Annotated in this window: 210 protein-coding genes, 3 tRNA genes and 1 pseudogene (2 of these 214 running past the window's edge); 122 read left to right on the top strand and 92 right to left on the bottom strand. The window is 71.9% G+C overall.

The window, feature by feature from the left end; genetic code table 11:
- Together ACSP50_RS37845 and ACSP50_RS37840 are read left to right on the top strand one after the other, a co-directional pair.
- Positions 1 to 212 carry the 3' end of a nucleotidyltransferase domain-containing protein gene (locus ACSP50_RS37845; RefSeq protein WP_014694620.1) on the top strand. Its footprint begins 622 nt before the window's first position, so the window shows 212 of its 834 coding nt (coding positions 623-834); its start codon lies beyond the left edge, outside the window; its stop codon occupies positions 210 to 212.
- The gene (locus tag ACSP50_RS37840) at positions 209 to 964 is read left to right on the top strand and encodes a peptidase E (protein ID WP_014694619.1); all 756 of its coding nucleotides are present in this window, start codon (positions 209 to 211) and stop codon (positions 962 to 964) included. Before ACSP50_RS37845 ends, ACSP50_RS37840 begins: the two co-directional genes overlap by 4 nt.
- A 135-nt stretch (positions 965 to 1099) precedes the next feature.
- Here the strand turns inward: ACSP50_RS37840 and ACSP50_RS37835 are convergent, their stop codons facing one another.
- Positions 1100 to 1306 (bottom strand): hypothetical protein, encoded by a 207-nt coding sequence (locus ACSP50_RS37835; RefSeq protein WP_014694618.1) that lies wholly within the window; start codon positions 1304 to 1306, stop codon positions 1100 to 1102.
- Positions 1307 to 1551: 245 nt separating this feature from the next.
- Here ACSP50_RS37835 and ACSP50_RS37830 point away from each other — a divergent pair, with 245 nt between their 5' ends.
- Complete coding sequence (locus ACSP50_RS37830) at positions 1552 to 2454, top strand: hypothetical protein (protein WP_231956799.1); 903 nt, start codon at positions 1552 to 1554, stop codon at positions 2452 to 2454.
- A gap of 4 nt (positions 2455 to 2458) precedes the next feature.
- Here ACSP50_RS37830 and ACSP50_RS37825 read toward each other — a convergent pair whose 3' ends face one another.
- The gene (locus ACSP50_RS37825; RefSeq protein WP_014694616.1) at positions 2459 to 2821 is read right to left on the bottom strand and encodes a PH domain-containing protein; all 363 of its coding nucleotides are present in this window, start codon (positions 2819 to 2821) and stop codon (positions 2459 to 2461) included.
- A 24-nt stretch (positions 2822 to 2845) separates the two neighbouring features.
- On the bottom strand, positions 2846 to 3160 hold the full coding sequence (locus ACSP50_RS37820) for a 4a-hydroxytetrahydrobiopterin dehydratase (RefSeq protein WP_014694615.1): 315 nt from the start codon (positions 3158 to 3160) through the stop codon (positions 2846 to 2848).
- Positions 3161 to 3342: 182 nt separating this feature from the next.
- Here ACSP50_RS37820 and ACSP50_RS37815 point away from each other — a divergent pair, with 182 nt between their 5' ends.
- Positions 3343 to 3765: a (deoxy)nucleoside triphosphate pyrophosphohydrolase gene (locus ACSP50_RS37815; protein ID WP_014694614.1), complete on the top strand. Its 423-nt coding sequence runs from the start codon at positions 3343 to 3345 to the stop codon at positions 3763 to 3765.
- On the opposite strand, the gene ACSP50_RS37810 is transcribed toward ACSP50_RS37815, so the two are convergent.
- Entirely contained in the window at positions 3762 to 5318 is a 1557-nt protein-coding gene (locus tag ACSP50_RS37810) for a long-chain fatty acid--CoA ligase (protein WP_014694613.1), read from the bottom strand. The two genes, ACSP50_RS37815 and ACSP50_RS37810, sit on opposite strands and share 4 nt — an antisense overlap.
- Before the next feature lie 102 nt (positions 5319 to 5420).
- Here ACSP50_RS37810 and ACSP50_RS37805 point away from each other — a divergent pair, with 102 nt between their 5' ends.
- The 4 genes from ACSP50_RS37805 to ACSP50_RS37790 all read left to right on the top strand — a co-directional run bounded on the left by ACSP50_RS37805 (position 5421) and on the right by ACSP50_RS37790 (position 11318).
- On the top strand, positions 5421 to 6050 hold the full coding sequence (locus tag ACSP50_RS37805) for a TetR/AcrR family transcriptional regulator (RefSeq protein WP_014694612.1): 630 nt from the start codon (positions 5421 to 5423) through the stop codon (positions 6048 to 6050).
- Positions 6047 to 7456 (top strand): aldehyde dehydrogenase family protein, encoded by a 1410-nt coding sequence (locus ACSP50_RS37800; RefSeq protein WP_014694611.1) that lies wholly within the window; start codon positions 6047 to 6049, stop codon positions 7454 to 7456. The genes ACSP50_RS37805 and ACSP50_RS37800 overlap by 4 nt, the downstream gene beginning before the upstream one ends.
- Entirely contained in the window at positions 7453 to 8541 is a 1089-nt protein-coding gene (locus tag ACSP50_RS37795; RefSeq protein ID WP_014694610.1) for an alcohol dehydrogenase catalytic domain-containing protein, read from the top strand. The genes ACSP50_RS37800 and ACSP50_RS37795 overlap by 4 nt, the downstream gene beginning before the upstream one ends.
- Before the next feature lie 170 nt (positions 8542 to 8711).
- Positions 8712 to 11318, top strand: a complete 2607-nt coding sequence (locus ACSP50_RS37790; protein ID WP_014694609.1) for an AAA family ATPase — start codon at positions 8712 to 8714, stop codon at positions 11316 to 11318.
- 194 nt (positions 11319 to 11512) lie between these two features.
- On the opposite strand, the gene ACSP50_RS37785 is transcribed toward ACSP50_RS37790, so the two are convergent.
- Genes ACSP50_RS37785 through ACSP50_RS37740 form a run of 10 tightly spaced genes read right to left on the bottom strand, consistent with a single transcriptional unit; the run spans position 11513 to position 20655 of the window.
- Positions 11513 to 12100, bottom strand: coding sequence for a TetR/AcrR family transcriptional regulator (locus ACSP50_RS37785; RefSeq protein WP_014694608.1), 588 nt, complete (start codon positions 12098 to 12100; stop codon positions 11513 to 11515).
- Positions 12097 to 13302: an acyl-CoA dehydrogenase family protein gene (locus ACSP50_RS37780; RefSeq protein WP_014694607.1), complete on the bottom strand. Its 1206-nt coding sequence runs from the start codon at positions 13300 to 13302 to the stop codon at positions 12097 to 12099. The genes ACSP50_RS37785 and ACSP50_RS37780 overlap by 4 nt, the downstream gene beginning before the upstream one ends.
- Positions 13302 to 14282 carry a phosphotransferase family protein gene (locus tag ACSP50_RS37775; RefSeq protein WP_014694606.1) on the bottom strand — a complete coding sequence of 327 codons (981 nt, stop codon included), beginning with the start codon at positions 14280 to 14282 and terminating at the stop codon, positions 13302 to 13304. The genes ACSP50_RS37780 and ACSP50_RS37775 overlap by 1 nt, the downstream gene beginning before the upstream one ends.
- Entirely contained in the window at positions 14282 to 15055 is a 774-nt protein-coding gene (locus ACSP50_RS37770) for an SDR family oxidoreductase (RefSeq protein WP_014694605.1), read from the bottom strand. The genes ACSP50_RS37775 and ACSP50_RS37770 overlap by 1 nt, the downstream gene beginning before the upstream one ends.
- Complete coding sequence (locus ACSP50_RS37765) at positions 15052 to 15801, bottom strand: SDR family oxidoreductase (protein WP_014694604.1); 750 nt, start codon at positions 15799 to 15801, stop codon at positions 15052 to 15054. Before ACSP50_RS37765 ends, ACSP50_RS37770 begins: the two co-directional genes overlap by 4 nt.
- A gap of 41 nt (positions 15802 to 15842) precedes the next feature.
- Positions 15843 to 17105, bottom strand: a complete 1263-nt coding sequence (locus tag ACSP50_RS37760; protein WP_014694603.1) for an ABC transporter substrate-binding protein — start codon at positions 17103 to 17105, stop codon at positions 15843 to 15845.
- Positions 17102 to 18112 carry a branched-chain amino acid ABC transporter permease gene (locus ACSP50_RS37755; protein ID WP_014694602.1) on the bottom strand — a complete coding sequence of 337 codons (1011 nt, stop codon included), beginning with the start codon at positions 18110 to 18112 and terminating at the stop codon, positions 17102 to 17104. Before ACSP50_RS37755 ends, ACSP50_RS37760 begins: the two co-directional genes overlap by 4 nt.
- A complete protein-coding gene (locus tag ACSP50_RS37750) occupies positions 18109 to 18987 on the bottom strand; it encodes a branched-chain amino acid ABC transporter permease (protein WP_014694601.1) in 879 nt (292 codons plus the stop codon). Before ACSP50_RS37750 ends, ACSP50_RS37755 begins: the two co-directional genes overlap by 4 nt.
- Position 18988: 1 nt before the next feature.
- A complete protein-coding gene (locus ACSP50_RS37745) occupies positions 18989 to 19744 on the bottom strand; it encodes an ABC transporter ATP-binding protein (protein WP_014694600.1) in 756 nt (251 codons plus the stop codon).
- Entirely contained in the window at positions 19741 to 20655 is a 915-nt protein-coding gene (locus ACSP50_RS37740; RefSeq protein WP_014694599.1) for an ABC transporter ATP-binding protein, read from the bottom strand. The genes ACSP50_RS37745 and ACSP50_RS37740 overlap by 4 nt, the downstream gene beginning before the upstream one ends.
- Positions 20656 to 20858: 203 nt before the next feature.
- On the opposite strand from ACSP50_RS37740, the gene ACSP50_RS44950 reads away from it, so the two are divergent.
- A complete protein-coding gene (locus ACSP50_RS44950; RefSeq protein WP_014694598.1) occupies positions 20859 to 21782 on the top strand; it encodes a DUF4328 domain-containing protein in 924 nt (307 codons plus the stop codon).
- Positions 21783 to 21787: 5 nt separating this feature from the next.
- Here ACSP50_RS44950 and ACSP50_RS37730 read toward each other — a convergent pair whose 3' ends face one another.
- The 8 genes from ACSP50_RS37730 to ACSP50_RS37695 form a co-directional block, all read right to left on the bottom strand.
- Positions 21788 to 22420 carry an alpha-ketoglutarate-dependent dioxygenase AlkB gene (locus ACSP50_RS37730; RefSeq protein WP_043512963.1) on the bottom strand — a complete coding sequence of 211 codons (633 nt, stop codon included), beginning with the start codon at positions 22418 to 22420 and terminating at the stop codon, positions 21788 to 21790.
- A gap of 182 nt (positions 22421 to 22602) precedes the next feature.
- Entirely contained in the window at positions 22603 to 23172 is a 570-nt protein-coding gene (locus ACSP50_RS37725; protein ID WP_014694596.1) for a GNAT family N-acetyltransferase, read from the bottom strand.
- Between the two features lie 129 nt (positions 23173 to 23301).
- Positions 23302 to 24294, bottom strand: coding sequence for a succinate dehydrogenase/fumarate reductase iron-sulfur subunit (locus tag ACSP50_RS37720; protein WP_014694595.1), 993 nt, complete (start codon positions 24292 to 24294; stop codon positions 23302 to 23304).
- On the bottom strand, positions 24291 to 26180 hold the full coding sequence (locus tag ACSP50_RS37715) for a fumarate reductase/succinate dehydrogenase flavoprotein subunit (protein ID WP_014694594.1): 1890 nt from the start codon (positions 26178 to 26180) through the stop codon (positions 24291 to 24293). Before ACSP50_RS37715 ends, ACSP50_RS37720 begins: the two co-directional genes overlap by 4 nt.
- Positions 26181 to 26192: 12 nt before the next feature.
- Complete coding sequence (locus ACSP50_RS37710; protein ID WP_014694593.1) at positions 26193 to 26984, bottom strand: hypothetical protein; 792 nt, start codon at positions 26982 to 26984, stop codon at positions 26193 to 26195.
- 202 nt (positions 26985 to 27186) lie between these two features.
- Complete coding sequence (locus ACSP50_RS37705; protein ID WP_014694592.1) at positions 27187 to 28620, bottom strand: TldD/PmbA family protein; 1434 nt, start codon at positions 28618 to 28620, stop codon at positions 27187 to 27189.
- Entirely contained in the window at positions 28617 to 30044 is a 1428-nt protein-coding gene (locus ACSP50_RS37700; RefSeq protein WP_014694591.1) for a TldD/PmbA family protein, read from the bottom strand. Before ACSP50_RS37700 ends, ACSP50_RS37705 begins: the two co-directional genes overlap by 4 nt.
- A gap of 36 nt (positions 30045 to 30080) precedes the next feature.
- Positions 30081 to 31895 (bottom strand): prolyl oligopeptidase family serine peptidase, encoded by a 1815-nt coding sequence (locus tag ACSP50_RS37695; protein ID WP_014694590.1) that lies wholly within the window; start codon positions 31893 to 31895, stop codon positions 30081 to 30083.
- An 81-nt stretch (positions 31896 to 31976) separates the two neighbouring features.
- Here ACSP50_RS37695 and mshB point away from each other — a divergent pair, with 81 nt between their 5' ends.
- From mshB to ACSP50_RS37680, 3 genes are all read left to right on the top strand, one after another.
- Positions 31977 to 32861 carry an N-acetyl-1-D-myo-inositol-2-amino-2-deoxy-alpha-D-glucopyranoside deacetylase gene (gene mshB, locus ACSP50_RS37690; protein ID WP_014694589.1) on the top strand — a complete coding sequence of 295 codons (885 nt, stop codon included), beginning with the start codon at positions 31977 to 31979 and terminating at the stop codon, positions 32859 to 32861.
- Positions 32858 to 33304, top strand: coding sequence for a hypothetical protein (locus tag ACSP50_RS37685; RefSeq protein ID WP_014694588.1), 447 nt, complete (start codon positions 32858 to 32860; stop codon positions 33302 to 33304). The genes mshB and ACSP50_RS37685 overlap by 4 nt, the downstream gene beginning before the upstream one ends.
- 118 nt (positions 33305 to 33422) lie before the next feature.
- Entirely contained in the window at positions 33423 to 33890 is a 468-nt protein-coding gene (locus ACSP50_RS37680; protein ID WP_014694587.1) for a hypothetical protein, read from the top strand.
- A gap of 1 nt (position 33891) precedes the next feature.
- On the opposite strand, the gene ACSP50_RS37675 is transcribed toward ACSP50_RS37680, so the two are convergent.
- Positions 33892 to 34854 (bottom strand): GNAT family N-acetyltransferase, encoded by a 963-nt coding sequence (locus ACSP50_RS37675; RefSeq protein WP_014694586.1) that lies wholly within the window; start codon positions 34852 to 34854, stop codon positions 33892 to 33894.
- A gap of 82 nt (positions 34855 to 34936) precedes the next feature.
- On the opposite strand from ACSP50_RS37675, the gene fdxA reads away from it, so the two are divergent.
- From fdxA to ACSP50_RS37655, 4 genes are read left to right on the top strand one after another with little or no spacing between them, the layout of a single operon-like run.
- Positions 34937 to 35263: a ferredoxin gene (fdxA, locus tag ACSP50_RS44495; RefSeq protein WP_014694585.1), complete on the top strand. Its 327-nt coding sequence runs from the start codon at positions 34937 to 34939 to the stop codon at positions 35261 to 35263.
- Positions 35260 to 36357: a succinyldiaminopimelate transaminase gene (gene dapC / locus ACSP50_RS37665; RefSeq protein WP_043516301.1), complete on the top strand. Its 1098-nt coding sequence runs from the start codon at positions 35260 to 35262 to the stop codon at positions 36355 to 36357. Before fdxA ends, dapC begins: the two co-directional genes overlap by 4 nt.
- Positions 36357 to 36998 carry an SIMPL domain-containing protein gene (locus ACSP50_RS37660; RefSeq protein WP_014694583.1) on the top strand — a complete coding sequence of 214 codons (642 nt, stop codon included), beginning with the start codon at positions 36357 to 36359 and terminating at the stop codon, positions 36996 to 36998. Before dapC ends, ACSP50_RS37660 begins: the two co-directional genes overlap by 1 nt.
- Positions 36999 to 37043: 45 nt before the next feature.
- A complete protein-coding gene (locus ACSP50_RS37655) occupies positions 37044 to 38285 on the top strand; it encodes a DUF4407 domain-containing protein (protein WP_014694582.1) in 1242 nt (413 codons plus the stop codon).
- 416 nt (positions 38286 to 38701) lie between these two features.
- On the opposite strand, the gene ACSP50_RS37650 is transcribed toward ACSP50_RS37655, so the two are convergent.
- From ACSP50_RS37650 to ACSP50_RS37610, 9 genes are all read right to left on the bottom strand, one after another.
- Positions 38702 to 39697 (bottom strand): SDR family oxidoreductase, encoded by a 996-nt coding sequence (locus ACSP50_RS37650; protein ID WP_043512961.1) that lies wholly within the window; start codon positions 39695 to 39697, stop codon positions 38702 to 38704.
- A gap of 152 nt (positions 39698 to 39849) precedes the next feature.
- Positions 39850 to 40434, bottom strand: a complete 585-nt coding sequence (locus ACSP50_RS37645; protein WP_231956798.1) for a hypothetical protein — start codon at positions 40432 to 40434, stop codon at positions 39850 to 39852.
- 349 nt (positions 40435 to 40783) lie between these two features.
- Positions 40784 to 41398 carry a hypothetical protein gene (locus ACSP50_RS37640; RefSeq protein ID WP_014694579.1) on the bottom strand — a complete coding sequence of 205 codons (615 nt, stop codon included), beginning with the start codon at positions 41396 to 41398 and terminating at the stop codon, positions 40784 to 40786.
- Positions 41395 to 41883, bottom strand: a complete 489-nt coding sequence (locus tag ACSP50_RS37635) for a hypothetical protein (protein ID WP_014694578.1) — start codon at positions 41881 to 41883, stop codon at positions 41395 to 41397. The genes ACSP50_RS37640 and ACSP50_RS37635 overlap by 4 nt, the downstream gene beginning before the upstream one ends.
- On the bottom strand, positions 41873 to 42367 hold the full coding sequence (locus ACSP50_RS37630) for a hypothetical protein (RefSeq protein WP_014694577.1): 495 nt from the start codon (positions 42365 to 42367) through the stop codon (positions 41873 to 41875). The genes ACSP50_RS37635 and ACSP50_RS37630 overlap by 11 nt, the downstream gene beginning before the upstream one ends.
- 59 nt (positions 42368 to 42426) lie before the next feature.
- On the bottom strand, positions 42427 to 42912 hold the full coding sequence (locus ACSP50_RS37625) for a hypothetical protein (RefSeq protein WP_155123722.1): 486 nt from the start codon (positions 42910 to 42912) through the stop codon (positions 42427 to 42429).
- 488 nt (positions 42913 to 43400) lie between these two features.
- Positions 43401 to 44150 carry a class I SAM-dependent methyltransferase gene (locus tag ACSP50_RS37620; RefSeq protein ID WP_014694575.1) on the bottom strand — a complete coding sequence of 250 codons (750 nt, stop codon included), beginning with the start codon at positions 44148 to 44150 and terminating at the stop codon, positions 43401 to 43403.
- A gap of 104 nt (positions 44151 to 44254) precedes the next feature.
- Positions 44255 to 45295, bottom strand: a complete 1041-nt coding sequence (locus tag ACSP50_RS37615) for a MerR family transcriptional regulator (RefSeq protein WP_014694574.1) — start codon at positions 45293 to 45295, stop codon at positions 44255 to 44257.
- A gap of 47 nt (positions 45296 to 45342) precedes the next feature.
- The gene (locus tag ACSP50_RS37610) at positions 45343 to 45945 is read right to left on the bottom strand and encodes a LysE/ArgO family amino acid transporter (RefSeq protein ID WP_014694573.1); all 603 of its coding nucleotides are present in this window, start codon (positions 45943 to 45945) and stop codon (positions 45343 to 45345) included.
- A 71-nt stretch (positions 45946 to 46016) separates the two neighbouring features.
- On the opposite strand from ACSP50_RS37610, the gene ACSP50_RS37605 reads away from it, so the two are divergent.
- Positions 46017 to 46847, top strand: a complete 831-nt coding sequence (locus tag ACSP50_RS37605) for a LysR family transcriptional regulator ArgP (protein WP_043512959.1) — start codon at positions 46017 to 46019, stop codon at positions 46845 to 46847.
- Between the two features lie 14 nt (positions 46848 to 46861).
- Here the strand turns inward: ACSP50_RS37605 and dapD are convergent, their stop codons facing one another.
- On the bottom strand, positions 46862 to 47809 hold the full coding sequence (dapD, locus tag ACSP50_RS37600; RefSeq protein ID WP_014694571.1) for a 2,3,4,5-tetrahydropyridine-2,6-dicarboxylate N-succinyltransferase: 948 nt from the start codon (positions 47807 to 47809) through the stop codon (positions 46862 to 46864).
- Between the two features lie 76 nt (positions 47810 to 47885).
- On the opposite strand from dapD, the gene dapE reads away from it, so the two are divergent.
- Complete coding sequence (gene dapE / locus ACSP50_RS37595; protein ID WP_043516296.1) at positions 47886 to 48956, top strand: succinyl-diaminopimelate desuccinylase; 1071 nt, start codon at positions 47886 to 47888, stop codon at positions 48954 to 48956.
- On the opposite strand, the gene ACSP50_RS37590 is transcribed toward dapE, so the two are convergent.
- A complete protein-coding gene (locus ACSP50_RS37590) occupies positions 48953 to 49135 on the bottom strand; it encodes a hypothetical protein (protein ID WP_014694569.1) in 183 nt (60 codons plus the stop codon). The genes dapE and ACSP50_RS37590 overlap by 4 nt on opposite strands.
- Before the next feature lie 197 nt (positions 49136 to 49332).
- Here ACSP50_RS37590 and ACSP50_RS37585 point away from each other — a divergent pair, with 197 nt between their 5' ends.
- The 4 genes from ACSP50_RS37585 to ACSP50_RS37570 all read left to right on the top strand — a co-directional run bounded on the left by ACSP50_RS37585 (position 49333) and on the right by ACSP50_RS37570 (position 58465).
- Positions 49333 to 50100, top strand: coding sequence for a TIGR00730 family Rossman fold protein (locus ACSP50_RS37585; RefSeq protein ID WP_014694568.1), 768 nt, complete (start codon positions 49333 to 49335; stop codon positions 50098 to 50100).
- A complete protein-coding gene (locus ACSP50_RS37580) occupies positions 50100 to 50657 on the top strand; it encodes a TIGR00730 family Rossman fold protein (protein WP_014694567.1) in 558 nt (185 codons plus the stop codon). Before ACSP50_RS37585 ends, ACSP50_RS37580 begins: the two co-directional genes overlap by 1 nt.
- A 102-nt stretch (positions 50658 to 50759) precedes the next feature.
- Entirely contained in the window at positions 50760 to 54803 is a 4044-nt protein-coding gene (locus ACSP50_RS37575) for a UvrD-helicase domain-containing protein (protein WP_369793978.1), read from the top strand.
- Positions 54800 to 58465: an ATP-dependent DNA helicase gene (locus tag ACSP50_RS37570; protein WP_014694565.1), complete on the top strand. Its 3666-nt coding sequence runs from the start codon at positions 54800 to 54802 to the stop codon at positions 58463 to 58465. Before ACSP50_RS37575 ends, ACSP50_RS37570 begins: the two co-directional genes overlap by 4 nt.
- Positions 58466 to 58703: 238 nt before the next feature.
- On the opposite strand, the gene ACSP50_RS37565 is transcribed toward ACSP50_RS37570, so the two are convergent.
- The gene (locus tag ACSP50_RS37565; protein ID WP_231956797.1) at positions 58704 to 59111 is read right to left on the bottom strand and encodes a pilus assembly protein CpaE; all 408 of its coding nucleotides are present in this window, start codon (positions 59109 to 59111) and stop codon (positions 58704 to 58706) included.
- A 238-nt stretch (positions 59112 to 59349) separates the two neighbouring features.
- Here ACSP50_RS37565 and ACSP50_RS37560 point away from each other — a divergent pair, with 238 nt between their 5' ends.
- Entirely contained in the window at positions 59350 to 59553 is a 204-nt protein-coding gene (locus ACSP50_RS37560; RefSeq protein WP_014447450.1) for a cold-shock protein, read from the top strand.
- A gap of 350 nt (positions 59554 to 59903) precedes the next feature.
- Here the strand turns inward: ACSP50_RS37560 and ACSP50_RS37555 are convergent, their stop codons facing one another.
- On the bottom strand, positions 59904 to 60620 hold the full coding sequence (locus tag ACSP50_RS37555) for a 1-acyl-sn-glycerol-3-phosphate acyltransferase (protein ID WP_014694563.1): 717 nt from the start codon (positions 60618 to 60620) through the stop codon (positions 59904 to 59906).
- 118 nt (positions 60621 to 60738) lie between these two features.
- On the opposite strand from ACSP50_RS37555, the gene ACSP50_RS37550 reads away from it, so the two are divergent.
- Positions 60739 to 61626 carry a hypothetical protein gene (locus ACSP50_RS37550; protein ID WP_014694562.1) on the top strand — a complete coding sequence of 296 codons (888 nt, stop codon included), beginning with the start codon at positions 60739 to 60741 and terminating at the stop codon, positions 61624 to 61626.
- On the opposite strand, the gene ACSP50_RS37545 is transcribed toward ACSP50_RS37550, so the two are convergent.
- Genes ACSP50_RS37545 through ACSP50_RS37530 form a run of 4 tightly spaced genes read right to left on the bottom strand, consistent with a single transcriptional unit; the run spans position 61627 to position 64839 of the window.
- Positions 61627 to 62568, bottom strand: coding sequence for an ABC transporter permease (locus ACSP50_RS37545; protein ID WP_014694561.1), 942 nt, complete (start codon positions 62566 to 62568; stop codon positions 61627 to 61629). It abuts the gene before it with no gap.
- Positions 62558 to 63301 carry an ABC transporter ATP-binding protein gene (locus tag ACSP50_RS37540; RefSeq protein WP_014694560.1) on the bottom strand — a complete coding sequence of 248 codons (744 nt, stop codon included), beginning with the start codon at positions 63299 to 63301 and terminating at the stop codon, positions 62558 to 62560. The genes ACSP50_RS37545 and ACSP50_RS37540 overlap by 11 nt, the downstream gene beginning before the upstream one ends.
- 29 nt (positions 63302 to 63330) lie before the next feature.
- The gene (locus ACSP50_RS37535; protein WP_014694559.1) at positions 63331 to 64413 is read right to left on the bottom strand and encodes an ABC transporter substrate-binding protein; all 1083 of its coding nucleotides are present in this window, start codon (positions 64411 to 64413) and stop codon (positions 63331 to 63333) included.
- Positions 64414 to 64425: 12 nt separating this feature from the next.
- The gene (locus ACSP50_RS37530) at positions 64426 to 64839 is read right to left on the bottom strand and encodes an Rrf2 family transcriptional regulator (protein ID WP_014694558.1); all 414 of its coding nucleotides are present in this window, start codon (positions 64837 to 64839) and stop codon (positions 64426 to 64428) included.
- Between the two features lie 143 nt (positions 64840 to 64982).
- Between ACSP50_RS37530 and ACSP50_RS37525 the strand changes: the two genes are divergently transcribed.
- The 4 genes from ACSP50_RS37525 (at position 64983) to ACSP50_RS37510 (ending at position 69554) form a co-directional block, all read left to right on the top strand.
- Positions 64983 to 66290, top strand: a complete 1308-nt coding sequence (locus ACSP50_RS37525; RefSeq protein ID WP_014694557.1) for a pitrilysin family protein — start codon at positions 64983 to 64985, stop codon at positions 66288 to 66290.
- Positions 66287 to 67603 (top strand): pitrilysin family protein, encoded by a 1317-nt coding sequence (locus ACSP50_RS37520; protein ID WP_014694556.1) that lies wholly within the window; start codon positions 66287 to 66289, stop codon positions 67601 to 67603. The genes ACSP50_RS37525 and ACSP50_RS37520 overlap by 4 nt, the downstream gene beginning before the upstream one ends.
- Positions 67600 to 68586 carry an NAD(+) diphosphatase gene (gene nudC, locus ACSP50_RS37515; RefSeq protein ID WP_014694555.1) on the top strand — a complete coding sequence of 329 codons (987 nt, stop codon included), beginning with the start codon at positions 67600 to 67602 and terminating at the stop codon, positions 68584 to 68586. The genes ACSP50_RS37520 and nudC overlap by 4 nt, the downstream gene beginning before the upstream one ends.
- Before the next feature lie 86 nt (positions 68587 to 68672).
- Positions 68673 to 69554: a phytanoyl-CoA dioxygenase family protein gene (locus tag ACSP50_RS37510; protein ID WP_014694554.1), complete on the top strand. Its 882-nt coding sequence runs from the start codon at positions 68673 to 68675 to the stop codon at positions 69552 to 69554.
- Between the two features lie 53 nt (positions 69555 to 69607).
- Here the strand turns inward: ACSP50_RS37510 and ACSP50_RS37505 are convergent, their stop codons facing one another.
- Positions 69608 to 69850, bottom strand: coding sequence for a mycoredoxin (locus ACSP50_RS37505; RefSeq protein ID WP_014694553.1), 243 nt, complete (start codon positions 69848 to 69850; stop codon positions 69608 to 69610).
- An 83-nt stretch (positions 69851 to 69933) separates the two neighbouring features.
- On the opposite strand from ACSP50_RS37505, the gene ACSP50_RS37500 reads away from it, so the two are divergent.
- From ACSP50_RS37500 to ACSP50_RS37490, 3 genes are all read left to right on the top strand, one after another.
- Positions 69934 to 72075, top strand: coding sequence for an ATP-dependent DNA helicase UvrD2 (locus tag ACSP50_RS37500; RefSeq protein WP_043512955.1), 2142 nt, complete (start codon positions 69934 to 69936; stop codon positions 72073 to 72075).
- Positions 72076 to 72194: 119 nt separating this feature from the next.
- Complete coding sequence (locus ACSP50_RS37495) at positions 72195 to 72500, top strand: hypothetical protein (RefSeq protein ID WP_014694551.1); 306 nt, start codon at positions 72195 to 72197, stop codon at positions 72498 to 72500.
- A gap of 147 nt (positions 72501 to 72647) precedes the next feature.
- Positions 72648 to 73010, top strand: coding sequence for a WhiB family transcriptional regulator (locus ACSP50_RS37490; protein ID WP_014694550.1), 363 nt, complete (start codon positions 72648 to 72650; stop codon positions 73008 to 73010).
- 481 nt (positions 73011 to 73491) lie between these two features.
- Here the strand turns inward: ACSP50_RS37490 and ACSP50_RS42835 are convergent, their stop codons facing one another.
- The 4 genes from ACSP50_RS42835 to ACSP50_RS43260 all read right to left on the bottom strand — a co-directional run bounded on the left by ACSP50_RS42835 (position 73492) and on the right by ACSP50_RS43260 (position 76723).
- Positions 73492 to 73650, bottom strand: coding sequence for a hypothetical protein (locus ACSP50_RS42835; protein ID WP_155123721.1), 159 nt, complete (start codon positions 73648 to 73650; stop codon positions 73492 to 73494).
- 133 nt (positions 73651 to 73783) lie between these two features.
- Positions 73784 to 75130: an AarF/ABC1/UbiB kinase family protein gene (locus ACSP50_RS37480; RefSeq protein WP_014694547.1), complete on the bottom strand. Its 1347-nt coding sequence runs from the start codon at positions 75128 to 75130 to the stop codon at positions 73784 to 73786.
- A gap of 78 nt (positions 75131 to 75208) precedes the next feature.
- The gene (locus tag ACSP50_RS37475; RefSeq protein ID WP_052311820.1) at positions 75209 to 76360 is read right to left on the bottom strand and encodes a thiamine biosynthesis protein ThiF; all 1152 of its coding nucleotides are present in this window, start codon (positions 76358 to 76360) and stop codon (positions 75209 to 75211) included.
- A 204-nt stretch (positions 76361 to 76564) separates the two neighbouring features.
- Positions 76565 to 76723: a DUF5679 domain-containing protein gene (locus ACSP50_RS43260; protein WP_014694545.1), complete on the bottom strand. Its 159-nt coding sequence runs from the start codon at positions 76721 to 76723 to the stop codon at positions 76565 to 76567.
- A 442-nt stretch (positions 76724 to 77165) separates the two neighbouring features.
- Between ACSP50_RS43260 and ACSP50_RS37470 the strand changes: the two genes are divergently transcribed.
- Positions 77166 to 77696, top strand: coding sequence for a M48 family metallopeptidase (locus ACSP50_RS37470; protein ID WP_014694544.1), 531 nt, complete (start codon positions 77166 to 77168; stop codon positions 77694 to 77696).
- 368 nt (positions 77697 to 78064) lie between these two features.
- Positions 78065 to 78661: a hypothetical protein gene (locus tag ACSP50_RS37465; RefSeq protein ID WP_043512954.1), complete on the top strand. Its 597-nt coding sequence runs from the start codon at positions 78065 to 78067 to the stop codon at positions 78659 to 78661.
- A gap of 69 nt (positions 78662 to 78730) precedes the next feature.
- Here the strand turns inward: ACSP50_RS37465 and ACSP50_RS37460 are convergent, their stop codons facing one another.
- Positions 78731 to 80026, bottom strand: a complete 1296-nt coding sequence (locus tag ACSP50_RS37460; RefSeq protein WP_014694542.1) for a zinc-dependent metalloprotease — start codon at positions 80024 to 80026, stop codon at positions 78731 to 78733.
- A 90-nt stretch (positions 80027 to 80116) separates the two neighbouring features.
- On the opposite strand from ACSP50_RS37460, the gene ACSP50_RS37455 reads away from it, so the two are divergent.
- The 4 genes from ACSP50_RS37455 to ACSP50_RS37440 all read left to right on the top strand — a co-directional run bounded on the left by ACSP50_RS37455 (position 80117) and on the right by ACSP50_RS37440 (position 87101).
- The gene (locus tag ACSP50_RS37455) at positions 80117 to 81148 is read left to right on the top strand and encodes a PDZ domain-containing protein (RefSeq protein WP_014694541.1); all 1032 of its coding nucleotides are present in this window, start codon (positions 80117 to 80119) and stop codon (positions 81146 to 81148) included.
- Positions 81149 to 81272: 124 nt separating this feature from the next.
- On the top strand, positions 81273 to 84272 hold the full coding sequence (locus ACSP50_RS37450; RefSeq protein WP_014694540.1) for a UPF0182 family protein: 3000 nt from the start codon (positions 81273 to 81275) through the stop codon (positions 84270 to 84272).
- A gap of 71 nt (positions 84273 to 84343) precedes the next feature.
- A tRNA-Met gene (locus ACSP50_RS37445) sits at positions 84344 to 84417 on the top strand.
- 599 nt (positions 84418 to 85016) lie between these two features.
- On the top strand, positions 85017 to 87101 hold the full coding sequence (locus ACSP50_RS37440) for a galactose oxidase-like domain-containing protein (RefSeq protein ID WP_014694539.1): 2085 nt from the start codon (positions 85017 to 85019) through the stop codon (positions 87099 to 87101).
- 4 nt (positions 87102 to 87105) lie between these two features.
- Here ACSP50_RS37440 and ACSP50_RS37435 read toward each other — a convergent pair whose 3' ends face one another.
- On the bottom strand, positions 87106 to 87675 hold the full coding sequence (locus ACSP50_RS37435; RefSeq protein ID WP_014694538.1) for a helix-turn-helix transcriptional regulator: 570 nt from the start codon (positions 87673 to 87675) through the stop codon (positions 87106 to 87108).
- A 76-nt stretch (positions 87676 to 87751) separates the two neighbouring features.
- Here ACSP50_RS37435 and ACSP50_RS37430 point away from each other — a divergent pair, with 76 nt between their 5' ends.
- Entirely contained in the window at positions 87752 to 89125 is a 1374-nt protein-coding gene (locus ACSP50_RS37430) for an MFS transporter (RefSeq protein ID WP_052311819.1), read from the top strand.
- On the opposite strand, the gene ACSP50_RS37425 is transcribed toward ACSP50_RS37430, so the two are convergent.
- A complete protein-coding gene (locus ACSP50_RS37425) occupies positions 89040 to 89420 on the bottom strand; it encodes a MarR family winged helix-turn-helix transcriptional regulator (RefSeq protein WP_014694536.1) in 381 nt (126 codons plus the stop codon). The genes ACSP50_RS37430 and ACSP50_RS37425 overlap by 86 nt on opposite strands.
- A 102-nt stretch (positions 89421 to 89522) precedes the next feature.
- On the opposite strand from ACSP50_RS37425, the gene ACSP50_RS37420 reads away from it, so the two are divergent.
- The 4 genes from ACSP50_RS37420 to ACSP50_RS37405 all read left to right on the top strand — a co-directional run bounded on the left by ACSP50_RS37420 (position 89523) and on the right by ACSP50_RS37405 (position 94570).
- Complete coding sequence (locus ACSP50_RS37420; RefSeq protein ID WP_014694535.1) at positions 89523 to 90971, top strand: MFS transporter; 1449 nt, start codon at positions 89523 to 89525, stop codon at positions 90969 to 90971.
- 296 nt (positions 90972 to 91267) lie between these two features.
- Positions 91268 to 91344: transfer RNA gene (locus tag ACSP50_RS37415), tRNA-Met, on the top strand.
- Between the two features lie 189 nt (positions 91345 to 91533).
- On the top strand, positions 91534 to 92787 hold the full coding sequence (locus tag ACSP50_RS37410; RefSeq protein ID WP_231956796.1) for a WD40 repeat domain-containing protein: 1254 nt from the start codon (positions 91534 to 91536) through the stop codon (positions 92785 to 92787).
- A 616-nt stretch (positions 92788 to 93403) separates the two neighbouring features.
- Positions 93404 to 94570, top strand: a complete 1167-nt coding sequence (locus tag ACSP50_RS37405) for an LCP family protein (RefSeq protein ID WP_099343948.1) — start codon at positions 93404 to 93406, stop codon at positions 94568 to 94570.
- A gap of 83 nt (positions 94571 to 94653) precedes the next feature.
- Here ACSP50_RS37405 and ACSP50_RS37400 read toward each other — a convergent pair whose 3' ends face one another.
- Entirely contained in the window at positions 94654 to 95496 is an 843-nt protein-coding gene (locus ACSP50_RS37400; RefSeq protein ID WP_155123720.1) for an alpha/beta fold hydrolase, read from the bottom strand.
- Positions 95497 to 95551: 55 nt separating this feature from the next.
- On the opposite strand from ACSP50_RS37400, the gene ACSP50_RS37395 reads away from it, so the two are divergent.
- From ACSP50_RS37395 to ACSP50_RS37385, 3 genes and pseudogenes are all read left to right on the top strand, one after another.
- Positions 95552 to 96829: an acyltransferase gene (locus tag ACSP50_RS37395; protein WP_014694531.1), complete on the top strand. Its 1278-nt coding sequence runs from the start codon at positions 95552 to 95554 to the stop codon at positions 96827 to 96829.
- Positions 96826 to 97587, top strand: coding sequence for a pentapeptide repeat-containing protein (locus tag ACSP50_RS37390; protein ID WP_014694530.1), 762 nt, complete (start codon positions 96826 to 96828; stop codon positions 97585 to 97587). Before ACSP50_RS37395 ends, ACSP50_RS37390 begins: the two co-directional genes overlap by 4 nt.
- A 9-nt stretch (positions 97588 to 97596) precedes the next feature.
- Positions 97597 to 98547 (top strand): annotated as a pseudogene (locus tag ACSP50_RS37385) (TerC family protein); the annotation flags it as partial.
- 388 nt (positions 98548 to 98935) lie between these two features.
- Here the strand turns inward: ACSP50_RS37385 and ACSP50_RS37380 are convergent.
- Positions 98936 to 99892: a hypothetical protein gene (locus tag ACSP50_RS37380; RefSeq protein ID WP_014694528.1), complete on the bottom strand. Its 957-nt coding sequence runs from the start codon at positions 99890 to 99892 to the stop codon at positions 98936 to 98938.
- Positions 99893 to 100050: 158 nt separating this feature from the next.
- Positions 100051 to 100902, bottom strand: coding sequence for a spermidine synthase (locus ACSP50_RS37375; protein ID WP_014694527.1), 852 nt, complete (start codon positions 100900 to 100902; stop codon positions 100051 to 100053).
- An 81-nt stretch (positions 100903 to 100983) separates the two neighbouring features.
- On the opposite strand from ACSP50_RS37375, the gene ACSP50_RS37370 reads away from it, so the two are divergent.
- Genes ACSP50_RS37370 through ACSP50_RS37360 form a run of 3 tightly spaced genes read left to right on the top strand, consistent with a single transcriptional unit; the run spans position 100984 to position 104272 of the window.
- Positions 100984 to 102585, top strand: a complete 1602-nt coding sequence (locus ACSP50_RS37370; protein WP_231956795.1) for a DUF1800 domain-containing protein — start codon at positions 100984 to 100986, stop codon at positions 102583 to 102585.
- Positions 102586 to 102593: 8 nt separating this feature from the next.
- Positions 102594 to 103841 (top strand): DUF1501 domain-containing protein, encoded by a 1248-nt coding sequence (locus ACSP50_RS37365; protein ID WP_014694525.1) that lies wholly within the window; start codon positions 102594 to 102596, stop codon positions 103839 to 103841.
- A gap of 56 nt (positions 103842 to 103897) precedes the next feature.
- Positions 103898 to 104272 (top strand): hypothetical protein, encoded by a 375-nt coding sequence (locus ACSP50_RS37360; RefSeq protein WP_014694524.1) that lies wholly within the window; start codon positions 103898 to 103900, stop codon positions 104270 to 104272.
- Between the two features lie 41 nt (positions 104273 to 104313).
- Here the strand turns inward: ACSP50_RS37360 and ACSP50_RS37355 are convergent, their stop codons facing one another.
- Both ACSP50_RS37355 and malQ read right to left on the bottom strand, forming a co-directional pair.
- Positions 104314 to 104493 carry an antitoxin gene (locus ACSP50_RS37355; protein ID WP_014694523.1) on the bottom strand — a complete coding sequence of 60 codons (180 nt, stop codon included), beginning with the start codon at positions 104491 to 104493 and terminating at the stop codon, positions 104314 to 104316.
- The gene (malQ, locus tag ACSP50_RS37350; RefSeq protein WP_014694522.1) at positions 104490 to 106406 is read right to left on the bottom strand and encodes a 4-alpha-glucanotransferase; all 1917 of its coding nucleotides are present in this window, start codon (positions 106404 to 106406) and stop codon (positions 104490 to 104492) included. The genes ACSP50_RS37355 and malQ overlap by 4 nt, the downstream gene beginning before the upstream one ends.
- A gap of 92 nt (positions 106407 to 106498) precedes the next feature.
- Between malQ and ACSP50_RS37345 the strand changes: the two genes are divergently transcribed.
- Positions 106499 to 106753, top strand: coding sequence for a hypothetical protein (locus ACSP50_RS37345; RefSeq protein WP_043512950.1), 255 nt, complete (start codon positions 106499 to 106501; stop codon positions 106751 to 106753).
- Positions 106754 to 106800: 47 nt separating this feature from the next.
- Positions 106801 to 108027 (top strand): chitosanase, encoded by a 1227-nt coding sequence (locus tag ACSP50_RS44945; protein WP_014694520.1) that lies wholly within the window; start codon positions 106801 to 106803, stop codon positions 108025 to 108027.
- Here ACSP50_RS44945 and ACSP50_RS37335 read toward each other — a convergent pair.
- The 7 genes from ACSP50_RS37335 to aroA form a co-directional block, all read right to left on the bottom strand.
- Complete coding sequence (locus ACSP50_RS37335; RefSeq protein ID WP_014694519.1) at positions 108017 to 109255, bottom strand: glycoside hydrolase family 16 protein; 1239 nt, start codon at positions 109253 to 109255, stop codon at positions 108017 to 108019. The genes ACSP50_RS44945 and ACSP50_RS37335 overlap by 11 nt on opposite strands.
- A 107-nt stretch (positions 109256 to 109362) precedes the next feature.
- Positions 109363 to 110085 carry a carbohydrate-binding protein gene (locus tag ACSP50_RS37330; RefSeq protein ID WP_014694518.1) on the bottom strand — a complete coding sequence of 241 codons (723 nt, stop codon included), beginning with the start codon at positions 110083 to 110085 and terminating at the stop codon, positions 109363 to 109365.
- A gap of 84 nt (positions 110086 to 110169) precedes the next feature.
- Positions 110170 to 110721, bottom strand: a complete 552-nt coding sequence (locus ACSP50_RS37325; RefSeq protein ID WP_014694517.1) for a DUF5709 domain-containing protein — start codon at positions 110719 to 110721, stop codon at positions 110170 to 110172.
- Between the two features lie 43 nt (positions 110722 to 110764).
- Positions 110765 to 111475, bottom strand: coding sequence for an anti-anti-sigma factor (locus ACSP50_RS37320; RefSeq protein ID WP_231956794.1), 711 nt, complete (start codon positions 111473 to 111475; stop codon positions 110765 to 110767).
- A gap of 107 nt (positions 111476 to 111582) precedes the next feature.
- Positions 111583 to 112317: an inositol monophosphatase family protein gene (locus ACSP50_RS37315; RefSeq protein WP_014694515.1), complete on the bottom strand. Its 735-nt coding sequence runs from the start codon at positions 112315 to 112317 to the stop codon at positions 111583 to 111585.
- Between the two features lie 199 nt (positions 112318 to 112516).
- Positions 112517 to 113536: a ribosome small subunit-dependent GTPase A gene (gene rsgA, locus ACSP50_RS37310; RefSeq protein ID WP_014694514.1), complete on the bottom strand. Its 1020-nt coding sequence runs from the start codon at positions 113534 to 113536 to the stop codon at positions 112517 to 112519.
- Between the two features lie 44 nt (positions 113537 to 113580).
- Positions 113581 to 114873, bottom strand: coding sequence for a 3-phosphoshikimate 1-carboxyvinyltransferase (gene aroA, locus ACSP50_RS37305; RefSeq protein ID WP_014694513.1), 1293 nt, complete (start codon positions 114871 to 114873; stop codon positions 113581 to 113583).
- Positions 114874 to 115021: 148 nt separating this feature from the next.
- Between aroA and ACSP50_RS37300 the strand changes: the two genes are divergently transcribed.
- The 5 genes from ACSP50_RS37300 (at position 115022) to rsrA (ending at position 118059) form a co-directional block, all read left to right on the top strand.
- Complete coding sequence (locus ACSP50_RS37300) at positions 115022 to 115699, top strand: SOS response-associated peptidase (RefSeq protein ID WP_014694512.1); 678 nt, start codon at positions 115022 to 115024, stop codon at positions 115697 to 115699.
- A 190-nt stretch (positions 115700 to 115889) separates the two neighbouring features.
- Positions 115890 to 116288: a WhiB family transcriptional regulator gene (locus ACSP50_RS37295; protein ID WP_014694511.1), complete on the top strand. Its 399-nt coding sequence runs from the start codon at positions 115890 to 115892 to the stop codon at positions 116286 to 116288.
- Positions 116289 to 116302: 14 nt separating this feature from the next.
- On the top strand, positions 116303 to 116917 hold the full coding sequence (locus tag ACSP50_RS37290; protein WP_014694510.1) for an alpha/beta family hydrolase: 615 nt from the start codon (positions 116303 to 116305) through the stop codon (positions 116915 to 116917).
- A gap of 79 nt (positions 116918 to 116996) precedes the next feature.
- Positions 116997 to 117770, top strand: a complete 774-nt coding sequence (locus ACSP50_RS37285; RefSeq protein WP_172898931.1) for a sigma-70 family RNA polymerase sigma factor — start codon at positions 116997 to 116999, stop codon at positions 117768 to 117770.
- Between the two features lie 4 nt (positions 117771 to 117774).
- A complete protein-coding gene (gene rsrA / locus ACSP50_RS37280; RefSeq protein ID WP_014694508.1) occupies positions 117775 to 118059 on the top strand; it encodes a mycothiol system anti-sigma-R factor in 285 nt (94 codons plus the stop codon).
- A gap of 188 nt (positions 118060 to 118247) precedes the next feature.
- On the opposite strand, the gene ACSP50_RS45285 is transcribed toward rsrA, so the two are convergent.
- A complete protein-coding gene (locus ACSP50_RS45285; RefSeq protein ID WP_369700219.1) occupies positions 118248 to 118322 on the bottom strand; it encodes a 50S ribosomal protein bL37 in 75 nt (24 codons plus the stop codon).
- Between the two features lie 132 nt (positions 118323 to 118454).
- Between ACSP50_RS45285 and ACSP50_RS37275 the strand changes: the two genes are divergently transcribed.
- Positions 118455 to 118670: a biotin/lipoyl-binding carrier protein gene (locus ACSP50_RS37275; RefSeq protein ID WP_014694507.1), complete on the top strand. Its 216-nt coding sequence runs from the start codon at positions 118455 to 118457 to the stop codon at positions 118668 to 118670.
- Between the two features lies 1 nt (position 118671).
- Here ACSP50_RS37275 and ACSP50_RS37270 read toward each other — a convergent pair whose 3' ends face one another.
- On the bottom strand, positions 118672 to 120213 hold the full coding sequence (locus tag ACSP50_RS37270; protein ID WP_014694506.1) for a tetratricopeptide repeat protein: 1542 nt from the start codon (positions 120211 to 120213) through the stop codon (positions 118672 to 118674).
- A gap of 161 nt (positions 120214 to 120374) precedes the next feature.
- On the opposite strand from ACSP50_RS37270, the gene ACSP50_RS37265 reads away from it, so the two are divergent.
- The 6 genes from ACSP50_RS37265 to ACSP50_RS37245 all read left to right on the top strand — a co-directional run bounded on the left by ACSP50_RS37265 (position 120375) and on the right by ACSP50_RS37245 (position 127002).
- Positions 120375 to 121391: an SIS domain-containing protein gene (locus tag ACSP50_RS37265; RefSeq protein WP_043512934.1), complete on the top strand. Its 1017-nt coding sequence runs from the start codon at positions 120375 to 120377 to the stop codon at positions 121389 to 121391.
- A gap of 29 nt (positions 121392 to 121420) precedes the next feature.
- Entirely contained in the window at positions 121421 to 122959 is a 1539-nt protein-coding gene (locus ACSP50_RS37260; RefSeq protein WP_014694504.1) for a sensor histidine kinase, read from the top strand.
- 545 nt (positions 122960 to 123504) lie between these two features.
- Positions 123505 to 125196, top strand: a complete 1692-nt coding sequence (locus ACSP50_RS37255) for a nitrite/sulfite reductase (protein ID WP_014694503.1) — start codon at positions 123505 to 123507, stop codon at positions 125194 to 125196.
- A complete protein-coding gene (locus tag ACSP50_RS43255; protein WP_014694502.1) occupies positions 125193 to 125351 on the top strand; it encodes a hypothetical protein in 159 nt (52 codons plus the stop codon). The genes ACSP50_RS37255 and ACSP50_RS43255 overlap by 4 nt, the downstream gene beginning before the upstream one ends.
- The gene (locus ACSP50_RS37250) at positions 125348 to 126112 is read left to right on the top strand and encodes a phosphoadenylyl-sulfate reductase (protein WP_014694501.1); all 765 of its coding nucleotides are present in this window, start codon (positions 125348 to 125350) and stop codon (positions 126110 to 126112) included. Before ACSP50_RS43255 ends, ACSP50_RS37250 begins: the two co-directional genes overlap by 4 nt.
- Entirely contained in the window at positions 126094 to 127002 is a 909-nt protein-coding gene (locus ACSP50_RS37245) for a sirohydrochlorin chelatase (protein WP_014694500.1), read from the top strand. The genes ACSP50_RS37250 and ACSP50_RS37245 overlap by 19 nt, the downstream gene beginning before the upstream one ends.
- 638 nt (positions 127003 to 127640) lie before the next feature.
- Here the strand turns inward: ACSP50_RS37245 and ACSP50_RS37240 are convergent.
- Positions 127641 to 127895: a WhiB family transcriptional regulator gene (locus ACSP50_RS37240; RefSeq protein WP_014694499.1), complete on the bottom strand. Its 255-nt coding sequence runs from the start codon at positions 127893 to 127895 to the stop codon at positions 127641 to 127643.
- Positions 127896 to 128306: 411 nt separating this feature from the next.
- Complete coding sequence (locus tag ACSP50_RS37235) at positions 128307 to 129257, bottom strand: diacylglycerol kinase family protein (protein WP_014694498.1); 951 nt, start codon at positions 129255 to 129257, stop codon at positions 128307 to 128309.
- Positions 129258 to 129308: 51 nt separating this feature from the next.
- Between ACSP50_RS37235 and ACSP50_RS37230 the strand changes: the two genes are divergently transcribed.
- On the top strand, positions 129309 to 129704 hold the full coding sequence (locus ACSP50_RS37230; protein ID WP_231956793.1) for a hypothetical protein: 396 nt from the start codon (positions 129309 to 129311) through the stop codon (positions 129702 to 129704).
- A 38-nt stretch (positions 129705 to 129742) separates the two neighbouring features.
- A complete protein-coding gene (locus ACSP50_RS37225; protein WP_043512929.1) occupies positions 129743 to 130447 on the top strand; it encodes a FadR/GntR family transcriptional regulator in 705 nt (234 codons plus the stop codon).
- 5 nt (positions 130448 to 130452) lie between these two features.
- Here ACSP50_RS37225 and ACSP50_RS37220 read toward each other — a convergent pair whose 3' ends face one another.
- Entirely contained in the window at positions 130453 to 130860 is a 408-nt protein-coding gene (locus tag ACSP50_RS37220) for an ATP-binding protein (RefSeq protein WP_014694495.1), read from the bottom strand.
- A 95-nt stretch (positions 130861 to 130955) separates the two neighbouring features.
- Positions 130956 to 131360, bottom strand: a complete 405-nt coding sequence (gene sodN, locus ACSP50_RS37215) for a superoxide dismutase, Ni (RefSeq protein ID WP_014694494.1) — start codon at positions 131358 to 131360, stop codon at positions 130956 to 130958.
- Between the two features lie 133 nt (positions 131361 to 131493).
- Here sodN and ACSP50_RS37210 point away from each other — a divergent pair, with 133 nt between their 5' ends.
- The 4 genes from ACSP50_RS37210 to ACSP50_RS43250 all read left to right on the top strand — a co-directional run bounded on the left by ACSP50_RS37210 (position 131494) and on the right by ACSP50_RS43250 (position 134913).
- On the top strand, positions 131494 to 131754 hold the full coding sequence (locus ACSP50_RS37210) for a S26 family signal peptidase (RefSeq protein ID WP_080128278.1): 261 nt from the start codon (positions 131494 to 131496) through the stop codon (positions 131752 to 131754).
- A gap of 213 nt (positions 131755 to 131967) precedes the next feature.
- Positions 131968 to 133125, top strand: a complete 1158-nt coding sequence (locus ACSP50_RS37205; RefSeq protein WP_172898928.1) for an NADP-dependent malic enzyme — start codon at positions 131968 to 131970, stop codon at positions 133123 to 133125.
- 344 nt (positions 133126 to 133469) lie between these two features.
- Positions 133470 to 134411, top strand: coding sequence for a zinc-binding dehydrogenase (locus tag ACSP50_RS37200; RefSeq protein ID WP_014694491.1), 942 nt, complete (start codon positions 133470 to 133472; stop codon positions 134409 to 134411).
- A 343-nt stretch (positions 134412 to 134754) separates the two neighbouring features.
- On the top strand, positions 134755 to 134913 hold the full coding sequence (locus ACSP50_RS43250) for a hypothetical protein (protein WP_014694490.1): 159 nt from the start codon (positions 134755 to 134757) through the stop codon (positions 134911 to 134913).
- A gap of 531 nt (positions 134914 to 135444) precedes the next feature.
- Here ACSP50_RS43250 and ACSP50_RS37195 read toward each other — a convergent pair.
- The 5 genes from ACSP50_RS37195 to ACSP50_RS37180 all read right to left on the bottom strand — a co-directional run bounded on the left by ACSP50_RS37195 (position 135445) and on the right by ACSP50_RS37180 (position 143450).
- Positions 135445 to 136560: an acetate/propionate family kinase gene (locus ACSP50_RS37195; protein ID WP_014694489.1), complete on the bottom strand. Its 1116-nt coding sequence runs from the start codon at positions 136558 to 136560 to the stop codon at positions 135445 to 135447.
- Positions 136557 to 138629 (bottom strand): phosphate acetyltransferase, encoded by a 2073-nt coding sequence (gene pta, locus ACSP50_RS37190; protein WP_014694488.1) that lies wholly within the window; start codon positions 138627 to 138629, stop codon positions 136557 to 136559. Before pta ends, ACSP50_RS37195 begins: the two co-directional genes overlap by 4 nt.
- Before the next feature lie 63 nt (positions 138630 to 138692).
- Positions 138693 to 138869, bottom strand: a complete 177-nt coding sequence (locus ACSP50_RS43245) for a DUF6104 family protein (RefSeq protein ID WP_014694487.1) — start codon at positions 138867 to 138869, stop codon at positions 138693 to 138695.
- 60 nt (positions 138870 to 138929) lie between these two features.
- Complete coding sequence (locus ACSP50_RS37185; protein WP_043512925.1) at positions 138930 to 142637, bottom strand: multifunctional oxoglutarate decarboxylase/oxoglutarate dehydrogenase thiamine pyrophosphate-binding subunit/dihydrolipoyllysine-residue succinyltransferase subunit; 3708 nt, start codon at positions 142635 to 142637, stop codon at positions 138930 to 138932.
- A gap of 147 nt (positions 142638 to 142784) precedes the next feature.
- Entirely contained in the window at positions 142785 to 143450 is a 666-nt protein-coding gene (locus ACSP50_RS37180; protein ID WP_043512922.1) for a hypothetical protein, read from the bottom strand.
- A gap of 93 nt (positions 143451 to 143543) precedes the next feature.
- On the opposite strand from ACSP50_RS37180, the gene ACSP50_RS37175 reads away from it, so the two are divergent.
- From ACSP50_RS37175 to ACSP50_RS37135, 9 genes are all read left to right on the top strand, one after another.
- The gene (locus ACSP50_RS37175) at positions 143544 to 144305 is read left to right on the top strand and encodes a GNAT family N-acetyltransferase (RefSeq protein WP_043512919.1); all 762 of its coding nucleotides are present in this window, start codon (positions 143544 to 143546) and stop codon (positions 144303 to 144305) included.
- Complete coding sequence (locus tag ACSP50_RS37170) at positions 144302 to 145069, top strand: 1-acyl-sn-glycerol-3-phosphate acyltransferase (protein ID WP_014694483.1); 768 nt, start codon at positions 144302 to 144304, stop codon at positions 145067 to 145069. The genes ACSP50_RS37175 and ACSP50_RS37170 overlap by 4 nt, the downstream gene beginning before the upstream one ends.
- A 68-nt stretch (positions 145070 to 145137) precedes the next feature.
- Complete coding sequence (locus ACSP50_RS37165) at positions 145138 to 145866, top strand: response regulator transcription factor (RefSeq protein WP_014694482.1); 729 nt, start codon at positions 145138 to 145140, stop codon at positions 145864 to 145866.
- Positions 145867 to 145875: 9 nt separating this feature from the next.
- Complete coding sequence (locus tag ACSP50_RS37160) at positions 145876 to 147441, top strand: HAMP domain-containing sensor histidine kinase (protein ID WP_043516281.1); 1566 nt, start codon at positions 145876 to 145878, stop codon at positions 147439 to 147441.
- Between the two features lie 39 nt (positions 147442 to 147480).
- The gene (locus ACSP50_RS37155; protein WP_014694480.1) at positions 147481 to 149013 is read left to right on the top strand and encodes a S1C family serine protease; all 1533 of its coding nucleotides are present in this window, start codon (positions 147481 to 147483) and stop codon (positions 149011 to 149013) included.
- 190 nt (positions 149014 to 149203) lie between these two features.
- A complete protein-coding gene (locus ACSP50_RS37150; RefSeq protein ID WP_014694479.1) occupies positions 149204 to 152329 on the top strand; it encodes a cyclic nucleotide-binding protein in 3126 nt (1041 codons plus the stop codon).
- A gap of 100 nt (positions 152330 to 152429) precedes the next feature.
- Positions 152430 to 152585, top strand: a complete 156-nt coding sequence (locus ACSP50_RS37145; protein ID WP_231956792.1) for a hypothetical protein — start codon at positions 152430 to 152432, stop codon at positions 152583 to 152585.
- 42 nt (positions 152586 to 152627) lie between these two features.
- Positions 152628 to 153479, top strand: coding sequence for a patatin-like phospholipase family protein (locus ACSP50_RS37140; protein WP_043512918.1), 852 nt, complete (start codon positions 152628 to 152630; stop codon positions 153477 to 153479).
- Entirely contained in the window at positions 153476 to 154522 is a 1047-nt protein-coding gene (locus ACSP50_RS37135) for a 1-acyl-sn-glycerol-3-phosphate acyltransferase (protein WP_014694476.1), read from the top strand. Before ACSP50_RS37140 ends, ACSP50_RS37135 begins: the two co-directional genes overlap by 4 nt.
- Before the next feature lie 7 nt (positions 154523 to 154529).
- On the opposite strand, the gene ACSP50_RS37130 is transcribed toward ACSP50_RS37135, so the two are convergent.
- Positions 154530 to 155327 carry an LppX_LprAFG lipoprotein gene (locus ACSP50_RS37130; protein WP_014694475.1) on the bottom strand — a complete coding sequence of 266 codons (798 nt, stop codon included), beginning with the start codon at positions 155325 to 155327 and terminating at the stop codon, positions 154530 to 154532.
- A gap of 149 nt (positions 155328 to 155476) precedes the next feature.
- Here ACSP50_RS37130 and ACSP50_RS37125 point away from each other — a divergent pair, with 149 nt between their 5' ends.
- The gene (locus tag ACSP50_RS37125; protein ID WP_014694474.1) at positions 155477 to 156625 is read left to right on the top strand and encodes a hypothetical protein; all 1149 of its coding nucleotides are present in this window, start codon (positions 155477 to 155479) and stop codon (positions 156623 to 156625) included.
- Positions 156626 to 156817: 192 nt separating this feature from the next.
- Here the strand turns inward: ACSP50_RS37125 and rocD are convergent, their stop codons facing one another.
- The 4 genes from rocD to ACSP50_RS37105 all read right to left on the bottom strand — a co-directional run bounded on the left by rocD (position 156818) and on the right by ACSP50_RS37105 (position 160387).
- Positions 156818 to 158032 carry an ornithine--oxo-acid transaminase gene (gene rocD / locus ACSP50_RS37120; RefSeq protein ID WP_014694473.1) on the bottom strand — a complete coding sequence of 405 codons (1215 nt, stop codon included), beginning with the start codon at positions 158030 to 158032 and terminating at the stop codon, positions 156818 to 156820.
- On the bottom strand, positions 158029 to 158826 hold the full coding sequence (gene ddaH, locus ACSP50_RS37115; RefSeq protein ID WP_043516279.1) for a dimethylargininase: 798 nt from the start codon (positions 158824 to 158826) through the stop codon (positions 158029 to 158031). The genes rocD and ddaH overlap by 4 nt, the downstream gene beginning before the upstream one ends.
- A gap of 289 nt (positions 158827 to 159115) precedes the next feature.
- A complete protein-coding gene (locus ACSP50_RS37110; RefSeq protein ID WP_014694471.1) occupies positions 159116 to 159673 on the bottom strand; it encodes a hypothetical protein in 558 nt (185 codons plus the stop codon).
- Between the two features lie 108 nt (positions 159674 to 159781).
- Complete coding sequence (locus tag ACSP50_RS37105) at positions 159782 to 160387, bottom strand: ATP-dependent Clp protease proteolytic subunit (protein WP_014694470.1); 606 nt, start codon at positions 160385 to 160387, stop codon at positions 159782 to 159784.
- Positions 160388 to 160551: 164 nt separating this feature from the next.
- Here ACSP50_RS37105 and ACSP50_RS37100 point away from each other — a divergent pair, with 164 nt between their 5' ends.
- Complete coding sequence (locus tag ACSP50_RS37100; protein ID WP_043516276.1) at positions 160552 to 161358, top strand: Fpg/Nei family DNA glycosylase; 807 nt, start codon at positions 160552 to 160554, stop codon at positions 161356 to 161358.
- Here the strand turns inward: ACSP50_RS37100 and ACSP50_RS44480 are convergent, their stop codons facing one another.
- Together ACSP50_RS44480 and ACSP50_RS37090 are read right to left on the bottom strand one after the other, a co-directional pair.
- Complete coding sequence (locus ACSP50_RS44480; protein WP_231956791.1) at positions 161359 to 162549, bottom strand: polysaccharide deacetylase family protein; 1191 nt, start codon at positions 162547 to 162549, stop codon at positions 161359 to 161361.
- 237 nt (positions 162550 to 162786) lie between these two features.
- A complete protein-coding gene (locus tag ACSP50_RS37090; RefSeq protein WP_014694467.1) occupies positions 162787 to 163947 on the bottom strand; it encodes a glutamate--cysteine ligase in 1161 nt (386 codons plus the stop codon).
- 69 nt (positions 163948 to 164016) lie between these two features.
- Here ACSP50_RS37090 and ACSP50_RS37085 point away from each other — a divergent pair, with 69 nt between their 5' ends.
- The 11 genes from ACSP50_RS37085 (at position 164017) to ACSP50_RS37035 (ending at position 174998) form a co-directional block, all read left to right on the top strand.
- Positions 164017 to 164289: a DUF6412 domain-containing protein gene (locus ACSP50_RS37085; RefSeq protein WP_014694466.1), complete on the top strand. Its 273-nt coding sequence runs from the start codon at positions 164017 to 164019 to the stop codon at positions 164287 to 164289.
- A 58-nt stretch (positions 164290 to 164347) separates the two neighbouring features.
- The gene (locus ACSP50_RS37080; RefSeq protein WP_014694465.1) at positions 164348 to 165031 is read left to right on the top strand and encodes a membrane protein insertase YidC; all 684 of its coding nucleotides are present in this window, start codon (positions 164348 to 164350) and stop codon (positions 165029 to 165031) included.
- A 133-nt stretch (positions 165032 to 165164) separates the two neighbouring features.
- Positions 165165 to 166559 (top strand): carbohydrate-binding protein, encoded by a 1395-nt coding sequence (locus ACSP50_RS37075; protein WP_014694464.1) that lies wholly within the window; start codon positions 165165 to 165167, stop codon positions 166557 to 166559.
- Positions 166560 to 166737: 178 nt separating this feature from the next.
- The gene (locus ACSP50_RS37070; protein ID WP_014694463.1) at positions 166738 to 168015 is read left to right on the top strand and encodes a chitinase; all 1278 of its coding nucleotides are present in this window, start codon (positions 166738 to 166740) and stop codon (positions 168013 to 168015) included.
- Between the two features lie 26 nt (positions 168016 to 168041).
- The gene (locus ACSP50_RS37065) at positions 168042 to 169238 is read left to right on the top strand and encodes a glycosyl hydrolase family 18 protein (protein ID WP_014694462.1); all 1197 of its coding nucleotides are present in this window, start codon (positions 168042 to 168044) and stop codon (positions 169236 to 169238) included.
- A 79-nt stretch (positions 169239 to 169317) separates the two neighbouring features.
- Positions 169318 to 169665 carry a PadR family transcriptional regulator gene (locus tag ACSP50_RS37060; protein WP_014694461.1) on the top strand — a complete coding sequence of 116 codons (348 nt, stop codon included), beginning with the start codon at positions 169318 to 169320 and terminating at the stop codon, positions 169663 to 169665.
- Positions 169662 to 170630, top strand: coding sequence for a hypothetical protein (locus ACSP50_RS37055; RefSeq protein ID WP_014694460.1), 969 nt, complete (start codon positions 169662 to 169664; stop codon positions 170628 to 170630). The genes ACSP50_RS37060 and ACSP50_RS37055 overlap by 4 nt, the downstream gene beginning before the upstream one ends.
- The gene (locus ACSP50_RS37050; protein WP_014694459.1) at positions 170623 to 172269 is read left to right on the top strand and encodes an alpha-amylase family protein; all 1647 of its coding nucleotides are present in this window, start codon (positions 170623 to 170625) and stop codon (positions 172267 to 172269) included. Before ACSP50_RS37055 ends, ACSP50_RS37050 begins: the two co-directional genes overlap by 8 nt.
- Positions 172270 to 172321: 52 nt before the next feature.
- A complete protein-coding gene (locus ACSP50_RS37045) occupies positions 172322 to 173086 on the top strand; it encodes an SDR family oxidoreductase (RefSeq protein ID WP_014694458.1) in 765 nt (254 codons plus the stop codon).
- A gap of 48 nt (positions 173087 to 173134) precedes the next feature.
- On the top strand, positions 173135 to 173533 hold the full coding sequence (locus tag ACSP50_RS37040; RefSeq protein ID WP_014694457.1) for a hypothetical protein: 399 nt from the start codon (positions 173135 to 173137) through the stop codon (positions 173531 to 173533).
- A 7-nt stretch (positions 173534 to 173540) separates the two neighbouring features.
- A complete protein-coding gene (locus ACSP50_RS37035; RefSeq protein WP_014694456.1) occupies positions 173541 to 174998 on the top strand; it encodes a glutathionylspermidine synthase family protein in 1458 nt (485 codons plus the stop codon).
- A 3-nt stretch (positions 174999 to 175001) separates the two neighbouring features.
- Here ACSP50_RS37035 and ACSP50_RS37030 read toward each other — a convergent pair whose 3' ends face one another.
- Genes ACSP50_RS37030 through ACSP50_RS37020 form a run of 3 tightly spaced genes read right to left on the bottom strand, consistent with a single transcriptional unit; the run spans position 175002 to position 176747 of the window.
- Complete coding sequence (locus tag ACSP50_RS37030; protein WP_014694455.1) at positions 175002 to 175958, bottom strand: DUF1152 domain-containing protein; 957 nt, start codon at positions 175956 to 175958, stop codon at positions 175002 to 175004.
- A complete protein-coding gene (locus ACSP50_RS37025) occupies positions 175955 to 176371 on the bottom strand; it encodes a hypothetical protein (RefSeq protein ID WP_014694454.1) in 417 nt (138 codons plus the stop codon). Before ACSP50_RS37025 ends, ACSP50_RS37030 begins: the two co-directional genes overlap by 4 nt.
- A gap of 10 nt (positions 176372 to 176381) precedes the next feature.
- Positions 176382 to 176747 (bottom strand): hypothetical protein, encoded by a 366-nt coding sequence (locus ACSP50_RS37020; protein ID WP_014694453.1) that lies wholly within the window; start codon positions 176745 to 176747, stop codon positions 176382 to 176384.
- A 78-nt stretch (positions 176748 to 176825) separates the two neighbouring features.
- Between ACSP50_RS37020 and ACSP50_RS37015 the strand changes: the two genes are divergently transcribed.
- Complete coding sequence (locus tag ACSP50_RS37015) at positions 176826 to 177719, top strand: Gfo/Idh/MocA family protein (RefSeq protein ID WP_014694452.1); 894 nt, start codon at positions 176826 to 176828, stop codon at positions 177717 to 177719.
- Between the two features lie 3 nt (positions 177720 to 177722).
- Here the strand turns inward: ACSP50_RS37015 and ACSP50_RS43235 are convergent, their stop codons facing one another.
- Entirely contained in the window at positions 177723 to 177893 is a 171-nt protein-coding gene (locus ACSP50_RS43235) for a hypothetical protein (RefSeq protein WP_014694451.1), read from the bottom strand.
- 294 nt (positions 177894 to 178187) lie between these two features.
- On the opposite strand from ACSP50_RS43235, the gene ACSP50_RS37010 reads away from it, so the two are divergent.
- The gene (locus ACSP50_RS37010) at positions 178188 to 178532 is read left to right on the top strand and encodes a hypothetical protein (RefSeq protein WP_014694450.1); all 345 of its coding nucleotides are present in this window, start codon (positions 178188 to 178190) and stop codon (positions 178530 to 178532) included.
- Positions 178533 to 178537: 5 nt separating this feature from the next.
- On the opposite strand, the gene ACSP50_RS37005 is transcribed toward ACSP50_RS37010, so the two are convergent.
- Positions 178538 to 179533 (bottom strand): AraC family transcriptional regulator, encoded by a 996-nt coding sequence (locus ACSP50_RS37005; RefSeq protein WP_014694449.1) that lies wholly within the window; start codon positions 179531 to 179533, stop codon positions 178538 to 178540.
- 287 nt (positions 179534 to 179820) lie between these two features.
- On the opposite strand from ACSP50_RS37005, the gene ACSP50_RS37000 reads away from it, so the two are divergent.
- Positions 179821 to 180177 (top strand): STAS domain-containing protein, encoded by a 357-nt coding sequence (locus tag ACSP50_RS37000; protein ID WP_014694448.1) that lies wholly within the window; start codon positions 179821 to 179823, stop codon positions 180175 to 180177.
- Positions 180178 to 180284: 107 nt separating this feature from the next.
- On the opposite strand, the gene ACSP50_RS36995 is transcribed toward ACSP50_RS37000, so the two are convergent.
- Positions 180285 to 181091 carry an alpha/beta hydrolase gene (locus ACSP50_RS36995; protein WP_014694447.1) on the bottom strand — a complete coding sequence of 269 codons (807 nt, stop codon included), beginning with the start codon at positions 181089 to 181091 and terminating at the stop codon, positions 180285 to 180287.
- 70 nt (positions 181092 to 181161) lie between these two features.
- Here ACSP50_RS36995 and ACSP50_RS36990 point away from each other — a divergent pair, with 70 nt between their 5' ends.
- Positions 181162 to 181626 (top strand): helix-turn-helix domain-containing protein, encoded by a 465-nt coding sequence (locus ACSP50_RS36990; RefSeq protein ID WP_014694446.1) that lies wholly within the window; start codon positions 181162 to 181164, stop codon positions 181624 to 181626.
- Here ACSP50_RS36990 and ACSP50_RS36985 read toward each other — a convergent pair.
- Positions 181592 to 182050, bottom strand: coding sequence for a hypothetical protein (locus ACSP50_RS36985; protein ID WP_014694445.1), 459 nt, complete (start codon positions 182048 to 182050; stop codon positions 181592 to 181594). The genes ACSP50_RS36990 and ACSP50_RS36985 overlap by 35 nt on opposite strands.
- Positions 182051 to 182506: 456 nt before the next feature.
- On the opposite strand from ACSP50_RS36985, the gene ACSP50_RS36980 reads away from it, so the two are divergent.
- Positions 182507 to 182875, top strand: coding sequence for an SgcJ/EcaC family oxidoreductase (locus tag ACSP50_RS36980; protein ID WP_014694444.1), 369 nt, complete (start codon positions 182507 to 182509; stop codon positions 182873 to 182875).
- Between the two features lie 152 nt (positions 182876 to 183027).
- On the opposite strand, the gene ACSP50_RS36975 is transcribed toward ACSP50_RS36980, so the two are convergent.
- A complete protein-coding gene (locus tag ACSP50_RS36975) occupies positions 183028 to 184668 on the bottom strand; it encodes a CocE/NonD family hydrolase (protein ID WP_099343943.1) in 1641 nt (546 codons plus the stop codon).
- Positions 184669 to 184749: 81 nt separating this feature from the next.
- On the opposite strand from ACSP50_RS36975, the gene ACSP50_RS36970 reads away from it, so the two are divergent.
- Entirely contained in the window at positions 184750 to 186261 is a 1512-nt protein-coding gene (locus ACSP50_RS36970; RefSeq protein ID WP_231956790.1) for a serine/threonine-protein kinase, read from the top strand.
- Here ACSP50_RS36970 and ACSP50_RS36965 read toward each other — a convergent pair.
- Positions 186256 to 187221 carry a DUF5937 family protein gene (locus tag ACSP50_RS36965; RefSeq protein WP_043512914.1) on the bottom strand — a complete coding sequence of 322 codons (966 nt, stop codon included), beginning with the start codon at positions 187219 to 187221 and terminating at the stop codon, positions 186256 to 186258. The genes ACSP50_RS36970 and ACSP50_RS36965 overlap by 6 nt on opposite strands.
- A gap of 60 nt (positions 187222 to 187281) precedes the next feature.
- On the opposite strand from ACSP50_RS36965, the gene ACSP50_RS36960 reads away from it, so the two are divergent.
- Positions 187282 to 188031: an isocitrate lyase/phosphoenolpyruvate mutase family protein gene (locus ACSP50_RS36960; protein WP_014694440.1), complete on the top strand. Its 750-nt coding sequence runs from the start codon at positions 187282 to 187284 to the stop codon at positions 188029 to 188031.
- Here the strand turns inward: ACSP50_RS36960 and ACSP50_RS36955 are convergent.
- Complete coding sequence (locus ACSP50_RS36955) at positions 188021 to 189028, bottom strand: lysozyme (protein ID WP_014694439.1); 1008 nt, start codon at positions 189026 to 189028, stop codon at positions 188021 to 188023. The two genes, ACSP50_RS36960 and ACSP50_RS36955, sit on opposite strands and share 11 nt — an antisense overlap.
- Before the next feature lie 112 nt (positions 189029 to 189140).
- On the opposite strand from ACSP50_RS36955, the gene lepB reads away from it, so the two are divergent.
- The 16 genes from lepB to ACSP50_RS36875 all read left to right on the top strand — a co-directional run bounded on the left by lepB (position 189141) and on the right by ACSP50_RS36875 (position 207764).
- Positions 189141 to 189773, top strand: coding sequence for a signal peptidase I (gene lepB, locus ACSP50_RS36950; RefSeq protein WP_014694438.1), 633 nt, complete (start codon positions 189141 to 189143; stop codon positions 189771 to 189773).
- 491 nt (positions 189774 to 190264) lie between these two features.
- Positions 190265 to 191443 carry a peptidogalycan biosysnthesis protein gene (locus ACSP50_RS36945; RefSeq protein WP_014694437.1) on the top strand — a complete coding sequence of 393 codons (1179 nt, stop codon included), beginning with the start codon at positions 190265 to 190267 and terminating at the stop codon, positions 191441 to 191443.
- A 61-nt stretch (positions 191444 to 191504) separates the two neighbouring features.
- Positions 191505 to 192788, top strand: a complete 1284-nt coding sequence (locus ACSP50_RS36940; protein WP_014694436.1) for an acetyl-CoA carboxylase biotin carboxylase subunit family protein — start codon at positions 191505 to 191507, stop codon at positions 192786 to 192788.
- A gap of 35 nt (positions 192789 to 192823) precedes the next feature.
- The gene (locus ACSP50_RS36935; protein ID WP_014694435.1) at positions 192824 to 193012 is read left to right on the top strand and encodes a hypothetical protein; all 189 of its coding nucleotides are present in this window, start codon (positions 192824 to 192826) and stop codon (positions 193010 to 193012) included.
- Complete coding sequence (locus ACSP50_RS36930) at positions 193009 to 193875, top strand: RimK family alpha-L-glutamate ligase (RefSeq protein WP_014694434.1); 867 nt, start codon at positions 193009 to 193011, stop codon at positions 193873 to 193875. Before ACSP50_RS36935 ends, ACSP50_RS36930 begins: the two co-directional genes overlap by 4 nt.
- 18 nt (positions 193876 to 193893) lie before the next feature.
- On the top strand, positions 193894 to 194523 hold the full coding sequence (locus tag ACSP50_RS36925) for a DegT/DnrJ/EryC1/StrS family aminotransferase (protein ID WP_014694433.1): 630 nt from the start codon (positions 193894 to 193896) through the stop codon (positions 194521 to 194523).
- Entirely contained in the window at positions 194520 to 195839 is a 1320-nt protein-coding gene (locus ACSP50_RS36920) for an aminotransferase class I/II-fold pyridoxal phosphate-dependent enzyme (protein WP_014694432.1), read from the top strand. The genes ACSP50_RS36925 and ACSP50_RS36920 overlap by 4 nt, the downstream gene beginning before the upstream one ends.
- Positions 195832 to 196875, top strand: coding sequence for an N-acetyl-gamma-glutamyl-phosphate reductase (gene argC, locus ACSP50_RS36915; protein ID WP_014694431.1), 1044 nt, complete (start codon positions 195832 to 195834; stop codon positions 196873 to 196875). Before ACSP50_RS36920 ends, argC begins: the two co-directional genes overlap by 8 nt.
- Positions 196872 to 198719, top strand: a complete 1848-nt coding sequence (locus tag ACSP50_RS36910; RefSeq protein ID WP_014694430.1) for a M20/M25/M40 family metallo-hydrolase — start codon at positions 196872 to 196874, stop codon at positions 198717 to 198719. Before argC ends, ACSP50_RS36910 begins: the two co-directional genes overlap by 4 nt.
- Positions 198716 to 199504 carry a 1-deoxy-D-xylulose-5-phosphate synthase N-terminal domain-containing protein gene (locus ACSP50_RS36905; RefSeq protein WP_014694429.1) on the top strand — a complete coding sequence of 263 codons (789 nt, stop codon included), beginning with the start codon at positions 198716 to 198718 and terminating at the stop codon, positions 199502 to 199504. The genes ACSP50_RS36910 and ACSP50_RS36905 overlap by 4 nt, the downstream gene beginning before the upstream one ends.
- Positions 199501 to 200421: a transketolase gene (locus ACSP50_RS36900; RefSeq protein ID WP_014694428.1), complete on the top strand. Its 921-nt coding sequence runs from the start codon at positions 199501 to 199503 to the stop codon at positions 200419 to 200421. Before ACSP50_RS36905 ends, ACSP50_RS36900 begins: the two co-directional genes overlap by 4 nt.
- 3 nt (positions 200422 to 200424) lie before the next feature.
- A complete protein-coding gene (locus ACSP50_RS36895; RefSeq protein ID WP_014694427.1) occupies positions 200425 to 202053 on the top strand; it encodes an ABC transporter substrate-binding protein in 1629 nt (542 codons plus the stop codon).
- 26 nt (positions 202054 to 202079) lie between these two features.
- Entirely contained in the window at positions 202080 to 203330 is a 1251-nt protein-coding gene (locus ACSP50_RS36890; protein WP_014694426.1) for an MFS transporter, read from the top strand.
- A complete protein-coding gene (locus tag ACSP50_RS36885; protein WP_014694425.1) occupies positions 203327 to 204652 on the top strand; it encodes a hypothetical protein in 1326 nt (441 codons plus the stop codon). Before ACSP50_RS36890 ends, ACSP50_RS36885 begins: the two co-directional genes overlap by 4 nt.
- A 20-nt stretch (positions 204653 to 204672) precedes the next feature.
- Positions 204673 to 207213, top strand: a complete 2541-nt coding sequence (pepN, locus tag ACSP50_RS36880) for an aminopeptidase N (RefSeq protein WP_014694424.1) — start codon at positions 204673 to 204675, stop codon at positions 207211 to 207213.
- Complete coding sequence (locus ACSP50_RS36875) at positions 207210 to 207764, top strand: flavodoxin family protein (RefSeq protein WP_014694423.1); 555 nt, start codon at positions 207210 to 207212, stop codon at positions 207762 to 207764. Before pepN ends, ACSP50_RS36875 begins: the two co-directional genes overlap by 4 nt.
- Positions 207765 to 208183: 419 nt before the next feature.
- Here ACSP50_RS36875 and ACSP50_RS36870 read toward each other — a convergent pair.
- From ACSP50_RS36870 to ACSP50_RS36860, 3 genes are all read right to left on the bottom strand, one after another.
- Positions 208184 to 208255 (bottom strand) — tRNA-Arg (locus ACSP50_RS36870).
- Between the two features lie 65 nt (positions 208256 to 208320).
- Positions 208321 to 208968, bottom strand: a complete 648-nt coding sequence (locus ACSP50_RS36865) for a DUF305 domain-containing protein (RefSeq protein WP_231956788.1) — start codon at positions 208966 to 208968, stop codon at positions 208321 to 208323.
- An 8-nt stretch (positions 208969 to 208976) separates the two neighbouring features.
- Positions 208977 to 209786 carry a DUF3105 domain-containing protein gene (locus ACSP50_RS36860; RefSeq protein WP_043512907.1) on the bottom strand — a complete coding sequence of 270 codons (810 nt, stop codon included), beginning with the start codon at positions 209784 to 209786 and terminating at the stop codon, positions 208977 to 208979.
- 76 nt (positions 209787 to 209862) lie between these two features.
- Between ACSP50_RS36860 and argS the strand changes: the two genes are divergently transcribed.
- The 5 genes from argS to thrC all read left to right on the top strand — a co-directional run bounded on the left by argS (position 209863) and on the right by thrC (position 215705).
- Entirely contained in the window at positions 209863 to 211524 is a 1662-nt protein-coding gene (argS, locus tag ACSP50_RS36855; protein ID WP_014694420.1) for an arginine--tRNA ligase, read from the top strand.
- Between the two features lie 3 nt (positions 211525 to 211527).
- The gene (lysA, locus tag ACSP50_RS36850) at positions 211528 to 212913 is read left to right on the top strand and encodes a diaminopimelate decarboxylase (protein WP_014694419.1); all 1386 of its coding nucleotides are present in this window, start codon (positions 211528 to 211530) and stop codon (positions 212911 to 212913) included.
- On the top strand, positions 212910 to 214208 hold the full coding sequence (locus ACSP50_RS36845) for a homoserine dehydrogenase (protein ID WP_014694418.1): 1299 nt from the start codon (positions 212910 to 212912) through the stop codon (positions 214206 to 214208). The genes lysA and ACSP50_RS36845 overlap by 4 nt, the downstream gene beginning before the upstream one ends.
- Positions 214208 to 214576: a VOC family protein gene (locus ACSP50_RS36840; protein ID WP_014694417.1), complete on the top strand. Its 369-nt coding sequence runs from the start codon at positions 214208 to 214210 to the stop codon at positions 214574 to 214576. Before ACSP50_RS36845 ends, ACSP50_RS36840 begins: the two co-directional genes overlap by 1 nt.
- A 79-nt stretch (positions 214577 to 214655) precedes the next feature.
- A complete protein-coding gene (gene thrC / locus ACSP50_RS36835) occupies positions 214656 to 215705 on the top strand; it encodes a threonine synthase (protein WP_014694416.1) in 1050 nt (349 codons plus the stop codon).
- Here the strand turns inward: thrC and ACSP50_RS36830 are convergent.
- Positions 215691 to 216173: a MarR family transcriptional regulator gene (locus ACSP50_RS36830; protein ID WP_014694415.1), complete on the bottom strand. Its 483-nt coding sequence runs from the start codon at positions 216171 to 216173 to the stop codon at positions 215691 to 215693. The genes thrC and ACSP50_RS36830 overlap by 15 nt on opposite strands.
- Before the next feature lie 101 nt (positions 216174 to 216274).
- Here ACSP50_RS36830 and ACSP50_RS36825 point away from each other — a divergent pair, with 101 nt between their 5' ends.
- The 4 genes from ACSP50_RS36825 to rho form a co-directional block, all read left to right on the top strand.
- On the top strand, positions 216275 to 219493 hold the full coding sequence (locus ACSP50_RS36825; RefSeq protein WP_014694414.1) for an efflux RND transporter permease subunit: 3219 nt from the start codon (positions 216275 to 216277) through the stop codon (positions 219491 to 219493).
- A 106-nt stretch (positions 219494 to 219599) separates the two neighbouring features.
- Positions 219600 to 220850 (top strand): MFS transporter, encoded by a 1251-nt coding sequence (locus ACSP50_RS36820; protein ID WP_014694413.1) that lies wholly within the window; start codon positions 219600 to 219602, stop codon positions 220848 to 220850.
- A 25-nt stretch (positions 220851 to 220875) separates the two neighbouring features.
- On the top strand, positions 220876 to 221820 hold the full coding sequence (gene thrB, locus ACSP50_RS36815) for a homoserine kinase (RefSeq protein ID WP_014694412.1): 945 nt from the start codon (positions 220876 to 220878) through the stop codon (positions 221818 to 221820).
- Positions 221821 to 222116: 296 nt separating this feature from the next.
- Positions 222117 to 224126: the 5' portion of a transcription termination factor Rho gene (gene rho, locus ACSP50_RS36810; protein ID WP_043512903.1), read on the top strand. 57 nt of this gene lie beyond the right edge of the window; the window shows 2010 of its 2067 coding nt (coding positions 1-2010); the start codon lies at positions 222117 to 222119; the stop codon falls past the right edge of the window.

Here is a 224126-nt window from a genome sequence, read left to right as displayed (position 1 = left end):
TGCACGGGGCGGCCGGCCAGTGGCTGATCAACGAGAAGGGCGCGGTGGCGGCGGCCGGCCGGCTGCCCGGCGCGCCGGCGCAGTTCGCCGACCGGGTGGACGCCGCCTTCGCCGCGATCAACAACGATCCGCTGCATCTGACACTGGCCATCGACATCGCCGCCGATCTCGTCCTGGAGACCACCGAGGCGTGCGCGATGATGTTGCGGTGACCGCTGACGTCCCCACCATTCTCGCCACCAGCGCCGGGTTCGAACGCGGCCCGCTCGGCGGCTTCGACATCCGTCCCGGCCGGGTCCACCATTTCGCGGCCGAGCTGGCGAATGCGGGCGCCGATCCGCGGATCTGCGTGCTGGCTCAGGCGCTGGGCGACCCGGAAGCGCGGATCGGCGCGTTCTACTCGGCTTTCGCTTCCACCGCGTTCACGATGTCGCACCTGCAGTTGTTCCCGATGCCGAATGTCGAGGACATCCGTGCCCATCTGCTCGCGCAGGACGTGATCTGGGTGGACGGCGGCAGCGTGGCGAACCTGGTCGCGCTCTGGCGGGTGCACGGGCTCGACGAGATCCTGTACGAGGCGTGGCAGGCCGGAGTGGTGCTCAGTGGCTCGTCGGCCGGCTCGATCTGCTGGCACACCGGCGGCACCACGGACAGTTTCGGATTGCGGCTGCGCGCGTTCACCGACGGACTGGGCTGGCTGCCGTACAGCAATGGTGTGCATTACGACGCCGAGGGGGAGCGCCGGCCGAAGATGCACGAGCTGATCGCCGACGGCACCCTGCCGGACGGCTTCGCCACCGACGAGGGTGCCGGCTTGGTGTATCGGGGCACGTCACTGCAGGAGGTGGTGGCGGACCGTGCAGGACCACGCGGGTACGCCGTGCAGCGCACCGCCGCGGGCACCGTGACCGAGACGCCACTGCCCACCCGCGTTCTCCCGGAATATCGTCACCGATCGGCATAAACTGCGGGTGGACCACAACCGGACAACGGTCGATTCCGTTGTCTGCTGCGGAGTCAACACCAGAGGGAGACCGATGAGGCCGATCGCGAAGCGTGGCGGCGAGGGCGGCAGTTTCTGACCCGTCCGGGGTGGGGGTCAGGACAGCGCGACGGTGGCCAGCCCGACCAGCACGGCCGAGAGCAGCAGGGCCACCGCGTAGACCGCGTTCGCCCCGAGCAGCAGGGCCAGCCGGTGCGGCTGACCCCCCTCCCCTCCGCCGCCCGCCGGCGCCGGAGCGAGGTCGGCGCCGAGCAGCATGCCGCTCGGTGTCCGGGTCAGCGGTTTCTGCAGATGGGCCAGCACCGGTGATCGCCTCCGGGGGTCAGGGGCATCGATAGGCTTTGGTGGAACTTTCCCGGAGAAGCATGCGGCGAGCCGGGTGAGACCAGCAATGGTTACTCGCGGGTAACCGTTCGCCCGGTGGCCGTTCTGGCATGCCGGCTCCCCCGTACGGCTGTCGAACATCGGTCGAACAGTCGCCCCAGATCGGGCAACGTCACTCTTTTTCGGGATTTGTCTGGCGGGCTTGATCGTCCATCATCGGGATGATGCTGACGATGCCGGCCAAGTATCGAACCGTGTTCGGGGGCACCTGGGGCCTGCTGTGCGCGCTCCTCGGTGCGGCCTCCGGCGTCGCCCAGTTGGCCGGCATCTCCGGCCGGACCGGTCGGTGGGCGCTCACCGCCGTCTTCCTCGCCTGCCTGCTCTACTTCGTGGTCTGGTTCTGGCAGATCGCCTTCGTGCTCAAGATCCGCCAACTGCGCGCCGAACTGCTCGACGCGACGCAGGCACTCACCCTGCAGCGGGCCGGTCACCAGCACTATCTCGACGCCATCCAGCGGATCAGTGAGCGGGAGAAGCCGCTGTTCCTGGAGACCTTGGAGGTGCTGGTGGCGGTCGGCGCCGACGACGACAGCGACCGGATCGTGGAGAAGCGGGTGACCACCCCGGAGCCGCTGGTCACGCACCGGACCATGCGGCCGATCGTGCCGACCGACGAGGAGCGGATGATCCGGCTCGACGACATCGCGTTCAAGGCCAGCCGGGAGACGTTCGGGACGATCACCGCGCTGCCGCTGGAGCAGACCCGGACGCTGCGCGTGTGGATGATCTTCGACCCGGCGATGACCACGCCGACCGAGTGGCAGGTGGAGTACCGGCCGCGCGGGCTCTGGCGGCCGCTGCGCGAGCGCGGCTGGGACCAGCTGACCTGGGAGGACCGGCTGCCGACGGCGAGCGGCACGCCGTCCGCGTTCACCCGCTTCGCGATCACGTTCACGTTCCCGGACAACGATCAGCCGCCGAGCGTCAAGGAGCGGCAGGGGTACGGCGTGCTCAGCGAGCCGGTGCGCGACCCGTCCGGCCGCTGGGAGGTGGTGTGGCGCGACGAGAGGCCGGCCGGCCGCCGGTACGTCTGGGATCTGACGCAGGCGGTCGGCAGGCCGTCGTGAGGGGTCAGGAGGCGAGGCTGAGGATCAGGTTGTGCGCGTGGTGGGCCTTGTCCGAGCCGCGGAACTCGACCTCGTAGACGTGCTGGCCCACCGTGATCGCGATCTCGCCGCTGGAGAAGAACTGGCCGGCCCAGCTCTTGTTGCTGACCACGCTCACCGAGCTGACCTTGCTGTACGGGATGCTGGTGATCGCGAACTTCTTACCGACGAACGACTTGTCCTGCAGGATGATCCGGCGGGTGGTCAGGCCGAGGAAGCCGGTGCCGACGCCGATCGCGTCGTAGACCGCGATGATGGTCTCGCCCTCGAGCAGTCCGCTCTGGACCTGCTCGAGCTGGCTCTTGTTGTCGTAGATCACGTCTGCCATGCGGCGCAGCGTAGCCGGGCCGGGCTACGCGTGGCCGACCACGGTGCGGTAGAAATCCTCGATCCGGGCGGCCAGGGTGACCTCACCGTCGGTGAGTGCCTCGCCGTCGCGGTCACCCAGGCAGATCTGGGTGTGCCCGTCGACCCGCCGGATCCTCGGGCGGATCGCGAGGGTGTCGGCCGCCACCTTGATCCGCTCGGTCAGCGCGGCGTGCTCGCTGTCGTCGCACGCGAGATCGCGGCGCAGTTGCACCCCGTCCCGGGTCCACCCGCCGAGCAACGCGAGGGCGTCACTCAGATAGTCGGAGCCGGTACTGGTCCGGCGTTTCCTAGCCCGCATGGCCGCACCCCCCAAAGCGTTGTTGCCGGCTTGTGGCCGAACTGTCGCCGTGTCGTCATGGTCGGTAGGCCCAGTCTCGTCCGTTGAGACAGTGATGTCCACGCCCACATATCCGCGTTTGGGGGACGATCGGGGCGGCTCGGGCAACCTGATCGGCGGAGTTTTGTGCGATCTTGGATCTCATGCCGTCGGAACAGTACGTCAAGTCCCCGCCGTCACCCAGGGTGATTGTGGCGGCAGTGATCATCGTGGGCGGGCGGGTGCTCGCCTGCCAGCGCCGCAGCCCGCCCGAGGCGGCCGGAAAATGGGAGTTCCCCGGCGGCAAGGTCGAACGGGGCGAGACCGACGAGGCGGCGCTGGCCCGGGAGTGCCGCGAGGAGCTCGGCATCACCGTCGAGGTCGGCGCGCGGGTCGGCCCCGACGTGCCGCTGGCCCACGGCCGGGCCGTGCTGCGGGTGTTCGCCGCCGAGGTGCTCGACGGCGGCGTGCCCGAGGCACTCGAGCACGCCGACCTGCGCTGGCTGACCGTGGACGAACTGGGCAGCGTGCCGTGGCTGCCCGCCGACGTGCCGATTGTCGCAGAACTTCCCGCTCTGATGGACTAGACGGCGTTGCCCTGCTGTTTATGCGAATACTGCTTGCGCAGCTCCCGCTTGAGCACCTTCATGCTGGGCCCGAGCGGGAGCGACTCGGCGAACCGGACCTGCCTCGGGTACTTGTGCTTGCCCAGGCGCTCCCGCGACCAGTCGATCAGCTCTTGCTCGGTCAGGCCGCCGTCTTCCCGCACCACCACCGCGCAGATCTCCTCGCCGTGCGTGTCGTCGGCCACCCCGATCACCGCGACCTGCTGGATCGCCGGGTGCCGGGCCAGCACCTCCTCCACCTCGCGCGGGTAGACGTTGAAGCCGCCGCGGATGATCAGATCCTTGGTCCGGTCGACGATGCTGATGAACCCGTCCTCGTCCCGGGTGCCCAGGTCACCGGTGCGGAACCAGCCGTCGACGATCGCCTCGGCGGTCGCCTCCGGGCGGTTCAGGTATCCGGCGAAGACGTTGTGCCCGCGGATCACGATCTCGCCCAGCTCACCGGTCGGCAGGAACTCGATCCGCTCGGGTACCTCCGGGCGGGCGATCTCCACCTCGACGCCCCAGATGGGATGGCCCACGGTGCCGGCCTTCGCCCCGTACGCCGGCTGGTTGGTGGTCGCCGTGGGCGAGGTCTCGGAGAGACCGTAGCCCTCGAAGATGTGCGACCCGAACGTCTCGGCGAACCGCTCCAGCACGGCCACCGGCAGCGACGCCCCGCCGGAGACGCAGAGCTTGAGTTTCGGCAGCCGCTCCGCCTTCGCGGCGGCCTCCAGCAGCCCGATGTACATGGTCGGGACGCCGTGGAAGATCGCCACGTTCTCCCGCAGCATCAGCTCGATCGCCGCCTCGCCGGTGAACCGGGGGAGCAGCACCAGGGTGCCGCCGAGGCGGAACGTCGCGTTCATCCCGACCGTCTGGCCGAACGTGTGGAACAGTGGCAGGCAGCCGAGCACCACGTCGTCGCCGGTGATCGGGTGCACGTCGAACACGTTGACGGTCGCGTTCATCACCAGGTTGAGGTGACTGAGCAGGGCGCCCTTCGGCTTGCCGGTGGTGCCGCTGGTGTACAGGATCACCGCGACGTCCTCGGCCTGCCGGGTCACGTAGGTGTGCAGCGCCGGGACCCGGGCGGACACCTCCTCCAGCCGCTCGGGCAGCGTCGGCAGCTCGGCCGGCAGCGGACCGACGTTCGCCAGGCGGGTCCCGGACAGCTGCGCCGCGGCCGCGCCCACCTGCAGGAACGCCGAGTGGGTGACGAGCAGGTCGGCCTGGCTGTCGGACAGCACGTAGGCCACCTCCGCCGGCTGCAGCAGCAGCGAGACCGGCACCACCCGGGCGCCCACGGCCAGCGCCGCGTAGTAGACCCGGGGGAAGTCGGCCACGTTCGGGATCATCACGGCGACCGTGGAGCCGGCGCCGACGCCCAGCTCGCGCAGGCCGGCCGCGTACGCCCGGGTCTGGTCCCAGAGCTCGCGGTAGGTGATCCGGGCGCCCGCGTCGACGATCGCGACCTTCTCCGGGTACCGGCGGGCGCTCTCGGCCAGAACGGTGGCCAGGGACAGAGTCGTCATGCAGATCGCCTCCGAGTGATGTAGGTCGCAGCTTGCGCATAAACTAGCGGCGTAAGTTTTTGCGCGTCCAGTGTTGATTCCGGATTTCCAGGGAGTTGCCATATGGCTCGGCCCCGGCAGGCGCTCCTGACCCGTGAGCGCATCGTCGAGGCCGCGGCGGCGCTGATCGACGCGGAGGGCCTGGAGGCACTGTCGATGCGGCGGCTGGCCACCGAGCTCGGGGTGCAGGGCCCGTCGCTCTACAACCACTTCGCCACCAAGGCCGAGATCGTCGACGCGGTCGCCGAGGCGGTGGTCGCCCAGGTGGACATCGGGGTGTTCGCCGGTTGCGACTGGCGCGACGGGCTGCGGCTGTGGGCGAAGTCGTACCACGCGGTGCTGACCGCCCACCCCAACATCGTCCCGGTGCTGGCCACCGGGCCCGGCCGGCGCCCGCACGGGCTGGCGATGGCCGAAGCGGTCTACGGCGCGCTGCTCGACGCCGGCTGGTCCCGTTCACGGGCCACCCACATCGGCGCGCTGATGCGATATCTGATCACCGGGTCGGCGCTCGGCTCCTTCGCGATGGGCTTCGCGGTCGACCCGGCGCTCTACGACCACTATCCGCACCTGCACCGCGCCCACGAGCTGGCGGCCCACCGCGCGGTGGTCGACGAGGGCGCTTTCGAACTCGGGCTGGACGTGCTCATCGCCGGCCTGTCCGACCACTACGACCAGGGAGTACGCCGATGACGTCGGAATTCCGGGAACAGCTCTACATCGGCGGTGCCTGGGTGCCGCCGGCGGCGGGCGACCGGATCGAGGTGGAGAACCCGTACACCGAGCAGGTGATCGGGCACGTCCCGGCCGGCACCGCCGCGGACGTGGACCTCGCGGTCGCCGCCGCCCGCCGGGCCTTCGACGGCTGGGCCGGGCTGCCGATGACCGAGCGCGGCGCCGCCCTCGACCGGCTGCACCGGGCCCTCGCCGCCCGGGCCGGCGAGATCGCCCGCACCGTCGGCCTCGAACTCGGCACCCCGCTCAAGATCGCGCAGGCGGTCCAGGCCGGCCTGCCGCTCACCGTCCTGCGGGGGTACGCCGACGCGGCGTCCCGCCCGGTCGAGCCGGAGACGATCGGCAACTCGCTGATCCTGCGCGAGGCGGCCGGCGTGGTCGGCGCGATCACCCCGTGGAACTACCCGCTGCACCAGGTCGTCGCGAAGGTCGGTGCGGCCCTGGCGGCCGGCTGCACCGTGGTGCTCAAACCCAGCGAGCTCACCCCGCTGGTGGCGTACCTGCTGTTCGACGCCGCCCACGAGGCCGGGCTGCCGGCCGGCGTGCTCAACCTGGTCACGGGCACCGGCCCGGTGGTCGGCGCGGCGATCGCCGGGCACCCGGACGTCGACATGATCTCGTTCACCGGCTCCACCGCGACCGGCCGCGCGATCAGCCACGCCGCGGCCGACCGGATCGCGAAGGTCTCGCTGGAGCTCGGTGGCAAGTCGGCCAACGTGATCCTGGAGGACGCCGACCTGGTCAAGGCGGTCAAGGTCGGGGTGGGCAACGCGTTGCTGAACTCCGGGCAGACGTGCACCGCGTGGACCCGGATGCTGGTGCACCGCGCGCACTACGACGAAGCGGTGGCGCTCGCCGCCAAGACCGCGGTCGGTTACGTCACCGGCGACCCGTTCGACCCGGCCACCCGGCTCGGTCCGCTGGTCTCGGCGGCGCAGAAGGACCGCGTACGCGGATTCATCGACCGTGCCGACGCCCGGCTGGTGGCCGGCGGCCCGGCCGCGCCGGTGCCCGGCACCGGGCACTTCGTGGCGCCGACCGTCTTCGCCGACGTCGACCCGGACAGCGAGCTCGCCCAGGAGGAGATCTTCGGCCCGGTGCTGTCGATCATCCCGTTCGACAGCGACGACCAGGCCGTGGCGATCGCCAACAACTCGAAGTACGGCCTGGCCGGGGGGGTCTGGGGCAGCGACGAGCGGGCGCTCGCGGTGGCCCGGCGGATCCGCACCGGCGCCGTCGACGTCAACGGCGGCTCGTTCAACCCGCTCGCCCCGTTCGGCGGCTACAAGCAGTCCGGTGTCGGCCGGGAACTGGGCCGGTTCGGCCTGGAGGAGTTCCAGCAGGTGAAGGCGGTCCAGCGGTGAGCCACCACATCTCCGGTCTGGTCGTGACGGCGGCCGGCGCCCCGGCGAGCGTCGCGGAGCTGCGGCTTCCCGAGATCGGGCCCGGCCAGGTGCGGGTCCGGGTCCGGGCGGCCGGGGTCTGCCACTCCGACCTCTCCATGATCAACGGCACGCTGCGGCCGCCGCACCCGCTGGTCCTCGGGCACGAGGCGGCCGGCGAGGTGGTCGAGGTCGGCGAGCACGTCACCCGGGCCGCGGTCGGCGACCACGTGGTGCTCAACTGGCAGCCGCCGTGCCGGACCTGCTGGTTCTGCGCGCACGGGCAGCCGTGGCTGTGCGCCACCTCCTCCGGGGTCGCCGCCCTGGAGAACGGGATCACCCTCGACGGCGCCCCCGTGCACGTGTGCCTGGGGCTGGGTGCGTTCGCCGAGCAGGTGGTCGCCCCGGAGAACGCCGTCATCCGCGTACCGCCGCAGTTGGATTTCGAGGTCGCCGCCCTCCTCGGGTGTTCGGTGCTCACCGGATCCGGCGCGGTCCGCAACACCGCGAACGTGCAGCCCGGCGAATCGGTGCTGGTCATCGGCCTCGGCGGGGTCGGCCTGTCGGTGGTGGCCGCGGCCCGGGCGGCCGGCGCGGCGCAGGTCATCGCGGTCGACGTGACCGAGGCGAAGAAGGGCCTGGCCGAAGCGGCCGGCGCCACCGACTTCGTGGTCTCCTCGGACGCGCTGTCCAAGGACATCCGGGTGCGCACCGAGGGCCGCGGTGCCGACCACGCCATCGAATGCGTCGGCCGCGCCTCGACGATCCGCGCGGCGTGGCGGGCCACCCGGCGCGGCGGCCAGGTCACCGTGGTCGGCATGGGTGCGGCCGACGACATGGTGCAGCTCGCCGCCCTGGACATCTTCTCGTCGGCGCGGACCCTGCGGGCCTCCGTGTACGGCCAGGCGGACCCGGACATCGCGGTGCCCGCCCTGGCGCGCGACGTGCTGAACGGCCGGTTGTCCCTCGACCACCTGATCACCGACCGGATCGGGCTGGCCGACGTCCCGGCCGCCTTCGACCGGATGGCCCGCGGCGAGGGCGCCCGCTCGGTGGTTCACCTCTGATGACCGGCTCCGCCGGGTCGGGCTCCTGACCCGGCGGGCCACCGCGTCCCCGGTGCCCGCGGGGCATCCGCGGCTGATCCGATCCGCGCCGTGGTACCGGAACCGGATCGGTGGGCTCGGATGTCGGATAGGTGATGGAGCGGGGTGGGGGTCGATGTCATGGTGCGGCGATGGGGGAGTTCACTGGCGGGTCCGGGCTGCTCGAACGGTCCGGGCAGCTCGGCGCGCTGCATCAGGCGTACGACTCGGTGCGCCGCGGCCGCGGCGGTGTGCTCGTGCTGCTCGGCGGAGAGGCCGGCGGTGGGAAGACCGCGCTGGTGCGTCGCTTCCGGGACGAGGCGCGGCCCGGCCGGCCGGTGCTCTGGGGCGGCTGCGATCCGTTGTGGACACCGCGTCCGCTCGGCCCGTTCCTGGAGATCGCGCACGACGCAGCCGACAGCGGCCCGGTCCGGGAGCTGATCAACCGCGGCGCGAAACCGTACGAGCTGGCCACCGGCCTCATCGGGGACGCCCGGGAGCGGCCCGGACTGATTCTGGTCCTGGAGGACCTGCACTGGGCCGACGAGGCCACCCTGGACGTGCTCAGCCTGCTCGGGCGCCGCATCGACGGCATCCCGGCGCTGGTCGTCGCCACCTATCGCGCTGACGAGGCGGGCCGCGGGCATCCGCTGCGCCGGCTCCTCGGCGAGCTGCAGGGCGCGGCGATCCGGCGGATGGGGGTGCCACCGCTGTCCCCGGCGGCGGTCGAGGAGCTGGCCCGGCCGCACGGGCGGGACGGGCGGGCGCTGCATCGGGCGACCCGCGGCAACCCGTTCTTCGTCACCGAGGTGCTGGCTCGCGACGACGGCGACGTGCCGCTGACCGTCCGGGACGCGGTGCTGGCCCGGGCCGCCCGGCTGAGCCCGGCCGCGGCCGCGGTGCTCGACGAGGTCGCGGTCACCCCGCCGCACACCGAGCTGCGCCTGCTCAGCGACACCGCCGGCGTGGACGAGGCGGTGCGGGCCGGCATGCTGGAGTGCGTGCCGGGCGGGGTGGCGTTCCGCCACGAGCTGGCCCGGATCACCGTCGAGGAGTCGCTCAGCCCGCACCGCCGCCTCGACCTGCACCGCCGGGTGCTGGCCGCGCTGCTCGCCGAGCCGGACGCGGCCGACCCGAGCCGGGTCGCCCACCACGCCGACGCGGCCGGGGACACCGCGGTCGTCCTGGAGTGGGCGCCGCGCGCCGCCGAGCAGGCCGCCGACTCGGGCGCGCACCGGGAGGCCGCCGCCCAGTACTCCCGGGCCCTGCGCTTCGCCGCCGGCCTCGGCCCGATCGAGCGCGCCGGCCTGCTGGAACGCCGGTCGTACGAGTGCTACCTGACCGAGCAGACCGACGAGTCGATCGACGCCCTGCGGGAGGCGATCCGGCAGCGCCGGCTGGCCGGTGACCGGGTCAGCGAGGGCACCGCCCTGTCCCACCTGTCCCGGCGGCTGTGGTGCGGCGGCTACATCGAGGAAGCCGCCGACGCCGGCCGGGCGGCGCTGCGGCTCCTCGGTGACCTGCCGTCCGGCCCGGAGTACGCGATGGCCTGCACCAACCAGGCGTCGATCGCGCTGAACATCGAGGAGTACCCGGACGCGATCGAGCTCGGCACCCGGGCGCTGCGGCTCGGCGAACGGCACGGCCTGCCCGAGGTGGTGGTGCACAGCCTCAACAACCTGGGCACCATGCAGCTGCTGGCCGGCGAACCGCAGGGGATCGGCAAACTGGAGCGCAGCCTGGCGCTGGCCGAGCAGGAACGGCTGGAGGAACACATCGGCCGGGCGTACATCCACGTCGGGTGGGCGATGACCCGGGTCCGTTCCTACCACCTGTCGTCGTGGCTGGACCGGGGTGTCACCGCCTGCGCCGACCTGGGCCTGGAGGCGTGGAAGCACTACGTGCTCGCCTACCGCGCCCGCTACCACCTGGACCTGGGCCGCTGGCCGGAGGCGGTCGCCGACGCCGAGCAGGTGCTGCGCGAGGCCAAACCGGTGCCGCTGCTGCGGGTCATCGCGCTCAGCGTGATCGGCCTGGTGCAGGCCCGCGGCGGCGAGACGGACCCGTGGCCGGTCCTGGACGAGGCCCGGTCGCTGGCCGCGACCAGACCCGAGTTGCAGTACGTCGCACCGGTCGCCACCGCCCGCGCCGAAGCCGCCTGGCCGGCCGGCGCCCCGGTCGAACCGGAGCTCGCGGAAACCTGGGAGCTGGCCCAGCGCCGGCGCGCGGTCTGGGTCCTCGGCGAACTCGCCTGGCTGCGCCACCTGGCCGGCGAGCCGCACCCCGAGCCGCCCGCCGCGCCCCTCGTCGAACCTTACGCGTTGCAGCTAGCCGGTCACATCGAGGCGGCCACGGAGCGATGGCGGAAGCGCGACTGCGCGTACGACGCGGCTCTGGCCCTGTCCGGCGCCCCCGCCGAAACCTCGCTGCGCGCCGCCCTCGCCGAGTTCCAGCGGCTCGGCGCCCGCCCCGCCGCGGCGGTCGTCACGCGCCGGCTGCGCGCCCGCGGCATCCGCGACATCCCGCGCGGCCCGCAACGCTGGACCCGCGGCAACCCGGCCGAGCTCACCCGGCGTGAGGTCGAGGTGCTCGGTCTGGTGCAGCAGGGGCTGTCCAACGTGGAGATCGCCGAGCGGTTGTTCCTGTCCACCAAGACGGTCCACCACCACGTCTCGGCCATCCTGCGCAAGCTCGGCGTCGCCCGCCGCGGCCAGGCCGCCGCCGAAGCGTCCCGGCTGGGCCTCACCCCGGCAGATTGATCCGGCGCTCTCTCGCCGCGCACGGTCCGCGGAGGCGTCGATGCCGCGCACGGTCCGGGGAGGCGTCGATGCCGCGCACGGTCCGGGGAGGCGCCGATGCCGTGCACGGTCCGGGGAGGCGTCGCTGCCGCGTACGCGGCGCCACCGGCTCGTCGGTGGCCGGCCCGGAGTGACCCGGGCCGGCCACCGACGCACTACCGCGGGCCGCCGCTCAGCAGCGAGCGCAGGCTGCGGGCGAGGGCGGCCGTGGCGGCCTCAACCGGCAGTTCCATCGCCTCCCGCCAGGTGGCCCAGGCCGGCCACAGGCTGATCGCGGTCAGCGCGTTGAGCAGGTCCTCGTCGGTGCCGATCTCGGCCGGGAAGGCGTCGGTCAGCTCGTCGCGGACCCGGGCCACGTGCAGCCGCCGGTAGCGCTGCAGGGCGCTGGAGAACGGCTCCTTGAGCGCGGACGCCCGCGCGGCCGGGCCGATCTCCTCCAGCATCCGGGCCCGCTGCCGGCAGAACGCGTCGATCCGCTCGGCCAGCGGCAGATCGGACGGGATCTTCCGGTACGACGCGTCGCGCTGCTCCAGGACCCGCTGACCGCTGGCCGCCATCAGCGCTTCCATGTCGGCGAAATGGCTCCACAGGGCGCGCAGCGAGACGCCGGCCAGTTTGGCGATCCGATCCGCGGTGGGGCGCAGGTCCCCGTCGCGGATCAGCTGGAGGTGGGCGTCGACGATCGCGTTGCGGGTCCGTTCGGACCGGGCGGTGCGGCCGTCGACGCGCGGCGGTGTGGTCACGGACGACTCCGGTAGCGGTTCAACTCCCGCCGGGCCAGCGAGCGCTTGTGCACCTCGTCGGGGCCGTCGGCGAGACGCAGCGTGCGAGCCGCCACCCAGAGCTGGGCGAGCGGCGTGTCCTGGCTGGTGCCGACCGCGCCGTGGGCCTGGATCGCCTTGTCCAGGATCCATTCGACGGCCTGCGGTACGACGATCTTGATGGCCTGGATCTCGGTGTGCGCGCCCCTGTTGCCGACCGTGTCCATCAGCCAGGCGGCCTTGAGCACCAGCAGCCGGGCCTGCTCGATCCGGACCCGGGACTCGGCGATCCAGTCCTGCACCACGCCCTGCTCGGCCAGCGGCTTGCCGAACGGGGTGCGGGTCAGCGCCCGCCTGCACATCAGCTCGAGGGCCCGCTCGGCCATCCCGATCAGCCGCATGCAGTGGTGGATCCGGCCGGGGCCGAGCCGGGCCTGGGAGATCGCGAAGCCGCCGCCCTCGACGCCGATCAGGTTGCCCGCCGGCACCCGGACGTTGTCGAAGATCAGCTCGGCGTGGCCGCCGTGGTCGCCGTCGGTGTAACCGAAGACCGTCATGCCGCGGTGCACGGTGAGGCCCGGGGTGTCCCGGGGCACCAGGATCTGGCTCTGCTGCACGTGCCGGTCGGCGTCCGGGTCGGTCTTGCCCATCACGATGAAGATCCTGCAGTTCGGGTTCATCGCGCCGGTGATGTAGAACTTGCGGCCGTTGATGACGTACTCGTCGCCGTCCCGCTCGATCCGGGTGCCGATGTTGGTGGCGTCCGAGGAGGCCACCTGCGGCTCGGTCATCGCGAACGCCGACCGGATCTCACCGGCCAGCAGCGGCTTGAGCCAGCGTTCCTGCTGCTCGGGGGTGCCGAACTCGGCGAGCACCTCCATGTTGCCGGTGTCCGGTGCGGCGCAGTTCAGGGCGGCCGGGGCGATCGCCGGGCTGCGGCCGGTGATCTCGGCGAGTGGCGCGTACTGCAGGTTGGTCAGGCCGGCGCCGTGCTCACCGGGCAGGAACAGGTTCCACAGGCCGGCCTCTTTCGCCTTGGCCTGCAGAACCTTCAGCGCGGCCGGTGGCTCCCAGCCGTCCCCGCCGGCGTGGTAACCGGCCTCGGCCGGGTACACGTGCTCGTCCATGAAGGCGAGCAGCCGCTTGCGGTAGTCCTCGGTCGTCGCGTCGAACTCGAAGTCCATCAGTTCCCCTCCAGCGCTCGGTGACCCTGCTCGATCAGCGTGGGCACCATCGCGCCGACGGTGTCGAAACCGGCGCCGACGGTCTGGCCCTTGGTGAATCGGTAGTGCACGCCCTCCAGGATGACGGCGAGCTTGAACGCCGCGAACCCGACGTACCAGTGCAGGTCGCCGACGTCGCGGCCGCTGCGCTCGGCGTACCGCGCCGACATCTCCGCCAGCGACGGGTGCCCGGGCAGGTCGATCGGCGCGTACGGCTTCCCGTCCTTGACCAGCAGCGGCCGGCCGGCGTAGACCAGCATCAGGGCGAGGTCGCTGAGCGGGTCGCCGAGCGTCGACATCTCCCAGTCGAGCACCGCGTTGACCCGCAGGTCGTCGCCGATCAGCACGTTGTCGAGGCGGTAGTCGCCGTGCACCACGGCGCCCGGGCCGCCGGCCGGGATGTCCGCCGCCAGCCGGGCGTGCAGCTCGTCGATGCCGGACAGCTCCCGGCTGCGGGACGCGTCCAGCTGCTGCTTCCAGCGCCGCACCTGCCGCGCGTTGAAGCCCTCCGGCCGGCCGAAGTCACCCAGCCCGATCTTCTCCGGGTCCAGCGCGTGCAGGTCGGCGAGCGTGTCGACCAGGGTGAGGGTCAGCTGCCGCAGATCCACCCCGGTGAACTGCGCGGCGTCCCGGTAGATCGTGCCGTCGACCTGCTGCATCAGGTAGAACGGCGCCCCGATCACCTCAGGATCGGTGCAGAGCAGCACCGGCGCCGGCACCGGGAAGCCCGCCTGCGAGAGCGCGGCCAGCACCCGGTGCTCGCGAGCCATGTCGTGCGCGGTCGGCAGCACGTGCCCGAGCGGCGGGCGGCGCAGCACCCACCGGTGCGTTCCGTCGGTCACCGCGTACGTCAGATTCGACCGGCCGCCCGCGAACATCGTCCCGGTCAGCGGCGGACTGTCCAGATAGCTCTGGAGCTTCGCCAGATCCAGGCCCTTCATCAGGCACCCGCCTCGAAGCCGCGCTGCATCCTGTTCATGCCGCCCAGCCAACGGTCCGGATCGGTCGCGCGCAAGCGGTAGTAGTCGGCGACCTCCGGATGCGGCAGGATCAGGAACCGATTGTCGGTGAGGCCCTCGGCGACCACGCCGGCCACCGCGGACGGCTCCAGCGCGCCCTCGGCGAGCAGCGCCGCGCTGCCACTGCCCCGGGCGTTCCCGCCGGTCAGCATGTCGGTGCGGACCCCCTGCGGGCAGAGCGCCTGGACGATCAGACCCCGATGGGCGTACGTGGCGCGCAGCCACTCGGCATAGGCCAGCGCCGCGTGCTTGGTCACGGAGTAGGACGCGCTGCCCAACAGGGTCAGCAGGCCGGCCGCGCTCACCGTGATCAGCAGCCGTTTCGGCTCGTCCGTGTCCAGCCACCGGGGCAGCAGCGCGCGGGTCACGTGAACGTGCGACTTCACGTTCACCGCGAAGTCCCGTTCCCACAGCTCGTCCGGAGTGTTCTCGTCCCCGGCCGTGAGGACGCCGGCGTTCGAGCAGAACAGGTCGATGCCGCCCAGCTCGTCGTAGGCACGGTCGATCAGACCGCGTACGTCCGCTTCGATCGCCGCGTCGGCCGCGACCGCGACGGCGCCGATCTCCCGGGCCACCGCGGACGCCGCGTCCGGGTTGATGTCGCTGACGACGACCCGGTCGCCGTCGGCGGCGAACCGGCGGGCCAGCGCGGCGCCGATCCCGCCACCGGCGCCGGTGATCACGACGCGCTTCACTCGACCACCCCGGTCAGGGTGACGCCGCCGTCCAGCACGATGGTCTGCCCGGTGATCCAGGACGCGTCGTTCGAGCAGAGGAACGCCACCGTGCCGGCCACGTCCTCGGGCGCACCCAGCCGCTTCAGCGGGTACGTCGCGGTGACCTGCTCCTCGCGCCCCTCGAACAGGGCCGCGGCGAACCGGGTCTTGACCACCGCCGGCGCCACCGCGTTCACCCGGATCCTCGGTGCCAGCTCGACGGCCAGCTCCTCGGTGAGGTGGATCAGCGCGGCCTTGGTGGTGCCGTAGAAGGCGATGCCGGGCGCCGGGCGCACCCCGGAGACCGACGAGATGTTGACGATCGACCCGCCCTCGCTCTGCCCGAGGCCGCCGCGCAACGCCTCCTGCACCCAGCCCAGCGTGCCGATCAGGTTGACCTCGGCCATCTTGCGGGCGGCGTTGAGATCCAGGGCGGCGAGCGGCCCGTACGCAGGGTTGATCCCGATGTTGTTGACCAGCGTGGTGACCGGCCCGAACGTCGCGGTGACCGCGTCGACCACCGCGGTCCGGTGGTCCGCGTCGTCGCCCTTGCCGCTGATCCCGAGCGCCACCGCCGGGCCGCCCAGCTCCTTGACCGCGGCCTGCAGGGCGTCGTCGTCACGTCCGGTGATCACGACCTTCGCGCCCTGCGCCACGAATCGTTGCGCGATGGCGAACCCGATTCCCCGGCTTGCCCCGGTCACGATCGCCACTTGGTCCGCCATCGCACTACCTCCTCAGATTTTCTGCACTCAGTGTGCGGATATTACGCCGCCGGGATCCCGTTCGGTGGCGGTGTCACGGTGAGAGGGGCCACCGGCTGCACCGCGCCGTCCGCGTCATCCGTGGTGTAGGCCTGCCCGAGGAACACCGCCTTGCCGCCTTCGATCCGGGTGAGCTGCTCTCCGCCGTATCCCGAGTGATCCTTGTCGGCGAAGCGCAGCGGGACCAGGCCCGGACCCTGGAAACCGTTCTTCGTGACCGCGGCGAGGATCCCGTCGCGGGTCAGATTCTTGCCGGCGGCCAGCAGCGACTGCACGAAGAGGTAGGCCGCGGCCATCCCGTACACGACGTTGTTGTCGAATTCCGCGTTGCCGTTGTACTGCGCGTTGACCTTCTTGAAGAGCTGGATCCACGGGCTGGCGTCATCGGTGTTGATCGGCAGGTAGTTGGCCGAGACCACGCCCTCCAGCAGCGGCGCGGCGGGGCCCAGCGCCTTGCCGACGGTGCCCGGGTCGGCGCCCACGTTGCTGACCACGAACTGCGGCTTGAAGCCGATCTTCGCGGCGGTGCCGACCGCCAGTGCGGTGAAGCCCGGGATGGTGGCCAGCACGACCACCTCGCAGCCGGCCTGCTTGAGCGCGCCCATCTGCGGGCCGACGTTCGGGTTGCTGGTCACGTACGTCTGCTTGGCGGCCACCGCGCCCAGGACCTTCTCGACGCCGGCCAGGCTGTCCCGGCCGAAGTCGTCGTCCTGACCCAGGAAGCAGACCTTCTTGCCGGCCAGGTTCTGCTTGACGTAGGTGCCGAGGATCTTGCCTTCGACGGTGTAGTCCGGGTTGAAGCCGAACGTGCCCGGATACTTGTCCGGCTGGTTCCAGCTGCGGCTGCCGCTGGCCACGAAGAGGTCCGGCACCCGGTTGGTCTTCAGGAAGTCCAGCACGCCGGAATGCGTCGGGGTGCCCAGGCCGCCCATGATCGCGAAGACCTTGTCCTGCAACACCAGTTCCCGCACCACCTGCTGGGTGGTCGCCGGGTTGTAGCCGTCGTCCTTGACCTTGTAGGTGATCTTCCGGCCGTTGACCCCGCCGGCCGCGTTCACGAAGTCGAAGTAGGCCTTGGAGGCGGGCGCGATCTTGGAGTAGCCGGCTGCCGCGGGGCCGGTCAGCGGCATGTGCGTGCCGATCACCACCTCCGAGTCGGTCACCCCGGGCACGGTGCCGCCGCCGCTGCCCGACCTGGTGGACGACCCGTCACAGGCCGTGGCGAACAAGAGGACGGCGAGGAACACCGCCGTGGTGCGTTTCATCGTTTCCTCCTGAATATCGTGGAAAATCGCAGGGATGCGAGGCCGCCCGGGGCGGCGAGCATGACGACGACGAGCACCACGCCGAAGATCACCAGGGCCAGGTTGCCCTCCAGATGCTGCGAGCCCGAGCTCTCGGCGGCGCTCTGCGCCAGCGCCGGCAGCAGGACCAGCAGCACCGCGCCGAGCAGCGCCCCGATCAGCCGCCCCAGCCCGCCGATCACGATGGCCATCACCAGGAACAGCGACAGGGTCAGCGGGAACGCGCCGGGGGAGACGCTCTGCGCGAGGTAGGCGAACAGGGCGCCGGACAGACCGGCGCAGGCGGCGCTCACCACAAAGGCGATCACCTGGGTACGGGCGATGTGCACCCCGGCGAGCCGCGCCGCGGTCTCGTCGTCCCGCACCGCCCGCAGATCCCGCCCGAACCGGCCGCGCACCAACGTCGCCAGCAGGGCAGCGGTCAACAGCGCGCCGGCCCAGCAGAGCCAGGCCTGCCACTGCTCCATCGGGATCACCTCCGGCGGCGGGTCGAGTGCCACCGGCAGGCCCTGATCGCTGTTGAACGTCGTGTCGAAGGTGCTGGTCACCGACGGGACCACGACGGCGACCGCCAGGGTGAGGCCGGCCAGGTACGGGCCGCGCAGGCGGGCGGCGGCCAGCCCGATCACCGTGCCGGCCAGGGTGGTGACCAGGACCGCGGCCAGGAAACTCAGGGGCAGGTGCAGCCACCTGTTCTGGGTGAGCGCGAACGTGTAGGCGCCGGTGGCCATCAGGGCGCCGTGTCCCAGCGACAGCTGACCGTTGAGTCCGGTGAGGACGGTCAGGCCGGCGGTCACCGTGAAGTACGCGCCGACGGTGGCCAGCTGGTAGTTGCGGAACGGCGGCAGGACGTAGGTGAGCGCCAGGATGATCAGGGCGCCGGTCACGGCGTACCCCAGCGGGGGTATGCGCCGGGTGACCCGGATGGGGGCGGTGGCGGTAGCCGGCTTCTCCCGCACGTCGGTCATGCCAGCCTCGCCTTCGCACTCGAGAACAGGCCGCCGGGACGGCCCAGCAGAACGACCACGAGCAGCAGCAACACCGCCATCGGGGCGACCGTCGCGCCCAGATATCCGCTGACGTAGGACAGCAGCAGGCCCACGATCAGGCCGCCGGTGACCGCGCCGATCGGGCTGTCCAGACCGCCGACCACGGCCGCGGTGAACGCCGAGACGAAGACGACGTCCATCGCGGTCGGGTGCAGCCCCAGCTCGGTCGGGACGACCAGCATCCCGGCCAGCGACCCGGCCGCCGCGGCCAGCGCCCAGCCCAGCGTCAACATGCCGCCGACCGGGACGCCGAGCAGCCGGGAGACGTCCGGGGCGAACGCGGCGGCCCGCATCCGTAGACCGACCGGGGTGCGGGTGAACAGGATCGTCAGCCCGGCCACCACGGCGCCGACCGCCACGAAGACGAACACGTCGTAGCGGCTGAGCAGGGCCACCCCGCCGACCTCGAACGCGTCCCGGCGAAACGGCGTCGGCACCGGGCGGAACTCGTTGCCGTAGAGCATGCCGAGCGCGCCCTGCACGATCAGGACCAGGCCGAGCGCGACCACCACCCCGTTGAGCGGCGACGCATGGTCGACGAAACGCATCACCGCCTTCTCCACCGCGACACCCAGCAGCAGGCCGAAAAGCAGCGCGGCGGCGAAACCCAGCCAGTAGGAGCCGGTCGCGTCCGTCACCGAATACGCCACGTAGACCGCGGCGACGGCCATCGCGCCCTGCGCGAAGTTGACGATCCGGGCGGCCCGCCAGATCAGCACCAGGGCCAGCGCGAACGCGGCGTAGACCGCGCCCCGGCTCAGCCCGTCGAATGTCAGGTAGATGAATCTGTCCACGTCAGAACCCCAGGTAGGCGTGTCGGAGGTCGGCGTCGTCCCGCAGCTCGGTGGCCCGGTTTCGGGTCGCCACCCGGCCCAGCGAGAGCACGATCCCCTCGTCGGCGATCGACAGGGCGCTGCGCACGTTCTGCTCGACCAGCAGCACCGCCAGTCCGGTCCGGTCCCGCAGATCCCGCAGCAGCGCCATGATCTGCGCGGTCACCTTCGGCGCCAGGCCCAGCGACGGCTCGTCGAGCAGCAGCAGCCGGGGCCGGCCGATCAGCGCCCGGCCCAGCGCCAGCATCTGCCGCTCCCCGCCGGACAGTTGATGCCCGGCGCTGGCACGCCGTTGGGCCAGCGCCGGGAAGAGGCCGTAGACCTCGTCCAGGGCGCGTGCCGCATCCGCGCGGTCGCGCCGCCACAACCCGCCCAGCCGCAGGTTCTCCTCGACGGTCAGCTCGGTGACCACACCACGGCCCTCCGGCACGTGCGCGATGCCGCGCCGGACCATCTGCTCCACCCGCACGCCGGCCAGGTCCTCGCCGTCGAAGACGACCGACCCGCGGTCCGCCCGGACCAGGCCGGACAACGTCCGCAGCAGCGTCGTCTTGCCCGCGCCGTTCGCCCCGAGCACGGCGACGATCTCTCCGGCCCGCACCCGCAGCCGCACGTCGTGCAGCACCGGCGCCGCGCCGTACCCCGCGGTCAGCCCGTCCACCCGCAGCAGCGTCCGCTGCTTCTGATACCGCTCGTCCAGCGTCCCGGCGGCGCTCACGCGGCGGCACCCAGATAGGCCTCGGTGACCCGCTCGTCCGCACTGATCTCGGCCGGCGAGCCGAGCGCGATCGGCTTGCCGAAGTCGAGCACCAGGATCTCGTCGCAGACCGACATGACCAGGTCCATGTGATGCTCGACCAGCAGCACCGTGGTCCCGACGTCCCGGATCAGCCCGGCCAGCCACTGGATCTCATCGGTGTCCAGACCGCCGGCCGGTTCGTCGAGCATCAGGATCCGCGGTCGGGCGGCGAGTGCCCGGGCCAGCTCGATCCGCTTGCGGATCGCGTAGGGCAGCGCCCCGGGAAGCTGATCCGCATACGGGGCCACCCCGCACCGCTCCAGCGCCGCGAACGCCTCCCGCACGGACCGCCGCTCCCACCCGCCGAAGCGCCCCCCGCGGCCGAGCCGGCCCCCCTCGCCCCCGCGCCCGCGATCCGGCTCCCGCATCAGCCGGCCCGATCCCCCCGTGTGCCCGGGATCCGGCTCCTGCGTGAGCCGGCCCGGTCCCTCCGCGCGCCCGCGGTCCGGGCCCTGCGTGAGCCGGCCCGGTCCCTCCGCGCGCCCGCGGTCCGGTCTCTCCGGGCGGTGGCCGCGCGCTCCGACCTGCACGTTTTCGAGCACGGTCAGGCCGCTGAACTGGCCCACCCCCTGCAGCGTCCGGGCGATGCCCAGCCGGTTGAGGTGGTGCGGCCGCGGCCGCCAGGCCCGCCCGTCCAACGCGAGGGCCCCGGCCGTCGGCGTGACGAACCCGCAGATGACGTTGAAGAGTGTGGTCTTCCCCGCCCCGTTCGGCCCGATCACCCCGACCACCCGCCCCGCCGGCACCCGCAGCGAGACGTCGTCGAGAGCGGTCAGCCCGCCGAAGCGCACGGTTATGTGGTCGAGCTCCAACTCGGCATGCGTCGACATGGCCACCTCATCCGGACCACAAAGGTCCACAATGGAAAGTGATGGTCAACTATTTACACTAGGAGTGTAACTTTATGATCGGGTTCGTCAACCAGTTGCAACATCTCCGTTACCGGATGCCACCCCGGCGTCCGTGATCAGCCCGAACTGATTGCCGGCGATCGCTACTCTGCAGGGAAGCCCGCCGATCCGTGAGGTGCCCGATGACGCAGCCGCCACCCCGCCCGGAGGATCGGGACCCGGCCACCCCGGCCTCGCCCCGCCCCACCCCACCGCCCACGGATCCGCTCACCGCGAACCTCATCCCGCCCGTCGACCCCTGGCCCGCCGCCGCCCCGCCCCAGGAGCCCTATCCGCCGGCCGCGCCTCTGGGCGGCTATCCGCCGGCATCAGCGCAGGGCGGCTACCCGCCGGCATCAGCGCAGGGCGGCTACCCGCCGGTCCCGCCCCAGGTGGCCCACCCGCAGGCCGCGCCCGGGGAGGCCCACCCGTCGGCGGCGTATCCGGCGGCGTATCAAGCGGCCCATCCGGCGGCGTCGCAGCCGGCCCATCCGCCGCCGCCCTACCGATACCCGGCGGCTTTCGGCGGTCCGGCGCAGGTCAAGTCACTGCGCGTGCCGGCGGTGATGGCCACCGTCGGCCTGATCCTGACGATTCTCTACATCGTCATCCTGTACACCGCGGACCCGGTCTCGATCACCCTCGGCGACGCCCCGCGGCTCGTCCTGTATGTCGGCATCTTCGCCACGGTGATCTACACCGTCGTCACGTTCCTGGTCTGGCTGCACCGCGCCTCGGCCAACCTTTGGAACACCGGCCACCAGCTCACATGGGGCCCCGGTTGGACGATCGGCGCCTGGTGCATCCCGATCGCCAACCTGATCATCCCAATGATGATCATCCGTGAGGTCGACCGTGAGTCCCGCGATCACGGCCCCGGTCTCTTCGCCGCCTACGCCGTCAGCTGGACCGTCAGCGTCCTGCTGGAACGCAGCTCACGCACGGCCTCCAGCGGCAACACGGTCCATGTCGTGGAAACCGTCGCGACCATCGCCGCCGCGATCACGGCCATCCTCCTCATCCGCCGGGTCACCGCCGACCAGGAGCAGAGGTTCCGGACTGTCTGACCCCATCACGCCACCCCTCGTGGCCGAAACTGCACACTGATCCGGGGGCCCACCGGCCGAGCCGTCTTCGGAATCGCGTGCTCCCAGGTCCGCTGGCAGGACCCGCCCATCACGATCAGATCGCCGTGCCCGAGCGGGAACCGCAACGTCTCCCGCTCGCCGGCCCGCGGCCGCAGCACCAGATTTCGCGGCGAACCCACCGACACGATCGCCACCATCGTGTCCTCGGTCGCCGACCGCCCGATGGTGTCCCCGTGCCAGGCCACACTGTCCCGCCCGTCCCGGTAGAGGCACATCCCGGCGGTCACGAACTCCTCCCCGAGCTCGGTCGCATAGTGGGCGTTCAGTGCCGCCCGGGCGGCGGCCAGCGCCGGATGCGGCAGCGGCTCACCCGCGCCGAACCAGCGCAGCAGCCGAGGGACGTCGACGACATCGTCATACATCCGGCGGCGCTCGGCCCGCCAGTCGATGCCCAGCAGCGTCTCGAACACCGCGTCCGACCCGTGCAGCCACCCGGGCAGCACGTCGACCCACGCCCCGGCGCTGAGACGATGCCGGACCGCCCCGCTCAGCGGCTCCAGCGACGGCTCCGCCGACCCCATCAGATCGAGCATCGAAGGCTGATATGCGCTGCTCATGCCGCCATGTTAGTACTGACGTTCGATCGCCTGTCAGGCCCTGTGGACAACTTCGCCGCTACACCGGCACAGCCGCTGACAGGACGGTTCAGCCCTGTCGGCCCCGACCCCCGCTGGTCATCGCGCGGGACACGGGCCCGCAGGTCGCGAGAGGCCGGCTCGTCGGACCGGCGATCCGTCGCTCAGTCGGTGGCGAGGCGAGCATGCTGGTGCATGTCGTGCCAACCGTCGGCGTGCCGCGCCTCGGACCGCTTGATCCCCTCGGCCGGATAGCCGGCCTGCTCGGCGACCCGGCAGGAGGCGGCGTTGGCCGTCGAGTGGTTCAGCTCCAGTCGATGCAGCCCCAGGCCACCGAAGGCCCAGTCGGTCAACGCGTGCAAAGCCCGCGGTGCGATGCGGCGCCCCCGGAACGCCGGCAGCACCCAGTAGGAGATGTGCGCCGTTGCCTCGGCTAGATCGATCCGTCGCAGCCCGATCTGACCGGCCACCCGATCGTCGTCGACGATCGCCCAGCTTGCCCCGGTTTCTGCCTGCCAGCGTCCGGCCCATCCGGCGATCCACGCCTCCGCCTCAGCCGGGGTCATGGAGTCGCAGTGCCACCGTTGGATCGCCGGATCCGCATACGCCGTGACCACGGAGTCCCGATCGGCCTCCCGCCAGACCCGCAACGCCACCCCGTCCCCGCCGATCATCGGCTGGTCCCGTTCGGACATCGAGCCGGCGGGCAGTGCGGGTGTGACAAGCGACGGCATGCACCGACTCTATGCGGTACCTCCCACCGCACATCCTCACGATGGCGGGCAGAGCGGCCCGCGGGAGGCGCCGCCCGGGCCGGGCGGCGCGGCCGGGTCGCGGGATGTCGCGGCCCCGCGGCGTACCCCCTAATCGGGTTTTGCCGGGTCTTCCTCCGGATGGTGGTAGGTGACCCGCTCCAGCGGCAGCGGAAACGTCATGTCCTCGCCGAACGGGGAGAGCCCGCCCTGCAGCGGCGCCGCGAGTTCGGCGATCTCCAGGCGTCCGTCGACGCCGACCGGCGGGCCCTCGGGGAGGCGCTGGCCGGACGGGGTCTCGGCGGTGGCCGGGGCGCGGCGCGGTGCGGGCAGGGGTGATCCGGCGGTGGCCTCCAGCTGGTCGCGGCGGAAGATTCTGCGGCCGAGGCGGACCAGCGGGTCGTAGCGGCGGTCCACGACTCGCTCCTTCATCGGGATGATGGCGTTGTCGGTGATCTTGATGTGTTCCGGGCAGACCTCGGTGCAGCACTTGGTGATGTTGCAGAAGCCCAGGCCCTGGCTCTGCTGCGCATACTGCTTACGGTCGGTGCGGTCGTCCAGTGGATGCATGTCCAGTTCGGCGGCGCGGATGAAGAACCGGGGGCCGGAGAAGGCCTCCTTGTTCTCCTCGTGGTCGCGGACCACGTGGCAGGTGTTCTGGCAGAGGTAGCACTCGATGCACTTGCGGAATTCCTGGCTGCGTTCCACGTCGATCTGCTGCATCCGGTACTGCCCGGGGGCGACGCCGGCCGGTGGGGCGAACGCCGGGGTCTCGCGCGCTTTCGCGTAGTTGAACGAGACGTCGGTGACCAGGTCCCGGATCACCGGGAAGGTCCGCAGCGGGGTGACCGTGATCATCTCGTCGGCGGTGAAGGTGGACATCCGGGTCATGCAGCCCAGTCGCGGCATGCCGTTGATCTCCATCGAGCAGGAGCCGCACTTGCCGGCCTTGCAGTTCCACCGGCAGGCCAGGTCGGGCGCCTGGGTGGCCTGCAGCCGGTGGATGATGTCGAGCACCACCTCGCCGTCGTTCACCTCGACGTCGAAGTCCTCCAGGTCGCCGCCGGACGAGTCGCCCCGCCAGACGCGGAAGTGTCGGTTCACTCGTCCCCCAGCTCCTCGTCGGTCATGTATTTGGCGAGCTCACTGCGCTCGAACAGGTCCCGCAGCTCGGGGCGCATGGTGGGCACCGGCTTGCGTTCCAGGTGCACCTCGCCGGCCTCGTCGAGCGAGCAGACCAGGTTGATCCGGCGCCACTGCGCGCTCATCTGCGGGTGGTCCTCGCGGGTGTGGCCGCCGCGCGACTCCTCGCGTTCCAGTGCCGCCTTGGCCGTGCACTCCGAGACGATGAGCATGTTGCGCAGGTCGAGGGCCAGGTGCCAGCCGGGGTTGTAGTGCCGCCCGCCGCCTCCCGCGCCCACGTTCGCCACCCGGGCGCGCAGCTCGTGCAGGCGTTTGAGCGCCTCGGTCAGCTCGCCCTCGCGGCGGATGATGCCGACCAGGTCACCCATCACCGCCTGCAGGTCCTGCTGCAGTCGGTACGGGTTCTCCCCGTCGGTGCGGACCAGCGGGGCGAGCGCCACCTCGGTGGCTGCGGCCACGTCGACCCGGGCCGGCCGGGGCCGCTTGGCCAGCGTGTCCACATAGGCCGCCGCGTGCTCACCGGCGCGTTTGCCGAAGACCAGCAGGTCGGAGAGGGAGTTGCCGCCGAGCCGGTTGGAGCCGTGCATGCCGCCGGACACCTCGCCGGCCGCGAACAGCCCGAGCACGGTGCCGGCCGCGGCCCCGGTGTCCGGGTCCACCTCGACCCCGCCCATCACGTAGTGGCAGGTCGGCCCGACCTCCATCGGCTCCTTGGTGATGTCGACGTCGGCCAGCTCCTTGAACTGGTGGTGCATCGACGGCAACCGCTTGATGATCTGCTCGGCCGGCAGCCGGGTGGAGACGTCCAGGAAGACACCGCCGGCCGGGCTGCCGCGGCCCGCCTTGACCTCGCTGTTGATCGCCCGGGCGACCTCGTCGCGGGGCAGCAGCTCGGGTGGCCGGCGGTTGTTGTCCGGGTCGTCGTACCACCGGTCGGCCTCGTCCTCGGTCTCCGCGTACTGCTTGCGGAAGACGTCGGGGACGTAGTCGAACATGAACCGCTTGCCCTCGGAGTTGCGCAGCACCCCGCCGTCGCCGCGGACCGACTCGGTGACCAGGATGCCTTTCACGCTCGGCGGCCACACCATGCCGGTCGGGTGGAACTGCAGAAACTCCATGTTGATCAGGGTGGCGCCGGCCCGCAGGGCGAGGGCGTGGCCGTCGCCGGTGTACTCCCAGGAGTTCGAGGTGACCTTGTAGCTGCGGCCGACACCGCCGGTGGCGAGCACCACCGCGGGCGCCTCGAACAGCAGCAGATCGCCGGAGTCGCGGTAGTAGCCGAACGCGCCGGCGACCCGGTCGCCGTCGAGCAGCAGCTCGGTGATCGTGGTCTCCTGGAACACCCGGATCCGGGAGTCGTAGCTGCCGGTCTCGGCGAAGTCCTCCTGCTGCAGGGAGACGATCTTCTGTTGCAGGGTGCGGATCAGCTCCAGGCCGGTGCGGTCGCCGACGTGGGCGAGCCGGGGATACTCGTGACCGCCGAAGTTGCGCTGCGAGATCCTGCCGTCCTTGGTGCGATCGAAGAGCGCGCCGTACGTCTCCAGCTCCCAGATCCGCTCCGGCGCCTCCTTGGCGTGCAGCTCGGCCATCCGGAAGTTGTTCAGGAACTTGCCGCCGCGCATGGTGTCCCGGAAGTGCACCATCCAGTTGTCCCGGCTGTTCACGTTGCCCATCGCGGCCGCGGCGCCGCCCTCGGCCATCACCGTGTGCGCCTTGCCGAACAGCGACTTGGAGATGATCGCGGTCCGCTTGCCGGCCAGCCGGGCCTCGATCGCGGCGCGCAGGCCGGCACCGCCGGCGCCGATCACCACGACGTCGTACAGATGGCGTTCGGGGGTGGTGGTCATCGTCGACGCCTCCTAGCCGATCAGCCGCAGGTCGGAGAACCAGCCGGCGGAGACCGCCATGATGTAGAAATCGGTCACCGCCAGGGTGCCGAGGGTGATCCAGGCGAGCTGCATGTGCCGGGCGTTGAGCTTGGACACGGTCGTCCACAGTCGATAGCGCACCGGGTGTCTGGAGAAGTGCTTGAGCCGGCCGCCGACGATGTGCCGGCAGGAATGGCAGGAGGCGGTGTACGCCCAGAGCATGATCACGTTGACCCAGAGGACCAGATTGCCCAGGCCGAGGCCGGTGGTCTGGGCCCGGATCGCGTCCCAGGTGTTGATGATCGAGATCAGGAACGCGGCGTAGAACGCGTACCGGTGCGCGTTCTGGAAGACCAGCGGGAACCGGGTCTCGCCGGAGTACGTCTTGTGCCCGTCCGGCACCGCGCAGGCCGGCGGTGACATCCAGAAGGCGCGGTAGTACGCCTTCCGGTAGTAGTAGCAGGTGAGCCGGAAGAGCAGCAGGAACGGCAGGGTGAGGGCCGCCTCCGGGATCAGCCAGAAGCTCGGCAGGGGAGTGCCGAACTCGGCCGCGGCCCCGCACCGGTCGGTCAGGCAGGGGGAGTAGAACGGGGTCAGGTAGTGATACTCGTCGACGTAGAACCAGCGGTGCAGGAAGACCCGGACCGTCGCATACGCCACCCAGGCGGTCAGCCCGAGGAACGTGACCAGTGGCGCCAGCCACCAGCGGTCGGTCCGAAGTGTCCGGGCCGTGATCGCCGCGCGTGCGCGCCCGCCGCCCGGCCTCGCTGCCGTCGTCGTCATGCATCCCCCTGCCGGTGCCGCGTCAGCTGCGCGGGCCGTCCGGAAGCGGACACACGGGTGCCCGCCGTCAGCCGTCCTCGCGCGACGGTGATGTGGAGCACACGTTACGCCGAAGGTCCGACACTTTGCGGACCGGGGATGCCAAGTGGGTCACAAAAACATCATCCCGGTCCGCAAAGACGGTCACCGATGGGTTACTGGATCATCCCGACGCGTTGCCGGTGACGTTCCACGACGCCAGGTGCAGGGCCGGCGACGCATACCGCGCGTCACCCCAGGAGGTGGGCAACAGCACCGACTCGGCGCCGATGCCCAGCACCCGGCCCGGCCCCAGCGCCTGCGGGTAGGACTGGGTGAAGCGCAGGTTGCTCACCGGGCGGGTGATCTCGCCGTCCTCCACCAGCCACACGCCGTTGCGGGTCAGGCCGGTCACCACCAGCGTTTTCGGGTCCAGTACCCGGGTGTACCACAGGTCGGTGACCAGCAGGCCGCGACGCATCCGGGCGACCAGCGGGCGGGCCGACACGGCCACCTGCGGGGGACCGTCCGGTGTGCCGCCGCCCCCGGGCAGCGCCGCCTCCAGCCGCAGGTGCGCCGGGAACGGCCCCCACGACCGGGAGGTCCCCGACGCGTGCCCGGTCGACTCGGCGCCGGCCTCGGCCGCGGACGTCCGGTCGTGGGCCACCGCCAGGGTGATCCCCTCGCGGACCAGCACCACCGAGCGGGCCGGGGTGCCCTCGTCGTCGAAGGGCAGGCCGGGGGCCGGCTCGCCGCGGCTGCCCAGCGGGTCGTCCACGATGGTCACCGAGGGGTCGAACTGCTCGGCGCCGAACTCGGCGAACGACTGCCGCTGCGCATACGACTTCCCGTTGAACCCGAAGACCGCCAGATTCTCCAGCAGGTCGGCGGTGGCGGTGGGCTCCAGCACCACCTCGTACTGCCCGGGCGGGAGCTCGGCCGGCTCGGCGAGCGCGCGGGCCTTGGCCGTGGCCCGGGCGCCGAGCGCCGCGCCGTCCAGATCACTCAGCCGGGCGGCCGCCAGCCGGGCGACGCCGTCGGCCCCGTTGTTGCGCGCGATGCCGTCCATCGCCGCCTCCGCGGTGCGCCCCTCGACCGCCTGCCCGGCGGTGTTGGCGAACGCGGCCGACACGTACTGCGTGCGGCAGAAGCCGGCCGTCTCCAGCCCGCCGGCCGCGTCGACGAAGGCCCGCACCCGCTCGGCCCGTTCCGCCGGGGTGGCCCGGGCGGTCGCCTCGTCGAAGCCGAACTCCAGCCCGGAGTGCTCCCCGGAGCCCGGGTGGCCGGCCGAGATGTGCAGCGCCGCGGGCCGGGTCAGCCCGGCCCAGCCCGGGTCGGGCGGGGTCACCCGGGCCGCCGCCACGGTCCGCTCGACCAGCGCCCGCAACCCGTCCGCGCCGGTCAGGGTGGTCGAGCCGGACGCCGTCCGGCCGTCCAGGTGCAGCCGCAGGCGCACCCCGGTGGTGGTCTCGGCCACGTTCTGGTGGATCGCCGAGTTGGCGAACCGGGTCAGCGCCAGGGCGTGGTGCCGGACGTTGACCTCGGCCTCGGCCGACCGGCCGGCGAGCTCCCGGACCAGCTCGACGACCTTGGCGGCGATCTGCAACTCCGAACTCATCCGCGCACCCCCACCCGCACGTTGGTGAACCGGGCCGGCGCCGCCGGGTGTCCGGTGTGCCCGATCTGGCCGGGCTGGCCCTTGCCGCAGTTCGGCGTGCCCCAGGCGACGATCTCGGAGGACAGCATGTCCATCGACTGCCAGAACCGGGGGCCGATCCCGGTGTAGGTCGGGTTGCGCAGCATCCGACCCCGCCGCCCGTTCTTGATCTCGTAGCCGATCTCGCAGCCGAACTGGAAGTTCAGTCGGCGGTCGTCGATCGACCAGGACCGGTTGACGTCCATGAACACGCCGTCGTCGGTGGCCGCGATGATCTCGTCGAGGGTGTGCGGGCCGGGCTCCAGGCCGACGTTGGTCATCCGGACCATCGGCAGCCGGGCCCAGCCGTCGGAGCGGACACTGCCGGCGTAGTCCAGCCCGGCGACCGCCGCCGAGTCGCGCCCGGCGAGCACGCCGACCCAGACGCCGTCGCGGACCGCGTGCCGTTTGACCGCCGGGGTGCCCTCGTCGTCGAAGCCGAAACTGCCCAGCGAGCCCGGGAAGGTGGGGTCGATGGTGATGTTCATCAGGTCCGATCCGTACCGCAGCTCGCCGAGCCGGCTCAGATCCAGCCAGCTGGTGCCGGCGAAGGCGGCCTCCCAGCCGAGGATCCGGTCCAGCTCGATGGCGTGCCCCACCGACTCGTGGATCTGCAGGGCGAGCTGCGAGCCGCCGAGGATCAGGGTGGTCTCGCCGGCCGGGCAGAGCGGGGCGGTGAGCAGCTCGCGGGCCTCCTGGGCCAGCCGCGGCGCGTTGCCCGCCAGATCCAGCTCCTCGATCAGCTCCCAGCCGCGCGTGCCGTACTGCCCGGGCAGCGAGCGGCGCTGGACCTCGCCGTCGCCGATGGCGTGCGCGGTCACCCCGCCGCCGCACTCGCGGATGTGCTGGTCGATACGGTGGCCCTCGCTGGAGACGAACCACTTGCGGGTGTCCCAGATCGCGTAGTTCGCCTGGGCCTGGTCGGCGCCCGCCGCCTTGGCCGCGGCGGTGGCCCGGACCAGCAGGTCGCCCTTGTCGGCCAGCGGCACCGACAGCGGGTCGATCCGGCAGTCGCTGGCCCAGCTCGCGGTGACCGCGGCGGCCGGCATCAGCTCGACCGGCGGGCCGGCCACCCGGGCGCTGGCCGCGGCGATCTGCGCGGCCCGGCGGCCGGCCGCGCGGGCGGCCGCCTCGGAGAGATCGGGAACGGCGGAGAAGCCCCAACTCGAGCCGACCAGGGCACGCACGCCCAGGCCGGCGTTCTCGTCGGAGGAGAGGTCCTCGACGGCGCCGTTGCGGGCCGTCATCGACTCGGTGCGGCAGACCATGACACGGGCGTCCGCATAGCGGGCGCCGGCGTCGAGCGCGGCTTGCACCGCCGCGCCCGCCTCATCGAAGTGGCTCATGCCCCCGACCCTAGGCCGCGGGTGCGACAAAACCGGTCAGGTGCCCAGTTCCCGCTGGATCCAGGCGAGTTCGTCGGCCAGCCCGAGGCCGGCGTCGGCCACCAGCACCGCACCGGCCCCGGCCATCTCGTCGCGCAGGTCGTGGTGCCGGTAGACGTGCGCCGCGTCGTTCGGGTCGCCCAGATACCGCTCGGCGATCGGCCGGGGCGCCGCCGTCCAGTCCAGCACCGGCTCCCGGGCCGCCGCGCAGCGGACCGTCCCGGGCAGGCGCAGCGCGGCCAGCAGCGCCACCCACCCGCCCAGCCGGTGCCCGCGGGCCGCGACCCGGGTCAGGTCCAGGTCGGGATGTTTGCCGGTGAGCGCGCCCAGCCCGTCGGCCAGGTCGGCGAGGATCAGGTCGGCCAGCCGCCGGTGGATCGCCTTCTCGAAGCTGGGGGCCACCCCCGGCGTCCCCCGGTAGTCGATGCTGACCACGGCGAAGCCGGCGTCGGCCCACCACTGCCGTTCCTGCCAGGCGGCCGCCTCGGCGCGCACCTGCTGCTCGCCCGGCCCGGCGCCCAGGTCGAGCAGGACCGGCAGGCTGCCGCCGACGAAACCGCCCGGATAGAGCACGGCCGTCGGCAGCCGCCGGTCGGTGACCCGTTCGAGGACCGGCTCCGGGTGGTAGGGCAGCTCGGCGGCGAGCGACCGCAGGGTCCCGGCCGGGGTCGTCCCCTGCCACACCCGGCCGCCGGCGACCAGCACGTCCCCGCCGGTGACCACCTCGCCGCCGGCCGGGGCCAGCCGGGTCACCTCCGGTCCGCCGCCGCCCACCGAGGTGCGCACCCGGAACACCTCGCGGACCGCGGGGTCGCCCAGACTGCCCTCGACGATCAGGTCCGGCGCGCCGGCCGGGCCGTCCGGGCGGGGCAGGGTACCGGCCACCCGGCGGACGTACAGGCCGGGCGGGGTGAGCAGGCTGCCGTCGGCGAACAGGCAGCGCGCGTCGAAGCCGTCGTGCGCCAGTTCGCCGCCGACCAGCACCCGGCCGTCCGGCAGGTGCCGGGGCGTGCCCGGGATCGGCTCCACCCAGCGGGCGTCGGCGAGTTCGGCGTGCACCTGGGTCTCCCCGGTGCGCGGGTCGACCGAGAGCACCAGGCCGTGCTGCTGCATCCGGCGCAGCACGGTGATCAGCGGGCCGCCGCCGGCCCAGCGGACCTGGGCCAGGTGCGGGTAGGTCTCCCGGTCCCAGTGCACGTCCACCCAGCCGTCGTCCAGGTCGAGCAGGTGCAGGCTGGTCCCGCCGGCGGTGCGCACGGCCAGCACCTGGCGGCCGTCCGGCGACCACCACCAGCCCCGGGTCCGGCCGAACTGGGGCGCGCCGGCCCCGGCCACCCCCCAGGCGATGCTGCCGCCGTGCTCGCGCCACGCGAAGCCCTGCTCCCCGGCGAGCAGCCGGTCGCCGTCCGGGCCGGTGACCCGCAGCGTGGCCGACCCCAGCGGATCGGTGACGTAGCCGATCCGCACGCCCTGCGGGTCGGGCCGCGGGTCGTACACCGCCTCGGTGGTCTGCAGCGCGGTCACCGCGCCGGTCGTCAGGTCGGCGCGGTAGAGCCGGCCGCCGCGGGCGAAGGCCGCCACCCGGGCGTCGCGATCGATCGCGTACGCGTCGATCGGCCCCGGCGCCACCAGCCGTTCCGTGGTGTCGGCCAGGTCCAGCGCCCAGAGCGCGGCCGCCGGATCCGCGGGGCCGGGCGAGCGCAGGAAGACGATCCGCGCCCCGTCGGCGCCGACCGTGACGGCGTGCGGGGCGCCGTGGCGGAAGCCACCGGTGCGCCCGGCGAGTCCGGGGTAGTCCACGCCCCTCAGCATCGCTGATCAAGGCGGGCTCGCGCCGGTGAACGGTGGGCTCGCCGGGCGAACCTGTCGGTGGTCGCGCGTACAGTATCGGCCGTGATCGCACGTGATTCGCTGCCCGCGCGCCGCCTGCTGCTGGTGCACGCCCACCCCGACGACGAGGTGATCGGGACCGGCGCCACCATGGCCCACTACGCCTCCACCGGTGCCCACGTGACGCTGGTGACCTGCACCCTCGGCGAGGAGGGCGAGATCCACGTCCCGGAGCTGGCCCAACTGGCCGCCGGTCAGGCCGACCAGCTCGGCGGTTGGCGCCTGGTCGAGTGGGAGCGGGCCTGCGACGCGCTCGGTGTCGCCGACCGCCGGATGCTCGGCGGCCCCGGGCGGTATCGGGACTCCGGGATGATGGGTCTGGCGACCAACGGTCATCCGCGCGCGTTCTGGGGCGCCGACCTGGACGAGGCCGCGGCGCACCTGGTCGAGGTGATGCGGGAGATCCGGCCCCAGGTCATGATCACTTATGACGAGAACGGCTTCTACGGTCACCCCGACCACATCCAGGCGCACCGGGTCGCGATGCGCGCCGCCGAGCTGGCCGGCGCCGACGGCCCGGCGAAGATCTACTGGACGGCCCAGCCGCTGAGCGTGCTGCGCGACGGCATGGAGGCGTTCCGCGAGTCGGAGAGCAATCCGTTCGCCGACGTGGACAGTGTCGAGGATCTGCCGTTCGGCACGCCGGACGAGGAGATCGCCGCCCGGATCGACGGCACCGAGCACTACGCCCGCAAGACCGCCGCGATGCGCGCCCACGCCACCCAGATCCCGGACAACTCCTGGCTGTACGGGATGGCCGGCGACTTCGGCGGCGAGTTCATGGGTGTGGAGTACTACACGCTGGTCAAGGGCGAGCGGGGCCCGGGCGGGGGCCCGCACAGGTGGGAGAGCGACCTGTTCGCCGGCCTCGACGTGGCCGGCGAATGACGCTCCGGGTCACCGGCGTCGTCGTCTCGGTCGCCGCCACCCTGGTCGTCACCGTGATCGAGCTGGTGCTCAGCGTGCTCCGGGTCGGTGGGGTGACCGGGCTGTTCCACGGCGAGTTCGACGTGTGGACCGGCACCGGCCAGCTGATCGGGCTCGCCATCCCGGTCACCGTCGCGGCCAACCTGGCGCTGGCCTGGTTCGCCGTCACCACGGTCGAGCGGCCCTGGGCGATCGGCGTGCCGTGGGCGCTGTGGACACTGCTGGTGCTCGGCGCGGCCGGCACCCGGACCGCCGAGGGCGACTATCTGCTCGGCGGGGACAACTGGGTGGCACTGGTGATGATCCTGGCCGGCAGTCTGGCGTTCGCGGTCTACGCGTACCGGATGATCATGAAGCCGGTGAAGGAGCCGGTGCGGCCGGAGAGCGAACCGACTGACAGCTGACTCACAGCTCTCGTTGCGGATCGCGCCGCGCGCCATCCGCGAAGATGGCCGGAGATCGAGCACCGCGGGTTCGCCCGGCGCTACGATCCCGGCCACGGTTCGTTTTCCAGGAGGACTCATGAGGCAGCAGCGCTGGTTCCGGATCACGGTGCTGGCGATCGCCCTGTTCGCGATCAACGCGGTGACCCGGCTCGTCGTCCGGTTCGGCGCCGACGGCACGGACACCGCGCAGAACCGCGGCTCGATCGTGATGTTCGCGGCGCTCGCGGTCCTGCTGGGCGGCCTGGTCTTCGTCTGGTGCCAGCGCCGGCGGCCGAGCGACTGGCTGCCCGACGTCGGCTTCGGCGCGCTGGCCGGCATGCTCCTCACCGTCCTGCTCGGCCCGTTCCTGAGCGGCAGTGAGCCGTTCGCCAACGGCGGCGGCGACTTCTTCGCCCAGATCTGGCTCTACAGCGGCTGCGCGATCGCCGGCGCGGTGGTCGGCTACTGGGTCGCCGTGACCCTGGCCAGGGACTACCGCTCCCGCTCCCTGCAGGCGTACAGCCGGCAGCGCACGGTCAAGCCGCGCCGGGTCGTCCGCCGCTGACTCAGGCGGCCGGCGCCTCCCGGGTCAGATAGGTGTGATGGGTGCTGAAGCCGAGCCGGCCGTACAACGCCACCGCGGCCGTGTTCCGCTCCTCCACCTGCAGGTACGCCCGGGTCGCGCCGCGCTGCACGGCCCACTGGGCGAGCCCGCGCACCACGTGCCGCCCCAGGCCCCGCCGGCGGGCGGCCGGCGCCGTCTGCACCAGCGACACGCCGAGCCAGCGCTCCGGTCCGGTGACCGCGCCCCGGGCCACCGCGAGCAGTTCCCCGTCGGCGTCCCGGACGTGGGCGAAGACCCGGTCCGGCACGCCGTTGAGGATCCGCAGCGCGGCCTCGGGCAACCGGCCCTTGTGCTCGGCCACCATCGCGTACCAGTCGTCGCCGGCCGAGTCGGCCAGCCCGACCGGCGGCAGGCCGTCCCCCGCCGGGGCGGCCAGGATGGGCGCCAGCGCCGCGGTCTGCACCAGGGTCAGCGGCCGGCTGCCCCAGCCGCGTTCGTCCAGCATCGCGGTGACCGGGGCGGCCAGCGGCAACGGCGTGTTGATCAGCGGGCGCTGGCCGCGGTCGGAGTACCACTGCTCGACCGCGTCGATCGCGGCCTCCAGCGGCCGGTCCGGGTCGCCGACGGCGAGCGCCGAGTTGGCCCGGCCGGTCCAGTTGTCCGCCGCGCGCAGCAGCCAGTTGCCCAGCCGGCCGCGGACCGGTGCCGGCCACGCCGCGTCGGCGGCGAGTTCCAGGGCGATCACCGCGGCGGCGTGCGGCCGACGGGCCGGCGGCACCCGCTTGGCCCGGTGTACTTCGCGCAGCGGGACGCGCAGGGTTCCCTTGTCGGTGGCGAGTGTGATCTCGGTCTCGGTCAGGTCGACGAGCTCACCCAGCGCATCCGTGTACAGCGGCCGATCCCCGGATACGCCTACAATGCGCCGTACCACCACCCGGTGTCCCACATCCTGCTGTCGGAGCACGTGTTACCTCCTTCGGCGGGAATACTAGGCTCTGCATTTGTCGTCGGCGGTTCCCGCGGCGTGGCTTCGAAGGGAAAGACCCGTGACCTACATCATCGCTGAGCCCTGCGTCGATGTTCTCGACAAGGCATGCATCGAGGAATGCCCGGTCGACTGCATCTACGAGGGCAACCGGATGCTCTACATCCACCCCGATGAGTGTGTCGACTGCGGGGCCTGTGAGCCGGTCTGCCCGGTGGAGGCCATCTTCTACGAGGACGATGTCCCGGAGCAGTGGAAGGACTACACCAGCGCGAACTACGAGTTCTTCGAGGATCTCGGTTCGCCCGGTGGCGCCTCCAAGGTCGGCAAGATCGACAAGGACACCCCGTTCGTGCTGGCCCAGCCGCCGCGCGGGGACGCACACTGAGCGCTCTGGCGTCGGCTCTTCCGGATTTCCCCTGGGACCTGCTGGAGCCGGCCAAGAGCCGCGCCGCCGCCCACCCGGGCGGACTCGTGGATCTGTCGATCGGCACCCCGGTCGACCCGGTCCCGCAGGTCATCCGGCAGGCGTTGACCGACGCCGCGGACACCCCGGGCTACCCGCTGACCGCCGGCACGCCGCAGTTGCGCGCCGCGATCGCCGGCTGGCTGGCCCGGGCCTGCGGCGCCTCCGGTGAGCTGGGCGTGCTGCCCACCATCGGCTCCAAGGAGCTGGTCGCCTGGCTGCCCACGCTGCTCGGCGTGGGCCCCGGCGACGCGGTGGTGATCCCGCAGGTCTGCTACCCGACCTACGAGGTGGGCGTCCGGCTGGCCGGCGCCGAGGTGATCCGCTCCGACTCGCTCACCGCGGCCGGCCCGCGGCGGGTGAAACTGGTCTGGATCAACTCGCCGTCCAACCCGACCGGCCGGGTCCTGCCCGTCGACCACCTGCGCAAGGTGGTCGCCTGGGCCCGCGAGCGCGGTGCGGTGGTGGCCAGCGACGAGTGCTACCACGCGCTGGGCTGGGAGTCCGAGCCGGTGTCGGTGCTGGCCGACGAGGTGACCGGCGGCGACTACACCGGTGTGCTGGCCGTCCACTCGCTCTCCAAGCGGTCCAACCTGGCCGGCTACCGGGGCGGGTTCGTCGGCGGTGATCCGGCCCTGGTGGCCGACCTGCTCGCGGTGCGCAAGCACGCCGGCATGATTCCGCCGGCCCCGGTGCAGGCCGCCATGGTCGCCGCGCTCACCGACGAGGAGCACGTGGTCGTCCAGCGGGAGCGTTACGCGGCACGCCGGGAGATCCTGCGGGCCGCCCTGCTCAAGGCCGGTTTCGAGATCACCCATTCGGAGGCCGGGCTCTACCTGTGGGTCACCCGCGGCGAGGACTGCTGGCAGACCGTCGACCGCCTGGCCGGCCTCGGCATCCTGGTCGCGCCGGGCGCGTTCTACGGCCCGTCCGCCGCCCAGCATGTGCGGGTCGCGCTGACCGGCACCGACGAACGGGTGGCCACGGCCGCCGACCGGCTCGCCGAGGGTCTCTGATGGCCGAGCGCCTCCCGACCGTCGTCGCCACCGGCGAGGCGGTCCGGGAGGTGCCACCGGAGCTGGCCACCGTGCACGTTCACACGGTGGCCAGAGGACGCGACCGCGAAGCGGTCCTGCAGCGGCTCACCGAACGGTCGGCGGCCGTGGCGGTGGTCCTCGACCGGTTCGCCGCCGCCATCGAACGCCGGGAGACCGCCGGCGTTCAGGTCCACCCGCAGACCAGGCGGCGCGGCGAGGGCATCGCCGAGTATCACGGCAGCATCGGCACCCAGGTGCTGATCACCGACTTCACCGTCCTCGGCGACCTGCTCCTCCGGCTCGCCGGCGAGGAGCTGACCTCGGTCTCCGGGCCGTACTGGCAGCTGCGCCCGGGCAGCCGGGCCGGAGCCGAGGCCCGCCGGGCGGCGGTCACCGACGCGCTGGCCCGAGCCGCGGAGTACGCCGCGGCCGTCGGCTCCCGGATCGACCGGCTGATCGACATCAGCGACGTCCCGACGGCCGAGGGAACGCCGATGATGGTCGCCGGAGCCCGGGCCATGAGCGAGACGGCCGGCCTGGAGTTGGAGCCGGCGTTGCAGACCGTGCACGCCCGGGTCCGGGTCACCGTCACGATCAGCGAGCCGGCCCTGCCGATCTGAGTGTTCCGGGCACGCGGCACGCCCCGGTCGGCCAGACTCGACCGCATGCGCACCGGCCTCGGGCATCTGCTGCTGCGGGTGGCGAATGTGAATCCGCGCAGCGTGACGACCCACTCGGACCGCGTCCTGTACCGCTCGATCGGCGTCTTCATCCTGCTCTACGCGGTGTACGCCACCCTCGGCGGCGCCGCGTTCATCGACGCCGGCAGCGGCTATCGGCATCCCTGGTTCCAGTGGCTGGTCGGTCCGCTCGTCGCGATCGGTGTGGTGGCCTACGACCGGGCGGTCGTCGGCCGGGTCCCGATCAGCTTCGACCAGCTGGACTCCACCGACCCGGAGCATCTGCTACGCCGCCCCCACCTCGGTCTGTATCTGGGCCGGATCGCCCTCGCGCTGCTGTTCGCCCTGCTGGTGACCGAGCCGCTGATGCTCGCCCGGTACCGCGGCGAGATCGACGCCCGGCTCGCCGAGACGCACAGCGCGCAGCTGGGCCGGCTCGACGCGGGCGGCGCGGTGGCCGACTACCGGGCCCGGCTCACCGAGCTGCGCTCGGACACCGAGAACGACGACGCGGCGGTCCGCGCCCTCGCCGACCGGGCTGCCGGGAAGCGCCGCGACGCCCGCGACACGTACCGCCAGGCGCTCGCCGACTCGGCCGGCTCCGGTGTCACCCACAGCCCCGGCTGCCCGCGCAAGGGTTTCTGCGACCATCTGGTCCATCGCTCCCGGTCTCTCGACGAGCAGGCCGCGGCGCTCGATCGGCAGGCCGCCGGCCTGCAGCGCGACCAGCGTCCGGAGCGCGCGGCCCGGGCCGCCGAGCAGTCCCGGCTCACCGCGCTGCTCGACGCCGAGCGGACGGCGAACGCCGACGCCGTCCGCGGCGATGCCGGTTTCGGCGCGCGGACCGCCGCGATGTGGCACCTGGTCCGCGCGGACTTCTGGGGCGTCGGCGTGTACTACCTGGGGATCGCGCTGCTGATGGTGGCACTGGACTGCGCCGCGATCGGGCTGAAGTTCGCCTCCCGCGGGAACGCCTACGAGCGCAACGAGGCGCGGGCGGGGCGGTTGTGGGAGCACGAGGCAGCGCTGATCTTCGAGCGCGAGGTGCACGACGCGCGGACCTACGGGGACGCGACCGCGAAGGTGATCGCCGACGGCATCGAGGCGGCGAGCAGGGATGTGGAGATCGCTCAGGCGGCGACGCGTCGCGCGCGGGCGGTGCTGCACAGCGCGGTCATCGTCGACCCGTCCGACATCGAACACTTCCGCCCCAGGGCCGACGCCTGATCACCGAACCGAGCCGGAGCGCGAAGTCACCATCGAATTCTGGAACTTCAAGATCAAATTCATGATGCAGATGTCGTGCGCTCCGGCCCATCACTGATCGCTGCTCCCGCCGCACCGGGTGCGGCGATCTGGCCGCTGGCGCGTCCATGACGATCGCCGCACCCTTCCACATCCGCTGTGGGGCGCGGTTAGAGCGCAAGAGCAGATCAAAGGCGAAACCGCAGGCCGGCCCGCCGCACGTGCCGCCGTGCGCGTAGCGGGGGGTCGGCGGCCGGTCGTCCGGCGTGCCGGGTGGGCGGGGTCAGTCGTCCGGCGTGCCGGGTGGGCGACGTCGGTCGTCCGGCGTGCCGGGTGGGCGGCGCGGTGTGGGCCGGCGTGTTCGGGCGGGCAGCGTGCCGGGGCCGGCGCGCGGTCGGTCAGCGGCGGCCCAGGGCCCAGGCGGCGCCGGCGGCCAGGAGGCCACCGCCGACCGCGGCGAGCAGCCCGTGGTGCTGGGAGGCCCACAGCTGGGCGCTGCGGTCGCTGGAGCGGTCGTCGAAGGCCCCGTGCGCCCCCGCGTCCCGGTTCTCGTCGGCCGGTTCCCACAGGTTCACCGGCTGATCCGGTGACCGTTTCTGGTCAGTCTGCTGGCCCTTGAACCCGGTCCGGGCCAGGTACCGGTCGAGGATGCCGGGCGCCACCGCGTTCGCCGCGAGGGTCAGCGCGGTCGATCCGCCCACCCAGTATTCGCGCCGCTTCGGGTGGTCGGCCGCGTATTCGACGGCCCGCGCCGCCACCTCCGGCTGATAGATCGGCGGTACCGGCTGTGCCTTGCGCGGCAGCCGGGACAGCACCCAGCCGAACTGCGGCGTGTTCACCGCCGGCATCTGCACCATGGTGACGTGCACGTTGCTCTTCTCGTGCAGCAGTTCGACCCGCAGCGACTCGGTGAAGCCCTGGATGGCGTGCTTGGCGCCGCAGTAGGCGCTCTGCAGCGGGATCCCCCGGTAGGCCAGCGCCGACCCGACCTGCACGATCACACCCTGGTCTCGGGTGCGCATCCGGGACAGCGCGGCCCGGGTGCCGTACACGTACCCCAGGTAGCTCACCTCGGTGGTCCGCACGAACTCCGGCATCTCGATTTCGACGAACGGCGCGAACACGCTGGAGAACGCGTCGTTCACCCACAGCCCGATCGGCCCGAGTTCCTTCTCCACGCGTTCCGCGGCGGCGTCGACGGCCTGGTAGTCGGCCACGTCCACGGGGATGGTCAGCGCTTTGCCGCCGGCTCGCCGGACGTCCTCGGCCGCCCCTTCGAGTCCTTCCTCGCCGCGGGCCAGCAGGGCGACGGTGTCACCCCGGGCCGCCAGCCGCCGGGCGACCGCCCGCCCGATGCCACCACTCGCGCCGGTCACTACCGAAATCCTGGTCATGCCCGAATGAATGACCGGGATCCGCCACCCCGAAACACGCCCGCCGACGCCGGCGATCCGCCACCCCGAAACACGCCGCCGACGCCGGCGATCCGCCACCCCGAAACACGCCCGCCGACGCCGGCGATCCGCCACCCCGGAACACGCCCTGATCAGCGCTGCACGCCCTTCGCCCGCAGCGGCACCGTGAACGTCGCCCCGGCGCAGGCTTTCGGCACGTCACGCGGCATGGTCAGCGCGTCGTCGAGGGTGAAGGCGCCGATCGTGTTCCGCGCCACCTCCCAGGAGACCCGGAACGCCGCCTGGTTCACCTGCACCGCGACGCCGGTGCAGCCGGCCCCACGGTGGTCCGGGTCGGCGAGCACGGCGCCCGGGCCGACCGTGATCGAGGTGATCCGGATCGGCACGGTCTTGTCGTTGGTGACGGTCACCATCAGGTTCCCGGTGGTGCCGGGCCGCAGGATCTGGTTGAGGTCGGTGCGCCCGCGCAGCACCATGTCGACCACGACCGGCCCCGCTCCGGCCACCTGGCGGGGCTGCGTGATCTTCCAGTACGCCCAGGCCGCCCCGGCGTTGGCGAGGATCGCGGCGAGCGCGGCCACCCCCAGAATGGTCCGGGATCGCCGGTCGAAGCGCCGTTTCCGCGGTGCCCGGACCTCCCAGGTCGGTTCCTCGGTGTCCGCGGCGGACAGTTCGATCCGCCCCTCCGGTGGGGTGCCCCCCTGCGACGTCAGCACGTCCCGCCGGATCATGAGGACGCACCGGAGGCGCCGGCCGCGGTCGGATCACTCGGACGGGGCATGCGGCTCGTTCCTCCTCGGACGCCGGTGGAAAAGGCCGGGCTGGCGTTCATACAACGTTCCCTGATAGAGATGTCCGATGTGATCGGTTTTCCGTCCGCCGTGTTAGGCGCATAAATCGGAACGATCTACCCAACCGGTTTACCCCGGCGGAGGGATCGGTCACTCTCCAGGGTCGCTGCCGCACCGTCCATGTTGCTGCGTGACACGCCCATGAGCTGCACTGATGCACTCCTAGCGAGGTGTGCCCGCGCACTCAAATCCGCGTCCGTCGAGCCTTGGTGCGCTATTGCGGCGAGGCCGCCGACTCGACCGTCGCGGGCGTGCCGGCCGCTACCGGGGCACTGCTGTCCGGGGCCGTCGCCGGTGCCTTCGCCACCGGGGCGGCGGCCGGCGAGGTGGTCGCGGCCGCTTCGGCCGTCGCCTGCGGCGCCGGAGCGCCGGGTGTCCCGCCGGTCACCGGAGGCTGCGCGGCTACCCCGGCGGCGCCGGTCACGGTCTTCTTGCCCGGTACGTACGTGACGGGCGCACTGTCGTCGCCGACCCACCCGCCGGCCCAGGCCCGCACCACGAACGTGCCCTGCGGCTTGCCCTGCGGGGCGAATCCACAGCTCAGCGCCGTGGTCGAGCAGACCGGGACGGATCCGCCGGAGGCGTAGACCCGGTAGCCGCCGACCGCTGCCCCGGAGGCGAAGGTGGTGCGGTCCCAGGCGAAGGTCAGCTTTCCGCCGGTGAACATGACGGTCAGGTTGCGCACCACCGGCATCCGTTCGGCGCGGACCGTGCCGGTGGCCGGCGTGGCGCTGACCGCCCAGGTGGCCCAGGCGGTCAGCCCACTACCGGCCGCGATCGCCCCACCCACGATGGTCGCCATCAGGGCGAGCGCGGTCCGGCGCCTCATCGGCCCACCGTCCTCGCGGTGCCGGTGACGGTCAGCCGGAAGGTCGCCCGCCGGCAGGCGTCGTCGACCGTTCCGGGCATGTGGACCTCGAATTCTCCGGCGACGGCTCGTCCCCGGGCCGGGACGGTCACCGGCAGCCGCCCGTGGAACCGTTCGACCCGCAGGTTCCGGGCCGACGCCCGGCACCGGCGCCGGGAGGTCGATGCGACCTGCGCGTCGACCGACCGGACGACGATCGGATAGGGATAGGGGTTGAGCAGGGTCACCCGGCTGCGCCGGACGGCCCCGGGGTAGAGCCCGCTCACCGAGTCGGCCCGGATCCCGAAGACGGGAGTGTCCCGGGAGACCGGTTCCGGCTCGGGTGCCCGCACCGCGGCCGCCACCCCGGCGCAGACGAACACCACCCCGGCGGCCGCCGCCCACCACTGCCCGCTGCGGAGTCTGCCGTTCCGGAACGGCAGACTCCGGATCCGCTCAGGCCGCATTGCTGCGTCCGGTCGCGGCGAGCGGGATGGTGAACGTCGCCCCACGGCACGCCGAGTCCGACGCGTTGGTCATCGTGACCGCGTTCGACACCCGGAATGTCTCGTCCGCCCTGGCCGGGATCGGCCAGGACACCGCCAGCGCCGGCGTGATCAGCGAGACGCCGGTGGTGAGGCATCCGGCGGTCCGGTGCGCGGCGTCTGCCGTCACCGGCCCGGAGCCCGCCTGGATGAGGGTGACCAGCACCGGGAAGCTGTTGCCGTTGTGCACGGTGACCGACAGCGCGGTCCGCTTCCCGGGGTACAGCGGCGCATTCGGCAGGGGCTGCGCCGTCATCTGAAGGTTGGTGACCGTCCCCGCGGTGGCGCTCGCCTTCCCGGACCCGGACAGGCGCCACTGCGCCCAGGCCACGCCGCCGGTGACGATCAGCCCGGCGACGACCGCGACGACGATCACGGGCCTGGCCCGCAGCGATGATCCGAACAAGGTGCCGTTCCTGTCTCGGGAAAGGGGGTGGGGACGCCTGCCAGGCGGCCCCACCGACGTCAGGCTGCCGCGTTGCTCTTGGCGTCCAGGAGCACGTCGAACGTGAACGTCGCGCCTACGCAGTCGTCGGTCGCGGCGTTGCTCATGTGCAGCGACCCGGCGTAGGTGATGTCCTTCTTGTCGCCGCCCCCGACGGTATCTTTCGCGGCGAGCTCAAGAGCGCCAGCAGCGGTGGGCAGCGGCGCGGTGCTGACCGCGGTCACGCTGCCGGCGTTGCAGTCGCCAGATGCCGTGATGTTCGAGAAGTGGATGCCGTTGATCAACACCGGGAAGGCGTTCGGATTGACGACGTGGAATTTGACGTCGGCATTGCCGCCCGGAACCAGCGGAGTGGACGACACCCCGGAAACGGTCAGGGTCTGAACGTCGCCGGCGCGGGCCGTCGCCGAGCCGGTGCCGGTCAGGGTCCAGGCGGCCCAGGCGGCTCCGGCTCCGACGACCGCCACGGCGACGGCGGAGGCGACAACGGCGGAACGCTTGGTCATCTTGCGCATGGGAAAGTTCCTCCTGGAACGGGGTTCGAGCGCGCGGTCCCCGGCGGTTGCGGAGCGACGGGAGCGGCGGGCGCATCGTTGACTGGGTGTGGCCGGTGCCCGCTTTCGGCGTCCCGGCGCTGCGACAAAGATGGCTGACCCGCCCAGGCGCGACGATAGGTATTCCAGCCGGGCTGTTACGGATGATCTGCCCAGCCCGGATGTCCATTGGACGTACCCCGCAAGCATTAACAAAGCGGCAGAAGCCGCGGGAACCGTAACCGTCGGCTGCCGCCGGGACCGGGTGTGACCTGCGTCGATCCGGCGTGGCAGAGCGAGGCGTCCGGCTCAACCCCGAATGCGGCTCACATGGCCGGAACGGGTCCGTCGAGGGCTGCCGGGATGGTTGAGACGTGAAGTTTTGGAAAGGAAATGTCGGTCGTTTGCCCCGAATGGGGTAAGCCGATCACCGGAGCGTTCCCCTGAAAGAGGCTTTCGCCCTATGCTTCTGTCGGCCGCTGAGCTTGGAGCAGGAACCGGTGCGCCCGCGCGGTGAACTCGCCGCGGGCCCGGATGACCGCGGTCAGGCGGGCGAGCTCGCGCTCGTATCGCTGCGGGCTGAAGTTGCGCACCTGCCACGGGACGGTGCGCAGATGGTGGACCACCGCCCGGATGTCGCGGAAGGCGAGTGCCGGATGCTCCTCGCGCACGTCGGTGACCCGCAGCCCGGCCGCGGTCAGGGCGGCCGCCGCGACCTCGGCGTCCCACCGGCGCGGGTGTGGCGGCGGGGCGCCGAGCGCGTCGTTCAGCTCGGCCAGGTCGTCGCTGCCGACCTGCTGGGTGAGCAGCACACCGCCCGGCTTGAGCAGGCGGGCGATGTCCGCGGCCGGCAGCCGGCCATGGCGGCTGAGCACCACGTCGAACTCGTCCTCGCCGGCCGGCAGCTCGGTGAGGACCTCGACGCCGAACGGGGCGAGCCGCTCCCGGGCGATCGGGGTGTTGCGGGCCCAGCTCTCCACCGCCACCGTGCACGCCGGCAGGGGGGCCAGCTCGGCCAGCAGCTCGCCGCCGCCGGTGTCCAGGTCGAGCAGGCTGCGGGCCGGGCGCACCAGCGGGCGGGCGATCTCCACGTACGACCAGGACGGCTCGGCCGCGACGGCCAGCCCGTCCAGCCAGGCGAACTCCCACCCGGTCAGGGACGAGCCGGCCGCCGCGGTGTTGAGGTCGTCATCCGGCGGGCTGCTGCGCACACGCCGACGGTAACCAGAGCGTGCGCTCAAAGTCGCGATGGTCTCAGCGTTCACGGAAGTCGTGGCTGAACCGTGTTCAATCCGCGACTCAACGCGGCCGACAGTCAGCCGCGGACCGGCATGAGCAGGGAGAAACGGGATTCATCGGCGGCACTGCGAATGATCAGCGGTCGGACCGGCCCGTCCAGCTCCAGCAGCAGCTGGCCGGGGCCGCCCGCGTCGGCCGCCTGGAGCAGGAACTCGCGGTTCACCGCCACGTGCCGCCCGGCGTCGGTGGACCACTCCGACTCGGCGGCCAGACGCAGGCCACCGTCCGGGTCCTCGGCCAGGATCGTCACCGGGTAGGTGGCGCCGTCGTGCTCCCGGTGCACCTCCGGCGCGTCGGCCAGCAGCTCGCGCAGCTCGGCGGGGTCGACGCCGATCCGGCGACCGGGCCCGGGAACGAGCCGGCGGTAATCCGGGAAGTCGGCCGCCACCGGGGCGGCCCGCAGGTCGAGATCGCCGGCCGTGGCCCGCAGCGAGTCGTCGTCGACGTCGAGGGTGACGGTGCCGGTGGTGAGCCCCAGCAGCCGGTCGACGAAGTCCAGCGGCAGATAGTGGCGGGCCGGTGAGCCCTCGACGGCGGCCGGGGTCGCGGCGACCGCGAGCCGGTAGCGGTCGGTGGCGACCAGGGTCAGCGTGCCGTCGGCCGCCTCCAGCAGGACTCCCCCGGGGAACGGGGTGCCGGGGATCGGGTCGGTGGTGGCGAACCGGACCGCGGCCAGCGTGGCCCGCAGGTCGGCGGCGGACAGGGTGATGCGGGTCATCAGGTGCTCCTCCAGGTCGAGCAGGGTGTGCAGGCGGAGGAGTTCGGTGCGGGCGTCGGCCAGGCCGGCCTCCAGGCGGGCCAGGTGGGCGTCCAGCCGATCACGTACCCGGTCCGGGTGCCCGAGGTCGGCCACCGCCCGGCTGATCTCGGCGACCGGCATCCCGACCCGGCGCAGCCCGGCGATCAGCCGGGCCGCCCGGATCTGCTCGGCCGAGTACCGCCGGTAGCCGGTGTCCGGGTCGACCACGGCCGGGACCAGCACGCCCGCGCTGTCGTAGAACCGCAGGGCGCTGACCGTCAGGCCGCTGGCCCGGGCCGCCGCACCGATCGTCCGCATCGCACTCCTCACACCCGCCGACCCTGGGGCCTCGACCAGGTCGAGGGTCAAGCCTGGAGCAACAGTGTGCCGCCGAGGGCCGCCATGACCAGAGCTATCGCGCCGTCCAGGACCCGCCAGGCGTTCGGGCGGGCCAGCAGCGGGGCGAGGCGGCGGGCGCCCAGGCCGAGGGCGGTGAACCAGGTCAGGCTGGCCAGCGCGGCGCCCACCCCGAACCACCAGCGGTGCGCGTGCTGCTGGGCCACCGAGCCGAGCAGCAGCACGGTGTCCAGGTAGACGTGCGGGTTCAGGTAGGTGAAGGCCAGACAGGTGAGCAGCGTGGCGCGCAGGGTGGCGGGGGCGCGGCCGGTCGGATCGAGGCTGCCGGTGGGGCGCAGCGCCCGGCGGGCGGCGAGAACCGCGTACGCCAGCAGGAAGATCGCGCCGATCCAGCGGATCGCGGAGACCAGTCGCGGCTGCGCGGCGATGATCGCGCCCAGGCCCGCGATGCCCGCGGAGATCAGCAGGACGTCGGAGAGGGCGCAGGTCAGGACGATCGGCAGGACGTGTTCCCGGCGCAGGCCCTGGCGCAGGACGAAGGCGTTCTGGGCGCCGATCGCGATGATCAGCACGGCGGAAGCGGCAAAGCCGGCCACGGCGGAGGTGAGCACGATCCCGACGCTACGGTTCCCGATCGGCTGAACTCCAGCTAAAGAATTTCAGGATGGATTAGCGATACTTAATCGTGGACCAGGTACAGCTGCAGACCTTCCAGGCCGTGGTGGAGCAGGGCTCGTTCGAGGCGGCCGCGCGGGTGCTGCACGTCACCCCATCGGCGGTCAGCCAACGGATCAAGGCACTCGAACGGGCCGTCGGGCAGGTGCTGGTGCGACGGGCCAAACCGTGCACGGCCACCGAGGCCGGCCAGGCGCTGGTCCGGTTCGCCGGACAGGTGGCCCTGCTGGAACGGGAGGCGCTGGCGCAGGCGCGCGGCGGGACCCGGGTGTCGATCGTGGTGAACGCCGACTCGCTGAACACCTGGTTCATGCCGGTGCTCACCCGGGTGCCGGGCGCGACCTTCGAGATACACACCGACGACCAGGACTACACCGCCGACCTGCTGCGGTCCGGGACGGTGATGGCGGCGGTCACCGCGGAGAACGTGGCGGTCCAGGGCTGCCGGGTCGAGGAGCTCGGCGCGATGCGGTATCTCGCGGTGGCGGCGCCCGGCGTGGACTTCGCGACCGCTCCGATGATCATCTACAACCGGAAGGACCGGCTGCAGCACCGGTTCCTGGAACTGGCCGGGCTGACGCCGCGCGATCCGGTGGTCCACTACGTGCCGGCGGCGGCGGCCTTCAACGAGGCGATCCGGCTGGGGCTGGGCTGGGGAACGGTGCCGGAGCAGAACGCCCGGGCCCTGCTGGACTCCGGAGAATACGTCCAGATGTTTCCGGACAGGTTCCTGGATGTGCCGTTGTACTGGCAGTACTGGCGCATCGAGTCGGCTTTGCTGAACACGCTGACGGCCGCCGTTCGCGAGGCGGCCGTCAGCTCACTGCGTACCGGATGAGCGCCGTTGATCTCTCAATCGTTGGCGTGCAGAGCGCTGTTCAGCTCGATGCCGGTGCCCTTGCGCGGGCGGGCCTCCAGGGCGCCGGAGACCGAGTTGCGCCAGAACAGGAGATTGCTCACACCGGACAGCTCGATGGCCTTCACCACACGGCCGTCCGGCAGCGACACCTTCGACGAGGCGGTGATGTAGACGCCGGCCTCGACCACGCAGTCGTCGCCCAGCGAGATGCCGACGCCCGCGTTCGCCCCGAGCAGGCTGCGCTCGCCGATCCGGACCTTCTCCTTGCCGCCGCCGGACAGGGTGCCCATGATCGACGAACCACCGCCGATGTCGGACCCGTCACCCACCACCACGCCCTGCACGATGCGACCCTCCACCATCGAGGTGCCCAGCGTGCCGGCGTTGAAGTTGACGAATCCCTCCTGCATGATCGTGGTGCCCGGCGCCAGGTGCGCGCCCAGCCGGACCCGGTCCGCGTCGGCGATCCGGACCCCGCTCGGCGACACGTAATCGGTCATCCGCGGGAACTTGTCGATGCCGTAGACGGCCAGGTGCCGGCCGGCGGCCCGCTCCAGGAAGCGCAGCTCGTCGACCCGGTCCGGCGGGCACGGGCCGGCCGAGGTCCAGGCGACGTTGGCCAGCAGGCCGAAGATGCCGTCCAGATTCAGCTCGTTCGGCCGGATCAGGCGGTGCGAGAGCAGGTGCAACCGCAGGTAGGCCTCGGCGGTGTCGGCGATCGGCTCGGCCAGCGACTTGACCGTGGCGCGGACCTCGACCGTGGCCAGGCCGGGCAGCAGCTTGGGGCCGGTCAGCCCGGCCGGCAGCGCCGGCGCCTCGGCCGGCTCCTCACCCAGACCCAGGAAACCGGCCGGGAACCAGGTGTCCAGCACCTGCCCGTCGGCGGTCACGGTGGCCAGGCCGATGCCCCACGCGGGCGAAGTCGAGATCGCGGTATCCACGGCATGAACCCTACTAGGCGGGGAGGCCCCTGATCGGGTGCGTCCGGTGCTCGGGACGGCCTTGTATGGTGCGCACATGGCCAACCCGCTGACCCCGGACGTGCTGGTCGACCCGGTCGAGTTGACCCGTGCCCTGGTCGACATCGCCTCCGTGTCCCGCGACGAGAAGGTGATCGCCGACTGCGTGCAGGACGTGCTGCGCGAGGCCGGTCACCTCACCGTGGACCGCGTCGGCAACACCGTGCTGGCCCGCACCGACCTGGGTCGCGCGCAGCGCGTGGTGCTCGCCGGTCACCTCGACACGGTGCCGATCAACGGCAACTTTCCGTCCACAGTCGTCGACGACCTCATCTACGGCTGCGGGACGGCGGACATGAAATCCGGGGTGGCCGTGGCGCTGCACCTGGCCGCCACGCTGCCCGACCCGGCGTACGACGTGACCTACCTGTTCTACGAGGCCGAGGAGATCGAGCACGAGTTCAACGGGCTCAACCTGGTCGCGGCCGGCAAACCGGAATGGCTCCGAGCCGACTTCGCGGTGCTGCTGGAACCGACGTACGGCGTGGTCGAGGCCGGCTGCCAGGGCACCATGCGGGCGCTGGTGCGCACCCACGGGCGCCGCGCACACACCGCCCGGGCCTGGCGCGGGGTGAACGCGATCCACGCGGCCGGCGAGGTGCTGCGCCGGCTGGAGGCCTACCACCCGCGGACCGTGACGATCGACGGCTGCACGTACCGGGAAGGGTTGAACGCCGTCGGGATCACCGGCGGCGTGGCCGGCAACGTCGTCCCCGACGAGTGCGCGGTCGAGGTCAACCTGCGGTTCGCGCCGGACCGGTCGCAAGCACAGGCCCTGGACCACCTCAACGAGGTGTTCGCCGGCTTCGACCTGGCGGTCACCGACTCCGCCCCCGGGGCGCTGCCCGGCCTGGACGCGACCGCCGCCCGGGAATTCCTCACCGCGGTCGGGGTGGCGCCGGCCGCCAAGCTCGGCTGGACCGACGTGGCCCGCTTCGCGGCGCTGGGCATCCCGGCGCTCAACTACGGGCCGGGCGATCCGTCGCTCGCCCACGCGCCGGACGAGCACGTCGAGATCGGCCAGATCCGGGACAGCGCCGCGACCCTGCACCGGTGGCTCGCCGGTTAGTGGCTGATCACGGCCCGGCCGATCGCCCGCTGAGGCAGCGTGATCTCCATGGTGGCCTCCGGGTCGGCGGCCGGATCGGCAGCCTGCGCCGCGAAGGCGATGCGGCGTTGCTCCACCACCAGCTGGATCCGCCGCTGCATGCGACGGTGCATCCGGAGGCGCTCGTATCGGTTCGTCACGGTGGCCGCCCTCTCGCCGGGACACCCTGTTCCGGGCGCCGTGCCTGCCGTGTGGACGCGGTTCGGTAACTGTATAGACGCACCAGAGCTACCGTCCGTTGCTTCAATCTGGCAAAAAGGTCTCCGCGTCGCAATCCTCTTGCCGAAACGCAGCCCGTTATTCACCGGGTACTGGCCGTCCGCACTACCTTGGACGCATGACGGAGAGCACCAACGAGCGACCACCGGCCGCGCCGCAGCGTCATCGAGGTGCGGTCACGCTGCGTCGGGACGCCGTGCCACCGAGCACCGCCGACGAGAAACTGCTGGACTCGCACCATCGCGGTGAGTGGAAGACCAAGGACGCCTGGCGCGCGCTGCGCATCCTGTCGGAATTCGTCGAGGGCTTCGACACGCTGGCCGACCTGCCGCCCGCGGTCAGCGTCTTCGGCTCGGCCCGCAGCCGGCCGGACAGCCCCGAGTGCGAACTGGCCACCCGGCTCGGCGCGGCCCTCGCCGAGGCCGGCTACGCGGTGATCACCGGCGGCGGGCCGGGCGTGATGGAAGCCGCCAACCGGGGCGCCACCGAGGCCGGCGGAATGTCCGTCGGGCTCGGCATCGAACTCCCCTTCGAACAGGGGCTCAACGACTGGGTCGACATCGGCATCGACTTCCGCTACTTCTTCGTCCGCAAGACCATGTTCGTCAAGTACGCGCAGGCGTTCGTGGTGCTGCCCGGCGGATTCGGCACGCTGGACGAGCTGTTCGAGGCGATCACCCTGGTGCAGACCCGCAAGGTGACCCGGTTCCCGGTGATCCTGATGGGCGTCGACTACTGGAGCGGCCTGCTCGACTGGATCAAGCGGCGGATGCTCGACGACGGCAAGATCAGCGAGGCCGACCTGGGCCTGATCCAGGTCACCGACGACGTCACCGAGGCGGTCCGGATCATCGTGGCGGCCGGTGCGGCCCAGGCAGCCGACTGATGGCCGCGATCGGTGTCTTCTGCGGCTCCGCCGACACCGTCGAACAACGCTGGCTCGACCTGGCCGCCGAGACCGGCCGGGCGCTCGGCGAGCGCGGGCACACCCTGGTCTCCGGCGGCGGCCGGGTCGGCATGATGGGCACGGTCGCCGACGGCGCCCGGGCCGGCGGAGCGCACACCCTCGGCGTCATCCCGCAGTGCCTGGTCGACGGGGAGGTGGCCGACACCGCCTCGGACGAGCTGCTGGTCACCGACGACATGGGTGCCCGGAAGAATCTGATGATCGAGCGGTCGGACGCGTTCCTCACCCTGCCCGGCGGGCTGGGCACGCTGGACGAGCTGTTCGAGGTGTGGACGACGGCGACGCTGCGGGTGCACCGCAAGCCGATCGTGGTGCTCGACCCGGACGGCTTCTACGACGGTCTGCTGGGCTGGCTGACCGGGTTGGTCGCGACCAGGTTCGTGCGGCCCGGGGCGATGGAGACGGTGCGGGTCGCCCGGTCGGTGCCGGAGGCGCTGGACGTCATCGAGACCCTCCTGGTGGCGCCCGCGGAGTGACGGCGCTTACCCGGGCTCCCGGAAACGTCGTACCGGCGTGCTCTCATAGATGCCGTGAGCACGCCGGCCCCCCATTCCCCGGTGCGCCGGCCCGACTACCGCCTGGTCCGGCGTCCCCGCCCGGCCGCGCCCGAGCTGCGCGCCGACCCGGTCCAGACCCGGGTGGCCGCGCACACCCGCGGTCCGCTGCTGGTCGTCGGCGGCCCCGGCACCGGCAAGACCACCGCGCTGGTCGAGGCGGTCGCCGCCCGCATCGCCGAGGGCGTCGACCCGGAGCGGATCCTGGTGCTGACCTTCGGCCGCCGCGGCGCCGCCACGCTGCGCGACCGGATCGAGGCCCGGGTCGCCGACGTGCCCGGCCGCATCGTCCACGAGCCGCTGGTCCGCACCTTCCACGCCTACGCGTTCGGCCTCCTGCGCCGGGCCGCCGCCGAGCGCGGCGAGCCGGCCCCGCGCCTGCTCACCGGTCCCGAGCAGGATCTGATCATCCGCGAGCTGCTGGCCGTCGTCGAGGACGAGGACGCCGCCGACACCATCGGCTGGCCCGAGTCGCTGCGCCCGGCCCTGCCCACCCGGGCCTTCGCCCAGCAGCTGCGCGACCTGATGCAGCGCGCCGCCGAGCGCGGCCTCGGCCCACTGGAGCTGGCCGGCTACGCCACCCGGCTCGGCCGCGACGACTGGTCGGCCGCCGCCCGCTTCCTCCGGGAATATGTCGAGGTCCTCTCCCTGCGCGACGCCACCACCCGGGGCTCGGTCGCCTACGACCCGGCCGAGCTCGTCCGCGCCGCCTCCGGCCTGCTCACCGACGAGCCCGACCTGCTGGCCGCCGAGCGCCGCCGCCTCGCCCACGTCTTCGTCGACGAGCTCGCCGAAACCGACCCGGCCCAGATCGACCTGCTCGCCCAGGTCGCCGGCGGCGGCAAACCCCTGGTCGCCTTCGCCGACCCGGACTCGTCCATCTTCGGCTTCCGCGGCGCCGACCCCGAGGTGGTGGCACACTTCCCCGACCGTTTCCGCGGGCCGGACGGCTCACCGGCCCCGACGGTCGCCCTGCACACCAACTATCGGGCGGCGCCGGCCCTGCTCAGCGCGACGTCCGGGGTGGCCCGGCGGATGCGCGGGCCGATCGCCCACCGGCCGATGTTCCCACCGCCTCCGGCCGCCCCGGCCCCGGTCTCCGGCTCTGCGGCCCCGGCCCCGGTCTCCGGCTCCGCCGCCCCGGGTCCCGTCGTGGCGGCCTCCGACTCGGCGGCGGTTGGTTCCGGCGCGGTGTCGGGGCCTGTTGTGGCGGTCTCTGAGTCGGCGGCGGTTGGTTCCGGCTCGGTGTCGGGGCCTGTCCCGGCGGCCTCGGAGCCGGCCGCGGCCGGCTCTGCTCCGGTCGACGGGGTCCCGGCCGCCCGGGTGCCGGCCGCGGGGCCGGGCCCGGTTCCCGAGGCGGGGATCTCGGCGGACGGGCCGGTGGCCGGGGCGGTGGTGCGGACGTTCCGGTCGCCGGCGGCGGAGACCGCGTTCATCGCGCACGCGCTGCGGGAGGCGCATCTGCTCTACGGGGTGCCCTGGTCGCGGATGGCCGTGCTGATGCGGTCGGCGACCCTGCAGCAGCCGTCGGTGCAGCGGGCGCTGGCCGCGTCCGGGGTGCCGACCGTGATCCATGCCGAGGATCTGCCGCTGCACCTGCAGCCCGCGGTGGCGCCGTTCCTGCTGTTGCTGCGGTGCGCGCTGGATCCGGAGCGGCTCGACGAGGAAGCGGCGGTCGCGCTGCTGCACTCGCCGCTGGGCGGGGCCGACCCGCTCGCCGAGCGGCGGCTGCGGCAGGGGCTGCGGGCGCTCGCGCTGGCCGCCGGGGATCGGCGGCCCTCCGGAGAGTTGCTGGTCGACGCGGTGCGCGACCCCGCCGGTCTCGACCTGGTGGAACGCCGCTGGGCCCGCCCGGCACAGACCATCGCCCGGCTGCTGACCGTGGCCCGCACGGCCGCCGCCGCGCCGGCCGCCTCGGCCGAGGACGTGCTGTGGACGGTGTGGCGGGCCAGCGGCCTGGCCGACCGGTGGTACGCGATGAGCACCGGCAACCGCCGCCCCTCGGACGCCGCGCAGTCCGGCCGGGCCCGACAGTGGCGTGCCGAGGCCGCCGACCGTGACCTCGACGCCATGGTGGTGCTCTTCGACGCGGCCGCCCGGTTCGTCGACCGGCTGCCCGGCGCCGGTGTCGGCGTCTTCCTGGAGCATGTGCTCGGCCAGGATCTGCCGGCCGACACCATCGCGCCCAGCGCCGATCGGGGTGACGCCGTCCGGCTGCTCACCGCGCACGCGGCGAAAGGCCTGGAGTGGGACGTCGTGGTGATCGCCGGCGTGCAGGAGGGCATCTGGCCCGACCTGCGGCTGCGAGGCAGCCTGCTCGGTTCGGAGCGTCTGGTCGACGCGGCCGCCGGCCGGCCCGCGACCGGTTCGGAGGCGATCGTGGCGCAGACCTCCGCCCTGCTCGACGAGGAGCGCCGCCTGTTCTACGTGGCGGCCACCCGGGCCCGCCGCCGGCTGGTGGTCACCGCGGTGGCCTCGGCGAGCAGCGGGGGCGCGGCGATCGAGGAGCAGCCGAGCCGCTTCCTGACCGAGCTGGCGGCTCCGGGGCCGCGCCCGGGCGACCCCGGAGCCGGCCCGCCGCTGCCGCCCGGATCGACGAACCCGGACGATCCGGGGCCGCCGCTGCCTCCCGAGCCGACCGACCCCGACGATCCCGGGCCGGCCGACGACGACTTCCCGCCGGATCCGGACACCGTGCCGGGCGAGAGCAACGGGGCTGACGGCGACGACCGCAACGCGATGCGGGACGGTGGTGCGGCCCGGGACGGCGGTGCCACGCGGGATGTTGGTACGGCAGGGGACGGTGGTGCCGCCCGGGATGGTGGTGCGGGGGAGAGCGGTGCGGCGCGGGACGGCGATGCGGCGCAGCAGCACGCAGCGGCGCCGGGCGGCGAAGCCGGCCAGGACGGTTCGGCGGGGCAGGACGGTGACGGTGCGGCGGGGCAGGACGGTGCGGCGGGGCAGGACGGTGACGGTGCGGCGGGGCAGGACGGTGCGGCGGGGCAGGACGGTGACGGTGCGGCGGGGCAGGACGGTGCGGCGGGGCAGGACGGTGACGGTGAGGGCGAGCTGGCGGTCGGGCGGGCACCCCGGGCGCTCACGCTCGCGGCGCTCGTAGCGGAACTGCGTACGGTCGTGGTCGCTTCTGGAGAGACGCCCAGCCGCCGGCGCGCAGCGGCGGCCGAGCTGGCCCGCCTCGCGGCCGCCGGCGTGCCCGGTGCCCATCCCGACGAGTGGTGGGGCCTGCGACCGCTCTCCGACGACCGGCCGCTGGTCGACGACGGCGAGCCGGTCAAGGTCACCCCGTCGGCGATGGAGAGCGCACTCCGCTGCAGCCTGCGCTGGCTGCTGGAACGCCACGGCGGCGCGCCCCCGGCCGGTCCGGCGCAGGGCATCGGCAACCTGGTGCACGCCGCCGCGATGCTGGCCGAGGACGCGCACGCCGACCGGGAGAGGCTGGTCGAGTACGTGTCGGCCCGGTTCGACTCGATCGAGCTGGCCGCCCGCTGGATGGCCGGCCCGGAGCAGGAACGCGCCGAGGCCATGGTGGACAAACTGCTGCGCTGGCTGGCCGCGAACCCGCGCCGGCTGCTGGCGATCGAGCACGAGTTCACCGTGCGGCTGGCCGACGAGCGCCGTCCGGTGCAGCTCACCGGCCGGGTCGACCGGCTGGAGATCGACGAGGCGGGCCGGCTCGTGGTGATCGACCTGAAGACCGGCAAGTCCACCGCGCTCTCCGCCGACGTGGCGGAGAACCCGCAGCTGGCCGGCTATCAGGCGGCGGTGGACGCGGGCGCGTTCGCCGACTACGGCACCGACAGCGGGGGCGCCGCCCTGGTCCAGCTCGGCCCGGGCAAGGATGCCCGGGAGCAGATGCAGGTGCCGATCACCGAGGCCACCGACCCGCAGTGGGCGTACCAGATGGTGCGCCGCACCGCGGACACGATGGCCGCTGCCACGTTCTCGGCGGTGGCGAACAGCCGCTGCCGGGTCTGCCCGGTGCGCACCAGCTGCCCGGTCTCCGGGAAGGGTCGCCAGGTCGTGGAGCCACCGAAGGATCAGTCGTGAGAGCCGCCGCCGGCCCCCGCTTCACCCCGGCCGACCTGGCCGGCCTGCTCCGGCTGCCGCCGCCCACCCCGGAACAGACCTCGATCGTCGCGTACCCGATGAAGCCACTGCTGGTGGTGGCCGGCGCCGGCTCGGGCAAGACGGAGACGATGGCGTCCCGGGTGGTCTGGCTGGTCGCGAACGGCTACGTGCATCCCGGCGAGATCCTCGGCCTGACCTTCACCCGCAAGGCGGCCGGCGAGCTGGCGCACCGGGTCCGCACCCGGCTCGGCCAGCTGATCCGGCGGATCGGGCGGGACGACGGGTTCGCCGGCGAGGCGACCATCTCCACCTATCACTCGTACGCCGCCCGGATCGTCACCGAGCACGGTCTGCGCGGCGGGTTCGAGCCGTCCGCCCGGCTGCTCACCGAGGCGGCCCGCTGGCAGATCGTCGACTCGCTGGTCCGGGCGTACACCGGGGAGATGACCGGGCTGAACCGCGCCCCCGGCACGGTCACCGACGACGTGCTGTCGCTCTCCGCCGAGCTGGCCGAGCATCTGCGCTCCCCGGACGACCTGGCCGCGTGGACCGGCCGGTTCTTCGCCGAGCTGCAATCCTTCCCCGGGCGGATGTACAAGGACGTGTCCGAGGTGCTGCGGCGTCAGCAGCACCGGCTCACCCTGCTGCCCCTGGTGCGCCTCTACGAGCAGCGCAAGCTGGACCTGGAGGCGATGGACTTCGGCGACCAGATGTCCCGGGCCGCGATCGTCGCCCGCGACCATCCGGAGGTCGGCGAGATCGAACGCGGGCGGTACCGGGTCGTCCTGCTCGACGAATACCAGGACACCAGCCATGCCCAGGTGGTGATGCTGAACAACCTGTTCGGCGGCGGGCATCCGGTGACCGCGGTCGGTGACCCGTGCCAGTCCATCTACGGCTGGCGGGGCGCCTCGGCCGGCACCCTGGAACGCTTTCCGACCGAGTTCCCGGACTCCGGCGGCCACCCCGCCTGGGTGCACAGCCTGACCCGCAGCTGGCGGAACCGCCCGGAGATCCTGCGGGTGGCGAACACCCTGTCGGCCCCGCTGCGGGCCCAGGTGGGCGTGTTGCAGCCGGCGGAGCGGGTCGCCGAGGCGGTCGGGGGCCGGACGGTCACCTGTGCGCTGCTACCGACGTACGCCCGAGAGGCCTCGTGGATCGCGGACCAGATGCTGACCGCCTGGCGGATCGCCGCCGGCATGCCGAAGGCGTTGCCGGAGGAGATTCCGCTGGAGCGCCGCCCGACCAGTGCGGTGCTGGTCCGGGTGCGCAGCCAGATTCCGGTGCTGGAGGAGGAGCTGCGGGCGCGCGGCCTGCCGGTCGAGGTGGTCGGGCTGGGCGGGCTGCTGGACACGCCCGAGGTCCGCGACGTGGTGTGCACGCTGCGGGTGCTGGCCGACCCGACCGACGGCGCGTCGCTGCTGCGGCTGCTGACCGGCGCCCGCTGGCGGATCGGCCCGCGCGACCTGGTCGCCCTGCACCGGCGGTCCCGGGCGATCGCGGCGGCGCGGACGCCGGTCGATGAGCCGGAGGGGGTGCTGGCCGACCGGCTCGACGACGCCACCCTGATCGAGGCGATGGCCGACCTGGGCACCCCGCACCAGTATTCGACCGAGGGCTTCCTGCGGCTGGCCGCGTTCAGCCGGGAGCTGTCCGCCCTGCGGCAGCGCCTCGACCAGCCGCTGCCCGATCTGCTCGCCGACATCGAGCGGACATCCGGGCTGGACGTGGAGGTCGCCGTCCGCGGCTGGGCGGCCGGGGACGCCGGTCTGGCCCGGGCGCATCTGGACGCGCTCGGCGAAGCCGCCACCCGGTATGTGAACGAGAACGAGGCCGGCACACTCACCGGCTTCCTGGCCTTCCTGGCCGCCGCCGAGGAGGAGGAGCGCGGCCTCGAACCCGGCCAGGTCGACGTCGTCGAGGGCGCCGTCCAGATCCTCACCGCGCACGCCGCGAAAGGCCTGGAATGGGACGTCGTCTCGGTCGCCGGCCTGTGCAAGGGCGTCTGGCCGGGCCTGGTCCGCGCCTCCGACCACTACCTCGGCGGCATCGGTGTGCTGCCGTTCCCGCTGCGCGGCGACGCGTCCGGGCTGCCCGAGCTGGACCTGGAGGAGGCGGTCGAGCAGAAGGACGTGAACAACGCGCTCGGCGGGTTCGCCCGGTCCTGGCGGGAACACGACGAGCGGGAGGAACGCCGCCTGGCGTACGTCGCGGTGACCCGGCCGCGCCGCCTGCTGCTCTGCTCCGGCTACTGGTGGGGCGACGGGGTGAAACGTCCCCGCGGGCCGTCGGTCTTCCTCGACGAGGTGCGTGCGACCTGCGCGGACGGCGCCGGGGTGATCGCCGAATGGGCGCCTGAGCCGGCGCCCGGGGAGACGAACCCGAGCGAGGAGGTGGTGGCGACCGCGGAATGGCCGGCGGATCCGCTGGGGGTGCGCCGGCCGGCGATGGCCGCGGCCGCCGACCTGATCCGGCGCATGATCGCCGACCCGGACGCTTCGGCCGCGGCCGCCTTCGCCGACCTGGCCACGGAGAATCCGGAGGTGGCGGCGCGGGCCGGCCTCGCGGCCGATCTGGTGGGCATCGCCGGCCCGGGTTCGCTCCCGGTCCGCTCCTCCCAAGATCATCAATTGGCGGTACGCCACGAGCCTCCCGCCGTGCCTCCCGGCTCCGCTGTGCCTCCCGGCTCCGCTGTGCCTCCCGGCTCCGCTGTGCCTCCCGGCTCCGCTGTGCCGGCCGGATCCGCGGAGTCTCTGGCGTCCGGTGACGGGCCGGGCTCGGTCGGGCCGGCCGGCTCACCCGAAGCCGGCGTGCCTGCGGTCTCCTCGGCACCTTCGGCGGCCGCTTTCCAGGCTGCCGATGGGTCCGGCACGGTTTCCGCGTCGCGCGATCGGGCGGGCCTGCTTGCCGCGGCGGCCGCCGCGGACCGGGTGGCCGCCGCGGCCGACCCGGACATCGCCCGCTGGCGCAACGAGGCGAGACTGCTGCTCGCCGAACGCGACGAACGCACCCGCCACGGCGGCCCGATCGAGGTGGCGCTGCCCCCGCACCTCTCCGTCTCGCAGCTGGTCGTGCTGCGCCGCGATCCGCAGTCGCTGGCCCGGTCGCTGCGCCGTCCGCTCCCGCAGCGCCCGGCGCCGCACGCGCGGCGCGGCACCGCCTTCCACGTCTGGCTGGAGCAGCGTTTCGGCGCGGCCCGGCTGATCGACATCGACGAGCTGCCCGGCGCCGCCGACGACCAGGCCGCCGGCGACGAGGAACTGGCCGAGCTGCAGGAGGCGTTCCTGACCGGCGAGTGGGCGGACCGCACCCCGATCGACGTCGAGGTCCCGTTCGCCACCACGATCGGCGGCGTGGTCATCCGCGGCCGGATGGACGCGGTCTTCGCCGACCCGGGGGACCGCTTCGACGTGATCGACTGGAAGACCGGCCGCCGCCCCACCGGAGCCGAGGCCGAGGCCGCCGCGGTGCAGCTTTCCGCGTACCGGATCGCCTGGGCCACCCTTGCCGGGGTGCCGATCACCCGGGTCCGGGCCGGTTTCCACTATGTTCGCGAGCAGGTCACCGTCCGCCCCACCGACCTGCTGGACGTGGCCACCCTGACCGCCCTGATCACCGAGATCCCGGAGGAGGCGCTCTGACCGCTTCCGGTGCCGAGTGGTCGTGACCGCCCAGGAGCCGACGAACGCTGATCGCCTGGGGAGCCGAGTGGTCGTGACCGCCCCGGAGCCGACGAACGCTGACCGCCTGGGGAGCCGAGCGGTCGTGACCGCGCCGGAGCCGGCCGTCTTCGCCGCGGCCCAGGGTGGCTGCGCGCCTGGCAGGTGGCGAGGCCGGCGGCCCGGACCGGATGCCTGGGTGAAGTGTGCGGTGGACAGGTCAGGGGAGGGGCTGGGCCGCGCCGGCGGCGGTGAGCAGGTGGCGCAGGGCGGTGGCGTAGGCCGCCTCGGCGGTCGGGCCTGCGAAGGTGAGCGCCTCGCCGAGCAGGTCGATGCTCACCCGATAGTGGCCGCCATCCCGGTCGAGGGAGCGGAACGTGCCGCCGAGCAGTTCGCGCAACTGGTCCTCGCGGGGCAGCCAGATCGTCTCGTCGATCGCCACGTCGTCGAGAGCCCATTCGGTGGTGCCGTTGAAGCCGAGGATCCGGCCCTCCGGGCGGTCGTGGACCTGGATCGTCATGTTGCTGAGCACGAAAACCTCGTCGTCGAGGTCCCGGTCGGGGATCGCGAACCGGTCGCCGAGGCGAGGTTTCCAGGTCAGCCCGGCTGCTTGGAGCTGCCGTGCCATGTCTATGCCGAGCACTTCTTGACCTCCGATGCCGTGCTAGGCTACTTCCGTTGTCAGTTTGGTTCCCAAGTACTCAGGAGCGCCTGTGGGGAAGTCTGCCCCAGGCGCTCTTTGTCGTAACCCGGGTTTCTCCGGTACGGGCGATCAGTACGGCGACACGAGTCCCGCAGAATGCGGGTCTTATTACCTCGTTCACGCTCATAATGGGCGGGAACGATCGACCGTCGAGGAGACGATCATGGTTACCGGCGTAGTGAAGTGGTTCAACGCGGACAAGGGCTTCGGATTCATCACCCCTGACGACGGCGGCGCCGACGTCTTCGCCCACTTCTCCGCGATCCAGATGTCGGGCTACCGCAGCCTGGAGGAGAACCAGCGGGTCGAGTTCGAGGTCACCCAGGGCCAGAAGGGCCCGCAGGCCGCGAACATCCGTTCCGTCTGATCCGCAGGTGATCACCGGCTGCCATCCGGCGGCCGGTGACCAGTACGCGAAACCGGCGCCACACCCACCAGGGTGCGGCGCCGGTGTCATTCGCCCACCGTCCGGGCGCCGGTGTCATTCGCCCACCGTCCGGGCGCCGGTGTCATTCGCCCACCGTCCGGGCGCCGGTGTCATTCGCCCACCGTCCGGGCGCCGGTGTCATTCGCCCATCCTCCGGCCGCCCGCCCGCGCCCCGAACAGGCGACGCCGGGAATATCGGGCGGGACCGGTGAGCGGGTCCGGGGCCGCAGAAGGCAAGGCTCCGGGCGGACCCGGAGCCTTGCTCGTCGATCAGTGCGGAACCGCTTGCCTCAGACCGCGGCGGCCGGTCGCGGCAGCGGCGCGGTCCCGCCGAGGTGGGCGGGCAGCCACCAGCGGTCGCCGTCGTCGGCCGGTTTCTCCGGGTAGGCCCTCTGCACGGCGTCCAGCAGCGAGGTGAGCCGCTGCTTGAGGATCACCGTGACGGCCTCGGCGGTGGCGCCCTCGGGCATCGAGATCGCCTCGCCGATCTTGATCAGGACCGGGACGTGGCGTTTGGTGAGTTCCTTCTTGCGGCCCTTGGTCCAGAGCCGGTGCGGGCCCCACACCGCCATCGGGATCAGCGGGACGCCGGCCTCCTGAGCCATTCGGGCGGCGCCGGTCTTCAACTCTTTGACGGTGAACGACTCGCTGATCGTCGCCTCCGGGAAGACGCCGACGATCTCGCCGTTCTCCAGGGCGGTGGTGGCTTCGCGGAAGGCGCCGAGGCCGGCTTTGCGATCGACCGGGATGTGCCGCATGCCGCGCATCAGCGGGCCGCTGACCTTGTGGTCGAAGACGGACTTCTTCGCCATGAAGCGCACCAGCCGCTTGGCCGGTTGAGCGCCGAAGCCGCAGAAGATGAAGTCCAGGTAGCTCGAATGGTTGCTGGCCAGGACCGCCCCGCCGGTGGTCGGGATGTGCTCGCCGCCCTCGACCTCGATCTTCAGGTCGAGCACGCGGAACATCGTCTTGGCCAAGGCGACGACCGGGGGATACACCAGTTCCATGGCAGCACGGTAGCGGACATTTCTGGGAACCGACTGGGCCGGGTGGCACTTTGTCCAGCGTGTTTCGCCGTGCACGCCCGGGCGGCGGCGCACCCGATGGTGGTGTTGACTGGTGGTCATGTCCGAGCCGTTCCCGCAGCAGTCCGCCTGGTCCCGGCCGGGTGGGGCGTGGTCGTCGGGCACGGTCACCGGCATCGGCGTACCGCCGCAATCGCCGCCGCCGCCACCCGCCTCGCCGGAACCGTCGCGACGGTCCGGTCCGGAGCGTCAGCGACGGCAGTTGTTGATCTTCGGTGGGGTGGCCGGGCTGATCCTGTCCGGCGGCCTGATCGTGCTGCTGGTGATCGTTTTCAGCGGGGACGATCCGTTCGGCCACCGGGCGCACGCACCGACCGATGTCCGCCCGCCGCTGGCGCAGGCCTGCCCCGCGCCGACCGATCCGCCGGGTGCCGCGCCGGCTCCCGCACCGTCCGCGCCGCCCGCCGCGACCGGCGCGCGGACCGTGGACCGGGAGGCGGGCATCTCCTACCGGCAGTACGGCGCGCCGTGGCGGGTCTGGAACCAGGTGTGGCGGGCCGGCACGCTGAAGGTCAACTACAAGGTCGGCCAGCATTTCGTGACCGAGACCTACAGTGCCGGCGACTATCACGCGTCGATCCTGTCGGCGGCGGTGCCGGCGGCCGACAACGACGCGGTCACCCTGGATCTGCAGTGCGTGGGACGGCAGGTCGCCGCGGACGTGCGGGCCAACTACTACCCACAGCCGAACACCCTGGAGCCGCTGCGCGACGAGGTGACCACGCTCGGCGGGCGGCCCGCCTATGTCAGCGAGTTCCGGCTGCATTTCCACGCGGCCGGGCTGACCGCCACCTCGGAGCTGTCCGCGGTGGCGGTCATCGATGTCGGCAAGCCGTCGGCGGCCGTGCTCTACGTGTCCATCCCGGGCACGCACCGGCAGTTCGACTACGTGATCGACGACGTGCTGAGCTCGGTCCGGCCGCTGTGATCAGCTGCCGGTCAGGCCCCACCGCTTGCGCAGGGCGTTGTCGGCGGCGTTGAAGAGCTGATCGATGCAGATGCCGATGATCAGTACGACGAGGATGTAGCAGATCACCAGCGGGGTGTCGGCCAGGTCCCGGGCGTTCTGCATGCGCACGCCGATCGACACCGTGCCGGGCACGATGACGAGCAGCTCACCGGCCATCAGGCTGCGCCAGGAGAAGGCCCAGCCCTGCTTGAGCCCGGAGACGAAGGACGGCAGCGAGGCCGGCAGGATCAGGTGCCGATAGCGGTCGAAACCGGACATGCCCATCACCTGGCCGACGCGCAGCCAGGTGCGCGGCACGTAGTCGATGCCGCTGATCAGGCCGTTCGCCACGGAGGGGGCGGCGCCGATCACGACCACGAACAGGATGGCCTTCTCGCCGAGCTGGAACAGCAGGATGGCGAGCGGGAACCACATGATCGACGGCATCGTCTGCAGGCCGGTGATCAGCGAGCCGATCGCGGCGCGCAGCGGGGCGAACCGGGACACCGCGGCGCCGATCACCGTGCCGATGGCGACCGCCAGCGCGAAGCCGGTGATCGCCCGGGTCATGGTCAGGCGCACGCCGTCCCAGAAGTCGGCGGTGGTCACCAGGTCCCACAGCTGCGGGAAGACGTCGGTGGGCGACGGGAAGACGTACGACGGTTTCCAGCCGCTGACGTAGGCGATCTCCCAGGCCAGCAGCACGATCCCGATGGCGGCCAGCTTGGGCCAGGCGCTCTTCCAGATCCGCAGGCCGAGGTTGCCCCGGTCGCGCTCGGGTTCGAGGTCGAGCGCGTCGAGGCCGCTGACCTCCTGCTCGCTCAGGGTCTTGATCTTCTGCGGGAGCGGACCGTAACCGTCGTCCGGCGCGAACGTTCCTTCGAGCGCGGCGCGCGCGGAGGAGAGAGGTTCAGTGGGCATGACGGGCGACCTCCGCACGGAGCCGGTCGGTGATCTCGGCGGCCTGGCCGGAGACCTCGGGGGAGTCGATGCGCCGGGGGCGCGGGTGTCCGATCTTGAAGTCCTCGATGACCCGGCCCGGCCGGCTGCTCAGCAGGATCACCCGGTCGCCGAGGCGGACCGCCTCGCGCACGTTGTGGGTCACGAAGAGCACGGTCAGCTCCTGCTCGCGCCAGATCCGTTCCAACTCGTCGTGCAGGATGTCGCGGGTCATCGCGTCCAGGGCGCCGAACGGCTCGTCCATCAGCAGCACGTCGGCGTTCTGGGCGAGGGCCCGGGCCAGCGCGACCCGCTGGCGCATGCCACCGGAGAGCTCGTGCGGCCGCTTGTCGCCGAAGCCGCCCAGCCGGACGATCTCCAGCAGCTCGGCGGCCCGCTTCCGGCGTTCGGCCTTGTCGATGCCCTGCAGCTTCAGCGGCAGCTCGACGTTGCCGGCCACGGACAGCCAGGGGAAGAGAGCGGCCTCCTGGAACATCAGGGCCACCTTGCGGCCGCCGGTGTTCAGGGTGCCGCCGCTGATCTTGTCCAGCCCGGCGACCAGCGAGAGCAGCGTGCTCTTGCCGCAGCCGGAGGCGCCCAGCAGGCAGACGAACTCCCCCTGCTGGACGTCGAGGGACACACGGTCGAGGGCGAGCAGCGCGGTGCTGCCCGAACCGTACTGCTTGGAGACGTTGTCGATCTCGAGGATGTTCATGCGTGCCCGCCCTCCCGTCAGATGGTTCGTCAGGCGCCCGCGGCGTCGCTGACCGCGGGCTGACCGGCCGCCTTGAGCAGGTCGTTCAGCGGACCGAGGTCGTAGATGCCCTTCAGGTCGACCTTCTTCAGCAGACCGACGTCCTCGGCGTGCTGCGCGCTGGTGTACAGCGACGACGCGATCGGGTCGTTGGTGAACTTCAGGTTCTTGAACGCGGCGGCCAGGATGTCGTCCTTGAGCGCCTTGCCGGTGAGCGCCTGGATCTGGGCGTTCGCCGCCTTCTGGGCGTCGGCGTTGTTGTCGTTGATGTACTTGACCGCCGCGATGTGGCCTTGCAGCAGCTTCTTGACCGTGCCCGGGTAGTCCTTGAGGAACTTCTGGCTGACGATCAGGTGGGTGGTGACGAACTGCTGGTTCGGCCACAGGGTGGCCTCGTCGACGAGCAGCTTGCCCTTGCCCTCCAGCACCATCTTGCTGAGGTTGGGCTCGGGCACCCAGGCGCCGTCGATCGCGCCCTGGGCGAAGGCCTGGACCGCGGTCGCGTTGTCCTGCGGCAGGATCGACACGTCGCCGCCACCGTTGGTGTCGGCGTTCAGGCCGTTCTGCTTGAGCCAGGCGCGCAGCGCGACGTCCTGGGTGTTGCCCAGCTGCGGGGTGGCGATCTTCTTGCCCTTGAGGTCGGCCGGGCCGTTGATGGTCGGCTTGACCACCAGGCCGGCGCCGCCCGAGGTGCTGCCCGCGATGATCTTCAGGGCCTGGCCGTTGGACTTGGCCCAGCCGTTGATCGCCGGGTTCGGGCCGATGTAGGTGGCGTCGATCGCGCCGGAGAGCAGCGCCTCGAGCGCGGCCGGGCCGGCGTTGAAGGTCTGGGTCTGCAGCTCGGTGCCGGTCAGCGCGTCCTTGAACAGGCCCTTGTTGACGCCGACCAGGGCCGGCGCGTGGGTGATGTTCGGGAAGTAGCCGAGCTTGATGGTCTTCGCCTCGGCCGGCGTGCCGGCCGGAGTGTCGGCCTTCTTGCTGCTGTCGTCGTCGGACCCGCAAGCGGCCAGAGCAGTCGTGGCCGCGAGCGCGGCCGTGGCAAGGGCGAGCGCACGAAGGGTGCGGGAGCGCATGCTCAACAACTCCTAGTTCTTCTTTATTGAGGTGGTGGAGAGTTCGGCCAGGGTCCGGTGGTCGACCACGCCCTCGATGGCCGCCTCGACGGCGATCCACACGTCGTGCAGTGCGATCGCCGCGCCGTGATAGGTCGCGGTGGCGGTGGGGAGGCCGCGGACCGTGGTGAGCGCGCCGCCGACGGCGCGGACCACGTCCCCGACGGTGATCTCCTCGGCCGCGCGGGCCAGGGCGTACCCGCCGTCGACGCCGCGGTGGCTGTGCAGCAGCCCGGCGCGGCGCAGGTCGAGCAGGATGCCCTGCAGGAAGCTCAGCGGGATGTCCTGCGCGGCCGCCAGCCCGGCGGCCTTGACCAGACGTGGGTGCGCCGCGGTGACGGCGAGCATGGCGCGGACTGCGTAGTCCGTGCGAGCCGAGACGTACACGGCGGGCCCCCTCCCGGTGGATCAAACTTCGCTTAATCTATCTGTTGGATGGGAATAGTGGAACAGAGAGGTTTGGTGCGTCAAGTCATCGACCGGATGGCGGGACCCCACCGGGGGATCACCCAGCGCGCTAATGTCACTCCGTGGCGTCCAGAATCCAGATCCCCGCGACGAAATATCCGGTCGAACGGTTCACCCTCGCCAACGGTCTGCGCGTGGTGCTCTCGCCGGACCGCAGCGCCCCGGTCGTCGGCGTCGCCGTCGTCTACGACGTGGGCATCCGCAGTGAGCCCGAGGGGCGCACCGGCTTCGCCCACCTCTTCGAGCACCTGATGTTCCAGGGCTCGGCGAATCTGGAGAAGCTCGCCCACTTCCGGCACGTGCAGGGCGCCGGCGGCAGCTTCAACGGCTCCACCCACCTGGACTACACCGACTACTTCGAGGTGCTCCCGGCCGGCGCGCTGGAGCGGGCGCTGTTCCTCGAGGCCGATCGGATGCGCGGCCCCCGGCTCACCGAGGAGAACCTGCGCAACCAGGTCGACGTGGTCAAGGAGGAGATCCGGGTCAACGTGCTGAACCGGCCGTACGGCGGGTTCCCCTGGCTGAAACTGCCCCCGGTGATGTTCCGCACGTTCCCCAACGCGCATGACGGCTACGGCTCGTTCGAGGACCTGGAGAGCGCCACCGTCGACGACGCGCAGGGCTTCTTCGACCGCTACTACGCCTGCGGCAACGCGGTGCTCTCGGTCGCCGGCGACTTCGACGTGGCGGAGGCGACCGCCATGATCGAGAAACACTTCGGCGACGTGCCCGCCCGCCCCGCCCCGGTGCTGCCCGCCTTCGACGAGCCCGGCCTCGACGGCGAGCGCCGCGAGTCGTACGTCGACCGCCTCGCCCCGCTGCCCGCCGTCGCGGCCGGCTACCGGGTGCCCGACCCGATCGCCGCCTTCGACGCCTACCTGCCCTTCTCGGTGCTCGCCGAGGTGCTCACCGACGGCGACGCGTCCCGCCTGGTCGAACGTCTGGTCCAGCGCGACCGCACGGTCACCAACATCGGCGGCTACCTCGGCTTCATGGGCGACGAGTACCAGGTGCGCAACCCGACCGCGCTGCTGCTGCAGGCACACCTGCCGCCCGGCGGCGACGCCGGCAAGGTGCTGCGCACCGTCGACGAGGAGCTCGACCGGCTGGCCGCCGACGGCCTCAAGCCCGGCGAGCTGGAGCGCACCCAGGCCCGGATGGCGGCCCGCGCGCTGCAGAGCACCGACGAGGTGCTCGGCCGGGCACTGCCGATGGCCGTGCTGGAGCTGCAGCGCGGCCGGCCCGAGCTGCTCAACGAGCTGCCCAAGCTGATCAGCGAGGTGACCGCCGAGCAGATCGTCGACGCCGCGGCCACCCTGCGGCCGGAACGCCGCGCCACCGTCGAAGCGATCCCCGGAGCCACCTCATGACCGAGATCCTCCCCGACCTCATCCCGGACACCGAGCTGACACTGCCGCCGCAGGCCGAGCGGAAACTGCCGAACGGGCTGACCGTGATCGCCATCCGGCGCGCCGCGGTGCCGCTGGTCGAGGTGCGCCTGCGGGTCCCGTTCGGCCGCGCCCCGCTGGCCCCGGCCACCCTGCTCTCCCAGGCGCTGTTCACCGGCACCGAGACGATGACGATGCTGGACATCGCCGCCGAGGTGCAGGCGGTGGGCGGCAGCCTGGCCGCGGGGCTCGACCCGGACCGTCTGATGATCAGCGGCAACGCGCTCGCCGACGGCCTCGGCCGGACCCTGGAGATCCTCGCCGGCGTGCTGACCGGCGCGACCTACCCGGCCGACGAGGTGCTCACCGAGCGCGAGCGGCTCTGCGACAACCTCCAGGTGATGCTCAGCCAGCCGGCCCACCTGGCCCGGGTCGCGCTGCTCAAGCGGGTGTACGCCGACCATCCCTACGCCGTGCAGACCCCCGCCCCGGAGGAGGTCCGGGCGGTCGAGCCGGATGCCCTGCGCGAGCTGCACGCCGACCGGGTTCGGCCGGCCGGCTCGATCCTGGTGCTGGTCGGCGACATCGACCCGGACCAGGCGATCGACCTCGCCGAGAAGACGCTGGGCGGCTGGACCGGCGCGGCCCGCGACGGTGACCTGCCGCCCGCCCCGGCCCTGCGCCCCGGTGCCCTGCTGCTGGTCGACCGGCCCGGCGCGGTGCAGTCCTCGCTGCGGGTGGCGCTGCCGGGCCTGCCCCGCACCGACCCCGGATACGCCGCGCTGGCCCTGGCCAACATGCTCTTCGGCGGCTATTTTTCGTCCCGCTGGACGGAGAACATCCGCGAGGACAAGGGCTACACCTACGGCCCGCACTCGGCGATCGAGCACTTCACCGCCGGATCGGTGCTGGTCGCGGCGGCCGAGGTGGCCACCGGCGTGACCGGTCCGGCGCTGCTCGAGACCACGTACGAGCTGGGCCGCCTGGCCAGCCTCGCGCCCGGCGAGGAGGAGCTCGAACAGGCCCGGCGGTACGCCCTGGGCACCCTGCGGCTGGGGATGTCGACCCAGGCCGGCCTGGCCGGGCTGGCCAGCGTCTACGCCGGCTTCGGCCTGCGGCTGGACTACCTGCGACAGCACTCGGCGGCGCTGGCCGCGGTCACCCGGGAGCAGGTCGCCGAGGTGGCGGCCAGGCACCTGGCCCCGTCCCGCGCGGTCACCGTGGTGCTCGGCGACGCCGAGCAGATCGAGCCGCAGCTGGCCGCCCTGAGCACGGTGGAGCGCGACCCGCGGTGACCACCCCTGAGCAACCCGACTTCGGCGGCGAGCAGCCCGGCACTCCGCCGCTGGCGCGGACCACCCTGGACCGCGCCGCGGATCGGCGCAAGGACGACGCCTGGCTGGCCGAGGCCTGGACCCGCGGCCTGGTGCTGGTGGTCGACCTGGCCCAGGGCGGCCGGGCGCTGGTCACCGACCGCGGCGACGGCGGGGTCACGCTGGTCCTGGTGCCGTCGGCGGCCGCGCCGGACGCCGAGCACTGGTTCCTCGGCGTCGACCCGGACGGCACGCCGCTCTGGACCATGGACGCCACGCCGCCGCCGGCCGAGGGCGCCCGCCCGGCGACCCTGCGGGAGATCGGGCATCTGCTCGACGACCGTGACGCCGGGCTGTTCACGGCCGCCGCGGCGCTGACCAACTGGCACGCCGGCCACCGGTTCTCGCCGCGCACCGGCAAGCCCACGGTGGCGGTGGAGGCCGGCTGGGCCCGCGCCGACCCGGACGGCAAGCTGATGTGGCCGCGCACCGACCCGGCGATGATCGTGGTGGTGCACGACGGGGTGCCCGGCCCGGCCGGACGCTGCCTGCTCGGTCACAACTCGGCGTGGGGCCGCGCCGCGGACGGCCTGACCCGGTTCTCCTGCCTGGCCGGTTACGTCGAGCCGGGGGAGTCCGCCGAGGCCGCGGTGGCCCGCGAGGTCCGCGAGGAGGTCGGCATCGGCATCGGCGCACTGCGCTACGAGGGCAGCCAGTCCTGGCCGTACCCGGGCTCGCTGATGCTCGGCTTCCTGGCCGTGGCCGACCCGGCGCAGCCGCTGCGGCTGGACCCGGAGGAGATCGACGAGGCGCACTGGTTCTCCCGGGACGACATCGCCAAGATGATCGCCGGGGGCTACGTGCACCCGGATTCAGGGGTGCCGATGAGCCTGCCGATGCGCTCCTCGATCGCCTTTTACCTGATCGAGAAATGGCTGACCGCCGGTGCCGGAGATCACGGCTGAACGTCTGACCGGAAGATTTCTCGTTTCGAGGCAACCTGGGTAGCGTCCCGGTGCGTCATGCTTTTACAAAGACGAGAGGGGATCCGATGACCCAGGTGGAAGCGCCGGCGTGGACGCCGATGTCCGCGGAGGAGCGGGAGGCGTTCGACCGCGACGGTTACATCGTCGTGCCGTCGGTGCTGAGTGAGAGCGAGATCGAGGCCGGTCGGGCCGCGATCCTGGGGTATTACGAGAAGGCCAAGGAAACGGGCGAGCTCAGCGCGACCGGTGCCCTGCACCGCCTGTCGCCGGTGAACTACGTGCCCGAGCTGGCCTTCCTGCTCGACCACCCCAAGGCTTTCAAGTACATCTGGTCGCTGCTCGGGTGGAACGTGCACGTGTACCACTCGCACATCGACGTCCACCCCCAGCTGCACGAGCAGCAGAAGCAGTGGTGGCACTGGCACCAGGACGGCGGCCGGCAGAACCGGGAGATCGAGACCGACCCGCGTCCGATGCTGTCGGTGAAGCTGGCGTACTGGTTCTCCGACGTCAGCGAGACCGGCCGGGGCAACTTCACCGTCCTGCCCGGCAGCCACAAGACCAACTGGCTGCCCGGCCCGCCGAGCCGTGGCGTGCCGTGGCCGGCCCCGGAGGGTGCCGTCCAGATCACCGCGAACCCGGGTGACCTGGTCGTCTTCGACCGGCGCATCTGGCACGCCCGGTCGGACAACTACTCCGACATCACCCGTGTCGGCGCCTTCTTCGGCTACACCCCGCGCTGGATCGCGATTCGCGACGAGGTGGCCGACCTGCCGAACAAGCCCGAGTGGGCGACCATGACCGAGGTGCAGAAGCAGCTGCTCGGCGGGTTCGGCAACGGCGACGGTGACCACCAGTGGGGTCACTACCCGGCGACCACGCCGCTGTACGGCGAGCTCAAGGAGCGCGGCCTGCTCGACTCGAGCATCCCCGCCCTGATCCCGTAGGTTCCTGCGGAAAAGGGCCCGTCCGGATGGACGGGCCCTTTCGGTTTCCCGGCTCAGGCGGAGAGCGTGGCCAGGTGCTGCTTGACCTGGACGATGGACGGGTTGGTCAGCGCCGACCCATCGTCGAACTTCAGAGTCGGCACCGTCTGGTTGCCGCCGTTCACGCTGCGGACGAAGGCCGCCGACGTCTCGTCCTGCTCGATGTCGACCACCTCATAGGCGATGCCCTCCCGGTCGAGCTGCGACTTGAGGCGGTGGCAGTACCCACACCAGGACGTCGAGTACATGGTCAGCATCGGACTGGGCTCCTTCGGATACGGGTCACACGGCACTACGCCATCCCGCACAACGTCCCGCGGGGGTGTCATGATTCCCTACCGTGCGGACTGAAACGGTGCTGGCCGGGCTCGACCCGGAACAGCGGACGGCGGTGACGGCGCCGGCCGGCCCGGTCTGCATCCTGGCCGGCGCCGGGACCGGCAAGACCCGGGCGATCACCCACCGGATCGCGCACCGGACGCTGTCCGGCGAGATCAACCCCCGGCACGTGCTGGCGGTGACCTTCACCGCCCGGGCCGCCGCCGAGATGCGCTCCCGACTGACCGCGCTCGGCGCCGGCGGAGTGCAGGCCCGTACCTTCCACGCGGCCGCCCTGCGCCAGGTGCGCTACTTCGCGTCCCGGCTGCTGGCGGGTCGCGGCATGCCGGAGCTGATGGAGAGCAAGGTCCGCGTGGTCGGCCTGGCCGCCGCCCGGGCCGGGGTGCGCGCCGACCGCGCGGTGGCCCGGGACCTGGCCGGCGAGATCGAGTGGGCCAAGTCGTCGCTCGTCGAGCCGTCCGAGTACGCCGTCGCGGCGGCCAAGGCGCTCCGTGAGCCGCCGTTCGAGCCGGCCCGGGTGGCGGAGGTGTTCGCGGCCTACGAGTCGCTGAAACGCCGGCAGGGAGTGATCGACTTCGAGGACCTGCTGCGCGCCGCGGTGTGGGGGATCGAGGACCACCCGGACGTCGCCGACCAGATCCGCGCACAGTACCGGCACTTCGTCGTCGACGAGTACCAGGACGTCAACCCGCTGCAGCAGCGCCTGCTGGAGGCGTGGCTGGGAGACCGGGACGACCTCACCGTGGTCGGCGACGCCAGCCAGACGATCTATTCGTTCACCGGGGCCACCTCGTCGTACCTGATCGACTTCCCGCGCCGCTGGCGCAGCGCCGTCGTGGTCCGGCTGGTCCGCGACTACCGCTCCACTCCGCAGGTGGTGGGGCTGGCCAACGCGGTGATCCGGCAGGCCCGGGGCACCGAGGCCCGGTTGCGTCTGGAGCTGGAGGGGCAGCGCCCGCCCGGCCCGGAGCCGGAGCTCAAGGTGTTCCCGGACGAGCCGGGCGAGGCGGCCGCGGTGGCCCGGCGGTGCCGGGAGCTGATCGGCTCCGGCACGCCGGCCAGCGAGATCGCCGTGCTCTTCCGGACCAACGCGCAGTCCGAGGCGTACGAGGAGGCGCTGGCCGAGGCCGAGGTGCCGTACGTGGTGCGCGGCGCCGAGCGGTTCTTCGAGCGGGCCGAGGTGCGCCAGGCGATGGTCGCGCTGCGGGCCGCCGTGCGCTCCATTCCGGGCGAGACGCCGCTGGTCGAGGCGGTCGTCGAGGGTCTGGCCGCGACCGGATGGCGGCGCGGCCAGCCACCGCCGGGCGGCGCCGCCCGGGAGCAGTGGGAGGCGCTGGCCGCCCTGGTCGCGCTCGCCGAGGAGTACGCCGCCGAGCCGGCCGTGCTGCCGATCGGCGAGGGTGGCCGGGTGCAGCGCGAGGTCAGCCTGGCCGCGTTCAACGAGGAGCTGGCCCGCCGGTCCGAGCAGCAGCACGCGCCCACCGTGGCGGGCGTGACGCTGGCCTCGCTGCACGCGGCGAAGGGCCTGGAGTGGGACGCGGTCTTCCTGGTCGGGCTCGCCGACGGCACGCTGCCCACCACGTACGCGAAGACCAATGAGCAGTTGGAGGAGGAACGGCGCCTGCTATACGTCGGGGTGACCCGGGCGCGGCAGCTGCTGTGGCTGTCCTTCGGGCAGTCCCGGTCGCCGGGTGGCCGGGCCCGGCGACCGTGCCGTTTCCTGCCGCAGCCGGAGCGCGCCACCGCGGGCGCCGGCCGGCCCTCGGCGGAGCGGAGTCGGAAAGCCGACCGGCGCCCGCCGAAGGTGTCCTCCTGCCGGATCTGCGGGGCCACCCTGTTGGCCGGCGCCGACCGGAAACTGGGCCGCTGCCCGACCTGCCCGTCGGACATGGACGAGGACCTCTACGAGCGTCTGCAGCGGTGGCGGGCGAGCACCGCGGCGGAGCTCAAAGTTCCTGCTTACGTCGTCTTCACCGACGCCACCCTGGTGGCCGTGGCGGAACGTCGTCCGACCGATCCGGCCCAGTTGCTGGCGATCGCCGGAATCGGCCCGCGGAAGCTGGGCCAGTACGGCGAGGCGGTCTTCGCGTTGGTGGCCGGCGCCGGCCCTGATGATCTTGGCCGAAAAAACTTTGAAAACTAGTGCGTTAATTCGTTTGCCCTCCCCTGTAGGGCAGGCATAGCCTCAGGACACACCTTGCCGGGGGATTGTCCCGGGCGAGATCAAAACACGAGTGCGGTTATACGGAGGAGGTGGCACCGATGAGGATCAACACCATGCTGATGCGTCCGTCGATGTTGCCGTCTGCCGTCTGCGCTCCATCCGCTCTGCTGCCCGTCGCCGCTCCGTCGGCGCTGCTGGCTGCCGAGCGTGTTCTGGCTCCGCAGGCTCACCAGGTCTTCAGCCAGTCCCAGGCCGAGCTGGGCAAATGGGCTGTCGAGCGGGTGCTCGCGAGCGGCGTCAAGGGCAGCACTGGCATCAATGGCACCACCGGGTTCAAGGGCAACGATTCCGTCAAGCGCTACACGGATGGAAACGGCGTCCCGCCTCGAGGAAGGCCGGTCTGACAGACCAGACCTCCGGCTCACCTCGAGGCCGCGGAACCCCTAACCGGGATCCGCGGCCTTAATTTTTTGCCGGCCCACCAGGCCGGTGCACAACCCTGAAAAGGCGATCCAGAAGATCGACGAAGAAGAGAGAGGTGACCGGGCTTTATGAGTCTGGCGCTGGCCCCGATCGACATCACTGTCGACATCGAGGCAAACCTGCCCTGCCGGAAGTTCGACCCGGACCTGTGGTTCTCCGACTCCCCGGCCCAGCTGGAGCTGGCCAAGTCGCTCTGCGGGGACTGCCCGCTGCGCGTCGAGTGCCTGGCCGGTGCGGTCGAGCGGAGCGAGCCCTGGGGTGTCTGGGGCGGCGAGATCTTCGAGCGCGGCGCCGTGGTCCCGCGCAAGCGGCCGCGTGGCCGTCCCCGTAAGGCCGACGTCGCGCGCGACGCCGAGCTGGCGGTCGAGGTCGAGGAGCGGCTCGCCGCGAACGGTCTCGACTCCCGCAACAGCGTTCGGCTGGCGGCCTGAGATGACCGACCTGACCCTCCCCGAGATCGACGACCGAAAGCCGAGCACCGTAACCGTGTATCCGAATGGAGCCACCAAAGTGAGACTCATCCAAGAGGCGTTGTCCCGGGCTCGAATGCGTCGGCCTCAGAGCGACAGCGCACCTGAGGCTTACCGTTCCGCCCGCCGTATCGCCATGGAAGGCCGCAAGCAGGCCGCTCGCGATCTCGGCGTCGGCGGGTACTGATCCCCACACCGACCCGCTACCAAGGGAAATGACGAAAGGCTCGTCCGCATGCGGACGAGCCTTTCGTCCGTGGCCGGTTCCGGCCGGCTCGGGGGTCCCTTGCGGATGGTGGCATCCGCGATGCTTCCCCGGGCGGCGCCCTCCGCAGCTCCCTTGCGGATGGTGGCATCCGCGATGCTTCCCCGGGCGGCGCCCTCCGCAGCTCCCTTGCGGATGGTGGCATCCGCGATGCCTCCCCGGACGGCGTCCTCGGGGCTACCGCGGGAGTGGAGAGGACGGAACATCGATGATGCTTGTCACATCCGAGATGTCGATCCGGGCCGCCACGGATCTGTCGGCGTGCCCCCGCCCCAGGTCGTCGATCGCCAGCCGGCCGACGACGTCGGCGACGCCCCGGTCCGGTTCGGCCGGCATGAGCCGTTGGACTCTTCCGCCCCGCGGGTCCAGCCCGAAGATTCTCAGCATGCGCCGGCCCCGACCATGGGCGTCGATCGGGATGATCGGCGCAACAGTTGCCCGCCGCGAAAGGGTCGTCTCGCGGCCGGGGTCAGGCGATCGGGGCGAAGCCCGGCAGCCACTCCTCGAGGATCTCCTGGTAAGCCGCCTCGGCCTCCAGCTGGCAGAGGACACCGATCGAGCCGAGCGTCACCCGGTGGATCATCAGGTACGACGGGGGCAGGTTGAGTTTGCGCCCGAGCTGGTATGCCGGGGAGCGGGGGTTGGCCAGCCGGGTCGCCTCGCCGCGCAGCCAGGTGCGGGTGAAGCGGAACCGCTCGACCGCGACCGGCTCGATCATCGGGCGCAGGAAGGCGAGCACCGCCTCCGCGTCGATCGGCTCGTCCCGTTTGATGAAACCCTCGTCGCGCAGCCCGTCCGCGACCCCCTCGGCGTCGCCGTCCAGGGCCAGCCGGACCAACCGGCCGATCGGCTCCGGATGGCCCTCCGGGAGCCGGGCCACCGCGCCGAAGTCGATCACGCCGAGCCGGCCGTCGGGCAGCACCCGGAAGTTGCCCGGATGCGGGTCGGCGTGCAGCAGTCCGGCCCGGGCCGGCGCGGAGAAGTGCAGGATCGCCATCAGCCGGCCGGCCTCGTCCCGCTCGGCCACGGTGCCGCCGGCGATCACGCTGGACAGCGGCGTGCCCTCGACCCACTCGGTGACCAGCACGCGCGGCGCGGAGGCGACCACCCGCGGCACGAAGATGTCCGGGTCGTCGTGGAAGGCGGCGGCGAACGCCCGCTGGGTCTCCGCCTCCATCTCGTAGTCGAGCTCCTCGACGACCCGCTCGTGCAGCTCGGCGAGCAGCGGCTTGATGTCGATCCCGGGCTGAATGATCTTGAACATGCCGGCCAGCCGGGACAGCTGTTTCAGGTCCGCGACCAGCGCCTCGCCGGCCCCCGGATACTGCACCTTGACCGCGACCGGCAGCAGTTTCGGCTTGCCGTTCTTCCGGGCCGGCGGCAGTTTCCAGACCGCGCGGTGCACCTGACCGATGCTGGCCGCCGCGGCCGGGCTGTCGTCGAACTCGGCGAAACTCTCCCGCCAATCCGGTCCCAGCTGCTCGGCGAGCGCCTTGTGCACGTTGGCCACCGGCATCGGTGGGGCGGCCTCCTGCAGTTTGGTCAGCGCCTGCCGGTAGGGGCCGGCCATCTCCTCGGGCAGCGCGGCCTCGAAGACCGAGAGCGCCTGGCCGAACTTCATCGCGCCGCCCTTGAGCTGCCCCAGAACGCTGAACAGCTGCTCGGCGGTGCGCTGCTGAATGTCCGCGGAGATGACGTCGGCAGCGATCCCGACGGCCCGCTTGCCCAGTCCCAGAGCGGTCCGGCCGGCGAAGCCGAGCGGCAGGGCGGCCAGCTTGGCCGTCCGGGAGGCCGCACGGCGGGGTATGTCCGTCACCAGATCATTGTGACCGACCGCGCGGCGTTACTCGGCCCGTCGCGCACTGCTTTGCCAGTTTATGCGACAAAGGTTCGATTAAGGATCCACACTTCCTCCACACTCCGCCCGTTTGGGGAGTCCTGTCTGGGTCGCTGCGGACGGCCTCAGGTGAATGGGGGATCGCCGCGCCCGCGCGCCGCAGGCGCACTCCGGATGCGGCGGCCACGTCCGGCGGCGGGTCCGCCCCGGCGCGCTGATCTCCACCGCCGCCCCCAGCGTGTCCGGCGTCCCGCCGTCCAGGAAGGTCAGTGCCTCGGCGGTCGCGAACCCCGCCGCCGCCAGCACGGTCGCCACCGCGCACGGCTCCGTCCCGCCCGGGCCGCCAACCCCGCCCGTCCCGGGCAGGCCCGGCCACTCCGGGTCCCGTTCCCGCCGATGCAGGTCGAGGCAGTGCAGGCAGGGTCGGCCGGCGGCGGGCACGAACGGCCCGATCACCGCGGCGCCGTCCCGGATGTGCACCGCGAGGTGCGGCTGCCGGCGGGTGCTGTGCGCGGCGGCGAGCAGCGCGACCGGCTGGTCGTGGGCGAGCTGGACGACCAGGCTGGCCGGTGCGCGGCGGACCTCGCAGACCTGGGTGCCGGGCACGGCCCGGCGGACGGCGGCCGCCACCGCGGTGTGCAGCGGGCTGCCCAGGTCGGTGCCGATCAGTGGGCTGCCGGGCAGGTCGGCCGGCCCCACGGTGCCGGACAGATCGGGGTGGACGTGCCCGACGCCGGCCTCGGCCAGGGCCACCGCGATGGTGGCGGCGAGCCGGCCGCGCCCGGCGAGCACCACCCGCGCCGTCCGGCGGCGGCGCAGGGTCCGGGCCGGGGAGCCGGTGGCGGCGCCGAGGGCGATGGCGGCGGCCTCCCCGGCCAGACGATGTCGCTCGGCGCTGGGCAGGCCGGCCGGGAGCAGTGCGGACTGCGGCAGCACCAGGCCGGCCTGGCGCAGCAGGTCGAGCAGCTGGCGGGTCTCGGCCGGGGCGACGCCCAGGTCGGCGGCGTGCAGCAGCACCTGGCGTTCCGGCCGGTTGCCGTCGAGCAGGTCGAGCACCCGGGCCAGGCGGGGGTCGGGCAGCTCGAGGCGCACCGCGCGGGCCGGGTCGAGGCCGAGCTGCAGCTCGTCGGGAGCACGCCAGATCCGGGCGAGCCCGGGGATCAGGGTGGGCCGGGCGAGTGGGGCCCGGGGGAGGGGCGGGTGGGTCATGGGTGACAGGTTGTCACTGCCGGGCTGCGGAGCGGATTTGTTATCCACAGCCTCGCGGTTCACCCGACTGGGTTATCCACAAGCGGAGCTGAGTTATCCACAGGGTGGGTACACCGGCTCCGGCTTACTCAACGTGCACGGGCCGACACGGTTACGGTCCGCCCGGGAGGGCGGCCTCGCGGCCGCCTTCCCGGAAGCGCACGTCTACTTGGCCTTGCCCAGAATCCGGTTCATCGTCGTTCCGCAGACCGGGCACTTGCCCTTGGCCATGTTCATGCCGGTCTTGGAGACCTCCACGTTGCCCTGGAAGTCACGCTTCTCCTTGCATTTGACGCAGTAGCCGTTGTAGGTGGTCTCGGCCACGGTTCCTCCTCGTTCGTGTCGTCGGCCGCTGGGCCCCGTGCTTGTTCGCAGCGACGGGCGCGAACCTGTTCACGGCGCTGGGCCGCCGGGGCGTGGAATTACCCAGGTCAGGCCGGTTCCATGTCAGCGCGCTGTCGGCGGTCTCACCGACGTGGTGAGTGTGCCGGGGCGAAGTGCCCTTTTCGTACAATTTTGCCGGGACACGCCGACGATTGTCTTCACAACGGCACGAAAGGGATGTGCGCCCCCGGTATCCCCCTGAGTCGACGATGGTCTAGGTTGACGGCTGTCTCAGATGTTGCGCCTGGGGAAAATTTTTTCGGGTATTTGCGGACGAACCGCCCGGCCAACGTGACAGTCATTGGGCGTACTCTTGCGGTGACCAGGGTCTCGCGGATTAGCGTCTCAACGTGAACCCGAATCTGGGCCGCGCGAGCCGGTAATGGCCCGCGTGCGCAAACCTGTCGTGGAAGTGCGGCGCAGTCAGCGCCGGCGCAGGACGGTGTCCGCGTATCGCGACGGCGAGCGCGTGGTCGTGCTCATCCCGGACCGGTTCTCGCGCGCCGAGGAAACCGAGTGGGTCGAGCGGATGCTCGCCCGTCTCGCCGCCCGTGAGGAACGCCTCCGGCACACCGACGACGAGCTGCTCGCCCGCGCCCGCCGGCTGACCGGACGCTACCTAGCGGAGTACGCCGGCCTGGTCGCCCCGGCCAGCGTTCGCTGGGTCACCAACCAGAACGGCCGCTGGGGTTCCTGCACCCCGGACGACGCCACCATCCGCATCTCGCACCGCATCCAGGAGATGCCCGACTGGGTCGTCGACTACGTCCTGTTGCACGAGCTGGCCCATCTGGTCGTCCCGAGCCACAACGCGCGCTTCTGGGAGCTGGTGAACCGCTTCCCCAAGGCCGAGCGGGCCCGCGGCTACCTGGAGGGCGTCGCCGCCGCCGGCTCCCTCGTCATGGCCGAGTAAACCCGCCACCCCGGGGTGATCCCTGCGCAAGATCCGCCATAACCTCCAGCTCTCCGAGCGCCTCCGGCGATTCGGCCGTACGCCGTAACCGCCACCCACCCCGCGCGCCGTGCGCTCCGCCTCGCGTCGTCGCCCGTCGCCTCGCGCCATGCCCGCCTCGCGCCATGCCCGCCTTGCGCCATGCCCGCCTTGCGCCATGCCCGCCTTGCGCCATCCCCGCCTCGCGCCGTCGCCCGCCATCGTCTGCCGCGGTGCGCCGTGTGCCACCCGCTGGCCCCTTGGTGAGCGGGGGCGGCACAGCGTGCCCTCGCTGTCGTGAGCGTCGCGGGTCGGCGAGGTGTGCCCTGGGCGCTGGGTAGGGTGGCGTTGTGACGCGGCGTGTGGTGGTGGCGATGCTGGTCCCGGTGCCGTGGAGCCCGCCCGGGGTGGATCCGGCGGCCTGGCGCGGCGCTCTGGCCGAGGACGTCGCCGATCTGCTGGCCCGCCTCGCGCAGGCCGAGGCCGCGATCGCCGCCACCGCGCAGGACCGGGCTCTGGCCGAGGAGATCGCCTGGCCCGGCATGCGGATCTACGAGATCCCGCAACCCACCGTGCTCCCGGTGCTGCGGGCGGCCGCCGCCGACGGCTTCGAGCAGGCCGCCGTCATCGCCGCCGACGCCCCGGACGTTCCCGGCATGATCCTCGGCAAGCTGCTGCGCCCGCTGGAGAGCCGGGCGGTCGCGGTCTCCCCGGGCGGCCCCGGTGGCGGCCTGCTGGGCGTGGCCGCCAGCCTGCCCGCCCCGGATTGGCTGCCCGACCACGATCTCGACACGGCCTCCGCCCAGTCGCTGCGCCGGTCCGCCCCGTCCCCCGGCGAGGTCACCTCCACACCACCGTGGCGTCGCCTCCGCGGCCCGGCCGACCTTGCCACTCTGGACGTGGCCTTGGAAGGCTGGGACAACACCCGAGCCCTCCTCGACACCTGAGCCGGTCAAGGGCACGGAGGTGGGGCGGCGCCGTCGGCGCCGCCCCAGCGGAAGCGTTCCGGGTCGGTTCTACTTCTCGGTGTCGTCCGGGCCGGAGTGCGGAGTGTCGGTGCCCGGCTCCGGGGCGTCCGGCCCGGGCTCCGGGTTGCCGGCGAGGCCTTCGAGTTCGCTGATGTCCCAGTCGGACTGGGTGCGGGCGAAAGCCTCCGGGTCGGCGAAGTCCTCGTCGGTGGGGAGCAGGTCGGGGTGGTCCCAGAGGGCGTCCCGGCCCGCGGCACCGCGCGCTTCGGCGACCGCCGTCCACAGGGCGCCGGCCTCGCGCAGGCGGCGGGGTCGCAGCTCGAGGCCGACCAGGGCGGCGAAGGTCTGCTCGGCCGGGCCACCGGCGGCCCGGCGGCGGCGGAACGCCTCGCCGAGCGCCGCGACCGACGGCAGCCGGTCGCCGGCCGCCTGGTCGACCACGTGGCCGACCCAGCCCTCGACCAGGGCCAGTGCCGTCTCCAGGCGGGCCAGGCTGGCCTTCTGCTGCGGGGTGTCCTCCGGAGTGAAGATCCCCTCCAGGGCCATGGCCTGCATCGACTCCGGGTCGCTCGGGTCGACGCGGCCCATCGCCTCCTCGATCGCCTCCCGGTTCACGGTGATGCCGTTGGCGTACGTTTCGACGGCGCTCAGCACGTGCGCGCGCAGCCACGGCACGTGTCCGAAGAGCCGCTGGTGGGCCGCCTCGCGCAGGGCGACGTAGAGCCGCACCTGGTCCTCGGGCAGTTCCAGGCCCTCGCCGTACGCCTTGATGTTGGCCGGGACCAGCGCCGCGGTGCCGGCCGGGCCGAGAGGCAGGCCGATGTCGCCGGCCGAGAGGACCTCGGCGGCGAGCTGGCCGAAGGCCTGGCCGAGCTGACCGCCGAAAAGCGCGCCACCGAGCGTGGCGACCATCGACTGCATCGGGCCGAGCTGGGCCCGGGCCTCCTCGGGCACGAGGTCGCCCATGGCGCCCACCATGCGGCCGGCGATCGGCTCGCACAGCTTCTTCCAGACGTCGAGGGTGTTGTAGATCCACTCGTTGCGGTTCCAGGCGACCGCCTTGTGGATGCCGCTGGGGAGCGCGCAGACCGGGTCGAGCCACAGGTCGGCGAGGCGGAGTGCCTCCTCGACCTGGTGGCGCTCGAACATGTTCACCGCCGGGTCGCCGCTGGCCGAGAGCTGGCTGGCGGCGACCTGCCGGGCCAGGTCCCAGTTGACCGGGCCACTGCCGGGGGCAGCGAACATCTGCTGCAGCTGCGCCATGAACTGCTGCATCTGCTGCGGGTCGGAGGGGTCGGGCGGCTGCGCGCCCGGCAGGGAGAAGCCGAACGGGATATCGGGCACGGACCTAACGGTACGCGCGAAACGCTCGTAGCGGACTGATGGAGGTGTCAGCTCAGAGAGAACTCAGGGTGGGTCGGTACTCTCACGCGCATGAGACGTCGCGGTGTCACCGTCATCCTGGGCGCCCTGATAACCGCCCTGCTGGCCGCGGGTGTCATGGTCGCCCCCCTGCCCTACGTGGTGCTCAAGCCCGGCCCGACGGTGAACACCCTCGGTTCGGCCGAGGGCACCGAGGTGATCCAGGTGACCGGGGCCAAGACCTCGTCCTCCGCCGGTGAGCTGCGGCTGACCACGGTGAACGTGCAGTCGCACGTGGAGCTGGTCTGGGCGGTGCAGGGCTGGCTGAGTCACCAGGACGCGGTGGTCCCGCGTGACCTGATCTACCCGCCGGACCAGAGCGAGAAGCAGGTCCAGGAGCAGAACGCGCAGGAGTGGAAGCAGTCGCAGACCAGCGCCGAGACGGTCGCGCTGCGCGAGCTCGGCTACCCGGTGCAGACCTACGTGCGCAAGGTCACCGCGGGCGGCGCCGCCGCCGGCGTGCTCCAGGAGAACGACGTGATCACCTCGGTGAACGGCACCGCGGTGACCGGGCCGGGCCAGCTCACCTCGCTGGTCACCGCCCAGCCGGCGGGCAGCAGGCTGGCCGTGGGGTACACCCGGGCCGGTAGGGCGGGCACCGCCGAGGTGACCACGAAGGCCGCGGACGACGAGAAGAAGACGCCGCGCCTGGGGATCGAGATCGGCACCCAGCAGCCGCACCCGTTCACCATCAAGATCGACCTGGACAAGATCGGCGGACCGAGCGCCGGCCTGATGTTCACCCTCGGCATCATCGACAAGCTGCGCGACGACGACCTGACCGGCGGCAAGGTGATCGCCGGCACCGGCACCATCGACGACGACGGCAACGTGGGTCCGATCGGCGGCATCCCGCAGAAGCTGGTCGGCGCGAGCAAGGCCGGCGCCAAGATCTTCCTGGTCCCCAAGGACAACTGCGCGGAGGCGCTGCGCAACGCGGTGCCCGGCCTGCCGATGGCGAAGGTGGCCACCGTGGACGACGCACTCACCGCGCTCAAGACCTTCACCTCGGGTGGCACCCCCACACCCTGCTCGGCATCATGACCACTGGCAGTGACCGGACATGTTCCACCACGTATCGAAGCTGGATACGAGATCGTAAGGTGAGACACCGGCCCGACGAAGTGTGGAGCCAACGTTGGTAATGCGTAACAGTCCCCTACCGAGGATGAGCCGGCGCGGTCGCGTCACCGTCGGCGTCCTGGTCGGGGTCTTCATACTTTTCACGCTGCTCGGCTGGGGCATCGACGCGTACACGGACTATCTCTGGTTCTCCGAGGTCGACTTCGCCAACGTGTTCTCCGGGGTGCTGGTCACCAGGCTGCTGCTCTTCCTGACGGTCGGCGCGGTGCTGGCACTGATCGTCGGGGCGAACCTGTACCTGGCGTACCGGCTGCGTCCGCTGCTGCGGCCGCACTCCGCGGAGCAGGCCACGCTGGAGCGGTACCGGATGGTCCTCACGCCCCGGCTCGGCACCTGGATCACCGTGCTGAGTGTCATCATCGGATTCTTCGCGGGACTGTCCGCGCAGAGCCGATGGGCCGACTGGATGCTGTTCCGCAACGCGCAGCCGTTCGGGCAGACCGACCCGCAGTTCCACGTCGACATCGGGTTCTACATCTTCGACTACCCGCTGCTGCGCTACCTGCTCGGCCTCGGCTTCACCGCGGTGGTGCTGTCGGTGCTCGGCGCGCTCGCCGTGCACTACATCTTCGGCGGCGTCCGACTGCAGGGCGTCGGCGACCGGATGACCACCGCGGCGCGTGCCCACCTGACCACCCTGGTCGCGGTGTTCGTGCTGCTCAAGGCAGTGGCGTACGTTCTCGACCGGCGCGCTCTGCTGCTCGAGCAGCACGTTTCGCCGGGGCTGTACGGCGCCGGCTACACCGATGTGAACGCGCTGCTCCCGGCCAAGGAGATCCTGGCGTACATCTCCATTGTGGTGGCCGTCGCGATCATCGTGTTCTCCAACGCGGTGATGCGGAACCTGGTGTGGCCCGGCGTCTCGCTGGCCCTGCTCGGCATCTCCGCGGTCGCGATCGGCGGCATCTACCCGCTCGCCGTGCAGAACTTCCAGGTCAAGCCGAGCCTCTCGGACAAGGAGCGGCCATACATCGCCAAGGCGATCGAGGCCACCCGGGACGCGTTCGACCTGAACGCCACGAAGGTCACCGACTACACCCCGGTGACCGCGGCGAACGGTTCCACGCCGCCGCCGGCCAACCTGGCCGACGACACCAGCGCGCAGAACGTCCGGCTGATCGACCCGCAGCTGGTCTCCCAGGCTTTCACCCAGTCGCAGCAGTCCCGCAGCTTCTACGACTTCGGCGAGAAGCTCGACGTCGACCGCTACACGATCGACAACAAGACGCAGGACTTCGTGGTCGGCGCCCGGGAGATCAACGACGAGAAGCTCTCCGCACAGCAGCGGAACTGGCTGAACCGGCACACCGTCTACACCCACGGGTACGGACTGGTCGCCGCGCCGGCCAACAAGGTCTGCGAAGGCGCCGGGCTTCCGTACTTCGTCTCCGGCTTCCTCGGCAGCAACACCTCGGCCAACTGCTCGGCGCCGACCGACGAGCTGGAAGCCACCCAGCCGCGGATCTACTACGGTGAGCAGTCCACCGAGTACGCGATCGTCGGCCAGACCGACAAGAGCAGGAGCGTGGAGTTCGACCGCCCGAAGGAACGGGACAAGAACGCGCAGGGGCAGGACGAGGACAAAGAGGCCTCGGACCCCTTCACGTACGACGGCAAGGGCGGCGTCGCGATCGGCTCGTTCTTCCGCCGGCTGGTGTTCGCGATCAAGAACACCGAGAGCAACTTCCTGCTCTCCGACGCGGTCAACGCCAACTCCAAGGTGATGTACATCCGGACCCCGCGCGAGCGGGTGGAGAAGGTGGCGCCGTTCCTCACCATCGACGGCGACCCGTACCCGGCCGTGGTCGACGGCAAGATCGTCTGGATCCTGGACGGCTACACGACCGCCCAGACCTACCCGTACGCGCAGAAGATCAACCTGGCGAACGAGACGCGCGACGAGACGACCGGGGCCGGAGCCTTCCCGCTGGCCCGCGACGACGTCAACTACATGCGCAACTCGGTCAAGGCGACCGTCGACGCGTACGACGGCACCGTCAAGCTCTACGAGTTCGACACCAAGGATCCGGTCCTCAAGGCCTGGAACCAGGCCTTCGGCGGGCACCTGATCATCCCCAAGGGGGACACCCCGGCCGATCTGATCAAGCACTTCCGGTATCCGGCCGACCTGTTCAAGGTGCAGCGCAACCTGCTCACCAGGTTCCACGTCCAGGACCCGCAGACGTTCTTCACCGGCGACGACTTCTGGCAGGTGCCGAACGCCCCGGACGCACCGCAGGCCGGGGTCAAGCAGCCGCCGTTCTACCTGAACGTCAAGCTGCCCGTGCAGTCCGCGACCACGTTCCAGCTCACCTCCGGGGTCACCCCGAACGGCCGGGACAACATGGCCGCCCTGATCTCCGCGTCGTACGACACCACCGGCGCTCCGCAGCTGCAGGTGCTCAAGTTGCCCAACAACTCGGTGACACCCGGCCCCGTCCAGGTGCACCGGCTGATGACCAACAACGCGGGCATCTCCCAGCAGCTGTTCGCGCTCAACCGCAACGGCCAGACCGTCCTCTACGGCAACCTCATCTCGTTGCCACTGCAACAGGGCATCCTGTACGTCGAGCCGGTCTACGTCCGCACCACCGCGGCCGGTGCGGCGCCGCTGCTGCAGAAGGTGCTCATGTCGTACGGCGACGGCTCCAACGTCGTCCTCGAGAACAACCTGCAGGACGGCCTGAAAGCCCTCGCCGCCGCCGGCAAGAACAACAACGGCGGGACCGGCACCGGCGGCAACACCGGCACGACACCACCCGCCAGCGGCACCGGCCCGCCGGTCCTCAGCGGCGACCTCGCCTCCGCCGCCGCGGCCGTCGACCAGGCCATCGAGAACCTGCGGAACGCGCAGAAATCCGGCGACTTCGTGGCCCAGGGCAACGCGCTCAAGGCCCTCGACGACGCGATGAGCCGCTTCCAGCAGGCCTCCCAGGCGAAGGGCGGGACGACCACCGGCACCGGGCCGTCGGTCACACCCTCCACCGCCGCCAACCCGGCACCCTCCGCGAGTGCGGGCGGCTGACCAGCGAAGACGCCGGCTCCGGGGGCTGTTTTGCAGGTTCCGGAGCCGGTGCGCTAGGCTTTATCTACCGACGCGGGGTGGAGCAGCTCGGTAGCTCGCTGGGCTCATAACCCAGAGGTCGCAGGTTCAAATCCTGTCCCCGCTACGAGGGAATGAGGGACTCCTGTCCGCGGAATGCGCGGACCGGGGTCCCTCTTCGCGTTGCTGGCCGGGGGGCCGAGCCCCCCGAGCCCCCGCGTTCCGGTGGGCGCGGTTGGTGGGTCGGTGGCCGGTTCCCGGCGCCGAGATGGGCTTGGTCGGTGGGTCGGTGACCGGTACCCGACGCCGAGACGGGCTTGGAGTTGCAGCGCCGTCAAGAACCAGCCCGTGGGCCGGAACTGGCCAGAAACCTGCGAGGTGGGTTAAGCGTGCGCTGAAGGCCTGGCCGTGGGGCGGGCGTGGGCTGAAGGCCTGGCCGTGGGGCGGACGTGGGCTCAAGGCCTGGCCGTGGGGCGGACGTGGGCTCAAGGCCTGGCCGTGGGGCGGGCGTGGGTTCAAGGCCTGGCCGTGCGGCGCGGGGCTGTGCGTGGTCCGTTGTGGGTGCGGATGGTGGTTAAAGGCGGCTATACCGGGTTCGGTGGCTGTTTGGGGATGAATTGATTAAGGGCGACAGAACATTGAAGGACGACTTAGTGCGGGTCTATGGTGAGGGCCGCGAGGGGTTGTAGGGGGCGATTCCTCCGGGTTGGCGGAAGGACCCTTTTCATGCGTTTGCGTCGCGGATTGATCATTTCCGGATTGTTTTCCGCTCTGCTGCTCGCTGGAACGTCGGGTGTCCATCCGGCGGCCGGGCAGGCGGATGCCGGGCACCTCCACGGCGACGAGGCCGACGAGATCCGCGAGCACATGGCACTCGACCTCGCCGATACGCCGATCAGCGAGATCGAGCGACGGACCGCGGTGAACGCCGCGCGGATCCAGCGGGACACCGGCCACCGCCCGGGCACCCCGGTGTCCCGGGTGGCCGTTTCCGCCGATCCCGGGCGGTCCGGCTCGTGGAGTCCGGTGGTCGGCACGCCGGTCGTCCCGGTCTTCGACGCGGTGCTGCCGAACGGCAAGGTGCTCATCTGGGATTCGGTCGGCGACAACGCGGCGGAGTCGTATCCGGACCACGATTTCACGCGGGTGATGGTCTGGAATCCGGCTGACAACACGTACAAAAGAGTTGATCTGCAAGGAGCGAACATCTTCTGCGCGGGTTTCGCGCATCTCCCGGACGGTGACATTCTGGTCGCCGGCGGAAATGCCGACTCGGCCCTTGACGGAACGGTTTGGACGCATATCTTCCACTGGCAGACCGAGACTTGGACCCGGGGCGAGAACATGGCGGTCGGCCGGTGGTATCCGGCGGTTGCCGAGACCGCGAACGGCGAGGAGGTGATCGTCGGCGGCGGCCCGAAGACGGCCGAGGTCTACCAGTCGGACGGCGCCCTGCGCCCGCTCACCGCCGGCCCGACGTACGCGGCGCGGGTCTATCCGTTCCTCGGTTCCCGGCCGGACAGCCAGCTCCAGCTGTTCGGTCCGCCCACCACCTCGTACACCGTCACCACCTCCGGCAACGGGGTGATCACCGCGACCGGCACGCGGGACGCGGTGGCCCGCGACTACGGCGGGTTCGCCACCTACGACGTCGGCAGGACGCTGGTGACCGGCGGCGGCAACCTGACCGAGGGCGGGGTCGCGCAGGTGCCCACGCGGACCTCGGTGGTGCTGAACACCACCGGTGCGGGCGCCACCGTGACCACCACCGGCTCACTGTCCACCGGGCGGCGCCAGCTCAACACCACCCTGCTGGCCGACGGCTCGGTGCTGGCCACCGGCGGGTTGACGAGCACCAGGAAGAGCCCGCTGGTCGACCTGGACAGCGCGGCCACCGCGGCGGAGCGCTGGGATCCGGCGACCGGGGCGTGGACCGTGCTGGCCGGCGCCGGCCGGATCCGGCAGTATCATTCGACCGCCGCGCTGCTGCCCGACGGCCGGGTGCTCACCGGCGGCGGCGGGGTCTGCGGGATCTGCACCACGGTCGGCTATCTGGAGAAGAACATCGAGTACTTCTCCCCGCCCTATCTTTATCGCCAGGACGGCAGCGGCCGCCTTGCCGACCGTCCGGTGATCTCCGCCGCACCGGCCGGCGTCGACATCGCCACCCCGTTCGCGGTGACCTCCCCGCAGGCGTCGAGCATCAGGAAGGTGGCGCTGGTCGGGCTCGCCGACGTCACCCACGGCATCGACCAGGGACAGCGGTACATCCCGCTGAGGTTCAGCGCCGCCGGCACCACGCTGACCGTGACCGGCCCGCCGAGCGGCGGTGTCGCCCCGCCCGGCTACTACATGCTGTTCGTCGTCGACGCGGCCGGTGTGCCCTCGGTGGCCAAGGTGGTGAAGGTGGCCCGGCAGCCGAACCCGCTGATGAGCCCGATCCGCAGCGTCAACGGCGGCGACCGCTGCGTCGACGTGCCCGCGGCGGCCGTCGCGATCCGGACGTACCTGCAATTCTACGATTGCAACGGCTCCAAGGCGCAGGCTCTGACCCGGGTTCCGGCCGACGACACGCTGCGGGTGATGGGCAACTGCCTGGACGTGCCGGGCGGCAATTTCGCCTCCGGACAGAGGATCTGGACCTACACCTGCAACGGCAGCGCCTCGCAGGCCTGGGAGCTCGGCCCCGGCGGGGTGATCCGGCCGGTCGGGCATCCGACCCTGTGTCTGCGCCCGGTCACCGCCGACAACCAGGCGGAGATCCAGATCATCTCGTGCAGTCGCAGTCTGCTGCAGAAGTGGCGGTGGTGACCGGTCACGCCGGCCGGTCGCCGTGCGGGCCGTACAGGTGCAGGATCTCCGCCGGGCCATCACCGGCCGGCCCGAACCAGTGCGGCTCGCCGGTGTCGAAATCGGCCACGTCCCCGGGCTGCAGCACCGACTCGACGGGCCCGCGCAGCAGCCGGACGGTCCCGGACAGCACGTAGAACCAGGCGTGTCCGGGATGGGTCACCGGGGTCGGCGGACGCTGCCCGGGGCCGAGGATCTGTTTGAAGACCTGCAAACGGCCGGGGTACGCGGTGAGCGGTACCACCACGCTCGGGTTTCCGGTGCGCGGCTCGGTGCGGTGCGGCGTGAGGTGCGCCCGCGGATCGCCGGTGGGCGGCGCGCCGATCAGGTGGTCGAGCGCCATCCGGTAGGTGCGGGCCAGCGGGATCAGCAGGTCCAGGGTCGGCCGCCGCCCGCCCGATTCGAGCCGGGACAGGGTGCTCACCGACAGGCCGGTCGCCGCGGCCAGATCGGCCAGGGTCAGCCCACGGTCCTGCCGGATCCTGCGCAGGCGCGAGCCGATGCCGTCGAGCAGCGTGGTCAGCTCGGGGTCCATCCCGACAGTTTGCGGTCTTCGCAAGTTTCCTGGGAAGCGCCGGGTGGTTGCCGCCACGATCGGCGGCGTGAATGAGATGACACGTCGACGGCTGGTCCTGGCCGTCTGTTGCACCAGCATCTTCCTGGTCGGGCTGGACACCACGGCGGTGAACGTGGCGTTGCCCGCGATCGGCCGTGACCTGCGGCTCGGCCTGCCCGAGCTGGAGTGGGCGGTCGATGCCTACACGCTGGTGCTGGCCGGTCTGCTGATCGGCTCCGGCGCGCTGGCCGACCGGATCGGGCGCCGCCGGGTGTTCCGGCTCGGACTGATCCTCTTCGGTCTCGGCTCGGTCGGCTGCGCGCTGGCGCCGGGCCTCGGCGCGCTGATCGCGGCGCGGGTCGTGCAGGGCGTGGGTGCCTCGATGCTGAGCCCGGTGGCGCTGGCCATCGTGGTGAGCGTGATCACTGATCCGCGCGAGCGGGCCCGGGCGATCGGGGTGTGGGCCGCGGTCTTCGGGCTCAGCATGGCGGCCGGGCCGGTACTCGGCGGCGCACTGGTCACCGGACTCGGGTGGCGGCCGATCTTCTGGGCCAACCTGCCGATCATCGTCGCCGTCCTGGCGTACCCCCTCCCGGAGTCCCGATCACCCCGGCCGCGCCGGCTCGACCTGCCCGGTCAGGCCCTGTTGATCGTGCTGACGAGCACGGTCGTCGCGGTCCTCATCGAAGGGCCGCGGGCCGGCTGGTGGTCCGGTTTCGCGATGGCGGCGTACGCGATGATCCCCGCCGCCGCGGCCACCCTCGCCCGGGTCGAGTCCCGCCGCGCCGAACCGCTGCTGGATCTCAGCCTGTTCCGCCGGCCCCCGTTCGCCGCGGCGGTCGGCGGCGCCGTGGTGGTCTTCGTCGCACTGAACGTGACCCTGCTGCTCGGCACGCTCTACCTGCAGCGGGCCCGCGGCCTGAGCCCGATCGAGGCGGGCCTGGTCACCCTGCCGATGGCGGTCGCCGCCACGATCTGCGCCCCGCTCTCCGGGCGTCTGGTCGGCCGGGTCGGCCCCGGTCTGCCGCTGCGCCTGGCCGGAGCCGGGATCCTGCTCAGCGGGGTGCTGCTGGCCGGAGTGGACCGGGACACCGGGCTGCCGGTCCTGCTGGTGGCGTATCTGTGCGCCGGGATCGGGATCGGTTTCGCGAACGCGCCGATCACCAACACCGCGGTCAGCGGTCTGCCGCCGGAGCGTTCCGGGGTGGCCGGCGGGATCGCATCGACCGCCCGGCAGGTGGGGGCGGCGCTCGGCATCGCGGTGGCCGGTGGTCTGGCCGGCAGCCCGCGGGCCGGTTGGGCCCTGGTCGCCGGCTGCGGGGTGCTGATCCTGCTGCTCTCGGCTATCCGGCCGGGGTCAGGTGCTCGGCCAGCACGGACAGTTGCGTCTTCTGCGCCTCGGCCCAGCGTTGCCGGCCCGATGCGGTGATCTGCACGTAGACGCCCCGCCGGTCGGCCTCGCAGTGGGTGCGCTCGGCGAGGCCGCCGTTCACCAGGCGGCTCACCGCCCGGGACAGGGCGCTCTGGCTCAGATACATGGTGTCCGCAAGATCCTGCATGCGGCGCTTGTCACACTCCTGGGTGGTGAGACGGTCGAGCGTCTCGTAGTCACTGAGGGTGAGGCCGTGGGCATCCTGCAGGGCTCGCTCCAGGTGCAGGGCCACCTCGTTGTAGCAGGTCAGGAGCGATCGCCAGCGCTCGACGAGGTCGTTTTCCGGCTCCATGGCGGGCATCCTACTCCGCATCGGACCTTCGATGCACGGGAAATATATGCGCCCACATTCGATGCGTAGACATTAGATGCGTACGCATATAACGTCGCCACCGTGACTATCTCTGAAACCGTGACCCCGACGCCGACCGCGGCCGGCGGCGCGGAACACCGCTGGACACCGCGGCTCTGGGGCGTGCTGGCGGTGCTGTGCGCGGTCCTCTTCCTCGACGGCCTCGACGTCTCGATGGTCGGCGTGGCCCTGCCGTCGATCGGCGCCGAACTCGGCCTCACCACCACCTCCCTGCAGTGGATCGTCAACGGCTACGTGCTGGGCTACGGTGGCCTGCTGCTGCTCGGCGGCCGCACCGCCGACCTGCTCGGCCGCCGCCGGGTGTTCCTGATCGCGCTCGGCGTCTTCACCGTCGCCTCCCTGATCGGCGGTCTGGTCGACGACGGTGGCCTGCTGATCGCCACCCGCTTCATCAAGGGCCTCGCCGCGGCGTTCACCGCGCCCACCGCGATGAGCATCCTGACCACGACGTTCGCCGAGGGTCCGGCCCGCAACCGGGCGCTGTCGATCTTCACGGTCTTCGGCGCCAGCGGCTACTCCTCCGGCCTCATCCTCGGCGGCGTCCTGACCAGCCTCGGCTGGCGCTGGACCTTCCTGGTCCCGGTCCCGCTCTCCCTCGGCGCCCTGATCGCCGGGCTGTTCCTGATTCCCCGCGACGAACCGGCCACCGGCGGCGGCCACGACCTGATCGGCGCCGTCACCCTGGTCGGCGGCATGCTCTCCGCGGTGTACGCGGTGGTCACCGCCCCGCAGCGCGGCTTCGACCCGCGTACCGCCGCGGTGTCGATCCTCGCCGTCGTCCTGCTGGCCGCCTTCGTCGTCGCGGAAACCCGGGTCCGGCACCCGCTGGTCCGGCTCAGCATCTTCCGGATCGGCAGCATCGTCCGGGCCAACGCCAGCATGGTGGCCCTGATGGGTTCCTACGTGAGCTTCCAGTTCATGATGACCCTCTATCTGCAGGACGTGCTGCACTGGGCCCCGTTGCGGATGGCCCTCGCCCTGCTCCCGGCCGGCCTGCTGGTCGCCTTCAGCTCACCCTTCATGGGCCGGCTCATCGACCGGTACGGCACCGCACCACTGATCGTCGCCGCGATGATCTCACTGAGCGCCGGCTACCTCTGGTTCCTGGCCACCTCCGGCAGCCACCCCGGCTACCTGACCACCGTCCTGCCCACGATGCTGCTCCTCGGCGGCGGCTTCGCGTTCGGCTTCAGCTCGATCATGGCCCAGGCCACCGACGGCATCGACGACGCCGAGCAGGGCCTCGCCTCCGGCCTGGTCCAATCCTCCGGCCAGGTCGGCACCGCCCTGGTGCTGGCGGTGGTCACCGGCCTGGTCGCCTCCGCCACCAGCACCGCCGCCGGTGACTTCACCCCGTTCCGGCCCGGCGTGAACCTGGTCACCGGTGTCGCCGTCGCCGGCCTCCTGCTCAACGTCGCGGCCCTGGCGGTGGCGCGTCTGCGCACCCGCACCCCGGCGAGGGCCGCCTGACCTTCCGGCGGCCCGAACCGCCGGCCCGGCCCCGCACCTTGCGTCACCGCCTCGCCCTGCCGGGCGGCGGTGTCACCGTCCGCACCGCTCCGGACAGGCGGGCCGGGCCGGGCAGCGGTAGGCGGCAGGCGCCCGCCGTCGGCCCGGCTGGCGCCTGCCTTCCCTCCGGCCTTCCTCGGCGCTTGCCCCCGTCCCGACGGCGAGTGACCCGCATCTGCGCGCTGACCTGCGGATTTTGGCGACCGGTAACCCGGTTGCGAGGGGCCGGGGGCAACGCGCTAAGCTTTATCTACCGACGCGGGGTGGAGCAGCTCGGTAGCTCGCTGGGCTCATAACCCAGAGGTCGCAGGTTCAAATCCTGTCCCCGCTACCAAAGTAAGTGCAGGTCAGAACGCGGTTCGTCTTCGTGACGGACCGCGTTTTCGATTCTCCCCCGGAAGTGCTCCGGCGAGATCCCGCGGCAGCCGGCACCGTGAAAGATCCGGACGTGGTCGGCCCACTCTGGCGGATGAAATGCCGCGAACAGCGTCATACCAGTCAAAGGCGTCGTTACCGTTCGAACGTGGCTATCAATCGAACTCGTACAGACACGTGCGGTGACCGTCTCCGCGTCCGGGGGTCGTTCGCCGTGGCCCTGGCCGGGCTGCTCTCGCTCTCCGCGGTCGCCATCCCGCAGTCCTCGGCCGCGGCGCCGCCGGCACCGGTCGCACACCAGATCACGGGCGTCGCGGCCCGCCCCCGCGCGGCCGTGCCCGGCGTGGACGGACGCGTCGCGATGCGACCGGATGGCAAAGTCTTCGCCACCGTGAGTGATGCGGCGGTGCGGCAGTGGAGCACGGCGACCGGCCGCCGGGTCGGAACGCCGATCACCGGCCTCACCGGACAGGTCCACGCCATCGAGTTCAGCGAGGACGGCAAGCTGCTGGCGGTCGCCGACGACGGCGGCGTGGCGCTGTGGGATGCCACCACCGGGCAGCGGTCCGGATCCCCGCTGATCGGTCATGCCGGGCCGGTGCGCTCGGTCGCCTTCAACGCGGGCGGCCGACTGCTGGCCACGGCCGGCGACGACGGGACGGCTCGGCTGTGGGATCTGGCCGATCGGCGCCTCCTGCACGCCCTGACCGGGCAGGCCGGCGCGGTGAGTTCGGTGGTGTTCAGCCGGGACGGCAAGCGCCTCGCGACCACGGCCGCCGACAGCACCGTGCGGCTGTGGCAAGCGGACAGCGGACGCCCGATCGGCAAGGCGCTGATCGTGAGCCCGGGCCCGGTCTATGCGACGAGTTTCAGCCCCGACGGCAAACTCCTGGCGGCCTCCGGCGGCGGCGACGTCGTGCGGCTCTGGAACCCGGCCACCGGCGAACCGGCGGGCGAGCCGATCGTGGCCGGACCCGGGCCGGTGTACGCCCTCACGTTCAGCCGTGGGACCAGGCTGCTGGCCACTTCCTCCGGCGGGGACGACACCGTGCGCCTGTGGGACACGGCGACCCGCCACCCGGTTGCCGCCCCGCTCGCCGGGCACACCGGACCGGTGCGCGCCATGCGCTTCGGTCCGGACGGGAAACTGCTGGCCACCGGCAGTGACGACGGAACCGTGCGGTTGTGGGACGCGGTGACCGGACGTGCCCACGGTGCGCCGCTGGCCGGGCACCAGGGGCCGGTCTGGGCGTTGCGGATCAGCCGGAACGGCAAACGCCTGGTCACCGCGGGCGCGGACGGCAAGGTCCGGCTGTGGCGACTGCCCAGCCGGAAAGCGGCCTCCCCTCGGCACGGCCAGAAGGCGGCCCGGCCCGGGTCGATCCCCCTCGGTGCCGCCTGACCGGACCTCGAGCGGCCTGCGCGAGTGATCGCCGGCCGCCGGGAAGCAGCGTCCCGGGGCAAAAGGTCGATTCGCAAGAAATGCATTGCTGCGCTCCGGAATGTGGGCCATCGGCTCGGCTGATGACCGCAGGCCGCAGGTTCCACCTCCTGTCTCCGCGACGAGTGGACGGACCCTTGCCCGCGACATGCGGACAAGGGTCCTTTTCGTATCGCCTGCCGGGCCGGGACCCGGACCGGGCGGTGGCGTCGCGGCGGGCTCGGGTGCGCGGCCCGGTGGGGGGGATCCGGTCCGACCTGGCGGCGGTCGATGGCATGGGGTTCGAAGGCCCTGCCTTCAGGGGAGTTGTCAGCCGTGGCCTTCCGGGACCGTGAACGGCGACTGTCCGAGGTCGGTGAGCCGTCACTGATCGACGGCGGTGAGCTGGGGCTGTCGGAGAGCTTGTCGTGGCCTGAGTGAATGCTGGGTGTTGCGGCACACTCTTGTCCGGACAGGGGCCGCCGGGCCAGAATTTGGGCGAGAGCGGATAGGCGTCGATGGGCGAGGCTTGACGTGATCGACTAGCGTGCGGCAGCGCAGCCATACGAGGGGGACCGCTGTGCTGAAACGATCACGTGTGAAGGTAGAGGGCAGCCCGCGTCGCAAGTGGCCGCTGTGGCTGAAGATCGTGGTGCCACTGGGTGTGGTGCTCGTCCTGGGCAGTGGCGGCGCCTTCGCCGCTGTCAAGGTCGCGGAGAACAAGGTGAACGCGGCCATCCCCGATCACCAGCTGGGCGGCTCCGCGGCTGCTCCGGTGCAGCACGCCGACATCAAGGGTGCCAAGAACATCCTGCTGGCGAGCCTGGACACCCGACCGAGCTGGACGAAGACGCATCAGCCGAGCCACACCGACTCGATCATCATTTTGCACGTGACGGCGGACCACAAGAGCGCGTACATGCTCTCCATTCCGCGTGACCTGCTGGTGGACATCCCGAAGTACAACAACGGGAAGTATCTGAACCGCGAGCACCACGACAAGATCAATGCGGCGTTCGCCTTCGGCAGCATGGGTCTCGACGGCGACGACGCCACCACGCAGGGCATGACGCTGCTGGCCGAGACGGTGCAGAAGCAGTTCGGCATCAAGCCGGACGCCGCTGCGGTGGTCAACTACGACGGCTTCGTCGACATCCTCAAGCAGATCAAAAAGGTCTGCCTGTACGTCGATGAGAACGTCACGTCGATCCACATCGGGCACACCAAGGACGGCAAGCTGGCGGTCCCGTTCAAGACCACGGCGGCCGGCACGAACCCCCGGCACCTGTACGTCGATGGTGAGCAGGTCATTCCCAACACGTACAAAATCGGCAATCAATGTCTTGATCCCACCCAGGCGCTGGACTTCGCCCGGCAGCGGGACCTGCTCTCGCCGCTGCACGATGGCGACTACGGCCGGCAGCGGCACCAGCAGCAGCTGCTCAAGGCGATCCTCAAGACCGCGGTGAGCCAGGGCCTCGACTCGCCCACCAAGCTGCCCGGGCTGCTGACCGCGGTCGGCAAGGCGATGACCGTGTTCCGGCAGGGCATCTCGCTCGAGGACTGGGTTTTCGGCATGCGCAACCTGAACCCGGACGACATCGTCACGCTCAAGACCAACGGCGGCAAGTTCCACGAGGTGCCGTCGGGGGTCGGCTCGTCGGAGGGCCTCACCGCGGACAGCGTCGCCATGTTCAAGGCCGCCAAGGACGACACCCTGGAGGCGTTCGTCCAGACCCACCCGACCTGGGTCGCCAAGACCTGACCGTCAGGCGAACAGGGCGGCGCTGGCCCGTGCAGCGGGCCAGCCGAAGGCGGGGCGCCGGTCGACGGGGCGGGCTGTGCCCATCACTGCGGGTCCGCGATCGTGGCTCCTGACCGCCCGTGCAGCGCGGTGAGGACCTGGGCGAGGGCGGCCGGGTGGTGCAGGATGCCGAGATGCCCGACGACGGCGCGCCGGGCGTGATCCTGCAGCAGCACCGGGGTGGCGTCCGGCACGGCGGCCAGCGAGGCGGTGTACGGCGTGACCATCTGGTCGTACCGGGTGACGATCGTGGTGTACCGGGTCGACGGTGGCGGGGGAGCGGTCCGCAGCGCGGTCAGCACCGGGGAGCCGGGCAGCTGCTCTCGCCAGGTCGGGATCTTCGCGTCCAGCCAGCGGCGCAGCCCGGCCGGGAGCCGGTGCGGCCGGTTCAGCAGACCGTGCAGGGTGGTGCCGCCGTAGGTGGGCGCCAGCCCGACCAGCGTGCGGACCGTGCCGGCGGCCGGCTCGCCGGGCAGGCACCGGGTCAGGTAACCGGCCAGGACCGCACCCCAGGAATGGCCGACCACGTCCACCCGGTCGGCGCCGGTCGTCGCCCGGACCTCGTCGATGAAGGCGGCCAGGTCGAGCGCGTGCCGGTGGGTGGCGGTGACGTCCGGCCCGGGGCGGGCCCGCCGCCAGTCGAACGGGTAGACCGCGCGGCCCGCGTTGGCCAGCAGCGGGGCGAGGGTGAACCAGTCGCTGGCCGAGCGGCCGTTGGTGCCGTGCACCAGGATCACCGGGATCGTGCCGGTCGCGGCGCCGGTCGCCGGGGTCAGCGCACCCGGCGGGAGACCGCGCGGATGGGCGGCGCGGTGGCGCAGGGCGGCCCGCCGGCTGTAGTGCACGGGCAGTGGCGGCGACTCCATGGTGCGGATCTTATTACGCACGCGAAGTGATGTACTTTTCGGCGGACATTGACCTGAGCGGCTATTCTCCGCTCCGATGACGAATCAAAACGCGGCCAAAATCAGGCAAGCCGGTATATCCGGGCGAAATACGGCGCTCTCTGCGGAGCAGCCGTCCCCGCCGGTCAACCGGCCGGCGAGGGATGCGCCGGCCGGTAAACCGGCCCGGCTCGCCACCCTGGACGCACTCCGGCTGATCGCCGCGCTCGCCGTCGCCGCCTACCACCTGACGGCGTCCTGGCGGGTCGACGGGCGGCACACCCCGGCGTACTTCCTGCCGCACCTGGCCCACGTCACCGTCTACGGCTTCCTCGGCGTCGAGCTCTTCTTCCTGATCAGTGGCTTCGTGATCGGGATGAGCAGCTGGAACCGGAGCCTCGGCGACTTCTTCACCTCCCGGGTCAGCCGGCTCTACCCGGCGTACTGGGCCGGTGTGCTGATCACCACGGCGGTGGTCACGCTCGCCCCGATCAACGGCGGCGTCCCGGTCTCCGGAACCCCCGACCTGCGCCAGGTCGCGGCGAACCTGACCATGCTGCAGGAGCCGCTCGGTGTCGGCTCGGTCGACACGGTGTACTGGACGCTCTTCGTCGAGCTGCGTTTCTACCTGCTGTTCGCGGCGCTGGTGGCGGTCGGGCTGACCTACCGCCGGGTGGTGCTGTTCTGCGCGGTGTGGATGACCGTCGCGGCGCTGGGCCCGATGACCGGCAGCCGGTGGGTGCAGGTGCTGGCCGTGCCGGACTACGCGCCGTACTTCATCGCCGGCATCGCCGCGTTCCTGATCCACCGGTTCGGCCGGTCCTGGCTGCTGTTCGGCATCGTCGGGTTCGCCTGGCTGGTCAGCGTGCAGCGGGTGATCGACCGGGTGAACTCGCTGCACCCCGGTTTCACCGTGCCGACCTGGCCGGGCGCCGTGATCATCACGGTCGCCTACGCCGTGATGCTGGCCATCGCGCTCGGCTGGACCGACCGGATCCGTTGGGCCTGGCTGAGCACCGCGGGCGCCCTGACCTACCCGTTCTACCTGCTGCACCAGCGCCTCGGCTACACCTTCATCCGGCACACCTACCAGGCGACCCACCTGCCCGTCTGGCTGCTGGTGGCGATCGCCATCGGCCTGCTCCTGGGCCTGTCCTGGCTGGTGCACCGGCTGATCGAGAAGCCGCTGGCGGCGCGGCTGCGGTCCGGGTTGCGGCAGTCGCTCACCGAGCTGCGGGTCGCCTCGGCCGCCGACGCGGCCGCCGGCGCGCTGCCCCGGCAGACCCGGGAGGGGCGGCTGGTCCGGGCCGCCCGCGAGCTCGGCGGTGACCGATGAGGCACTTGGCGGCGGACTGTACGAAATGCGCCGCGCTCTGCTGTGTCGCCCCGGCCTTCGCCAAATCCTCGGATTTCGCCGTCACCAAGCCGGCCGGGCAGGCCTGCCGCAACCTGGGTGACGACTTCCGCTGCACGATCCACGAGGTGCTGCCGGAGCGCGGGTTCCGCGGCTGCGTGGTCTTCGACTGCTTCGGCGCCGGTCAGCGGATCACCCAGGAGACCTTCGGCGGGCGGGACTGGCGCGGCGCCCCGGAGCTGGCCGGCGCCATGTTCGCCACCCTGCCGGTGATGCGCCGGCTGCACGAGCTGCTCTGGCTGCTGACCGAGGCACTGAAGCTGGGCGAGGCGCGCCGGCTGCACCCGAAGCTGGCCGCGGCCCGGGACGAGATCGAGATGGTGGCCGCGCGGTCCGCCGACGAGCTGCGCGGACTCGACGTGGAGCCGTACCGGCAGCGGGCCGTGCCGTTGCTGCGCCGGGCCAGCGAGCTGGCCCGCGCCGGTATCGGCGGCCGCCGCCCGGACCACGGCGGAGCGCAGCTGATCGGCCGTGGATTCCGGGGCGCCGACCTGCGCGGCGCGAGTTTCCGCGGCGCGCTGCTGATCGGCGCCGACCTGCGCGGGGCGGACCTGCGCCGGGCCGACTTCACCGGTGCCGATCTGCGCGGCGCCGACCTGCGCGGGGCCGACCTGACCGGCGCACTGTTCCTGGCCGCGTCACAGCTGCGCGCCGCAATGACGGACGACGATCCCCTCTAAGCTGAGCCGATGCGGCATGTGTCGGGCCTGGTGTGGCTGTCGACGGTTCTCGGGATCGTCGGTCTGCTGCTCTTCGACTTCTTCGTCCACGTCCGGCGGGCGCACGTGCCGAGGCTGCGTGAGGCGGCACTGTGGACCGGCGTCTACGTCAGCATCGCGCTGCTGTTCGGCGCCGGGATCTGGGTGGTCGGCGGGTCCGGGATGGGCCAGGAGTATTTCGCCGGCTACGTCACCGAGGAGGCGCTCTCGGTCGACAACCTGTTCGTCTTCCTGCTGCTGCTCGGCAGCTTCCGGGTGCCCCGCGCCGACCAGCAGAAGGTGCTGCTCGTCGGGATCGCCGTGTCGCTGGTCGCCCGCACCGCGTTCATCCTGGTGGGCGCCGCGCTGATCGACTCGTTCGCCTGGGTCTTCTACCTGTTCGGGCTGATTCTGCTGCTCACCGCCGGCAATCTGGTGCGCGGGAAGGCCGGGGGCGAGCAGACCCCGCCGGACAACGTGGTGATCCGGCTGGCCCGCCGGGTGCTGCGGACCACCGATACCTACGACGGCGACAAACTGGTCACCTACCGGGACGGCAAGCGGATGCTGACCCCGATGCTGCTCGTGATGATCGCGATCGGTGGCACCGACATCCTGTTCGCGCTCGACTCGATCCCGGCCATCTTCGGGCTCACCCAGAACGTCTACCTGGTCTTCACCGCGACCGCGTTCTCCCTGCTCGGCCTGCGCCAGTTGTACTTCCTGATCGACGGGCTGCTGGACCGCCTGGTGTACCTGTCGTACGGGCTGTCCGCGATCCTCGCCCTGATCGGGGTCAAGCTGATCCTGCACGCCCTGCACCGGAACAACGTGCCGTTCATCAACGCCGGTGAGCACATCGGGGTCACCGAGATTCCCACCGGCGCCTCGCTTGCCATCATCGTCGGGGTGCTGCTGGTCACCGTGGTGGCATCGCTGCTCAGTCCACGCGGCCGGGCGCAGACGTACTCGGCGGCGGCCCGGCGGCGCGCCACCGAGTTCCTCGAGATCGAGAAGGATCCGGCCTACTGCGACGAGGTGTACCACCTGCTTCTCGACGAGGAGCGGAACCTGCAGAGCCTGCCGGCGCGGTACCGGCAGCACGGCGACCTGACCGACCTGCTGCGCCGGGCGCACCGGGTGCACGCCGAGCGGGTGGCGGCCGGCCGCTGCTACGTACGGCCCGAGCCGTCTGCGGCCTGACCGGGCCGGCCGCCGCGCCGGGCGGCCGGAGTCCTCAGCGGCCTGATCGGGCCGGCCGCCGCGTGGGGCGGCCGGCGTCCTCAGCGGCCTGATCGGGCCGGCCGCAGCGTCGGGCGGCCAGAGCCCCTCAGCGGCCGGACGCGGCGTCGTCCGGACGGTTCAGGTAGGACGACAGGTTGGCGGTCCGCCCGAACGGGTCCTCGTCGGTGCCGGCGACCAGACCGGCGATCCGGGCGGCCAGGCTGGACGCGCGCGAGGCGAGGTCGGGCTGGGCCTGCCGGGAATCCTGCTCGGCGCGCAACGCCTGCTCGGCGCGCTCGGCGTCGGCGGCCAGTCCGGGCCGCTCGCCGTACCCGCGGGAGGCGGAGATCGGCATCCCGGAGACCGGCTGCTGATAGGCCGGCTCCTGACGGACGGGCTCCTCGTACACCGGCTCCCGGTAGACCGGCTCCTCGTACGCCGGCTCGTCGTAGACGGCCTCGGCGTAGATCGGCTCGGGGTAGGCGGGCTCCGGGGCGGGCACCGGGACCGCGCCCAGCAGCGTCACCGTCTGCCCCGCACCGCCCTGATAGTTGGTGAACTCGGGCCCGATCACCTGACGCGACAGCATCCGCGCGTGCGCCGGCGCCACCCCGATCTCCGTGGCGTTCTCCACCCGGAACCGGGCGATCGCCTGACGCAGCACGTTGGCCAGACGGTCCGCGTCGCCCACCGTGGCCAGGTCGCCGCCGGCGAACACCAGGGCCGGGAAACTGCCCTCCGGCCCGTTGCAGACCAGCTGGATCTGGGTCACCGTGGCGGTGCGGCCGGCGTCCCGGTTGCCCGGCTGCACACGCAGGTGCTGCGGCCAGAGCCAGAACAACTCGCCATTACGCACCGTGCTCTCGTCCGCATACGTATAGCGAACCCGGCGGTCCGTGACCAGGACCTCGGTCTCTTCCGGCAGGGTCCAGCGCGGTAGCGAGGACGCCTCGTCGAACGCGTACTCCGCGGCCGCGCAGCGGCCTTTCCAGAGCACCCGCTCGCCGCTGTCCAGCGGTCCGAGGTCGGTGCCCGGAGCGGACAGGAAGTGCTGGTGGAACATGGTTGCCTTCCCCGTTCACGCCGCAGCGGGATGATCGCGGCCAAACGATTACAGCCTTGTCCTACCAGTGTCGCCAGCGACCCGACGCGAATCACACCGGAACTTGCGAAAGTGACACCGGACGGTAATGACCGATGAACCATCGGCCGACCGATCCGTTACTTTCGGTTATCGAACAGGCCGGCCGGGGGCAGGGGTGACGCTGTCGCGGTGGCGTCCGGCACCGGGACCGCCCCGGCCGCGAATCGCTCCAGGTCGGTCTCCACCCGCCCGGGGAACCAGTCGCCCGCGGCTCGCCGGGTCAGCTCGGCCACCGGGGGTGGGGTGCGACCGGCGAGCACCACCAGATTGCCGAACCTGCGGCCGCGCAGCACCGACGCGTCGGCAACCAGACAGGCCTGGGGCAACACCGACCGGATCGTGGCGACCTGGGCGCGGGCGTGCCGCAGCGGCGGGCCGTCGGCGATGTTGGCGATCAGCCAGCCGTCCGTGGCCAGCACCCGGGCCACCTGCGCGGCGAATTCGGCCGAGGCCAGATGGGCCGGGGTGCGGGCGCCGGCGAACACGTCCAGCACGATCACGTCGTACCCGCCGTCGCGCATGCCCTCGACAGCCTCGCGCGCGTCACCCACCCGGACCCGGATGTTCGCCTGCGCGGGGAGCGGCAGCTCCCGGCGGACCAGCTCGACCAGCGGCCCGTCGATCTCGACCACCCGCTGCGCCGAACCGGGCCGGGTGGCGGCCAGATAGCGCGGCAGGGTCAGCGCGCCGCCACCCAGATGCAGCGCGCGCAGCGGCCGGCCCGGGGCGGCCACCAGGTCGATCGCCGCGGCGATCCGCCGCACGTACTCGAACTGCAGGTACGCCGGGTCGGCCAGGTCCACGTGCGACTGCGGCGCGCCGTCCAGCAGCAGGGTGAACGCGGTGTCCCGGTCCGGGTCCGGAACCAGCTCCGCGACGCCCGAGGCGACCGTCTCCACCCGCCGTCGCGATGCCCTGCGCTGTGCCATCCGACCATTGTCCGGGGAGCAGCTTGGTAGCGCGGAGCGGGGAACGCGATGGTGGCGCGGGAAACTTCCGACTGTTCCTCCGTGACAGTTGCCGAGCAGACCCTGAACCGGCGTACCGCGATCGGCGGTGCGGTCGCGGCCGGCGCCGCCGCCGCGCTCACCACGGGTACGCCCGCCCTGGCCTCCTCCACCGCCGGCCCCGGCCTGCGCACCGCGGTCGAACCGGGTGTGGTGATCGAGGACCCGGGCGTCGCCGGGCTCCTTCCCGCCGACCCCCTGCTGCACCTGCTGCGGCGGGCCACCTTCGGGCCCGGCCCGGAATCCATCGCCGAGATCCGCAGGCTGGGCGCGACCGCCTGGCTGGACCGGCAGCTCGACCCCGGCTCGATCGACGACCCGGTCGCCGACGAGCTGATCTCCCGGCTGCCGCTGTGCGGGCTGAGCATCACCGACATCCACGCCCGGGTCACCGCCGGACAGCTGAAGCTGCACGACTGGACGCCGATGTGGCAGCTGTCGTTCGCGGCGCCGATCCGGGCCATCTGGAGCAGGCGGCAGCTGTTCGAGGTGATGGTGGACTTCTGGTCGAACCACCTCAACGTGACCTGCCCGTCCGGCGACGTGTGGGACAGCCGCACCGACTACGACCGGGCGGTGATCCGCAGGTACGCCCTGGGCAGCTTCGCCGACCTGCTCAAGGCCTCGGCCCGGCACCCGGCGATGCTCACCTACCTGGACAACCGGTTCTCCACCCGGCAGGCGCCGAACGAGAACTACGGCCGGGAACTGCTGGAGCTGCACACCGTCGGACTGGGCTACACCGAGGCGGACGTCAAGGACGCGGCGAAGCTGCTCAGCGGGATGACCGTGGACAACACCACCGGCGCCTACCGGTACGACGCGGCCAACCACGTGACCGGCCCGGTGCGGATCCTGGGGTTCAGCCACGCCAACGCCACCACCACCGGCGGCGAGGCGGCGACCCTGGCCTTCCTCGACTACCTGGCGCTGCACCCGTCCACCGCCCGCCGGATCGTCACCAAACTGTGCGTCCGGTTCGTCGCCGACGAGCCGTCGCCCGACCTGGTCACCAAACTGGTCAAGGTCTATCTGGACAGCCGGTCGGCGATCGCGCCGGTGCTGCGGGCGCTGTTCACCGCGCCCGAGTTCGCCGCGGCGATCGGGGCGAAGACCCGCACCCCGCTGGAGGACCTGGCGGCCACGGTGCGGATCCTCGGGTACGGACCGCCGCCGAGCGGGACCAAGTCGTTCGAGTCGATCTACTGGATGGCCCGCAACGCCGGTCACGCCCCGCTGCTCTGGGGACCGCCGAACGGCTACCCGGATGTCGCCGCCGCCTGGGCGTCCCCGTCCGGCCTGCTGGTGCGGTGGAACTTCCACCTGTCGCTGGCCGCCGGTTACTGGCCGACCGACCTGGTCAAGCCGGCCGACCTGCTGACCGCGATGATCGGTGCCCGGCCGGCCACCTACCAGGCGCTGATCGACGCGACCGCGGAGCGACTGCTCGGGGTGCGGCTCGGCCCCGACCAGACCGCCGCGCTGGCCGCCTTCTACGGCAAGACACCGGCCTCGCCACTGAAGTACAACGATCCCGCGGTGGGCTGGATGTACCCGTACCTGATGACGATGCTGCTGAACTCGCCCAATTTCGCCCTGAGATGAGGACGACTGTGACCTGCCGAGAGACCCTCTCCCGCCGCCGGCTGCTGGCCGCCGGGGCCGCGGGCGCGTTCGCCGGGCTGGCCGGCTCGCAGCTCGACACCCAGCTCGCCTTCGCCGCCGACCCGGCCTACTCCGGTGACGTGCTGGTGCTGCTCTCGCTGCGCGGCGGCTTCGACGGGCTGTCCGCGGTGGTACCGGCCGGCGACCCGGCCTACTACACCGCCCGGCCCACCATCGGGGTGCCGAAGAGCCAGCTGATCGGCGCCGGATCGTTCTTCGGGCTGCACCCGGCGCTGGCTCCGCTGCTGCCGTTCTGGAACTCGGGCCGGTTGGCGGCGATCCAGGCGGTCGGCCAGCCGGCCCCGAACCGGTCGCACTTCTCCGCCATGGAGGAGCTGGAGCGGGCCGCCCCGGGCACCTCGCTGCGCACCGGCTGGCTCAACCGGATGCTCGGCACCCTGCACGCCGGCGACCCCTTCGACGCGATCGCGATGGGTACCGCGCGCCCGGCCCGGGTGCTCGCCGGCCCGGCGCCGTACCTCGGGGTCACCTCGGTGGACGGGCTCGCGCTCTCCGGCGACGACGCCACCAAGCCGCTCGCGGCCACCATGGCGGCGCTCTACCGCGGCGCGCCGGCCGGGCTGACCGGCCCGGTCAACCAGCTCACCGGGGCGCTGGCCCGGGCCAAGGCGTTGAAGGCGGCCGGGTACACGCCGGCCAACGGCGCCGTCTACCCGGCCACCGACCTGGGTGGGGCGCTGCGCGACGTGGCCCGGCTGATCAAGGCGCGGGCCGGGCTGATGACCGCCACGGTCGACTCCGGCGACTGGGACATGCACGAGAACCTCGGCATCGCCCAGACCGGCCGGCGGATGCACGACCAGCTGGCCCAGCTGGCCGCGGCGATCGCGGCGTTCGCCACCGACCTCGGCGCGGACGGCCTGCGCCGGGTCACCCTGATCACGATCAGCGAGTTCGGCCGGCGGGTGGCGCAGAACGGCTCGGCCGGCCTGGACCACGGGTACGGCAACGCGATGTTCGTGCTCGGCGGCGGGGTGCGCGGCGGGCAGGTCTACGGCACCTGGCCCGGGTTGAGCCCGGCCCAGCTCTGCGACGGCGACCTGGCGGTGACCACCGACTACCGGGCGGTGATCGGCGAGATCCTCCGGACCCGCTGCGGGGTGGGCGACGTGGCCTCGGTCTTCCCGGGCGTGACGCCGTCCTCACTGGGGCTGGTTTCCGGCATTACCGGATAAAGTTCGGATAAGGCTGTTTCACACTGTCACCAACGCTTCGACCCACGGAGGTGACGGTGACCAGCAACCTGTTGGCCGAGCTCATCGGCGGGCAACGGCGCCCGCCCGGGCCGCCGCCGGCCATCGCGATGCCGGCGATCCTGCATGCGGCCAAGCACCGGGCCGGGCCACCGCTGAAGATCCGCCGGCACACCTCCGAGGAGGGCCTGCCGTTCTGGCGCTGGGACTGCGACAGCTGCGGGGAGTACGGCGGCGGCCGGCACCATCCGGACGCCGTCAGCCGCGCCATGCGGCACTGCTCGGAGCACCCGCAGCACCGCTCGTCGCTGCTCCCGCCCGCGTCGTGCCGCAAGCCGGACACGTTCCTGCCGTTGCACCCCATGCTGTACGCCCTCGACGACGACCCGCCGCCGGAGCCGCTGAACATCTGAGCAGAGCGGGCCCGGCTCACCGAGCCGGGCCCGCGTCGCGCTCAGGGCTGGGTGTCGCCGGCCCCGGTCCGCTTCTGCGCCTCGTTCACCCCGCGGTCGATCTGCTCGGAGTACTTGTCGCCGGTCCGCTGGTCGATCTGCTCGCCGGCCTTCTCCAGACCCTGGTCGACCTGCTCGTCGTGCTGGTCGGCGAATTCCTTGGCCTTGTCCAGGAAGCTCATGGCGTGGTCCCTTCCGTCAATCTCTGACCTGTCTCGGCCTTCCGCTTACCCAGAATCCCGGCAACCTTGCGGAAGATCGGATCCTTCACCACCTCGGACAGGTCCGGACCGAGCGGGATCCGCCAGTTGGGGTACTCGTCGAAGGTTCCCGGCAGGTTCGGCTGCCGACGTTCCAGCAGCACGTCGTAGAGCGACGCGGTGACCAGCCGGCACGGGGTGCGGGCCAGGAACTCGTGCATGGCCAGCACCACCTCCTCGCTGGTCGGGTCCGTGCCGGTCAGGCCCTCGGCGCGCAGCAGCTCCAGCAGCGCGGCCTTGTCCGCCTTCCAGGTCGCCCACTCCTGCTCGACGGTGCCGGCCAGCTGCCCCAGCCGGGCGCGGACCTCCACCTGCTCGCCGGCCAGGAACCCGGCGGCGGTCGGCAGGTCGTGGGTGGAGATGCTGGCCAGCGCGTTGCGCCGGTAGTCGGCCGCGGGCCGGAACTCGCCGGTGTCCCAGTCCCGGGTGAACCACAGCACGGACGAGCCGAGCATGTTCATCCGTTCCAGCGTCTCGGTCATCTCCGGCAGCACGGTGCCCAGGTCCTCACCGATCACCACGGCGCCGGCGCGCTGCGCCTCCAGGGCCAGGATGCCGAGCATCGCCTCCGGGTCGTAGTGCACGTAGGTGCCCTCGGCCGGACCCATGCCCGGTGGCACCCACCACAGCCGCCACAGCCCGGCGACGTGGTCGACGCGCAGCCCGCCGGCGTGCCGGAAGATCCGGCGCAGCATGTCCCGATAGGCGGCGTAGCCGGTGGCGATCAGCCGGTCCGGGCGCCAGGCGGCCAGCCCCCAGTCCTGGCCGAGCTGGTTGAACGCGTCCGGCGGCGCGCCGGCCCGGACGCCGGGTGCCAGCGAGTCCTGCAGCAGCCAGCCGTCGGCGCCGGTCGGGTCGATGCCGACGGCCAGGTCGTGGACGATGCCGACCGGCATCCCGGCGGCCGCTTCCCGGGCCCGGTCCAGCTGCTCCTCGACCAGGTGCTGGACCCAGGCGTGGAAGGCGATCCGGTCGCTGCGGAAGGCCCGCACCGCGGGGGAGCCGGGGTGGCGCAGCTCTTCCGGCCAGGTCTGCCAGTTCGGGCCGTGCTGTTCGGCGAGTGCGCAGAAGCGGGCGAAATCCGTCAGGCCCGGATCGGCGTCCAGGTCGACGGGCTCCGCGAGCGGCCAGAGGAGTTCCAGGGCGGCGAGTTTCGCGGTCCACACCGCGGTGTAGTCGATCAGTTCGCCGGTCTCCGGTTTAAGGGCATCAATGCGCTTCTGTACGTCGACATCCGCGCGCTGATACTCCCGGGTGTCCGCGATCCGCAGGTAGAGCGAGTTCGCGAAGCGCCGGCTGGACGGCGAGTACGGCGAGGCCGGCACCGGCGGCACCGGCGTGATCGCGTGCAGCGGGTTGAGCAGCACCAGCCCGGCGTCCCCGCACTGGGACACGAAGGCCCGCAGGTCGCCCAGGTCGCCGATGCCCCACGACTCGGCCGAGTGCAGCGCGTACAGCTGCAGCATCCAGCCCCAGGTGACCGGCGCCTTCGGCAGCTCGGCCGGGACCACCACGACGGTGGTGCGGTCGCCGAGCCGGTGCCAGCCCAGCGGCAGCCCGGCCAGCCGGTCGACGGTGCGCGTGGTCCCGTCCTCCAGGGTGAGCTCGGCGGCCGCCGGCAGGTCCCGGCTCTGCCCCTCGCGCAGCACGATGGTCCCGGGGACCTCCGGCGCGGTGACCTCCGGCACGGCCGCCGGGTCGCCCGCGTCGACGCCGAGCAGGCCCAGCACCCCGATCACCGACTCGGGGGCCACCTCGGTCCGCTTGCGCTGGTAGTTCTCGTACCAGGTGGCCACCCCGTGTGCCGCGGCCAGCGCCTCGAGTCGCGCGTCCATGCGTTTCCCTCCCGTCGGTCCCCGGTCAGTACCCGGCTGATCGGTGGTTACTCCGGGTGCGGTCGTTGCTTCCATCCGCCAGCATGGGGCACATGGCTCACATGGTGAAGTGGTGGACCCGGCTGGCCGCGGTGGTGTCCGGCGCGATGCTGACCCTGGTGATCCCGGTGCACGCCTGGGCGGCCGGCAACGGGACGTCCGAGGTGGCGGTCGAGGCGGCCCGCCGCCGCTACCGGACCCGAGGCGGTTTCGGGTTCCTCTTCGGTGGTGGGCTGTGCTGCCTGTTCGTGATTGCCGCGATCGTGTTGGTGATCGTGTTGATTTCGCGGAATCGCAAGCGCCGCTGACGGATCTTGCCTAGTTTGGGAGAATGCGGACGCGGAGTAGGCGATCGGTGGCAGTCGGTTGCGGGATCGCGGCCGTCCTCAGCATTCCGCCGGCGATCTCGGTCGCCGCGAACGCCTCCGCCGACGTGCTGCTCAGCATCGGCCGCCCGGCCCTCGCCTCGTCGACGCTGAGCGTGGCCTGGCTGGCCTCCGCCGGGGTGGACCGGGGCGTCGGCACCCGATGGGCCAGCGGCGCCACCGACGGCACCGAATGGCTGCGGGTCGACCTGGGCGCCGCGCAGGAGGTCACCCGGGTCCGGCTGCACTGGGCGCAGGCGTACGCCCGGGGCTATCGGGTGCAACTCTCCGACGACGGGGCGACCTGGACCGACATGTACCGGACCGAGGCCGGCGACGGCGGCGTCGACGACCTGCGCGGCCTGCACGGGCACGGGCGCTACCTGCGGGTGCTGGCCACCCGGCAGGGCACCCCGAACGGATATTCGTTGTGGGACGTGCGGGCGTACGGGCCGGGCCCGTACGCCCGGGTGCCCGAGTCCGGTGCGACACCGGGCGCCGGGGTGCCGCCGGCCGCGGCCGCGCTGACCGCCCACGCCAAGAAGGAGACCGCGTTCCAGCTCGTCTCCAGCGCGGAGAACTCGACGCTGAACTGGCGCGGCGAGTACGGCTACCTGGAGGATCTGGGCGACGGCCGGGGATACACCGGCGGGATCATCGGCTTCTGCTCGGGCACCGACGACATGCTGGCCGTGGTCGCCGACTACGTGCGCCGCAAGCCGTCGAACGTGCTCGCGCCGTATCTGCCGGCGCTGCGCGGGGTGGACGGCACCGACTCGCACCGGGGCCTGGACCCGGGCTTCCCGGCCGCCTGGCGGGCGGCCGCGAAGGACCCGGTGTTCCAGAAGACCCAGCAGGACGCCCGGGACCGGATGTACTTCACCCCGGCCGTGCACCTCGCCGAGTCGGACGGGCTGCGGGCGCTGGGGCAGTTCGCGTACTACGACGCGGCGGTGATGCACGGGATCTCCGGGCTGCGGGCCATCCGCGAGCGGGCGGTCCGGGCCCGGAGCACACCGTCTCAGGGTGGGGACGAGATCAGCTACCTGGAGGCCTTCCTGGACTCCCGGGACGTCGAGATGCGCCAGGAGGCGGCGCACAGCGACACCACCCGGGTCGACACCGCGCAGCGGGTCTTCCTGAAAGGCAGCAACCTCGATCTCGACACGCCGCTGACCTGGAAGGTCTACGGCGACAGCTACAAGATCAGCTCTTGACCCACTTCTGGTTCGCGGTGCCGGCGCAGTCCCAGAGCTGGAGCTGAGCGCCGTTCGCGCGGTTGTTGTCCTTGATGTCGACACACCGGTTCGCCGACACGTCGACCAGGTCGCCGGCGCCGGACAGGGTGAACCGCTGCACCGGGTTGCCGTTGCAGGCGACCAGCTGGATCGGGGTGCCGTTGGTCAGCGCGCCGCCGGCCGGGTCCATGCACTTGCCGAGCGCCCGCAGCGTGCCGTCACTGTTGAAGGTCCACTTCTGCGCGCCGGTGCCGTTGCAGTCGTACATCTGCAGGCGCGCGCCGTCGACCGGGTTGGACCCGGGGATGTCGATGCAGCGGCCGTTCAGGTTGCTCCTCAGCGCGTTGCCGGTGGTGGCCGGCGGCGTGGTCGGCGTGGTCGAGGTGCTCACGTGCACGTAGTCGATCAGCATCCTGCTCTCGGCCGGCAGCCCGGCCGGGTTGCCCTGGCCGAAGTTGCCGCCGACCGCCAGGTTGAGGATGACGAAGAACGGGTGCTCGTAGACCCAGTTCACGTTGCCCTTGGCGGCGTGCAGCGAGTCCGGGGTGGCCCGGAAGTACTCCTGGCCGTCCACGGTCCAGACGATCAGGTTCGGCGACCAGTCCACCGCGTAGTTGTGGAACGCCTGGTACCACGGCGCGCCGGCGAGAAGCTGGCCGCCGTACGAGCTGCCGCCGGAGTAGCCGGGGCCGTGCAGGGTGCCGAACAGCCGGTTCGGGTCGCGGCCGACGACCTCCATGATGTCGATCTCGCCGTCGGTCGGCCAGTTGTTGCCGCCCAGCATCCAGAAGGCGGGCCACAGGCCGGAGCCGTTGGGCACCTGGATCCGGGCCTCGACGTGCCCGTACTGCTGGGTGAACTTGCCGGCGGTCTGGATCCGGCCGGAGGTGAACTGGCAGGTGCCGTTCCAGCAGTCGTTGTGTCCGCCGCTGCCCTTGCGGGCGGTGATCACCAGGTGGCCCTGGCCGTCCATCGCGACGTTGCCGGTTCCGCTGGTGTAGTACTCCAGTTCCTGGTTGCCGAAGCCGCTGCCGCCGGTGTCGAAGTTCCACCGGGACGTGTCGACGCCGGTGCCGGCCGCGCCGTTGAAGTCCTCGTTCCAGACGACCGCGGCGTCCGCATTGTCGTTGCGGGACGAGACGTAGAGCGAGGACGCGAGCGTGGTGGCGACTATCGCCGCACCGAGCAACATTCGTAACTTGCGCATGGGGGCCTCCGGGGGGAGAGGGTGCCGTTACTCCAAACAGTCTTTAGAGATGGACTGTCGTGGGTCAATGGAGACGGGTTCCGGAACCCCGGAATAACAACAAACTTTTAAACTTTTTCGAAGAGCGCCGGTACGAGCCCGGGCTGCCACCCCGGCAGGGCCGTGTGCTGCGCCTTCACCCGGTAGTTGGCGCCCCGGTAACTCACCTGATCGCCGATGCGGTAGGTGGTGAACGGCTTCCAGCCCGGCTTCAGCGTCACCCGCACCGACACGCTCACCGAGTCGACCACGATCGCGTCCGAGTACCGCCCGCCGCCGCCGAGGTTCAGCGCCAGCCGGAACGGCTGCCCGGCGTCGTCCGGGGTGAGCCGCAGCACCTGGGCGCCGTCGATCGACCAGACGAACGACGTGCGGGTCCAGTCGATCGCGTAGGTGTGGAAATCCCCGTCGGCGGTGTCCCGGTCGCCGAGCGACTCGGCCTGCCCGGAGATCCCGCCGCCGTCCGGCCCCAGCACCCCGAGCGCCTGCCAGGCGGCGCCCCACCGGCCGGTCCGGATCCGCGCCGATGCGTGCCCGCCGGACTGACCGAAAGTCGCCGCGGTCAGCAGCCACGAGCCGACCACGGCGTGCCCGTCACCGTCCAGCCAGGCGTCCCGGGTGTCGCCCACCCACCGGCCCGCGTCGACCGGGGCGAACCGGTCACCGCCGAAGCCGTCGCTGAACACGGTGCTGCTGACCGTCGACGCGTGCGCGACCCCGGGCACGGTCAGCCCGCCGGCGGCGACCACGGCCGCCAGCAACGGCCGCAGCCAGCGCACCCCGTGACCCATCTTCGCCCTACCCCCACCTCGTGTCCGCACAGACTCTGCACGGGCCGGGCCGGTAAGGGCAAGATCGACGCTGAGTGACCGGGGTCAGTCCAGCTCGTGGGTCTCGTGCATGGCGAGCTCCTCGGCGCTGGCACCACCGCCGGCCGCGCCCGCGTCCCACGCCACGCTGTCCGCCTCGTCGTCGAAGCCGGACCCGCCGTCCGGGGCGACCAGCCGGCCCACCCGGCCCGGGCTGTCGTCGTCGAGCTGGCCGTCGTCGTAGAGCGAGACCGGGGAATCCGGGTCCGAGGTCGGGCTCTCCCCCCAGACGTCCCGGTCCAGCCGGCGCTGCTCGGGGTCGTCGACCGTCTCGTCGATCGGGTCGCGGTCCGCCCCGCCGGTGTCCCCGGCGCCGAAGTCCGGCTCCTCCTGGCGCAGCCGCCGGTCCAGCCCCTCGCCCTGCAGGGCCTCCTCCGCGGTGTCGCCGAACCGGTTCGAGCCGCCCGGGCCGACCCCGGCGAGCGCCGCCGGGTCCGGGCCGTCGGCCCATCGGCCGCTGTCCACCTCGTCGTACGCGGTGGAGTCGTCGTCGGCGGTGTCCGGCAGGCCCGAGGCCTCCGGATCGCTCACTTCGGTGGGGTAGTCGTTGTCTCGCATGTGCGCAATGTACCCGCGTGTCGGCTGGTCATACCGTGATCCGTTACGCGTTCAGATGGGCCCAGACGACCTTGCCGTCAGGCAGCGCCAGCCGGCCCCAGCGGACCGCCACCGCATCGATCAGGAGCAGGCCCCGGCCGCCGTACGCGGTGGGGGCGACCGGCCCGGTGAACGCCGGCAGCACCGGCGAGCCGTCCCGGACCGCGATGCTCACCGTCTCGCCGAGCCGGGCCAGCAGCACCCGCATCGGGGTGCGGACGTGCGCCACCACGTTGTTCACCATCTCGGTGGCCACGATGCACGCGTCCCCGGCCAGCTCGGCCCGCGACCAGCGCAGGCAGGTCTCGGTGATCAGCTCCCGGGCCCGGCGCGCGGCCCCGCTCACCGGTTCCAGGTCCAGGCTGACCCGCAGCCCGGCGCCGGGCGTGCCGAGGGCCGCGAAGGCGCTCTCCGGGTCGGGCCAGACCGGCCAGCCGGCCGGCTGCCACAGCGGGCTCTGCGCGCCGCAGAGCGCGAGCCGCGCGGCCGGCCAGTCCCGGGTCTCCTCGCGCAGCGCGCGCAGCGTGTCCAGGGCCTCCTCGCGGGGCGGCTGCAGGCCGGTCACGTCGACCACGACCGCCTCCGGCTGACCGGCGAGCACGTCGAGCAGGGTGGAGCGGACCGACCCGGAGGTCCGTGCGTCGAGCACCCCGGTCAGCCGGACCAGGGGATAACTCTGGCCGCGGTCCACCAGCTGACGAACCTCGCTCGGCATGATCGCTCCATTGTGCATAGCGCGTCTCCGCCGCGCATGTCGGCGACGGCGGATCCGGACATTTGCCCACGACGGGCATGCATGGGAAGTACCCCGTGCGAGGATGGTCAACCCCGGGGGGTCAGAGCGGTGAGCAGGCTTTCGTGCAGCAGGCCATTGGTGGCGATCACCGACGACTTGTCGGAGCAGACCCGTCCGTCGAGATCGGTGACCTTGCCACCAGCCTCGGTGATGATCGGGATCAGCGCGGCCATGTCCCACAGTGACAGTTCCGGCTCGGCCATCGCGTCCAGCGCGCCCTCGGCCAGCAGCATGTAGCCGTAGAAGTCGCCGTACGCCCGGCTGCGCCATACCCCGAGCAGCACGTCCAGCATCTGCGGCAGCCGGCCGTTCGCCTGCCAGCCGTTCAGGCTGGCGTAACAGACGCTGGCGTCGGCGAGCCGGCGCACCTGGGAGACGCCGATCCGGGTCGCGGCGTGCTGATGCCTCCCGGCGAAGGCGCCCAGGCCGCGCGCCGCCCACCAGCGCCGGCCCAGCGCCGGGGCGGAGACCAGGCCGACCACCGGGGTGTCGCCCTCCATCAGCGCGATCAGGGTGGCCCAGATCGGCACCCCGCGCACGTAGTTCTTGGTGCCGTCGATCGGGTCGATCACCCAGTGCCGGGTGCCCGGGCCGGCCGCCGCCTCGGACCGCCCGAACTCCTCGCCCAGCACGCTGTCCCGCGGCCGGGCCCGGGCCAGGGTCGCCCGAATCGCCTTCTCCACCGCGGTGTCCGCGTCGGACACCGGCGTCAGATCCGGCTTGGCCTCCACCTTCAGGTCGAGCGCCCGGAATCGGGCCATCGAGATGGAGTCGGCCGCGTCAGCGAGGGTGTGGGCAAGAGCGAGGTCGTCGGTGTGGATGGCGTCGCCTCCGGCTCCGCGGCATCGCGCCCTCCGACGCTGACGTCGAGCGACCTGACAACGCCCTCGCTTCGCTAGCCGTTGTGAGGCCGCTCGACGTCAGCGGACGCGATGCGTGGTGGTCAATGTCTGCGCCAGGTCACTCGTCGGCCGGGTGATCTCGCGAGTCCAGATCGCCGGCTCTTGAGGACAGCAGGCGGCGGTACGAGTCTAACCGCCGCCGGTCCGCGCGCCCCTCGCCGACCCACGCGTCGAGCCTGCAGTCCGTGTCGGCGGCGGTGTGCCCGCAGTTCGGCTGGTCCTCCAGGGTGCCCTCGACCAGGTCGGGGAAGCCGTGCAGCAGGCTCTCCGCGCTGACGTGGGCGAGCCCGAAGCTGCGGATGCCCGGGGTGTCGATGATCCACCCCGGATCCTTGCGCGACCTGCCGACGGCCGGCAGGCGCAGCGCCACCGCGCTGGTCGAGGTGTGCCGGCCCTTGCCCACCGCGCTGACCGCGCCGACCGCCCGCAACGCGTCCGGCACCAGGCGGTTGACCAGCGTCGACTTGCCCACCCCGGAGTGCCCGACCAGCACCGAGATGCGCCCGGCCAGCCGCTCGCGCAGCTCGGCCAGGTCACTGCCCGGGCGCACCAGCACGTGCGGCAGGTCCAGCTCGGCGTAGTAGTCGAGCACCTGCTCCGGGCCGGACAGGTCGGCCTTGGTCAGGCAGAGCAGCGGCTCGATGTCGGCGTCGTACGCGGCGACCAGGCAGCGGTCGATGAATCCGGTGCGCGGTGGCGGGTCGGCCAGCGCGCTGACGATCACCAGCTGGTCGGCGTTGGCCACCACGACCCGCTCCAGCCGCCCCTCGGGCGTGGTGTCGTCGTCGTCCGCGGTGCGGCGCAGCACCGAGGTGCGCTCGCCGATCCGGACGATCCGGGCCAGCGACCCGGCGTCGCCGGAGGTGTCGCCGACCAGGGCCACCCGATCGCCCACCACCACCGACTTGCGGCCCAGCTCGCGGGCCCGCATCGCGGTGATCACCTCGGGGTCGGCCCCGGTGTCCTCCTGGACACACCCGTACCGCCCGCGGTCGACGGTGATCACCAGCGCGTCCACCGCGTCGTCGTGCTTGGGACGCGTCCGGGTGCGCGGGCGCGACGACCGCCCCGGCCGCACCCGCACGTCGTCCTCGTCGTACTCCCGCTTACGCCCTGGCAGAACTAACTCCCTGTCGTGAGTCCCGCCCAGAGTTCCGGGAACTCGGGCAACGTCTTCGACGTACAACCTACGTCGGTGAGCTGAACGCCCGGGACGGAGAGTCCGATCACCGCGGCGGCGTGCGCCATCCGGTGGTCGGCGTAGGTCTCGAACGAGGCCCCGTGCAGCGGCCGCGGCTCGATCCGCAGCCCGTCCGGGAACTCGGTCACCCCGGCGCCGACCCGGCCCAGCTCGGTGGCGAGCGCCGCGATCCGGTCGGTCTCGTGGCCCCGGATGTGCTCGACGCCGCGCAGCTCGGACGGCCCGTCGGCGAGCACCGCGAGGGCGGACAGCACCGGGGTCATCTCGGCCACCTCGGACAGGTCGGCGGTGATCCCGTGCAGCGTGCCGGTGCCACGCACGGTCAGCCCGTCCGCCGATCGGGTGACCTCGCCGCCGAACGCGGTGAGCAGGTCGGTCAGCTGCCCGACCGGCTGCCAGCTCTGCGCCGGCCAGCCGGCCAGGGTGACCGTGCCGCCGGTGACCAGGGCGGCGGCGAAGAACGGCAGCGCGCCGGAGAGGTCGGGCTCGATCACCCAGGTGCGCCCGTGCAGCGGGCCGGGCTCGACCACCCAGACGTCCGGCACGCTCTCGTCGACGACGGCGCCGGCCGCGCGCAGCATGTGCGTGGTCATCCGCAGGTGCGGGGCGGACGGGACCGGCGGGCCCTCGTGCCGCAGGGTCAGCCCCTTGGTGAACCGGGCGGCGGACAGCAGCAGGCCGGAGACGAACTGGCTGGAGCCGGAGGCATCGACCACCGCCGCGCCGCCCTCGATGAGCCCGGCGCCGTGCACGGTGAGCGGCAGCCCACCGGTCGGCGACGCGTCCAGCCGCACCCCGAGGGCGCGCAGCGCGTCGAGGATCGGGCCCATCGGCCGGTTGCGCGCGTGCGGGTCGCCGTCGAACTCGACGGTGCCCTCGGCCAGCGCCGCGACCGGTGGCAGGAACCGCATGATCGTGCCGGCCAGGCCCACGTCGATCCGGGCCGGGCCGGTCAGCGGGCCCGGCTCGACCCGCCAGCTGTCGCCGCCCGAGGTGTCCACGGCCACCCCGAGCGCGCCCAGGGCGGTCGCCATCAGCGTGGTGTCCCGCGCCCGCAGTGGCGCCTCGATCACCGACGGACCGTCGGCCAGCGCGGCGAGCACCAGCGCGCGGGCGGTCATCGACTTCGAGCCGGGCAGGCGCACGGTGGTGGTGACCGGGCCGGCGGCGGACGGGGCGAGCCAGGGGCGGAGTTCAGCAGCCATGGAGGCCATTCTGCCGCCGCCCGCCGACATTTCCGGCGCGCGTTCCCGCCTCCCGGGACGCGGCGAGCGATTCTCGCCGGGTGATCGTTGCGACTCCACCATTTCCACGGCGTTCCGGGTCCGCGGCCACCGTTTCCACCGGCGTACGCTGCGTCTCATGTGCGGCCGCTATGCCACGACGCGGACCAACGCGGATCTCAGCCGGTTCTTCGAGGCGGTCGACCTGGCCGGCGAGCTGTCGCCGAGCTGGAACGTGGCGCCCACCGACCCGGTGCCGCTGATCCGCGAGTCGGTCACGCATGCCGCCCGGGTGCTCGGCACCGCCCGCTGGGGCCTGGTCCCGCCGTGGGCCACCGACCCCCGGCAGGGTGCTCGGATGATCAACGCGCGGGCCGAGACGGTGGCCACGCTGAAGGCGTTCGCCCCGTCCTTCGCCCGCCGGCGCTGCCTGGTCCCGGCCGACGGCTGGTTCGAGTGGGTCCGCGACGGCAAGCGTCGGCAGGCGTTCTACCTGACCCCGGCGGACGGCTCCCCGCTCGCGCTGGCCGGGATCTGGTCCGCCTGGGGCCCCGAGCCGATGCTCACCTGCAGCGTGATCACCACCGCGGCGCTCGGCCCGCTGGCCGCGGTGCACGACCGGATGCCGCTGATCCTGCCGCCCGAGCGGTGGGCGGACTGGCTGGCCGGCGGTGGCGATCCGGAGCCGCTGCTGCGGCCGCCGGCCACGCCGGTATTGGCCGGCATCGAGGTGCGCCCGGTCGGCCCGGCGGTCGGCAATGTGCGCAACAACGGCCCGGAGTTGCTGACTCCGCCGGCCGAGGTGACGCTTTTCTGAACTCAGGAAGATCAACGAAGTTCTTTGTCGGAGTATGCACGCATTTCCGGCGGAGAACTTTGCGCGAACATAGATCACCCCCTTGTTCTGATCTTGTACCGTGCGGTACAAACCAGCGCCGGAGTGGTTTCGTCCGCAAGGTGCGGAACGGGCGCCACAGCAGTTCCGGTCCCACGGGGGAGGTGGGCTGATGACACGAGCACGCATGCCGCGTCCGCACGAGGTGGCCATCGCGCGACGTGACCCGCGGCTGCTCGAGGCGATAGCGCAACGCCGGACCGACGAGGCGTGGCGCACACGGGGAGCCTGCCGGACCGTTGATCCGGAAACGTTCTTTCCCGCGCCGAACGAGCCGTCCGGTGGTGCGGTCGCACTCTGCGGCACCTGTCCGGTGCAGGGCCCGTGCCTGGCCTGGGCACTACAGGTCGGCGACTGCCACGGCGTCTGGGGCGGCACCACGCCCCGCGAGCGGCGGGCCATGCTGGTCGCCTGGCGCGAGCGGGTCCAGCCGGACGGCGAGCCGGTCGACGACGGCGCCACGGACGACGAGGACCGCCGGTTCCTGACGTTGGAACCCGCCAGCCGCTGACAGAATCGGAGCTTGTGTCCAGCTCCGAGCACATCGTCGAAACGCCGCGCGGGCCGGCCCGGGTCCGGATCACCGGCCCGGCCGGCCCGGCGCGCGCCCAGCTGTTCCTCGGGCACGGGGCCGGTGGTGGCGTGGACGCGCCCGATCTGGTCGCCGTGCACGACGCCGCGGTCGCGGCCGGGGTGCGCGTGCTTCTGGTGACCCAGCCCTACCGGGTGGCCGGACGGCGGGCGCCGGCCCCCGCCGGGCACCTCGACGAGGGGTGGGCCGCGGTGGTGCGGGCCCACGGCGTACCCGGAATTCCCCTGATCGTGGGCGGGCGCAGCAGCGGAGCGCGGGTCGCGTCGCGGACCGCGGCCGACCTGGGCGCCGCGGGGGTGCTGGCCCTGGCCTTCCCGCTGCACCCGCCGGGCAGGCCGGAGAAGAGCCGGGCGGCGGAGCTGCCGGCCGGGATCCCCACGCTGGTGGTCAACGGCGACCGGGACCCGTTCGGGGTGCCCGGGCCGGGCGGCGCGGTGGAGGTCGTGGTGCGGCCCGGTGCGGTGCACGACCTGCGCAAGGATCTTCCGGGCACCGTGGCGGCCGTGCTCGGGTGGCTTGCACGACACGGCTGGGCCGCGGAATTCTGAGCGGGCCGCCGGCGTTGCACACCCCGGAAGAACAATGGCGGAAGGGGTGTCAGTGGTGCGTACCGGTACCGAGCGCGGGATGCGCGAGCGCCGGGAGGCGACCCGGGTGCGGGAACTTCTGGATGCTCCGGAGTGGCCGGCCACCGAGCCGGCGCCCGCCGCCGCCCCGGTGAGCGTGAGCACACCGGTTTTCGAGAGCGTGACTGGGGCACTACCCGTATCCTCGGCGGGGCGGTCGAGGGGGGAGTCCAGGGTGGCCCAGAAAGAGCGTGTCGACGAGCGTCGCGAGCGCTTCGAGCGCGACGCGCTGCCGTTCGTGGATCAGTTGTACGCCGCCGGCCTGCGCATGACGCGCAATCCGGCCGACGCCGAGGACCTGGTGCAGGAGACGTTCCTCAAGGCGTTCTCCGCCTTCCACCAGTTCGAGGAGGGCACCAACCTCAAGGCCTGGCTGTACCGGATCCTGACCAACACCTACATCAACTCGTACCGGCGCAAGCAGCGGCAGCCGCTGCAGTCGCCGACCGAGGAGATCACCGACTGGCAGCTCGCCTCCAGCGAGTCGCACACCTCGACCGGACTGCGCTCGGCGGAGACCGAGGCGCTCGACCGGCTCCCGGACAGCGACATCAAGGAAGCGCTGCAGTCCCTGCCGGAGGACTTCCGGCTCGCCGTCTACCTCGCCGATGTCGAGGGTTTCTCGTACAAGGAGATCGCCGACATCATGGGCACGCCCATCGGCACCGTCATGTCCCGCCTGCACCGCGGCCGGCGCAACCTGCGCCAGCTGCTCGTCGGATACGCCGCCGACCGGGGCATCACCCGGGCCGCGTCCGAGCCGCAGGAGGCGTGACCCGATGCCGAGCGACGAGACCGAACACGAGACCGATTGCAGCATCGTGCTCAGCGAGGTGTATCTCTACCTCGACCTGGAGTGCAGCGAGGACCGCCGCCGCCTGATCCAGAAACACCTGGACGAGTGCTCCGGCTGCCTGCGCGAGTTCGGCATCGAGCACGAGGTGAAGGCGTTGGTCGGCCGCTGCTGCGGCGACGAGCGGGCGCCGGCCGAGCTGCGCGACCGGCTGCGCGTCAAGCTGGTCCAGCTGGAGGCCCAGACCGAGACCCGGGAGTACCTTCCGTAACCGTTGGACTAAGCGGCCCGGCAGCGTGTGCGCTGCCGGGCCCTCACCGTCTCGAACCGCAACCACCGCGCACTTCGCCCGTCGATGACGAGAGTGCCGAAAAACGACAAGCAGAGCGCAGTTGTTTTTCGGTGCTCTCGTCATCGACGTTGAGGGGCGAAGTGCCCGCCGAGCGGAGCGAGGCCATGTTAACTGTTGGGGCGCTTGCCGTGGTTCGCGCCGCTCTTCTTACGGGCCTTCTTCTTGCGAGCCTTCTTGGCCATAAGGGCCTCCTTCCTCACGCTTGCTCAGTCGCCGATCGTAGTCGGCGGGGATGGGCCGCCCCGGACCTACCCGTCCGGGATCCGTGATTTGATGACCTTCCCTGGAAACGTGACGAGGAAGGGCGATCCGGAATGGCCGAAGAAGTCCGTGCCGAGATGGTGGCCAACGTGTGGAAGGTCGTGGCCGGCGTCGGTCAGGCCGTGGCCGAGGGCGACACCCTGGTGATCCTGGAGTCCATGAAGATGGAGATCCCGGTGGTGGCCGAGTCCGACGGCACGGTGGGCGAGCTCGCCGTGCACGAGGGGGACGTGGTCCAGGAGGGCGACCTGATCGCGGTGATCAACTGATTCATTTCTTCAGCCAGCGCAGCAGGTAGGATCGGCTGCGCTGGCGGGGGATGACCGGCGTGCGGACGGTGGCCGCGGCCAGCTCGCGGGCCGGCCGGGCCAGCTCCGGGGTGGCCAGCGCCAGCTCGGCGACCGCCCGGGCGTGCGGCCCACCGGCCACCTCGGCGAATCGGCCGGCCACCACGGCGGCCACGTCGGCCCGCGCCTCCGGATCCACCCAGGCGTAGGTGACCAGCGCGAACAGCGCCGCCTGGGTGACCCGGTCGACCTCGCCGTCGAGCAGGCCGAGCAGCAGCCGACGCCGGGTGGAGTCCAGCCACGCCTCCTCGGAACCGTGGTGCAGCAGCCCGAGACAGGCCCAGACCTCGGCGGCGCCCGGGTCGGCCGCGCCGGTCACCGCGGGATGGCCGAGCAGCGCGAGCAGCTCCCACGGCTCGACCAGGACCAGGCCCAGCGCCCGGTCGTAGGCGGCCGGCGGGTGCGGCCAGCCGGTCGAGGCGACCCGCAGCAGCCGGTCCCGCGCGTCCGGTGACGGATCGCCGTTGACTGTGGGGCGGCCGGGAGCCAGCCGGGACATCGAGGCCGGCAGCCCGCTCAGCCACGGCACGTCCCGGCAGCAGTCGTCCAGGTCGGTGTGCTCGTGCGTGTCGTCCGGGTGGTCGCGGACGAAGTCGGCGAGCGCGATCAGGTGGGCCACCTCGCCGTCGGCGCGGAACCGCAGCCGCTGCGCGGTGTGCACCACGCAGTCGAACCGCGGGTCGCGTTCCAGCGCGCGGTCGGTCCAGCTCAGTGCCTCGTCGAGCCGGCCCAGGTCGGCCAGGGTGGCCGCCACGTCGGCGTAGACGGACAGGTCGTCCGGGTCGTACATGACCGCCCGGCGCAGCGCGGCCAGCGCCTCCGGGATCCGGCCGGCACTGCGGAACGCGTAGCCCAGCCAGATCTCGCCGAGCTTGGACGGCCGGGAGCGGGCGCCGCGGGTCGCCCAGTCGATCGCGAGCCGGGCCTCGCCCAGCCGACGGGCCAGCGCCGAGCCGGCGCCCAGCAGCATCGCGTGCTCGCCGTGCGCGGCCACGGTGTGCCGGACCACGGTCAGGTAGGGGCGCAGGGGCTCGGCGGCCGCCGCCGGGGCCGGGTCGCCGACCGCGGTGCACAGCCGCATCACCGTCCGGGCCAGTGCGTCCGGGTCGATCCGGCCGCCGAGCACCGGGTCGCTGACCCACGGCACCCCGGCCCAGTCGACGTCCGGGGTGTGCCCGCTGGCCGCGGCGAGCAGGGCCAGCCCGTCCTCCGGGCGGCCGGCCGCGGCGAGCAGGTGTGCGTGCGCGGCCACCCGGCCGGCCGGGGCGTGCGGCTCCAGCGGGAACAGGTCCAGCGCGCCGTCGGCCCGGGCCGCCAATCGGCTGAGCAGCTCGTGGATCTCCGGCAGGGTGGGTGCGTGGGGCAGCGCCCCGGCCAGGTGGCGGGCGGCCTGGCTCATCTCGCCGGCGTCCAGGGCGGCGCGGGCGAGGGTGAGGTCGTGCGGGACCGGGGGGTGGGCGTCCACGAGTGAAGACAGTACGGGCAGCGACGCGATCTGTCAGTCCTCGCGGCTGCGCAGTAGTGCGCGAAAGATTGACGTACTAAGCTTTTTCTTGCAAGACTGCGCATCTATTGCGCGAGAACTGCTCATCTGGGGAGGATGACATGACAGAGCGAGGCCACGGGATGGCAGCGGACATAGCGGAGCAGCCGGAGGGATTCGCCCGCCTGCTCGACGGGCCGCACGCCGACGCGATCGCCGGAGTCGCCGCGGAGATCGCGGCCCGCCGCCCGCGCAACGTGCTCTTCGTCGGCCGTGGCACCTCCGACCACGCCGCGCTTTACGGGGCGTACCTCACCGAGATCCGGCTCGGTCTCCCGGTGGCCAGCGCGTCGCCGAGCGCGATCACCCTCTACGGCGCCCGGCCCGACTTCACCGGCACCCTGGTGATCGGGGTCAGCCAGAGCGGCGGCTCGCCCGACCTGACCGGCGTGCTCTCCGCCGCCCGGGAGACCGGCGCGCTCACCCTCGCGGTCACCAACAACCCGGAGTCGCCGCTGGCCCGGGCCGCCGAGCTGGCCGTCGACGTGGCCGCCGGACACGAGCGCGCGGTCGCCGCCACCAAGACCTACACCGCCGAGCTGCTCGCGATGCTGCTGCTGGTCGAGGGCATCCGGGCCGGCGACGGGCGGCTGCCCGCCGAGGAGCGGGCCGCGCTGGCCGGGCTGCCCGCGCTGGCCGCCGGGGTGCTCGCCGACCACACCGCCGAGGACGTGGCCCAGCGCTACCGGTTCGCGCCGCACATGGTCACCACCGGGCGCGGCTACGCCTACCCGACCGCGCGCGAGGCGGCGCTCAAACTGATGGAGACGTCGTACGTGCCGACGCTGGCCTTCTCCGGCGCCGACCTGCTGCACGGCCCGCTCGCGATGACCGACACCGACGTGCCGGTGCTGGCCGTGGTCGGCGGCGGCCCCGGCGGGAGGTCGATGGCCGACGTGCTGGCCCGGCTCGAGGAGCGCAAGGCCGACGTGCTCACCGTCGGCCCGGCCGGCAGGCTGGCCGTCCCGCCCGTCGACGAGCGGTACAGCCCGCTGCTGGACATCCTGCCGCTGCAGAAGCTGGCGCTCGCACTGGCGCTGGCCAAGGGCGAGGACCCGGACGCCCCCCGCGGTCTGAAGAAGGTGACCAGCACGCTTTAGACGAAACATCGGCGTGGCAGGCTTGGCGTGTGTCCACCCTGCGCGATCTCGTCGAGGAACACTCCAGCCTGGGTTCCGCCGACATCGACCACCTGCACCGCCTGGCCGGCGACTGGCAGCTGCTCTCCGACCTGTCCTTCGCCGACCTGCTCCTCTGGGTGCCGGTCAAGGGCGACAAGCCGCGGGAGTTCGTCTGCGTGGCCCAGGTGCGCCCGACCACGGCGCCCACGGCGTATCAGGACGACCAGGTGGGCCGGCGATTCGGCGGCCCCGAGGTGGCCCACCTGGAGGTCGCGTTCACCCAGGAGCGGATCTGGCGGGAGGGCGACCCGGTCTGGTACGGCGACACCCCGGCCCGCCACGAGGCCATCCCGGTGCGCCGCCGCGACGAGAACGACCACGAGGAGGGCTACAGCGAGGTGATCGCGGTGATCGGCCGCGACACCAACCTGAGCACCGCCCGCACCCCCAGCCAGCTGGAGCTCAACTATCTGACCACCGCCGACGACCTGGCCCAGATGGTCGCCGACGGTACCTTCCCGCCGGCCCGGCAGCCCGGCGAGATGACCACCTCGGCGCCCCGGGTCGGCGACGGCCTGATCCGGCTGGACGCCTCCGGCAAGGTCACCTACGCCAGCCCGAACGCCCAGTCGGCGTACCGGCGGCTCGGCTTCAACGCCCACCTGGTCGGCGAGGAGCTGGCCGGGCTCTCCAGCCGGCTGGCCGCCGACCCGCTGGAGGGCAACGACGTCGCCGAGCGGATCCGCTCCTCGCTGCGCGGCGAGTTCCCGCCGCGGATGGAGTTCGAGGCGCGCGGCGCCACCGTGCTCACCCGTTCGCTGCCGCTGCTCCCGGCCGGCGTCCCGATCGGCGCGCTGGTCCTGGTCCGCGACGTCACCGAGGTGCGCCGCCGGGACCGGGCGCTGATGACCAAGGACGCCACCATCCGGGAGATCCACCACCGGGTGAAGAACAATCTGCAGACCGTGGCCGCGCTGCTGCGGCTGCAGGCCCGCCGGGTGGACGCGCCGGAGGCCCGGATGGCCCTGGAGGAGTCGGTCCGCCGGGTCGCGTCGATCGCGCTGGTCCACGAGACGCTGTCGATGTCCAGCGACGAGGCGGTCGAGTTCGACGGGATCGTGGACCGGGTGGCGACCGCCGCCACCGAGGTCTCGGCCACCAGCTTTCCGGTGCACATGCGCCGCGAGGGCACCTTCGGGATTTTGCCCGCCGAGATCGCCACCTCGCTCGTGATGGTGCTCAACGAGCTGCTGATCAACGCGGTCGAGCACGGCTTCCCGGCCGGTGAGGACGACGAGCCCGCCCCCGCGCCGGAGCAGCCGGCCGAGGTGGTCGTCGCCGCGCACCGGTTCCGCAAGCAGCTGCACGTCACCGTGGCCGACAACGGTCAGGGCCTGCCCGAGGGCTTCCGGCCGGACGCCGGCCGGTTGGGGCTGCAGATCGTCCGCGCGCTGGCCACCGGCGAGCTGCGCGGCAGCATCGAGCTGCGCAACCGGGCCGGTGGCGGCACCGAGGCCGTGCTGGTGGTCCCGCTCGGCAAGCGCTGATCCCCGGTCGCCGGTTGTGCGATCCTCGGTTTTCGGTGACCACCCGCGGGCAGTGAAGGGCCGCGGTGATCGCTCTGGACGCGTCAGCGGCCAGATCACCGTGGCCCGGCCCGCGCGGGAGCATGCGGTCGGCACCCCGGCGGATGTGCGCACCTCCAGAACTTGATCTTTTTGTTGATCTTCGAGGTTGGTGTCTGTCGATGATCGACGTCGTCCGGCCTGCGGCGTAACGAATTAGTAACAGCAATAGGAATACCCCGGGAAGTGCCGTGGAGCACACTCCCGGATTCTGGACCTCACTGGCCCACATTCGGTTTGCGTGAGAGGCTTACCGGCATGACCGCTGCTATCGACCGCCGCTTCGTGGCTCGCCGCCACGTCGACTACGGGCGTGTCTTCAGCGCGATGTGTCCGGCTTCCTGACGCCGCCCCCCTTTATTTCGGGCGCGGACGACAAGCCGGCCCTCTCCCGACGCTGATGTCGCGGAGCCTCCACCAGGCCGCGATTGTCCTCCGGTGCCCACGAAACCCGGAGGACCGCCGCCATGGCGCCCAGCAACACTCCCGCTACACCGGCCGCCCGCCCCCGTAAGGCGCGCGGCGAGGGTCAGTGGGCGCTCGGACACCGCGAGCCGCTCAATCCCAACGAGCGCAGCAAGAAGGACGACAACCCGCTGAACGTGCGGGCCCGGATCGAGAACATCTACGCCCACCGGGGTTTCGCCTCGATCGACCCGGCCGACCTGCGGGGCCGGTTCCGCTGGTGGGGCCTGTACACCCAGCGCAAGGCCGGGATCGACGGCGGACGCACCGCGGTGCTGGAACCCGAAGAGCTCGAAGACGAGTACTTCATGCTCCGGGTCCGCATCGACGGCGGCGCGCTCAGCGTCGCCCAGCTGCGCACCATCGCCGACATCTCCACCGAGTTCGCCCGCGACAGCGCCGACATCACCGACCGGCAGAACATCCAGCTCCACTGGGTGCGGGTCGAGGACGTGCCGGAGATCTGGCGCCGGCTCGAAGCGGTCGGCCTGCAGACCACCGAGGCCTGCGGCGACTGTCCGCGCGTGGTGCTGGGCAGCCCGGTCGCCGGCATCTCGGTCGACGAGGTGATCGACGGAACGCCCGCGATCGACGAGATCCTGAAGCGGTACATCGGCGACCCGGCGTACTCGAACCTGCCCCGCAAGTTCAAGTCGCAGATCTCCTGGCTGGCCGACGGGCCGTACCAGGCCAACGACGTCTCCTTCGTCGGGGTCGAGCACCCCGACCACGGGCCCGGCTTCGACCTCTGGGTCGGCGGCGGCCTGTCCACCAACCCGCGGCTGGCCGAGCGGCTCGGCGTCTGGGTGCCGCTGGCCGAGATCCCGGACGTCTGGGAGGGCGTGGTCGGGATCTTCCGCGACTACGGCTACCGCCGGCTGCGGCACCGCGCCCGGCTGAAGTTCCTGCTCGCCGACTGGGGCGTGGCCAGGTTCCGCGAGGTCCTGGAGAAGGAATACCTGGGCCGCGCGCTGATCGACGGGCCGGCGCCCGACCTGCCGGAGAAGCCGATCGACCACATCGGGGTGCACCGGCAGCGCGACGGGAAGAACTACGTCGGCGCCGCCCCGGTCGTCGGCCGGTCCTCCGGCACCCAGCTCGGCAAGCTCGCCGACCTCGCCGAGCGGCACGGGTCCGACCGGGTGCGGCTCACCGCGTACCAGAAACTGCTCGTCCTCGACATCGCCGACGAGAAGGTCGAGACCGTGGTCGGCGAGCTGCGCGAGATCGGTCTGGAAGCCCGCCCGTCCACCTGGCGGCGCGGCACCATGGCCTGCACCGGCATCGAATACTGCAAACTCGCCATCGTCGAGACCAAGGCGCGCGGCGAGGAACTCGTCGCCCGGCTCGAGGAACGCCTCCCCGGCTTCGACGCGGACATCTCCGTGCACCTCAACGGCTGCCCCAACGCGTGCGCCCGCACCCAGGTCGCCGACATCGGTCTCAAGGGCCAGCTGGTCATGAACGCGCACGGCGAACAGGTCGAGGGCTTCCAGATCCACCTGGGCGGCGCGCTCGGCATGGCCAAGGGGGAAACCGCCGGCTTCGGCCGCAAACTGCGCGGCCTCAAGGCCACCGCCGAGGAATTGCCGGCGTACGTCGAGCGGGTCGCCCGGAACTACCGGGACGGCCGCACCGACGGCGAGACGTTCGCCAACTGGGTGATGCGGGCCGAAGAGGAGCTCCTCAAATGAGCGACGCCCGATCCGCCCCGCTGTACTGCCCCTACTGCGGTGAAGAGGACCTCCGCCCCAACGAGTCCTCGCACGGCGCGTGGGAGTGCCACTCCTGCGCCCGAGTCTTCACGGTCAAGTTCAACGGGTTGCTGTCCAAGGGAGCTACCAAATGAGCATCCTCAACGCCACCGGCCTGGGCCTGATCAACCTGGGCGCGCCGAGCGCCCCCGCTGACCCCGCCCGCCGCAGCGCCGACGACCTGCGCGCGCTCGCCCTGCAGGCCGCGCAGGACCTGGAGGGCCGGACCGCCGAGGAGATCGCCAAGTGGGCGACCGACACCTTCGGCGCCCGGTTCTGCGTCACCAGCTCGATGGCCGACGCGGTGGTCGCGCACCTCTTCTCCCGGGTCGCCCCCGGCGTCGACGTGGTCTTCCTGGACACCGGCCTGCACTTCCCGGAAACCCTCAAGGTCCGGGACACGGTCGCCCGCACGATGAACGTCAACGTCCGCTCGATCCGCCCGCGGATGACCGTCGGCCAGCAGGACGGCGAATACGGCCCCCGGCTGTTCAGCCGCAGCCCCGACGAGTGCTGCTTCATGCGCAAGGTCGAGCCGTTGGAACGGGCCCTGACCGAGTACGACGCGTGGGCCACCGGCCTGCGTCGCGACGAGTCGCCGACCCGGGCCAACACGCCGGTCGTCGCCTTCGACGCCAAGAAGGGCAAGGTCAAGGTCAACCCGATCGCGGCGTGGACCCAGGCCGACGTGGACCGCTACATCAGCCGGTGGAACGTGCCGGTCAACGAACTGTTCAAGAAGGGCTACGGCTCGATCGGCTGCTGGCCGTGCACCCGCCGCACCAAGGCCGGCGAGGACCCGCGGGCCGGGCGCTGGGCCATGTTCGAGAAGACCGAATGCGGTCTGCACGTCTGATCGCCGCGCGGCCCGCGGTGGTCCTGGTCGCCCACGGCAGCCGGGACCCGCGGGCGGCCGCATCGACCGAGGCGCTGGCCCGGGCGGTTCGCCGGGCACGGCCGGAGTGGCTGGTGCGGGCGGCGTACCTGGATCATGCGGGGCCGCGGCCGCTCGATGTGCTGAGCGGGCTCGGGGAGCGGCGGGCGGTGCTGGTGCCGCTGCTGCTCACGGCGGCGTATCACGGGCGGGTGGATCTGCCGGCTGTGCTGGCGGAGGCGGCGGGGCTTCCGGTGGAGGTCGTGCTGGCCGATGTCCTCGGACCGTTGCCGGTCGCGCCGGTCGATGTCCTGCGGCCGCAGCCGGCGCCGGTCGCGCCGGCCGATGTCCCGCGGCCGCCGGCGGTCGCGCTGGCCGAAGTTCTGGGGCCGTTGCCGGTCGGGCCGGCGGCGCTGCTCATGCCGGGGCTGCTTCTGGAGGCTCTGACGCGGCGCCTCGCCGGCGCCCTCGGCGACTTTACGGATATTTCGTCTTTGGTGCCGAATGAGCGCTTCGATGCCGTGGTTCTCTCCGCGGCCGGAACGCGCGACCCGGTGGCGCGCGGCACGGTGGAGCACGCCGCCGCCGCCCTGGGAGCCCGCCTGGGGGTCCCGGCGCGGGTGGCATATGCCTCAGGGGTGGGTCCGCGGGCCGGAGAGGCCGTTCGGGGGCTCCAGGAGGCGGGAGCCCGGCGGGTGGCGGTCGCGGGATACTTCCTTGCCCCGGGGCTCCTCTACGACCAGGCCGTCGAGTCGGCCCGGGAGGCGGGCGCGGTGGCCGTCGCCGAGCCGCTGGGCGACGCGCCGGAACTGGTGGGCCTCATCAGCGCCCGCGTAGCGGCCACCGGCGTCCGTGTCCTCGCCGCTGCCTGATACCCGGTTGCGCTCGGCTGCCTGAGCCGCCGCATCGGTCCGTGCCGTGCCTCGTCGCGCGGCGTTGTGCTTGCTTGCGTGGCGTCGCGTGTCATCTGCGCGGCGCTGTGCTTCGTCGCGCGGCGTTGTGCCCTACCGCCGCGCCGCGCCGTGCTTCATCGCCGCGCTGTGCCCAACCGCCGCGCCGTGCCCAACCCCGCGCCGTGCTTCATCGCCGCGTTGTGCCGTGCCGTGCCGTGCCGCATTGGACCGTGCCGACCCCGCCCGCGAGTCCGTTGAGGAGCCGGGAAGTCCGGGGCGGGATGTCCGGGGGCAGAGGCCGGCCGCAGGGTCAGAGTGGACGATCCAAATGATCGACGACTACCTAAAGTGACGATCACTCTGCGCTACGCGATTTTCGGCGCTTCCGGCGCGGCGCCGCGCCCCGGTCGAGATCGGAGCGTCCACAGCGGAGTGTGCCCGAGTCGCGACGGAAACCGATCAGCGGGCCATTTCGAGATCATTTCAGGAGTACGGGCAAACGTACGGTGATCGAATTGGCGCGCAGGGGAATGGCGGCGGTGGGTAAGCGGCCCGAAACAGCAAGACGCCCCGGTGCCGGTACGGCCCGGGGCGCAAATGCTGTGTGGGGGATTGAATCAAGCGGTGGGAGCGGACACGCGAAGGCCGCCGCGACGCTTGACCGCGCGCCGCTCGTCTTCGCTCATCCCGCCCCATACGCCGGCGTCCTGGCCGGACTCGAGTGCCCACGAGAGGCATTCCTCGGTCACGGGGCACCGCCGGCACACGGCCTTGGCCTGCTCGACCTGCAGGAGCGCGGGGCCGGACGTCCCGATCGGGAAGAACAGCTCCGGGTCCTCGTCGCGGCAGATCGCATCGTGACGCCAGTCCATGGCGGCAAACTCCTTGTTTCGGATGGGGTAATGAAAACAGTGCTGTTTACCTATATGCATGCGCTCGCGGTGCCGACGGGTTGTACCCGTACGCTCACCAGAGCGTTAGCAAGCTTTTGAGTTTGGCGGCCGTTCTGCGCTTCCAGATTTAGAACGCGCACATGTGGCAACCGGTTACTTCTTATCGCTTGTGAATGCTTTCACGAACTCTCGCGATGTCAAGGGTAGCGCTGGAAGTTTCTTCCGACGGGTGAGCTGGCTCACGTACCCATATGTCCGGTTCTCCTGCTCTTGCCGGAGCCGGTTGACGAACGCTCCCATCAATGTAGTACGGTCCCGGCCTTCTTGCCGACCTTTTGCCCGTGTTTCTGTAACGGATCGTGAGCACGTCCCGAAAGACGTACCCCTGCGTCAGCAGATCACACGTAGCGCTGAGGGGACGGACACGAAGTGCACCTTCTGCCGCTCGCCGAGATAGTCACCGTCCAGCTGGAATGCCTGGGGGCGGGACGAGATCACGGTGAACTCCGGAAGATCATGCAGCCGTAACACTTGTTTACCGTGCGGATCACCGGATCGCCACGCGAGTTGTGTCACGGTCCTCGTGGTTGCGGAAACCTTGAGTTTGCGCAGGGCCAGCACATCGAGCCCGAGATCGAAGGAAGCGTCCGGATTGGGGTCCACCGGACGGTTGCCGGCGTACGTCCAGGGGGCGGTGTTCTGCACGATCACCGTGCCCAGACCGGTGTCGGCCTCCTCACCCGGACGTTCGAGGGTCATCGGCGGATCGGACCGGTCCGTCTCGGTGAGTAATTGGCCGACCATCGCCCGTAGATAGAGGCCCGGCGTCGAGGTCCGGCCTCGCAGCCGGGCCTGCTCCACCCGGCGGACCACCGCGGCGTCCAGGCCCAGGCCGGCGGCGAAGGTGAAGTAGCGGTCGTCGGCGCGTCCGAGATTGATCACCCGGTGCCGCCCGTCGCGGAGGCCGTCCAGAATCACGCTGGTGCCGTCCGCCCAGTCGCGGGGGAGTCCGAGCGCGCGGGCGAAGACGTTGGTGGAGCCGCCGGGGACCACGGCGAGTGCGGGCAGCCGGTATGCCGCCGGGCCGGGCAGGCCGGCCAGTGCGCCGGGCGCGGTGAGCAGGCCGTTGACCGCCTCGTTCACGGTGCCGTCCCCGCCGAGCGTGACCACCACGTCGACACCGGCCTCGGCCGCGGTGCGCGCCAGCACGGTGGCGTGCCCGCGCCGCTCGGTGTATCGCACGGTCAGGTCGGTCGCGCTGCGCAGCGCGCGGACGAGCACGTCGCGTCCGCGCTCGGTGGTCGTCGTCGCGCGGGGGTTGACCACCAGCAAGGCACGCATGGCGGCACCTTACCGGCCGGAGCCCGATCCGGCGGTCGGTATGGTGCAGCCGTGAACGCTGAGAAGCCCGTGACGACCGCGGCGGCGTCCCTCGAATGGGGAGTCCGGCTGCTCTACCTGCAATGCGCGGGGCTGGCCGGGCTCACGGCGTACCTGATTGTCCTCGATCTGACCCGGACCGGAGCGGACGTGGGCGTGGCGGCCGCCCTGACGGTGCTGGCGGCCCTGGCCGCCGTGGCGGTCTTCCTCGTCGCGCGGGCGCTGGGCCGCCGCCGGGTCCGAGCCCGCGGGCCGGCCGTGGTCGTGCAGCTGTTCCTGCTGGCCACCGGCGGTTTCCTGGTCCAGGTCGGACCACTCTGGCTGGGTGTCGTGCTGCTCGTCGTCGCGGCGGTCACCGCGGTGCTGGTGCTGTTGCCGGCAAGCAGCCGAGCGTTGGGTGTCGATTAACCGGTCCCCTGCGGCCGATCAAGGCATAACCTGGTTGGGTGACCGGCTCAACGGTGCGCCCGCCCGCCTATCAGCAACTCGCGGACGATCTGCGTGCGGATATCACTTCGGGACGACTGCAGCCGGGCGAGCGGTTACCGCCCGAGCCCGAGCTGTGCGTCAAGATCGGCGTCAGCCGCAGCACGGTGCGCGAGGCGTTACGCCTGCTCGCCAGCCAGCATCTGATCGTCACCACCCGCGGCGTGACCGGCGGGAGCTTCGTCGCGCATCCGGATGCCGGGCAGCTCGCCGAGGGCCTGTCCACCGGGTTCGCGCTGCTCGCGCACTCGGCCGGGGTGGGGCTCGCCGACCTGCTGGAGCTGCGCCGGGCGCTGGAGGTGCCGGCCGCCGGGCTGGCCGCCATGCGACGGACCGACGCGCACCTCGCCGAGATGCGGGCGGCACTGTTCGACCCGGCGCTCGACGATCTGGACACCATGCTCGCGGCGCACTCGGTGTTTCACCGGGCGCTCGCCAAGGCGACCGGCAACCCGCTGTTCGAGCTGGTGGGCCGCCCGCTGTACCAGGCGTCGTACGGCGAGGAGGTGGTGTCCGACCTGCCGGAGCAATACTGGCCGCGGATCGACGCGGACCACCGGGAGCTGCTTGACCACCTGGTCGCGCGGGATGCCGAGGCGGCCCGGCAGACCGCGTCACGGCACCTCGACTACATCGCGCTCACCGCGACGGTGCCGCGCCCCTGAGGGGATCAGTATTCGGTGCGCCGGGTGAGCAACCGGATCGTCGCGTGCTGGCCGTTCGCCTCGGCGGCGGCCGACGTGGTCAGCGCGGTCAGCACCTTCCACGCGAAGGACGACTCGGACGGCAGCCGCGCACCGCGCACCGTGGCGACGGTGACCTCCACGGTCAGCGCGTCGTCGGTGACGGCGAACCGGCACTCCAGCTCGGCGCCACGGGTGGCGATCGCGAGCAGCATGGCGCACGCCTCGTCGACGGCGATCCGCAGATCCTCGATCTCGTCGAGGGCGAAGTGGAGCCGGGCGGCCAGGCCGGCGGTAGCCGTCCGGAGCACGCCGAGATAACCGCCGTCGGCGGGCACCGTCAGGAGCACGACGTCGTCTCCGACTTCCGGCTCCGCCTGGGTCAGCTGGGACACGCGCGACCTCCTCCTGTCGGTGGAGACTCTAACCGGTTACCACCTGTCATCGCAGCGGCCGGCGCACCCCGCGGGGCACGCCGGCCGAGTCGCACTCAGGCCTGCTTGGTCTCCCAGAAAATCTTGGAGATCTCCTCGATCTTGCCGAGCAGCTGGTCGGCGACCGCGACGTCGACCGAGCCCTTGGCGCCGGACGCGCCGGCGAGCTTGGTGGCCTCGTTGAAGAGCTGGTGCAGGTTCGGGTACTTCTCGAAGTGCGGGGCCTTGAAGTAGTCGGTCCACAGCACCCAGAGGTGGTGCTTGACCAGCTCGGCGCGCTGCTCCTTGATCAGGATGGCCCGGGTGCGGAACTCGGGGTCCGTGTTCGCCGCGTACTTCTCGGCGATGGCCTTGATCGACTCGGCCTCGATCCGGGCCTGGGCCGGGTCGTAGACGCCGCAGGGCAGGTCGCAGTGCGCGCTGACCACGGTGCGCGGCATCAGGAAACGCGGAAGTCGCATCAGGACTCCTCCATAGAGTTTGCGATGATCCGGGACTGACACTACCCCTTACATCCCCGGGCTAACGCGACGGAGGCTTGCTGCCTTGAAGTGGCAATTACCACTATTCGCCGTGCTGGTGCACGGCCCGTCGATGGCGCCGGCACTGCGTCACGGCGACGCCCTGCTCGTCCGTCGCGGCGCGCGGGTAAGGACCGGCGACATCGTGGTCGCCCGCTTCCGTTCCCGGCCGGGCCTGCTCGTCGTTAAGCGGGCAGTGCGGGAGCAGGCCGGTGGGTGGTGGATCGAGGGGGACAACGCTCTGGTCCAGGACGACTCACGGGCGTACGGGGTGGCAGATCTCATTGGCCGAGTGGTGTTTCGCTACTACCCCCGTCCAGGGCGGTTACGTTAGTCTCCAGTATCCCCAGCGCACACCCGCGCTGCGGTCGCTTTCCCGGGTGACCCCCGCATGCACCGCCGTCTGGCGCATACTCGCGACCAGCACGTGTCAGGTGCGACGTATCAATGTCGATGCCGTGTGGAGTTCACCGTGTCTTTCTTCAGTTTCGAGCTCGATCCCGCCCTGGCCGCTGATCCGGTCTTCGACCTGCACCGCCGGGGCAAGATGACGATGAGCGCGACCGTTCCGCTGGCCAGCCGGGACGATCTGTCCCTGGCCTACACCCCGGGCGTCGCCCGGGTCTGCGAGGCCATCGCCGCCGACGAATCGCTCTACCCCGACTACACCTGGACGTCGAACACCGTCGCCGTCGTCACCGACGGATCCGCGGTGCTCGGGCTCGGCAACATCGGGCCGAAAGCCGCCATGCCCGTCATGGAGGGCAAGTCGGTGCTGTTCAAGCAGTTCGGCGGGGTCGACTCGATCCCGATCTGCCTGGACACCCAGGACGTCGAGGGCATCATCGCGGCGGTCAAGGCGATGGCACCGTCGTTCGGCGGGATCAACCTGGAGGACATCAGCGCCCCGCGCTGCTTCGAGATCGAACGCCGGCTCGACGCCGAGCTGGACATCCCGGTCTTCCACGACGACCAGCACGGCACCGCGGTCGTCACCCTCGCCGCCCTGCGCAACGCCGCCGCCCTCCTCGGCCGCTCCTTCGCCGACCTGCGCGTCGTGATCAGCGGCGCCGGCGCGGCCGGGGTCGCGATCACCAACACCCTGATCGCGGCCGGCGTCCAGGGCGCCAACGTGATCGTCGTCGACTCGCGCGGCATCATCCACGCCGACCGCACCGACCTCACCGCGACCAAGGCCGACCTGGCCGCCGCCACCAACGTCTCGGGCCGCACCGGCGGCATCGCCGAGGCCCTGATCGGTGCGGACGTCCTGGTCGGCGTCTCCGGCGGGAGCATCCCGGAGGAGGCCCTCTCGGGCATGGCCCCCGGCGCGATCATCTTCGCGCTGGCCAACCCCACCCCCGAGGTGCCGCCGGCGACCGCCCACAAGTACGCCGCGATCGTCGCCACCGGCCGCAGCGACTTCCCCAACCAGATCAACAACGTCCTCGCGTTCCCGGGCATCTTCCGCGGCGCCCTCGACGTCCGCGCCACCACCATCACCGACGCGATGAAGGTGGCCGCGGCAGACGCCATCGCCGCGATCGTCGCCGACGACCTCCGTCCGGAAGCGATCGTTCCGTCACCGCTCGACCCGCGGGTCGCACCGGCGGTCGCCGCCGCGGTCGCCGCCGCCGCCGTCCGTGACGGCGTGGCGCGCCGCACCCCGGCGCTCGCGCCGGTTCAGGCCTGTCAGACCGTCTGAGCCGGTTGCCGGGTCGCTGCTTCACCTGACGCGCCGCGCCGCCTTCCGGCGGGGCGGCGCGCCGCTTTCCCCGGGGATCGCCGGACCTCGGGCCGATTCCCGACTGGCGGTCCGCTGTCCGATTTCAACCCCGATGGTGTACGCCGTGAAGCCCGCCCCGGTCGCCCATTCCCGCGAGTGGCACCGTTCCCGGCAGCGCTCTTCGGCCGGTGTGGCGGCTCCCGGCGGGAGGTGGCGGTGTGGCGTCGCCGCCGGCCGGCCGTTGAGGGGCCGGGGTGGCCGGTGGGTGATTCGGAGCCGATCGATGTGGGGTGTGGGCCCGGCACGACGGCTAGGGTCGGATCATGCGCGCTGCCTACGTGTCCCAGCTTCAGCCCGACGAGCCGTTGAGCGGCCTGACCGTCGGCGATCTGCCCTTCACACCGCCGGCGGGCTGGGTGCCGGTCGAGGTCCGGGCCAGTTCGCTCAACCAGCATGACGTCTGGTCGCTGCGCGGGGTGGGCCTGCCCGCCGACCGCCTGCCGATGATCCTCGGCTGTGACGCCGCCGGGGTGACCCCGGACGGCGCCGCGGTGCTGGTCTATCCGGTGGTCGAGGACAAGGCTGACCCGCGGGGCTATTCGCTCTTCTCCGAGCGGCACCCCGGCACGCTGGCCGAGCGGGTCGCCGCGCCCCGGGAGAACCTGCTGCCCATCCCGGAGGGTGTCTCCTTCGCCGAGGCGGCTTGCCTGCCCACGGCATGGCTGACGGCGTACCACATGCTCGTCACCCGCGGCCGCGCCGACCGGGCCGGCGCGATCCTGGTCCAGGGCGCCGGCGGCGGCGTCGCCACGGCCGCCGTCGCACTCGGCGTCGCCCTGGGCAAGCGGGTCTACGCCACCAGTCGACACCAGGCGAAACGTGACCGCATCGCCGAGCTGGGCGCGGTGGCGGTCGAGCCCGGCGCCCGCCTTCCCGAACGGGTCGACGTGGTCATCGAGTCCGTCGGCGAACCCACCTTCGACCACTCGATGAAGTGCGCCGCCCCCGGCGCCCGCATCGTCGTCTGCGGCGCCACCGCCGGCCACCTGGCCCGCATCGACCTGCGGCGGGTCTTCGCCATGCAGCTGGAAATCCTCGGCAGCAGCATGGGCACCCCCGCCGAACTCGCCGAACTCCTCCAGATGTGCGCCACCGGCCGCATCCACCCGGTGATCGACTCCACCCACCCGTTCGACGCCACCCCGGACGCCTTCGCCCGCCTGCTGTCCCCCGACCTCTTCGGCAAGGTGGTCATCACCCACTGAGGTCAGGCCCATGACCGTTCATTGACCGCAGGGTGGTGACCGTTCATTGACCGCAGGGTGGTGACCACCCCACTGAGCGCAGGGTCGTGACCACCCCACTGAGCGCAGGGGTCGTGACCACCCCACTGAGCGCAGGGTCGTGACCACCCCACTGAGCGCAGGGTCGGCATCCACCGAGCGCAGGGTCGGCATCCACTGAGCGCAGAAGCGGGACCGCCGGCCGAAGGCAGGGTCGTGACCATTGGCGTAACCGGTGCGCCGGCGGAGCGGTGGTCGCACACCGTGTCCGCCGGGTGGTACTCGTCTTGGCGGAAGCGTGCACGCCTTGGCTAGGGTCGGCTCCATGTCTGACAAAAGCGTCGACCCGAGCGGAAACACCGAAGCCTTCCGCGCCTTCACCCGGGAGCCGGATGACGCGGCGCCGTCCAGGATGCCGTTGGTGATCGGCGGCGTGGTCGCGGCCGTCATCGTCATCGCCGTGATCGCCTGGCTGGCCCTGTAACCGATCGCCCACCCGGCCCGCCACCTATCGCGGGCCGGGCCGGGCACCGGACAGCATAAACCGCCCCGCGCACCGGGAATCCACCACCCACCAAGCCGGCCGCGCAGCGGGAATCGACCACCCACCAAGCCGGCCGCGCAGCGGGAATCGACCACCCACCAAGCCGGCCCGCCCAGTGGAAACCCACCACCCACCAAGCTGGCCCGCACAGCGGAAATATCGGCCCACCAAGGCCGAGCAGCAGGACCCGGACGGGCACCGAGGTTGGCCCGGGCAGGCCGAATCGACCGCGCGGCAGGCCGGGTCCGGGCGACCGGCGGCCTGTGCCCGCCCGTGGCCTGTGCCCGCCCGTGGCCTGTGCCCGCCCGCGGCCTGTGCCCGCCCGTGGCCTGTGCCCGCCCGCGGCCGGTGGCCTGTGCCCGCCCGTGGCCGCCGACCCGTGCCCGCCCGCGGCCGGTGGCCTGTGCCCGCCCGTGGCCGCCGACCCGTGCCCGCCCGCGGCCGCCGACCTGTGCCGGTCGGTGCAGCGGCTCAGACCGGCAGGGCCAGGGCCCGCCGGGACTCGTCGGCGATCTCCAGTTCCTCCTCGGTCGGGATGACGCACACCGTCACCGGGGCGCCGTCCGGGGAGATGATCAGATCGTTGCGGCTGTTGCGGGCTTCGTCGACGATGATGCCGAGGGGCTCCAGCCCGGCCAGGGCGGCGGCCCTGACCCGGGAAGAGTTCTCCCCCACGCCGGCCGTGAAGGTGATCGCGTGGGCACCGCCGAGCACGGCGAGATAGGCGCCGACGTATTCGCGGAGGCGGCGGGTGTAGGTCAGGAACGCCAGCTCGGCTTCCGGGTCGCCGGCGGTGACCCGGTCGAGGACCTCGCGCATGTCGTTGGCGCCGGTCAGGCCGAGCAGGCCGCCGTGCCGGGTGAGCGAGTCCTCGATCTCGTCCAGCGACAGGCCGCCGGCGCGGTGCAGGTGGAAGATCAGGCTGGGGTCGATGTCGCCGGAGCGGGTGCCCATCACCAGGCCGCTGAGCGGGGTCATCCCCATCGACGTGGCGACGCAGACCCCGCCGTCGACGGCGGCGGCGCTGGCGCCGTTGCCCAGGTGCAGGGTGATCACCCGGGTGTCCTCGACCGGCCGGTCGAGGACGTGGGCGGTCCGGCGGGACACGTAGGCGTGCGACGTGCCGTGGAACCCGTACCGCCGCAGGCCGAAGCGTTCGGCGAGGGTGCGGTCGACGGCCCAGATCACCCCCTCCGGCGGGATCGTCGAGTGGAACGCGGTGTCGAAGACGGCGACCTGCGGCACCTCGGGCAGCAGCTCGCGGGCGACCCGGATACCGGTCAGCGCGCCCGGGTTGTGCAGCGGGGCGAGCGGAACGAGTTCCTCGACCGCGGCCACCACCTCGTCGGTGATCACCGTGGCCTCGGTGAAGCGTTCGCCGCCGTGCACCACCCGGTGCCCGACCGCGGCCAGGTCGCTCAGGTCGAGCCGGTCCATCAGGTCGCGCAGCGCCGACAGGTGGTCGGTGGCGTCGCCGCCCGGCTCGCCGATCCGCTGGATCAGCCCCTTGGCCTGGACGTCGGCGCCGTCGAAGAGGCGGTACCGGACCGACGAGGAGCCGCAGTTGAGCACGAGTACCCGGGTCATCTGGCTCCCGCCTGGATCGCCGTGATCGCCACGGTGTTGATGATGTCCTTGACGGTGGCGCCGCGGGACAGGTCGTTGACCGGGCGGCGCAGGCCCTGCATGACCGGGCCGACCGCGACCGCGTTCGCCGAGCGCTGGACCGCCTTGTAGGTGTTGTTGCCGGTGTTCAGGTCGGGGAAGACGAACACCGTGGCCTGCCCGGCGACCGCGCTGCCGGGGAGTTTCGCGGCGGCGACCGCGGGGTCGATGGCCGCGTCGTACTGGATCGGGCCCTCGACCGGCAGGTCCGGCCGGCGCTCCCGGACCAGGGCGGTGGCCGCCGCGACCTTCTCCACGTCGGCGCCGGCGCCGGAACTGCCGGTGGAGTAGGAGAGCATCGCGACCCGGGGCTCGATGCCGAAGGCTGCCGCGGTCGTCGCCGAGGAGAGGGCGATGTCGGCGAGCTGGGCGGCGTCTGGGTCGGGGTTGACCGCGCAGTCGCCGTAGACCAGCACCCGGTCGGCCAGCAGCATGAAGAAGACACTGGACGCGACGGACACCTCGGGCACCGTCTTGATGATCTCGAACGCCGGGCGGATGGTGGCCGCCGTGGTGTGCACCGAGCCGGACACCATGCCGTCGGCATAGCCCGCGGCGACCATCATGGTGCCGAAGTAGTTGACGTCGCGGACCACGTCGTATGCCAGGTCGAGGGTGACCGCGCGGCCCTTGCGGATCTCGGCGTAGCGGGCCGCGAAGTCGTCGCGCCACGAGCTGGTGGCCGGGTCGATCAGGTGGGCGTCGCCGATCTCGACGCCGATCTCGCGGGCCCGGCGGGTGATCTCGGCCGGATCGCCGAGCAGGGTCAGCTCGGCCACCCCGCGGCGCAGCAGGGTTTCCGCGGCGCGCAGGATCCGCTCCTCGGCGCCCTCCGGCAGGACCAGGTGGCGGCGGTCGGCGCGGGCCCGGTCGATCAGATCGTTCTCGAACATCAGCGGGGTGACCCGGGCGGAGCGGGCCACGTCGAGCACCTTGGAGAGCTCGGCGGTGTCCACGTGCGTCTCGAAGGCGCCGAGCGCGGCCTGCACCTTGCGGGGTGTGCTGAGCCGGGCCCGCACCCGGTCGGACAGGGCGATGGTGTGGAAGCTGTCGGCCTTGGTGACCAGCATCGCAAGGCCGGTGCCGAGCCGCTCGATGACCCGCACGACGCGCGGGTCGGGTGGCTCGCCGAGGGTGAGCACCAGCCCGGCCAGGGTGACCGTGCCGGCCGCGTGCGCCGCGCTCGCCGCGACCAGCAGGTCGGCGCGGTCGCCGGGAGTGATCAGCAGTGCCCCGTCGGTGAGGTGCTCCAGCACGGTGGGCACGTGGGCGGCGCCGACGACATAGTCGAGCACGTCCCGGTCGAGGGCGCCGGGCGTGCCGGACAGGACGGTCGCGTCGAGCGCGTCGGCGACCTCGCCGACGGTGGGCGCCGCGATCGCCGGGACCTCGGGGATCGTCCAGAACGGGACGGGCAGGCTCGGCGCCGGGCCGCCGCCGGCGGCGGCCGGCACCCGGTTGGCGATCACCGCGGCCACCGTGGCGCCCAGGTCGGTGACCGAGTGGTACGCACTGCGGGCCGCCGCCGCGAGGGACTCCCCGCCGCGCCCGGCCCCGCTCACCACCGGCACCACCACGCTGCCGAACTCGGTCGCCAGCCGGGCGTTGAAGGCCAGCTCCCGAGGCAGTTCGTCGTGGCCCTCGTCGCCCTGGTCGGCGAAGTCGCTCCCGATGATCACGACCGAGGTGCTCTGCCGCTCGACCGCGCGATACCGCTCGACGATCCGGCCGATGAGCTCCTCGCGCCGGCCGTCGGCGATCAACGCGGCCGCCTCGGCCAGGGTGACCCCGAACGACTCGGCGGCCGGCACCGGCGAGGGATAACGCTCCCGCAGGGCGGCCAGCAGCGGATCACGGTCGACAGCCGGGACCAGGGGCCGGAACACCGCCACCCCGGCGACCTGACGGGACAGCAGCTCGACGATCCCCAGGGCCACCGTGCCCTTGCCGACAGCCGGGCCCAGGCCCGCTACATAGACACTCCGCGCCACGCCCCCAAATTACCGGCTGAGCATGAACGCCGCCGGGTCAAAGGGCCCGCCTGTGGACAACCCTCAGTCCTCGTCGTCGTCATCCCGGGCGAGCCAGGTGGCGAACCGCTCGATCGGGGTCTCGAACTCCGGGTTCAGGTCGACGAAGGTGCGCAGCTGCTCGCCGAGCCACTCGAGCGTCACGGTCTCCTCGCCGCGCCGCTGGACCAGCTCCTCGATGCCCCGATCGGTGAAGTACATGGTCCGAATAGTAGAAGGGGGCGCCCCGCCGCAGCGGAACGCCCCCTGCTCAGACGAGGGTCACGGGCGGGGCAGCGACGCCTCGATCAGCGCCTGCTGCTCGGCCTCGTGCATCTTGGCCGAGCCGACCGCCGGGGCGGCCGCCGCCGGGCGGGAGATCCGCCGCAGCCGGACGCCCTCCAGGTGCTCCAGCAGGTTGAGCGCGACGAACGACCAGGCACCCTGGTTGGCCGGCTCCTCCTGGACCCAGGCGAAGTCCTCGGCGTTCGGGTACTGCGCCAGGACCGCCTTGAGCTCGTCCACCGGCAGCGGGTAGATCTGCTCCATCCGGATGATCGCGGTGTCGGTGATGCCGCGGTCGGCCCGGGCCTGGAACAGGTCGTAGTAGACCTTGCCGGAGCAGAACAGCACCCGCTTCACCGAGCCGGCGTCCAGCGGCTGGCCGTTGACCCCGGCGTCGCCGAGCACCGGCTGGAACGTGCCCTGGGTGAAGTCGGCCACCGAGGACACCGCGAGCTTGTGCCGCAGCAGCGACTTCGGCGACATGACGACCAGCGGCTTGCGCTTGCTGGACAGGGCCTGGCGGCGCAGCAGGTGGAAGTAGTTCGCCGGGGTGGTCGGGTTCGCCACCCGCATGTTGTCCTGTGCGCAGAGCTGCAGGAACCGCTCCGGGCGGCCGGACGAGTGGTCGGGCCCCTGGCCCTCCATGCCGTGCGGGAGCAGCAGCACCAGCGACGACTGCTGGCCCCACTTCACCTCGCCGGAGGAGAGGAACTCGTCGACGATCGACTGGGCGCCGTTGACGAAGTCACCGAACTGGGCCTCCCACAGGACCAGCGCGTCCGGGTTCTCCACCGAGTAGCCGTACTCGAAGCCCATCGCGGCGTACTCGGAGAGCAGCGAGTCGTGCACGAAGAACCGCGCGGTGCCGGTGGCCAGCGAGGCGATCGGCAGGAAGTCCTTGCCGGTTCGCGAGTCGACGATCGAGGCGTGCCGCGAGGTGAACGTGCCGCGACGGGAGTCCTGACCGGCGAGCCGGACGGTGACGCCCTGGGCGAGCAGCGAACCGAACGCGATCAGCTCGCCGAAGCCCCAGTCGATGCCGCCGTCGGTGGACATCTTGGCCCGCCGGTCGAGCAGCTGCTGGACCCGCTTGTGCGGGGTGAAGCCCTCGGGCAGCTCGATGTGCGCCTGGCCGACGGCCCGCACGGTGTCCGCCTCGACCGCGGTGGCCACCTGCGGCTCCGGTTCCTCGGCGATGATGTGCGGCCGCGGCGGGCTGCCGGCCGCGTCCCGGGTGGCCTTGAAGACCTCCTCCAGCCGGGACTGGTAGTCGCGCAGCTGCTCCTCGGCGTCCTGCACGGTGATGTCGCCGCGGCCGATGAGCTCCTCGGTGTACAGCTTGCGGACGCTGCGCTTGGTGTCGATGATCTGGTACATCCGCGGGTTGGTCATCGACGGGTCGTCGCCCTCGTTGTGACCGCGGCGGCGGTAGCAGATCATGTCGATCACGACGTCCTTGTTGAACGTCTGGCGGTACTCGAAGGCCAGCTTGGCGACCCGCACCACGGCCTCCGGGTCGTCCCCGTTGACGTGGAAGATCGGCGCCTCGACCATCCGGGCGACGTCGGTCGAGTACATCGACGAGCGGCTGTACTCCGGGGCGGTGGTGAAGCCGACCTGGTTGTTCACGACCACGTGGACGGTGCCACCGGTGCGGTAGCCCCGCAGCTGGGAGAGGTTCAGCGTCTCGGCGACCACGCCCTGACCGGCGAACGCGGCGTCGCCGTGCACCAGCACCGGCAGCACCGTGTAGCCGTGCAGGCCCAGGTCGAGGCGGTCCTGCTTGGCCCGGACGATGCCCTCCAGGACCGGGTCGACGGCCTCCAGGTGGGACGGGTTCGCGACCACGCTGACGGTGGTGGAGTGCCGGCCGTCGGGCGTGGTGTATTTGCCGGTCTGGCCCAGGTGGTACTTCACGTCACCGGAGCCGTGCGCCGACTTGGGGTCCATCCACCCCTCGAACTCGTTGAAGAGCTTCTCGTACGGCTTGCCGACGATGTTGGTGAGCACGTTCAGCCGGCCGCGGTGGGCCATGCCGATCACCATCTCGTCGAGCCCGGCCTCGGCGGACGACTGGAGCACCGCGTCGAGCAGCGGGATCAGCGACTCGCCGCCCTCCAGCGAGAACCGCTTCTGCCCGACGTACTTGGTCTGCAGGAAGGTCTCGAACGCCTCGGCCCGGTTGAGTCGCAGCAGGATCTGCTTCTGCTCGTCGGTGTCCGGCTTGGCGTACTTGACCTCGATGCGCTCCTGAACCCAGCGGCGCTCCTCCGGGTCCTGGATGTGCATGTACTCGATGCCGATCCGGCGGCAGTAGCTGTCGCGCAGCACGCCGAGCACGTCGCGCAGCTTCATCTTCTGCTTGCCGGCGAAACCGCCGACCGGGAACGTGCGGTCCAGGTCCCACAGCGTGAGGCCGTGCTGCAGCACGTCGAGGTCGGGGTGCTTGCGGATGGTGAACTCGAGCGGGTCGGTGTCGGCCATCAGGTGACCGCGCACCCGGTACGCGTGGATCAGCTCGATCACCCGGGCGGCCTTGTCGATCTGGCCCTCGGAGGTGTGCGCGACGTCGCGCACCCAGCGGACCGGCTCGTACGGGATCCGCAGCGAGGTGAAGATCTCGTCGTAGAAGTCCCGGCCGCCGAGCAGCAGCTCGTGCATCACCTTGAGGAACTCGCCGGACTGCGCGCCCTGGATGACCCGGTGGTCGTAGGTGCTGGTCAGCGTCGTCACCTTGGAGACGCCATGGTCGGTGAGGGTCTCGTCGCTCATCCCGGCGTAGGGCGCGGGGTACTCCAGCGCGCCGACGCCGATGATCGCGGACTGACCGTTCATCAGACGCGGGATCGAGTGCACCGTGCCGATGCCGCCCGGGTTGGTCAGCGAGATCGTGGTGCCGGCGTAGTCGTCCATGGTCAGCTCGTTGCGCCGGGCGCGGCGGACCACGTCCTCGTACGCCTGCCAGAACTGCCGGAAGTCCATCTGTTCGCAGTTCTTGATGGACGGCACCACCAGGGTGCGCGACCCGTCCTTCTTGGCCAGGTCGATGGCGATGCCGAGGTTGATGTGCTCCGGCTGGACCAGCGTGGGCTTGCCGTCGACCTCGGCGTAGATGTTGTTCATCTCCGGGTGCGCGACGACCGCCCGGACCAGCGCCCACCCGATCAGGTGCGTGAAACTGACCTTGCCGCCCCGGCCCCGGGAGAGGTGATTGTTGATCACGATGCGGTTGTCGATCATCAGTTTCGCCGGCACCGCGCGCACCGAGGTGGCGGTGGGGACCTGGAGCGAGGCCTCCATGTTCTGCACGATCTTGCCGGCGACGCCGCGCAGGACCGTGGTCTTCGCCCCGGCCGGGGCGGGCTGGGCCGCCGCCGCGGGCTTCGGTGCGGCCTTGACCGGCTCCGCCTTCTTCGCCGCCGGGGCGGGCGGGGTGACCGGCTTGGCCGGCGCCACGGTGGCCGCGGCGGGCGCGTCGGTGCCGGCCTTGGCGGCGCTCTTGGTCGCGTTCGCCGCGGTGGCCTCGTCGGGTGTCACGATCGAGCCCGAGGCGGTCGCCGGCTTGTAGTCGGCGAAGAAATCGTGCCAGGCAGGGTCGACACTGGTCGGATCGGCCAGGTATCGCTGATACATCTCGTCGACGATCCACTCGTTGGGACCGAAATCCGCGAGTGGGTTGTCCTGCGAAGTCTGCTGCGTCGACACTGCCGCGTTCGCCTCTTTCACCGTGTTTGTCATCACGTGACCAACTCGTCACGCGGGACGGGCTAGGATCCGGTACCAGGCTACGCCGTGCGCGAGCGCGGTCCGTCCGGACGTCCGCTCTGTGAGCCCGGACATCGATCGCGTGCGTCACACCGTGGCGATCCAGGTGGCCCGGGCCACCGCCAGCCGCCGCCCGTCCGGGCCGTGCACCGCCGAGTCCACCAGGGCCTTGCGACCGGCCAGCTCGGACACCGCGCCGGTGATCACACACCGTGCGCCCGGCTCGGGCAGCGCGACAGCGGCCACCGCCAACCGGCCCAGCACGTACGGGCGGCCCTCGCGGATCGCCGCCCAGCCGCCCGGGCAGTCCAGCGCCGCCCACAGCAGCGGCAGGTCGACCTCGGCCGGCACCGTCCACGGCGCGGCGGTCCGGCCGTCCGGCAGACGCCCCGGGAAGATCCGCAGGCCGTCCCCCTCGGCACGGTCCGGGCCGCACACGAAACAGGTGGGGAAGGGGTGACCGGTGAAGCCGGGATAGTCGCGCGAGGCGGCGACCGCGGTGTCCCAGCCGACCGGCTCGACGCCCGGCCCGGCGTTCACGGCGCCGGCGTCGAGCGAGGCGATCAGCTCGCCGTCGGCGTACACACCGTCGTCTCGGACCGTGAGATCGACCTCCAGGGGCGGAGGCCGCCGCAGGGTCACCTGATGGGTGGCGCCGTCCGGCGCCGCGCCGGCGGCGACGGCGAAGGCGCCGGCGCACCAGCCGCCGTTGCCGGAGCCGGGCGGACCGTTGAAACGTGCGGGAATTCGCATCCTGCGACCTTCGCACAAGCCGTTCATCAGCCGGACACGCATCGCCACCTGACCCGACACTCCATCGGCAGCTGTCACCCTTACACAGGTCACATGGCAGTTCTGATGACAGCCGCCGCACCCACCGGGACCAGCGGCTACACGCTTCTCATCGCGGATCGGGCGGCGCAGATCGAGGCCGCACAGCGACTGCGTCACGACGTCTTCGCCGGCGAGCTCGGAGCCACCCTCACGACCGCGGCCGACGGACGCGACGTGGACGCGCTCGACGAGTTCTGCGACCACCTGATCGTGCGCGACGACGCGACCGGCGCGGTGGTCGGCACCTACCGGATGCTCCCGCCGCGCGCCGCCGGGCGGGCCGGCCGCCGCTACGCCGACGGCGAGTTCGACCTGAGCGCGCTGCGCCCGCTGCGCGACCAGCTGGTCGAGATCGGCCGCTCGTGCGTGCATCCGGACCACCGCACCGGCGCGGTGATGAACCTCATGTGGACCGGCATCGCCCGGTATCTGCACCTGAACGACCTGCGCTGGCTGGGCGGCTGCGCCTCGGTACCGCTGGCCGACGGCGGCGGGCTGGCGGCCGGGGTGCGGGAGCGGATCAACGCCGGGCACCTGGCCCCGCCGGCGCTGCGGATCCGCCCGCGCACCCCGTGGACGCCCCCGGCCGATCTGGTCGCCGACCCGAAGGTGACGGTTCCGCCGCTGCTCAAGGGTTACCTGCGGCTGGGCAGCTGGGTCTGCGGCGAACCGGCCTACGACCCGGACTTCGACTGCGCCGACTTCTACGTGCTGTTCTCGCTGGACCGGCTGGACCCGCGGTACCGCCGCCACTTCCTGGGCGGCGACCGATGAGCACGCTCTGGCAGCCGGCCTCGGGCTGCGGGGACGCCTGCCGCACCGGCGGCGGGCCGCGGGCGCGCGGCTGGACCGCCGGATTCCGGCTCACCGGGATGCTCCTGGTGCTGCTGCTCGGCCTGCTGCCGGCCGCGCTGATCCGCGGCGCGGCGCTGCGCACGCTGGCCCGGACGATGCTCGCGGTGATGGGCGTGCGGCTGATCCGGCGCGGCCCGGCACCGCGCCCGGGCAGCCTGCTGGTGGCCAACCACATCTCCTGGATGGACATCCTGGCGCTGGTCGCGGTCACGCCGGTGCGCCTGGTCGCCAAGCACGACGTGCGGGCCTGGCCCGGGATCGGTGCGACGGCGGGCCGCAGCGGCACCATCTTCATCGACCGGACCCGGCCGCGGGAGCTGCCCGTGACGGTGGGCGAGGTGGCCCGGGCGCTGCGGGGCGGCCGCTCGGTGGCGGCGTTCCCGGAGGGCACCACGTACTGCGGGGCCGAGCAGGGGGACTTCCGTCCGGCGCTGTTCCAGGCGGCGATCGACGCCGGCGCCCCGGTGGTGCCCACCTCGATCATCTACGACACCGCCGAGGCGTCGTTCATCGGCGACGACACGCTGCTGGAGTCGCTGCTGCGGGTGGCCCGGGTGCGCCGGACCACGGTCACCGTGATCACCGCGCCGGCGCTGCGGCCGATGCCGGGGGCCGACCGACGGGCGCTGGCGCGGGCCGCGCAGCGCAGCATGGCCGGGCACGGGTACCGGCTGGCCGCCTGATTCCCTCTCACAGATAATTTTCAGCAAGCCTGCAGCGGAGGTGCAGCGGGCGGGGAGAGGATGGCCGTATGGCCGCCCAGACCCAGCGCAACGACACCCAGCCTAAGCAGAGCGAGGCGAAGTTGCTCGTCGTCGAGGACGACGCCAACATCCTCGAGCTGCTCTCCGCCAGCCTGCGCTTCGCCGGGTTCGATGTGACCACCGCGACCAGTGGCAGCGCCGCGGTCAGCGCGGCCCGCAGCGCGGCGCCCGACCTGGTCGTGCTCGACGTGATGCTCCCCGACCTCGACGGCTTCGAGGTGATCCGGCTGATGCGCGAGGGCGGACAGCGCACCCCGGTGGTCTTCCTGACCGCCCGGGACGGGACCGACGACAAGATCCGCGGGCTCACCCTGGGCGGCGACGACTACGTCACCAAGCCGTTCAGCCTGGAGGAGCTGACCGCCCGGATCCGGGCGGTGCTGCGCCGCACCACGGCCGGCGAGGAGCAGCCGTCCCGGCTGGTCTTCGCCGATCTGGAGCTCGACGAGGAGACCCATGAGGTCTATCGGGCGGGCAGCCGGGTGCAGCTCTCGCCGACCGAGTTCAAGCTCCTGCGCTACCTGATGCTCAACGCCAACCGGGTGCTCTCCAAGGCGCAGATCCTGGACCACGTGTGGAAATACGACTTCCGCGGTGACGACAACATCGTCGAGTCGTACATCTCCTACCTGCGGCGCAAGGTGGACAACGTGCAACCGCGCCTGATCCATACCCTGCGCGGGGTGGGTTACGTGCTCCGTAAACCCGCCGTCTAGGCCGCGATGATGTCGATCTCCGAGCGGGTGCGCCAGGCGTTCCCGCCGCAGCCCACCCTGCGCAAGATCTCGCTGCGGACCAAACTCGTCGCGTCGGTGCTGGTCCTGGTGTTCGCCGCGCTTACGCTGATCAGCTCGGCCAGCACCATCGCGCTGCGCACCTATCTGATGTCCCGGCTGGACGCGCAGCTCACCGAGTTCTCCGAGGACGCGGCCGTCCTCATTCAGGACGACTCGGGCATCCGGGTCTACACGCCGCGGGATTACCTGGTCGTGCTCACGAGCGTCGGCGGGGTCGGCGTCGGCGTCGGCAGCAAGAGCAGATTGACGAGCGGCAACAGCCTGCCCACGCTGATCACCGGGGCGGAGAAGGTCGCCGAGTACGACGGCAAGCTGTACACGAGCCGGTCGGCCGACGGGTTGTACACCTGGCGGGTCCGGGTCAAGGTGCTGGACAACGGCGACGTGCTCACGGTCGGCGAGCAGATGGGCAACGTCCAGGGGGTGATCGGCCGGCTGGTGTGGGTCGACGTGCTGGTCGGCACGGGCGTGCTGCTCGCCCTCGCGATCGTCGGCGCGGCACTGGTCCGGCAGAGCCTGATCCCGCTGCTGCAGATCGAGCGGACCGCCGGCCGGATCGCGGCCGGCGACTACAGCCAGCGGGTGCCCGACCCGGAGGTGGACGGCGGTGAGCCGACCACCGAGCTCGGCCGGCTGTCCACCGCGGTGAACGCGATGCTGGCCCAGATCGAGGCGGCCTTCTACGCCCGGGCCACCTCGGAGCGGCAGGCCATGGAGGCGGCCGAGGCCGCCCAGCTCTCCGAGGGGCGCGCGGTGCGCTCCGAGGAGAAGATGCGGCAGTTCGTCGCGGACGCCTCCCACGAACTGCGTACGCCGTTGACCACTATCCGTGGCTTCGCCGAGCTCTACCGACAGGGCGCGGTCTCCGACCCGGAGGCGGTCGCCCGCCTGGTCCGCCGGATCGAGGACGAGGCCGCCCGGATGGGCCTGCTCGTCGAGGATCTGCTGCTGCTCGCCCGCCTCGACCGGGAGCGCCCGCTCAATCTGGCCCCGGTCGAGTTGCCGGTGCTGGCCGTGGACGCGGTCGGCGCGGCCCGGGCCACCCACCCGGACCGGACCATCGAGCTGGACGTCCGGGACGACCACGAGCGGCTGATCGCGCTCGGCGACGACGCCCGGCTGCGCCAGGTGATCGGGAACCTGGTCACCAACGCGCTGGTGCACACCCCGCCGGAGGCCACCGTGGCGCTGCGCCTCTACGCCGCCGGGCCGGACCGCGCGGTGGTGGAGGTGGCCGACACCGGCCCGGGCCTGAGCGAGGAGCAGCGGAGCCGCGTCTTCGAGCGGTTCTACCGGGCGGACGGCGCACGGACCCGCAACACTCAGCGGGAGGCCACCGGGACCGGGCTGGGCCTGGCCATCGTGGCGGCCATCGTGCGCTCCCACAACGGCACCGTCGACGTGCTGAGCGAACCCGGTCAGGGCGCCACGTTCCGCGTCACTTTGCCTACCATAAATGTCGAAAAAAGGTTCACAGAAAACATCCAGGACTAGCACAGTCCGGTACGAGTAGCACGGGGCAGAGTAATCACCATGAACGAGAACGAGACCAACCCGCAGCCCGCGGACGCCGGCGCTGAGCAGTTCAGCACGGAGCGGGTGGAGTCTGAGCAGCCGACCGCAGCGCAGCCGCCGGCCGCCCCGCAGAACGCCGCTCACCCGTCCGCGGCTCCGCAGTACCCGCAGCAGCCCCCGGCGCCGCAGCACCCCCAGCAGCCGCAGCACCCCCAGCCGCCGCACAATCCTTGGGCGCAGCCCGTGCCGGGCGGCTACCAGCAGCCCGCCCCGCAGCCGCCGCACCCGCCCCAGTCGCCCTGGCAGCAGCCGGTGTCCGCCGCCCCCACCTCGGGCTACCCCCAGTACGGGCAGCACCCCGGCTACGGTCAGCAGCCCGGCTGGCAGCACACCACCAACCCGGAGGGCGTCGTCCCGGTCTGGGCCCAGCCGGTCGACCAGCCGCCCCGCAACCCCGGCCGCGGACGCAAGTTCGTGCTGGCCGGCGCGGCGGCCGTGCTGATCGCGCTGCTCTCCGGCGGGGTCGGCGCCGCCACCGCACTGGCGGTGCACGACGACAACGCGCCGGCCACGGTGAAGTCCGGCAACACCTCGGTCAGCCGGGTGGTGGACCGGTCGTCGCTGGCCCAGATCGCCTCCGCGGTGCAGGACAGCGTCGTCTCCATCACCACCCAGTCGGGTGAGGGCTCCGGCGTGATCCTCAGCGCCGACGGCTACATCGTGACCAACAACCACGTGGTCGCCACCGCCACCGGCGACACGGTGAACATCATCTTCGCGGACGGCAAGAAGACCACCGCCACCATCGTCGGCACCGACCCGCGCACCGACCTGGCCGTGGTCAAGGCCACCGGGGTGTCGAACCTGAAGGCCGCCACCTTCGGGGACAGCTCGCAGATGCAGGTTGGCGACACCGTGCTGGCGCTGGGCAGCCCGCTCGGCCTGGAGGGCTCGGTCACCGCCGGCATCATCAGCGCCAAGGACCGCACCATCCAGTCCAGCAGCGAGCAGGACCAGCAGGGCCAGGGGCAGAACCCGTTCGGCCAGTCGCAGCAGCAACAGGGCGGCAGCGGCAGCACCACGATGACCGGCCTGCTGCAGACCGACGCCCCGATCAACCCGGGTAACTCCGGCGGTGCGCTGGTCAACGTGAACGGCGAGGTGATCGGGATCAACTCGGCGATCGCCACCTCCGGTTCCGGCTCCGGCAACATCGGTCTGGGTTTCGCGATCCCCAGTGACAAGGCCAAGACCGTGGCCGAGTCGCTGATGTCCGGCAAGAAGGTCAGCCACCCGGCGCTCGGCGTCAGCGTCACCACCGGGGAGAACGGCGGGGCCCTGGTCAGCCAGGTCGTGTCGAAGAGCGCGGCGGACAAGGCCGGCCTGCAGAAGGGTGACGTGATCACCAAGGTCGACGGCAAGGACATCAGCGAGTCCGACGACCTGGTGGCCGCGGTCCAGTCCGGCACGGTCGGCCAGCAGATGACCATCACCTTCACCCGCAACGGCGCCGAGAAGCAGGTCACCGTCACGCTCGCCGAATCCCAGTAGACCTCCACCGTCGCACTACGGCGGGTGACGTGGCCAGGGGGTGGGCACGTCACCCGCCGTATTCCGCTCTATGCCGCTATTCAGGACCTTCACGACGTACGGGCAGGATTCACCGCCGGGGACTCGCGTTTGCTGAGGGGACCTTCTAATCTCTGACCGCCCACCGTGGCGGAGTGAGAGGCCCTGCGAGTTGACGTACGTCGAGACCCGGACCAGCGTCTGGGAAGCTTTGGCCGGCCGGGCCCCGAAAGCGGAGTCCGGCCCCGCCGACTCCGGGCTCTGGCACGCCGTCGCGGACCGGCTCAACCCGGCTCGCGCCCGTCCCGAACTGCGGGGCGGCATCGAGGTCCGGCACCGCACCACGGTCCGCGGCGGGCGGTACGTGATGCTCCGTTCGCCCGAGGAGGGCGGCCGCAGCTGCTATCTCCGGCTGAGCCCGGAGGAGTACCAGCTGGCCCTGATGATGGACGGCAGCTGCACGGTGGCCCGGCTGGTCGCCGAGTTCGCCCGGATCGCCGGCCGGCTCGCCCCCGACCAGGTCCGCCGGGTGGTCGCCGACCTGGCCGGCAACCGGATGCTCCAGGAGCTGCCCCGGGACGCCTTCCGTCCGCTGCGCGAGATGCGCCCGGAGCCGCTGCCGCAGCGGGTCGGCGGCTCGCTGCTGGCCGCCGTGCGCGGCCGCCGGGTGCTCTCGGTGAACGTCGACGGCACGCTGACCGGCCTCTACAACGGCGCCGGCCGGCTGCTGTTCACCCGTCCGGCGTTCTGGCTGGGGGCGCTGCTGTCGATGGCCGGCGCGGTGCTGTTCCTGTTCAGCTGGGAGCGCGGCAACCACCCGCTGTTCCTTTCGGGTGACTCCTACCTACTCGGCGCCATCTCGCTGCTGTTACTCAACGTGGTCGCGATGGGCCTGCACGAGCTGGGTCACGCGCTCGCCGCGAAACGCGTCGGCCGTGAGGTGCCGGCCGCCGGCCTGCTGCTGCACTTCGGCCTGCCCACGGTCTTCGTCGACACCAGCGACGTCTGGATGGCCGGCCGGCGGGCCCGGATCGCGGTCACCGCGGCCGGCCCGGCCACCGGCCTGGCCCTGGCCGGCCTGTTCCAGCTGATCGGCCTGGGCGTCCCGCTGCTCGGCGGACTCGCCTTCAAGCTGGCCTTCCTGTTCTACCTGCACACCTTCTTCAACCTCAGCCCGCTGCTGCCGCTCGATGGTCAATACCTGCTGATGGACTGGCTGGAGATCCCCGACCTGCGGGCCCGCGGCCTGGCCTGGCTCGGTGGCCGGCTGCGCCGGCGCGGTCCGCGCTGGTCGGTGCTCGACCGGGAGGGCCGGCTGATCGCCCTGTACGGCATGCTCGCCCTGTTCTGGCTGGGCGCCGCCGTCGCGCTGGGCTACCGGTTGTGGACCGACCGGGTCTCCGGCCTGGTCCTCGGCCTCTGGTACGAGGGCCTCGGCGCCCGCCTGCTGCTCGCCGTGATGCTGGGCGGCCTGCTGGCCCCGCCGCTCTATTTCCTGCTCGGCCGGCTCGGCAGCGGATGGCGCCGGTGGCGGCGGCGTTCCGCCGAGCGCGACCAGGAGGCCGACATGCCGCACCGAATGGCCGCGCTGCACGCCTCCGACCTGGGCGGCCTGCCCGAGCCGGCGCTGCAGTCGCTGGCCGCCCGGGCCCGCTGGGAGCATCCGCGGATCGGCCGGCAGCTGGTACTGGCCGGTGCGGAGCAGGCCGCCGTCTACGTGGTGGTCGAGGGCGCGCTGCACGGCCGTCGCCCCGGCGACCCGGGCGGCAGCATCCGGCACCACGCCGGCCCGGGCAGCGTGGTCGGCCTGGCCGCCGCGCTCACCGGCCGCAGCGCCGCGCTGGACTGGCACGCCGCGGCCGGCGCCGTGCTGCTCGCCGTCCCCACCTCGACGGTGGCTACCGTGATCGGCCCGCTGCCGGGCCCGCCGCCGCACGAGCGGGCCGAGGCCGAGGCGCTGTTCGCCGACACCCCGGCGCTGGCCGGTCTGGAGGAGGACCAGCAGCTCGCACTGATCGCCGCGGCCCACCCGGTGGACCTGGAGCCGGGTGCCCCGGTGATGCTGCACGGCCCGACCCACGCGGTGGTGGTCGAGTCCGGGGTGATCGCCATGCCGGACGGTGTCGAGCTGCGCCGCGGCACGCTGGTCGGCCCGGTCGGCGACGGCACGCCGGGCATGGTGGCGCAGACCCGCACCCCGGTCCGGCTGTGGATCATCCCGGACGCGTCCGACCTGCCGCCGCTGATCGGCACGGAGGCCCGCCCGGGTGCGCCGATGCCGGCGCTACGGCCCGGTTCGCCACTCGCCGTCCGCCCGGGCGCCGTGCACCCGCCGCTGGCGGTGCCGCCCGGCCCGCCGGACAGCGGTGACGAGTTCGACGTCGACCGCCATTTCGAGAAGCGCATGTGGGCGTTCGTCAGCGTGCTGGTGGTCGTGGTGCTCGGCGGCCTCGGGCTGGACCTGAGCGCCGGTCCGGCCTGGGCCGAGATGCCGGCCGAGAAGGTGCTGCTCACCGTCGACCGGGGCAGCGCCACCGCGCGGAACGAGACGCTCGCCGTCGGCGACCGGCGCTATCTGGGCGCCGGCGCCTCGGTCGAGGCGCCCGGCAAGTCGCGGGTCCGGCTCACCTTCCCGGGCGGCGGGGCGTTGCTGATCTGCCCGGGCGCCCGGGTCACGCTGACGGCGGCCGCGGTGGGCGGCGGCCGGCAGGCGATCCCGTCCGGCCGGGTCACCCTGGAGTCCGGGCGGGTGCTCGCCGACACGGCCGGCACCAGCGGCGGTTACCGGCCGCTCGCCCTGACCGTCGGCCGTGACCAGGGCGACGTCACCAGCGCCGGCCGGGCCTGGTTCTCGGTCGACCTGGCGGCGGTCACCGTGGCCACCGGCACGGTCAGCGCGGGCGGGGTGCCGGCCCCGGCCATCGGCGGCGACCTGAGCTGCGGCGACGGGCAGAAGGTGAGCCGACCGGCGGCCCCCGAGGGCGGCGAACCGTCCGAGGCGCCGTTCCCCTCCGACACGGCCTCACCGTCGGCGTCGGCCAGCCCGTCCGGGTCGGCGAGTCCGAGCGCCAGCGCGTCGGCCGGCGCCGACCCGTCGCCGAGCGCCAGCCGGTCGCCGAGCGCCAGCCCGTCGGCGAAGCCGAGTGTCAAGCCGTCCACCCGGCCGACGGTGCGGCCGACCGTGCCCACGGTGCCGACGACCGTGCCCACCACGGTGCCCACCACGGTGCCGACGACCGTGCCCACGACGGTGCCGACGACCGCGCAGACGACCACCCCGGATACCGGCGGCAACTAGAAGAGACCGGCGGCAACTGCAGGAGAGAGGCGGCCCGCCCGTGCTGTGCTGGTTCTGCGCCGAGAGCGCCCGGGCCACGTGCCGTTTCTGCGGACGTGGCGTGTGCACCGAGCACGCCCGTTTCGGGCCGTACCTCCTGGAGATCAGCAGGTCGGCGGTGCGGGACCGGGCCGAGGCGCTGGTGGTGGAGGACGCGGTGCAGTGCGGCACCTGCCATCCCCGCCCCCAGCCGGTGGCGATGCCCGAGCTGGATTAGGACCGCGAGCGGCCCCGTGAAGCGCGTGTCACGATGGGGCGCATGGTCGACGGTCCGGTGGCGTTCGTGCTCGGCGGTGGTGGCGTGCTCGGCGCGGTCGAGGTGGGGATGCTGCGCGCGCTGTTCCGGGCCGGGTTCCGGCCCGACGTGGTGGTCGGCACCTCGATCGGCGCGGTCAACGGCGCGCTGGTGGCGGCCGAGCCGGGGGAGGCGGTCACCGACCGGCTGGTCCGGCTCTGGGCGTCCCCGGAGGCGGCCGCCGTCTACGGCGACTCGATCGGCCGGCAGCTGCGCCGGTTCGCGGCCCGCACGCACCTGCATTCGCCGCTGCCGCTGCGCCGTCTGCTGGCGGGGGAGCTGGGCGAGGCGGCCACCTTCGCCGATCTCAAGGTGCCGTTCCACTGCTGCGCGGCCAGCATCGAGCGGGCCGCCGAGCACTGGTTCGACAGCGGTCCGCTGGTCGACGCGGTGCTCGCCTCGTCCGCGGTGCCGGGGCTGCTGCCACCCACCGAGATCGACGGTGAGCATTTCGTGGACGGCGGGATCGTCAACTCGATCCCGATCAGTGAGGCGGTCCGGCTCGGCGCGCGGCTCATCTTCGTGCTGCAGGTGGGCCGGGTGGAGCGGCAGCTGAGCGTGCCGCGCCGGCCGTGGGAGGTGGCCCAGGTGGCGTTCGAGATCGCCCGGCGGCACCGGTTCGCCCGCGACATGGCGTCGCTGCCGGACGGCGTACGCGTGCATGTCCTGCCCAGTGGCGGCGGCGAGGTCGGCGACGACTCCCCATGGGCCTACCGCGACATGGCGCGGGTCGGCCGGCGGATCAGCCGGGCCTACACGGCCTCCCGGCGCTACCTGGCGGCGAATGTGCACCCGCTGCCGGACGGCGAGCGGTGAGTCTGCCGCCGGTGTGGGCCCGGCGCCTGGTCATCGCCCCGGCCATCGTGCTGCTCGCCGCCGGTCTGCTGACCACACTGCCGGTCTGGCTGCTTCTCGCGCTCGCGGTGTCGCCACTGGTCCCCGGCCGGTTGCGGGTGCCGCGGCTGGTCTTCCTGCTGATCGTGTACGTCGTCTGGGACGCCGCCGCGCTGATCGTGCTGGCCGCGCTGTGGATTGCCGCGGGCGCCGGCCGGTGGATCCGCGGCCCGGTGTTCCAGCGCGCCCACTACGTGGTGACCGGCGCGTTCCTGCGCACCCTGTTCTGGTTCGCCCGCTGGTCGCTGCACCTGGCGATCGACGTGGTCGGCACCGACCCGGACACCGCCCAGCCGGGCCGCCCGGAGATCGTGGTGAGCCGGCACGCCGGGCCGGGTGACTCGTTCACGCTGATCCACGCCCTGGTCAACTGGTTCGCCCGGGAACCGCGGATCGTGCTCAAGGCCGCCCTGCAGTGGGATCCGGCGGTCGACGTGCTGCTCAACCGGCTGCCGAACAGGTTCATCACCCCGGGCCGTACCGCCACCGACCGGTTGGCGGACCAGATCGGTGAGCTGGCCACCGGGCTGGACGACAACGACGCCTTCGTGATCTTCCCGGAGGGCGGCAACTTCACGCCCCGCCGCAGGGTCAAGGCGATCGCCCGACTGCGGGCCAGCGGTCTGGACGAGATGGCGGTCAAGGCGGAGGGCCTGCGCAACCTGCTGCCGCCGAAACCGGGTGGCCTGCTCGCGGCGATCGACGCAGCCCCGGACGCCGGGGTGATCTTCGTGGCGCACACCGGTCTGGACCGGATGATCACGATCGGCGACGTGTGGCGCGAGCTGCCGATGGACAAGCGTCTGGTGATGCGGTTCTGGAGCGTCCCGCCGGAGGAGGTGCCGGCCGGCGAGCGGGAGCGGATCGACTGGCTGTACGCCTGGTGGGCCCGGATCGACGCGTGGATCGAGGAGAACCGGCCGGCGCCGCGGCCACTGTGGATCGACCGCGGCACCGCCCGGTGAGGACCGGCTACTTGCCGCCCAGCGCCTGGTAGACGCTGTCCGGCGCCTCGCTGATCTGACCGGCCGGCGGCCGCTGCGCGGTCACCGTCTGGCCGTAATCGGAGTACTTGACCTGCAGCGGCGCGGTCTCCCGGCTGTCCACCGAGGGCAGTCGCAGGGTCAGCGACTCCAGCCGGTCCTGCTGGTCCAGGGTGGCCTCGAACGGCACCTGCTTGGCGTCCGCGCCGTACCCGTCGAGGGTGACCTTGCTGATCCCGGCCACGCCGGCCGCTTTGGTGAGGTCCACGGTGCCGGCGTACGAGCCCTCCCCGGCCCGGTGCACGTCGGTGGTGGAGCTGAGCAGCTGCGCGGTGTTCGCCGGGTCGATCTGGCCGGGCTTGAGGCCGATGTTCGAGCCGTCCGGCAGCCGGGCCATGTCCAGGTGCGTCCAGTTCTGGCCCTGCGTCACGCCGGGGATCTGGGCGTACAGGTCCTTGCCGAACAGCAGCGTCTTCACGGTCAGTGCGGTGTTGCCGCCCTTCGCGTTCATCTCCGCGGTGCCGTTGCCGTGCGGCGCGTCGATGTCCGCGGTCAGCTGGAATCCGCTGCCCTGCGTCATGGTCATCTTGAAGCTGCTGTTCCCGAGGGTGCTGGCCGCGCCGGACAGGGCCTGGACCGCCGCCGGGTCCGCGCTGGCCGAGGGCGCCGCCGCGGCCGAGGCCGCCGGGGCACTGGTCGCCGAGGTCGCCGGCGTGCCGTCCGCGGTGCAGCCCGCCACCGCGAACGCCGCCGTGGCCACGGTGAGTGCGAGCCGTGTAGTCCGCATGGCCGTCCTTTCGTCGCATCAAAGCCGTCGATGGCAGAGTTGCCCGATCGTGGGAACGGGCAAACGGCGGCCGGATGCCCGGTTCGCCGGTGGGATCTCTTCCGGGGCATGATGAGTCGGAGCTATTGCGAAAGACAGGGGGAGGACTCGTGAGATTCGAGGTCAGCAAGGTCCTCGACGCCATCGAGGCCCGGCTCACCACCGATCCGGCGCTCGCCCGGGCCGTGGTCGATCTGTCGGAGGTGGTGCGGTACGCCGACCTCGACGGGGGCCGTCCGGCCAGCCTGGTCCGGCTCGGCCTGCTGGTCGACGCCCTCGGGCGCTACGTCGCCGAGGAGAACGTTCCGGTCTACGTGATCGCCCCGCGCGGCCTGCTCTCCGACACCGACCTCACGTCGAACGAGCGCATGGTCGTGCGCCGCTGGGCCGACGACGGCAAGGTCGAGGTGGTCCCGCAGATGGACGACCGGGTGCTGGAGGTGGCCGAGATGCTCGGCCTGCCGGTGCTCACCCGTGACCGGGAGGACCGTTTCCGGCAGACCCGCCCCTGGGTCGCCGAGCCGGGCCGGCTGCTCGCGCTCGTCTCCCAGCAGGGCGGCCCCACATTGGTCGCCCGGGTCGGCCGGGGCGAGGCGATCCCGCCCACGCCGCGGTCGCCGCTGGGCGAGCGGCTGCTGGCCCGGATCTGGAAGTGCCCCGACTTCAACTGCACCACGTTCGGCACCGGCGGTGACTCGGACAGCCCGTTCGCCGACATGCGCACCTTCACCAGCCCGGTCGCCCAGCCGCCGCCGGCCCTGCGCGCCGGCGTGCCGACCTGCCCGCGGCACGGCGAGCGGCTCAAGGACGCCGGCCCGCGGCCGCACACCGAGGTGCTCTCGGTCCGGATCGACGGGGTGATCCGGCAGCGGTTCACCGTCGCCGAGGATCAGCCGGTCGTCGTCGGCCGCGCGCCGGAGGGCGGCGGCGGAGTGATGCTGGGCCAGTGGCTGACCGCGGACGCGCGCAAATGGATCAGTCGCGGTCACGTGCGGTTCGCGCTGCGAGCCGGGGAGATCACCGTGAAGGACATCAGCACCAACGGGACGGGGGTCCGGCCCGGGGGTTCGCAGGATGACGAGGAGCGGATCACGCTGCACCGGGACGAGAGCCGGGTGCTCGCGGCCGACGACGTGGTGGAGCTGTACGCGGGGGTGCACGTGGGGCGCGCCAAGCTGTGGGCCAACGGCGGCGTCATCCAACCACAATCGGTCATGGCCGAGGCCCCGACCATGGCGATCCGCCCCGTCGGAAGATAGATCAAACGCTAGATCAAATTCATGATGTCGCACGCTGCGGCCGATAACCGATCGCTGCTCCCGCCGCTTCCGGGCATGGCGATTTTGGCCGCTGCGCGTCCAGGGCAAACCGCCATGCCCTACCACCCGCGTGTGGTCACGGAAAACCAAAAGGCGCCACTGCCGAGCAGTGGCGCCTTTATCGGTGAGAGATCAGCCTGCCAGCACGGCGGCCAGTTGGGCGACCGCGTGGTCCAGGTCCTCTTCGGTGATGACCAGGGGCGGCGCCAGGCGGATCGTCGAGCCGTGGGTGTCCTTGGCCAGGACGCCGAGGGCGGCGAGGCGTTCGCAGGCCTGCCGGCCGGTCATCAGCGCCGGATCGATGTCGACGCCGGCCCACAGGCCCCGGCAGCGCACCGCGACCAGGCCCTTGCCGATCAGCCCTTCGAGGCCGGCCCGGAGCCGCTCCCCGAGCCGCGCCGAGCGCTCCTGGAACTCGCCGGTGCCCAGCAGCCCGACCACCGCGCTGCCGACCGCGCAGGCGAGTGCGTTCCCGCCGAAGGTCGACCCGTGCTCGCCCGGCTTCAGCACGCCGAGCACGTCGGTGTTCGCGGCCACCGCGGAGACCGGCACGATGCCGCCGCCGAGCGCCTTGCCCAGCACGTACATGTCCGGGACGACGCCCTCGTGCTCGATCGCGAAGGTCTTGCCGGTGCGGCCCAGGCCGGACTGGATCTCATCGGCGATCATCAGCACGTTGTTCGCCGTGCAGGTCTCGCGGACCGCCGCGAAGTAGCCGGCCGGCGGGATCAGCACGCCGCCCTCGCCCTGGATCGGTTCGAGCAGCACCGCGACCGTGTCCGGCGTGATCGCCTGGGCGAGCGCCTCGGCGTCGCCGTAGGGGACCACCACGAAGCCGGGGGTGTACGGCCCGAAGTCGGCCCGCGCCTCCGGGTCGGTGGAGAAGCTGACGATGGTGGTGGTCCGGCCGTGGAAGTTGCCGTCCGCCACGATGATCTCGGCGCGCCCGGCCGGCACGCCCTTGACCTGGTATCCCCACTTGCGGGCGACCTTGACCGCGGTCTCCACGGCCTCGGCGCCGGTGTTCATCGGCAGCACCAGGTCCTTGCCGCACAGCTCGGCCAGCCCGCGGCAGAACGCGGCGAACTGGTCGTGCACGAACGCCCGGCTGGTCAGGGTGAGCCGGTCGAGCTGGGCGTGCGCGGCGGCGATCAGCCCGGGGTGCCGGTGCCCGAAGTTCAGCGCCGAGTATCCGGCGAGCATGTCCAGGTAGCGCCGGCCGTCGACGTCGGTGACCCAGGCGCCCTCCGCCTCGGCCACGACGACCGGCAGCGGGTGGTAGTTGTGCGCCGTCCAGCGCTCCGCCTCGGCCAGCGCCTCTGCGGTACGGAATTCCACGGTCGTCACGAGCGCACCTCCAGCGTGCAGCACTTGGGTCCGCCACCGGCCTTGCGGAGCTCGGAGACGTCCACCCCGATCGGGTGGTAACCGGCCTTGCGCAGCTCCTCGGTCAGGTGCGTCGCCTGGACCGGCAGCACCACGTTACGGCCGTCGCTGACCGCGTTGAGGCCGAGCACCGCGGCGTCCTCCGCCGTTGCGATGATCGCATTCGGGAACAGCTGCCGGAGCACGGACTGCGAACCCGGCGAGAAGGCCGACGGCAGGTACGCGATGTTCGTCTCGTCCAGCACGCACAGCGCCGTGTCCAGGTGGTAGTACGCCGGGTCGACCAGCTGCAGGGTGACCACCGGACGGCGCAGGAACTCCTGGGTCTCGGCGTGCGACGCGTGCGAGGTGCGGAACCCCGTCCCGGCCAGCAGCAGGTCGCCGGCGAGCAGGATGTCGCCCTCACCCTCGTTGGTGTGCTTGGGCATCTCGGTCTCGAAGCCCGCAGCCCGGAACCACGCGGCGTACGCCGGCGCCTCGTCGGCCCGCTCGGCGTCCCGGAACTGCACGCCCAGCGCGCGCCCGTCGACGATCGTGCCGCCGTTCGCGGCGAACACCATGTCCGGCAGGCCGGGCAGCGGGTCGACCAGGTCGACGGTGTGGCCCAGCTCGAGGAAGGTCCGGCGCAGGTTCTCCCACTGGCTGACGGCGAGCGCGTTGTCGTACGGCGCTGTGGGGTCCATCCACGGGTTGATCCGGTAGGTGACGGCGAAGTGGGTGGGCCGGCACATCAGGTAGCGGCGCATGGCGGTCATGCAGAAACGGTAGGTGCGGATGACCTTCGCGCACCCCGGTCCAATCATGCGTCCGGCGGCGGATCGTTGCGTGATCACCGCACCCGGCGGCGAATCGTTGCGGGCACCCCACACGGGCGCCGGGAGCGGCGTTTTCACGCAACTCCCGGCGCCCGTGCGGGTCGTCCGGCGAACCGCCGGAGCCCGGCCCGGCGAACCGCCGGAGATTCTCGGTGCGGGCCGGCGGTGCCGTCCCGATTCCGAGGGGTGTCCCGTCAGCGTATCGCTGTCGGTAAATGTCGATTACCCGTCAGAAGCGGTTCGCAAACTGTGCGTCAAGCCACTCCCGCAGCCGCGCCGGCGGCTGCGTGTCGGTGCCCAGCCAGCTCAGCTGGCCGTTGAGGGCGAGCACGCCGAGCACGATGGCACCCAGCGAGATGAGCAGGCCGAGCAGCGCGTCGGTCTTGCCGGCCACGTGCTGTCTGCGGGTGGCGTTGAGGCCGATCAGCGAGAGCAGCAGACCCAGTCCGGCGACACCGACGCCGTATCCGGCGAGCGGGCCGGAGAGCACCAGCGCCATCCCGGCGACGCTGACGATCAGGCCGAGGGTGGCCATCATGCTGCCGCGGGCCCGGCGCACCGGGGCGACCGGGGTGGCCGGCGCGGCCGGGCTGACCGGGGTGACCGGGCGGCCGACGGTGATCGGCTTGCGCTCGGCCGCGGTCGGCGCGGTCACCGTGGTGGCCGGCACCGGCTTGGTGACCGCCTGCGTGGTGGGTTCGTCGTCGCCCCGGCGGGGCCGCACCGGGACCCGGGCCGTCTCGTCGGTATCGGTCGTGGCCGTGCGCGAGAAGGTAGGCATCCTCACGTCAGCACCTCCTTGAGCGGGGGAGTCGTCTGACGCTCACATACCCGGGCGGTGGGGAAATGACACGGGGGACGCACGGCCACGCCGCGCGTCCCCCGTGGAGAAGCCTCAGACCAGCGACGACACCGCGTTCACGTCGGACGCCTTGGCGATCACGTGGTCGACGATGCCGTAGTCCTTGGCCTGCTGGGCGGTGAACCAGCGGTCCCGGTCGGAGTCGCGCTCGATCTCCTCCGCGGTGTGCCCGGTGTGGAAGGCGATCCGGTCGTTCATCACCGTCTTGATGTGCAGCATGCTCTCGGCCTGGATGGCGATGTCCGCGGCGGTGCCACCGATGCCGCCGGAGAGCTGGTGCATCATCACCCGGGCGTGGGGCAGCGCGTACCGCTTGCCGGGGGTCCCGGCGCAGAGCAGGAACTGGCCCATCGAGGCGGCCATGCCCATCGCGATGGTGGCCACGTCGTTCTTGATGTACTGCATGGTGTCGTACACCGCCATCCCGGCGCTGATCGAGCCACCGGGGGAGTTGATGTACAGGGCGATGTCGCGTTCCGGGTCCTCCGAGGCGAGCAGCAGCATCTGCGCGCAGATCCGGTTGGTCACCTCGTCGTTGACCTCGCTGCCGAGGAAGATGATCCGCTCCCGGAGCAGACGCTCGAAGACCTGGTCGTCGAAGGACGCGCCGCCGCCGCGCATGGTCGGTTCAACACTCATGGGTCAACCCTTTCGCATCCGCTCTTCTACGTCTCACACCCTCTCTCACGGGGCGTGTCGAAACCCAGCGATTCCCCTCAGGGCGAATCCGCTGACGGCAGAATGCCCCCCGGGTGGCGATCATCACGTCCGGCCGGGTGGGCCCGGGCGGCTACCTTTGGCGCGTGCCGGAGGGACATACCATTCACCGCCTCGCCACCCGCCACCGCGAGCTGTTCGCCGGCGCGCCGGTGGGGGTGACCAGCCCGCAGGGCCGGTTCGCGGCCGGTGCCGCGCTGCTCGACGGCCGGGTGCTGGCCGACACCGAGGCGTACGGCAAGCATCTGCTGCACCACTACGAGGGTGACCGCACGCTGCACGTCCACCTCGGGCTGTACGGCAAGTTCACCGAGGGGGAGCCGCCGCTGCCCGACCCGGTCGGCCAGGTGCGGATGCGGATGACCGGCCCGTCGCACTGGCTCGACCTGCGTGGACCGACCGCGTGCGAGGTGCTCGACCCACCCTCGGTGCAGCGGCTGCGGGCCCGGCTCGGGGCGGATCCGCTGCGTGACGACGCCGACCCCGCCCGGGCGTATCAGAAGGTCAGGGCCAGCACCAAGCCGCTGTTCGCGCTGCTGCTGGACCAGTCCATCGTGGCCGGTTGCGGCCTGATCTACGCCAACGAGGTGCTCTTCCGGGCCGGGTTGTCGCCGCTGACACCGGGCACCGCGGTCGGCCGCGAGCTGTGGGCCGCCCTCTGGGACGACCTGCGCGCCCTGATGAAGGAGGGCGTCGCGCGGGGCCGGATCGACACCGTGCACACCGAGCACACCCCGGAGGCGATGCGGCGTGCTCCGCGCGTCGACCGGCACGGTGGCGAGGTGTACGTCTATCGGCGCACTGCCCAGCCGTGCCTGGTCTGTGCCACCCCGGTCGCGATCGGCCCGCTGGCCGGCCGCAACCTGTACTGGTGCCCGGCCTGCCAGAGATGACTACTCGGTCGGGGCCGCCGACGGGGTGACCACCGGGTCGGCGCTGGTGCTCGGCGCCGGAGCGGGCGTCGACGGCGCCGGGGTGGCCGGCTTGGCGGTGGCCGGGGTCTCACCGGTGCCGGACGGCACCCCCAGCTGATAGTTCTCGGTCAGCCAGGGCAGCAGTTCCCGGTACGCCGCGATCGTGTCCGGCTGGTTGAAGTCGTGTGACAGCACGATCGCGCCCGGCTTGATCTGCTTCCTGATCGACGCGACCACCCGTTTGACGTGCGCCGCATCGCTCTCGCCGGTCAGGTGCTCCCAGTCGCGCGGGTCGACCGCCCAGTACAGCGAGGACATCCCGTCGGCGTGCGCGGTCTGCACCAGCCGGTCGTTGAAGTTGCCGCCGGGCGCCCGGAAGAACGGGATCGCCGCGTCCGGCACCGCGGCCCGGATCGCCGCGTTCGTCTTCTCCAGGTCGGCCCGGATCTTCGCGGGTGTCTTCTTCGCGATGGTCAGGTCGTGGTCGTAGGTGTGGTTGCACAGCGTGTGCCCGGCCGCCACGATCTGCCGGACCATCTCCGGGTGTCTCGCCACCTGGGAGCCGACCAGGCAGAACGTCGCCTTCACGTGGTACTGCTCGAGCATCGCCAGGATCTTCGGCGTCTGCTCCGGGTCGGGTCCGTCGTCGAAGGTGAGTGCGACCGTCTGGCTGCCGGTGGTCAGCAGCGACCGGCCGGGACCGGCGCCGGCGGCCGGCGGGAGCTGCTGCGATTCGATCGGCTTGCCGGTGACCGCCGCCGACGGTGTGGGCTTGGCGCCGGCCGCGGGCTGCGCCTGCGGTCCGCCCGGCCGGTTGCCGGAGTCGTTCGTCCTATCGTGCTGACCGGCGGCCCGCGCCGAGGCCTCGGCCTGCGCGGCGGCGGCCAGCGAGCCCGGGTCGCTGTGGCCGGGCTGGGCCAGCGGCACCGCGGTGATCAGCAGGCCGGCCACGACCAGGGTGCCGAGCACCGTGGTCGGCCGGTTCTTCGCCGCCTCCAGCCAGGTCTCCAGCGGCAGGGTGCCGGGCGCGCGGTGGGTGCCGGTGGCCGGCCGCCGGGGGCGGGATCGGCCGGGGGCCGCGGAGTGCCGTGGCGCTCCGGCGGCAGACCGGACGGTGCTGTACGACCCGGTGTCGCCGGCCCGGTGCCGGGCGGCACGGGGCGCGGGCACGGGCGACGGTGCATCCACTGTGGAGCGCAGCGCCGGGCCCACGGCGAGGTCCGGCCGACGGTGCCGCCCACCCGTCGCGGCTGCGTCGCCGGGGCTCGTCAGGTGCGGCGAGGTGTGCGGCGGCATCCGTCATGCCTACCGTGCGGCAAGATCCCGCGCGATACCGGATCGGTCACCGAACCCTCACTGAAAGTTGTTTTTGCTGGTCACTTGCCGTGCCGCTGTGGGCAATATCTGTCATTCTCCCCCGCGGGTGGCGCGCGCCAGCCAGTCCACCACCCCGGCCACCGGCACCCCCTTGGCCAGCAGCGCCCGCTGCCGTGCCGCGCCGGTGCCCCGGGTCCGCAGCCGCTCCAGCAGCATGGTCACCATCTCCAGGTCGCCGTGCCGCTCCAGTTCCGGCCGGACGAAGTCGACCAGCTGACGCAGCAGCCGCCAGGCCGGGCGCGGCTCCCGGGTGGCGAAGTCCAACCCGAGGCCCTCGAGACCGTCCTTGGCCGCTCGCCAGTGCGCCGCCATCAGCAGCGGGTGCGGCACGTCCGGCGCCGGGACGCCGTCGCGCACCTCGTTCAGCAGGGTCGAGACCAGCCCGCGGGCCAGCGCGGCGAGCAGGATCGCGTCGTCCACGGTGGGCATCACGTCGCCCATCCGGATCTCCACGGTCGGATACCGCGCGGAGAGCCGGGCGTACCAGTAGAGCATCCCCTCGTCGAGCATCGCCCCGCTCGCCTCGAGGTCGGCGATCAGCGTCAGGTAGTGCTCGTGTGAGGTGAGGTACGGGGTCGGGCCCACCGTCGGCCAGCGTTCCCACAGCATCGAGCGCCAGCTGGCGTACCCGGTCTCCCGGCCGCCGAACAGCGGCGAGTTCGCGGTCGCCGCCTGCAGCACCGGCAGCCACGGGCGCAGATGATTGAGCACCTGTACGCCGGTCTCCGCATCCGGGATGCTCACGTGCACGTGTGTACCGCACAGCCCCTGGCCGGGTGAGAGATCGCCGAAGCGCTCCCGCATCCGGTGGTACCGCGGGTCGTCGAAGAGTCGGGTGTTCGGCCCGGCGGCCGGGCCCGCGCCCACCGCCAGCAGCCGTGACCCGGCCCGCTCCGCGGCGGTGGCGACCGTTTCGCGCAGCCCGGTCATCGCCTCGTAGAGGCTCATCAGCTCCAGCTGGGGCGGACTGGCCACCTCGATCTGGCTGCGCAGGTACTCGTGCTGGACGCCGCCCCGGAACTGCTCCGGGATCTGCTCCAGCACCGCCTCCACGGTTTCCACGCCGCGCGGTTCGACCGCGTCGACCAGCAGGTATTCCTCCTCGACCCCGAGCGTGAGCAGATCGCGCTTCTCGGCGCGCTCGGCGAGTCGGGCAGAGATAGTCGTCGTGCCCTCGGCAGCGGCTTCCATGCGCGACGGGTTACCCGCCCGGTTTGCCGGCAAAACCGGGCCTTGACCATCGGCGTTACGCTGCCGGACATGCTGCTTCTCGGGTACTGGGCGCTGGCGGGCACCGCCCTGCTCGACCCCGGGCTCAGCAGCGGCCCGCGACTGGTCGTCGCGCTGGCCCTGGTCGCGGCGGCCCTGGTGGTGGCCGCCGTGGTCGCCGTCCCGGTGCCGGCCGCCGGCCTGCTGCCGGGGGTCCGGGCGTTCACCCGCCGGGTCCGCACCGCCGCCCCGCGCCTGCTCGACCCGGGCGCCTCCGGCCGTCCCCGCCCCCGAGCACCCACCGCGTACCCCGCGGCCGCGTAACCGTTCCGTACGCCGCCGCCTCGGTGTCCTTCCCGTTTCGGACCCTTGGGGTATCGCCATGTCCATTTCCGGTCTCTTCCACGCCGTCGTCGACGCCGCGCACACCGGCATCACCGTCCTGTCCGGGCATCTCGAACCGCTGACCGGCGGGCTCGCCGCGGCCGTCGCGATCGTCCTGTTCACGCTGCTCGTCCGGGCCGCCCTGACCCCGCTCACCTACCTGCAGATCCGCACCGAGCGCCGCCGCGCCGCGCTGGCGCCGCAGATGGCGAAGCTGCGGGCCGAGCACAGGGACCCGATGGAGCTCGCCACCGCGACCCTGGCGCTGCAGCGCGAGCACGGGATCGGCCCGTTCGCCGGGCTACTGCCCGGGCTGGCCCAGGCGCCGTTCTTCATGGTCATGTACCGGGTGGCGCTGCATCCGCCGGCCGGCGCGATCGCCGGGGTGCCGCTGACCGCGCACCTGTCCGCCGGGCTGCCGGTCTTCGCCGTGCTGCTGGCGATCTCGGGCGGGATCGCCTGGTGGTCGTCGCGCCGGGCGGCCGCCCCGCAGCCGGTCCCGGTGCCGGGCGACGACCAGCAGGCGGCCGCGCTGACCGCGGGGATGCTGAGGTACCTGCCGTGGCTGACCGTGCTCGCGGTGGCCTGGCTCCCGCTGGCCGGCGGCCTCTACCTGGTGACCTCCGCCGCGTGGACCGCCGGTGAGCAGGTCGTCCGGCGCCGGCTGGTCGCCGCCGCCTGACCGGGAAGTCCGGCGGCCGGAGCTGGTCGCCGGACGCAAATATCGACAGATTGACAACTTCTCGAAACAAGCGTGAAATCTTCTGAGAGCGCTCTCACGTTCCTTCTCCACCCCCAGGAAAGGCGTGTCCCCCATGGCAGCTTCCCGGAGAGTCCTCGCGGTCGGCGCGGCGGTCCTGACCGTCGCCGCGTCGGTCGCCTTCGTATCGCAGGCCGAGGCGGCCGTCCCCGCCCCGCCGGCCGGCATGTCCCTGGTCTTCAGCGATGACTTCACCGGCGCCGCCGGCACCGGGCTGAACAGGTCGAACTGGCTCTACGACCTCGGCACCGGCTATCCCGGCGGCGCCGGCAACTGGGGCACCGGTGAGGTCGAGTCGATGACCGACTCGACCGCCAACGTCTACCAGGACGGCGGCGGCAATCTGGTGATCAAGCCGATCCGGGACGCGTCCGGTCAATGGACGTCGGGCCGGGTGGAAACCCAGCGGACCGACTTCGCCGCCCCGGCCGGCGGCAGGGTGCGCATCGAGGCCCGGCTGCAGCAGCCGAACGTGAGCGGTGCGGCGGCCGCCGGTTACTGGCCGGCCTTCTGGGCGCTGGGCGCGGCGGCCCGCCCGGTCGGCGCCACCAACTGGCCGAGCATCGGCGAGTGGGACATCATGGAGGACATCAACGGCCGGTCGTCGGTCTTCTCCACGCTGCACTGCGGCACCCCCTCGGGCGGGCCGTGCAACGAGACGACCGGTCTGGGCAGTGGCGAGCGGGCCTGCGCGGGCTGCCAGACCGGTTTCCACACCTACGCGGTGGAATATGACCGCAGCACCTCCCCGGAGCAGCTGCGGTGGTATCTCGACGGCGCCAACTTCTTCACCCTCAACTCGTCCCAGCTGGACGCCACCACCTGGAACAACGCGACCCACCACGGGATGTTCGTGATCCTGAACGTGGCGATGGGCGGCGGCTTCCCGGCCGCGTTCGGCGGTGGCCCCACCGCGGCCACCGCGTCCGGCGTGCCGATGCTGGTCGATTACGTGGCGGTGTACCAGTCCGCCGGTGGCACGACGCCGCCGACCAGCACGCCGCCGACCAGCACGCCGCCGACCACGACGCCGCCGAGCGGGTCCCGGGACGCGTATGCGCAGATCCAGGCCGAGTCGTACGACGCCGCCGCCGGGGTGCAGGTGGAGACGTGCGCCGAGGGCGGGCAGGACGTCGGCTACCTCACCAACGGTGACTGGATGCAGTTCGACAACGTCGACTTCGGCACCGGCGGGGTGAAGGACTTCGTGGCCCGGGTGGCCTCCGGGGCGGCCGGCGGGGTCAGCGGCCTGGTCGAGGTGCGGGTGGACAGCCGGAACAACGCCCCGATCGGCACCTTCGCGGTGGCCAACACCGGCGGCTGGCAGTCCTGGACGTCGGTGCCGGGCAATGTGGCGAATGTTTCCGGCAGTCACACGGTGTATCTGACCTTCACCAGCGGGCAGCCGGCCGACTTCGTCAACGTGAACTGGGTCCAGTTCCGCCGGTAATACTTTTTATCGAAGATCGCGCATGGACCGTAGCCGCTGACCTGCGGCTGCGGCCCATCGTCATGTCGTGATCACGGATCGAGTTTTAAAGATGTTTAAGGTTCCCGACCCCTTTACATTTACTGTTAACAGTCCTAAAGATTGACGTATCTCACCGGAGGCGCATGGAAGGACAGCTATGAAGCGCTCCCGATCGGTACTTCTCGCGACGGTCGCCGTGGTGGCCGCCGCCGGTACGGCCACCTGGTTCGCCGGCGACGCGTCCGCGGCGGCGGCCTGCGCCACGGCGTGGAGCTCGTCCGCGACGTACGTCAAGGACAACGTGGCCGCGCAGAACGGGCACAACTACACGGCGAAGTGGTGGACCCAGAACGAGTCGCCGGCCACCCACAGCGGCCAGTGGGACGTCTGGCTCGACGGCGGCGCGTGCGGCGGCACGACGACACCGAGTTCCTCGCCGAGCGCCTCGCCGACCACGTCCAAGCCGACCACCCCGCCCGCCTCGCCGTCGAGCAGCCCGACCGGTTCCCCGACGGTCCAGCCGACCGGCACCGGCAGCCTCCCGGCGCACTTCCTCACCGGGTACTGGCAGAACTTCGTGAACGGCGCCACGCCGCTCAAGCTCGCCGCTGTCCCGAGCTCGTACGACCTGATCGCGGTCGCCTTCGCGGACGCCACCGCGACTCCCGGCGCGGTCAGCTTCACCCTCGACCCGGGCCTGGCCGGTGCCGTGGGCGGCTACACCGACGCGCAGTTCAAGGCGGACATCGCCACCCTGCACTCGCGCGGCAAGAAGGTGATCATTTCAGTCGGCGGGGAGAAGGGCTCGGTCAGCGTCTCCAGTGACGCGGCGGCCGCCAACTTCGCCGACTCGGTCTACGCGCTGATCCGGGCGTACGGCTTCGACGGTGTCGACATCGACCTGGAGAACGGGCTCAACGCCACCTACATGGCGAGCGCGCTGCGTACCCTGCGCGGCAAGGCGGGCTCGAACCTGATCATCACGATGGCCCCGCAGACCATCGACATGCAGAGCACCGGCTCGTCGTACTTCGCGCTGGCCCTGTCGATCAAGGACATCCTGACCGTCGTACACACCCAGTTCTACAACTCCGGCGCGATGCTGGGCTGCGACCAGATGAGCGCGTACGGCCAGGGCACCGAGAACTTCCTGGTCGCACTCACCTGCATCCAGACCCAGGGTGGGCTGCGGCCCGACCAGGTCGCGCTCGGCCTGCCGGCCACCACCCAGGCCGCCGGCGGTGGCTACGTCGCCCCGTCGGTGGTCAACGCGGCCCTCGACTGCCTGGCCCGGGGCACCAACTGCGGCACCTTCAAGCCGCCGGCCACCTATCCGGGCATCCGCGGTGCGATGACCTGGTCGATCAACTGGGACGTCAGCAACGGCACCAACTGGGCCGGCACCATCGCTCCGCATCTGGCCACCCTCCCCTGATCCCTCTCACCCCTGGAGACATCCCCATGCGTACGAGTAGGAAGATCGCCCTGGTCTCCGCCGTGCTCGCGGCCGGAACCGGCGCGGCCGTGCTCCCGATGACCTTCGCCAACGCGGCCGCCGCCTGTGCCCCGGCCTGGAGTGCCGGCGCCACCTACGTCAAGGACAACGTCGCCTCGCAGAGCGGCCACAACTACACCGCGAAGTGGTGGACCCAGAACGAGTCGCCGGCCACCCACAGCGGCCAGTGGGACGTCTGGATCGACAACGGCACCTGTGGCGGCACCACCACCCCGCCCACCACGACCCCGCCCACCGGTCCGACCACCCAGCCGCCGACGACCGGCACCAGGATGGCCTCGGCGCCGTACGTCTACCCGGGCTGGGGTAACCCGCCGGCCCCGGCGACCGTCGTCAACGCGACCGGGATCAAGTCGTTCACCATGGCGTTCGTCCTGGCCAGCGGCGGCTGCAACCCGGCGTGGGACGGCGAGTCCGGCCTCACCGGCGGCGTGCACGCCAGCTACCTTTCGCAGATCAAGGCGGCCGGCGCGGACGTCGTCCCGTCGATCGGCGGCTGGAGCGGCAACAAGCTGGGCCCGAACTGCACCACGGTGGACGCCCTGGCCGGCGCGTACCAGAAGGTGATCAGCGCGTTCGGTCTCAAGGCGATCGACATCGACATCGAGAACACCGACGAATTCGAGAACACCGCGGTCCAGGACCGGATCCTCGGCGCCCTGAAGATCGTCAAGGCGAACAACCCGTCGGTGAAGACCATCGTCACCTTCGGCACCACGCCGACCGGGCCGAGCTACTACGGCACCCGGCTGGTCCAGCAGGCCAAGGCGCTGGGCGCGAACATCGACGTGTTCACCCAGATGCCGTTCGACTTCGGCGGCGGCTCGGACATGTACGCCGCCACGGTCGGCGCCACCGAGGGCCTGAAGAACACGGTGAAGAGCACCTTCGGCTACACCGACGCCCAGGCGTACTCGCACATCGGCATCTCCGGCATGAACGGCCTTTCCGACCAGCAGGAGACCACCACGGTCGACACCTGGACCCGGATCCGGGACTACGCCAGGAACAACGGCCTGGCCCGGTTCACCTTCTGGTCGGTCAACCGGGACCGGGGCTGCGCCGGCGGCGGCGTGGTCTCCGACTGCTCCGGCATCGCCCAGTCCGACTGGGCCTTCACCAAGGTCAGCGCGGGCTTCTGAACCACTCGTGAGTAAGGGAAGGGCGGCCCCACGGGGCCGCCCTTTCGTTATATGCCGATGATCGGTATATTCCTCGCCCATGAGCAATGTGCCCCTGCGGGAGCCCACGTTTCTGGTGCTCACCGCCCTGGCCGCGGAACCCCGGCACGGCTATGCCGTGATCGAGGACGTGGCCCAGATGACCGGCGGCCGGCTGCGGTTGCGTGCCGGCACCCTCTACACCGCACTCGACCGCCTGCGCCAGGACGGCCTGATCGAGGTTGACCGCGAGGAGGTCGTCCAGTCCCGGCTGCGCCGCTACTACCGGCTCACCGGGGCCGGCGAGCGCACTCTCGCCGCCGAGACCGCCCGCCTGCGCGAGCAGGCCACCATCGCCGAGCGCCGGTTGAAGGTTCGTCGTACCAACCTCGGGGGAGCCACCGCGTGACCACTCTGGAGTCCCGGTACCGCAGGCTGCTGCGGATCTACCCGGCGACGCACCGGGCCGCCTACGAGGACGAGATGCTCGGGGTGCTGATGGCCGGCTCCCCGCCGGATCGTCGCTTCCCCGGCCCGGCCGATGCGGTGGACCTGATCCGCGGCGGCCTCACGGCGCGTCTCGGTCGGGCACTTCAAGGACGGCACGGTACGGGCTGGCGCGAGGCCGCCGCGGTCACCGGCCTGTTCACCGCGCTGGTGATGGTCAGTGACAACGCCGGCACCCTGATCAGCGGCCTGCTCGAGATCAATCTGTACGGCGACCCGATGCGGGCCCACGGGCTGAACGACGCCCTGCTGGCCGACCCGGCGCTGCGGTTGCTGGCCTGGCTCGCCCTCGCCGTGGCCGCGCTGTCCGGCCGTGGCCGGGCCGCCGCGCTGCTGTCCCGGGTGGTGGTGGCGGCAGAGCTCACCGCGGTCCTCTGGTGGGCCGGCATGGACACGGCGGTGGCGATCCGGCTGTCCTGGGCGCCGGTTGTCGCGATCGTGACCGCGCTGCTGTTCGGCATCGTCCGCCCGGCCCGCCCGGTCCGTGAGGTGCTGCCCCGCCGCAGCGGTCTGCTGGTCGCGGCCGCGCTGCCGGTGATGGCGCTGGCCGAGGGGGTGCTCACGATTCCCGAGCTGGCCTGGAGGTTCCCGTACGGGCTCCGGACGGTCTGGGCAGATCTGCCGTTGGTGCTGCTCGTGGTCGCGGTGGCGCTGATCGGCGCCCCGGTCCGCGGTCGGGTCGTGGTGCTCGGGCTCGCCGTCTGCGTCGGGCCGGCGGTCTTCCTGGGCGTCGGGGAGTCGCCGGCGCTGCCGCCGCTGGTGCTGGTCCTGGCTCCGGCGGTGGTCCTCGCGGCCGGCGTCGTCGCGCTGTCGCGTGCCGAACGTTTTGCGGCCCGCCGGCGCGGAGAACAAGGGGGCCATGAGTGACCGGTGGTATCAGAAGGCGGTCGTCTACTGCCTCGACATCGACACGTTCGCCGACTCCAACGGTGACGGCTGCGGCGACATCCCGGGACTGATCGGCCGGCTGGACTATCTGGCCCGGCTCGGGATCACCTGCATCTGGCTGAACCCGATCCACCCCTCGCCGGACCGGGACGACGGCTACGACGTCGCCGACTTCTACAACGTCGACCCCCGGTTCGGCACCCTGGGCGACTTCGCCGAGCTGCTGCACCAGGCGGGCAACCGGGGCATCAAGGTGATCATCGACCTGGTGGTCAACCACACCTCGGACAAGCACCCCTGGTTTGTCTCGGCACGGTCGTCGCCGGACTCGCCGTACCGCGACTGGTACGTCTGGAGCGAGACCGCACCGCCGGACCGCAAGCAGGGCATGGTCTTCCCCGGCGAGCAGTCGGAGACCTGGAGTTTCGACCGGACCGCGAAGCTCTGGTACTACCACCGGTTCTACAAGTTCCAGCCGGACCTCAACATCAGGAACCCGGCGGTGCGCGAGGAGATCAAGAAGATCTGCGCGTTCTGGCTGCAGCTCGGCGTCGCCGGGTTCCGGATGGACGCGGTGCCGTTCATCATCGAGGAGACGGTGCCCGGCAACCCGAACCCGGCGAAGAACTTCGAGTTCCTCACCGAACTGCGCCAGCACGTGCAGTGGCGTAGGAGCGACGCGGTGCTGCTCGCCGAGGCCAATGTCGAGCCGGCCCAGCTGGTCACCTACTTCGGCGACGAGGGTGGCTCGGGCAACCGGATCCACATGCTCTTCGACTTCATGCTGAACGCCAAGATGGTGCTGGCGCTGGCCCGGGAGGATCCGGAGCCGATCATCGACGGGCTGCGCGAGACCCCCAAGCTGCCGCCGGGCGGCCAGTGGGCCACCTTCCTGCGCAACCACGACGAGATCGACCTGTCCCGGCTCACCGCCGAGCAGCGGCAGGACGTCTTCGACCGGTTCGGGCCGGACGAGAACATGCAGCTGTACGGGCGGGGCATCCGCCGCCGGCTCGCCCCGATGCTGGGCAACGACCGGCGCCGGCTGGAGCTCGCCTACGCGCTGCAGTTCAGCCTGCGCGGCACCCCGGTGCTGCGCTACGGCGAGGAGATCGGGATGGGGGACGACCTGGCCCTGGAGGGCCGGGACGCGATCCGCACCCCGATGCAGTGGTCCGGCATGCCGAACGCCGGCTTCTCCACCGCCGACCCGGCCGACCTGATCCGGCCGGTGGTGATCGACGACGGATACGGGTACGAGAAGCTCAACGTGACCCTGCAGCGGCACGACTCGAAGTCGCTGTTGGCCTGGTTCGAGCGGATGATCCGGACGCTGCGCGAGGCGCCGGAGATCGGCAGCGGGGCGTGCACCCACGTCGACGTGCCGGCCCCCAAGGGGCTGCTCATCCACCGTGCCGACGACGGCACCGGCACCATGGTCTTCCTGCACAATCTCGGGCCGGACGCGGTGACCGCCGACCTGAGCAGCCTGGCCGCGGAGTCCGAGCTGCCCAACGACGTGCTCTCCGACACCGAATATCCGGATCCGGGCAAGCTGACCGAGCTCCCGGTGTCCGGTTACGGCTATCGCTGGATCCGCCTGCGCAGGACCGCCTGATTCGGTTTAGAGTCAGCCGTCGGAGCAGCAGAGATCACCATGGGAGGCCGCAATGTCGCAGTCCGCATCGTCCAGGGTCGCCATCGTCACCGGAGCCGCGCGCGGCATCGGCGAGGCGATCGCGCTCAGGCTCGCCGCCGACGGCCTGGCCGTCGCGGTCGTCGACCTGGATGAGGGCGCCTGCGCCAACACGGTCACCGCGATCCACGACGCTGGCGGCACCGCGGTCGCGATCGGCGCGGACGTCGCCTATCCGGCTCAGGTGACCGCCGCGGTCGAGCGGGTGGTGGCCGAGCTCGGCCCGCCGGCCGTGCTGGTCAACAACGCCGGTGTGCTCCGGGACAACCTGCTGTTCAAGATGAGCGAGGACGACTGGGACACCGTGATGTCGGTGCACCTGAAGGGTTCGTTCCTGTTCTCCAAGGCCGTGCAGAAGCACATGGTCGACGCCGGCTACGGCCGGATCGTCAGCCTGTCGAGCACCTCGGCGCTGGGCAATCGCGGACAGGCCAACTACGCGGCGGCCAAGGCGGGCCTGCAGGGCTTCGTCAAGACGCTCGCCATCGAGCTGGGTAAGTTCGGCATCACCGCGAACGCGGTGGCCCCGGGATTCATCGTCACCGACATGACCCGGGCCACCGCGGCGCGGATGGGCGTCGACTTCGCCGACTTCGAGAAGGCGATGATCGGTCAGATCCCGGTGGCCCGCGCGGGCCGTCCCGAGGATGTGGCGAACACCGTCTCGTTCCTGGTGAGCGAGGGGGCCGGCTTCGTCTCCGGCCAGGTGATCTACGTGGCCGGTGGGCCGAGGGACTGAGGCTGGCAACTTGCTGAGAACGGCTACAAAGAAGTGATGAATCGGCGCATGAGCTCCCGCAGCGTGTCGTTGACCAGCACGTTCCTGATGCTGGCGGCCGGCGGGGCGTCGGCCTGCAGCAACGACCGCTATCACGACGAGGGTTTCTACTGCGCCGATGAGAACGGCGTCATCGTCGACGAGGACTACTGCGACGACCACAACGGCATCTATCACGGCGGCGGGCCGTACTACATCTACCACTCGCCGAGCTACCGTTCCGGCTACCGGGTCGGCTCCAAGCTGCCCTCGGGCGGCAGCCGCTTCCCGTACAACGACTCCGGCTCGCGCAGCACGTACGGGCTGCCGTCGACCGGCCGGGTCGGCAACGGCACGGTGAAGAGCGGCGTGGTCGGCAAGGGTGGTGGCGGCAGCCACTCCAGCGGACACGGCTCGTCGGGCAGCTGAGGGGAACATGCGACGGATTCCGTACGGGCCGGTCCGGGACGGTTGGCGGCTGACCAATTTCAGTCTCGGTCTGACCTACAACGACGACCTCCTGCCGGACGGGACGATGTACTCGTACTGGCAGGAGGGCCCGTACTACGACTTCTCCGCCGACGAGATCGAGGAACTGGAGAGCGCCACCGCCACGCTGTACGACATGTGCCTGCGGGCCGGCGACTGGATGGCCGGGCAGTGCCCGCGGCGTACCGTCGAGGGTCGCCGGCGTGGCTTCATGACCTCGATCTGCACGGCCGAGGCGTGCTTCCTGACCCGGATCGGGATCCCCGAGTACACCCACGAGCAGATCCTGCGGACCTGGTTCGACGGCGACGCGGAGACGTGGACGCACCAGGACAAGGACCCGGACATGCGGCTGCCGATGCAGACGCCGGACTTCTCGCCGACCGTCTACGGGCGCTTCGACCTCTGGTACAACGGGGCCGGCAGCACCCCGCGCCTGCTTGAATTCAACGCGCAGACACCGACCTCACTGGTCGAGGCCGCGGTCATCCAGTGGCACTGGATGGACCAGACCGGGGTCAGCCGGCACCCGTGGCGGCAGTGGAATTCGATCCACGACCGGCTGGTCGGCTGGGAGGCCACCCCGGACGGCGAGCCGGCCGACCCGGGCGCCTGGCGGCGCAACATCGCCAAACTGCGCGAGGCCCGGCCCTGGCTGCCGGAGAAACCCAAGATCTATTTCGCGTACGAGACGTCGGAGACCTCGGGCGAGGACCGGATGAACGTCGCGTACCTGATGTCCACCGCCGAGGAGGCCGGCTTCCCGGTGGAACTGATCGCGATGAGCCAGATCGGCTGGGACGTGGCCGGCGACCGGGTGGTCCACGTGCCCGCCCCCGGCCGGGAGAACGAATCCCAGCCGATCGACGTGATCTTCATGCTGTACCCGTGGGAGTGGTTCTGGCACGAGGAGGGCGGCAAGGCGTTCTTCCGCAACATGGCCGACCCGTCCAAGCGGGGCACGGTCTGGATCGAACCGCCGTACAAGGCCGCCCTGCTCGGCAACAAAGCCCTGCTGCCGGTCCTGTGGAAACTCTTCGGCGATGACCCGGAGCGGGCGAAGTACCTGCTCCCGGCGTACTTCAGCGGATCCAAGGGTGCGGCGACGCTCACCTCGTACGCCAAGAAACCGGTCTGGGGCCGCGAAGGCGGCTCGGTCACCCTGGTCCGCGACGGGACGCCGATCACCGACAACCCTTCGGAGTACGGGTCGGACGGCCTCTACGTCGTCCAGGAGTTGTGCGAGCTGCCGTCGTTCGACGGGCTGGAGGGCACCGTGCACCCGGTCATCGGTTCCTGGCTGATCGACGGCGAGCCCGCCGGCATGGGCATCCGCGAGGGTCTCGGCGTCGAGGGCCTGGTCACCAAGAACACCTGCAACTTCCTCCCGCACGCCGTCTCCTAGCGCTCAGTGCGGAAACACCCGCGGGATGCGGGTGGTGACCCCGTCGCGGAAGGCCTCGATGCGGGTGATCACCTGGCGGCGGCCGACGGTGTTCTCGATCCGGTCCAGGTAGAGGCAGCGCGCGGCCAGCCGGTCCAGGTCGACGGTGAAGTACATGGCCATCAGCGGGTTGACGAACAGTGCGCTGCCGCTGGTCCGCCGGGTGAACTGGATGTCGCCGCACTGACCGGCGAGGGCGGCGGCGATCTGACCGTTGACGATGCTCGGCCGGTCCGGCGTGTTCTTCGCGGCGTCGGCGACCGCCTCCCGGTAGAGGACCGCCTCCCGGCTCGTCCCCGGGATCGACAGCGCGCCCAGGTAACCGCCCTCCCGGTCGAGCGCCGCCAGGTTCTCCAGCACCTGCACGTGGTTGACGCCGTGATACGCGTCGATCCCGAAGCCCAGGCAGGTGACCAGCTTCACCGGTACGTCCAGCGCGGTCACCGCCGCGACGCTGGTGAGATCCTCGACCGGGGTGCCCAGGCTGTGCTCGTCGCCCCGGCAGAGGATGTCGGTGCCGCCGTCGACGAGCACGATCGCGTCGAGGTTCAGGTGCTCGACCAGGAACCGGTACGCCGCCCGCAGGGTCTGCACCCCCAGCGGCGGAAACGCGTACACCGTCGACGGCATGTCGTGCGCCGCCAGCCACCTGGCGAGTGTGCCCTCCGGGAAATACCAGTCCGGGCTCGTCGACTCCGGCGTCACGGCGACGACGTGATCGGCGATCCAGGACTCCCGGTCGACGAGTTCGAGCTCGGAAAACGACAGGTTCGCGAGGTGGACCTCGGCCCCGACCGCGCGCAGCGCGAACGCCAGCGGCAAGCCGGCGTAGACGTCGAAGCCGCCGCCGGCCCCGGCGATCAGGATCCGCCGGGCGGATGCCAGCGCGGCGAACAGCGGCGGTGTGGCGAGGTTCGTCACGCGGCCGGACCGGGCTTGTGGCGCCAGATCCACCAGAGGCCGATGAACGGCAGGACCAGCGGTACATAGCCGTAGCCGCTGCCGTAGCGGGACCAGACCGTGTCGTCCGGGAACGCCACCTTGTCGGCGATGCTCAGGGTGCCGACGATCAGCACGCCGAGCAGCTCGATCGTGCAGCTGACCAGGGCGATCAGCCGGCCCCGGGCGCCACCGCGGGCCAGGCCCACGGTCGCGGCGAGGTACACCGCACCGGCCAGCGCGGACAGCAGGTAGGCCAGCGGGGCCTCGCCGAACTTCGTGCTGATCTGGACCAGCGCGCGAGCGCTCGCGGAGAGCGCGAACGTCCCGTACACCAGCAGCAGCACCCGGCCCAGGCCGGTGCCGAGAGCGGCGTCACCGGGGCGGGTCTTCACGGGGGTCTCGTCAGACACCGGTCACCGACGCGATCTGCTGCAGGCGCAGCACTAGGACGGGCAGGATGACGGCGCCCACCCCGAGGATCAGGCTCCCCCAGCGGGTCGGCTCCAGCTTGGCCAGCCAGGTGGCGGCCGGGGCGAAGCAGATCGTGGTGACCAGATAGCCGGCGAAGGTGGTGGTGTCCGCCGGGCGCGAGCCGTCGAACAGACCGATCACCGCGACCACGACCAGGACCGCGACCAGAGCGCTGAACCCGGTCATGGCCAGCAGGTCGAGGCGGCTGGGCGCCCGGTCGAGGGCGCTGCGCAGGAAATACCACGCGGCCAGCAGGAGAGCGACGACGATCGTCGCCACCGAGAGGGGACCGTTCACCCGGCACAGGTTACTGACGTGCCGGTGGGCTGGTAACTTCCGGCCCCGGAGATCCTGAAGAGGACGGGTGGGCAGATCGTGCGTTTCGGATTGTTCGGTACGGGCCCCTGGGCGCACATGGTGCACGCCGAGGCGCTCGCGCAGCACCCCGAGGTGGAGTTCGCCGGGGTCTGGGGACGCGACCCGGCCCGGGCCGCCGAGCTCGCGGGCAAACATCACACGCGGGCGTACGCCGAGGTGGACGCCCTGCTCGCGGACGTGGACGCGGTGGCGATCGCCCTGCCACCGGACGTCCAGGCGCCGATCGCGCTGCGGGCCGCGCGGGCCGGGCGGCACCTCCTGCTGGACAAGCCGGTGTCACTGCGTACCGCCGAAGCCGTGGAACTGACCGCGGCCGCCGCGGACCGGGACGTGGCATCGGTGGTGTTCTTCACCCGGCGCTTCGTACCGGAGACCGAGCGGTTCCTCGCCGAGGCGGTCGCGGCCGGCGGCTGGACCGAGGCCCGGATCGACCACCTCGGTTCGATCTTCACCCCGGGCAACCCGTTCGGCGCCTCGCCGTGGCGGCGCGACCGCGGTGGGCTGTGGGACGTCGGGCCGCACGCCCTCGCCCTGGTACTGCCGGTGCTCGGCGCGGTCGCCGAGGTCACCGGGCTGTCCGGGCCGCGCGATCTGACCGTGCTCGTGCTGCGGCACGAGAGCGGGGCGATCAGCCGGCTCACCCTTTCGGTGGACGCGCCGGCCGGCGCCACGCGACAGGCCGCCGAGTTCGCCGGGGAGGCCGGGGTGTGGCCGGTGCCGGCCGTCGAGTTCGCCGCGGTGGACTGCTTCCGGGCGGCACTGGACCAGCTGCTGGCGGCCGCCGCGGGCGGGCCGGCCGCGGCCGTCGACGTGCGTTTCGGGGCGCAGGTCACTGCGGTGCTCGCGGCCGCCGATCAGGCCCTGGAGCAAGGCCGGGTCGTCCGGCTCTAGGCGCTAGGGGACGGTGCGCTCGATCGCGGCCGCGCCGTCCCGCTCCAGCTCGGCGCGAGCACGCGCGATGTTCTCGGGCGTCGGATACCTGCCCTGGGCCACGGCCAGGTCCTCGGGGTCCCAGGGCTGCTCGGCGCCGGTGCGCCAGACTGGCGGAGTCTCGGTCTCGTGCATGCCCTCATTCTGTATGCCGGGCCGGACGGCCGCGCCGGTTTCGCGCGGCAGAAGTGACTGTCGGCCGAAACAGGCGCTAACTGGACAGAACCTGCGCGTTACGGATGGACGCAAAGTAGCGGGGCGAATACTTTTTCTCCTGTCACGCTTGCCAGGGGCGGACCGTCCCGACAGCCGGCTCCCACGCGGACGCCGCGGCAGGCGTGAGGTGAGGGGACAGATCTGCATGACGCACCGCACCGCAGCCCGACGAACGCGCGCACGGCTCGGCCGCACCGGCCCGGCGGGCATGGCATGACCGGCCTCTGGGACGCCGAGCGGGACGCCGGCGAGGTGATGCGGGCCCTGCACGGCCTGGCCGCCCTGCTGGGCCGCGACCCGGACGAGGACACCCTGCGGCTGATGCGTCAGCTCGCCGAGAACGGCGTCTCCTCGGCCGCCCGGGTCCGGGACTACCTGCACGAGCAGCGCGGGCCCGGCGACGGGGACGCGGCCGTGGTGGCGTCCGTGCTGGCACCGTGGCGGGAGTGGACGCCGTCGCGGGGTCACCTGTTCGGGGCGCACCGGGGGAGCGGGCCGGTGGGTGCCCGGCGGATCAACGAGGTGCCGCAGCCGCGCCGCTGCGACCCGGGAGAGTGAATCCGTCAGCCGGCCCGGCGCAGCGTCTCTGACGGGGAGACGCCGAACCGGGTGCGGTACGCCGAGGCGAACCGCCCCAGGTGGGCGAAACCCCAGCGGTGCGCCACCGCGGCGACCGTGACCACCGCCGGATCGGCCACCCGCAGCGCCTCGTGCGCCCGGGTCAGCCGGGTCTGCTGCAGGTAGGCCATCGGCGTGCAGCCGACGTGCCGCCGGAAACCCTCCTGCAGCGACCGCACGCTCGTCCGGGCGATCGCGGCCAGGTCGGCCACCGTGAACGCCCGGTCCGGCTCGTCGTGGATGACGTCCAGCACCCGGCGGATGCTCCGCGGCGGCCCGGCGGCGGCCGGCGCGACCAACTCGTCGTGGTAGCGGTGTGGGACGCTCAGCAGCAGCCCGCTCAGCACGCTGCTGCACAGGTGCTCGGCGATCAGCGGCTGGAAGATCAGGCTGGATCGGTGCTCCAGCTCGGTGTGGACCAGATGGATCAGCCGGGCCCAGCTGTGCGCCGGGCCGCCGGTCAGCGCGAACGTGGCCGGCAGGTCGATCGTTCCCTCGATCGGGTGACCGAGCAGCGCGGCCAGTTCACTCTCCAAGGCCCAGTGTTCGATGCGCAGGTCGATCTCCGTGGACGGCGCCTCGGGCCGCAGGTAGACCGGATCGCCGGGGCGGAACGCGACGGCGGTGGCCGGTCCCGCGGTGACCTCCCGCCCGCCCCGCCGGGCCAGCACCCGCCCGGCCACCGGCAGGGTCACGTGGTACGCGTCGGCGGCCGGTGCGGCGAGTGTCACCCGCCCGGTGAAGGTGAGATGACCGACGGTGAGGGGTCCGAGTTGGATCACCTCCATGCCGATCTTGGTGTCGGCGTTCTCCGGCATGCCCAGCGACACCGGGTGGTAGAAACGATGCAGGACGTCAGCCGCGTCTTCGGCGGCGCCGCCGGCGAAGTGGACGATGCCGGGCGCCGGGGGGGAAACGGCGCCCGGGGCCGCGTCAGGCATGCCGCTCGGTGCTCCATCGCATACGGTGAGTATTCGGCCAGATTCAGTGGACAGTCAACGCCGTCACCGTGCGCTGACCGATCCAGCACATTCCGGCCATATGAACTACTCTGGCGTTCCGCGCCTACGTGGCGTAACTTGCAGACCAGCGGATTGTTGTAGGAACGCGGGTTCCTGTGGCGTCTCCCAGCGAACGCCGCGTGCGAGCGACCTCTATCTCCGGCCGTCGCATGGTGTCCCGCGGCAAGTCGGCGTCGGACCTTCCGACACCAGAAGAGAGGGCAGCTGTGTATCTGCCGATCACGACCCGCCAGCTGGCCGACGGCACCGTCGAGATCGCCCCGAGCGGGGAAATCGATCTGGACAACGCGCACGTCATGCGGGACGCCGTCAACGACGTCCTGACCACCATGACACCCAGCAGGATCTGTCTCGACCTGCAGCGCGTGATGCTGATCGACAGCATCGGGATCGGCATTCTGGTGGCCTGCTTCCACACCGCCGCCGCGAGCGGCATCAAGCTGGTGGTGAGCCATCCCAGTGCCACGGTCTACCGGCAGCTCTGGGTCTCCGGCCTGGTCGGCCTGCTCGGCTGCGCCGAGCCACCCTCCCCGCGCACCTCGGTCGGGCTCCGTCCCTCCTGAAACTCCGCGGGAATTTCCTGGCCGGTTTTCACCCCTGCGGGCGAAGCCGGCCGACCGATTCCGACAGGAACCACAGCACTGACCCGTCATCCCCCGTGGCTGGCGGGTCAGTGCTTTCCGAGGAACTCCGCGGTCACCTCCACCGCCCGGCTGACGTAGGCGTCCACGTCGTACAGGTCGACGTGCCGGGTGCAGTCCAGCCACACCGTCTCGTCGGCCCGCATCGCCTCGGCCAGCTCCGGCGAGCAGTAGTCGTCCACCCGCCCGTGCACCACCAGGCTCGGCGGCAGCAGCGGCCGGACCCCGAGCACGTCCAGCGTCATCAGGCTGTGCAGCGAGCCGCGGGTCACCCTGTTCCGCCAGCCGTCCGAGCCGATCCACTTCGAGTAGTACGACCACGGCTCCTCTCCCGGCATGGCCGCCTCACCCTCCAGGGCGACCGCCGGGATCTCCTCGTCGTAGCGCTCCAGCATCCCGGCCAGCGCCGACCGGTACGACGGCAGGCCCATCCGCTCGGCGAACCAGGCCGGGCTGTTGTACGCCCCGGCGATCCCGACCACCGCCCGCACCCGTGGATCGGTCGCCGCGGCCCGCATCGCATAGCCGGCGCCCAGGCAGACCCCGACCACCGACCGGTCGTAGCCGTCCAGCACCCCCACCGCGGCCCGCAGATCGGCCAGCTTGCCCTGACTGTCCTCATGCCCGCGGCGGCCCTCACTGGCGCCGAACCCGCGGTGGTCGAACGTCAGGGTGGTGATCCCGGCCGCGGTCAGCCGCTCCGCGTAATCGGCCACCACCTGCTCCTTGACACCGGTGAACGGTCCGGTCAACACGGCGGCCCGGGACCCCGGCGCGGTCCGGAGCACCCCTTCGAGCCGCAGCCCCTCGCTGAAGAACGTCACTGTCTCGGTCACGGCACCACGCTAGGCTGCGGGGGCTACACCGGAGAAGTAGGCACTTTCGGGTACCCATCTGGGGGCAGGCGTGGAGTTCTTCGTACCGGACGTCCTCGACGAGGGGTGCGCCACCCGGCAGGCCCTGGAACGCCTCGCCGTCAAATGGCGGGTGCTGCTGATCTACGCCCTGAGCGACGGGCCGCAGCGTCCGGCCCGGCTGCGCCGCCGGATCCCCGGCATCACCCCGAAAATGCTCACCGAAACCCTGCGCGGCATGCAGACCGACGGCCTGATCCTGCGCCGCGTCCACAAGGCCGACCCGCCACAACATGTGGAATACGAGCTGACGCCGCTCGGCCGCACCCTCCGCGAGCCCCTGACCGCCATCTGTGCCTGGGCCCGCGACCACAGCACCCCCGCGCCGCCCCCGGCGTCGGCCGGCCCGGCGTTCACCGCGCCGCAGCCGTCGGCGCCGCCGCAGGACGCCGTGCCGACGCGGGTCACGCGGCGCGCCCCGGTCAGTCGTTCAGCTGGGTCCGCTGGATCTCGGTGAGGGCCGCGGTGAGCCAGTCCCGCAGATCCCGCCCCGCGAGCAGATCGGTGATCAGCAGCATGGCGTTGCGGGCCAGGGCATCCGGCTTCGGCCCCGGCGCGCCGTCCTCGTCGAGGACACCGAGCGCCCCGGCGAGCAGCCAGAGCACCACCTGCGGGTCCGCTTCCGGATGGGCCCGCACGCAGGACGCCAGCGCCTCGCGCACATCGTCGGCGGCCAGCCCGTCCGGATGTCCGTCCTCCAGCAGCAGCCGCACCGTCGTCCCGAGGATCAACCCGGCATGCGCCTGCTCCAGCCCGGCGAGCTCCGCGACGGCCGCATCGAATGCGACAGCCAGATTTCCCTGTACGGCGTCAACCGCCGCACTGGCAGCCACCGCGACCGGCCGCGCCGGAGACGGCAGATGCCGCCAGCTTCCCGTCATCCCGCGACCCTACCGATCCGACCCGGCCCCACCCCACGCGCAGACACCCCGTTCGGGGACACCGGCCCGCAGGCGCTCCACTCATGGACACCGGCCCGTAGGCGTTTCGCTCACGGGCACCTCGGGCCCGCAGGCGCTCCACTCGCGCACACCCCACTTGCACACACCATTTCGCAGACACCCGCTCGGTGGATCGTGCGGTTCCAGGTTCGCCATCGCTCATGGGCGTGGGGATGCACGGCGGGGTTTTGTCTTTTCGGTGACCACCCACGGACAATGAAGGGTCCGGAGATTGTTGTGGACGCGCCAGCGGCCAGATCTCCGGGCCCGGCCTCGGCGGGAGCGGCGATCAGTTATCAGCGCGGACATACGACATCCAGATGTTGACCTTGACCTTGATGGTGATTAGTTCCCGATCCTCACCTCGACCTTGATCGAAACCCGCGGGGAGGGTGTATGACCAGCCTGGATGCCGTTGCCGCCTGGATCGCGAAGTACCGCAAGGCGTGGGAGTCGAACGATCCGGACGACATCCGCGATCTTTTCACCGATGACGCCGCCTACTTCACCGCCCCCTATTCATCCCCCTGGCGCGGCCGCGAGGCCATTGTCGCCGGCTGGCTGAAGCATCGCGATGGTCCGGGCACCACGACGTTCTCCTGGCAGCCGTTGATCGTCACCGAGGAACTCGCCGTGATCGAAGGTCGCACCTGCTATCCGGATCGCGAATACCGCAACCTCTGGGTACTGCGGCTGGATCACACCGGGCAGGCCCGGCAGTTCACCGAATGGTGGATGCAAGCCCCGCAGCCGCCGGAACAGTGACGCACCGGCTGGACGGCGGTCCGGTCGGTGAAGCGGAGTCGGTTGCGGGGGCGCCGGGAGTGCGGTCCGGACGTCGAGCGGACGGCGGCCGGCCGTGGAGCGGAGTCGGATGCGGTTCGGTCGGTCGGTCGCGGCATGCTCCGGCGGTGCGGTCAGCGGATGGTGAGCGGCGGCGCGGTGGCCACCGGAATCGTGAGGCGGCATCCGGCCACGTCGATCGTGTGGTGTGAGGCGGCCAGCCCGCCCCCCACCCGCCCCGGGTTGCGGGCGAAGCGTGGGAACGCCCCACCGGAGAGTTGCAGCCGCAGGCGGTGGCCGGCGAGCAACCGGTGGAAGCACGGGTCGAGGGTGAGTTCCAGCCGGTGCGGCTCGCCGGCCGGGTGGCCGGGGTCGAGGCGCCGGTGCTGGTCGGTGAAGTTGAGGGAGCGGCCGTGCGGGTCGACGTCGCAGAGGCGGGCGAAGATGTCGGCGTGCGGGTTGTCGACGGTGACGGTGAGCGTGAGGGTGGGGCCGCCGATCACGTCGACGGCGGTGGGCAACGGGTCGGTGGTGAAGGTGAGGACGTCGGGGCGGGCTTCGAGGGCGCGGTTGTCCTTGACGCCCATCGAGCCGGTGAGGGTGCGGCCGCCGACGGACGGGGTGGGGTCGGCGGGGTCGTAGGTGAAGGCGGCGACGCCCTCGTCCGGGCCGGGAGCGGTGGTGGTGAGGCGGCGGCCGGAGCGCAGGTGGAAGGTGGCCGGTTCGGTCGGGGGCGGCCAGGCGGGCAGATCGTGCCAGGCGCGTTCGCCGGTGCGGTGCACCCGGACGGGTGACTTGCGGGCGGCCGGGCCGCCGGCCAGGTGCTGGTCGAGCCAGGCCAGGCTCTCCCGGGCGACGAGGCCGGCCGCGTGCAGTCCGACCTGCAGATGTGTCCACGGGCCGACGGTCAGGGCGACGTCGACGCCGCGGTTGCGCAGGGCGGTGTACTGCTGGAGGGTCTGGTCGAGGAACAGGTCCTGCCAGCCGCCGATCAGCAGGACCGGGACGGTCACCTTGTCGAGGGCGGCGCCGGCCCGGTACGGGGCCCACCACGGGTCGTCGCCGTCCGGGTGGGCGAGCCACTGCCGGTACCACGGGGCCCGGCCGCGCAGCACCGGCTCGGCGGCTTCGGGCAGGGGGAGGCCGGCCAGGGCGGGACGCAGCCGGCGCGGGGCGGTGGCCATCGACAGCACCCGGCGCAGGCCGCCGTCCTCCTGGTGGACGATCTGGTCACTCCAGCCGAGGAAATCACCGAGGGTGAAGGCGCCGGTGCCGTAGACGGCTTCCCGGAAGTCGTGCGGGCCGACGTAGATCACCGCGGTGTGCAGCTCGGGCGGCGGGTCCTGGAGCAGCGTCCACTGGGTCCAGCCCAGGTAGGAGGCGCCGAGGGTGGCCAGCCGACCGTCGAACCAGGGCTGCTCGCGCAGCCAGGCGACGGTGTCCTGGCCGTCCTCGGTCTCCTGGGCCATCGGGGTGAAGGTGCCCTCCGAGCCGAAGGTGCCGCGCACGCTCTGTAGCAGCACGTGGTAGCCGCGGGCGGCGAAGAGCCGGCCGTTCAGCGCCGAGGTGGGCAGGCCGCGGCCGTACGGGGTACGGATCAGCACGGTGCCGCGCGGCCGGTCGGTGACCGGGGTGAAGTGGTCGCCGAGGAGGCGGACACCGTCGCGCATCGGGGTGCGGACCTGCTCCACCGAGTACCCGTGCAGGGCGGGCGCCCGACCGAACAGGCGGCTCAGTGCCGCGTCGGTCAGCCGTTGCCGTCCGGAGATCGCCATCGAGCCCCCCATCGCCGGATTCCGACGATATCCACACCCCGCGGAATATGAAAGATGAATGGCATTCGCAGGATCGCCGATGTGCGAATCGGCGAGCATTTCGGCAAACTGCGTCGAGTGGACGAGGGACGCAAACTCGGTGGCCGGTACCGGCTGCTGGACGAACTCGGGCGCGGCGGGATGGCCGTGGTCTGGCGGGCCACCGACGAGGTGCTGAACCGGCTGGTGGCGGTCAAGGTTCTGGCCGGGCGGTACGCCGGTGACGAACGGTTCCGCAGCCGGATCCTGCACGAGGCCCGGGCCGCGGCCACGTTGTCGCATCCGAACATCGCCCAGATCTACGACTTCGGGGAAGACGATTCGGAGAATCCCGTTCCGTACGTCGTCATGGAATTGATCAACGGACCGACGTTGCAGCAGCGCATCGAGGACGCCCCGCTGCCGCCGCGCCGGGTGTTCCGGATCTGCGGCGAGGTGGCCGCCGCGCTGGCCGCCGCGCACGAGGACGGCCTGGTGCACCGGGACATCAAGATGGCGAACGTGATGGTCACCCCGGCCGGCGCCAAGGTGGTGGACTTCGGCATCGCCGCGGCGGCCGGCCCGGCCGAGCCGGAGGAGGGGCTGCTCGGCACCCCCGCCTACCTGGCCCCGGAGCGGCTCACCGGCGGCGCGATCGAGCCGGCGTCGGACGTCTACGCGCTCGGCGTGCTGCTGTACCGCCTGCTGGCCGACGAGTCGCCGTGGACCGTGGAGACGACCACGCAGATGCTCAGCGCGCACATCTACGCCGAGCCGGCCCCGCTGCCGGACCTGCCCGGTGTGCCGGAGGCGGTCGCCGACCTGGTCGACCGCTGCCTGGCCAAGGAGCCGGCGGACCGCCCGTCGGCGGCCGAGGTGTCGGAGGTGCTGGGCGACGCGGCGGAGGCGGTGTCCCCGCCACCGGCGCCACCGGCCCCGATGCTGATGCCGACGCGGTTCGACGAGCAGACCGAGGCGATCGCGGAGGCCCGGCTTCCGGTGTCAGTGGTCCGGCCGGTGGCCGCGGATCGGCGCACCCGGGTGCTGGCCGGCGTCGTGCTGGCGCTTCTGCTTGTCACCGTGGGGGCGATCTGGGTCACCCGGTCGGATGATTCCGGCCCGGGCGGGCTCGGCGCCGGGCCACCGGCCAGCGCCGGCGCGGTCGCGCCGCCGGCCCGGTCGGCGACCGCCTCGCCGGCGTCGCCGGGCGCCCGGTCGTCGCACCGCCCGGCGGCGGTGGTCAGTGACGTGCCGTCCAGCGCGCAGGTCCGTCCCTCCGGCCCGGCCGTGCCGTCCGCGGTTCCGGGGCCGGGCGGCGGCGGCAGCCCGGCGCCGAGCGACACGGCGCCGGCCGGCACCCGGCTGGACACCAAGGGCGGCTTCGTGCACGCCGCCTGCGCCGCCGGGAACGTCCGGCTGCTCGACTGGACGCCGGCCGACGGCTACAGCGTCGAGCGGGTCGATCCGGGGCCGGGCCTCACCGCGTCGGTGACCTTCGCGAGCGATGTGACCCGGGACCGGATGTCGGTGACCTGTTTCGCCGGCAGACCGTCGGCGGTGGTCCTGCCGCTATAGGAGCCGCCGCACCGGGGACGGGGCCGCGGCGAGCAGGGTTTCCGCGGCCGCGGTGCGCGAGTTGAGCAGCGAGCGCCCCTCCCGGTGGGTGGTGACCAGGCCGGCGGCGCGCAGCACACGCAGGTGCTGGGAGACGCCGCCGGCGGTGAGCCCGGTCCGCCGGGCCAGGCCGGTGGTGGAGCGGGGCACGTGCAGTTCGGACAGGATGCGGGCGCGTCCGGCGCCGAGCAGCGCGCTGAGCGCGTCCGGCGGGGCCGCCGGGGTCTCGGTGAGGGTGGCGACCCCGGCGGCCGGGTAGGCGAGTTGCGGGGTGCCCCACGCGGAGACGGTGAGCACCGCCGGCCAGGCGAACACCGAGGGGATCAGCACCAGCCCGCTGCCGTCCGGGACGTCCGAGGCGGTGCAGTGCCGCTGGTCGACCAGGAGGGTGCCGCCGGTCCAGCGGACCCGGTCGTGCAGGTCGTTGAGGACGGCCGCGGCGCCGTCGGTGGCCAGCCGGTGGGCGCGGCGGCGGACGTCGGCGTCGAGCAGGCCGTGCATGCGCGGCCAGTCCGGGGCGATCGAGGACGCCCAGTAGGCCGCGATCTCGTCGCAGAGCCGGGCCAGGCCGCGGTCCGGGTCCTCGGCGAGTCCGGGGGCCGGGTCGCCCGCCAGGAGCGCGAGATGGGCACGGACGACATCGTGGTCGGTCTGGCGAAGAACCGACAGTTCGGCGTCGAGGTCGGCGGTCAGGCCGGCCGGCGGCGGGGTCAGGAAATCGGGGGCGTAGCCCCCGGCCGGCGGCACCAGGCGGGCGAGCAGGCCGCCGGGCCCCGGCCGGTTCCGGTCCGCCCACCGGCGGTGTACGGGATGATCCCCCCGCCCGTGCAGCACCCGCAGGCTGGTCACCACCTCCCACAGGCAGGACACGCCGAACCTGATCCGGGTGGCGGCGTCCGGGGGCAACGCGATCGCGACCATGCTTTCAGTCTGCGCTAAATGGTTGCCGCCGGAGCGCACCGGCCGCGTTGACTCGGTGCCGTGACCGACTTCACTGCCCTGCATCAGCCCGGCTCGCCGCTCGTCCTGGTCAACGTCTGGGACGTGGCGAGCGCCCGGATCGTCGCCGCGGCCGGCGCCGCCGCGGTCGCCACCACCAGCGCCGGAGTGGCCTGGAGCCTGGGCGTGCCGGACGGTGACGCGCTCGGCCGGGAAGCGGCGGTGGCCGCGGCCCGCCGGATCGTCGCCGCGGTGTCCGTGCCGGTGTCGGTGGACGTCGAGGCCGGGTACGGCGACCCGGCCCGCACCCTGCGCGAGATGGCCGCCGCCGGGGTGGCCGGGGTGAACCTGGAGGACGGCCGCCGCTCGATCGCCGAGCAGACCGAGCGGCTCGCCGCGGCCCGGGCGGCCGCCCCGGCGGTGTTCCTCAACGCCCGGATCGACACGCTGCTGTTCGGCCTGGGTGACGTGACCGAGGCGATCGAGCGCGGCCGGGCCTATCGGGACGCCGGGGCGGACGGCATCTTCGTGCCCGGCGCCACCGATCCCGCGGTGGTCGGCGCGCTGGTCGCCGGGATCCCGGGGCCGGTGAACGTGATGGCCGGGCCGGGCGCGCCGTCGATCGGCGAGCTGGCGAAGCTGGGGGTGGCCCGGATCAGCCTGGGCTCGGCGGTGGCGCAGGCGGCGTACGGGCTGGTGGACCGCGCCGCCCGGGAGGCCTTCACCGGGGGCGGCTATGCGGAGCTGGCGGGCGCGGCCGACTACGGGCGGCTGAACGAGCTCAGTCGCTGAACTTCTGGAACTGGATGGTGAACTGGTACGCGGTCTGGATGATCCCGCTGCAGTTCGCGGCGACCGTGCCGTTGCCGCAGGCCCCGGTGTCCCGGTTCACCGACCAGAATCTGACGAAGCCGACGCCCTTGCTCTTCGCCCACTTCAGCAGGTATGCCGCGTCGGCCGGCTTGGTCGTCCCGCCGGTGCCGTTCACCCCGATCATCGGGGTGACGCCGAACATCTCCCACAGCTCCTCGACCGACTTGTCCGGCCACACGCCGGCCAGGGCGGCCCGGGCGGCGCCGGCGGCGAGCGTCATGGCCCGGCCCCAGCCGCCGCCGGCCGCGTTGAAGTTCATGGTGAGCGCGTTGACGGTGACCTTGAGCCCGGCGTCCGCGGCCGCTTTGAGCATGGTGATCGCGTCGCTGCCGAAGCCGGTGACTCCGGCGACCGGCAGGGTCAGCGTGATCGCGGTGTCCCGGTCCTCCTGCAGCTCGGTGAGCGCCCGGATCACCGGCTCGACGGTGACCTGCTGCTCCAGGTCGACGTCGAGGCGGTTGGCGCCGACCGCGTCGAGGGCTTTGCGGTACGCGCCGGCCAGCTGCTCCTCGCTGCAGACGCTCTCCAGGTAGGTGCCGGTCGGGCCGCCGGTGGCGACCACCACGTTCCCGCCCCGGCCGGTGATCCGGTCGGCCTCGCCGGTGACCGTGGCGTCGGCCAGCGGGGTTCGGCCGCCCCACGCGGGGTCGCAGGCGCCCTGTGGTGGCGCCTGCAGATAGGCCAGGGTGAAGTCGGTCTGTCCGGTGGCGGCCAGGTCGTCGATCGCGACCGGGCCGGCCGTCACGTCGATGTAGGGCGCGACTCTGAGGGTCTCCGGCCGGCCGCCGACGGCTTCGGCGGTGACCCGGGGTTCGGGGCCGGGGCTCGGCGGGGGAGCCGCCTCGTGGGTGCTGGAGCAGCCGCCGAGCAGCAGGGCGGTGACGGCCACGGCGCGGGCGGAACGTTGGAGAGCCACCCCTGCACTATTCCACCTACGTTGCCCGGATAAATCGGATGTATTGGGAATCGGTAGAGGGTGGGTGGCTGCGCGAAGTCGGCGTGACGTCCCTGCCCCACGGTGACTATTGATGTACGCTCCGCCCGTGTCCGAGGACAAGATCAACGATCGTCCCTTTTATCGTTCCAAGGGATTCGAGCTGCTCGTGCTCATCGTGGTGGGCGTGCTCGTCGCCGCCGGGGTGCGCGCCTACCTGCTGCAGACCTTCTACATCCCGTCCGGGTCGATGGAGAACACCCTTCTCCTCAACGACAAGGTGCTGGTGAACAAGGTCCTCTACCGGTTCCGCGACCCGCACCGCGGTGAGGTGATCGTCTTCCAGCCCCCGCAGGCCTGGGGTGAGGGCGCCGCCGACCAGGAGTACATCAAGCGGATCATCGGCGTCGGCGGTGACCGGGTGGTCTGCTGCGACCCGCAGAAGCGGCTCACGGTCAACGGGCAGGCCCTCGACGAGCCCTATCTGTTCCCCGGTGACGCCCCGTCGGACGACAAGTTCGACGTCACGGTCCCGGCCGGGCGCCTGTTCGTGATGGGCGACCACCGGTCGGACTCCGCCGACTCCCGCGCCCACCTGGACGCCGATCAGGGCACCGTCCCGGTCGACCGGGTCGCCGGGCGGGCCTTCGCCATCTACTGGCCGGCCTCCCGCTGGAGCTCCCTCTCCGTCCCGGACACCTTCAAGTCGGTCCCGGACAAGGGCTGACCGCAGCCCTCCCGACCTCGGCCCGCGAGCCCGTCAGCCACCCGGCTGGCGGGCTCGCGGTCGTTCGCGCACCTTAATCTCCTACCTGGCCGGTATGTGGGATAGATCTCCTTTCATGACTTGGTCGGCGTTCGGACATCGAAGTCCGACGAGGCGCGTTACCGTGTCCGAAGTAGATCAGGGGACTGTTTGAGAAACATCTATCTACCGATCGGTGTATTTTCGGCCGGCCTTCCGGCATCAGTCATGTGGTCGGTAAGTATTTCACCACGCAAGCAACACATGTGAATTTGTACGTCCTTGACCGGCTCGCCGATCCGTCGCTAGTTTCGGTCCGTACCGCAAGTCGTCCATTGTGGATCATGCGAATGATCACGCCTGGACCCATCGGGGGAGAAAATGCTGACATCTGTCACCCGCCGGACACCCCGGTCCCGGTGCCACCCGCGCGGCGGGGCCCGTGACCGAGCTACCGGGAACGGCTTCGCGGCATGAGCGCCGAAGCCGTCTTCGCCGATGTGACCGGCGGCGCGAGCGCATCGCAGTGGGCCGCGCTGGCGGGGGGACACCTCTACTCGACCGAACCCTGGCTGACCTTCTGCGCCACCGACATCGGCGGCGAGACCCGCACCGGGGCGCTGCACGTGGGTACCGGCGACACCGCCGCGGCGGTCACCGTGACCGCCGTCACCACCGAGAACAACTCCTTCTACCAGTGGCAGGACCAGCTGGTGGCGCGTGGTCTGCCCGCGCCCGGCCCGGTCGGCCTGCTGGTCGGCCAGCGGCGCGGATACCAGACCCACCTGCTGGCCCGGCCCGGCGCCGGCGACCACGCCGGCCCGCTGCTGGAGAGTCTGCGCAAACTGCGCGCCGAGGTGCCCGGCACCGAGGTGCTGCCCACCGCCCCGCGCGGCCCGGCCCCCCTGGTGGGTGTCTTCCTCGGCACCTCCGACGTGGCCGCGCTGCGCTCCGCCGGGGCCGACGCGCTGCCCGTGCTGATCGCCACGGACGCCTGGATCCCGGTGGCCGGCGGATGGCCGGACTATCTGCGGTCCCTGCCCTCCAAAGGCCGTCGTGATTCGGTCAAGCAGGAGGTGAAAGCCTTCGCCGCAGCCGGTTACGAATTGGTCGAGGACACCCTGCCGAATTCCTATGTCACGGCGGCCGGGCTGCTGGCACGGACGCAGGAGCGATATGGTCATCCCTATGACCTGGACGTGCTGACCGAGTCATTTCGCCGACAGGCCGCCGCGATGGGCGACAAAGCGCGGGTGTTGTACTGTCGGTTGCCGGGGCAACCCCCGGTCGGCTATTCGCTTTTCTACATTCACGGCGACACCCTTTTCGTGAGGGCCGTGGGATTCGCCTATGACCGGCTCATTCCCGGCGCCGCCGAATACTTCAATCTGGTTTATTACGCGAGTGTCCGGATCGCCGCCGAGCACGGTCTCTCCTGGATCCATCCGGGCATCGAGTCGGCCGACGCCAAGGCGCTGCGCGGGGCCCGCCTGCGCCCGCTCTGGCTGCTCGACCTCGCCGAGGACAGCGTGCTGCGGGACTCCGGCGACCTGATCCGGGCGCACAACGCCGCCGTGGTCCGCCGTCTCGGCGAGTCATCGCCGGCGGTCGCCAAGGCCTTCGACGCCGACCAGTGCCTTCCGTACTGCTGATCCCGTCCCGCTGCTGAATCTTCCTTCCCGACAGATCACCGACTGATCGGAGTACTTCGTCATGCCCACTTCAGCCCTGCTCTTCATGGGCGACCTCGTGGTGCTGGCCCGGCAGGCCCGGCTCATCTCGGACGCCGCCCGTCGGGGCCTGGCCCCGGTCGCCGTGGTCGGCCTCGGCACCGACCTCGGCCGGCTCGACGCGCTGCGCGCCGACGCCACCCACCCGCTGTCCGCGCTCGCCGAGGTCGTCCAGGTCCCGGACGCCTCGATCGCCACCGTCCTGCAGGCCGTGCAGCCGCTGCTGCGCCGCTACGAGGTTCGCGGCGTGGTATCGGTCGGCGAGGTGTTCGTCGAGCCGGTCGGCGTCCTGGCCGATTGCCTGGGCCTGCCCGGGGCGGGCACCACCGCCTCGGTGATCTGCCGCAACAAGCTGCTGCAGCGCACCACCGTGCCGGAGTTCTCCCCGGAGTACGAGGCGGTGCCGGCCGATCGGCGCGCCACGTTCACCGTCGAGGCCGGCCGCTTCCCGCTCGTGGTCAAGCCGGCCGGGCGGTACTACAGCTCCGGGGTGCGCCTGGTCACCGATCAGGCCGAGCTCACCGCGGCCCTCACCGCGCTGGGCGACGACGAGATCGCCCTGGTGGAGAGCCGGGTGGTCGGCCCGGAGTTCTCCGTCGAGGCGATCGTGCAGGGCGGCGTGGTGCTCTGGTCCGGGGTCACCGGCAAGGAGAGCAACGAGCACGAGACCAGCTACTTCACCGAGCTGGCGCACACCAGCCCGGCGGTGCTCGACCCGGACGACCACCACGCGCTGGTGGCCGCGAACACCGAGATCATCCGCCGGGTCGGCCTGCGCGACGGCATCACCCACGCCGAGTACCGGCTGAGCAGCGCCGGCCCGGTGCTCATGGAGATCGCGGCCCGGCTGCCCGGCGACGCGATCACCTTCCTCTGGGAGCTGGCCACCGGGCAGCCGACCGAGATCACCATCATCGATCTCGCGCTCGGCGTCCCGGCCGCCTACCCGGCGCCCCGCCGCCGCGCCCGCCAGCACTTCCTCTCCCACCCGCACGGGGTGCTGGGCGACGTGACCGCCGACGGCGTCGAGGTCGTCTGGCCCGGCGTGGACGACCGCTGGCCGGCCTTCACCCCGCGGGCGGCGGCCGACGATCCGCACACGCACGCGGTCATCGTCGGCCGGCTGCCCGGCGACGTCCTCGGCGACCAGATCGACTCCGGCCACCGGTCCGCCTCGGTGATCGTCGACGCCCCGCTGGACGCCGACATCGAACACGCCACCAAAACCGCCGCCGGTCGGGTGACCCTCACCGTCCGGCCGGCCTGACCACCATCGATTCACGAAAGGGAAGTGCCGACACCATGTCCACCCTCACCGCCACGCCCCACTGCCTGGTCTGTGACACCGCCTTCGACGTTCAGGACGACTGGGAGAAGGGCGAGATCGTCGAGTGCGCCGCCTGCGGGCAGGAACACGAGGTGGTCGAGCGCTCCGCCGCCGGCCTCGTGATCGACCTCGCGCCCGAGGTCGAGGAGGACTGGGGCGAATGAGCCACGAGGTCCTGCTCACCGTCACCATGCTGCGCCCGGAGGAGAAGCTGCTGGCCCGCGCCCTGCGCGACCGCGGCATCGAGGTCCGCACCGCGCTCTTCGGTGACCTGGCCGAGGTGGTCTCCGGTCCGGCCGCGCCGCCTCCGCTGGCCATCATCCGCAACGTGTCGCACCGCGAGGCGATCGACGCCGCGCGCCGGCTCGAACACCTCGGCGTCACCGTCCTCAACCGGCCGTCGGCGATCGAGATCTGCAACGACAAGGGCCTGCAGGCGTTGGTCTTCGACCGGAACGGCATCGCCCACCCGAAGACCCTGCACGTCTTCGGTTTCGACCAGGTCCGGGCCGCCGTCGAGGAGGTCGGCTGGCCCGCGGTGGTCAAACCGGTGAGCGGCTCCTGGGGCCGCGGGGTGACCAGGCTGACTGACGAGGCCGGGGTGGCCGCGTGGATCGGCGGCCGCGAGTCGGTGGACGCCGCCGGCAAGGCGTTCCCGGTACTGATCCAGGCGTACATCGACAAGCCCGGTCATGACCTGCGGGTCCTCGTCGTGGGCGACCAGCCACTGGTCGCCTTCCGGCGGGTGTCGCAGGACTGGCGGACCAACACCCATCTCGGCGCCACCGTCGAGCGGGTCGAGGTGACCCCGGAGATCGCCAAGCTGTGCCGTCTGGTCGCCGACGCACTGGGCGACGGCTTCTACGGGGTGGACCTGGTGGAGGACCGGAGCACCGGCGAGTTGCTGGTGCTCGAGGTCAACGCCAGCCCCGACTTCGCCCGCTCGTCCCAGGTGCACGGCGTCGACGTGGCCGGCCATCTCGCCGACTACGCGGCCCGGCGCCTGGAAGCCGGGGTGCCGGCATGAACTCGGAAGGGAACGACCATGGACCCCTTTGACACCGCGACCGTCCTGACCCGGGTGCTCACCTCCGGGGTGGTGATGAGCATCGAGCGCAGCGACCGGGAACTGCCGGCGCTGGAGCGGCTGCTCACCAAACGCACCGGGCGGGCCCGCGCGGTGCTGGTCAACAGCCGCACCGCCGCGGTCCACGCGGCCCTCGCCGGGCAGGGCATCGGGCACGGTGACGAGATCACCCAGCCCGGGCTGAACCGGTCCACCGCGGCCTTCCTCTCCTGGCTCGGCATCACGGTGCGACCCGGCGACCCGGCGACCTTCGACGAGATCGTCCTGGGCCCGGGCAACGCCGGTGAGCTGGCCGGGCTGGCCCGGCACGCCACGGCACCCGCCCTGGTCGTCGACCTCACCCCGATCGGCTTCGGCCCGGCCGCGGCCGTGCTCACCGACGACGAGCAGATCTGGACCCGGGCCGAGCGGCTGAAGATCTTCGGCGCGTTCGACCTGCGGACCATGTGGACCCAGGAGGAGGCGGCTCCCGGCACGGCGCCGGGAGTCCAGTTCAACTACCGGCTCAGCCCGTTGGTGGCCGCCTGCGTGCGGATGTCACTGACCAGGGCCACCCCGCCGGCCGTCACCGCAGGAGCGCGAGAGTGATCACCGACTTCCCGTCCGCCCCCCTGACCCTGCCCGACCCCGAGGAGCTCACGGCCGAGCTCGCGGCCCTCGGCGGCCCGGCGATCATCCCGCCCACGGCCCGCCGCACCATCTTCCCGGTGATCACCAAGGAGGACGTGTTCAACCTCCTGCTGGCCCAGCGGGCCGACCCGCAGCAGGTGGTCGCCGACTTCGCCGAGGCGTACCGGTCGTACGTCGGGGCGCGGTACGCCCTGCCCACCGCGAGCGGCACGTCCAGCCTGCACCTGGCCCTGATCGGGGCCGGCGTGCAGCCGGGCGACGAGGTGATCGTGCCGGCCTTCACCTTCATCGCCACCGCGCAGGCCGTGGTGGCCGCGCACGCGGTGCCGGTCTTCGTGGACATCGACCCGCGCACCTACTGTCTGGATCCGGCCGCCGCCGAGGCCGCGATCACCGGCCGCACCCGGGCGATCATGCCGGTGCACGTCCACGGCCTGCCGGCCGACGTGCCGGCGCTGCGGGCGCTGGCCGACCGGCACGGGCTGGCGCTGGTCGAGGACGCCTCGCACGCCCACTCCGCGCGGATCGGGGACGCGGTCGCCGGCTCGTTCGGCGACGCGGCCGGCCAGAGCCTGATGGCGGACAAGAACTTCCCGCTCGGCGGCGAGGGCGGAATCGCCTTCTTCGACTCCGAGGCGGGCTGGCGCCGGGCCGTCGACTACGTGGCCCGGCACGGCATCGACTACCGGATGTCCTGGGTCGCCGCGGCGTTCGGCGCGAGCCAGCTCAAGCGGCTGCCCTACTACGACGAGATCCGGGCCCGCAACTCCCGGGTACTCGCCGACGCGCTCGACGGTACCGGGCTGTTCGCGCCGCCGTTCGTGCCGCCGGGTCACACCCACGCGTACAACATGTACCGGATCACCCTGCACCCGGCGGCGGCCGGGCTGGACGACCTGCCCGGATACGCCGTCAAGGAGGCCGTGCACGAGCTGCTGGTCGCCGAGGGGGTGCCGGCCCGCGAGTGGCAGAACACGCCGATCCCGTGCCACCTGCCGTTCCAGCGTCGCACCGGCTTCGGCGGCGGGTATCCGTTCACGCTGAATCCGGCCGCGGCCCGCGACCACCGGCCCGAGGACTTCCCGGTCACGCTCGGCATGCTGGACAGCACCCTGGTGCTGTGCCGGGAGCTGCGTTCGCCGGTCGAGTACGAGCGGATCCTGCGGTACGCCGACGCCTTCCGCAAGGTGGCCCGGCGTCCGGACGCGATCCGCAAGCTGGTGGCCGACCGGGACTACCGGCGGCCGTACGAGAAGGCGGCCCGCCTTGGCTGAGCAGCGCATCCGGGTCGCCATCGCGGGGGCCAGCGGCTACACCGGCGGCGAGCTGGCCCGGCTGCTGCTGGACCACCCCGCGGTCGAGCTGGCCTTCCTCTCCTCGGAGCGGCACGCCGGCCTGCCGGTGGCCGCGCAGCACCCGGCCCTGCGCAACCACCCCGGGGTGGCCGGCCTGAAGTTCCGGCCGCTCGACGAGCTGCCGGAAACCGACGTCGCGTTCGCCTGCCTGCCCACCGGCGCCCTGCCGGCCCGGCTGGGTCTGCTGGCCGAGCGCGCGAAGCGGGTGCTGAACCTGGCCGGCGACTATCGGCTGGCCGACCCGGCGGAGATCCGCACCCACTATCCGGCGACCGCCGAGCACCCGGCGCCGGCCCCGTTCCGCTACGTCGTCCCCGAGCTGACCGTGCCGCTGCCCGACTCCCGGTTCGTCAATCTGCCCGGCTGCATGGCGGTGGCCAGCGTGTACGCCCTCTACCCGGCGCTGCGGCACGACCTGGTGCAGCCCGGCGTGGTGGTCGACGCGAAGACCGGCTCGACCGGCGGTGGCCGGAACTCGACCGAGCAGCATGCCGACCGGGCCGGCAACTTCCGGGTCCACAAGCTGCACGGGCACCGGCACGGTCCGGAGATCCGGCAGGCCCTCGCCGACCTCGCCGGGTCGGCGCCCGACCTGCAGTTCTCGGCGCACAGCCTGGACGTTCCGCGGGGCATCCTGGTCACCGGGTACGCCCGGCTGCGCTCCGGGGTCACCTCGCTGGAGGTGAAGCGGGCGTACGCGCAGGCGTACATCGGCAAGCCTTTCGTCCGGGTCCGCCCGGCGCCCAAGGCACCGCAGGACTTCCCCATGCTCAAGGCGGTGGTCGGCTCGAACGTGGCCGAGGTGGCCATCGCGGTGCAGGGCGACCGGCTGGTCGCGGTGGCCGCCCTGGACAACCTGATCAAGGGAGCGTCCGGGCAGGCGATCCAGGTGATGAACCTGCAGCACGGCCTGCCCGAGACGACCGGCCTGCCGTTGACGGCGGCCGCCCCGTGACCCGGCCGCTGTACGTCGTCAAGGTCGGCAGCAGCACGCTGGACCGGGACGGCATCCACGACGAACTCGACGAGCTGGTCGCGCGCGGGGCCCGGGTGCTGCTGGTCGCCGGCGGCGCGGCCGGCATCGAGCGGCACTACCGGGCGATCGGCCGGGCCGCGCCGCAGCTGCGCCTGCCCAACGGCGACGTGGTCCGGCACTGCCCGGCCGAGGAGATGCCGCACCTGGTCGACGCGTACGAGAAGGTCACCCTCCCGGCGGTGGAGGGCGGTCTGCGGCGGCGCGGCCGGACCGCGTACACCGCGGTGGCGGCCCGCGGCGGCCTGGTCACCGGACGTCCGAACCGGCCGCTGAAGGTGGTGACCGGTGCGGGGCGCACCGGGGTGGTGCGTGACCACCGGGTCGGTGTGCCGGACCGGGTGGACGTCACCCGGATCGGCGCGCTGCTGGACGCCTTCGACGTGGTCTGCCTGTCCCCGCCGGTGCTCGACCCGGACGACGGGCTGCCGCTGAACGTCGACGCCGACGTGCTGGCGGCCGCGCTCGCCCGCGCCCTGGGCGCCGACCACCTGCGCCTGGTCACCGGCACCGCGGGGCTGCTGACCGATCCGGCCGAGCCCGGCTCGACGCTGCGCCACGCCTACCCGGGCGAGGCCATGGCGTACGCCGGTGGCCGGATGCGGCAAAAGGTGCGCGCCGCCGAGCTCGCCCTGGACAGCGGCGCCGACGTGGCGGTCACCGGTCCGCACACGCTGCGCGAGGCGTCCGGCTGGACCCGGTTCTGGCCGACCCGGGAACCGGCCGCCGACCTGGAACTGCTCACCCACGCGGTGAGTGTGCCCTCGGTCTCCGGCGACGAGCGGGAGCTCGCCGGCTACCTGCTGGACTGGTGCGCCGCGCGGGGCATCGACGCGGCGATCGACGAGGTGGGCAACCTGGTCGCGACCAAGGGGGACGGGGACCGCACCCTGCTGCTGCTCGGGCACCTGGACACGGTGCCGCACCACTGGCCGGCGCGCTGGGCCGGCACCGAGCTCAGCGGCCGCGGCTCGGTCGACGCCAAGGGCAGCCTGGCCGCGTTCCTGGAGGTGCTGTCCACCGTGACGGTGCCGGCCGGCAGCCGGGTGCGGGTGGTCGGCGCGGTCGAGGAGGAGATCTCCTCGTCGAAGGGCGCCTTCCACGTCCGCGACCACTATCCGGCGCAGGCCGTCGTGGTCGGGGAGCCGAGCGGCTCGCAGACCCTGACGCTGGGCTACTTCGGGCTGTTCAAGCTCGGGGTGACCGCCTCGACGCCGAGCGGCCACTCGGCCGGGATGGACGCCGTCTCGGCTCCGGACGCGCTGGCCGCGGTGCTGCTGCGGATCCGGGAGGCGGTCGGCAAGCTGGCGCCGGAGGCGCTGAGCGCGGTCATCGACCTGCGCACCGAGTCGCATCCGGGCGGGCATCGCGCGGCCGGCGTGCTCAACTTCCGGGTCCCGCCGGACGCCGACCCGGAGGAACTGCGCGAGGCCGCCCTGGCGGTCCGCGGGCCGGACGTCGAGGTCGAGGTGCTGCGCAACACCCCCGGTTACGCCGGGAAGCGGTCCGGGCCGCTGGTCAAGGCCTTCAACCGGGCGTTCGCCGGGGCCGGCGTCCGCCCGCGGTACGTGGTGAAGAAGGGAACCTCCGACATGAACACGCTCGCCACCACCTGGCGGGACGTGCCGATGGTGGCGTACGGGCCGGGTGACTCGGCGCTCGACCACACCGACGTGGAGCGCATCGGCGCTGACGAGTACCGGGCCGGCCGTGCGATCCTGACCGCGGCCGTCGAGCAGTGGCTGACCCTGGGCGGCGACCGGTGACCGCTCCGGAGATCCTGGCCGGTCAGGCACGCGAGGCGCGCCGGCTGATCGTCGACATGGCGGCCAGTGAGCGGGGCTGCCATCTGGGCGGCAGTCTGTCGGTCACCGACATCCTGATCGCCGCCCTGGACCGGGCCCTGGAAGCCGACGACGGCACCCGGGTGGTGCTCAGCAAGGGCCACGCCGCCGCCGGGCTCTATGCCGCGCTGCACGTCACCGGCGTGCTCAAGGACAACCCGGCCCCGGTGTACGGCCTGGCCGGGCACCCGTTCACCGGCCATCCCGGCCCGAAGGTGCCCGGCGTGGTGTTCCCCACCGGCAGCCTCGGGCACGGCGTGCCGTACGCGGCGGGCTGGGCGCTGGCCCGGCGGCTGCGCGGCGAACCCGGCCTGGCCATCGCGGTCACCGGCGACGGCGAGCTGCAGGAGGGCCTGGTGTGGGAGGCCGCCCAGGTCGCCGCGGCCCGCCGGCTGGGCAATCTGGTGATCGTGGTGGACCGCAACGGCGGTCAGAACGACGGCCTGGTCGCGGACATCTCGCCGCTGCCCGGCCTGGCCGACCGGTTCCGCGCGTTCGGCTTCGAGACGGCCGAGGTGGACGGGCACGACGTGGCCGCGCTGTCCGCGGTCCTGGCACCCGGCCGGGACGGCCTGGACCGGCCGCTGGCGGTGATCGCCGACACCGTCAAGGGCAAGGGCGTGCCGCCGGTCGAGGGCCGGGCGAACTCGCACTACGTGACCATCGACGCCGCCCGGGCGGCCAAGTGGAAGGCACTGGTCCGATGACCCTCAGCGGGCGTGACGCCTACCGCGACGAGCTGACCCGGCTCGCCGGCAGCGACGGGTCGATCCTCTGTCTGGAGGCCGACCTCGGCGGCAAGGGACATCCGTTCCAGAAGGCCCACCCGGACCGGTTCTTCAACCTCGGGATCGCCGAGGCGACCATGGTGGACATGGCCGCCGGGCTGGCGGTCGCCGGCTTCCGGCCGTTCGTCAGCACGTTCGCGCCGTTCGCGGCGCTGCGCGCGGCGGAGAGCCTCAAGCTCACCCTCGGCTACCTGGGCGCGGGTGTCACCGTGGTGGCGCCGTACGCCGGCGTCTCCGGCGCCTGGTTCGGCACCACCCACCACTGCCTCGAAGACCTGGCCGTGCTGCGCAGCATCCCCGGGGTCACCATCGCCGCCCCCTACGGCGAGCAGGAGATGCGGGCGGTGATCCGGGCCGCGGCCCGCTCCGGGCGGCCGCACTACATCCGGACGGGACGCGGCGCGGCGTACGACAGCCTGCCCTTCGACGGCGACGACCGCCCGCCGGTGCAGTGGCAGACCGGCCCGGACCCGGCGAAGGTCTGCCTGGTCTCGGTCGGCGAGGAGGGCACCCGGCTCAGCCTGGAGGCCCGCGCGGCGCGGCCGGCCGCCGACCACGCCCACCTCTGCTACCTCGACCACGAGGGCCTGCGTGCGGCCGCGGCCGAGCTCGCCCGCCGGCACAGCCGGTTCGTGGTGGTCGAGGAGCACCGGGCCGAGGGCGGCATCGCCGAGGCCCTCGCCCTGCTGCTGCCCGGCCGCACGGTGACCGGCGTCAACGCCGGCCACGGCTGGCCCTCCGAGGGCGGCGACCACCACCAGGTGATGGGCGGGCTCGGCCTGGATCTGCCGGCCGTCCTCGCCGCACTCGACGACCACCTTTCCGACGGAGTGTGAGACGTGTCCGAACTGCACATCGACTTCCGGGGCGAGACCCCGACCCCGGCACCCAACGCGCCCGGGGCGCGCCCGGGCGGGCGGCTCATCCTGCTCGCCGACGCCGAGCCGGAACACATGGATCCGGCGCAGACCTACATCGGCACCACGCTGGCGGTCGCCACGGCGCTGTTCCACCGCACCTTGACCGGCTACCTGGAGGACCCGGCGGGTGGCCCGCGGCGGCTGGTCGGTGACCTCGCCACCGACGCCGGGCGCACCGATGACGGCGGCCGGACCTGGACGTACACGCTGCGCGAGGGACTGAAGTACGCCGACGGCCGGCCGATCCGGGCACAGGACGTCGCGTACGCGGTGGCCCGCTCGTTCTCGCCGTACGGCGTGTACGGCCCGCAGTTCCTGCAGCAGGCCCTGGCCCCGGACGGCGGCTACGACGGCCCGTACGCGGACGGCGCGCCGGCGCCCGGCGTCGAGACTCCGGACGACCGGACCATCGTGTTCCGCCTGCCCGCCCCGGAACCGCTGTTCCCGCTGCTGGCCACCACCACGACCACCACGCCGGTGCCGGCCGACCGGGACACCCGGGAGCGGTACGAGACCGACTGGGTCGCCACCGGCCCGTACCGGGTGCGCGAGTTCGTGCCGGGCAGCCACTACCTGTTCGAGCGCAACCCGCACTGGGACCCGGCCACCGACCCGATCCGCAGCCGGAACGCCGACGAGATCCGCTGGGAGTTCGGCGTGGACCGCGACGAGCAGACCCGCCGGCTGCTTCACCCGGCCGGCGACGACGTGCGGGCGATCGCCACCTTCGACGTCGCCCAGGACCGGGTCGACGAGGTGCTCGGCGATCCGGAGCTGAGCCGCCGGGTGGTCGCCGGACCGTCGGTCTACCTGCAGTACATCTACATCAACACCCGGCGGGTCACCGACGTCGACGTGCGCCGGGCGCTGAACTTCGCGATCGACCGCGAGACGCTGGTCGCGCTGGCCGGCGGCCCGGCCGCGGCGGAGCCGGCGACCACGGTGCTGGCGCCGAACATCCCCGGCTACCGGCCGTACGACGCGTATCCGGCCGGGGCTTCCGGTGACCCGCTGCGGGCCAAGGAGCTGCTGGCCGGCAAACAGCTGCGGCCGCTGGTGTTCGCCTACCCGGACACCCTGCCCAACGTGCCGGTCGCCCCGGCGGTCAAGGCCGCCCTGGAACGGGCCGGGTTCGAGATCGTCCCGCGGGCGGTCGACAAGGCCGCCTTCTACAGCCTGATGGGCGACGCGGAGAACGACTGCGACCTGATCTACGGCGTGTGGGGTCCGGACTTCCCGGACGCGTCCGGCGTCTTCGACGTGCTGTTCCGCGGCGACCGGCTGACCGCCGCCGGGAACATGAACCTGTCCTACTTCGACGATCCGGAGATCACCGCCCGGCTGGCCGTGCTCAGCCGGGAGCCGGACCGGGGCGCGCTCGCCGACGCGTACGCCGAGCTGGACCGCGACCTGATGGCCCGGCACGCCCCGGTGGTGCCGGTCTACTACAAGCGCCAGCTGACTCTGTACGGCCCGGCCGTGGGCGGGTTGTCGCTCAGCGCCCAGTACTTCGTGCCCAACCTCACCCGCGCGTACGTCGCCGGCTGACCCTCGCGGAAAGGATCACCACCCGCATGGACACCTCGCCCGGCGCCGGCCGCCTCCGGTCGGCGGTCAGCGCCCGCTTCGGCGGCCTTCCGCGATCGTTCTGGATCGTCTTCTCCGGAATGATCGCCAACCGGATCGGCACCATGGTCGTGCCGTTCCTGGTCTTCTTCCTGGGCGCCCGCGGGTTCTCCACCGAGCTGACCGGCACCATCGTCATCGTGCTCGGCTTCGGCGGGATGTTCGGGCCGGCACTCGGCGGCCTGCTCGCCGACCGGATCGGGCCGCGCCTGACGGTGATCGTCGGCCTGGCGCTGACCCCGTTCAGCCTGGGCGCGCTGTACGGCGCGCCCAACCTGGTCACCCTGGCGATCGCGGCCGGTCTGCTCGGGCTGACCGGCACCATCTACCGGCCGGCGTCGTCGGCCCTGGTCGCCGAGACGGTCGGCCCGGACGGGCGGGTCAAGGCGTTCAGCCTGCTGCACTGGGGCTTCAACATCGGCACCGCGGTCGCCACCGGGATGGCCGGCTTCCTCGCGGTCCGCGGCTACTGGCTGCTGTTCCTGGTCGACGGGCTGACCTGCCTGGTGTACGCGGTGATCGTGCTCGTCGGCATCCCGCCGGACCGGCGTGCCCCGGCGGCCGAGCGGGTGCACGGCATCGGGTACGGCGTCGTGTTCTCCGACCGTCTGATGGTCGGCTACCTGGTGCTCAGCGCGGTCGGCATCACCGTGTACACGCAGACCGAGTTCACCCTGCCGCTGGCCATCCGGCTGGACGGTCTCTCGCCCTCGGTCTACGGCGCGGTCGGCGCCCTGAACGCGGTACTGGTCGTGCTGCTGCAGCCGCTGCTGTTCGGCTGGCTGTCCAAGGTCGACCGGATCCGGGTGCTCGCCGCGTCCTGGGTGCTGATCGGTGCCGGCGTCGCCGGCACCGGCCTGGCCGACCACCTCTGGCAGTACGCGATCACCGTGGTCGTCTGGTCGATCGGCGAGGTGGTCAACGGCATCGTGGCCGGCTCGATCGTCGCCGATCTCGCCCCGCCCGGCGCACGCGGCCGCTACCAGGGCGCGTTCACCTGGGTCTGGGCGCTCGCCCGGCTGGCCGCGCCGGCGACCGCGGTCGGCCTGTTCGGCACGGTCGGCCCGGCCGTCCTCTGGTGGGGCTGCGCGGTCGGCGGCCTCCTGGCCGGCGTCGCCTCGATCGCCCTCGGCCCGGCCTTCGCCCGCCGCTTCGCCGGCAATCTCGAGTCCACCCCGAAACAGGAGGCAACCGCATGACCGACCAGCGCACCGAGGCGTACAACGCCCTCGCCCGGGACGACTTCAGCCCGCTGCGGCGGGTCATGGACGACGTCGAGAAACACCCGTCGCTGAGCAACTGGACCGGCTCCTACCTGCCGCGGCCGCTGTTCGCCGACCGCCGGCAGCTGGACGCCTTCGCCGCCGACGTGCTGACCCTCTTCGACGTGATCACCTCGCTGCCGGACCGGCTGTTCGACGGCGACCTGGACCGGTACACCGCGGCGCTCGGTGTCGAGCCGCGCCGGGCGAAGCTGATCCGCTCGCTCGGCGGGATCACCCCGCCCCGGTACGGCCGGGCCGACATGTACCACGACGGCACCTCGTTCAAGCTGCTGGAGATCGGCATCGCCAGCGAGGTGGGCGGCGCCGACCGGGCCGGGGAGATCCCGCGTGCCCTGCTGGAGAACGAGGCGTTCGCCGGGTTCGCCGCCGAGCACGGCCTGGACTACGTGCACACCGGTGAGCGGGTGGCCCGCACCCTGCGCGCCGCCGGAGCCTCGATCGGCGCGGCCGAGCCGGTGGTCGTCCTGCTGGAGGCGCCCGGCGGGCTGGCGAACTACGCGAGCCACTGGAACACCTTCCGGGACGTGCAGCGGCGTGCCGGCCTCGACTTCCACGTCGCGGAGATCGGCGACATCACCGACCGGGACGGGAAACTGCACCTCGGCGACGTCGCGGTCGACGTGATCCTGCGCTGCTTCACGGTCGAGGAGCTGATCGCCGAGCCGGACGGTGAGGCGCTGGTCGAGCCGATCCTGCGGGCCCACCGGGCGGGCAGCGTGGTGCTGTTCACCCCGCTGGAGAGCAACCTGTTCGCCAACAAGGGCGCGCTCGCGCTGCTGTCCGACCCCCGCCGGCGGGCCGCTTTCACCGCCGCCGAGCAGGCCGTGATCGACCGGGTGCTGCCCTGGACCCGGTCGCTCACCGACGCCGACGAACTCGGCCTGATCGACCTCGGCCGGGAGCGCCGGGAGACGCTGATCCTCAAGCCGAACGGCTACTACGGCGGGGTCGGCGTGATCGCCGGCTGGGAGACCCCGGAAGCCGACTGGGAGCGGGCGCTGCGCGAGGGCGTCGCCGACGGCGCGATCATCCAGGAGCGGGTGGTACCGCGCTCCGAGCCGGTGGTCGACCCGGGCACCGGCGAGGTCCAGCCGTGGCAGGCGGCCTGGGGGCTGTTCTACACCCCGGAGGGCTTCGCCGGGGCGTACGGGCGGGCGGTGCCGGCCTTCGAGAGCGCGGTGATCGGTGTGACCGCGTACAAGAACACCCGTACCGCCGGCGTTTTCCACTACTGAGAATCACTGAGGGGATGGTCGTGGCAGGAAATCTGTCCCGGATCGAGGCCGAGGAACGCGGCCGCCTGCTCCAGGTGCTGTCGTACGCCGTCGAGCTGGACCTGACCGGCGACGCGACGTCGTTCGGCACCACCACGGTGGTGCGGTTCGGCTGCACCCGGCCGGGCGCCACGACCTTCGTCGACCTGGCCGTGCCCGGGCTGCGGCGCGCCGTGCTGAACGGCGTGCCGCTGCCCGCGACGGCCTACGACGCCGACCGGGGGCGGATCACGCTGCCGGACCTGCCGGCGGACAACGAGCTGCGGATCGAGGCGGTCGGCGCCTATTCCCGTACCGGGGAGGGGCTGCACCGCTTCACCGACCCGGTCGACGACGGCGTGTACCTGTACACCCAGCTCGCCCCGGCAGACGCGCACCGGGTGTTCGCCTGCTTCGACCAGCCGGACCTGAAAGCCCCGGTCACGCTGACCGTGCTGGCCCCGGCCGGCTGGCAGGTGGCCGGCAACACCGCGGGCACGGCGTCGCCGGCCGGCGGGGACACCGCGCGGTGGGAGTTCCCGCCGACCCCGCCACTGCCGACCTACGCGGTCGCGGTCGTCGCCGGCGACTACCACGTCGTCGCCGACGAGTACCCGTCGATCCCGCTGCGGCTCTGGTGCCGCCGATCGCTGGCCGGCAGCCTGGACGCCGCCGAGCTGTTCGCGATCACCAAGGCCGGGTTCGGCTTCTTCCGGGACGCGTTCGAGGTGCCCTACCCGTTCGGCAAGTACGACCAGGTGTTCGTCCCCGACTTCAACCTGGGCGCGATGGAGAACGCCGGCTGCGTCACGGTCCATGAGAAGTACGTGTTCCGGTCCCGGGTGACCGGCCTGATGTACGAGCGCCGCGCCGAGACGCTGCTGCACGAGATGGCCCACATGTGGTTCGGCGACCTGGTCACCATGGCCTGGTGGGACGACCTGTGGCTGAACGAGTCGTTCGCCACCTTCGCCGGGGTGCTGGCCCTGGTCGAGGCGACCCGCTGGACCGACGGCTGGACCACGTTCGCGAACCTGCGCAAGGCCGAGGCGTACCGGCAGGACCAGCTGCCGTCGACCCACCCGGTGGCCGCCGACATCGCGGACATCCGGGCCATCGAGGTCAGCTTCGACGCGATCACCTACCTCAAGGGCGCGTCGGTGCTCAAGCAACTGGTCGCGTACGTGGGCCAGGAGGAGTTCCTGGCCGGCGTCCGCACCTACTTCCGGGCGCACGCCTGGGGCAACACCACCCTGCCCGACCTGCTGCAGGCCCTGGAGAAGTCGTCCGGCCGCGACCTGCGGCCGTGGGCCGAGCAGTGGCTGGAGAACCCCGGCGTGAACGTGCTGCGCCCGGTCGCCACGGTCGACGCCGCCGGCCGCTACACCGCGTTCGCCGTACGGCAGGAACGCGGGCCGCGCTGCCCGGTGCTGCGCTCGCACCGGCTCGCCATCGGCCTCTACCGGCTCGGCCCGGGCGGCCTGGTCCGCACCGACCGGCTGGAGCTGGACGTCGCCGGCGAGCTCACCGAGATCACCGAGCTGACCGGCGCCGAACAGCCCGATCTGTTGCTGATCAACGACGACGACCTGACGTACGCGAAGATTCGGTTCGACGACCGCTCGCTGGCCACCGTGCTGACCCGGATCACCGAGCTGACCGATCCGCTGGCCCGCGCGCTGTGCTGGGCCGCGCTCTGGGACCTGGTCCGCGACGGCGAACTGCCGGCCGACCGGTTCGCGTACACGGTGGCCGCCGCCCTGCCCGTGCTGATCGACGGCACGCTGCTGCAGACCCTGCTCGACCAGGCGCGCACGGCACTGCACCGCTTCGTCGCCCCGGCCCGTCGCGCCGAGCTCTTGGCCCGGCTGGCCGAGGCGACCGCCGCCGAGCTCACCGCCGCCGAGCCCGGCTCCGACCGCCAGCTGGTCCTCGCCCAGCAGTTCGCGGCCACCGCCGTCACCGGCGCTCAACTGGACCTCCTCGAGGATCTGCGGGCCGGCGTACGCGTTCCGCAGGGCCTGGTCCTCGACCCCGACCTGCGCTGGGCGCTGCTGCGCCGCCTCGTCGTGCACGGCCGGGCCGGCGACCCGGAGATCGACGCGGAGCTGGCTTGCGAACCCACCGCGGTCACCGCCCGCAGCGCCGCCACCTGCCGGGCCGCCCGCCCCACCCCGCAGGCCAAAGCCGCGGCCTGGTACGCGCTGACCGGCGGCGAGCTGACCAACCTGGAACTGCGGGCCGTCCTGGAGGGTTTCGCCGAGCCGGAGCATGCTGCGCTCCTGGAACCCTATGCCGCACAATATTTCCAGCAGATCGATCGGGTATGGAGGGAATGGTCGAGCGGGATGGCGCAGCGTTTCGTGACCGGTGCCTACCCCGCCTGGTCGGTCACCCCGGACACGATCGCCCGCACCGACGCCCACCTGGCCCGCCCGGACGTCCCCGCCGCGCAGGCCCGCCTGCTGCGCGAGGCGCGCGACGAGATCGTCCGCGCCCGCCGGCTGCTCGACCTCGAAGATTGGACGGAAACTCCCCGATGACCACCCGAGCGTTCCTCTTCCTGCTGGCCAGCGCCCGCCCGGACGGCAACACGGAGCTGCTGGCCCGCCACGCCGCCGCCGAGCTGCCCCCCGGCGCCACCCAGCGTTGGATCCGCCTCGCCGACACCCCGCTCGACACCTACGCGGACATCCGCCACCGGGAACCCCCGCAGGAGCGCATCCCCACCGGCGCCGAGCGCCTGCTGCTGGACGCCACCCTGGAGGCCACCGACATCGTCATCGCCTCTCCGCTCTACTGGTACAGCCTGTCCGCCGCCGCCAAGCTCTACCTGGACTACTGGTCCGGCTGGCTCCGGGTCGGCGCCCCCGGCTCCTTCCGCGCCCGGATGACCGAGAAGACCCTGTGGGGAATCTCCGTCTACAGCGGCGACAACCCCGCGGACGCCGATCCGCTGCTCGGCGCCCTCCAGAAATCCGCGGAATACTTCCCCATGCGCTGGGGCGGCCTCCTCCTCGGCCAGGGCAACCGCCCCGCCGACATCCTCCAGGACACCCCCACCCTGACCCGAGCCAAGACCTTCTTCAGCTGACCGGTAAGCAGTGCCCCCTCGGTGACCGGGGCCGTCACGACGGCCCCGGTCACCCACGTCGTACCGCCTATGGGCTATGAGCCTGACCGGCAGCATCCGCACCTCTCACCCGGGAAAGCGCGATCTGCACCGGCGCCCTGTGCCCGCAGCGACCCGCAACCGAGCTCACGAAGGTTCCCAGAGCGACCCGATGGGCGCCGAGGCATCGCGGTGCGGGGTCCGGGGCTCGTGCCCACATGCTGAAACCGGTCCCCGTGCCCGCAGCGACCAACAACCGAGCTTGCGAAGGGTCCCCCCGAGCGGCCCGATGGGGCTCCGGGGTGTCCCCGGCGCGGGGTCTGGGGCTCGTGCCCCAGGCTGGAAAGCACGATGGGCACCGCTCCGCGCTTCTCAGCGGACGCAGGTGCCCAATCCCATCGTGCCCCCGGCAGGATTCGAACCTGCGCTTTCGCCTCCGGAGGGCGACGCTCTATCCCCTGAGCTACGGGGGCCCAGTGATTCAGAAGCCTAGCAGGCTCCGGGGAACCACCGCCAACCGGTACCGGTGTCGCCGTTTTCAGCTGTTCTGGGCCTGCTTGAGCAGGTCGTCGATCAGCTGGATCTCGCCCTGCTGGGCTTTGACCATGCTGTCGGCCAGCCAGTCGACGTCTTTGTTCGAGGAGAGTCGTTCCGCTTCCTGGGCCATGTGGATGCCACCGAGGTGGTGGGCGCGCATCAGGGTGAGGAATTGGATGTCGAGCTGCTTGCCGGTGGCTTTGCGGAGCGCGGCGAGTTGGTCGGGGGTGGCCATGCCGGGCATCAGGCCGTTGACGACGGAGCCGGCGGAGTCGGGCATCCAGGCCATGGCGGGTCTGTCGCCGGTGGGGTCGAGGTGCCAGTCGCGGAGCCAGGCCTGCATGTAGCCGATCTGGGCCTGCTGGGTGGTGGCGATGTCGGTGGACAGGGTGGCGATGCCCGGGGTGTCCGAGCCGGCGTGGGCGATCATCGCCATTTCGACGGCCTGGGCGTGGTGGGTGGACATGTCGCGGAAGAAGCCGGCTTCGACGGAGTCGGTGCCGGGAGTGCGGAACTGGGGGATGACGAGGCCGATGGCGACGCCGAGGACGATGCCGGCGAGCAGCAGGGCGAGGGCGGCGTAGCCGAAGCGGCGGCCGGCCGGGGCGGGGCCCTCCCCGGCCGCCGTCGCGGCGTCCGGGGAGGTCACGTCGGGGATCATGAGCTTGCGGTGGGCGCCGGGTTCATGGTGCTGCCGTTGCTGCCGGCGGTCACCGGGCCGGTGGTGGTGTTGCCGCTGGAGCAGGGGGCGCCGGGCTCCATGGAGGCCTTGATCCGGCCGGCGGCGACGAAGTCGTCGATCCGCTTGTCCTTCACGTCGTCGGTCTTGAACTGGTAGCCCCAGACCTGGACCGAGACGTTCTTGTCGAGGCCGGTGTAGGGCGACATGAACATGTAGTCCTTGCCCTCGACCTTCTTCTGCAGGACCGCGACCTGGTCGGCGGGCAGGCCCTGCTTGTAGGTGATCCAGACCGCGCCGTGCTCGAGGCTGTGCACCGCGTGCTCGTTGGCGATCGGCGCGTTGTAGACGTCGCCCATGCAGTTCTGCCAGGCCTGGTTGTGCGCGCCGCCGACCGGCGGGCTGGTCAGGTAGGTGAGCGCGCCGTCCTTGTGGGTGCGGTCGTCGAGCTGCGGGTTCTTCTGCGCGCGGTAGTTGACGACGCCGGAGATGTCGGCCATCTTCTCGGTCCAGTCGCGGGTGCTCTGGAACGAGGCGTACACGCCGTAGCCGATGATGCCGATCGCGACGAGGGCGACGGCCGTGCCGACGGCGATCGGGCCCCAGTTGCGGCCTCCGCTCACCTTGACCGGGGTGACCGCTTTGCGGCCCTTGCCGCCCTTTCCGCCCTTGCCGGCGGGAGGCCGGTTTCCGGCCGGCTTGCCGGTGGGCGGTTTGCCCTGACCGGTGGTCTTGCCGACCTTGACGGTGGACGGGACCCGTTCGGGACCCGGCGTGCTCATGCTCATCGTGCCTCGTCGATTCGTCAAATAAGGGGAAGGGCGGCCGCCGAACGCTGAAGTCTACCCCCGATAGCATGGCCCAGTGACTCCCGCCAACCTTGCTGACACTGTTCTCTCAGCTGCTCGTGCCGTTTTCGAGACGCGTGGGCTGGATCCGGCCGCGCTGCCCGCCACCACGTCGCTGGAGCGGCCCCGCAATCCCGAGCACGGCGACTACGCCTCGACGCTCGCCCTGCAGCTGGGCAAGAAGGTCGGCGTGGCTCCGCGCGAGCTGGCCGCCGCGCTGGCGGCGGAGCTGGGCTCGCGGGCCGGGATCAAGTCGGTGGAGATCGCCGGCCCGGGCTTCCTGAACATCCGGCTGGACGCCGCGGTCACCGGCACGATCGCCCGCACCGTGGTCGAGGCCGGCCCGGCCTACGGGCGGAACACCCAGCTCGCCGGTCAGCGGATCAACCTGGAGTTCGTCTCGGCGAATCCGACCGGGCCGATCCACCTGGGGCACACCCGCTGGGCCGCGGTCGGTGACTCGCTGCGTCGCATCCTGGCGGCCGCCGGCGCCGAGGTGACCAGTGAGTACTACATCAACGACGCGGGCGCCCAGGTGGACCGGTTCGCCCGGTCGCTGTTCGCCGCCGCGAACGGGCAGCCGACCCCGGAGGACGGGTACGTCGGCGACTACATCACCGAGATCGCCCAGCGCATCACCGGTGCCGACCCGGCGCTGGTGGGCCGGCCGGCCGAGGCGGTGCTGCCGGTCTTCCTGGAGCGCGGCTACGAGCTGATGCTCGCCGAGATCCGGGCGAGCCTGGAGCGTTTCGGCGTGCACTTCGACGTGTGGTTCTCGGAGAAGAGCCTGCACGACGGCGGCGCGGTCGAGCACGCCATCGCGGAGCTGCGCAAGCAGGGGCACATCTTCGAGGAGGGTGGCGCGATCTGGCTGCGCACCACCGACTTCACCGACGACAAGGACCGCGTGCTGATCCGGTCGAACGGGGAGAAGACGTACTTCGCGGCCGACGCGGCGTATTACATCAACAAGCGGGAGCGCGGCTTCGACCGTTGCGTCTACCTGCTCGGCGCCGACCACCACGGCTACATCGGCCGGCTCAAGGCGATCGCCGCGTGTGCCGGCGACGACCCGGACGACAACATCGAGATCCTGATCGGCCAGCTGGTCAACCTGGTCCGGGCCGGCCAGCCGGTCCGGCTGTCGAAGCGGGCCGGCAACATCATCACCCTGGACGAGCTGCTCGAGGCGGTCGGTGCGGACGCCGCCCGCTACTCACTGGCCCGGTCGTCCACCGACTCGATGCTGACCCTGGACATCGAGGAGATCACCAAGCACTCGAACGACAACCCGGTGCACTACGTGCAGTACGCGCACGCCCGGATCTGTTCGATCCTGCGCAACGCCGACGAGCGGGGCATGAGCAAGGGCGAGGGGTACGACCCGGCCCTGCTGTCGCACGAGCGGGAGAACAACCTGCTCAAGACGCTCGGCCAGTTCCCCGCCGTGGTGGCCACCGCCGCCGAGCTGCGCGAGCCGCACCGGATCGCGATCTACCTGGAGGAGCGGGTGGCCACCGACTTCCACCGGTTCTTCGACGCCTGCCAGGTGGTGCCGAAGGGTGAGGCCCCGGTCGAGGACGTGAACGTGGCGCGTCGCTGGCTGGCCGAGGCCACCCGAACGGTGATCGCGAACGGTTTGGCCCTGCTCGGCGTGTCCGCCCCGGAGAGGATGTAGGGCATGCGCGCACACGAGGCCGGGGCGCTGCACGGCGACCTCGGCAACCGCGGGCCGGCCTGGTTGCGGACGCCCGAGGACGTGAACGCCCTCGTGCCGCAGCTCTGGCCGCGCACGGTGACCCGCACCGACGCCGGGTCCCTGCAGATCGGCGGCGTCAGCGTGACCGACCTGGCGGCCGACTACGGCACCCCGGCGTACCTGCTGGACGAGGACGACCTGCGGGCCCGCTGCCGGGACTTCGCGGCCGCCTTCGCCGGCGCGGACGTCTATTACGCCGGCAAGTCGTTCCTGTGCAAGGCCGTGGTCCGGGTGGTCGAGGAGGAGGGCCTGTTCCTCGACGTGTGTTCCGGCGGTGAGCTGGCGGTGGCCCTGGCGGCCGGCTTCCCGCCGGAGCGGATCGGGTTCCACGGCAACAACAAGTCGGCCGCCGAACTGGCCCGGGCGCTCGACGCGGGCGTCGGCCGGATCGTGGTGGACTCGTTCCACGAGATCCGGCGTCTGACCGAACTGTCCCGCGAGACCGGTAAACGCCCCGCCGTGCTGGTCCGGGTGACGGTCGGGGTCGAGGCGCACACCCACGAGTTCATCGCGACCGCGCACGAGGACCAGAAGTTCGGGTTCTCGCTGGCCGGCGGCGCGGCGTTCGCGGCCTGCGCGCAGATCCTCGACGAGAACGTGCTGGACCTGCGCGGCCTGCACTCGCACATCGGTTCGCAGATCTTCGACACCAGCGGATTCGAGGTGGCCGCCCGGCGGATCCTGGAACTGCAGGCGCAGGTGCGCGACGCGCGCGGGGTGGAGCTGCCCGAGCTGGACCTCGGTGGCGGGTTCGGCATCGCGTACACCACGCAGGACGATCCGTCGGCGCCGGGCGACCTGGCCAAGCGGATCAACAAGATCGTCGAGTCGGAGTGCGAGATGGCCGCGCTGCGGGTGCCGCACCTGTCGATCGAGCCGGGCCGGGCGATCGTCGGGCCGGCCGTCCTCACCCTCTACGAGGTGGGCACGGTCAAGGACGTGGACGGCATCCGGACGTACGTCAGCGTCGACGGGGGGATGAGCGACAACATCCGCACCGCGCTGTACGACGCCTCGTACTCGGCCACCCTGGCGAACCGCCGCTCGGACGCCGAACCCCTACTGGCCCGAGTTGTGGGAAAACATTGTGAGTCCGGAGACATCGTCGTGAAGGATGAATTCCTGCCCGCCGACGTGCAGCCCGGAGATCTTGTCGCCGTTCCGGGAACCGGTGCCTACTGCCGGAGTATGGCCAGCAACTACAACCACGTTCCTCGGCCGCCCGTGGTCGCGGTGCGCGACGGCGCGGCCCGCGTGATCGTGCGGCGCGAGACCGAGGACGACCTGCTTGCATTGGATGTTGGATGAGCCAGGGGAAACCGGTACGCCTCGCCCTGCTGGGCTGCGGCACCGTTGGTACTGAAGTAATCCGTCTGTTGCACGAGCAGGCCGACGATCTGACCGCCCGGATCGGGGCCCCGCTGGAGGTCGCCGGGATCGCCGTGCGCCGGCTCGGCCGCGAACGCGGCGACCTGCCGGTCGATCCGGACCTGTTCACCTCGGACGCGCTGGGCCTGATCAAGCGCGACGACGTCGACGTGGTGATCGAGGTGGTGGGCGGCATCGAGCCGGCCCGCACCTGGCTGGTCGAGGCGCTGCGCGCGGGTAAGAGCGTGGTGACCGCGAACAAGGCGCTGCTGGCCGAGGACGGCGGCACGCTGCACGACGCGGCCGCCGAGGGCAACGCCGACCTGTACTACGAGGCCGCGGTGGCCGGGGCGATCCCGCTGCTGCGCCCGCTGCGCGAGTCGCTGCACGGCGACCGGGTGACCGCGGTGACCGGCATCGTGAACGGCACCACCAACTTCATCCTCTCCTCGATGTTCAGCACCGGCGCCGGGTTCCACGAGGCGCTGGAGGAGGCCACCGAGCTCGGGTACGCGGAGGCCGACCCGACCGCCGACGTGGAGGGCTTCGACGCCGCCGCGAAGGCCGCGATCCTGGCCTCGCTGGCCTTCCACACCCGGGTCACCGCCGCGGACGTGTTCCGTGAGGGGATGACCGCGGTGACGGCCGGCGACATGGCCAGCGCCAAGGAGATGGGCTGCACGATCAAGCTGCTGTGCATCGCGCAGCGCAGCGCCGACGCGGTCAGTGTCCGGGTGCACCCGGCGATGATCCCGCTCAGCCATCCGCTGGCCGGGGTCGGCGACGCGTACAACGCGGTGTTCGTCGAGGCCGACGGCGCGGGCCCGCTGATGTTCTACGGCCGGGGCGCGGGTGGCCGGCCGACGGCCAGCGCGGTGCTCGGCGACATCGTCGCGGCGGCCCGCAACAAGCTGACCGGCACCCGGGCGCCGAGCGAGAGCAACTACGCCCAGCTGGCGGTCCGCCCGATCGGCGAGTCGATGACCCGCTACCACATCAGCCTGGACGTGGCCGAGCGCCCGGGTGTGCTGGCCACCGTGGCCGGCGTCTTCGCCCAGCACGAGGTGTCGATCGCCACGGTCCGGCAGTCCGGCCGGGCGGACGACGCCAAGCTGGTGATCGTCACGCACAGCGCGCCGGACGCGGCGCTGGCCGCCACCGTCGCGGCGCTGGCCGAGCTGGACATCGTCCGGTCCATCGCGAGTGTGCTGCGGGTCGAGGGTGGGGCGGGCTGATGCTCGATCACGTCGGTTTCCAGTGTGCCGACCTGGCCGCCAGCGCCGCGTTCTACGACGCGGTGCTGGCCCCGCTGGGCGCTTCCCGGCAGATGGATTTCCAGGTGGCCATCGGGTACGGCAACGGACACCCCGATTTCTGGATCAGCACCCTGACCGAGGGGGACGGGTTCCGCGAGTCGCACATAGCCTTTGGTGCGGCGGACCGGGCGGCCGTGGACGCGTTCTTCGCCGCGGCGGTCGCGTCCGGGGCCGAGGTGTTGCACGAGCCGCGCCTGCACCCGGAGTACCACGAGCACTACTACGGCGCGTTCGTCCGCGACCCGGACGGCAACAATGTCGAAGCGGTCTGTCACCGTCCTGAATAGTGGACTTCCGGTCCCATTGATCGGATGTCTAGGGCACGCTGTGCGCGATTGCCCGACTCGACAACGAGGAGTTACGGCCATGTGGCGGGGTTTGATCGAGGCGTACCGGGAGCGGCTCCCGGTGACCGAGGCCACCCCGGTGGTCACCTTGCACGAGGGCAACACGCCGCTGGTGCCGGCGCCGGTGCTCTCCCAGCGGGTCGGTGCGGACGTCTACCTGAAGGTGGAGGGCGCCAACCCGACCGGTTCGTTCAAGGACCGCGGGATGACCATGGCGGTCTCCAAGGCGGTCGAGGACGGCGCCAAGACCATCATCTGCGCGTCCACCGGCAACACCTCGGCGTCGGCCGCGGCGTACGCGGCCCGGGCCGGGATCAGCTGCGCGGTGCTGGTTCCCCAGGGCAAGATCGCGCTCGGCAAGCTGTCCCAGGCCCTGGTGCACGGGGCCAAGCTGCTGCAGATCGAGGGCAACTTCGACGACTGCCTGGCGCTGGCCTCGAAACTCTCCCAGGACTTCCCGGTCGCGCTGGTCAACTCGGTGAACATCTTCCGCCTGCACGGGCAGAAGACCGCGTCCTTCGAGATCGTCGAGGCGCTCGGGGACGCCCCGGACATCCACTGCCTGCCGGTCGGCAACGCCGGCAACATCTCCGCCTACTGGATGGGTTATCAGGAGGACAAGGAGGCCGGCAACAGCACGAAGCTGCCGAAGATGTACGGCTTCCAGGCCTCCGGCGCCGCGCCGATCGTCACCGGCAAGGTGGTCGAGCAGCCCTCCACGATCGCCACCGCGATCCGGATCGGCAATCCGGCCAGCTGGACCAAGGCGCTCGACGCCCGGGACTCCTCAGGCGGCCTGATCGCGGCGGTCACCGACCGGGACATCCTGAACGCGTACCGGCTGCTGGCTCGTGAGGTCGGCGTCTTCGTCGAGCTGGGCAGCGCGGCGAGCGTGGCCGGGCTGCTGCAGCAGGCGGCGGCCGGGCAGATCCCGGCCGGCTCGCGGGTGGTCTGCACGGTCACCGGTCACGGTCTGAAGGACCCGGAGTGGGCGATCTCCACGGCGCCGTCGCCGATCGTCGTCCCGAACGAGGCGCTGGCCGCCGCGAAGGCGCTAGACCTGGCCTGACGCCGCCTCGCGCACCAGAATCTCGGTGGCGTGAAGCACCACCGCGAGCTCCTCGGCTGAGAGTCGGCTGAGGAGCTCGCGCTGTTTCGTCATGCCCGCGGTGATGATGCCCTCGATGAGCTCAGCGCCCGCTTTCGTGAGGCCGATCCGGCGGATCCGGCGGTCGTTGAGATCCTCCGTGCGCGTGACCAGATCCTGCACCACGAGCCGGTCGATCATGCCGCTCAGTGCGGCGGCCCCGACGCCCACCATCCGGGCCAGCTCCCCGCCGGGCAACGTCCCGTGCCGGGAGAGCAGCAGGAGTATTTTCAGCTGGGACATCGTCAGGTGTGACGAGAAGAGTGGGTGCGACCGGTCGTCGGCGAACAGGTGCTGCAACCGGATCTGCGCGCCCATGATGTCCGCGATGAGCTTCTCGTTCGCGCTCAGCGCCCGCTCCTTTGTGACCTGCTGGTGACCACCGCACATCGATCTGATGACGGACGGTACCAGTGCACCCCCGCGAAAAATCATTTGTTCGCGTGGGGCAAACTATTTGTGTCGGACGAAGTTTACTCGGGGGAGCGCCCATGTCAGCTCTGACACGGCTCAGCCTTGCCAACCGAGGTCTCGTCGCCCTGATCGCGATAGTGATCAGCGGCTTCGGCCTCTATGCGATTCCGTCACTCAAGCAACAGCTGTTCCCGTCGATCGAGCTGCCCGCCGCGTTCGTCAGCGCGGTGCTGCCCGGCGCCTCGCCCGAGGCGGTCGAGACGGAGATCACCAAACCGATCGAGGACGCCGTCAAGGGCATCGACGGGATCGACACGGTCACCTCCACCTCGCGGGAGAACGTGTCCAGCGTCGTGGTCTCCTTCGCCTACGGCACGGACATCCAGTCCGCGGTCAACCAGGTCACCACCTCGATCAACCGGATCCAGTCGCAGCTGCCGGACAACGTCGACCCGCAGATCTTCGCGGGCGGCACCGACGACATCCCGGCCATCGTGCTGGCCGCCTCCGGCGGCACCGACGAGAGCGACCTGTTCAACAAGCTCAACCAGATCGTGGTCCCGGAGCTGAACGGGATCACCGGCGTCCGGGACACCCAGGTCACCGGCGCCCGCAGCAAGCAGGTCGTGATCACGCCGGACCTGGCCAGGATGGGCGCGAACGGGATCGCGCCGACCGCGCTCACCTCGGTGCTGCAGGCCAACGGCATCTCGATCCCGGCCGGTGCGGTCACCGACGGCACCAGGTCGTTGACCGTGCAGGTCGGCACCCCGATCACCACGGTCCAGCAGCTGCAGGACGTCTACCTGACCGGCTCGCGCGGCCCGGTGCGCCTCGGCGACGTCGCCAAGGTGGAGAGCAGGCTCCCGGTCGCCGACTCGTACACCCGCACCGACGGCGCGGACAGCCTGGGCATCGCGGTCACCGCGCGGCCCGACGGCAACCCGGTGGAGATCTCCCACCAGGTTCGCGACATGCTGGACAGGCTGCAGAAGGACTCCGGCGCCAAGCTCACCGTGATCACCGACCAGGCGCCGTACGTGCAGCGGTCGATCAAGAGCCTGGCCACCGAGGGCCTGCTCGGCCTCGCCATGGCCGTCGTGGTCATCCTGGTCTTCCTGCTCAGCGTCCGATCGACGCTGGTCACCGCGGTCTCCATCCCGCTGTCCGTGCTGATCGCCCTGATCGCCCTCTGGACCGGCGACTACACGCTGAACCTGTTGACCCTGGGCGCGCTGACGATCGCGGTGGGCCGGGTGGTCGACGACTCGATCGTCGTCCTGGAGAACATCAAACGACACCTGGAGTACGGCGAGGAGAAGGTGCACGCCATCCTCGCCGCGGTCCGCGAGGTGTCCGGCGCGGTCACCGCCTCCACCCTCACCACGGTCGCCGTCTTCGCCCCGATCGCGCTGGTCGGCGGCCTGGTCGGACAGATCTTCGCGTCCTTCGCGATCACCGTGACGGTGGCCCTGCTGGCCTCGCTGTTCGTCGCGCTGACCGTGGTGCCGGTGCTGGCGTACTGGTTCCTCAAGCCGCCGGCCGCCGACGTCGACACCGAGGCGATCCGCCGGGCCGCCGAGGAGAAGGAGCTGCGCAGCCCGCTGCAGCGCGGCTACCTCCCGGTGATCCGGTTCGCCACCACCCGCCGCTGGGCCACCGTGCTGATCGGCATCGCGGTGCTGATCGGCACCTTCGCGCTCTCCACCCGGCTGGAGACCAACTTCCTGGACCAGTCCGGCCAGGACAGCATCAGCGTCACCCAGACGATGCCGGTCGGCACCAGCCTGGCGGCCACCGACGAGGCGGCCAAGAAGGTCGAGGCGATCGTCTCCGGCCGCAAGGACGTCAAGACGTACCAGGTCACCGTCGGCGGCAACTCGGCGAACCCGTTCGCCGGCGGCGGCGGTGCCGGCACCGCCACGTTCCAGGTCGGTCTGACCGATGACGCGGACGCCGACGTGGTCTCCGACCAGCTGCGCGACGAGTTCGCCAAGCTGTCCGGCGCCGGCGAGATCAAGGTCGGCGAGCAGAGCTCGGGGCTGGGCAGCAACCAGCTCTCGGTCGAGGTGACCGCCGCTGACAACGACACGCTGACCAGCGCGACGGAGCAGGTCAAGGCCGCGATGGCCGGGATCGGCGGGGTCGCCGACGTGGACACCTCGCTGGCCGCCAGCGTGCCCCGGCTGGACGTGGTGGTGAACCGCAAGGCGGCCGCCGCGGCCGGGCTCACCGAGGCGCAGATCGGCCAGACCGTGGCCGGCATGTTCCGCTCCGCCCCGGCCGGCAAGCTCACCATCGACGGCGCCAGCCAGGACGTGGTGATCTCGTTCGGCGCCGCACCGGGGAACCCGGACGCGCTCAGGTCGCTGCCGCTGACCACCGCCCGCGGCCCGGTGCCGCTCAGCCAGGTGGCCGAGATCAAGCAGGTCAACGGCCCGGAGCAGGTGACCCGCACGGACGGCAACCGGACCGCCACGGTCACCGGCACCGTCACCGGCTCGAACCTGAGCAAGGTGAACCAGGACCTGACGAAGAAGCTGGACGCGCTGACCCTGCCGCCCGGCGCGTCGTACTCGGTGGGTGGCGTCAGCGCCGACCAGGCGGACGCGTTCAAACAGCTCGGACTGGCCGTGCTGGCCGCCATCGCGATCGTCTTCATCATCATGGTGGCGACGTTCCGCAGCATCGTGCAGCCGATCATCCTGCTGGTCTCCATCCCGTTCGCGGCGACCGGCGCGATCGGCCTGCTGCTGGCCACCGGCACCCCGCTCGGCGTGCCGGCCCTGATCGGCGTGCTGATGCTGGTCGGCATCGTGGTCACCAACGCGATCGTGCTGATGGACCTGATCAACCACTACCGCGCGGCCGGCATGGGCGTGCAGGAGGCGGTGATCGAGGGCGGCCGGCACCGGCTGCGGCCGATCCTGATGACCGCGATCGCGACCATCTTCGCGCTCATCCCGATGGCGCTCGGCCTGACCGGCGAGGGCGGCTTCATCTCGCAGCCGCTGGCGATCGTGGTGATCGGTGGTCTGGTCAGCTCGACGCTGCTCACCCTGGTGCTGGTCCCGGCGCTCTACACGATGGTGGAGAACCGCAAGGAGAAGCGGCGGGCCAAGCGCGCGGCGAAGCGGGCCCGCAAGGCCGGGGTCGTCCCGGTGCCGGCCGACGAGCCGGTCGCGGACGACGCGGCGCCGGCGATGGAGCCCGCCGCCAGCGGGGCGCTGCGGGGGTACACCGACCAGTTCGAGGTGCTCAAGATGCCGAAGGGCCCGGCCGAGACGCAGGAGTAGCCCGGACCCGACGTACCGGAAAAAAATAAGCAAGAAATAAGGTAGTCGATGCCCGGCCCACCGGCCGGGCATCGCTTCCGCTCCCGGTCCGACTAGATTGCGGTACGTGTCGGCAACCCTCTCGGTCCTTACCAGAAATCGTGACTTCCGGCGTCTTTTCGCCGCTGAGCTGGTCGTCTTCGGTGCCGACTGGTTCGTCATGGTTCCGCTGCTGGTGCTGCTGCCGCGGCTCACCGGGCACGGCTTCTGGGGCGGTCTGGTGCTGGCCGCCGACACCGGGATCAACGCGCTGCTGCTGCCCTACACCGGGACGGTCGCCGACCGGCGGGACCGGCGCCGGATCCTGATCGCCGCGAACCTCGCCTCGTTCCTCGCCGTGCTGCTGCTGTTCGCGGTCCGGTCGGCCGCGACCGCGCCGCTGGCCCTGGTCGCGATCGGGGCGATGGCCGTGGCCAAGGCCTTCTACCAGCCGGCCAGCTCGGCCGCGCTGCCGAACGTGGTGGATCCGGCCGACCTGCCGGCCGCGAACGCGATCGCCGGGTCGGCCTGGGGCACGATGACGGTGCTCGGCGCCTCGCTCGGCGGCGTGGTGGCCAGCGTCTTCGGGCCGTACGCCAGTTTTTCGGTGACCGCGGTCGGTCTGCTGGCCGCGAGCCTGCTCACCGCCCTGGTCCGGCGTCCGCTGCAGGCCGGCCCGGCCGCCGCGGAGGCGTCGCCGGCGAGCGGGCCGGCGCTGCGCGAGGCACTGCGCCACATCGCCGTCCGGCCCCGGCTGCGGGCGCTGGTCACGGTGAAGTCGGCGGTCGGCCTGGGCAACGGGGTGCTGACCGTGTTCCCGTTGATCGTGGCCGCGCACGGCGCCGGCGAGCTGGGCGCCGGCCTGCTCTTCGCGGTCCGCGGGCTGGGCGCGCTGGTCGGGCCGTTCGTGATGCGCCCGGTGCTGGCCCGGCCGGCCTGGCTGTTCACCGGCCTGGCCCTGTCCATGGGCCTGTACGGCCTCGGCTACCTGGGGGTCGCCGTGACCCCGTGGTTCCCGCTGGTGCTGCTGCTGGTCTTCGTCGCACACTTCGCCGGCGGCGCCAACTGGGTGCTCTCCAACGTCGCCCTGCAGGCCGAGGTGCCGGACGGGCTGCGCGGCCGGGTCTTCGCCACCGACCTGATGCTCGCGACGCTGGCTATCGCGGTCAGCCAGCTGGGTGCCAGCGCGGTCGTCGACCGGGTCGACCAGGCGGTGGTGATCGCCGGCTGTGGCCTGGTCACGCTGGTTTACGCGATCGGCTGGTGGCTGGCCACCCGGCGGCTGGCGGCGGATTCCGGGGCCGGGAATGGGATTGCCGGGGCACGGCATCCGTCCTGAGATGATCAAGTCATAGCATGTGGCGATGGGCCTGACCTTCGTCACCGAACCGGTATCCGTCAGCACCCCGGCGACCAGTGCGAACCTGGGCCCGGGCTTCGACGCGCTGGGCCTCGCGCTGAGCCTGCACGACGACCTGACCGCCCGGGTGACCGAGGGCGGCTTCCACGTCGAGATCAGCGGGCAGGGCGCCGGTGAGCTGCCGGCCGACGAGGAGCACCTGGTCGTGCGGGCCATGCTGGCCACCTTCGACGAGCTCGGTGAGCGTCCGCCGGGACTCGCGGTCACCTGCGTCAACCGGATCCCGCAGGCGCGCGGCCTGGGCAGCTCCTCGGCGGCCATCGTGGGTGGCGTGCAGCTGGCCCGCGGCCTGGTCGCCGGCGGCCTGGAGCTGATCGACGAGGCGGCCGCGCTGCGCATCGCGGCGCGCATCGAGGGCCACCCGGACAACGTCGCCCCCTGCCTGCTCGGCGGCTTCACGGTGGCCTGGACCGAGGCCGGTGGCGCCCGCGCGGTCACCTTGACGCCGGCCGAGGGCGTGCGCCCGACGGTTTTCATCCCCGCCGAACGGGGGTACACGGCGACCGCGCGGGCGGCGCTGCCGGCCGAGGTGCCGCATCGGGACGCGGCGTTCAACGCCGGGCGGTCCGCGCTGCTCACCCACGCCCTGACGAGTGATCCGTCGCTGCTGTTCCCGGCCACCGAGGACCGGCTGCACCAGGGATATCGCGCCGCGGGAATGCCGGGCACGTCGTCGCTGGTGGCGGCGCTGCGTTCGGTGGGCGTGGCCGCCGTGGTCAGTGGCGCCGGGCCGACCGTTCTGGCATTGACCGAGGTCCCGGGTGATTTTTACCCGGGCGCGCACTGGCACGGCGAAGTGCTGGGCGTGGACGGCGCCGGTGCTGTTGTGAAAGGGGGTATGGTGGAACACGCCGAGCGGGGCCCTGTTGCCGCAGGTCGCAAGAGTTGATTACGCTCTAGACCTAGCACAGCCGCGAAGCAAGCGATCTCTGCGGTTCGGCGCACCCCCGAGATTTCTGGGCCATCCTGGTCTATCTCAATTCTCACCAAGGCTTTCGCCGGGCAGCAGTCCCATAGATCGCTGCACTCGCCGAGACCTACCCGTCACGGTATGACGGGCAGGGATACCGTCGAGCTGCCGTGCCGCATTAACTCCCGCGCCGCTGCTGCGAAGCGGGTTCCGAGGGCACCCGGCCCAGGATGCAGTTCCGGGTGGACTCGGGTTTTTCCGACGGAAGGAATCCATTGAGCGACACCACCGACGTGACGTCGGGTGTTTCTGACGTCGCTGACGGCGCCGGCACCACCGCGACCGCCACGAAGCGCCGCCGCGGCGGCACCGGGCTGTCCGCGATGCTGCTGCCCGAGTTGCAGAGCCTCGCCGCCTCCCTGGGCATCTCCGGCACGGCCCGGATGCGCAAGGGCGAGCTGATCACCGCGATCTCCGAGCGGCAGAGCGGTGGCTCCGCCGCGGCCGAGCCGGCTCCGCGGCCGCGGACCGAGGCCGCCCCGGCCCAGTCGGCCCCCGCTTCGGCCCCGGCTCCGGCTTCGACTCCGGTGGAGAAGCCGCAGGCCGCCGCTCCCGCGGACAGCGCGCCGGCCGCCGAGGCCGCCCCGGCCACGGAGCGCCCGTCCCGGCGCAGCCGTGAGCGGGCCGCCCGGGAGACCACCCCCCGCGAGGCCACCCCGGTGCAGGCCGAGGCCGCCCCGGCCGTCACCGAGCCGGCCGCCGTGGCCGCTCCCGTGGCCGACACCACCGAGCGCGCCGAGCGCCCGGAGCGTGGCGACCGCACCCGTGACCGGCAGCGCGGTGAGCGCACCGACCGCGGTGAGCGCACCGACCGCGGTGAGCGCACCGACCGCGGTGAGCGTCCGGAGCGGGCCGAGCGTGCCGACCGCGGTGACCGCGCCAACGAGCGCGGGGAGCGCACCAACGACCGGGGCGACCGCAACGACCGCGGGGACCGGAACAACGACCGGGTCAACGACCGTTCCGGCGACCGGGGCCCGCGCACCGACCAGGGTCACGACGACGACGACAACGACGGTGAGGGTGGCCGCCGGAGCCGGCGCAGCCGTTTTCGGGACCGTCGCCGTGGCCGCGACCGCGACGACAGCCCGCGCGAGGACAACCGGCGTGACGGTGGCGGCCGTGAGCCGCACGTCTCCGACGACGAGGTGCTCGTCCCGGTGGCCGGCATCCTCGACGTGCTGGACAACTACGCGTTCGTCCGGACCACCGGTTACCTCTCCGGCCCGAACGACGTGTACGTCTCGATGTCGCAGGTCAAGAAGTACGGCCTGCGCCGCGGGGACGCGGTCACCGGTGCGGTCCGCTCCGCCCCGCGCGACGGCGACGGGCAGCGGCGGGACAAGTACAACCCGCTGGTCCGCCTGGACACCATCAACGGGATGGAGCCCGACGAGGCCCGCCGGCGTCCCGAGTTCTACAAGCTGACGCCGCTCTACCCGCAGGAGCGCCTGCGGCTGGAGACCGAGCCGCACATCCTCACCACCCGCATCATCGACCTGGTGATGCCGATCGGTAAGGGCCAGCGCGCGCTCATCGTCTCCCCGCCGAAGGCCGGTAAGACGATGGTGCTGCAGGCTCTGGCCAACGCGATCACCCGCAACAACCCCGAGTGCCACCTGATGGTCGTGCTCGTGGACGAGCGGCCCGAAGAGGTCACCGACATGCAGCGCACGGTCAAGGGCGAGGTCATCGCGGCCACGTTCGACCGCCCGCCGCAGGACCACACCACGGTCGCCGAGCTCGCCATCGAGCGGGCCAAGCGGCTGGTCGAGCTGGGCCACGACGTCGTCGTGCTGCTCGACTCGGTGACCCGCCTCGGCCGGTCGTACAACCTGGCCGCGCCGGCCTCCGGCCGGATCATGTCGGGTGGTATCGACTCGACCGCGCTCTACCCGCCGAAGCGGTTCCTCGGCGCGGCGCGCAACATCGAGAACGGTGGCTCGCTGACCATCCTCGCGACCGCGCTGGTCGAGACCGGGTCGATGATGGACACGGTCATCTTCGAGGAGTTCAAGGGCACCGGCAACGCCGAGCTCAAGCTGGACCGGAAGATCGCCGACAAGCGGGTCTTCCCGGCCGTGGACGTCTCCGCCTCCAGCACCCGGAAGGAAGAGATCCTTCTCGGCAAGGAGGAGCTGGCGATCATCCACAAGCTCCGCAAGGTGCTCAGCTCGCTGGAGTCCGGCGCCGCCCTGGACCTGCTGATGGACCGGCTCAAGCAG

This window comes from Actinoplanes sp. SE50/110 (genome assembly GCF_900119315.1).
Taxonomy (GTDB): domain Bacteria; phylum Actinomycetota; class Actinomycetes; order Mycobacteriales; family Micromonosporaceae; genus Actinoplanes.
This window is presented reverse-complemented; position numbering and strand designations above follow the sequence as displayed.

What these genes read in the sequence shown, in the direction of transcription:
- ACSP50_RS37830 (WP_231956799.1), top strand. Translation starts at nt 1,552, where the DNA reads ATGCTGACGATGCCGGCCAAGTATCGAACCGTGTTCGGGGGCACCTGG.
- ACSP50_RS37825 (WP_014694616.1), bottom strand. Translation starts at nt 2,821, where the DNA reads ATGGCAGACGTGATCTACGACAACAAGAGCCAGCTCGAGCAGGTCCAG.
- ACSP50_RS37820 (WP_014694615.1), bottom strand. Translation starts at nt 3,160, where the DNA reads ATGCGGGCTAGGAAACGCCGGACCAGTACCGGCTCCGACTATCTGAGT.
- ACSP50_RS37815 (WP_014694614.1), top strand. Translation starts at nt 3,343, where the DNA reads ATGCCGTCGGAACAGTACGTCAAGTCCCCGCCGTCACCCAGGGTGATT.
- ACSP50_RS37810 (WP_014694613.1), bottom strand. Translation starts at nt 5,318, where the DNA reads ATGACGACTCTGTCCCTGGCCACCGTTCTGGCCGAGAGCGCCCGCCGG.
- ACSP50_RS37805 (WP_014694612.1), top strand. Translation starts at nt 5,421, where the DNA reads ATGGCTCGGCCCCGGCAGGCGCTCCTGACCCGTGAGCGCATCGTCGAG.
- ACSP50_RS37800 (WP_014694611.1), top strand. Translation starts at nt 6,047, where the DNA reads ATGACGTCGGAATTCCGGGAACAGCTCTACATCGGCGGTGCCTGGGTG.
- ACSP50_RS37790 (WP_014694609.1), top strand. Translation starts at nt 8,712, where the DNA reads ATGGGGGAGTTCACTGGCGGGTCCGGGCTGCTCGAACGGTCCGGGCAG.
- ACSP50_RS37780 (WP_014694607.1), bottom strand. Translation starts at nt 13,302, where the DNA reads ATGGACTTCGAGTTCGACGCGACGACCGAGGACTACCGCAAGCGGCTG.
- ACSP50_RS37775 (WP_014694606.1), bottom strand. Translation starts at nt 14,282, where the DNA reads ATGAAGGGCCTGGATCTGGCGAAGCTCCAGAGCTATCTGGACAGTCCG.
- ACSP50_RS37765 (WP_014694604.1), bottom strand. Translation starts at nt 15,801, where the DNA reads ATGGCGGACCAAGTGGCGATCGTGACCGGGGCAAGCCGGGGAATCGGG.
- ACSP50_RS37760 (WP_014694603.1), bottom strand. Translation starts at nt 17,105, where the DNA reads ATGAAACGCACCACGGCGGTGTTCCTCGCCGTCCTCTTGTTCGCCACG.
- ACSP50_RS37755 (WP_014694602.1), bottom strand. Translation starts at nt 18,112, where the DNA reads ATGACCGACGTGCGGGAGAAGCCGGCTACCGCCACCGCCCCCATCCGG.
- ACSP50_RS37740 (WP_014694599.1), bottom strand. Translation starts at nt 20,655, where the DNA reads ATGTCGACGCATGCCGAGTTGGAGCTCGACCACATAACCGTGCGCTTC.
- ACSP50_RS44950 (WP_014694598.1), top strand. Translation starts at nt 20,859, where the DNA reads ATGACGCAGCCGCCACCCCGCCCGGAGGATCGGGACCCGGCCACCCCG.
- ACSP50_RS37730 (WP_043512963.1), bottom strand. Translation starts at nt 22,420, where the DNA reads ATGAGCAGCGCATATCAGCCTTCGATGCTCGATCTGATGGGGTCGGCG.
- ACSP50_RS37725 (WP_014694596.1), bottom strand. Translation starts at nt 23,172, where the DNA reads ATGCCGTCGCTTGTCACACCCGCACTGCCCGCCGGCTCGATGTCCGAA.
- ACSP50_RS37715 (WP_014694594.1), bottom strand. Translation starts at nt 26,180, where the DNA reads ATGACCACCACCCCCGAACGCCATCTGTACGACGTCGTGGTGATCGGC.
- ACSP50_RS37710 (WP_014694593.1), bottom strand. Translation starts at nt 26,984, where the DNA reads ATGACGACGACGGCAGCGAGGCCGGGCGGCGGGCGCGCACGCGCGGCG.
- ACSP50_RS37705 (WP_014694592.1), bottom strand. Translation starts at nt 28,620, where the DNA reads ATGAGTTCGGAGTTGCAGATCGCCGCCAAGGTCGTCGAGCTGGTCCGG.
- ACSP50_RS37700 (WP_014694591.1), bottom strand. Translation starts at nt 30,044, where the DNA reads ATGAGCCACTTCGATGAGGCGGGCGCGGCGGTGCAAGCCGCGCTCGAC.
- ACSP50_RS37695 (WP_014694590.1), bottom strand. Translation starts at nt 31,895, where the DNA reads ATGCTGAGGGGCGTGGACTACCCCGGACTCGCCGGGCGCACCGGTGGC.
- ACSP50_RS37685 (WP_014694588.1), top strand. Translation starts at nt 32,858, where the DNA reads ATGACGCTCCGGGTCACCGGCGTCGTCGTCTCGGTCGCCGCCACCCTG.
- ACSP50_RS37680 (WP_014694587.1), top strand. Translation starts at nt 33,423, where the DNA reads ATGAGGCAGCAGCGCTGGTTCCGGATCACGGTGCTGGCGATCGCCCTG.
- ACSP50_RS37660 (WP_014694583.1), top strand. Translation starts at nt 36,357, where the DNA reads ATGGCCGAGCGCCTCCCGACCGTCGTCGCCACCGGCGAGGCGGTCCGG.
- ACSP50_RS37655 (WP_014694582.1), top strand. Translation starts at nt 37,044, where the DNA reads ATGCGCACCGGCCTCGGGCATCTGCTGCTGCGGGTGGCGAATGTGAAT.
- ACSP50_RS37650 (WP_043512961.1), bottom strand. Translation starts at nt 39,697, where the DNA reads ATGACCAGGATTTCGGTAGTGACCGGCGCGAGTGGTGGCATCGGGCGG.
- ACSP50_RS37640 (WP_014694579.1), bottom strand. Translation starts at nt 41,398, where the DNA reads ATGAGGCGCCGGACCGCGCTCGCCCTGATGGCGACCATCGTGGGTGGG.
- ACSP50_RS37635 (WP_014694578.1), bottom strand. Translation starts at nt 41,883, where the DNA reads ATGCGGCCTGAGCGGATCCGGAGTCTGCCGTTCCGGAACGGCAGACTC.
- ACSP50_RS37625 (WP_155123722.1), bottom strand. Translation starts at nt 42,912, where the DNA reads ATGACCAAGCGTTCCGCCGTTGTCGCCTCCGCCGTCGCCGTGGCGGTC.
- ACSP50_RS37615 (WP_014694574.1), bottom strand. Translation starts at nt 45,295, where the DNA reads ATGCGGACGATCGGTGCGGCGGCCCGGGCCAGCGGCCTGACGGTCAGC.
- dapE (WP_043516296.1), top strand. Translation starts at nt 47,886, where the DNA reads ATGGCCAACCCGCTGACCCCGGACGTGCTGGTCGACCCGGTCGAGTTG.
- ACSP50_RS37585 (WP_014694568.1), top strand. Translation starts at nt 49,333, where the DNA reads ATGACGGAGAGCACCAACGAGCGACCACCGGCCGCGCCGCAGCGTCAT.
- ACSP50_RS37580 (WP_014694567.1), top strand. Translation starts at nt 50,100, where the DNA reads ATGGCCGCGATCGGTGTCTTCTGCGGCTCCGCCGACACCGTCGAACAA.
- ACSP50_RS37565 (WP_231956797.1), bottom strand. Translation starts at nt 59,111, where the DNA reads ATGGCACGGCAGCTCCAAGCAGCCGGGCTGACCTGGAAACCTCGCCTC.
- ACSP50_RS37560 (WP_014447450.1), top strand. Translation starts at nt 59,350, where the DNA reads ATGGTTACCGGCGTAGTGAAGTGGTTCAACGCGGACAAGGGCTTCGGA.
- ACSP50_RS37555 (WP_014694563.1), bottom strand. Translation starts at nt 60,620, where the DNA reads ATGGAACTGGTGTATCCCCCGGTCGTCGCCTTGGCCAAGACGATGTTC.
- ACSP50_RS37550 (WP_014694562.1), top strand. Translation starts at nt 60,739, where the DNA reads ATGTCCGAGCCGTTCCCGCAGCAGTCCGCCTGGTCCCGGCCGGGTGGG.
- ACSP50_RS37545 (WP_014694561.1), bottom strand. Translation starts at nt 62,568, where the DNA reads ATGCCCACTGAACCTCTCTCCTCCGCGCGCGCCGCGCTCGAAGGAACG.
- ACSP50_RS37540 (WP_014694560.1), bottom strand. Translation starts at nt 63,301, where the DNA reads ATGAACATCCTCGAGATCGACAACGTCTCCAAGCAGTACGGTTCGGGC.
- ACSP50_RS37535 (WP_014694559.1), bottom strand. Translation starts at nt 64,413, where the DNA reads ATGCGCTCCCGCACCCTTCGTGCGCTCGCCCTTGCCACGGCCGCGCTC.
- ACSP50_RS37520 (WP_014694556.1), top strand. Translation starts at nt 66,287, where the DNA reads ATGACCGAGATCCTCCCCGACCTCATCCCGGACACCGAGCTGACACTG.
- ACSP50_RS37510 (WP_014694554.1), top strand. Translation starts at nt 68,673, where the DNA reads ATGACCCAGGTGGAAGCGCCGGCGTGGACGCCGATGTCCGCGGAGGAG.
- ACSP50_RS37505 (WP_014694553.1), bottom strand. Translation starts at nt 69,850, where the DNA reads ATGCTGACCATGTACTCGACGTCCTGGTGTGGGTACTGCCACCGCCTC.
- ACSP50_RS37495 (WP_014694551.1), top strand. Translation starts at nt 72,195, where the DNA reads ATGAGGATCAACACCATGCTGATGCGTCCGTCGATGTTGCCGTCTGCC.
- ACSP50_RS37490 (WP_014694550.1), top strand. Translation starts at nt 72,648, where the DNA reads ATGAGTCTGGCGCTGGCCCCGATCGACATCACTGTCGACATCGAGGCA.
- ACSP50_RS42835 (WP_155123721.1), bottom strand. Translation starts at nt 73,650, where the DNA reads ATGCCGGCCGAACCGGACCGGGGCGTCGCCGACGTCGTCGGCCGGCTG.
- ACSP50_RS37475 (WP_052311820.1), bottom strand. Translation starts at nt 76,360, where the DNA reads ATGACCCACCCGCCCCTCCCCCGGGCCCCACTCGCCCGGCCCACCCTG.
- ACSP50_RS37470 (WP_014694544.1), top strand. Translation starts at nt 77,166, where the DNA reads ATGGCCCGCGTGCGCAAACCTGTCGTGGAAGTGCGGCGCAGTCAGCGC.
- ACSP50_RS37455 (WP_014694541.1), top strand. Translation starts at nt 80,117, where the DNA reads ATGAGACGTCGCGGTGTCACCGTCATCCTGGGCGCCCTGATAACCGCC.
- ACSP50_RS37450 (WP_014694540.1), top strand. Translation starts at nt 81,273, where the DNA reads ATGAGCCGGCGCGGTCGCGTCACCGTCGGCGTCCTGGTCGGGGTCTTC.
- ACSP50_RS37440 (WP_014694539.1), top strand. Translation starts at nt 85,017, where the DNA reads ATGCGTTTGCGTCGCGGATTGATCATTTCCGGATTGTTTTCCGCTCTG.
- ACSP50_RS37435 (WP_014694538.1), bottom strand. Translation starts at nt 87,675, where the DNA reads ATGGACCCCGAGCTGACCACGCTGCTCGACGGCATCGGCTCGCGCCTG.
- ACSP50_RS37430 (WP_052311819.1), top strand. Translation starts at nt 87,752, where the DNA reads ATGACACGTCGACGGCTGGTCCTGGCCGTCTGTTGCACCAGCATCTTC.
- ACSP50_RS37425 (WP_014694536.1), bottom strand. Translation starts at nt 89,420, where the DNA reads ATGGAGCCGGAAAACGACCTCGTCGAGCGCTGGCGATCGCTCCTGACC.
- ACSP50_RS37395 (WP_014694531.1), top strand. Translation starts at nt 95,552, where the DNA reads ATGACGAATCAAAACGCGGCCAAAATCAGGCAAGCCGGTATATCCGGG.
- ACSP50_RS37390 (WP_014694530.1), top strand. Translation starts at nt 96,826, where the DNA reads ATGAGGCACTTGGCGGCGGACTGTACGAAATGCGCCGCGCTCTGCTGT.
- ACSP50_RS37380 (WP_014694528.1), bottom strand. Translation starts at nt 99,892, where the DNA reads ATGTTCCACCAGCACTTCCTGTCCGCTCCGGGCACCGACCTCGGACCG.
- ACSP50_RS37375 (WP_014694527.1), bottom strand. Translation starts at nt 100,902, where the DNA reads ATGGCACAGCGCAGGGCATCGCGACGGCGGGTGGAGACGGTCGCCTCG.
- ACSP50_RS37355 (WP_014694523.1), bottom strand. Translation starts at nt 104,493, where the DNA reads ATGAGCTTCCTGGACAAGGCCAAGGAATTCGCCGACCAGCACGACGAG.
- malQ (WP_014694522.1), bottom strand. Translation starts at nt 106,406, where the DNA reads ATGGACGCGCGACTCGAGGCGCTGGCCGCGGCACACGGGGTGGCCACC.
- ACSP50_RS37345 (WP_043512950.1), top strand. Translation starts at nt 106,499, where the DNA reads ATGGCTCACATGGTGAAGTGGTGGACCCGGCTGGCCGCGGTGGTGTCC.
- ACSP50_RS37335 (WP_014694519.1), bottom strand. Translation starts at nt 109,255, where the DNA reads ATGCGCAAGTTACGAATGTTGCTCGGTGCGGCGATAGTCGCCACCACG.
- ACSP50_RS37330 (WP_014694518.1), bottom strand. Translation starts at nt 110,085, where the DNA reads ATGGGTCACGGGGTGCGCTGGCTGCGGCCGTTGCTGGCGGCCGTGGTC.
- ACSP50_RS37325 (WP_014694517.1), bottom strand. Translation starts at nt 110,721, where the DNA reads ATGCGAGACAACGACTACCCCACCGAAGTGAGCGATCCGGAGGCCTCG.
- ACSP50_RS37320 (WP_231956794.1), bottom strand. Translation starts at nt 111,475, where the DNA reads ATGCCGAGCGAGGTTCGTCAGCTGGTGGACCGCGGCCAGAGTTATCCC.
- ACSP50_RS37315 (WP_014694515.1), bottom strand. Translation starts at nt 112,317, where the DNA reads ATGGCCCGATTCCGGGCGCTCGACCTGAAGGTGGAGGCCAAGCCGGAT.
- aroA (WP_014694513.1), bottom strand. Translation starts at nt 114,873, where the DNA reads ATGGCCTCCATGGCTGCTGAACTCCGCCCCTGGCTCGCCCCGTCCGCC.
- ACSP50_RS37300 (WP_014694512.1), top strand. Translation starts at nt 115,022, where the DNA reads ATGTGCGGCCGCTATGCCACGACGCGGACCAACGCGGATCTCAGCCGG.
- ACSP50_RS37295 (WP_014694511.1), top strand. Translation starts at nt 115,890, where the DNA reads ATGACACGAGCACGCATGCCGCGTCCGCACGAGGTGGCCATCGCGCGA.
- ACSP50_RS37285 (WP_172898931.1), top strand. Translation starts at nt 116,997, where the DNA reads ATGCGCGAGCGCCGGGAGGCGACCCGGGTGCGGGAACTTCTGGATGCT.
- rsrA (WP_014694508.1), top strand. Translation starts at nt 117,775, where the DNA reads ATGCCGAGCGACGAGACCGAACACGAGACCGATTGCAGCATCGTGCTC.
- ACSP50_RS37275 (WP_014694507.1), top strand. Translation starts at nt 118,455, where the DNA reads ATGGCCGAAGAAGTCCGTGCCGAGATGGTGGCCAACGTGTGGAAGGTC.
- ACSP50_RS37265 (WP_043512934.1), top strand. Translation starts at nt 120,375, where the DNA reads ATGGCAGCGGACATAGCGGAGCAGCCGGAGGGATTCGCCCGCCTGCTC.
- ACSP50_RS37255 (WP_014694503.1), top strand. Translation starts at nt 123,505, where the DNA reads ATGGCGCCCAGCAACACTCCCGCTACACCGGCCGCCCGCCCCCGTAAG.
- ACSP50_RS43255 (WP_014694502.1), top strand. Translation starts at nt 125,193, where the DNA reads ATGAGCGACGCCCGATCCGCCCCGCTGTACTGCCCCTACTGCGGTGAA.
- ACSP50_RS37250 (WP_014694501.1), top strand. Translation starts at nt 125,348, where the DNA reads ATGAGCATCCTCAACGCCACCGGCCTGGGCCTGATCAACCTGGGCGCG.
- ACSP50_RS37245 (WP_014694500.1), top strand. Translation starts at nt 126,094, where the DNA reads ATGCGGTCTGCACGTCTGATCGCCGCGCGGCCCGCGGTGGTCCTGGTC.
- ACSP50_RS37240 (WP_014694499.1), bottom strand. Translation starts at nt 127,895, where the DNA reads ATGGACTGGCGTCACGATGCGATCTGCCGCGACGAGGACCCGGAGCTG.
- ACSP50_RS37235 (WP_014694498.1), bottom strand. Translation starts at nt 129,257, where the DNA reads ATGCGTGCCTTGCTGGTGGTCAACCCCCGCGCGACGACGACCACCGAG.
- sodN (WP_014694494.1), bottom strand. Translation starts at nt 131,360, where the DNA reads ATGCGACTTCCGCGTTTCCTGATGCCGCGCACCGTGGTCAGCGCGCAC.
- ACSP50_RS37210 (WP_080128278.1), top strand. Translation starts at nt 131,494, where the DNA reads ATGGCGCCGGCACTGCGTCACGGCGACGCCCTGCTCGTCCGTCGCGGC.
- ACSP50_RS37205 (WP_172898928.1), top strand. Translation starts at nt 131,968, where the DNA reads ATGACGATGAGCGCGACCGTTCCGCTGGCCAGCCGGGACGATCTGTCC.
- ACSP50_RS37200 (WP_014694491.1), top strand. Translation starts at nt 133,470, where the DNA reads ATGCGCGCTGCCTACGTGTCCCAGCTTCAGCCCGACGAGCCGTTGAGC.
- ACSP50_RS43250 (WP_014694490.1), top strand. Translation starts at nt 134,755, where the DNA reads ATGTCTGACAAAAGCGTCGACCCGAGCGGAAACACCGAAGCCTTCCGC.
- ACSP50_RS37195 (WP_014694489.1), bottom strand. Translation starts at nt 136,560, where the DNA reads ATGACCCGGGTACTCGTGCTCAACTGCGGCTCCTCGTCGGTCCGGTAC.
- ACSP50_RS43245 (WP_014694487.1), bottom strand. Translation starts at nt 138,869, where the DNA reads ATGTACTTCACCGATCGGGGCATCGAGGAGCTGGTCCAGCGGCGCGGC.
- ACSP50_RS37180 (WP_043512922.1), bottom strand. Translation starts at nt 143,450, where the DNA reads ATGCGAATTCCCGCACGTTTCAACGGTCCGCCCGGCTCCGGCAACGGC.
- ACSP50_RS37175 (WP_043512919.1), top strand. Translation starts at nt 143,544, where the DNA reads ATGGCAGTTCTGATGACAGCCGCCGCACCCACCGGGACCAGCGGCTAC.
- ACSP50_RS37170 (WP_014694483.1), top strand. Translation starts at nt 144,302, where the DNA reads ATGAGCACGCTCTGGCAGCCGGCCTCGGGCTGCGGGGACGCCTGCCGC.
- ACSP50_RS37165 (WP_014694482.1), top strand. Translation starts at nt 145,138, where the DNA reads ATGGCCGCCCAGACCCAGCGCAACGACACCCAGCCTAAGCAGAGCGAG.
- ACSP50_RS37160 (WP_043516281.1), top strand. Translation starts at nt 145,876, where the DNA reads ATGTCGATCTCCGAGCGGGTGCGCCAGGCGTTCCCGCCGCAGCCCACC.
- ACSP50_RS37155 (WP_014694480.1), top strand. Translation starts at nt 147,481, where the DNA reads ATGAACGAGAACGAGACCAACCCGCAGCCCGCGGACGCCGGCGCTGAG.
- ACSP50_RS37140 (WP_043512918.1), top strand. Translation starts at nt 152,628, where the DNA reads ATGGTCGACGGTCCGGTGGCGTTCGTGCTCGGCGGTGGTGGCGTGCTC.
- ACSP50_RS37130 (WP_014694475.1), bottom strand. Translation starts at nt 155,327, where the DNA reads ATGCGGACTACACGGCTCGCACTCACCGTGGCCACGGCGGCGTTCGCG.
- ddaH (WP_043516279.1), bottom strand. Translation starts at nt 158,826, where the DNA reads ATGACCGCCATGCGCCGCTACCTGATGTGCCGGCCCACCCACTTCGCC.
- ACSP50_RS37105 (WP_014694470.1), bottom strand. Translation starts at nt 160,387, where the DNA reads ATGAGTGTTGAACCGACCATGCGCGGCGGCGGCGCGTCCTTCGACGAC.
- ACSP50_RS37090 (WP_014694467.1), bottom strand. Translation starts at nt 163,947, where the DNA reads ATGGAAGCCGCTGCCGAGGGCACGACGACTATCTCTGCCCGACTCGCC.
- ACSP50_RS37085 (WP_014694466.1), top strand. Translation starts at nt 164,017, where the DNA reads ATGCTGCTTCTCGGGTACTGGGCGCTGGCGGGCACCGCCCTGCTCGAC.
- ACSP50_RS37080 (WP_014694465.1), top strand. Translation starts at nt 164,348, where the DNA reads ATGTCCATTTCCGGTCTCTTCCACGCCGTCGTCGACGCCGCGCACACC.
- ACSP50_RS37075 (WP_014694464.1), top strand. Translation starts at nt 165,165, where the DNA reads ATGGCAGCTTCCCGGAGAGTCCTCGCGGTCGGCGCGGCGGTCCTGACC.
- ACSP50_RS37070 (WP_014694463.1), top strand. Translation starts at nt 166,738, where the DNA reads ATGAAGCGCTCCCGATCGGTACTTCTCGCGACGGTCGCCGTGGTGGCC.
- ACSP50_RS37065 (WP_014694462.1), top strand. Translation starts at nt 168,042, where the DNA reads ATGCGTACGAGTAGGAAGATCGCCCTGGTCTCCGCCGTGCTCGCGGCC.
- ACSP50_RS37060 (WP_014694461.1), top strand. Translation starts at nt 169,318, where the DNA reads ATGAGCAATGTGCCCCTGCGGGAGCCCACGTTTCTGGTGCTCACCGCC.
- ACSP50_RS37050 (WP_014694459.1), top strand. Translation starts at nt 170,623, where the DNA reads ATGAGTGACCGGTGGTATCAGAAGGCGGTCGTCTACTGCCTCGACATC.
- ACSP50_RS37045 (WP_014694458.1), top strand. Translation starts at nt 172,322, where the DNA reads ATGTCGCAGTCCGCATCGTCCAGGGTCGCCATCGTCACCGGAGCCGCG.
- ACSP50_RS37040 (WP_014694457.1), top strand. Translation starts at nt 173,135, where the DNA reads ATGAGCTCCCGCAGCGTGTCGTTGACCAGCACGTTCCTGATGCTGGCG.
- ACSP50_RS37035 (WP_014694456.1), top strand. Translation starts at nt 173,541, where the DNA reads ATGCGACGGATTCCGTACGGGCCGGTCCGGGACGGTTGGCGGCTGACC.
- ACSP50_RS43235 (WP_014694451.1), bottom strand. Translation starts at nt 177,893, where the DNA reads ATGCACGAGACCGAGACTCCGCCAGTCTGGCGCACCGGCGCCGAGCAG.
- ACSP50_RS37010 (WP_014694450.1), top strand. Translation starts at nt 178,188, where the DNA reads ATGACCGGCCTCTGGGACGCCGAGCGGGACGCCGGCGAGGTGATGCGG.
- ACSP50_RS37005 (WP_014694449.1), bottom strand. Translation starts at nt 179,533, where the DNA reads ATGCCTGACGCGGCCCCGGGCGCCGTTTCCCCCCCGGCGCCCGGCATC.
- ACSP50_RS36985 (WP_014694445.1), bottom strand. Translation starts at nt 182,050, where the DNA reads ATGACGGGAAGCTGGCGGCATCTGCCGTCTCCGGCGCGGCCGGTCGCG.
- ACSP50_RS36980 (WP_014694444.1), top strand. Translation starts at nt 182,507, where the DNA reads ATGACCAGCCTGGATGCCGTTGCCGCCTGGATCGCGAAGTACCGCAAG.
- ACSP50_RS36975 (WP_099343943.1), bottom strand. Translation starts at nt 184,668, where the DNA reads ATGGCGATCTCCGGACGGCAACGGCTGACCGACGCGGCACTGAGCCGC.
- ACSP50_RS36965 (WP_043512914.1), bottom strand. Translation starts at nt 187,221, where the DNA reads ATGGTCGCGATCGCGTTGCCCCCGGACGCCGCCACCCGGATCAGGTTC.
- lepB (WP_014694438.1), top strand. Translation starts at nt 189,141, where the DNA reads ATGTACGCTCCGCCCGTGTCCGAGGACAAGATCAACGATCGTCCCTTT.
- ACSP50_RS36945 (WP_014694437.1), top strand. Translation starts at nt 190,265, where the DNA reads ATGAGCGCCGAAGCCGTCTTCGCCGATGTGACCGGCGGCGCGAGCGCA.
- ACSP50_RS36940 (WP_014694436.1), top strand. Translation starts at nt 191,505, where the DNA reads ATGCCCACTTCAGCCCTGCTCTTCATGGGCGACCTCGTGGTGCTGGCC.
- ACSP50_RS36935 (WP_014694435.1), top strand. Translation starts at nt 192,824, where the DNA reads ATGTCCACCCTCACCGCCACGCCCCACTGCCTGGTCTGTGACACCGCC.
- ACSP50_RS36930 (WP_014694434.1), top strand. Translation starts at nt 193,009, where the DNA reads ATGAGCCACGAGGTCCTGCTCACCGTCACCATGCTGCGCCCGGAGGAG.
- ACSP50_RS36925 (WP_014694433.1), top strand. Translation starts at nt 193,894, where the DNA reads ATGGACCCCTTTGACACCGCGACCGTCCTGACCCGGGTGCTCACCTCC.
- ACSP50_RS36900 (WP_014694428.1), top strand. Translation starts at nt 199,501, where the DNA reads ATGACCCTCAGCGGGCGTGACGCCTACCGCGACGAGCTGACCCGGCTC.
- ACSP50_RS36890 (WP_014694426.1), top strand. Translation starts at nt 202,080, where the DNA reads ATGGACACCTCGCCCGGCGCCGGCCGCCTCCGGTCGGCGGTCAGCGCC.
- ACSP50_RS36885 (WP_014694425.1), top strand. Translation starts at nt 203,327, where the DNA reads ATGACCGACCAGCGCACCGAGGCGTACAACGCCCTCGCCCGGGACGAC.
- ACSP50_RS36875 (WP_014694423.1), top strand. Translation starts at nt 207,210, where the DNA reads ATGACCACCCGAGCGTTCCTCTTCCTGCTGGCCAGCGCCCGCCCGGAC.
- ACSP50_RS36860 (WP_043512907.1), bottom strand. Translation starts at nt 209,786, where the DNA reads ATGAGCATGAGCACGCCGGGTCCCGAACGGGTCCCGTCCACCGTCAAG.
- lysA (WP_014694419.1), top strand. Translation starts at nt 211,528, where the DNA reads ATGCGCGCACACGAGGCCGGGGCGCTGCACGGCGACCTCGGCAACCGC.
- ACSP50_RS36845 (WP_014694418.1), top strand. Translation starts at nt 212,910, where the DNA reads ATGAGCCAGGGGAAACCGGTACGCCTCGCCCTGCTGGGCTGCGGCACC.
- ACSP50_RS36840 (WP_014694417.1), top strand. Translation starts at nt 214,208, where the DNA reads ATGCTCGATCACGTCGGTTTCCAGTGTGCCGACCTGGCCGCCAGCGCC.
- thrC (WP_014694416.1), top strand. Translation starts at nt 214,656, where the DNA reads ATGTGGCGGGGTTTGATCGAGGCGTACCGGGAGCGGCTCCCGGTGACC.
- ACSP50_RS36830 (WP_014694415.1), bottom strand. Translation starts at nt 216,173, where the DNA reads ATGTGCGGTGGTCACCAGCAGGTCACAAAGGAGCGGGCGCTGAGCGCG.
- ACSP50_RS36825 (WP_014694414.1), top strand. Translation starts at nt 216,275, where the DNA reads ATGTCAGCTCTGACACGGCTCAGCCTTGCCAACCGAGGTCTCGTCGCC.
- thrB (WP_014694412.1), top strand. Translation starts at nt 220,876, where the DNA reads ATGGGCCTGACCTTCGTCACCGAACCGGTATCCGTCAGCACCCCGGCG.